General features: G+C 60.7%; 205 protein-coding genes, 2 pseudogenes and 1 riboswitch (1 of these 208 only partly in view). Of the genes and pseudogenes, 96 read left to right on the top strand and 111 right to left on the bottom strand.

Annotation, left to right across the window (positions count from 1 at the left end; translation table 11 throughout):
* A protein-coding gene (locus tag ACM6J5_RS25285) for an SDR family oxidoreductase (RefSeq protein ID WP_414929545.1) crosses the window boundary here: on the top strand, positions 1-541 show its 3' portion. The gene continues 284 nt to the left of window position 1, outside the view; only the last 541 of its 825 coding nucleotides appear in the window; its start codon lies beyond the left edge, outside the window; its stop codon occupies positions 539-541.
* Between the two features lie 126 nt (positions 542-667).
* On the opposite strand, the gene gbcB is transcribed toward ACM6J5_RS25285, so the two are convergent.
* Entirely contained in the window at positions 668-1,768 is a 1,101-nt protein-coding gene (gene gbcB / locus ACM6J5_RS25280) for a glycine-betaine demethylase subunit GbcB (RefSeq protein WP_150672036.1), read from the bottom strand.
* A 282-nt stretch (positions 1,769-2,050) separates the two neighbouring features.
* Here gbcB and gbcA point away from each other — a divergent pair, with 282 nt between their 5' ends.
* Positions 2,051-3,346, top strand: coding sequence for a glycine-betaine demethylase subunit GbcA (gene gbcA, locus ACM6J5_RS25275; protein ID WP_095944895.1), 1,296 nt, complete (start codon positions 2,051-2,053; stop codon positions 3,344-3,346).
* A 791-nt stretch (positions 3,347-4,137) separates the two neighbouring features.
* On the opposite strand, the gene ACM6J5_RS25270 is transcribed toward gbcA, so the two are convergent.
* The 7 genes from ACM6J5_RS25270 to ACM6J5_RS25240 all read right to left on the bottom strand — a co-directional run bounded on the left by ACM6J5_RS25270 (position 4,138) and on the right by ACM6J5_RS25240 (position 13,371).
* The gene (locus ACM6J5_RS25270; protein ID WP_414929544.1) at positions 4,138-5,358 is read right to left on the bottom strand and encodes a retropepsin-like aspartic protease; all 1,221 of its coding nucleotides are present in this window, start codon (positions 5,356-5,358) and stop codon (positions 4,138-4,140) included.
* Between the two features lie 223 nt (positions 5,359-5,581).
* Positions 5,582-6,352, bottom strand: a complete 771-nt coding sequence (locus tag ACM6J5_RS25265; protein ID WP_095944893.1) for an electron transfer flavoprotein subunit beta — start codon at positions 6,350-6,352, stop codon at positions 5,582-5,584.
* A 15-nt stretch (positions 6,353-6,367) separates the two neighbouring features.
* Positions 6,368-7,588 (bottom strand): electron transfer flavoprotein subunit alpha/FixB family protein, encoded by a 1,221-nt coding sequence (locus ACM6J5_RS25260; protein WP_095944892.1) that lies wholly within the window; start codon positions 7,586-7,588, stop codon positions 6,368-6,370.
* Positions 7,588-9,534: a dimethylglycine demethylation protein DgcB gene (gene dgcB, locus ACM6J5_RS25255; RefSeq protein WP_414929543.1), complete on the bottom strand. Its 1,947-nt coding sequence runs from the start codon at positions 9,532-9,534 to the stop codon at positions 7,588-7,590. The genes ACM6J5_RS25260 and dgcB overlap by 1 nt, the downstream gene beginning before the upstream one ends.
* A 174-nt stretch (positions 9,535-9,708) precedes the next feature.
* Positions 9,709-11,769, bottom strand: a complete 2,061-nt coding sequence (gene dgcA, locus ACM6J5_RS25250) for a dimethylglycine demethylation protein DgcA (protein ID WP_414929542.1) — start codon at positions 11,767-11,769, stop codon at positions 9,709-9,711.
* A 15-nt stretch (positions 11,770-11,784) separates the two neighbouring features.
* Positions 11,785-12,315, bottom strand: a complete 531-nt coding sequence (locus tag ACM6J5_RS25245; protein ID WP_008048169.1) for a DUF5943 domain-containing protein — start codon at positions 12,313-12,315, stop codon at positions 11,785-11,787.
* Between the two features lie 78 nt (positions 12,316-12,393).
* Entirely contained in the window at positions 12,394-13,371 is a 978-nt protein-coding gene (locus ACM6J5_RS25240; protein ID WP_032829497.1) for a dipeptidase, read from the bottom strand.
* Between the two features lie 235 nt (positions 13,372-13,606).
* Here ACM6J5_RS25240 and ACM6J5_RS25235 point away from each other — a divergent pair, with 235 nt between their 5' ends.
* Together ACM6J5_RS25235 and ACM6J5_RS25230 are read left to right on the top strand one after the other, a co-directional pair.
* The gene (locus ACM6J5_RS25235) at positions 13,607-14,008 is read left to right on the top strand and encodes a lysozyme inhibitor LprI family protein (protein ID WP_095944888.1); all 402 of its coding nucleotides are present in this window, start codon (positions 13,607-13,609) and stop codon (positions 14,006-14,008) included.
* A gap of 61 nt (positions 14,009-14,069) precedes the next feature.
* Entirely contained in the window at positions 14,070-14,486 is a 417-nt protein-coding gene (locus ACM6J5_RS25230) for a DUF3010 family protein (RefSeq protein ID WP_095944925.1), read from the top strand.
* A gap of 131 nt (positions 14,487-14,617) precedes the next feature.
* Here the strand turns inward: ACM6J5_RS25230 and ACM6J5_RS25225 are convergent, their stop codons facing one another.
* A complete protein-coding gene (locus tag ACM6J5_RS25225) occupies positions 14,618-15,562 on the bottom strand; it encodes a GlxA family transcriptional regulator (protein WP_414929541.1) in 945 nt (314 codons plus the stop codon).
* Positions 15,563-15,786: 224 nt separating this feature from the next.
* On the opposite strand from ACM6J5_RS25225, the gene ACM6J5_RS25220 reads away from it, so the two are divergent.
* The 6 genes from ACM6J5_RS25220 to ACM6J5_RS25195 all read left to right on the top strand — a co-directional run bounded on the left by ACM6J5_RS25220 (position 15,787) and on the right by ACM6J5_RS25195 (position 21,252).
* Positions 15,787-16,731: a choline ABC transporter substrate-binding protein gene (locus ACM6J5_RS25220; RefSeq protein ID WP_095944886.1), complete on the top strand. Its 945-nt coding sequence runs from the start codon at positions 15,787-15,789 to the stop codon at positions 16,729-16,731.
* Between the two features lie 95 nt (positions 16,732-16,826).
* A complete protein-coding gene (locus tag ACM6J5_RS25215; protein WP_414929540.1) occupies positions 16,827-17,714 on the top strand; it encodes a 3-keto-5-aminohexanoate cleavage protein in 888 nt (295 codons plus the stop codon).
* A gap of 141 nt (positions 17,715-17,855) precedes the next feature.
* Positions 17,856-18,821, top strand: a complete 966-nt coding sequence (locus ACM6J5_RS25210) for an L-carnitine dehydrogenase (protein ID WP_150672046.1) — start codon at positions 17,856-17,858, stop codon at positions 18,819-18,821.
* A 125-nt stretch (positions 18,822-18,946) separates the two neighbouring features.
* Entirely contained in the window at positions 18,947-19,423 is a 477-nt protein-coding gene (locus ACM6J5_RS25205) for a thioesterase family protein (protein ID WP_150672047.1), read from the top strand.
* 13 nt (positions 19,424-19,436) lie between these two features.
* A complete protein-coding gene (locus tag ACM6J5_RS25200; RefSeq protein ID WP_150672048.1) occupies positions 19,437-20,600 on the top strand; it encodes a gamma-butyrobetaine dioxygenase in 1,164 nt (387 codons plus the stop codon).
* Between the two features lie 385 nt (positions 20,601-20,985).
* Entirely contained in the window at positions 20,986-21,252 is a 267-nt protein-coding gene (locus ACM6J5_RS25195) for a hypothetical protein (protein WP_095944882.1), read from the top strand.
* A 111-nt stretch (positions 21,253-21,363) separates the two neighbouring features.
* Here the strand turns inward: ACM6J5_RS25195 and ACM6J5_RS25190 are convergent, their stop codons facing one another.
* Both ACM6J5_RS25190 and ACM6J5_RS25185 read right to left on the bottom strand, forming a co-directional pair.
* A complete protein-coding gene (locus ACM6J5_RS25190) occupies positions 21,364-22,467 on the bottom strand; it encodes a GlxA family transcriptional regulator (protein ID WP_007975492.1) in 1,104 nt (367 codons plus the stop codon).
* A 522-nt stretch (positions 22,468-22,989) separates the two neighbouring features.
* Complete coding sequence (locus ACM6J5_RS25185) at positions 22,990-24,366, bottom strand: L-serine ammonia-lyase (RefSeq protein ID WP_414929539.1); 1,377 nt, start codon at positions 24,364-24,366, stop codon at positions 22,990-22,992.
* A 435-nt stretch (positions 24,367-24,801) separates the two neighbouring features.
* Here ACM6J5_RS25185 and ACM6J5_RS25180 point away from each other — a divergent pair, with 435 nt between their 5' ends.
* From ACM6J5_RS25180 to choV, 3 genes are all read left to right on the top strand, one after another.
* The gene (locus ACM6J5_RS25180; protein ID WP_095944880.1) at positions 24,802-25,746 is read left to right on the top strand and encodes a choline ABC transporter substrate-binding protein; all 945 of its coding nucleotides are present in this window, start codon (positions 24,802-24,804) and stop codon (positions 25,744-25,746) included.
* 66 nt (positions 25,747-25,812) lie between these two features.
* Positions 25,813-26,658, top strand: coding sequence for a choline ABC transporter permease subunit (gene choW, locus ACM6J5_RS25175; RefSeq protein ID WP_095944879.1), 846 nt, complete (start codon positions 25,813-25,815; stop codon positions 26,656-26,658).
* Positions 26,655-27,833, top strand: coding sequence for a choline ABC transporter ATP-binding protein (choV, locus tag ACM6J5_RS25170; RefSeq protein ID WP_095944878.1), 1,179 nt, complete (start codon positions 26,655-26,657; stop codon positions 27,831-27,833). The genes choW and choV overlap by 4 nt, the downstream gene beginning before the upstream one ends.
* A 198-nt stretch (positions 27,834-28,031) precedes the next feature.
* On the opposite strand, the gene ACM6J5_RS25165 is transcribed toward choV, so the two are convergent.
* Positions 28,032-29,972 (bottom strand): BCCT family transporter, encoded by a 1,941-nt coding sequence (locus ACM6J5_RS25165; RefSeq protein WP_414929598.1) that lies wholly within the window; start codon positions 29,970-29,972, stop codon positions 28,032-28,034.
* A gap of 381 nt (positions 29,973-30,353) precedes the next feature.
* Between ACM6J5_RS25165 and betI the strand changes: the two genes are divergently transcribed.
* From betI to yccS, 9 genes are all read left to right on the top strand, one after another.
* The gene (gene betI, locus ACM6J5_RS25160; protein WP_095944876.1) at positions 30,354-30,947 is read left to right on the top strand and encodes a transcriptional regulator BetI; all 594 of its coding nucleotides are present in this window, start codon (positions 30,354-30,356) and stop codon (positions 30,945-30,947) included.
* Positions 30,948-31,009: 62 nt separating this feature from the next.
* Complete coding sequence (gene betB / locus ACM6J5_RS25155; protein ID WP_414929538.1) at positions 31,010-32,482, top strand: betaine-aldehyde dehydrogenase; 1,473 nt, start codon at positions 31,010-31,012, stop codon at positions 32,480-32,482.
* Positions 32,483-32,633: 151 nt separating this feature from the next.
* Entirely contained in the window at positions 32,634-34,334 is a 1,701-nt protein-coding gene (gene betA, locus ACM6J5_RS25150; RefSeq protein WP_095944874.1) for a choline dehydrogenase, read from the top strand.
* A 284-nt stretch (positions 34,335-34,618) separates the two neighbouring features.
* Positions 34,619-36,061, top strand: a complete 1,443-nt coding sequence (locus tag ACM6J5_RS25145; protein ID WP_414929537.1) for a TldD/PmbA family protein — start codon at positions 34,619-34,621, stop codon at positions 36,059-36,061.
* The gene (locus ACM6J5_RS25140; RefSeq protein ID WP_414929536.1) at positions 36,061-37,398 is read left to right on the top strand and encodes a TldD/PmbA family protein; all 1,338 of its coding nucleotides are present in this window, start codon (positions 36,061-36,063) and stop codon (positions 37,396-37,398) included. The genes ACM6J5_RS25145 and ACM6J5_RS25140 overlap by 1 nt, the downstream gene beginning before the upstream one ends.
* 148 nt (positions 37,399-37,546) lie before the next feature.
* Positions 37,547-38,974, top strand: a complete 1,428-nt coding sequence (gene mdtD / locus ACM6J5_RS25135) for a multidrug transporter subunit MdtD (RefSeq protein ID WP_095944452.1) — start codon at positions 37,547-37,549, stop codon at positions 38,972-38,974.
* Between the two features lie 105 nt (positions 38,975-39,079).
* A complete protein-coding gene (gene dbpA / locus ACM6J5_RS25130) occupies positions 39,080-40,417 on the top strand; it encodes an ATP-dependent RNA helicase DbpA (protein ID WP_256589093.1) in 1,338 nt (445 codons plus the stop codon).
* 152 nt (positions 40,418-40,569) lie between these two features.
* On the top strand, positions 40,570-41,748 hold the full coding sequence (locus tag ACM6J5_RS25125; protein WP_414929535.1) for an NAD(P)/FAD-dependent oxidoreductase: 1,179 nt from the start codon (positions 40,570-40,572) through the stop codon (positions 41,746-41,748).
* Positions 41,749-41,968: 220 nt separating this feature from the next.
* Positions 41,969-44,152, top strand: a complete 2,184-nt coding sequence (gene yccS / locus ACM6J5_RS25120; protein ID WP_095944450.1) for a YccS family putative transporter — start codon at positions 41,969-41,971, stop codon at positions 44,150-44,152.
* Between the two features lie 135 nt (positions 44,153-44,287).
* Here yccS and ACM6J5_RS25115 read toward each other — a convergent pair whose 3' ends face one another.
* Entirely contained in the window at positions 44,288-45,025 is a 738-nt protein-coding gene (locus ACM6J5_RS25115; RefSeq protein ID WP_095944449.1) for a substrate-binding periplasmic protein, read from the bottom strand.
* A 258-nt stretch (positions 45,026-45,283) separates the two neighbouring features.
* On the opposite strand from ACM6J5_RS25115, the gene ACM6J5_RS25110 reads away from it, so the two are divergent.
* Positions 45,284-45,736, top strand: coding sequence for a GNAT family N-acetyltransferase (locus ACM6J5_RS25110; protein WP_414929597.1), 453 nt, complete (start codon positions 45,284-45,286; stop codon positions 45,734-45,736).
* 108 nt (positions 45,737-45,844) lie between these two features.
* Here the strand turns inward: ACM6J5_RS25110 and ACM6J5_RS25105 are convergent, their stop codons facing one another.
* The 3 genes from ACM6J5_RS25105 to ACM6J5_RS25095 are packed head-to-tail and all read right to left on the bottom strand — an operon-like array spanning position 45,845 to position 48,836.
* Entirely contained in the window at positions 45,845-46,141 is a 297-nt protein-coding gene (locus ACM6J5_RS25105; protein ID WP_008050237.1) for a winged helix-turn-helix domain-containing protein, read from the bottom strand.
* A 37-nt stretch (positions 46,142-46,178) separates the two neighbouring features.
* Positions 46,179-46,667, bottom strand: a complete 489-nt coding sequence (locus ACM6J5_RS25100) for a M48 family metallopeptidase (protein ID WP_046039320.1) — start codon at positions 46,665-46,667, stop codon at positions 46,179-46,181.
* 45 nt (positions 46,668-46,712) lie between these two features.
* Positions 46,713-48,836, bottom strand: a complete 2,124-nt coding sequence (locus ACM6J5_RS25095; RefSeq protein ID WP_095944447.1) for a putative bifunctional diguanylate cyclase/phosphodiesterase — start codon at positions 48,834-48,836, stop codon at positions 46,713-46,715.
* A 323-nt stretch (positions 48,837-49,159) separates the two neighbouring features.
* Here ACM6J5_RS25095 and ACM6J5_RS25090 point away from each other — a divergent pair, with 323 nt between their 5' ends.
* Entirely contained in the window at positions 49,160-49,825 is a 666-nt protein-coding gene (locus ACM6J5_RS25090) for a polysaccharide lyase family 7 protein (RefSeq protein WP_095944446.1), read from the top strand.
* Positions 49,826-49,920: 95 nt separating this feature from the next.
* On the opposite strand, the gene ACM6J5_RS25085 is transcribed toward ACM6J5_RS25090, so the two are convergent.
* From ACM6J5_RS25085 to tkt, 7 genes are all read right to left on the bottom strand, one after another.
* Positions 49,921-50,328, bottom strand: coding sequence for a hypothetical protein (locus ACM6J5_RS25085; protein WP_414929534.1), 408 nt, complete (start codon positions 50,326-50,328; stop codon positions 49,921-49,923).
* Positions 50,329-50,555: 227 nt separating this feature from the next.
* Positions 50,556-51,620 carry a class II fructose-bisphosphate aldolase gene (gene fba, locus ACM6J5_RS25080; RefSeq protein ID WP_007981624.1) on the bottom strand — a complete coding sequence of 355 codons (1,065 nt, stop codon included), beginning with the start codon at positions 51,618-51,620 and terminating at the stop codon, positions 50,556-50,558.
* 261 nt (positions 51,621-51,881) lie between these two features.
* Positions 51,882-52,214: an MliC family protein gene (locus ACM6J5_RS25075; protein WP_095944444.1), complete on the bottom strand. Its 333-nt coding sequence runs from the start codon at positions 52,212-52,214 to the stop codon at positions 51,882-51,884.
* Between the two features lie 56 nt (positions 52,215-52,270).
* Positions 52,271-52,492: a hypothetical protein gene (locus ACM6J5_RS25070; protein WP_095944443.1), complete on the bottom strand. Its 222-nt coding sequence runs from the start codon at positions 52,490-52,492 to the stop codon at positions 52,271-52,273.
* 35 nt (positions 52,493-52,527) lie between these two features.
* Positions 52,528-53,691 (bottom strand): phosphoglycerate kinase, encoded by a 1,164-nt coding sequence (locus ACM6J5_RS25065; protein ID WP_095944442.1) that lies wholly within the window; start codon positions 53,689-53,691, stop codon positions 52,528-52,530.
* Between the two features lie 12 nt (positions 53,692-53,703).
* Positions 53,704-54,756: an erythrose-4-phosphate dehydrogenase gene (gene epd / locus ACM6J5_RS25060; protein ID WP_095944441.1), complete on the bottom strand. Its 1,053-nt coding sequence runs from the start codon at positions 54,754-54,756 to the stop codon at positions 53,704-53,706.
* Positions 54,757-54,944: 188 nt separating this feature from the next.
* Positions 54,945-56,942: a transketolase gene (gene tkt / locus ACM6J5_RS25055; RefSeq protein ID WP_095944440.1), complete on the bottom strand. Its 1,998-nt coding sequence runs from the start codon at positions 56,940-56,942 to the stop codon at positions 54,945-54,947.
* A gap of 261 nt (positions 56,943-57,203) precedes the next feature.
* Here tkt and ACM6J5_RS25050 point away from each other — a divergent pair, with 261 nt between their 5' ends.
* From ACM6J5_RS25050 to ACM6J5_RS25035, 4 genes are all read left to right on the top strand, one after another.
* Positions 57,204-58,199, top strand: coding sequence for an ArsR/SmtB family transcription factor (locus ACM6J5_RS25050; protein ID WP_095944439.1), 996 nt, complete (start codon positions 57,204-57,206; stop codon positions 58,197-58,199).
* An 18-nt stretch (positions 58,200-58,217) separates the two neighbouring features.
* The gene (gene metK, locus ACM6J5_RS25045; RefSeq protein ID WP_008050251.1) at positions 58,218-59,408 is read left to right on the top strand and encodes a methionine adenosyltransferase; all 1,191 of its coding nucleotides are present in this window, start codon (positions 58,218-58,220) and stop codon (positions 59,406-59,408) included.
* A 279-nt stretch (positions 59,409-59,687) separates the two neighbouring features.
* Positions 59,688-61,367: an NAD-dependent DNA ligase LigB gene (gene ligB, locus ACM6J5_RS25040; protein ID WP_150672057.1), complete on the top strand. Its 1,680-nt coding sequence runs from the start codon at positions 59,688-59,690 to the stop codon at positions 61,365-61,367.
* Between the two features lie 96 nt (positions 61,368-61,463).
* Positions 61,464-61,859 (top strand): DUF1090 domain-containing protein, encoded by a 396-nt coding sequence (locus ACM6J5_RS25035; protein ID WP_150672058.1) that lies wholly within the window; start codon positions 61,464-61,466, stop codon positions 61,857-61,859.
* A gap of 63 nt (positions 61,860-61,922) precedes the next feature.
* On the opposite strand, the gene ACM6J5_RS25030 is transcribed toward ACM6J5_RS25035, so the two are convergent.
* Entirely contained in the window at positions 61,923-62,372 is a 450-nt protein-coding gene (locus tag ACM6J5_RS25030; RefSeq protein ID WP_414929533.1) for a c-type cytochrome, read from the bottom strand.
* 128 nt (positions 62,373-62,500) lie between these two features.
* On the opposite strand from ACM6J5_RS25030, the gene ACM6J5_RS25025 reads away from it, so the two are divergent.
* Positions 62,501-63,685, top strand: coding sequence for a murein transglycosylase A (locus ACM6J5_RS25025; RefSeq protein ID WP_095944435.1), 1,185 nt, complete (start codon positions 62,501-62,503; stop codon positions 63,683-63,685).
* 116 nt (positions 63,686-63,801) lie between these two features.
* Here ACM6J5_RS25025 and ACM6J5_RS25020 read toward each other — a convergent pair whose 3' ends face one another.
* Positions 63,802-64,185, bottom strand: a complete 384-nt coding sequence (locus ACM6J5_RS25020) for an MAPEG family protein (protein ID WP_095944434.1) — start codon at positions 64,183-64,185, stop codon at positions 63,802-63,804.
* Positions 64,186-64,216: 31 nt separating this feature from the next.
* On the bottom strand, positions 64,217-65,050 hold the full coding sequence (locus ACM6J5_RS25015; RefSeq protein WP_095944433.1) for an EamA family transporter: 834 nt from the start codon (positions 65,048-65,050) through the stop codon (positions 64,217-64,219).
* Positions 65,051-65,365: 315 nt separating this feature from the next.
* Between ACM6J5_RS25015 and ACM6J5_RS25010 the strand changes: the two genes are divergently transcribed.
* The gene (locus ACM6J5_RS25010; RefSeq protein WP_414929532.1) at positions 65,366-66,535 is read left to right on the top strand and encodes an MFS transporter; all 1,170 of its coding nucleotides are present in this window, start codon (positions 65,366-65,368) and stop codon (positions 66,533-66,535) included.
* 56 nt (positions 66,536-66,591) lie between these two features.
* Here ACM6J5_RS25010 and ACM6J5_RS25005 read toward each other — a convergent pair whose 3' ends face one another.
* From ACM6J5_RS25005 to ACM6J5_RS24995, 3 genes are all read right to left on the bottom strand, one after another.
* Complete coding sequence (locus tag ACM6J5_RS25005; RefSeq protein WP_414929531.1) at positions 66,592-71,196, bottom strand: dermonecrotic toxin domain-containing protein; 4,605 nt, start codon at positions 71,194-71,196, stop codon at positions 66,592-66,594.
* A gap of 141 nt (positions 71,197-71,337) precedes the next feature.
* The gene (locus tag ACM6J5_RS25000) at positions 71,338-72,207 is read right to left on the bottom strand and encodes a formate/nitrite transporter family protein (RefSeq protein WP_414929530.1); all 870 of its coding nucleotides are present in this window, start codon (positions 72,205-72,207) and stop codon (positions 71,338-71,340) included.
* Between the two features lie 176 nt (positions 72,208-72,383).
* Positions 72,384-72,788 carry an acyl-CoA thioesterase gene (locus tag ACM6J5_RS24995; RefSeq protein ID WP_095944429.1) on the bottom strand — a complete coding sequence of 135 codons (405 nt, stop codon included), beginning with the start codon at positions 72,786-72,788 and terminating at the stop codon, positions 72,384-72,386.
* A 198-nt stretch (positions 72,789-72,986) separates the two neighbouring features.
* Positions 72,987-73,089, top strand: a riboswitch (S-adenosyl-L-homocysteine riboswitch).
* A gap of 23 nt (positions 73,090-73,112) precedes the next feature.
* On the opposite strand from ACM6J5_RS24995, the gene ahcY reads away from it, so the two are divergent.
* From ahcY to ACM6J5_RS24970, 5 genes and pseudogenes are all read left to right on the top strand, one after another.
* Positions 73,113-74,522, top strand: coding sequence for an adenosylhomocysteinase (gene ahcY, locus ACM6J5_RS24990; RefSeq protein WP_095944428.1), 1,410 nt, complete (start codon positions 73,113-73,115; stop codon positions 74,520-74,522).
* Between the two features lie 158 nt (positions 74,523-74,680).
* The gene (gene metF, locus ACM6J5_RS24985; protein WP_150672063.1) at positions 74,681-75,526 is read left to right on the top strand and encodes a methylenetetrahydrofolate reductase [NAD(P)H]; all 846 of its coding nucleotides are present in this window, start codon (positions 74,681-74,683) and stop codon (positions 75,524-75,526) included.
* 193 nt (positions 75,527-75,719) lie between these two features.
* Positions 75,720-76,535: a substrate-binding periplasmic protein gene (locus ACM6J5_RS24980; RefSeq protein WP_095944426.1), complete on the top strand. Its 816-nt coding sequence runs from the start codon at positions 75,720-75,722 to the stop codon at positions 76,533-76,535.
* A 222-nt stretch (positions 76,536-76,757) separates the two neighbouring features.
* Positions 76,758-78,626, top strand: coding sequence for a DEAD/DEAH box helicase (locus ACM6J5_RS24975; protein ID WP_414929529.1), 1,869 nt, complete (start codon positions 76,758-76,760; stop codon positions 78,624-78,626).
* 91 nt (positions 78,627-78,717) lie between these two features.
* Positions 78,718-78,810: pseudogene (locus tag ACM6J5_RS24970) on the top strand (outer membrane lipoprotein carrier protein LolA); the annotation flags it as partial.
* Here the strand turns inward: ACM6J5_RS24970 and ACM6J5_RS24965 are convergent.
* From ACM6J5_RS24965 to ACM6J5_RS24955, 3 genes are all read right to left on the bottom strand, one after another.
* Positions 78,805-79,398, bottom strand: a complete 594-nt coding sequence (locus ACM6J5_RS24965; RefSeq protein ID WP_095944424.1) for a YceI family protein — start codon at positions 79,396-79,398, stop codon at positions 78,805-78,807. The pseudogene ACM6J5_RS24970 and the gene ACM6J5_RS24965 overlap by 6 nt on opposite strands.
* Positions 79,399-79,430: 32 nt before the next feature.
* Complete coding sequence (locus tag ACM6J5_RS24960) at positions 79,431-79,982, bottom strand: cytochrome b (RefSeq protein WP_095944423.1); 552 nt, start codon at positions 79,980-79,982, stop codon at positions 79,431-79,433.
* A gap of 265 nt (positions 79,983-80,247) precedes the next feature.
* Positions 80,248-81,996 carry a flavin monoamine oxidase family protein gene (locus ACM6J5_RS24955; RefSeq protein ID WP_095944422.1) on the bottom strand — a complete coding sequence of 583 codons (1,749 nt, stop codon included), beginning with the start codon at positions 81,994-81,996 and terminating at the stop codon, positions 80,248-80,250.
* Between the two features lie 223 nt (positions 81,997-82,219).
* Here ACM6J5_RS24955 and ACM6J5_RS24950 point away from each other — a divergent pair, with 223 nt between their 5' ends.
* Complete coding sequence (locus ACM6J5_RS24950) at positions 82,220-83,626, top strand: adenosylmethionine--8-amino-7-oxononanoate transaminase (RefSeq protein ID WP_095944421.1); 1,407 nt, start codon at positions 82,220-82,222, stop codon at positions 83,624-83,626.
* Positions 83,627-83,775: 149 nt separating this feature from the next.
* On the top strand, positions 83,776-84,495 hold the full coding sequence (locus tag ACM6J5_RS24945; protein ID WP_150672066.1) for a 16S rRNA (uracil(1498)-N(3))-methyltransferase: 720 nt from the start codon (positions 83,776-83,778) through the stop codon (positions 84,493-84,495).
* A 122-nt stretch (positions 84,496-84,617) separates the two neighbouring features.
* On the opposite strand, the gene ACM6J5_RS24940 is transcribed toward ACM6J5_RS24945, so the two are convergent.
* The 3 genes from ACM6J5_RS24940 to ACM6J5_RS24930 are packed head-to-tail and all read right to left on the bottom strand — an operon-like array spanning position 84,618 to position 87,169.
* Positions 84,618-85,520, bottom strand: a complete 903-nt coding sequence (locus ACM6J5_RS24940) for a transporter substrate-binding domain-containing protein (RefSeq protein WP_095944419.1) — start codon at positions 85,518-85,520, stop codon at positions 84,618-84,620.
* A gap of 29 nt (positions 85,521-85,549) precedes the next feature.
* Positions 85,550-85,900 carry a RidA family protein gene (locus ACM6J5_RS24935; protein ID WP_095944418.1) on the bottom strand — a complete coding sequence of 117 codons (351 nt, stop codon included), beginning with the start codon at positions 85,898-85,900 and terminating at the stop codon, positions 85,550-85,552.
* A gap of 27 nt (positions 85,901-85,927) precedes the next feature.
* The gene (locus tag ACM6J5_RS24930; protein WP_414929528.1) at positions 85,928-87,169 is read right to left on the bottom strand and encodes a D-amino acid dehydrogenase; all 1,242 of its coding nucleotides are present in this window, start codon (positions 87,167-87,169) and stop codon (positions 85,928-85,930) included.
* Positions 87,170-87,278: 109 nt separating this feature from the next.
* On the opposite strand from ACM6J5_RS24930, the gene ACM6J5_RS24925 reads away from it, so the two are divergent.
* Entirely contained in the window at positions 87,279-88,196 is a 918-nt protein-coding gene (locus tag ACM6J5_RS24925; protein WP_414929527.1) for a LysR family transcriptional regulator, read from the top strand.
* On the opposite strand, the gene trhA is transcribed toward ACM6J5_RS24925, so the two are convergent.
* Positions 88,193-88,810 carry a PAQR family membrane homeostasis protein TrhA gene (gene trhA, locus ACM6J5_RS24920; protein ID WP_095944415.1) on the bottom strand — a complete coding sequence of 206 codons (618 nt, stop codon included), beginning with the start codon at positions 88,808-88,810 and terminating at the stop codon, positions 88,193-88,195. The genes ACM6J5_RS24925 and trhA overlap by 4 nt on opposite strands.
* Positions 88,811-88,941: 131 nt before the next feature.
* Between trhA and ACM6J5_RS24915 the strand changes: the two genes are divergently transcribed.
* The gene (locus ACM6J5_RS24915) at positions 88,942-89,856 is read left to right on the top strand and encodes a LysR substrate-binding domain-containing protein (RefSeq protein ID WP_095944414.1); all 915 of its coding nucleotides are present in this window, start codon (positions 88,942-88,944) and stop codon (positions 89,854-89,856) included.
* A gap of 137 nt (positions 89,857-89,993) precedes the next feature.
* Here the strand turns inward: ACM6J5_RS24915 and madM are convergent, their stop codons facing one another.
* The 15 genes from madM to pilG all read right to left on the bottom strand — a co-directional run bounded on the left by madM (position 89,994) and on the right by pilG (position 107,577).
* Entirely contained in the window at positions 89,994-90,758 is a 765-nt protein-coding gene (gene madM / locus ACM6J5_RS24910; RefSeq protein WP_150672072.1) for a malonate transporter subunit MadM, read from the bottom strand.
* 1 nt (position 90,759) lies between these two features.
* Positions 90,760-91,176, bottom strand: coding sequence for a malonate transporter subunit MadL (madL, locus tag ACM6J5_RS24905; protein ID WP_150672073.1), 417 nt, complete (start codon positions 91,174-91,176; stop codon positions 90,760-90,762).
* Positions 91,177-91,240: 64 nt separating this feature from the next.
* Positions 91,241-92,152, bottom strand: coding sequence for a malonate decarboxylase subunit epsilon (mdcH, locus tag ACM6J5_RS24900; protein ID WP_414929526.1), 912 nt, complete (start codon positions 92,150-92,152; stop codon positions 91,241-91,243).
* Positions 92,149-92,769, bottom strand: a complete 621-nt coding sequence (locus ACM6J5_RS24895; RefSeq protein ID WP_414929525.1) for a malonate decarboxylase holo-ACP synthase — start codon at positions 92,767-92,769, stop codon at positions 92,149-92,151. Before ACM6J5_RS24895 ends, mdcH begins: the two co-directional genes overlap by 4 nt.
* Complete coding sequence (gene mdcE / locus ACM6J5_RS24890; RefSeq protein WP_414929524.1) at positions 92,763-93,566, bottom strand: biotin-independent malonate decarboxylase subunit gamma; 804 nt, start codon at positions 93,564-93,566, stop codon at positions 92,763-92,765. The genes ACM6J5_RS24895 and mdcE overlap by 7 nt, the downstream gene beginning before the upstream one ends.
* Positions 93,563-94,414: a biotin-independent malonate decarboxylase subunit beta gene (locus ACM6J5_RS24885; protein WP_414929523.1), complete on the bottom strand. Its 852-nt coding sequence runs from the start codon at positions 94,412-94,414 to the stop codon at positions 93,563-93,565. The genes mdcE and ACM6J5_RS24885 overlap by 4 nt, the downstream gene beginning before the upstream one ends.
* The gene (locus tag ACM6J5_RS24880) at positions 94,407-94,706 is read right to left on the bottom strand and encodes a malonate decarboxylase subunit delta (RefSeq protein ID WP_008001147.1); all 300 of its coding nucleotides are present in this window, start codon (positions 94,704-94,706) and stop codon (positions 94,407-94,409) included. The genes ACM6J5_RS24885 and ACM6J5_RS24880 overlap by 8 nt, the downstream gene beginning before the upstream one ends.
* Positions 94,706-95,581 carry a triphosphoribosyl-dephospho-CoA synthase gene (locus ACM6J5_RS24875; RefSeq protein WP_150672077.1) on the bottom strand — a complete coding sequence of 292 codons (876 nt, stop codon included), beginning with the start codon at positions 95,579-95,581 and terminating at the stop codon, positions 94,706-94,708. The genes ACM6J5_RS24880 and ACM6J5_RS24875 overlap by 1 nt, the downstream gene beginning before the upstream one ends.
* Positions 95,581-97,251: a malonate decarboxylase subunit alpha gene (gene mdcA / locus ACM6J5_RS24870; protein WP_008001151.1), complete on the bottom strand. Its 1,671-nt coding sequence runs from the start codon at positions 97,249-97,251 to the stop codon at positions 95,581-95,583. Before mdcA ends, ACM6J5_RS24875 begins: the two co-directional genes overlap by 1 nt.
* A 221-nt stretch (positions 97,252-97,472) precedes the next feature.
* The gene (locus ACM6J5_RS24865; RefSeq protein ID WP_414929522.1) at positions 97,473-97,934 is read right to left on the bottom strand and encodes a chemotaxis protein CheW; all 462 of its coding nucleotides are present in this window, start codon (positions 97,932-97,934) and stop codon (positions 97,473-97,475) included.
* On the bottom strand, positions 97,927-103,947 hold the full coding sequence (locus tag ACM6J5_RS24860) for an Hpt domain-containing protein (protein ID WP_414929521.1): 6,021 nt from the start codon (positions 103,945-103,947) through the stop codon (positions 97,927-97,929). Before ACM6J5_RS24860 ends, ACM6J5_RS24865 begins: the two co-directional genes overlap by 8 nt.
* Positions 103,948-103,984: 37 nt before the next feature.
* Positions 103,985-106,045, bottom strand: a complete 2,061-nt coding sequence (locus ACM6J5_RS24855) for a methyl-accepting chemotaxis protein (RefSeq protein ID WP_150672079.1) — start codon at positions 106,043-106,045, stop codon at positions 103,985-103,987.
* Positions 106,046-106,199: 154 nt separating this feature from the next.
* Entirely contained in the window at positions 106,200-106,739 is a 540-nt protein-coding gene (locus ACM6J5_RS24850) for a chemotaxis protein CheW (RefSeq protein WP_414929520.1), read from the bottom strand.
* A 10-nt stretch (positions 106,740-106,749) separates the two neighbouring features.
* A complete protein-coding gene (gene pilH, locus ACM6J5_RS24845; RefSeq protein ID WP_007897961.1) occupies positions 106,750-107,115 on the bottom strand; it encodes a twitching motility response regulator PilH in 366 nt (121 codons plus the stop codon).
* A 57-nt stretch (positions 107,116-107,172) separates the two neighbouring features.
* Positions 107,173-107,577 (bottom strand): twitching motility response regulator PilG, encoded by a 405-nt coding sequence (gene pilG / locus ACM6J5_RS24840; protein WP_007987791.1) that lies wholly within the window; start codon positions 107,575-107,577, stop codon positions 107,173-107,175.
* Positions 107,578-107,936: 359 nt separating this feature from the next.
* On the opposite strand from pilG, the gene gshB reads away from it, so the two are divergent.
* The 7 genes from gshB (at position 107,937) to ACM6J5_RS24805 (ending at position 113,939) form a co-directional block, all read left to right on the top strand.
* Positions 107,937-108,890 (top strand): glutathione synthase, encoded by a 954-nt coding sequence (gene gshB, locus ACM6J5_RS24835; protein ID WP_095944401.1) that lies wholly within the window; start codon positions 107,937-107,939, stop codon positions 108,888-108,890.
* Between the two features lie 64 nt (positions 108,891-108,954).
* Positions 108,955-109,854 carry an energy transducer TonB gene (locus tag ACM6J5_RS24830; protein WP_095944400.1) on the top strand — a complete coding sequence of 300 codons (900 nt, stop codon included), beginning with the start codon at positions 108,955-108,957 and terminating at the stop codon, positions 109,852-109,854.
* Positions 109,855-110,046: 192 nt separating this feature from the next.
* A complete protein-coding gene (locus ACM6J5_RS24825; RefSeq protein WP_095944399.1) occupies positions 110,047-110,619 on the top strand; it encodes a YqgE/AlgH family protein in 573 nt (190 codons plus the stop codon).
* Positions 110,619-111,056 (top strand): Holliday junction resolvase RuvX, encoded by a 438-nt coding sequence (gene ruvX / locus ACM6J5_RS24820; RefSeq protein WP_056726497.1) that lies wholly within the window; start codon positions 110,619-110,621, stop codon positions 111,054-111,056. The genes ACM6J5_RS24825 and ruvX overlap by 1 nt, the downstream gene beginning before the upstream one ends.
* Before the next feature lie 79 nt (positions 111,057-111,135).
* A complete protein-coding gene (gene pyrR / locus ACM6J5_RS24815) occupies positions 111,136-111,639 on the top strand; it encodes a bifunctional pyr operon transcriptional regulator/uracil phosphoribosyltransferase PyrR (protein WP_046039256.1) in 504 nt (167 codons plus the stop codon).
* A gap of 27 nt (positions 111,640-111,666) precedes the next feature.
* Complete coding sequence (locus ACM6J5_RS24810; protein ID WP_007939362.1) at positions 111,667-112,671, top strand: aspartate carbamoyltransferase catalytic subunit; 1,005 nt, start codon at positions 111,667-111,669, stop codon at positions 112,669-112,671.
* Positions 112,668-113,939: a dihydroorotase gene (locus tag ACM6J5_RS24805; RefSeq protein WP_414929519.1), complete on the top strand. Its 1,272-nt coding sequence runs from the start codon at positions 112,668-112,670 to the stop codon at positions 113,937-113,939. Before ACM6J5_RS24810 ends, ACM6J5_RS24805 begins: the two co-directional genes overlap by 4 nt.
* 114 nt (positions 113,940-114,053) lie before the next feature.
* Here ACM6J5_RS24805 and ACM6J5_RS24800 read toward each other — a convergent pair whose 3' ends face one another.
* Positions 114,054-114,482: an NINE protein gene (locus tag ACM6J5_RS24800; protein ID WP_095944395.1), complete on the bottom strand. Its 429-nt coding sequence runs from the start codon at positions 114,480-114,482 to the stop codon at positions 114,054-114,056.
* Positions 114,483-114,733: 251 nt separating this feature from the next.
* Between ACM6J5_RS24800 and ACM6J5_RS24795 the strand changes: the two genes are divergently transcribed.
* Positions 114,734-115,354, top strand: a complete 621-nt coding sequence (locus ACM6J5_RS24795; RefSeq protein WP_095944394.1) for a C40 family peptidase — start codon at positions 114,734-114,736, stop codon at positions 115,352-115,354.
* 131 nt (positions 115,355-115,485) lie between these two features.
* On the opposite strand, the gene ACM6J5_RS24790 is transcribed toward ACM6J5_RS24795, so the two are convergent.
* The gene (locus tag ACM6J5_RS24790; RefSeq protein ID WP_414929518.1) at positions 115,486-116,520 is read right to left on the bottom strand and encodes a type IV pilus twitching motility protein PilT; all 1,035 of its coding nucleotides are present in this window, start codon (positions 116,518-116,520) and stop codon (positions 115,486-115,488) included.
* Between the two features lie 56 nt (positions 116,521-116,576).
* Here ACM6J5_RS24790 and ACM6J5_RS24785 point away from each other — a divergent pair, with 56 nt between their 5' ends.
* The 10 genes from ACM6J5_RS24785 to ACM6J5_RS24740 all read left to right on the top strand — a co-directional run bounded on the left by ACM6J5_RS24785 (position 116,577) and on the right by ACM6J5_RS24740 (position 123,557).
* A complete protein-coding gene (locus tag ACM6J5_RS24785) occupies positions 116,577-117,263 on the top strand; it encodes a YggS family pyridoxal phosphate-dependent enzyme (protein ID WP_150672083.1) in 687 nt (228 codons plus the stop codon).
* A gap of 34 nt (positions 117,264-117,297) precedes the next feature.
* Positions 117,298-118,116, top strand: a complete 819-nt coding sequence (gene proC, locus ACM6J5_RS24780; RefSeq protein ID WP_414929517.1) for a pyrroline-5-carboxylate reductase — start codon at positions 117,298-117,300, stop codon at positions 118,114-118,116.
* A gap of 10 nt (positions 118,117-118,126) precedes the next feature.
* A complete protein-coding gene (locus tag ACM6J5_RS24775; RefSeq protein WP_056726488.1) occupies positions 118,127-118,717 on the top strand; it encodes a YggT family protein in 591 nt (196 codons plus the stop codon).
* Positions 118,718-118,721: 4 nt separating this feature from the next.
* Positions 118,722-119,018 carry a DUF167 domain-containing protein gene (locus ACM6J5_RS24770; protein ID WP_008046477.1) on the top strand — a complete coding sequence of 99 codons (297 nt, stop codon included), beginning with the start codon at positions 118,722-118,724 and terminating at the stop codon, positions 119,016-119,018.
* 182 nt (positions 119,019-119,200) lie between these two features.
* Positions 119,201-120,340, top strand: coding sequence for a homoserine O-succinyltransferase MetX (gene metX / locus ACM6J5_RS24765; protein ID WP_095944389.1), 1,140 nt, complete (start codon positions 119,201-119,203; stop codon positions 120,338-120,340).
* Positions 120,341-120,347: 7 nt separating this feature from the next.
* Positions 120,348-120,968, top strand: coding sequence for a methionine biosynthesis protein MetW (gene metW, locus ACM6J5_RS24760; RefSeq protein WP_095944388.1), 621 nt, complete (start codon positions 120,348-120,350; stop codon positions 120,966-120,968).
* A 26-nt stretch (positions 120,969-120,994) separates the two neighbouring features.
* Entirely contained in the window at positions 120,995-121,429 is a 435-nt protein-coding gene (locus tag ACM6J5_RS24755; RefSeq protein WP_095944387.1) for a DUF4426 domain-containing protein, read from the top strand.
* A complete protein-coding gene (gene rdgB, locus ACM6J5_RS24750) occupies positions 121,426-122,022 on the top strand; it encodes an RdgB/HAM1 family non-canonical purine NTP pyrophosphatase (RefSeq protein WP_008046485.1) in 597 nt (198 codons plus the stop codon). The genes ACM6J5_RS24755 and rdgB overlap by 4 nt, the downstream gene beginning before the upstream one ends.
* Positions 122,019-123,224 carry a radical SAM family heme chaperone HemW gene (hemW, locus tag ACM6J5_RS24745; RefSeq protein ID WP_095944386.1) on the top strand — a complete coding sequence of 402 codons (1,206 nt, stop codon included), beginning with the start codon at positions 122,019-122,021 and terminating at the stop codon, positions 123,222-123,224. The genes rdgB and hemW overlap by 4 nt, the downstream gene beginning before the upstream one ends.
* Positions 123,225-123,233: 9 nt before the next feature.
* A complete protein-coding gene (locus ACM6J5_RS24740) occupies positions 123,234-123,557 on the top strand; it encodes a DUF3392 domain-containing protein (RefSeq protein ID WP_007987827.1) in 324 nt (107 codons plus the stop codon).
* 133 nt (positions 123,558-123,690) lie between these two features.
* On the opposite strand, the gene trmB is transcribed toward ACM6J5_RS24740, so the two are convergent.
* The 4 genes from trmB to ACM6J5_RS24720 form a co-directional block, all read right to left on the bottom strand.
* A complete protein-coding gene (gene trmB, locus ACM6J5_RS24735; RefSeq protein WP_095944385.1) occupies positions 123,691-124,416 on the bottom strand; it encodes a tRNA (guanosine(46)-N7)-methyltransferase TrmB in 726 nt (241 codons plus the stop codon).
* Positions 124,417-124,425: 9 nt separating this feature from the next.
* The gene (locus tag ACM6J5_RS24730; RefSeq protein ID WP_414929516.1) at positions 124,426-125,220 is read right to left on the bottom strand and encodes a thiazole synthase; all 795 of its coding nucleotides are present in this window, start codon (positions 125,218-125,220) and stop codon (positions 124,426-124,428) included.
* 60 nt (positions 125,221-125,280) lie between these two features.
* Positions 125,281-125,481: a sulfur carrier protein ThiS gene (thiS, locus tag ACM6J5_RS24725; protein WP_167394879.1), complete on the bottom strand. Its 201-nt coding sequence runs from the start codon at positions 125,479-125,481 to the stop codon at positions 125,281-125,283.
* A gap of 90 nt (positions 125,482-125,571) precedes the next feature.
* Positions 125,572-125,943, bottom strand: coding sequence for a DUF423 domain-containing protein (locus tag ACM6J5_RS24720; protein ID WP_095944384.1), 372 nt, complete (start codon positions 125,941-125,943; stop codon positions 125,572-125,574).
* Between the two features lie 74 nt (positions 125,944-126,017).
* Between ACM6J5_RS24720 and mtgA the strand changes: the two genes are divergently transcribed.
* Positions 126,018-126,740 carry a monofunctional biosynthetic peptidoglycan transglycosylase gene (mtgA, locus tag ACM6J5_RS24715; protein WP_095944383.1) on the top strand — a complete coding sequence of 241 codons (723 nt, stop codon included), beginning with the start codon at positions 126,018-126,020 and terminating at the stop codon, positions 126,738-126,740.
* A 189-nt stretch (positions 126,741-126,929) separates the two neighbouring features.
* On the opposite strand, the gene rpoH is transcribed toward mtgA, so the two are convergent.
* The 4 genes from rpoH to ftsY all read right to left on the bottom strand — a co-directional run bounded on the left by rpoH (position 126,930) and on the right by ftsY (position 131,094).
* The gene (gene rpoH, locus ACM6J5_RS24710; protein WP_007975386.1) at positions 126,930-127,784 is read right to left on the bottom strand and encodes an RNA polymerase sigma factor RpoH; all 855 of its coding nucleotides are present in this window, start codon (positions 127,782-127,784) and stop codon (positions 126,930-126,932) included.
* 120 nt (positions 127,785-127,904) lie between these two features.
* Positions 127,905-128,927: a permease-like cell division protein FtsX gene (gene ftsX / locus ACM6J5_RS24705; protein ID WP_095945295.1), complete on the bottom strand. Its 1,023-nt coding sequence runs from the start codon at positions 128,925-128,927 to the stop codon at positions 127,905-127,907.
* Positions 128,924-129,595, bottom strand: a complete 672-nt coding sequence (gene ftsE, locus ACM6J5_RS24700) for a cell division ATP-binding protein FtsE (protein ID WP_007975383.1) — start codon at positions 129,593-129,595, stop codon at positions 128,924-128,926. The genes ftsX and ftsE overlap by 4 nt, the downstream gene beginning before the upstream one ends.
* Complete coding sequence (gene ftsY / locus ACM6J5_RS24695) at positions 129,592-131,094, bottom strand: signal recognition particle-docking protein FtsY (RefSeq protein ID WP_414929515.1); 1,503 nt, start codon at positions 131,092-131,094, stop codon at positions 129,592-129,594. Before ftsY ends, ftsE begins: the two co-directional genes overlap by 4 nt.
* Positions 131,095-131,438: 344 nt before the next feature.
* Here ftsY and ACM6J5_RS24690 point away from each other — a divergent pair, with 344 nt between their 5' ends.
* From ACM6J5_RS24690 to ACM6J5_RS24660, 7 genes are all read left to right on the top strand, one after another.
* A complete protein-coding gene (locus ACM6J5_RS24690; protein ID WP_095945297.1) occupies positions 131,439-132,794 on the top strand; it encodes a M16 family metallopeptidase in 1,356 nt (451 codons plus the stop codon).
* The gene (locus ACM6J5_RS24685) at positions 132,787-134,277 is read left to right on the top strand and encodes a M16 family metallopeptidase (RefSeq protein ID WP_095945298.1); all 1,491 of its coding nucleotides are present in this window, start codon (positions 132,787-132,789) and stop codon (positions 134,275-134,277) included. The genes ACM6J5_RS24690 and ACM6J5_RS24685 overlap by 8 nt, the downstream gene beginning before the upstream one ends.
* Positions 134,277-134,873, top strand: a complete 597-nt coding sequence (gene rsmD, locus ACM6J5_RS24680) for a 16S rRNA (guanine(966)-N(2))-methyltransferase RsmD (protein WP_095945299.1) — start codon at positions 134,277-134,279, stop codon at positions 134,871-134,873. Before ACM6J5_RS24685 ends, rsmD begins: the two co-directional genes overlap by 1 nt.
* A gap of 125 nt (positions 134,874-134,998) precedes the next feature.
* Positions 134,999-136,345 (top strand): M16 family metallopeptidase, encoded by a 1,347-nt coding sequence (locus ACM6J5_RS24675; protein ID WP_414929514.1) that lies wholly within the window; start codon positions 134,999-135,001, stop codon positions 136,343-136,345.
* A complete protein-coding gene (locus tag ACM6J5_RS24670) occupies positions 136,338-137,783 on the top strand; it encodes a M16 family metallopeptidase (protein WP_150672088.1) in 1,446 nt (481 codons plus the stop codon). The genes ACM6J5_RS24675 and ACM6J5_RS24670 overlap by 8 nt, the downstream gene beginning before the upstream one ends.
* A gap of 97 nt (positions 137,784-137,880) precedes the next feature.
* On the top strand, positions 137,881-138,876 hold the full coding sequence (locus tag ACM6J5_RS24665; protein ID WP_414929596.1) for a hydrolase: 996 nt from the start codon (positions 137,881-137,883) through the stop codon (positions 138,874-138,876).
* Positions 138,877-138,879: 3 nt separating this feature from the next.
* A complete protein-coding gene (locus ACM6J5_RS24660; RefSeq protein WP_150672090.1) occupies positions 138,880-139,719 on the top strand; it encodes an AraC family transcriptional regulator in 840 nt (279 codons plus the stop codon).
* Positions 139,720-139,763: 44 nt separating this feature from the next.
* Here ACM6J5_RS24660 and ACM6J5_RS24655 read toward each other — a convergent pair whose 3' ends face one another.
* Positions 139,764-140,618, bottom strand: coding sequence for a sulfurtransferase (locus ACM6J5_RS24655; protein WP_095945304.1), 855 nt, complete (start codon positions 140,616-140,618; stop codon positions 139,764-139,766).
* 32 nt (positions 140,619-140,650) lie between these two features.
* A complete protein-coding gene (locus ACM6J5_RS24650) occupies positions 140,651-141,322 on the bottom strand; it encodes a TetR/AcrR family transcriptional regulator (RefSeq protein ID WP_008048320.1) in 672 nt (223 codons plus the stop codon).
* A gap of 145 nt (positions 141,323-141,467) precedes the next feature.
* Here ACM6J5_RS24650 and ACM6J5_RS24645 point away from each other — a divergent pair, with 145 nt between their 5' ends.
* The 5 genes from ACM6J5_RS24645 to ACM6J5_RS24625 all read left to right on the top strand — a co-directional run bounded on the left by ACM6J5_RS24645 (position 141,468) and on the right by ACM6J5_RS24625 (position 146,252).
* On the top strand, positions 141,468-142,898 hold the full coding sequence (locus tag ACM6J5_RS24645; RefSeq protein ID WP_095945306.1) for a coniferyl aldehyde dehydrogenase: 1,431 nt from the start codon (positions 141,468-141,470) through the stop codon (positions 142,896-142,898).
* 28 nt (positions 142,899-142,926) lie between these two features.
* A complete protein-coding gene (locus ACM6J5_RS24640; RefSeq protein WP_095945307.1) occupies positions 142,927-143,472 on the top strand; it encodes a twin-arginine translocation pathway signal protein in 546 nt (181 codons plus the stop codon).
* Between the two features lie 140 nt (positions 143,473-143,612).
* Entirely contained in the window at positions 143,613-145,208 is a 1,596-nt protein-coding gene (locus ACM6J5_RS24635; RefSeq protein ID WP_414929513.1) for a GMC family oxidoreductase N-terminal domain-containing protein, read from the top strand.
* 115 nt (positions 145,209-145,323) lie between these two features.
* Complete coding sequence (gene coaD, locus ACM6J5_RS24630) at positions 145,324-145,803, top strand: pantetheine-phosphate adenylyltransferase (RefSeq protein ID WP_046039203.1); 480 nt, start codon at positions 145,324-145,326, stop codon at positions 145,801-145,803.
* Positions 145,804-146,000: 197 nt separating this feature from the next.
* Positions 146,001-146,252, top strand: coding sequence for a YfhL family 4Fe-4S dicluster ferredoxin (locus tag ACM6J5_RS24625; protein WP_003195146.1), 252 nt, complete (start codon positions 146,001-146,003; stop codon positions 146,250-146,252).
* Between the two features lie 149 nt (positions 146,253-146,401).
* Here the strand turns inward: ACM6J5_RS24625 and mutM are convergent, their stop codons facing one another.
* Together mutM and ACM6J5_RS24615 are read right to left on the bottom strand one after the other, a co-directional pair.
* On the bottom strand, positions 146,402-147,214 hold the full coding sequence (mutM, locus tag ACM6J5_RS24620) for a bifunctional DNA-formamidopyrimidine glycosylase/DNA-(apurinic or apyrimidinic site) lyase (protein WP_223456647.1): 813 nt from the start codon (positions 147,212-147,214) through the stop codon (positions 146,402-146,404).
* A 42-nt stretch (positions 147,215-147,256) separates the two neighbouring features.
* Positions 147,257-148,126 (bottom strand): HDOD domain-containing protein, encoded by an 870-nt coding sequence (locus ACM6J5_RS24615; protein WP_414929512.1) that lies wholly within the window; start codon positions 148,124-148,126, stop codon positions 147,257-147,259.
* Between the two features lie 153 nt (positions 148,127-148,279).
* Here ACM6J5_RS24615 and ACM6J5_RS24610 point away from each other — a divergent pair, with 153 nt between their 5' ends.
* The 4 genes from ACM6J5_RS24610 to ilvD all read left to right on the top strand — a co-directional run bounded on the left by ACM6J5_RS24610 (position 148,280) and on the right by ilvD (position 153,770).
* Entirely contained in the window at positions 148,280-149,476 is a 1,197-nt protein-coding gene (locus ACM6J5_RS24610; RefSeq protein WP_414929511.1) for a class I SAM-dependent rRNA methyltransferase, read from the top strand.
* Positions 149,477-149,721: 245 nt separating this feature from the next.
* Positions 149,722-150,918 (top strand): MFS transporter, encoded by a 1,197-nt coding sequence (locus ACM6J5_RS24605; protein ID WP_414929510.1) that lies wholly within the window; start codon positions 149,722-149,724, stop codon positions 150,916-150,918.
* Between the two features lie 196 nt (positions 150,919-151,114).
* Positions 151,115-151,573: an REP-associated tyrosine transposase gene (locus ACM6J5_RS24600; protein ID WP_414929509.1), complete on the top strand. Its 459-nt coding sequence runs from the start codon at positions 151,115-151,117 to the stop codon at positions 151,571-151,573.
* Positions 151,574-151,928: 355 nt separating this feature from the next.
* Complete coding sequence (ilvD, locus tag ACM6J5_RS24595) at positions 151,929-153,770, top strand: dihydroxy-acid dehydratase (RefSeq protein ID WP_414929508.1); 1,842 nt, start codon at positions 151,929-151,931, stop codon at positions 153,768-153,770.
* A 178-nt stretch (positions 153,771-153,948) separates the two neighbouring features.
* On the opposite strand, the gene ACM6J5_RS24590 is transcribed toward ilvD, so the two are convergent.
* Positions 153,949-155,004 carry a phosphorylcholine phosphatase gene (locus ACM6J5_RS24590; RefSeq protein ID WP_095945314.1) on the bottom strand — a complete coding sequence of 352 codons (1,056 nt, stop codon included), beginning with the start codon at positions 155,002-155,004 and terminating at the stop codon, positions 153,949-153,951.
* Positions 155,005-155,246: 242 nt separating this feature from the next.
* Here ACM6J5_RS24590 and ACM6J5_RS24585 point away from each other — a divergent pair, with 242 nt between their 5' ends.
* Positions 155,247-156,638 carry an L-cystine transporter gene (locus tag ACM6J5_RS24585; RefSeq protein WP_150672101.1) on the top strand — a complete coding sequence of 464 codons (1,392 nt, stop codon included), beginning with the start codon at positions 155,247-155,249 and terminating at the stop codon, positions 156,636-156,638.
* Positions 156,639-156,754: 116 nt separating this feature from the next.
* On the opposite strand, the gene ACM6J5_RS24580 is transcribed toward ACM6J5_RS24585, so the two are convergent.
* Positions 156,755-157,267, bottom strand: a complete 513-nt coding sequence (locus ACM6J5_RS24580) for a dihydrofolate reductase (protein ID WP_277532756.1) — start codon at positions 157,265-157,267, stop codon at positions 156,755-156,757.
* Between the two features lie 85 nt (positions 157,268-157,352).
* Between ACM6J5_RS24580 and ACM6J5_RS24575 the strand changes: the two genes are divergently transcribed.
* The gene (locus tag ACM6J5_RS24575; RefSeq protein ID WP_414929507.1) at positions 157,353-158,723 is read left to right on the top strand and encodes a DUF2868 domain-containing protein; all 1,371 of its coding nucleotides are present in this window, start codon (positions 157,353-157,355) and stop codon (positions 158,721-158,723) included.
* On the top strand, positions 158,716-160,080 hold the full coding sequence (locus ACM6J5_RS24570) for a GTPase/DUF3482 domain-containing protein (RefSeq protein ID WP_414929506.1): 1,365 nt from the start codon (positions 158,716-158,718) through the stop codon (positions 160,078-160,080). Before ACM6J5_RS24575 ends, ACM6J5_RS24570 begins: the two co-directional genes overlap by 8 nt.
* Before the next feature lie 132 nt (positions 160,081-160,212).
* Here ACM6J5_RS24570 and ACM6J5_RS24565 read toward each other — a convergent pair whose 3' ends face one another.
* From ACM6J5_RS24565 to ACM6J5_RS24535, 7 genes are all read right to left on the bottom strand, one after another.
* The gene (locus ACM6J5_RS24565) at positions 160,213-160,770 is read right to left on the bottom strand and encodes a phosphonate degradation HD-domain oxygenase (protein WP_414929505.1); all 558 of its coding nucleotides are present in this window, start codon (positions 160,768-160,770) and stop codon (positions 160,213-160,215) included.
* Positions 160,770-161,903 (bottom strand): TIGR03364 family FAD-dependent oxidoreductase, encoded by a 1,134-nt coding sequence (locus ACM6J5_RS24560; RefSeq protein ID WP_414929504.1) that lies wholly within the window; start codon positions 161,901-161,903, stop codon positions 160,770-160,772. Before ACM6J5_RS24560 ends, ACM6J5_RS24565 begins: the two co-directional genes overlap by 1 nt.
* 117 nt (positions 161,904-162,020) lie before the next feature.
* Positions 162,021-163,046 carry a putative 2-aminoethylphosphonate ABC transporter substrate-binding protein gene (locus tag ACM6J5_RS24555; protein ID WP_150672107.1) on the bottom strand — a complete coding sequence of 342 codons (1,026 nt, stop codon included), beginning with the start codon at positions 163,044-163,046 and terminating at the stop codon, positions 162,021-162,023.
* Positions 163,047-163,085: 39 nt separating this feature from the next.
* Complete coding sequence (locus ACM6J5_RS24550; RefSeq protein ID WP_095945322.1) at positions 163,086-164,810, bottom strand: putative 2-aminoethylphosphonate ABC transporter permease subunit; 1,725 nt, start codon at positions 164,808-164,810, stop codon at positions 163,086-163,088.
* A complete protein-coding gene (locus ACM6J5_RS24545) occupies positions 164,810-165,886 on the bottom strand; it encodes a putative 2-aminoethylphosphonate ABC transporter ATP-binding protein (protein WP_414929503.1) in 1,077 nt (358 codons plus the stop codon). The genes ACM6J5_RS24550 and ACM6J5_RS24545 overlap by 1 nt, the downstream gene beginning before the upstream one ends.
* A 219-nt stretch (positions 165,887-166,105) precedes the next feature.
* Entirely contained in the window at positions 166,106-166,969 is an 864-nt protein-coding gene (locus ACM6J5_RS24540) for a LysR family transcriptional regulator (protein ID WP_414929502.1), read from the bottom strand.
* 16 nt (positions 166,970-166,985) lie between these two features.
* Positions 166,986-169,247: a heavy metal translocating P-type ATPase gene (locus tag ACM6J5_RS24535; RefSeq protein ID WP_414929501.1), complete on the bottom strand. Its 2,262-nt coding sequence runs from the start codon at positions 169,245-169,247 to the stop codon at positions 166,986-166,988.
* 93 nt (positions 169,248-169,340) lie between these two features.
* Here ACM6J5_RS24535 and cadR point away from each other — a divergent pair, with 93 nt between their 5' ends.
* Entirely contained in the window at positions 169,341-169,790 is a 450-nt protein-coding gene (cadR, locus tag ACM6J5_RS24530) for a Cd(II)/Pb(II)-responsive transcriptional regulator (protein WP_095945326.1), read from the top strand.
* A 134-nt stretch (positions 169,791-169,924) separates the two neighbouring features.
* On the opposite strand, the gene ACM6J5_RS24525 is transcribed toward cadR, so the two are convergent.
* From ACM6J5_RS24525 to ACM6J5_RS24515, 3 genes are all read right to left on the bottom strand, one after another.
* On the bottom strand, positions 169,925-170,896 hold the full coding sequence (locus ACM6J5_RS24525; protein ID WP_414929500.1) for a thymidylate synthase: 972 nt from the start codon (positions 170,894-170,896) through the stop codon (positions 169,925-169,927).
* Positions 170,897-170,945: 49 nt separating this feature from the next.
* Positions 170,946-171,752, bottom strand: coding sequence for a prolipoprotein diacylglyceryl transferase (lgt, locus tag ACM6J5_RS24520; protein ID WP_095945328.1), 807 nt, complete (start codon positions 171,750-171,752; stop codon positions 170,946-170,948).
* A gap of 97 nt (positions 171,753-171,849) precedes the next feature.
* Positions 171,850-172,632 (bottom strand): sulfite exporter TauE/SafE family protein, encoded by a 783-nt coding sequence (locus tag ACM6J5_RS24515; protein ID WP_095945329.1) that lies wholly within the window; start codon positions 172,630-172,632, stop codon positions 171,850-171,852.
* Between the two features lie 133 nt (positions 172,633-172,765).
* On the opposite strand from ACM6J5_RS24515, the gene ACM6J5_RS24510 reads away from it, so the two are divergent.
* Positions 172,766-173,512 (top strand): NRDE family protein, encoded by a 747-nt coding sequence (locus ACM6J5_RS24510; RefSeq protein ID WP_414929499.1) that lies wholly within the window; start codon positions 172,766-172,768, stop codon positions 173,510-173,512.
* Between the two features lie 114 nt (positions 173,513-173,626).
* On the opposite strand, the gene ptsP is transcribed toward ACM6J5_RS24510, so the two are convergent.
* Both ptsP and ACM6J5_RS24500 read right to left on the bottom strand, forming a co-directional pair.
* Complete coding sequence (gene ptsP / locus ACM6J5_RS24505) at positions 173,627-175,906, bottom strand: phosphoenolpyruvate--protein phosphotransferase (RefSeq protein WP_095945331.1); 2,280 nt, start codon at positions 175,904-175,906, stop codon at positions 173,627-173,629.
* 22 nt (positions 175,907-175,928) lie between these two features.
* Positions 175,929-176,408 carry an RNA pyrophosphohydrolase gene (locus tag ACM6J5_RS24500; RefSeq protein ID WP_003229203.1) on the bottom strand — a complete coding sequence of 160 codons (480 nt, stop codon included), beginning with the start codon at positions 176,406-176,408 and terminating at the stop codon, positions 175,929-175,931.
* A 143-nt stretch (positions 176,409-176,551) separates the two neighbouring features.
* Between ACM6J5_RS24500 and ACM6J5_RS24495 the strand changes: the two genes are divergently transcribed.
* The gene (locus ACM6J5_RS24495) at positions 176,552-177,208 is read left to right on the top strand and encodes an HAD family hydrolase (RefSeq protein WP_095945332.1); all 657 of its coding nucleotides are present in this window, start codon (positions 176,552-176,554) and stop codon (positions 177,206-177,208) included.
* Positions 177,209-177,301: 93 nt separating this feature from the next.
* Here ACM6J5_RS24495 and ACM6J5_RS24490 read toward each other — a convergent pair whose 3' ends face one another.
* Entirely contained in the window at positions 177,302-177,727 is a 426-nt protein-coding gene (locus tag ACM6J5_RS24490) for a DUF2269 domain-containing protein (RefSeq protein ID WP_095945333.1), read from the bottom strand.
* Between the two features lie 41 nt (positions 177,728-177,768).
* Positions 177,769-179,283 carry a threonine ammonia-lyase, biosynthetic gene (gene ilvA / locus ACM6J5_RS24485; protein WP_414929498.1) on the bottom strand — a complete coding sequence of 505 codons (1,515 nt, stop codon included), beginning with the start codon at positions 179,281-179,283 and terminating at the stop codon, positions 177,769-177,771.
* A gap of 267 nt (positions 179,284-179,550) precedes the next feature.
* On the opposite strand from ilvA, the gene rpiA reads away from it, so the two are divergent.
* Positions 179,551-180,225, top strand: a complete 675-nt coding sequence (gene rpiA / locus ACM6J5_RS24480; protein WP_095945335.1) for a ribose-5-phosphate isomerase RpiA — start codon at positions 179,551-179,553, stop codon at positions 180,223-180,225.
* Between the two features lie 147 nt (positions 180,226-180,372).
* Here rpiA and ACM6J5_RS24475 read toward each other — a convergent pair whose 3' ends face one another.
* The 4 genes from ACM6J5_RS24475 to ACM6J5_RS24460 all read right to left on the bottom strand — a co-directional run bounded on the left by ACM6J5_RS24475 (position 180,373) and on the right by ACM6J5_RS24460 (position 184,679).
* Positions 180,373-181,290: an SdiA-regulated domain-containing protein gene (locus ACM6J5_RS24475; RefSeq protein ID WP_414929497.1), complete on the bottom strand. Its 918-nt coding sequence runs from the start codon at positions 181,288-181,290 to the stop codon at positions 180,373-180,375.
* 106 nt (positions 181,291-181,396) lie between these two features.
* A complete protein-coding gene (locus ACM6J5_RS24470; protein ID WP_150672113.1) occupies positions 181,397-182,323 on the bottom strand; it encodes an SdiA-regulated domain-containing protein in 927 nt (308 codons plus the stop codon).
* Between the two features lie 257 nt (positions 182,324-182,580).
* Positions 182,581-183,246 carry a fumarylacetoacetate hydrolase family protein gene (locus ACM6J5_RS24465; protein ID WP_095945605.1) on the bottom strand — a complete coding sequence of 222 codons (666 nt, stop codon included), beginning with the start codon at positions 183,244-183,246 and terminating at the stop codon, positions 182,581-182,583.
* 38 nt (positions 183,247-183,284) lie between these two features.
* Positions 183,285-184,679: an FAD-binding oxidoreductase gene (locus tag ACM6J5_RS24460; RefSeq protein WP_095945604.1), complete on the bottom strand. Its 1,395-nt coding sequence runs from the start codon at positions 184,677-184,679 to the stop codon at positions 183,285-183,287.
* Between the two features lie 206 nt (positions 184,680-184,885).
* Here ACM6J5_RS24460 and serA point away from each other — a divergent pair, with 206 nt between their 5' ends.
* A complete protein-coding gene (gene serA / locus ACM6J5_RS24455) occupies positions 184,886-186,115 on the top strand; it encodes a phosphoglycerate dehydrogenase (protein ID WP_095945603.1) in 1,230 nt (409 codons plus the stop codon).
* A gap of 61 nt (positions 186,116-186,176) precedes the next feature.
* Here serA and ACM6J5_RS24450 read toward each other — a convergent pair whose 3' ends face one another.
* Positions 186,177-186,602, bottom strand: a complete 426-nt coding sequence (locus tag ACM6J5_RS24450) for a DUF4399 domain-containing protein (RefSeq protein WP_095945602.1) — start codon at positions 186,600-186,602, stop codon at positions 186,177-186,179.
* Between the two features lie 135 nt (positions 186,603-186,737).
* On the opposite strand from ACM6J5_RS24450, the gene ACM6J5_RS24445 reads away from it, so the two are divergent.
* Positions 186,738-187,322: a transporter substrate-binding domain-containing protein gene (locus tag ACM6J5_RS24445; RefSeq protein WP_095945601.1), complete on the top strand. Its 585-nt coding sequence runs from the start codon at positions 186,738-186,740 to the stop codon at positions 187,320-187,322.
* 143 nt (positions 187,323-187,465) lie between these two features.
* On the opposite strand, the gene ACM6J5_RS24440 is transcribed toward ACM6J5_RS24445, so the two are convergent.
* Together ACM6J5_RS24440 and ACM6J5_RS24435 are read right to left on the bottom strand one after the other, a co-directional pair.
* Positions 187,466-187,951, bottom strand: coding sequence for a DUF523 domain-containing protein (locus ACM6J5_RS24440; RefSeq protein ID WP_414929496.1), 486 nt, complete (start codon positions 187,949-187,951; stop codon positions 187,466-187,468).
* A 2-nt stretch (positions 187,952-187,953) separates the two neighbouring features.
* Positions 187,954-188,586 carry a 2OG-Fe(II) oxygenase gene (locus ACM6J5_RS24435; RefSeq protein ID WP_150672114.1) on the bottom strand — a complete coding sequence of 211 codons (633 nt, stop codon included), beginning with the start codon at positions 188,584-188,586 and terminating at the stop codon, positions 187,954-187,956.
* A gap of 108 nt (positions 188,587-188,694) precedes the next feature.
* Between ACM6J5_RS24435 and ACM6J5_RS24430 the strand changes: the two genes are divergently transcribed.
* Entirely contained in the window at positions 188,695-189,447 is a 753-nt protein-coding gene (locus tag ACM6J5_RS24430) for a DUF2059 domain-containing protein (protein WP_414929495.1), read from the top strand.
* A 49-nt stretch (positions 189,448-189,496) separates the two neighbouring features.
* Here ACM6J5_RS24430 and ACM6J5_RS24425 read toward each other — a convergent pair whose 3' ends face one another.
* The gene (locus ACM6J5_RS24425; RefSeq protein ID WP_095945597.1) at positions 189,497-190,444 is read right to left on the bottom strand and encodes an alpha/beta hydrolase; all 948 of its coding nucleotides are present in this window, start codon (positions 190,442-190,444) and stop codon (positions 189,497-189,499) included.
* A 96-nt stretch (positions 190,445-190,540) separates the two neighbouring features.
* On the opposite strand from ACM6J5_RS24425, the gene ACM6J5_RS24420 reads away from it, so the two are divergent.
* Positions 190,541-191,122 (top strand): DUF6436 domain-containing protein, encoded by a 582-nt coding sequence (locus ACM6J5_RS24420; protein WP_414929494.1) that lies wholly within the window; start codon positions 190,541-190,543, stop codon positions 191,120-191,122.
* A 110-nt stretch (positions 191,123-191,232) separates the two neighbouring features.
* Positions 191,233-193,632: a penicillin acylase family protein gene (locus ACM6J5_RS24415; protein ID WP_414929493.1), complete on the top strand. Its 2,400-nt coding sequence runs from the start codon at positions 191,233-191,235 to the stop codon at positions 193,630-193,632.
* Positions 193,633-193,758: 126 nt separating this feature from the next.
* On the opposite strand, the gene ACM6J5_RS24410 is transcribed toward ACM6J5_RS24415, so the two are convergent.
* Positions 193,759-194,724, bottom strand: coding sequence for a GlxA family transcriptional regulator (locus ACM6J5_RS24410; RefSeq protein ID WP_095945586.1), 966 nt, complete (start codon positions 194,722-194,724; stop codon positions 193,759-193,761).
* 290 nt (positions 194,725-195,014) lie between these two features.
* Here ACM6J5_RS24410 and ACM6J5_RS24405 point away from each other — a divergent pair, with 290 nt between their 5' ends.
* A complete protein-coding gene (locus tag ACM6J5_RS24405) occupies positions 195,015-195,656 on the top strand; it encodes an HD domain-containing protein (RefSeq protein WP_150672121.1) in 642 nt (213 codons plus the stop codon).
* 142 nt (positions 195,657-195,798) lie between these two features.
* Here ACM6J5_RS24405 and ACM6J5_RS24400 read toward each other — a convergent pair whose 3' ends face one another.
* The 7 genes from ACM6J5_RS24400 to ACM6J5_RS24370 all read right to left on the bottom strand — a co-directional run bounded on the left by ACM6J5_RS24400 (position 195,799) and on the right by ACM6J5_RS24370 (position 204,242).
* Positions 195,799-196,689, bottom strand: a complete 891-nt coding sequence (locus tag ACM6J5_RS24400) for an ABC transporter permease subunit (protein WP_008048751.1) — start codon at positions 196,687-196,689, stop codon at positions 195,799-195,801.
* Complete coding sequence (locus ACM6J5_RS24395) at positions 196,686-197,567, bottom strand: ABC transporter permease subunit (protein ID WP_172435394.1); 882 nt, start codon at positions 197,565-197,567, stop codon at positions 196,686-196,688. The genes ACM6J5_RS24400 and ACM6J5_RS24395 overlap by 4 nt, the downstream gene beginning before the upstream one ends.
* A gap of 35 nt (positions 197,568-197,602) precedes the next feature.
* On the bottom strand, positions 197,603-198,745 hold the full coding sequence (locus ACM6J5_RS24390; protein WP_150672122.1) for an ABC transporter ATP-binding protein: 1,143 nt from the start codon (positions 198,743-198,745) through the stop codon (positions 197,603-197,605).
* Positions 198,746-198,818: 73 nt separating this feature from the next.
* A complete protein-coding gene (locus tag ACM6J5_RS24385; RefSeq protein ID WP_095945583.1) occupies positions 198,819-199,916 on the bottom strand; it encodes a polyamine ABC transporter substrate-binding protein in 1,098 nt (365 codons plus the stop codon).
* A gap of 243 nt (positions 199,917-200,159) precedes the next feature.
* On the bottom strand, positions 200,160-201,272 hold the full coding sequence (locus ACM6J5_RS24380) for a polyamine ABC transporter substrate-binding protein (RefSeq protein ID WP_095945581.1): 1,113 nt from the start codon (positions 201,270-201,272) through the stop codon (positions 200,160-200,162).
* A 187-nt stretch (positions 201,273-201,459) separates the two neighbouring features.
* On the bottom strand, positions 201,460-202,824 hold the full coding sequence (locus ACM6J5_RS24375) for an aspartate aminotransferase family protein (protein WP_095945580.1): 1,365 nt from the start codon (positions 202,822-202,824) through the stop codon (positions 201,460-201,462).
* A gap of 59 nt (positions 202,825-202,883) precedes the next feature.
* Positions 202,884-204,242 carry a glutamine synthetase family protein gene (locus tag ACM6J5_RS24370; protein ID WP_095945579.1) on the bottom strand — a complete coding sequence of 453 codons (1,359 nt, stop codon included), beginning with the start codon at positions 204,240-204,242 and terminating at the stop codon, positions 202,884-202,886.
* A gap of 667 nt (positions 204,243-204,909) precedes the next feature.
* On the opposite strand from ACM6J5_RS24370, the gene ACM6J5_RS24365 reads away from it, so the two are divergent.
* Both ACM6J5_RS24365 and ACM6J5_RS24360 read left to right on the top strand, forming a co-directional pair.
* On the top strand, positions 204,910-206,286 hold the full coding sequence (locus ACM6J5_RS24365; protein WP_095081821.1) for a glutamine synthetase family protein: 1,377 nt from the start codon (positions 204,910-204,912) through the stop codon (positions 206,284-206,286).
* Between the two features lie 226 nt (positions 206,287-206,512).
* Positions 206,513-207,151 carry a TetR/AcrR family transcriptional regulator gene (locus ACM6J5_RS24360; protein ID WP_150672124.1) on the top strand — a complete coding sequence of 213 codons (639 nt, stop codon included), beginning with the start codon at positions 206,513-206,515 and terminating at the stop codon, positions 207,149-207,151.
* Between the two features lie 177 nt (positions 207,152-207,328).
* Here the strand turns inward: ACM6J5_RS24360 and ACM6J5_RS24355 are convergent, their stop codons facing one another.
* The 9 genes from ACM6J5_RS24355 to ACM6J5_RS24315 form a co-directional block, all read right to left on the bottom strand.
* Complete coding sequence (locus tag ACM6J5_RS24355) at positions 207,329-207,544, bottom strand: TOBE domain-containing protein (RefSeq protein ID WP_007967989.1); 216 nt, start codon at positions 207,542-207,544, stop codon at positions 207,329-207,331.
* A gap of 33 nt (positions 207,545-207,577) precedes the next feature.
* Positions 207,578-208,384, bottom strand: coding sequence for an aliphatic sulfonates ABC transporter ATP-binding protein (gene ssuB / locus ACM6J5_RS24350; protein ID WP_414929492.1), 807 nt, complete (start codon positions 208,382-208,384; stop codon positions 207,578-207,580).
* Positions 208,381-209,163 carry an aliphatic sulfonate ABC transporter permease SsuC gene (gene ssuC / locus ACM6J5_RS24345; protein ID WP_414929491.1) on the bottom strand — a complete coding sequence of 261 codons (783 nt, stop codon included), beginning with the start codon at positions 209,161-209,163 and terminating at the stop codon, positions 208,381-208,383. Before ssuC ends, ssuB begins: the two co-directional genes overlap by 4 nt.
* 9 nt (positions 209,164-209,172) lie before the next feature.
* Positions 209,173-210,321 carry an FMNH2-dependent alkanesulfonate monooxygenase gene (ssuD, locus tag ACM6J5_RS24340; protein WP_414929490.1) on the bottom strand — a complete coding sequence of 383 codons (1,149 nt, stop codon included), beginning with the start codon at positions 210,319-210,321 and terminating at the stop codon, positions 209,173-209,175.
* Positions 210,322-210,346: 25 nt separating this feature from the next.
* Positions 210,347-211,327, bottom strand: a complete 981-nt coding sequence (locus ACM6J5_RS24335) for a sulfonate ABC transporter substrate-binding protein (protein WP_414929489.1) — start codon at positions 211,325-211,327, stop codon at positions 210,347-210,349.
* Between the two features lie 90 nt (positions 211,328-211,417).
* Positions 211,418-212,011 (bottom strand): NADPH-dependent FMN reductase, encoded by a 594-nt coding sequence (ssuE, locus tag ACM6J5_RS24330; protein ID WP_007993145.1) that lies wholly within the window; start codon positions 212,009-212,011, stop codon positions 211,418-211,420.
* Between the two features lie 326 nt (positions 212,012-212,337).
* On the bottom strand, positions 212,338-212,976 hold the full coding sequence (locus ACM6J5_RS24325) for a peroxiredoxin (protein ID WP_095945572.1): 639 nt from the start codon (positions 212,974-212,976) through the stop codon (positions 212,338-212,340).
* Between the two features lie 292 nt (positions 212,977-213,268).
* Positions 213,269-214,612 (bottom strand): OprD family porin, encoded by a 1,344-nt coding sequence (locus ACM6J5_RS24320; RefSeq protein WP_095945571.1) that lies wholly within the window; start codon positions 214,610-214,612, stop codon positions 213,269-213,271.
* Positions 214,613-215,024: 412 nt separating this feature from the next.
* Positions 215,025-216,356, bottom strand: a complete 1,332-nt coding sequence (locus ACM6J5_RS24315) for an OprD family porin (RefSeq protein ID WP_095945570.1) — start codon at positions 216,354-216,356, stop codon at positions 215,025-215,027.
* Positions 216,357-216,720: 364 nt separating this feature from the next.
* Here ACM6J5_RS24315 and tauA point away from each other — a divergent pair, with 364 nt between their 5' ends.
* Positions 216,721-217,710, top strand: coding sequence for a taurine ABC transporter substrate-binding protein (gene tauA, locus ACM6J5_RS24310; RefSeq protein ID WP_095945568.1), 990 nt, complete (start codon positions 216,721-216,723; stop codon positions 217,708-217,710).
* Positions 217,711-217,810: 100 nt separating this feature from the next.
* Here tauA and argA read toward each other — a convergent pair whose 3' ends face one another.
* Positions 217,811-219,109, bottom strand: a complete 1,299-nt coding sequence (gene argA / locus ACM6J5_RS24305) for an amino-acid N-acetyltransferase (RefSeq protein ID WP_095945567.1) — start codon at positions 219,107-219,109, stop codon at positions 217,811-217,813.
* A gap of 245 nt (positions 219,110-219,354) precedes the next feature.
* On the bottom strand, positions 219,355-220,503 hold the full coding sequence (gene argE, locus ACM6J5_RS24300; protein WP_150671989.1) for an acetylornithine deacetylase: 1,149 nt from the start codon (positions 220,501-220,503) through the stop codon (positions 219,355-219,357).
* 157 nt (positions 220,504-220,660) lie between these two features.
* Between argE and ACM6J5_RS24295 the strand changes: the two genes are divergently transcribed.
* Positions 220,661-222,028, top strand: coding sequence for an inorganic triphosphatase (locus ACM6J5_RS24295; protein ID WP_095945565.1), 1,368 nt, complete (start codon positions 220,661-220,663; stop codon positions 222,026-222,028).
* 98 nt (positions 222,029-222,126) lie between these two features.
* Here the strand turns inward: ACM6J5_RS24295 and ACM6J5_RS24290 are convergent, their stop codons facing one another.
* Positions 222,127-222,591 (bottom strand): Lrp/AsnC family transcriptional regulator, encoded by a 465-nt coding sequence (locus ACM6J5_RS24290; RefSeq protein ID WP_095945564.1) that lies wholly within the window; start codon positions 222,589-222,591, stop codon positions 222,127-222,129.
* A 126-nt stretch (positions 222,592-222,717) separates the two neighbouring features.
* On the opposite strand from ACM6J5_RS24290, the gene ACM6J5_RS24285 reads away from it, so the two are divergent.
* The 5 genes from ACM6J5_RS24285 to ACM6J5_RS24265 all read left to right on the top strand — a co-directional run bounded on the left by ACM6J5_RS24285 (position 222,718) and on the right by ACM6J5_RS24265 (position 226,780).
* Positions 222,718-223,056 (top strand): hypothetical protein, encoded by a 339-nt coding sequence (locus ACM6J5_RS24285; RefSeq protein WP_095945563.1) that lies wholly within the window; start codon positions 222,718-222,720, stop codon positions 223,054-223,056.
* A 90-nt stretch (positions 223,057-223,146) separates the two neighbouring features.
* Positions 223,147-224,931 carry a GspE/PulE family protein gene (locus ACM6J5_RS24280; protein WP_095945562.1) on the top strand — a complete coding sequence of 595 codons (1,785 nt, stop codon included), beginning with the start codon at positions 223,147-223,149 and terminating at the stop codon, positions 224,929-224,931.
* Between the two features lie 84 nt (positions 224,932-225,015).
* Positions 225,016-225,936, top strand: coding sequence for an SPFH domain-containing protein (locus ACM6J5_RS24275; protein ID WP_007978923.1), 921 nt, complete (start codon positions 225,016-225,018; stop codon positions 225,934-225,936).
* An 8-nt stretch (positions 225,937-225,944) separates the two neighbouring features.
* Entirely contained in the window at positions 225,945-226,394 is a 450-nt protein-coding gene (locus ACM6J5_RS24270) for an NfeD family protein (protein WP_095945561.1), read from the top strand.
* Positions 226,395-226,462: 68 nt separating this feature from the next.
* Positions 226,463-226,780 (top strand): DUF2388 domain-containing protein, encoded by a 318-nt coding sequence (locus tag ACM6J5_RS24265; RefSeq protein WP_056726402.1) that lies wholly within the window; start codon positions 226,463-226,465, stop codon positions 226,778-226,780.
* 194 nt (positions 226,781-226,974) lie between these two features.
* Here ACM6J5_RS24265 and gcvP read toward each other — a convergent pair whose 3' ends face one another.
* Both gcvP and ACM6J5_RS24255 read right to left on the bottom strand, forming a co-directional pair.
* Positions 226,975-229,848 (bottom strand): aminomethyl-transferring glycine dehydrogenase, encoded by a 2,874-nt coding sequence (gene gcvP / locus ACM6J5_RS24260; RefSeq protein WP_414929488.1) that lies wholly within the window; start codon positions 229,846-229,848, stop codon positions 226,975-226,977.
* Between the two features lie 24 nt (positions 229,849-229,872).
* A pseudogene (locus ACM6J5_RS24255) lies at positions 229,873-230,055 on the bottom strand (hypothetical protein); the annotation flags it as partial.

The raw sequence follows: 230,055 nt of genomic DNA, 5'->3' as shown, positions 1-230,055 counted from the left end.
CAACGCCGGGGCGATCAAGCTCACCGGGGTCCAGCACCTTGAGCTCAAGCGCTTCGATCTGATGCACCAGATCAACACCCGCGCCGTCTTGCTGTGCAGTCAGGCTGCGTTGCCGTACCTGAAGAAGTCCGGCGGCCACATCCTCAACCTGTCTCCGCCGCTGAACCTGGCCACCAAGTGGTTCGCCCAATACAGCCCCTACACCGTCACCAAGTACGGCATGAGCATGCTGACTTTGGGCATGAGCGAGGAATTCAAGAACTACGGGATCAGCGTCAACTCGCTGTGGCCACAGACCATGATCGCCACTGCCGCGATCGAGTTTCAGCTGGGGTCGAGGGAGTCGTTCAAGCATGCGCGTCTGCCGACGATCATGGCGGATGCCGCCCATGTGATTCTGAGCAGCGCAAACCGCAGCCTGACCGGGCGCTTGCTGATTGATGAGGAAATTCTGCGGGAAAGCGGTGTGACGGAATTCGAACACTATCGGTTCGCGCCGGACAGCAGCGACAAACTCATGACGGACCTGTTTGTCGACTGAACACCCTCCCCTGTAGGAGCGAGCCTGCTCGCGATGGACGTCAACGATATCGCTGGCAACCTGACACCCCGCGGTGTTCTCAGGTTCATCGCGAGCAGGCTCGCTCCTACAGTAGATCGGTGTTGATCAGAACTCGATCCGCACGTCGCCTTTCGGCACGCTGCAGCACGACAGGATGAACCCTTCAGCCTCGTCTTCCTCGGTGATCCCGCCGTTGTGATCCATCTCCACTTCGCCGCCCAGCTTCAGTACCTTGCAAGTCCCGCAAATCCCCATGCCGCAGGCTTTCGGAATCATCAGGCCGACTTTGGCCGCCGCCGCATGCACGGTCTCGCCCGGGGCCACACGAATGCTCTTGCCGGACGCCGTGAATTCCACCTGGTGCAGATCCGCCACGTCGACTTCCGGCGCCTCGGCCGCTTGTTCGGCGTGTTCCACGGCGTCAGCGCGCGCCTCTGGCGGGGTCGCACCGAAGGATTCTTCGTGATAACGCGACATGTCGAAGCCAGCGGCTTCCAGCAAGCGCTTGACCGCATTCATATAGGGTGTCGGCCCACAGCAGAACACTTCGCGCTCAAGGAAGTCCGGCGCCATCAATTCAAGCATTCTGTGGTTCAGGTAACCGCGATAACCGGCCCAGGGCTCACCCATGCCGTGCTTCTCGCAGATCAGGTGCAGGCTGAAGTTTTCGATCCGCGATGCCATATGTTCCAGTTCGCGGTGGTAAATGATGTCTTTGGGCGAACGGGCGCTGTGAATAAACACCATGTCGACATTGCCGTTGGTGTCATAGAACCAGCGCGCCATGGACATGACCGGCGTGATACCAACGCCGCCGCTGAGGTAGAGCACTTTCGGCGCGGTGAAGTCCATGGCATTGAACAGTCCGACCGGCCCGTGCACCGCCAGCTCCTGGCCTTCGTGCAGCGTGTCGTGCAGCCAGTTGGACACCTTGCCGCCCGGCACGCGCTTGATGGTCACCGAAAAGCTGTACGGCACTGACGGCGAGCTGGAAATGGTGTACGAACGCATGATCGGCTGGCCTTCAATCTCCAGCTCCAGGGTGACAAACTGCCCCGGTTTGAAGAAGAACAGGATCGGCTGGTCGGCCATGAAGCAAAAGGTGCGCACATCCCAGGTTTCCTGGATGACTTTGACGCAACGGACGATGTGTCGACCATTGGCCCAGGTCTGGGTGGTTACCGGGTTCAGGAAGCTGTTGGACATGCTGATCTCCACGGCCGACTGCCGGCCTTCATGTTGGCGATTCTGCGTATAGCGCGAATCATCCATTTACCTATCTGCGACATTGACATGCTTATCGCGACCAGCCCCCAACGACCGGGGCTTGCGCGTCGGGAACAGATTGCACCATGTCGCCCATGGATAAGGTTCTGGCCAGCGCCGGCCCCACACTCGCCCCATACCAAGACACAACCATTACACCTTGCGTAGCAACCCTGATTAGCCACTTTCGCCGGCCACGCAGATGGCCTTGAGGATTAAACGATGGACGTCACTACTACCCTGAGCCTGGGCGATCCGCTGGAACCCGCACGCAAGGCCACCGCACAGATGCTGCAAGAGCGCGAGCGCACGTTCTCGCTGCCGCAGCCGTTTTACTCTGACGAACGCCTGTTTGATATCGACATGCAGGAAATCTTTCAGAAAGAGTGGTTGATCGCCGGCATGACCTGCGAGATCCCGACCAAGGGCAACTACCTGACCCTGCAGATCGGCAAGAACCCGATCATCGTCATTCGTGGAGCCGAAGGCGTGGTGCATGCGTTTCACAACGTCTGCCGCCACCGTGGCTCGCGCCTGTGCACCAGCGACAAGGGCAAGGTCGCCAAGCTAGTCTGCCACTACCACCAGTGGACCTACGAACTCGACGGCCGCCTGCTGTTCGCCGGCACCGAAATGGGCGCCGACTTCGACATGAACCAGTACGGCCTCAAGCCGGTGAACGTGAAGACCGCTGGCGGCTACATCTTCATCAGCCTGGCGGAGAACCCGCCGGCCATCGATGACTTCCTGTCGACGCTCAACCATTACATGGAACCGTACGACATGGAAAACACCAAGGTGGCAATTACCACCACCTTGATGGAAAAGGCCAACTGGAAACTGGTGCTGGAAAACAACCGTGAGTGCTACCACTGCAACGCGTCGCACCCGGAACTGCTGAAAACCCTGCTGGAGTGGGACGACGTTACCGACCCGCGCGCGGACCAGGCCTTCAAGGACCACGTAGCCGCCTCCGCCGCTGCCTGGGAAGCCGAGAAAATCCCTTACGCCCACGCCAGCTTCGGCCTGCGTAACCGCATCGTGCGCATGCCGCTGCTCAAGGGCACCGTGTCGATGACCATGGACGGCAAACAGGGCTGCGCCAAGCTCATGGGCCGCATCAAGAACCCGGACCTGGGCTCGATGCGTATCCTGCACCTGCCGCACTCCTGGAACCACTGCATGGGCGACCACATCATCGTGTTCACCGTGTGGCCGATCAGCGCCCAGGAAACCATGGTCACCACCAAGTGGATCGTGCACAAGGATGCGGTCGAAGGCGTGGACTACGACGTGGAGCGTATGCGCCAGGTCTGGGACGCCACCAACGACCAGGACCGTCGCCTGGCCGAAGAGAACCAGCGCGGCATCAACTCCACCGCGTACCAGCCTGGTCCGTACTCCAAGACCTATGAGTTCGGCGTGGTCAACTTCGTGGACTGGTACAGCGAGCGCCTGCTGAGCAACCTGGGGGCCGAGCCTGCGCCGTACCTCAAGGGTGTACCAGTACAAGGCTGAAGCAACTCCCTGTAGGAGCGAGCTTGCTCGCGAAAAACCCAAAGCCACCGCTGGCATCTGGTTTTAAGCGTTATCGTTCACGACCTTCGCGAGCAAGCTCGCTCCTACAAGGGGCTTGCCCGCGACAGGTTTTCTCTCAGCGCATTAGAACTGTACGAAATATGACCTATCTCGTTCAGGCCTATGCCCGCCGCACCTCCCAGCCTTCCGCGAACAAGTTATCCACATCTCCACCCACAGCTATTGGGGACAACTGTGGAAAGACCGCAAATTTTCTTCACAAAACCCAAAGATAAATCGTGACTTGTCCAGAAGCATGCTTCCACGGGCGAGCTGATCGTTTTTTAGCCACAAGTCTGAAAGACACGGACTGCGTAGCTTACAGAGGATCGCAAACACCTTATCCACAGAAACGCCAACAGACTTTGGGGTTAACTTCGAAGGCTCTGTGGAAAACCGCTACAACCCGTAAGAAACCGGTGTTTGCGTGGAATTCCATGGCTCAAACACACCAATTGATCACTTTTTGATCGAACCCATGAAAGCCGCTGTTTATAAGGCCTACAGCCGATAACAAACATCTTATCCACAGAAGCGCCAACAGAGATTGGGGGCAAGTCGGCATCTACAGCAGCACTTATCCCCTTGAAAAAGCTTGGAAAAACCACGAGCAACACTGGTTGTTTTTTGAACGACGACTTGCAAGGCTTGATTTGTATGGGGTGTAGCGAGGGGCGAACATGTTATCCACAGAACCACCAACAGGGATTGTGGGTAAACACCGACGTTGCTCAAACTTTATTGAGGCATGAGCGACCTGAATCCAGGTCCAGGTTCAACTCAAAGTCTTTGAACGCGCGCCATCCGAGCAATATCGACGGGACGTATTGCCCACCAATCAGCGACGGCGGGATGGTAAAGCCCGGGTAGTATTTGTAGGTGACCGCCATGGTGTTGCCTTGCAGGGCCAATACGCCGTCGTAGCGTTGGAAACGCTTGTTGTCGTTGGTGGAAACGCTTGAGCTTCCGGGTGTCAGCCCCTGCACGACACTGAGCTGTCTGCCGGGCGACGAGGCCGTCAGGTAGTCGACATTTCCGGTATCGATGATGGCCTGCGTTGCCCGGCGATCCAGCTGTGCGGCCATCACCAACCGTTGATTGAGATCCAGGCGGCTAATGACAATCGACGCATCACAGCGTGTGGCCGGCGGCGGATTCAGCTCCAGTGTTCTGCTGGTGATCCTCAAGCGCCCCAGCTTGCCGATCAGATCGAGCCCCAACAGATTATCCCGGTCGCTGACAAAGACCAGGACGTTCCTGAACTCGCGGGTGCCGACTTTCAGCGACCGGAGAATTCCCAGTCTCGCGGCCAAGCCCTTTTCGCCATAAAACGTGCTGTAGCGATAAAAAGCATCGGGCAACAACCTGATGCCCATCTGTTTCGCAGTGTCGATGTTAACCCGGGTTTGCGGTGCGCCCGTGTCCAGGACAAAACGCGCCGAGACACCATTGGCCGCGCCGACCTCGATAAATGGCAGCACTTGTTCAGCAGTGTATGAGTCGTCAGCATACGGATGAAGCGGCAGCACCTCATGCCGCGCCGAACCGTTGATCGTGAAATCGCCGGTCGCCGCCAGGATAGCCAGTGATTTACTGCCAAACGTGGAGAACAGGGGCTTCAGATCGGCGCTGGCGGCAATCGCCCGGGCATGCCTGGCTTTTATCGCCAGGTAGTATTCGGGGATTTGGTTGACGGCCTTGGCTTCGAGCATTCTGGCGAAGACCGTCACCGAACAGCTGAGGTGTCTATCGGCATCCAGCACCTTGTCGCACTGGTGCCGCAGTTGCGCCAGGGACGCGTTGCGGCCCTGTTCGGAGTCTATCCAGCGGTAAAAATCCTGATCAGCCTCGGACACTTTTGTCTGGGCCGCAGAGATCAAGCCTGTGGATAACCACATGGCCAATGCAAAGAGCAACAGAAGAGCGAAAGTCCTCATATTCAGACCAGTCATAAAAACAGGGTTTTATGAGTCAGCGCTGAATGTCTGAAAACTCCCGAAAGCATGCCGCACCCTTGATCAGCGCATAGAAAACTGTAGCTCACCGGGCTGACGAGTGTGGTGCGGGACGAAGAGATCCTGTGGGAGCGAGCTTGCTCGCGATGACGGAGTATCAGTCGACTTCAATGCCGCCTGATACGACGCTTTCGCGAACAAGCCGCCCCCACAGTGTTTGCTAGCGAACTACACCTTCTTCAATCAGCAATTTGAGAATCGCCTCGGCGCCGGCCTGAGCCGTCACACCCTTGAGCACCTGCCCGCCTCCACCACTGGCCTTGGCCGTCGCGGCTTTCATGCGGTCGGCGCCACTCTTGGCCTTGATCACCTTCAAGCGCTTGGGCCGTGGCTTGGCCGGTTGCAGGGTGGCGACCGCGAGCAGCTCATCGTCGATGACCTCGACGTCCTGCGCTTGCAGCACGCCGCGTCGGGCCGGGCCATAAGCGCTCTGCCGAGGCTTGGGAGCGGCGTTATCCACCGTTGCCAGAAACGGCAAGCGCACCTTGAGCCGCCGACGTTGACCGCGCGGCAAGGCCTGCAGCACCAGCGCCGAACCGCCGTCGATGGACTCGACCTGCGCCAGCCCCACCACCAGCGGCCAGCCCAGGCTTTCGGCGAGCAGGAACGGCAGCATGCCCGAGCCTTCGCCGGTTTCCGCCTGACTGCCGGTCAACACCACCTGAGCACCGGCATCGCGCAGATACTCGGTCAGCGCTGGTAGTGCATCGGCGCCTTGCGGTTGCTCCAACACATGCAGTTGCTCCAGCCCCATGCCCAGGTAAGCGCGCAATGCAGGCTCGGCGATGTCGCCGGCATGCAGCACTTGCAGGTTATCCCCAGCCAATTGCAGGCCCAGTTCTACCGCCCGTGCATCCTGTTCCGCGCGACGCGGTCGACCGGACGTCGGGTGGGCACCGATGGACACCAGGCTGATGATTTTCGTGCTCATAACCCTTTCCTTCCCTTAAGCCGCATCGCGCTTGGCGTCGTTGCGGTAAGCCTCTACCGCCTCGATCAAGGCTTGAAGAATCTCCGCGCTCTCACCGATCACCGAGAGGTCCGCGCGCTTGATCATGTCGCAGCCAGGGTCAAGGTTGATCGCCACCACCTTGTCGCAGGCACCGATGCCTTGCAGGTGCTGGATCGCCCCGGAAATCCCCACTGCCACATAGACCCGTGCCGTGACCCAGGTGCCGGATGCGCCGACCTGGCGGTCGCGGGCCATGAAGCCGTCGTCCACCGCCACCCGCGATGCGCCTTCGGTCGCGCCGAGGGCTTCGGCGGTCCTGTGGAAAAGTCCCCAGTCCTTGACCCCGTTGCCGCCGGAGAAAATGAACTCGGCTTCGGCCATGGGAATTGCCGACGGATCGACGGCCACCGCGCCCAGATCTTCGATCCGCGACAGGCTACGCGCCACGGTTGTGGATAACTCCACCGGCAAGGCTTCGTGACGGGTTTCGCTGACCGGTTCGGCGCATTCGACAGCCGCCAGAATCAACCGCGCCAGCGGCCGCGCCAAGTCTTGCAAACCGGCACCGGCACGGCCGATACACTCCTGATCCTTGACCTGCCAGACCCGCGTGGCCGGGCGTTCGCCCAGGGCGGCGGCAAAGCGCCGACCCAATTCACCGCCACCGGTGCGACTGTCCGGCAGCAACCAGTGACGCGGGCTGAACTGGTTATCCACAGCCCGCAGGCCCTGGACCCGTTGTTCCGGTGCATAACCGTTGAATTCTTCGCCCTCAAGCACCAGCAGACGGTCGACGCCCGCCGTGGCAAAAGCGCTCTCCTTGTGCTCACCGAACACCACGGCCAGCACTGCGCCGTCGCTGCCGGCCAGTTGATGGGCCAGGCCCAGCAGGTCGCGGTCATGACTGCTCAAGCGACCACCGACCATGTCCGGCACCACGCTGATGTAAAACGCCGGCGCGGCCACCTGATGCAGCGGCAATTGCACTTCGACGGCAGCCGAGCGCTTGGTCGCCCCGCCCTGTTGAGCACCGCTGCGGTCGATGCGTTTGATGCCGTTGGGGCCAATGAAACCGACACCATGGGGATTTTTGCGGATGACGCCGTTAGGCCCCATCCAGCTGTGTTGTGCCGGCTGCATGGCCGCGTGCAACGGGTGCAGACGGTTGCGTGCAATCCATTCGGCCCGGGGGTCGCGGCGGATAATGTCGCTCATCAGTGCACCTCCGCAGGTTCACGTTTTGCCGGCGCGGCCGGCTTTGCCGCGTCGTCTTCCAGCAGCGCGTCGGCCACCAGTTCGGCAATGTCCTTGATCAGCGGACGGGGTTCGACCACGCCTTCGAGCATCGCCGTACATTGTGGGCAACCCACGGCCACCAGTTCGGCGCCGGTTTCGCGGATGTCTTCCATGCGCATGTCGGGAATCCGCTGCTTGCCCGGAATGTCGGTGATCGGCGCGCCGCCACCACCGCCGCAGCAGCGGGAGCGGAAGCCGGAACGTTGCATCTCTTTCACTTCGATCCCGAGGGCACGCAACACCTGACGCGGCGCCTCGTATTCGCCGTTGTAGCGGCCGAGGTAGCACGGGTCGTGGTAGGTCACACTGTCGCCTTTGTGCTGACCGAGATTGAGCGCGCCAGCATCGATGATTTCCGCCATGTAGGTGCTGTGGTGCTGCACCAGGTAGTTGCCATCGAAGGCGCCGTACTCGTTTTTCAGCACATGGAAGCTGTGCGGGTCACAGGTGACGATACGGTTGAAACTGTATTTGGCCAGGGTCTGGATGTTGCGTTTGGCCAACAGCTGGAAGGTCGCTTCGTCGCCCAGGCGCCGGGCCACGTCACCACTGTCACGCTCTTCGAGGCCGAGCACGGCGAAGTCGATTTTCGCCGCTTTCAGCACTTTCACGAAGGCGCGCAGGGTGCGCTGGTTGCGCATGTCGAAGGCGCCGTCGCCGACCCAGAACAGCACGTCAGTGGATTTCTTTTCGCTGAGCAGGTTGAGGTTCAAATCTGCCGCCCAGTTCATCCGTCCGCCCGGCGCGAAGCCGCCGGGGTTGTCGGTGGCGATCAGGTTTTCCAGGACTTCGGCACCCTTGTTCGGGGTTGCGCCTTTTTCCAGGGTCAGATGGCGACGCATGTCGACGATGGCATCGACGTGCTCGATCATCATCGGGCATTCCTCGACACAGGCACGGCAGGTGGTGCACGACCACAGGGTTTCGGCGTCCACCAGGCCGTTGACGATCGGTTGATGCGGATTGCCTGCGTGCTCACCGATGGCCTTGCCCGGATACGGACTGCCGGCAAACTTGGCATCGGTGCCGCCGGCCAGGCCGACGACCATGTCCTGAATCAGTTTTTTCGGGTTCAGTGGCTGGCCGGCGGCGAACGCCGGGCATGCCGCTTCGCATTTACCGCACTGCACGCAGGCGTCGAAGCCGAGCAATTGGTTCCAGGTGAAATCCTTGGGTTTTTCCACGCCCAGCGGCGCGCTCGGGTCGCTCAAGTCCAGAGGCTTGAGGCCCGTGGACCGACCACCGCCAAAGCGTTCGGCGCGACGGTGCCAGGCCAGGTGCAGCGCACCGGCGAAGGCGTGCTTCATCGGCCCGCCCCAGGTCATGCCAAAGAACAGTTCCGACACGCCCCACAACACGCCAACCCCGAGAACCGACGCCAACAGCCAGCCACCGAAGTTTTCCGGCAGGATGCCCGCCACCGGCAGGGTCAACAGGAAGAACGAGGCCGAGAACGCCAGCAGGCTTTTCGGCAGGCGCATCCACGGGCCTTTCGACAGGCGCGACGGCGGGTTGCGTCGACGCAGGTAAACAAAGATCGCGCCGACGAACATAACCGCCGTCATCAACAGCAGTGCGTAGCCGAGGAAGCGATTATGCAGGCCGAAACCATGCACCAGGATCGCCAGCACGATGGACGCCACCGCACCACCCGCCGTGGCGACGTGGGTGTTGGCAATGTATTTGTCCCGCGCGACCACATGGTGCAAATCGACCATGTAGCGCTTGGGCATGGCGAACAGGCCGCCGATCAGGTCGACTTTCGAAGCCCGGCCCCGGCGCCACATGGCCACCCGCCGCAACGCGCCCAGGACACCAAGGCCAAGGGCTGCGAACAACAGGATAGGAAGAAGGGTGTTCAACATAGGTGAAGCTCCCAAAGACATCGGGCTTAACTATCTGGATGCCTTGCTTGATCCCTTGTAGGAGCGAGCCTGCTCGCGAAAAACCTGAGAACACCGCGTTGAATCAGACTCCCCGCGTCATCGTTCACGTCCATCGCGAGCAAGCTCGCTCCTACAAGGGTTATCCACAAGCTCTTAGAAATCCTTGCACAACCGTAGCGCGTCGTAGATCGCAGCGTGTGTATTGCGCTGAGCCACGCAGTCGCCGATACGGAACAGCAAGTAGCCGTCACCCGTGGTGCTCAGCGAAGGTTGCGGCTTGATCGCGAACAAAGCTTCGATGTCCATCTGGCCTTTGTTGCGCGAGCCTTCCTTCAGCGAGTAGTAGATTTCTTCGTCCGGACGCACGCCGTTTTCCACCACCACCTGGTCGACCACCCGCTCCTCTTTGGCACCGGTGTATTCGTTCTCCAGCACCGCCACCAGCTTGTCGCCTTCGCGGTAGACCTTCTCCAGCATCATGTCGCCGGTCATGATCACTTCTTTGGGGTACATGCTGCGGTAGTAAGTCGGGAACGACGTACCGCCGATGGCCACACCCGGTTTGATGTCGTCGGTGACGATCTCGACCTGGCTGCCTTTGTCCGCCAGGTAGTCGGCGACCGACATCCCGGTGAACTCACAAATGGTGTCGTAGACCAGCACGTTCTTGCCCGGCGCCACCTTGCCGTCGAGCACGTCCCAGCTGCTGACCACCAGGCCTTCAGCCGCGCCCCAGTGTTCGTTCTGCTCCAGGAACGGATGACCGCCGACGGCGAGTACCACCACATCCGGACGCAGGTCGAGAATGGTCGCTGCATCCGCCGCCACGCCCAGGCGCAGGTCCACCTTCAAACGCGCCAGTTCCAGCTGGAACCAACGAGTGATACCGGCGATCTGATCCCGCTGTGGAGCTTTCGACGCGGTAGTGATCTGCCCGCCGATGAATTCTTTCTTCTCGAACAGGGTCACGTCGTGGCCACGTTCGGCCGACACGCGAGCCGCTTCCATCCCGGCAGGACCGGCACCGACCACCACGACTTTGCGCTTCACACCGGTCGACTTCTCGATGATGTGCGGCACGCCCATGTATTCACGGGAGGTCGCGGCGTTCTGGATGCACAGCACGTCCAGGCCCTGGTACTGACGATCGATGCAGTAGTTGGCGCCGACGCACTGCTTGATCTGGTCGACCTGGCCCATCTTGATCTTGGCGATCAGGTGCGGATCGGCGATGTGGGCGCGGGTCATGCCGACCATATCGACGTAGCCGCCCTCCAGAATACGGGTGGCCTGGTTCGGGTCCTTGATGTTCTGCGCGTGCAGTACAGGGGCCTTGACCACTTCCTTGATACCGGCCGCCAGATGCAGGAATGGCTCCGGTGGATAACTCATGTTGGGGATAACGTTGGCCAGGGTGTTGTGGGTGTCGCAACCTGAACCGACCACGCCGATGAAGTCGATCATGCCGGTGTCGTCGTAGTACTTGGCGATCTGCTTCATGTCCTCGTGGGACAAGCCATCCGGGTGGAATTCGTCACCGCAAAGGCGGATGCCGACGCAGAAGTCCGGACCGACTTCCTTGCGCACCGCCTTGATCACTTCCAGGCCGAAACGCATGCGGTTCTCGAAGCTGCCGCCCCATTCGTCGGTGCGCTTGTTGACCCTCGGGCTCCAGAACTGGTCGATCATGTGCTGGTGCACGGCGGACAGTTCAACGCCGTCCAGGCCGCCGGCCTTGGCCCGTGCCGCTGCCGTGGCGTAGTTGCCGATCACGCGCCAGATTTCTTCCGGCTCGATGGTCTTGCAGGTCGCACGGTGCACCGGTTCACGGATGCCCGAAGGCGACAGCAGGGTTGGCCAGTGCTCGCCGTCCCAACGCGAGCGTCGGCCCATGTGGGTAATCTGGATCATGATCTTGGCGCCATGCTTGTGCATGGCATCGGCCAGGTTCTGGAAGTGCGGAATGATCCGGTCGTCCGCCAGGTTGACCGACTTCCACCAGCCTTGCGGGCTGTCGATGGCGACGCTGGAGGAGCCGCCGCAAATCGCCAGGCCGATCCCGCCCTTGGCTTTCTCTTCGTAATACTTGACGTACCGGTCGGTGGTCATGCCGCCGTCGGTGGCATAGACCTCGGCGTGCGCGGTGCTGAGCACGCGGTTGCGGATGGTCAGTTTGCCGATCTGGATCGGCTGGAACATTGCTTCGAAAGCCATGGCGGGTTCCTCGACTTACAACGGCTTGACGGTGAACAAGCCGTCTTCGTGGCCCTCTTCGGAGCCACCGTAGACTTGTTCGGCCACGGTGCGGATCTTGCTGCCGCGAGCGGCGAGGATCTGGTCCATGGCCCCTGCAAACCAGCCAGTGAACATATAGTCGACCTTACGCCCGACCTTGCCGTACACGTAGACAAATGCCGAGTGTTCGAGCTTGACACTGGCGGTGCCTTTGTCGAGGTCGATGTCCTGGATCTTGAACAGACCCCAACCGCGCTGCGACAGGCGCTTCATGTAGTGCTCGAACACCGCGACGCCTTCCAGGCCGTGGCATTCGGCTTCTTTTTCACACCAGTGCCAGGCGGACTTGTAGCCGGCCTTGTAGAGGATTTCGGCGTAGGCTTCGGCGCCCAGCACTTCCTCGATGCCCATGTGGTTGTTGACGAAGAAATGGCGCGGCACGTACAGCATCGGCAGGGCGTCGGAGGTCCAGACACCGGTTTCGCTGTCGACTTCGATTGGCAATTGCGGGGCGATCTTGGCCATGGAAACTTGACTCCAGAAAATTCGTTGTGTTGCCCGCTGCTCGGATGGCAGCGGGAAAGGATTCAGAGGTGCTGTGGCTTACTCGCCCCAAACGTCCTTGAGAACGTTGACCCAGTTCTCGCCCATGATCTTGCGCACCACGCGCTCGGAGTGGCCGCGCTTGAGCAGGGTCTCGGTCAGGTTCGGGAACTCGCCCACGGTGCGGATACCCAGCGGGTTGATGATCTTGCCGAAGCTGGTCAGACGGCGGGCGTAGCCTTTGTCGTGGGTCAGGTATTCAAAGAAGTCCTGGCCGTGGCCCTGGGTGAAGTCGGTACCGATGCCGATAGCGTCTTCGCCGACGATGTTCATCACGTACTCGATGGCTTCGGCATAGTCGTCGATGGTCGAGTCGATGCCCTTGGCCAGGAACGGCGCGAACATGGTCACGCCGACAAAGCCGCCATGGTCGGCAATGAACTTGAGTTCTTCATCGGACTTGTTGCGCGGGTGCTCCTTGAGCCCCGACGGCAGGCAGTGGGAGTAGCAGACCGGCTTCTTCGATTCGAGGATGACTTCTTCGGAGGTCTTGGAACCGACGTGGGACAGGTCGCACATCACGCCAACCCGGTTCATCTCGGCGACGATTTCGCGACCGAAACCCGACAGGCCGCCGTCACGCTCGTAGCAACCGGTGCCCACCAGGTTCTGGGTGTTGTAGCACATCTGCACGATACCGACGCCCAGTTGCTTGAACACCTCGACATAGCCAATCTGGTCTTCAAAGGCGTGGGCATTCTGGAAGCCGAAAAGGATGCCGGTCTTGCCCTGCTCCTTGGCCTTGCGGATGTCGGCGGTGGTGCGGACCGGAATCACCAGGTCGCTGTTCTCGCGGATCAGCTTCTGGCTCGCGGCGATGTTGTTGACGGTGGCCTGAAAGCCCTCCCACACCGACACGGTGCAGTTGGCCGCGGTCAAACCGCCCTTGCGCATGTCTTCGAACAGTTCACGGTTCCACTTGGCGATAATCAGCCCGTCGATAACGATGCTGTCGGCGTGCAATTCGGCTGGGCTCATCAGGCTGTCCCCTATTAGCGATTCATGCGCCGAATCGTCTGCCGGCGCTTTGGGGCCAGCATATGCCTCGGTGCAGGGGCAGCCGGGTGCAAAAACGACAGGGGGTTTGCCGAAAGCGTCAATCCACGACAAAGGGTCGTCGCCAGGCACAATCTGCGACCTGTTCAAGGCCCTCGGCTTGGGCCAGAATTCGCCGCATCACTGGATGCTTCACTGGACAAGAGCGGCGACGATAATGAAATCGATCATTCTGGCAATGGCAATGATTGCGACCGGCGTACACGCAGCGCAGGTGTCCGACGACAACCCGTGCGACAAAGTCGAAAACGACATCCAGACCCTGGAATGTTCGGCCTTCAGCAAAACCTCCGCCGAAGACCTGTTGAGCGAAAACCTCAAAAGCCTGAACGACCGCATGCAGTCGCTCTACGGCAAGAACCCGTCGCAACTGACCGACGTCACCGCAAAAATCAAGGCCGCCCAGGCCCAATGGCTCAAAACCCGCGATGCCGATTGCGCCGTAGAAGCCTTTCCGGCCACGGCCGGCAGCAAGGCATTCACCATTGCCCAGAACGATTGTGTGGCGCGGATGAGTGATGAGCGATCGGAGTTTTTGGAGTCGATTGGGCAGGAGTGATCCGTTCCCCAGCCAGCTTGAGCTGTAAGCTGCACACCCTCTGTCACTAATGGGATTGAACATGAAAATCTGCGGCATCGAAATCAAAGGCAGCGAAGCGATCATCGCCGTGGCCACGCTGGACGGTCAGGCGCTGGGCCATGTCGCACTCGCCACCAAGAAAATCGCCCTGGACGATGACGACGAAGCCGCCAACGTCAAACTGTTCGCCGCTCAGGTTGCGTCCTTTGTTCGCGAGAACTCGATAGACCGCATTGCGATCAAGAAGCGCAGCAAGAAAGGCGAGTTCGCCGGGGGGCCGACCACGTTCAAGATCGAGGGGGTTTTCCAGTTGCTGGAGAATTGCGAGGTGATGCTGTTGTCGCCGCAGACCATCAATGCCCAGGCCAAGAAGCACAACTTCGAATTGCCGGGAACGCTGAACAAGTACCAGCATGAGGCGTACAAGGCGGCGTGTTCGGCGCTTTTGAAGAAGTAACAGGTCTTCCTGACAGAACAAACTAACTGTGGGAGCCAGCCTGCTGGCGATGGCGGTGCATCAGTCGATATTCATGTGTCTGACATACCGCTATCGCCAGCAGGCTGGCTCCCACAGGGGGTATCAAGTATTCATGCCTTGGCGGTACGCCGATCCTCCCGCGGGCACCGCTCATACTTCGCCCGATAACTGCGGGTGAAGTACGACGGCGATTCAAACCCGCAGGCAATACTGACCTCCAACACGCTCATGTCGGTCTGCCGCAGCAACTGCCGGGCCTTTTCCAGCCTCAATCGAAGATAGAAATTGCTCGGTGTGTCGTTCAGGTGCAGGCGAAACAGGCGCTCCAGCTGGCGCCGCGTCACCCTGATCGATTCCGCCAGTTCCAAAGTGCTAAGCGGCGGTTCGCTGTGCTGCTCCATCTCACCGATCACATGCACCAGTTTCTTGTTGCTGAGGCCATAACGCGTGGCGACTTCCATGCGCTGGTGGTCTTTACGCGGGCGGATGCGGCCGAGTACGAATTGTTCGCTGACCTGGATCGCCAGTTCCGGGCCGTGAGCCTGGGCGATCAGATCCAGCATCAGATCAATGGAAGCGGTACCGCCGGCGGAAGTAATGCGCCGGCGATCAATCTCGAACAGTTCCTGGGTGACGCTGAGCTGTGGATAAGATTCCTTGAAGGCATCGATGGCTTCCCAGTGCAGGGTCAGGCGATGGCCATCGAGCAGGCCGGCTTCTGCGAGGATGAAGCTGCCGGTGTCGATGGCACCGAGGGTCACGCCTTCATTGTCCAGGCGGCGCAGCCAGTGTTCCAGCGCCGGCGTGGTGAACTTCAGGGGTTCGAACCCTGCGACCACCAGCAGTGTCGCACCTTTCTTCAACGGTTCCAGCGCCGCATCGGCGTTGACCGACATGCCGTTGCTGGCCAACACCGCCCCGCCATCCGCGCTCAGCACATGCCAGCGATAGAGTTCGCCACGAAAGCGATTGGCGACCCGCAACGGCTCGATGGCCGAGATAAATCCAATGGCCGAGAAACCCGGCATCAACAAGAAGTAGAAATCCTGGGACATGGAGCGCACTCGCTTAGCAGGTAACAGGAGGCCAGGTAACGAGAGGGCGGGCAGCGTAGGGATGTTGATACGCCACTTGCGAGCGGCATTCAAGAGCGCAGGTCGCTGCAGTGCAAGAGCTGGTCGCCGCAGTGCGTTTTCATCGGTGCTTTGCTGCGTAACTTGGCATCACCGGCGCATCAGACACCGGAACTCACAATAAACGAACTGCCGAGGAACCTGAGATGAAACGACTGATCAGCAGCTGTGTTCTTGCACTCAGTGGTACCGCTTTGCTGAGCGCCAGTGTCATGGCCGCCGAACCCGCCGCGTGTCAGAACGTGCGCATGGGTGTAGTGAACTGGACCGACGTGATCGCCACCAGTGCCATGACCCAGGTATTGCTCGATGGCCTCGGCTACAGCACCAAACAAACCAGCGCCTCCCAGCAAATCATCTTCGCCGGGATCCGCGACCAGCGTCTGGACCTGTTCCTCGGTTACTGGAACCCGCTGATGACCCAGACCATCACCCCGTTCGTCGACGCCAAACAAGTCAAGGTGCTTGAAGCGCCGAGCCTGCAGGATGCCCGCGCGACTCTCGCCGTGCCGACCTACCTCGCCGACAAGGGCCTGAAAACCTTCGCTGACATCGCCAAATTCGAAAAGGAACTGGGCGGCAAGATCTACGGCATCGAACCTGGCTCGGGCGCCAACACCCAGATCAAGGCGATGATCTCCAAGAACCAGTTCGGCCTCGGCAAGTTCCAGCTGGTCGAATCCAGCGAAGCCGGCATGCTCGCCGCCGTGGATCGCGCCGTACGTCGCAACGAAGCTGTGGTGTTCTTCGGCTGGGCGCCGCACCCGATGAACGTCAACGTCAAGATGACCTACCTCACCGGCAGCGACGACGCTCTCGGCCCGAACGAAGGCAAGGCCACCGTGTGGACCGTCACAGCACCGACATACACCGAACAATGCCCGAACATCGGTCGCCTGCTGAGCAACCTGACGTTCACCGCCGAAGACGAGAGCCGGATGATGCAGCCACTGCTGGATCACAAGGACGCTTTCGAGTCGGCCAAACAATGGCTCAAGGATCACCCGCTGGACAAAAAACGCTGGCTTGAAGGTGTCACCACCTTCGACGGCAAACCGGCCGCTGAAAACCTGCAACTGACCACTAAATAAACACGATTGAACCACCGACTCGCAGCCCCAACGGGCTGCGGACGGGACCACCACGCCTGGCCAAAGCCAAAAACTCGCCTGTAAGGAATCGCCTCATGAACCACGACGTCATCATCACCTGCGCACTCACCGGTGCTGGCGACACGACCGCCAAGAGCCCACACGTGCCGGTCACCCCGAAACAGATCGCCGCTGCCGCCATAGAAGCCGCCAAGGCCGGCGCCACCGTGGTTCACTGCCATGTGCGTGACCCGCAAACCGGCAAGTTCAGCCGTGACGTGGCGCTGTACCGCGAAGTGATGGAGCGCATCCGCGAGGCGGACGTGGACATCATCGTCAACCTCACCGCCGGCATGGGCGGCGACCTGGAAATCGGTGCCGGCGAGAATCCGATGGAATTCGGCCCGAACACCGATCTGGTCGGCCCGTTGACCCGCCTGGCCCACGTCGAAGAACTGCTGCCGGAAATCTGCACCCTCGACTGCGGCACCCTGAACTTCGGCGACGGCGACACCATCTACGTCTCCACCCCGGCCCAGTTGCGTGCCGGCGCCAAACGCATTCAAGAGCTGGGTGTGAAAGCCGAGCTGGAAATCTTCGACACCGGTCACCTGTGGTTCGCCAAGCAGATGATCAAGGAAGGCCTGCTCGACAACCCGTTGTTCCAGCTGTGCCTGGGCATCCCTTGGGGCGCGCCGGCGGACACCACCACCATGAAAGCCATGGTCGACAACCTGCCGGCCGATGCAGTCTGGGCCGGCTTCGGTATCGGCCGGATGCAGATGCCGATGGCGGCGCAAGCGGTGTTGCTCGGCGGCAACGTACGGGTCGGGCTGGAAGACAACCTGTGGCTGGACAAGGGCGTGCTGGCGACCAACGGCCAACTGGTCGAGCGCGCCAGCGAAATCCTCAGCCGCCTTGGCGCCCGCGTCCTGACCCCGGCTGAAGGCCGGGCAAAAATGGGCCTGACCAAGCGCGGTTGACCCTACCCACTTTCCCCCTGTGGGAGCGAGCCTGCTCGCGATAGCGGTTTACCTGCCTCAATTGATGCATCGGATGTACCGACGCCATCGCGAGCAGGCTCGCTCCCACAGTTTTTTCCGAGCCAAATTCAGGAATCGACCATGAGCTTTATCACCGAAATCAAAACCTTCGCAGCGTTAGGCAGCGGTGTCATCGGCAGCGGTTGGGTGGCCCGCGCCCTCGCCCATGGCCTGGATGTAGTGGCCTGGGACCCGGCCCCCGGCGCTGAAGCCGCCTTGCGCAAACGCGTCGCCAATGCCTGGGGCGCGCTGGAGAAACAAGGCCTGGCGCCGGGTGCATCGCAAGATCGCCTGCGCTTTGTCGCGACCATCGAAGAGTGCGTGCGCGATGCCGATTTCATCCAGGAGAGCGCCCCGGAACGACTGGAGCTGAAACTGGACCTGCACAGCAAAATCAGCGCGGCGGCCAAGCCCAATGCATTGATCGGTTCGAGCACCTCTGGCCTGTTGCCGAGTGAGTTCTACGAGAGCGCCACGCATCCTGAACGCTGCGTAGTCGGTCACCCGTTCAACCCGGTTTACCTGCTGCCGTTGGTGGAAGTGGTTGGCGGCAAAAACACCGCCCCTGAAGCAGTGCAAGCGGCCATGAGGGTCTATGAATCCCTGGGGATGCGCCCGCTGCACGTGCGCAAGGAAGTACCGGGTTTCATCGCCGACCGCCTGCTCGAAGCGCTGTGGCGTGAGGCCCTGCACCTGGTCAACGACGGCGTGGCGACCACCGGCGAAATCGACGATGCCATCCGCTTCGGCGCGGGCTTGCGCTGGTCGTTCATGGGCACCTTCCTGACCTACACCCTGGCCGGCGGCGATGCCGGCATGCGCCACTTCATGGCGCAGTTCGGCCCGGCGTTGCAGTTGCCGTGGACCTACCTGCCGGCACCGGAGCTGACCGACAAGCTGATCGACGACGTGGTCGATGGGACCAGCGATCAACTGGGTAAACACAGCATTTCGGCGCTGGAGCGCTATCGTGATGACTGCCTGCTGGCGGTGCTGGAGGCGGTGAAGACCACCAAAGAAAAGCATGGGATGGCTTTCAGCGAGTAATCGACAATCTGGACTGGCCCCATCGCCAGCAGGCTGGCTCCCACAGGGGGAATGCATTCCAATGTGGGAGCCAGCCTGCTGGCGATGACGGCACTCCAATCATAATCTGTTCTGGATCAGCCATCATGCCCACCCTCACCACCTACCAAACCACCATCATCCCCGACTGGGTCGACTACAACGGCCACCTGCGCGACGCCTTCTATCTGCTGATCTTCAGCTACGCCACCGACGCCCTGATGGATCGCCTGGGCCTGGACAGCAACAGCCGCGAGGCCAGCGGCAACTCGCTGTTCACCCTCGAACTGCACCTGAACTACCTGCACGAAGTGAAGCTCGACGCCAAGGTCGAAGTGCACACCCAAATCATCGCCCACGACAGCAAGCGCGTGCACCTCTATCACAGCCTGCATCTGGTCGGTGATGCCCAGGAACTTGCAGGCAATGAACAGATGCTGCTGCACGTGGATCTCGCCGGGCCGCGTTCGGCGCCGTTCAGCGAACAATCCTTGAGCCGGCTGCAAGCCATCGTCGCCGAACAGGAGGACCTGCCTGCGCCCGATTACGTTGGCCGAGTGATCGCATTACCCCCAAAAAAATAACAAGGAGATCGCCATGAATACCGCCGCAGCATTTGCCGACTTTCGTACCTATCCGTTGATCAGCGCGCTGACTGGCGTGCAGACCCTGGCGGACCGTATTCTGGTGAAGTGGGCCGACGATCGCGTCAGCCCTTTCCACCATCAATGGCTGCGGGATAACTGCCCGTGCCCGCAGTGCGTCTACACCGTGACCCGCGAGCAAGTGCTGGAAATCGTCGATGTGGCTCAAGATCTGATACCCGAACAAGTGCACATCGACACCGATGGTTGCCTGTCGGTGGATTGGCGGGACGGCCACAGCAGCCGCTTCGACCCCGGCTGGCTGCGCGCCCACGCCTATGACGAGGAATCCCGCGCCGAGCGCCAGGCACGCAAGCCAAAAGCCAGGCTCTGGCACAGCGATTTGCGGTTGCCGGTGTTCGAATATCAAGCACTGATGACGGATAACGACGCTCTGTTGCAATGGCTGTTGGCGGTGCGGGATGTCGGATTGACCCAGGTCCGAGGCGTGCCCACCGAACCCGGTTCTCTGAAGCTGATCGCCCAACGCATTTCCTTCATCCGCGAGAGCAATTTCGGCGTGCTGTTCAATGTGCAATCCAAGGCCGACGCCGACAGCAACGCCTACACCGCCTTCAACCTGCCACTGCACAGCGATTTGCCGACCCGGGAGCTGCAACCGGGGCTGCAATTCCTGCATTGCCTGGTCAATGACGCCGAGGGTGGCGAGAGCATTTTTGTCGACGGTTTTGCCATTGCCGACGCCTTGCGCCGGGAAGATCCCGGATCCTTCAAAAGCCTCTGCGAAATCCCCGTGGAATTTCGCAACAAGGACCGTCACAGCGACTACCGCTGCCTCGCGCCGATCATCGCCCTGGATGCGTTGGGGCAGGTGTCGGAAATCCGCATGGCGAACTTTCTGCGCGGGCCGTTCGATGCCTCGGTGGAGCAGATGCCCAAGCTCTACCACGCCTATCGGCGCTTTATCGCAATGACCCGCGAACCTCGATTCAGGCTGATGCAGCGGCTCAATCCCGGCGAGCTCTGGTGCTTCGACAACCGTCGCACCCTGCATGCCCGCAACGCCTTCGACCCCGCCACCGGGGCGCGGCACTTCCAGGGCTGCTATGTGGACCGGGATGAGTTGTTGTCGCGGATTCTGGTTTTACAACGCTAGACCGCGTCATCGTTCATCGCGAGCAGGCTCGCTCCCACAGTTGACCGGGTTCTCTCATGGGAACGCGGTTGAATGTGGGAGTGAGCCTGCTCGCGATGGCACCCGGACAGACACCGCATATCTCCCTGAATCACAGACAAAAAAAACCCCGATCAAGCCGTGACAGGATCGAGGCAGAGGGTACTGTTGAGGAGCTGCCATGCGAGGGTGACCAAACCTTCGTGAAGCGAGCTGAGTCCAGTGTGCCCACTCCCCCGCGCGCCAGGTTAGCCGAAAACGACATGTTCATAACCAATTGAGCCATTGCGACAATTCGTCCTTGCCGACACCCGGTACCCCTACCAGAATCGAACCACGACACCGTTCCCTGAAGAAGGATTGCGTCATGATGCACGCCGATTTGATAGACCAGGAAGACCTGTTGGGCCAGCTCAAGTCGTTGGGCTTCAACGTGCCCAACGGAGCCACCGCCGAGCAGGCTTGCGAATGCGTGGTAAGGGGCCTGGACGATGCTCGGGCGTATGAGCTTCGCAAGATGGTCAAGGAAATGTACACCAGCAGCGCGACGATCCTGCCGGCAGTGCGCCAGGCCATCGACAAACAACTGCTGCCGGCGTTGTCGGAGTACCAGCAAAGCCACACCGCCCGATAAAACGCCTTCGCGAGCAAGTCGGATCGCCGCACCGCCGCTCCCACATTGGTTCTGTGAACAACACAGATCAAATGTGGGAGCGAGCCTGCTCGCGAATGAAGTCGACCTGGTCTAGAGCCTTACACTGGCAAACGTCGACTCATTGCGCGCCTGGCTCAGCGCCGACAACGGCCCGGACAACGGCGACAGCACCAGTGCTTGTGGCAGCGGCATCATCGCCACTTGCTGGGTGGTGTTGGACCCTACGCGCTCGTCACGTGGAGGAATGCCGAAGTATTCGCGGTAGCACTTGGAGAAGTGCGGCGTGGACACGAAACCACAGACCGATGCCACTTCGATGATCGACATCGGCGTTTGCTTGAGCAGCTGGCGCGCACGGATCAGGCGCAGCTTGAGGTAGTAACGCGACGGCGAGCAGTGCAGGTATTTCTGGAACAGCCGCTCCAGCTGGCGACGGGACACCGCGACATACACCGCCAGTTCGTCCAGGTCGATCGGCTCTTCGAGGTTGGCTTCCATCAGCGCAACGATTTCCTGCAACTTCGGCTGGTTGGTGCCGAGCATGTGCTTGAGCGGCACACGCTGATGATCCTGCTCGTTGCGGATGCGCTCGTAGACGAACATCTCCGAAATGGCCGCCGACAGCTCACGACCGTGATCGCGACTGATCAAGTGCAGCATCATGTCCAGCGGCGCGGTGCCGCCGGAGCTGGTGAAACGGTTACGGTCGAGGGTGAACAGGCGAGTACTCATCGCTACACGCGGGAAAGCTTCCTGCATCGCCGCCAGGCATTCCCAGTGCACGCTGCAATCAAAACCGTCGAGCAGGCCGGCGCAGGCCAGGGCCCAGCTGCCGGTGCACACCGCACCGAGACGGCGGGACTGGCGAGCCTGGCTTTGCAGCCATGACACGTGTTCGCGGGTAACAGTGCGCTGGATGCCGATACCGCCGCACACGATGACCGTGTCCATTGGCGGGGCTTTGTGCATGGAGGCGTCGGGGGTGATCTGCAGGCCGTCACTGGCCCAGACCTGGCCGCCATCGACGGTGAGGGTGGTCCAGCGATACAGCTCGCGACCGGACAACTGGTTGGCCATGCGCAGGGGTTCCACTGCGGAGGCCAGAGAAATCAGCGTGAAATTGTCCAGCAGCAGAAAGCCGATGGATTGAGGCGCACGGTTCTGGGGTTGGGCCCCGGAGTTGAACGTCGTCATCGCGGTATCTCCTCACACAAAGCGGGTGATGGCCTCAGGCGGAGGCTCTTTTTATTGCCATCGTTCTCGCGTGGGAGACGGGCTTTGTAATGACAGAGCAATTGCCATGCCTAAATTTGAATGCGCGTTCAATAACTCCTAAAAACGACGTCGGAATGTGTCTACATATGTCTTGCAAGGCAGGGGGATTTAAATGGCCATCAGGGCTGGCAAGCGCCCCGCCCCACAAGCTGTGAGCAATTCGGTAGCACTTGTGGGAACGGCGTTGCGCCGCGATGGAAGGGAGTGTCACCGCAGGCACGGGTGACAGGCGGTCGAAGGCCGGTTGGCCCTTGATCAGTGGCAAGACGATTTATCTGTGAGCGACGCGCCAAAAGGTGGCGCGTTTTAAACCGGGTGTTCACTTAGCGCGCAGTTTTGACTGGTCTGCCCCTATCGCCAGCAGGCTGGCTCCCACAGGTTTTGTGGTCGATACAAATCTACTGTGGGAGCCAGCCTGCTGGCGATAGGGGCGATGCGGTCTCAGCACTCCACTGCGCTAACCGCCAACCCACCCCGCGATGTCTCCTTATATTTGTCATGCATATCGGCACCGGTATCGCGCATGGTGCGGATCACCCGATCCAGCGAAATGAAATGCTGGCCATCACCGCGCAATGCCATTTGCGCGGCATTGATCGCCTTCACTGCGGCGATTGCGTTGCGCTCGATGCACGGCACCTGGACCAGCCCACCCACCGGGTCGCAGGTCAGGCCGAGGTTGTGTTCCAGACCGATCTCCGCCGCGTTGCACAATTGCTCTGGCGTGGCGCCAAGGATTTCCGCCAACCCGGCGGCCGCCATGGCGCAGGCCGAACCGACTTCGCCCTGGCAGCCGACTTCGGCACCGGAGATCGATGCGTTCTTCTTGCACAGGATTCCCACCGCCGCCGCGCCGAGGAAGTAGTCGACGACATTGGCGTCGGTCACGGCTTCGCTGAATTTCATGAAGTAGTGCAGCACCGCCGGAATGATCCCCGCCGCACCGTTGGTCGGTGCCGTGACCATGCGTCCGCCAGCGGCGTTTTCTTCGTTGACCGCCAGGGCGAACAGGTTGACCCATTCCATGGCGCTCAAGGTCGAGCCGATCACATTGGGTTTGTTCAGTTCCTGCAGGCTGCGATGCAGCTTGGCCGCGCGACGGCGCACGTTCAGCCCGCCGGGCAGGATGCCTTCGTGCTTCAGGCCTTGTTCGACGCAATCCTGCATGGCGCGCCAGAGCTTCATCAGGCCGCTGCGGATTTCGTCCTCGCCGCGCCACACCCTCTCGTTGGCCATCATTAATTCAGCTACACGCAGCTTGTGTTTTTTACACAGCTCCAGCAGCTCGGCAGCGCTGGAAAAGTCATATGGCAACACGGTGCGGTCGAGGTCGACGACACCGCTGGAGGCCTGAGCCTCATCGACGACAAAACCGCCGCCGACCGAATAGTAGGTGTCGCGATACAACTCGCCGCCATCGCCTTCGACAATAAGAGTCATGGCGTTGGGGTGGAATGGCAGGTTCTCGTCGATCAGGCGCATGTCCCGGGCCCAGATGAAGGGCACTGGCAAGCGACTGTCGAGCAGCAGCGTATCGGTCTCGCGCAGGGTGGCGATGCGAATGCCGATTTGCGACGGATCGATCGCATCCGGCCACTCGCCCATCAGGCCCATGATCACGGCATTGTCGCTGCCGTGGCCGATGCCGGTGGCCGACAATGAACCGAACAACTGGACTTCGACACGCCGCACCTGCTCAAGCAGCCCCCGCTCACGCAAGCCCTGCACAAACAACGCCGCCGCCCGCATGGGACCCACGGTGTGTGAACTGGAAGGGCCGATGCCGATTTTGAACAGGTCGAAAACACTGATAGCCATTACTGCCGAACTCCTGGATAGGCTCACTGCGCACGCAAAAGCGCACGATGACGGAGCTGCTACGCTCAAGCTGCAATCCGCCGAGATGACCGCATCATCAAGCTTTTATCCAGTTGTTCGACGTCTCTAACCGACGCACTCATGCCCACCAGCGCCGCGTGTCTTTTACGCTGTGTTTTCACCGTTTTTTTGCGGTTCAGAGGGGGAAATCGGGCTGAAAAAATCTGTAAACGACGTCACCGACACTGGATGCGACCATCCCTGTACTGGATACGACGCACCCTGTAGGCGTCAGATTTTCACTGGTACATGATCATATCGACTCGATTGCAAGGCGACGTGGTAGAGCTGTCTCCAGAACGCCATCCAACCGCAACCTATAAGTGCGGTGGTCCAGTCGGAACACTGCCAAAAAAAACACCAAGGAGTCCATCCATGAAAGGTTCCCCGTCGTTGTTGTTGGCCGCCATGCTTAGTCTGCCGGTTCTGGCGCAAGCCGCAGAACCGGCGCAATGCAGTACCGTAAACTTCTCCGATGTCGGCTGGACCGACATCACCGCGACTACCGCGACCACCAGCGTTGTGCTCAACGCCCTCGGCTACAAGACCAAGACCACCATGATTTCCGTGCCCGTGACCTACAAGTCCCTGGCCGACGGCAAGAACATGGACGTGTTCCTGGGCAACTGGATGCCGACCATGGAAAACGACATCAAGGCCTACCGCGATGCCGGCACCGTGGAAACCGTGCGCACCAACCTCAAGGGCGCCAAGTACACCCTCGCCGTCCCTCAGGCGCTGTACGACAAGGGCCTGCATGACTTCGCCGATATCGCCAAATTCAAGAAAGAGCTCGACGGCAAGATCTACGGCATCGAGCCTGGCAACGACGGCAATCGTCTGATCCAGAGCATGATCGACAAGGATGCCTTCGGCCTGAAGACCGCCGGTTTCAAAGTCGTCGAATCCTCCGAAGCCGGCATGCTGTCGCAGGTCGACCGCGCGCAGAAACGCGACACCGCCGTGGTGTTCCTCGGCTGGGCGCCGCACCCGATGAACAAGCGCTTCAAGATTCAATACCTGACCGGTGGTGATGACTTCTTCGGCCCGGACTTCGGTGCCGCCACCGTAGCGACCAACACCCGCAAGGGTTATGCGCAGGAGTGCGGCAACGTCGGCCAGTTGCTGAAGAACCTGGAGTTCACCGTCGACATGGAAAGTGAACTGATGGGCAACATCCTGGACGACAAGATGAAGCCTGACGCGGCCGCCAAGGCCTGGCTGAAAAAGAATCCACAGGTGCTCGATACCTGGCTCGCTGGCGTGACCACCATTGACGGTAAACCTGGCCTGGAGGCCGTGAAAGCCAAACTGCAGTAATCGCTTATGCCGGGCAGGTTCGCCTGCCCGGGCTGTTTATTTCCTTGCATGCGGACGTTCACTACCATGCTGATTGATCAGAAAATACCCCTAGGCCAGTACATCGCAGGCTTCGTTGAATGGTTGACGCAACACGGCGCCAACACCTTCGACGCCATCGCCGTGACACTGGAAACGATGATCCACGGCGTGACGTTTGCGCTGACCTGGTTCAACCCGCTGGCATTGATCGGCCTGATCGCACTACTGGCACACTTCATTCAACGCAAATGGGGCCTGACCGCGTTTGTCGTTGCCTCCTTCCTGCTGATCCTCAATCTGGGGTACTGGCAGGAAACCATGGAAACCCTCGCCCAGGTGCTGTTCGCCACCCTGGTCTGCGTGGTCATCGGCGTGCCGCTGGGCATCGTCGCCGCGCATAAGCCGATGTTCTATACTTTAATGCGTCCGGTACTCGATCTGATGCAGACCGTACCGACCTTCGTGTACCTCATTCCTACCCTCACCCTCTTCGGGCTGGGTGTGGTTCCGGGCCTGATCTCCACGGTAGTGTTCGCCATCGCTGCGCCGATCCGCCTGACCTACCTGGGTATCCGCGATGTTCCGGAAGAATTGATGGACGCCGGCAAGGCCTTCGGCTGCTCGCGTCGCCAATTGCTCTCAAGGATCGAACTGCCCCACGCCATGCCAAGCATCGCGGCCGGCATCACCCAGTGCATCATGCTGTCTCTTTCGATGGTGGTGATCGCGGCACTGGTGGGTGCCGATGGCTTGGGCAAACCGGTGGTCAACGCACTGAACACTGCTGATATCGCCTTGGGCTTCGAAGCAGGCCTGGCGATCGTACTGCTGGCGATCATGCTCGACCGTATCTGCAAACAACCCGACGCCAAAGTAGGGGGTGATGCATGAGCATTATTCGCTTTGATAACGTTGACGTTATCTTCTCCAGGGATCCACGCGAGGCGCTCAAGCTGCTGGATCAAGGCATGACCCGTAACGAGATCCTGAAAAAGACCGGGCAGATCGTGGGGGTCGAAAAGGCCAGCCTGGATATCGAAAAAGGTGAGATCTGCGTACTGATGGGCCTGTCCGGTTCCGGCAAGTCCAGCCTGTTGCGCTGCATCAACGGCCTCAACACCGTCAGCCGTGGCAAGTTGTTCGTCGAACACGAAGGCAAGCAGATCGACATTGCCTCCTGTACCCCGGCGGAACTGAAAATGATGCGCACCAAGCGCATCGCGATGGTGTTCCAGAAGTTCGCCCTGATGCCTTGGCTGACGGTGCGCGAGAACATCAGCTTTGGCCTGGAAATGCAGGGTCGTCCGGAAAAGGAACGACGCAAACTGGTGGACGAAAAGCTTGAGCTGGTGGGCCTGGCCCAGTGGCGCAACAAGAAACCCGATGAGCTGTCCGGTGGCATGCAGCAACGCGTGGGCCTGGCCCGTGCGCTGGCGATGGACGCCGACATTCTGCTGATGGACGAACCGTTCTCGGCCCTCGACCCGCTGATCCGCCAGGGCCTGCAAGACGAGCTGCTGGAACTGCAACGCAAGTTGCACAAGACCATCGTCTTCGTGAGCCACGACCTTGATGAAGCGCTGAAACTCGGCAGCCGTATCGCGATCATGAAGGACGGCCGGATCATCCAGTACAGCAAACCGGAAGAAATCGTCCTCAACCCTGCGGACGATTACGTGCGGACCTTCGTAGCCCACACCAACCCGTTGAACGTGCTGTGCGGCCGCAGCCTGATGCGCAGCCTGGACAACTGCAAACGCATCAACGGTTCGGTATGTCTCGATCCGGGCGGCGATTCGTGGCTGGACCTGGCTGAAGGCAACACCATCAAAGGCGCGCGCAAGAACGGCTCGAACATGGACCTGCAGAACTGGATGCCTGGGCAAGCCGTCGAAGGCCTGGAACGCAAGCCGACTCTGGTGGACTCCAGCATCGGCATGCGCGACGCGTTGCAGATTCGTTATCAGACCGGCAACAAGCTGGTGCTGCACGACAACAACAAGGTGGTGGGGATCCTTGGCGACAGCGAGCTGTATCACGCACTGCTCGGCAAGAACCTGGGGTAAGGCAACAGATGCAAAAACGCCGCGATAGAATCGCGGCGTTTTTGTTTATCTGGACAGCGGGCGCTGCTGTGTTGAAGTTGAAGGCCCCATCGCCAGCAGGCTGGCTCCCACAGGGGAATGCATTCCAATGTGGGAGCCAGCCTGCTGGCGATGATGCCGACGCGGAGCTTCTGACTGAAACACCGCGTCACTCACACCTTAGCTGTAAACCCGGCCAAGGAGCTGCCGATGGCTTTCAAACTGATCGAGCACGTCACGGGTGATCTGATCCTGGGTGAAGCCCATCAAGTCGTAGTCCTGGCTGCCGTTGTGCAGGTACACCTCGGCGCGATAGAAACGCTGACGTGCTTCATCGGACTGCGCCGACTCGGTCGGTGTGGCCAGGTAGCCATCCAGGCTCACTTCGTAGACGAAAGGGTTGCCCTCTTCCATCTCCACCCGTACGCCCATGCAACGCTTGGACTTGCCCAGCAGTGTCTGCACTTGCAGGCCTTGAGCACGCATTTGCGCCGTCGCGTCTTCCAGCGCCGGGCTCACGTGCTTGTCCATGAAGCGCTGCACCACCGACTGGCTCGGTTGCAAGTCCAGTTGGGTCAAGCGCTCGCTGAAACCACGGCGACCGCGCGATGCTAGCTCCGCTTGCTCCTGTTCGATCTGCACGTCCTGGCGCATGGCCTTGTGCAAGCCGAACATGAAGAACACCAGCACCACCGAGAATGGCAGACCGGCCAGCACTACCATAGTTTGCATGGCTTCGAAGTTGCCGGCGAACAGCAGGCCGATGGTCACCAGGGTGATCACCGCCGACCAGAAAATCCGCAGCCAGTGCGGCGCATCCTCATCGACATTGCCGCCCTTGCACGAAAGGTTGGCCATCATCACCGCGCCGGAGTCCGCCGGGGTCAGGAACAGCACGAAACCGACAAAGATCGACACGCCGATCACAACCTTCGACGCCGGGTAATGCTCAAGCAACTGGTAGATCGCCATGGACGGCTGTTCCAGCGCAGTCTTTCCGAGCTCCACCGCCCCATGGTTCATCACCAGGTCCAAAGCCGAGTTACCGAAGATCGACAGCCACGCCAGGGTGAAGCCCAGCGGAATCAGCAGCACACCGGCCACCAGTTCGCGCACGGTGCGACCACGGGAAATACGCGCGATGAACATGCCCACGAATGGCGCCCAGGAAATCCACCAGGCCCAGTAGAACAGGGTCCACAGGCCGAGCCAGCGGTCGGACTTCTCACTGTCGCCTTCGTACACATACAGATCGAAGGTCTTGAGCACCACGCCGTTCAGGTAGTCACCGACGTTTTGCACGAAGCCGTTGAGCAGGTGCAGGGTCGGGCCGAACAACAGCACGAAAATCAGCAGGCCGCTGAACAGCACGATGTTGAGGTTGGACAGACGGCGGATACCATTTTCCACGCCCGACACGGCAGCGATGGTCGCCACGGTGCTCATCACGATGATCACGATCAGCAGGTTGGTGTTGCTGTGTTCCATGCCGAACAGGTTTTCCAACCCCGATGACACTTGCAGCGAACCGATCCCCAGGTTCGTCACCAGGCCCAGCAGGGTCACGAACATGCCGAAGCCGTCCACCGCGTGTCCGGCCGCGCCCTTGACCCAACGCTCGCCCACCAGCGGATACAACGCCGAACGCAACGCCAGCGGCTGGTTATGCCGGTAGGCAAAGTACGCCACGGCCAAACCTACCAGCGCGTAGATCGCCCAGCCATGCAAGCCCCAGTGCAGGAACGTCAGTTGAACGGCCTGTCGGGCGGCAAGGTTGCTGCCGGCCACGCCTTCCGGCGGGTTGAAGTAATGGTCCAGGGGCTCCGACGCGCCGAAGTACAGCAGCGAGATGCCGATACCCGAGGAGAACAGCATTCCCGCCCAGGCGCCGTAGCTGAAGTCCGGGGTGTCGTCCTTGCTGCCCAGTTTCAGTTTGCCGTAGGACGAAAACGCCAGGCCGACGACAAAAATCAGATAGGCGGCAATCACCACCATGTAGTACCAGCCGAAGCTGCGGGACAACCAGGCTTGCGCCGTACCCAGCATTCTGCCGGCCTCTTGCGGGGCGATGATCAGAATGGCGGTCAACAACAGAATCAACGCGGTAGAGGTGTAGAACACCCAACCGTTGACCGTCACCTTCTCGGGTGGGGTCTTTATTAGCGAGGCAGAACTCATGGCACAGATGCTCCGGGCAGTGCGAGAGAAGAACGCAAGGCAAACGGGTTACCCGACCAATCGGTTAGTGGGCAGCCGACCGGCGGGTGATATAAAGACAGCCCGAAAAAAGCCCGAAACCCCTGGAGCGCCGCAGCGCGTAGGTTTCGAGCAGTTTCGGAAGTCGTTTTTTCCGCCGCTACATATAGGAAAAATCTGCAGGCAGCGACGATTTGTCGCAGATCTTATTCTTTGTTGATTGAACGTTCAATCAAAACAAAATAGACTGGCCTTCAACCCGGTTGCCGTCGTACGTCCACCGGAAGGCCTAAGGAGATGTGCAAGATGCCCAAGGTCGGTATGCAACCCATCCGTCGCCAGCAATTGATCGAAGCCACTTTGCAGGCCGTCGATCAGGTCGGAATGGGGGACGCCAGCATTGCGCTGATCGCCCGTTTGGCCGGTGTCTCGAATGGCATCATCAGTCACTACTTTCAGGACAAGAACGGCCTGATTGCCGCCACCATGGGGTACCTGATGGCCGTCCTGAGCGAGAACGTCACCCTGCGCCGACTGGCGCTGACAGATGACAGCCCGAGGGCACATCTGCAGGTGATCATCGAAGGCAACTTCGACGCCAGCCAGGTCAATGGCCCGGCAATGAAAACCTGGCTGGCCTTCTGGGCCACCAGCATGCACCAGCCGTCTTTGCACAGGTTGCAGCGGATCAACGATCACCGCCTGTATTCCAACCTGTGCTGCCAGTTCCGCCGCGTGCTGCCGCTCAAGGATGCGCGCAGTGCCGCCCGAGGCCTGGCAGCGTTGATTGACGGCTTGTGGTTGCGCGGCGCGCTGTCGGGAGACGCTTTCGACACCGAGCAGGCGCAACAGATTGCTTACGAATACATGGATACCCAACTGGCAAAGCGGGTGAGTTAGAGCACACATAAACGCTCAACCACCGAACCGCGCCAGCCACTTAATGCTCTTGCGAGGACTTTATGGCCCGTTTCGAACTGCAAAAACTCTACATCGATGGCGCGTACAGCGACGCCAGCAGCGACGCCACTTTCGAAGCCATCAACCCGGCTAACGGTGAAGTCCTCGCAAAAGTGCAACGTGCGACCTTCGATGACGTCGAGCGTGCCGTCGTCAGCGCCGAGAAGGGCCAGAAAATCTGGGCCGCCATGACCGCCATGGAGCGTTCTCGCATCCTGCGTCGTGCCGTGGAAATCCTGCGCGAGCGCAACGACGAACTGGCCGCCCTGGAAACCCTGGACACCGGCAAGGCCTACTCTGAAACCCGCTACGTCGACATCGTCACCGGCGCTGACGTGCTGGAGTACTACGCAGGCCTGGTACCGGCCATCGAAGGCGAGCAGATTCCACTGCGCACCACTTCGTTCGTCTACACCCGTCGCGAGCCGCTGGGCGTCGTGGCCGGTATCGGCGCATGGAACTACCCGATCCAGATCGCCCTGTGGAAATCCGCGCCAGCCCTGGCGGCCGGTAACGCGATGATCTTCAAGCCAAGCGAAGTCACCTCGCTGACCACCCTGAAACTGGCCGAGATCTACACCGAAGCCGGCGTGCCAAACGGTGTGTTCAACGTCCTGACCGGTAGCGGCCGTGAAGTCGGCACCTGGTTGACCGAGCACCCGCGCATCGAGAAAGTTTCGTTCACCGGCGGCACCGACACCGGCAAGAAAGTCATGGCCAGCGCTTCGAGCTCTTCGCTCAAGGACGTGACCATGGAACTGGGCGGCAAATCCCCGCTGATCATCTGCGACGACGCCGACCTCGATCGCGCCGCCGACACCGCGATGATGGCCAACTTCTACAGCTCCGGCCAGGTCTGCACCAACGGCACTCGCGTGTTCGTACCGGCTCACCTGAAGGCCGCTTTCGAAGCCAGGATCGCCGAGCGCGTTGCACGCATCCGCATCGGCAACCCGGAAGACGAAAACACCAATTTCGGTCCGCTGGTCAGCTTTGCGCACATGGAAAGCGTGCTGGGCTACATCGCCAAGGGCAAGGAAGAAGGTGCCCGCCTGCTGTGCGGCGGTGAGCGCCTGACCGACGGCGAATTCGCCAAGGGTGCGTTCGTGGCGCCGACCGTGTTCACCGACTGCACCGACGGCATGACCATCGTGCGTGAAGAAATCTTTGGCCCGGTGATGGCGATCCTGTCCTACGAAACCGAGGAAGAAGTGATCCGCCGCGCCAACGACACCGACTTCGGCCTGGCTGCCGGTATCGTCACCAAGGACCTGAACCGCGCGCACCGCGTGATTCATCAACTGGAAGCCGGCATCTGCTGGATCAACGCCTGGGGCGAGTCCGACGCGAAGATGCCGGTTGGCGGCTATAAGCAGTCGGGTGTCGGCCGTGAGAACGGCATCAGTTCGCTGAACAACTTCACCCGCATCAAATCGGTACAGGTCGAGCTGGGCGATTACGTCTCGGTGTTCTAAGGCGATATCCGCTTCGCCTGCGAGGCCGTCATCGCCAGCAGGCTGGCTCCCACATTGGAACGCGTACTCCTGTGGGAGCCAGCCTGCTGGCGATCGAGTGCACAGCACTCGCCAAGGCCAGACCTGACCAACATCAAAGAGGGTGCATTCAATGTCCCAAGAATTCGACTACATCATCATCGGTGCCGGCTCGGCCGGTAACACCCTGGCGACTCGTCTGACCGAAGACGCCGGCGTCACCGTCCTGCTGCTCGAAGCGGGCGGCCCGGACTACCGTTTCGACTTCCGCACGCAGATGCCGGCCGCCCTGGCGTTCCCGCTGCAAGGCCGTCGCTACAACTGGGCCTACGAAACCGACCCAGAACCACACATGGATGGCCGTCGCATGGAATGCGGTCGCGGCAAGGGCCTGGGTGGTTCCTCGCTGATCAACGGCATGTGCTACATCCGCGGCAACGCCATGGACTACGACGGCTGGGCGAAACTGCCAGGCCTGGAAGACTGGTCGTACCTGGACTGCCTGCCGTATTTCCGTAAAGCGGAAACCCGTGACATCGGCCCGAACGACTACCACGGTGGCGATGGTCCGGTCAGCGTGACCACGCCGAAAGCCGGCAACAACCCGCTGTTCCACGCCATGGTTGAAGCCGGCGTGCAAGCCGGTTACCCGCGTACCGAAGACTTGAACGGCTACCAGCAGGAAGGCTTCGGCCCGATGGACCGCACCGTGACACCCAAAGGTCGTCGTGCCTCCACCGCCCGTGGTTACCTGGACGTGGCCAAGAAGCGTTCGACCCTGACCATCGTCACCCACGCCCTGACCGACAAGATCCTGTTCGAAGGCAAGCGTGCGGTCGGCGTGCGTTACCTGGTCGGCGCCGCTGAAGAGCGCGTTGAGGTCAAGGCGCGCAAGGAAGTGCTGCTGTGCTCCGGCGCCATCGCTTCGCCGCAGATCCTGCAACGCTCCGGCGTCGGCCCGGCCGAACTGCTGAACAAGCTCGACATTCCGGTGGTCCACGACCTGCCGGGCGTCGGTGAAAACCTGCAGGATCACCTTGAGCTGTACCTGCAATACGCTTGCACCCAACCGGTCTCGCTGTACCCGTCGCTGCTCTTGCACAACCAGCCGGCCATCGGTGCCGAGTGGCTGTTCAACGGCACCGGCATTGGCGCCAGCAATCAGTTCGAGGCCGGCGGTTTCATCCGTACCCGTCCGGAATTCGAATGGCCGAACATCCAGTACCACTTCCTGCCGGTAGCGATTAACTACAACGGCAGCAACGGTGTGAAAGAGCACGGTTTCCAGGCGCACATGGGCTCCATGCGTTCGCCAAGCCGCGGGCGCATCCAGGCCAAGTCCAAGGACCCGCGCCAGCACCCGAGCATCCTGTTCAACTACATGGCCACCGAGCAGGACTGGCAGGAATTCCGCGACGGCATCCGCCTGACCCGGGAAATCATGCAGCAACCTGCACTGGACGCCTTCCGTGGTCGCGAGATCAGCCCGGGCATCGACGTGCAGAGCGACGAGCAACTGGACAAGTTCATCCGCGAACACGCCGAAACCGCGTTCCACCCGTCCTGCTCCTGCAAGATGGGCACCGACGAAATGGCCGTGGTCGATGGCGAAGGTCGCGTGCATGGCATGCAAGGCCTGCGGGTGGTCGACGCATCGATCATGCCGATCATCACCACCGGCAACCTCAACGCACCAACGATCATGATGGCCGAGAAAATCGCCGACAAGATCCGTGGCCGCAAGCCGTTGCCGCGCAGCACCGCCACTTACTATGTGGCGGGTGAAGCGCCGGTGAAGGGCAAGCCGGTGCGGGAACTGAGCCAGACTGCGTAAGGCGCTACACTGCGTTACGGCTAATCGCTGGCAGGCCAGCTCCCACAGGGGATCGGTAGTGAACACATATTTTGTGAACACTGAAGATCAAATGTGGGAGCTGGCCTGCCAGCGATGAGGCCCTACAAATCAGCGCACCTCTCCCTGATTCACAGTAATTCCTACCACACCCCCTCTTCACTTGATCCTCCCCCCTTGCAGGCCTAATCTAGCGCCACGCAATCGTTTCACCCCTCTCCTCGCAGCACCGCGCCATCGCCACTCCATTTCCAGGAGGTTCACGAATGTTCGATTTCCATCCCCAGCTCAAGCAGCGCTTCGCTGCCTTGCGCACGGGTGCCGAATTTTTTTCCCTGCGTTATGTGCGCGAATCCGGGCAGTACCTGTCGGTGCGCAAGAACGTCGCCGAACCGCCGAGCCTGAGCCGTGACGAAGGGGCGATGCTGACCGTGCGGGTCAATGGCGTCGAGGCCTATGCGGCCACCAACGATCTGTCGCAACAGGGCCTGCAAGCCGCCCTCGAACGCGCCGAACTCCAGGCCCGTCGACTCAAGCCCCACGCCTTGCTGGACCTGCGCGAACAAGCCGTTTCCAGCGACCGCGCCGATTACTTTTCACCCAACCTCGATCAGGCTTTCCCGTCCCTGAGCGACTGCTACCAGTTGCTCGGCGCCGAATCCGCCGCAGTGCCCAAGGATGACCGCCTGGTGAACTGGCAGGTCAGCCTCGGTATCACCCACGTCGAGCAGATCTACCTCAACAGCGCCGGTGCCGAACTGCGCCAGGCCCAACGCTTTGTGTACCCCGGTCTGGACGTCACGGCCTACGACGGCAGCGACAGCCAGACCCGCAGCCTTGGCCGCGAGAACTTCGGTCAGCAAGGCGCGGCGGACGTCATCAGCCGCTGCGGCCTGATCGGTGCCGGAGCCCAGGTGGCCGATCAGGCCCTGCAATTGCTCCTGGCGCCGAATACCCCGCAAGGCAAACGCGACCTACTGTTGATGCCCGACCAGATGATGCTGCAAATCCACGAGTCCATCGGCCATCCACTGGAACTGGACCGCATCCTCGGCGACGAGCGCAATTACGCCGGCACCAGTTTCGTCAAAGCCAGTGATTTCGGAAGCCTGCAATACGGTTCCGGCCTGCTCAACGTAACCTTCGACCCGGACATCCCCGAGGAGCTCGCCAGCTATGGCCATGACGACGACGGAACGCCTGCCAGCAAACAGTTCCTGATCCGCGAAGGCCTGTTGCTGCGTCCGCTGGGCGGCGCGTTATCGCAATTCCGTGCCGGCATGGACGGTGTCGCCAACAGCCGTGCCTGTGGCTGGAACCGCCCGCCGATCGACCGCATGGCCAACCTCAACATCGAGCCGGGCGATCGGTCCATCGAACAGCTGATCGGCGGCATCGAACACGGCGTGCTGATGTCGACCAACCGCTCATGGTCGATCGACGATGCGCGCAACAAATTCCAGTTCGGCTGCGAATGGGGCCAACTGATCGAAAATGGCGAACTCAAGGGCGTGGTGAAGAACCCCAACTACCGGGGCATCTCCGCGCAGTTCTGGAAGAGCCTCAGCGCCGTCGGCGATGCCAGTACCTTGAAGGTCCTCGGCACACCGAACTGCGGCAAGGGTGAACCGAACCAGGTGATCCGCGTCGGCCACGCATCACCGGCCTGCGTGTTCAGCAACGTTGATGTATTCGGAGGAGACGCCTGATGAATCCTTCAAACAGCCAGTCCGCGTCGTTCAAGGCGCTGGTCAACAGCTTGCGTGAGGCGCTTCTCGAGCCCGAGCAGTTCACCCTCAGCTACGCCGCAGAATCGTCGGCCTTCGTACGATTCAACCATGCCAAGGTGCGCCAGGCCGGTCAGGTGCAGCAGGCGAGTATCGGCCTGAAACTGATCAACGAAGGCCGCCATGCCGACCTGCACATCACCCTGGCCGGCGATCCGCAGGTGGATGCGCAGCGCCTGAGCGAAGGTCTGCAACAGTTGCGTGAAACCCTGCCACTGCTGCCTGCGGACCCGTACCTGCTGCTCAACCACAACGGCTGGCAGAGCAACAACGTGCAGTCGCACCCGCTGCCGGACACCGAGCAGGTCGTCGCGCAAATCACCCAGGCCGCCGAAGGCCTGGACCTTGTCGGGTTCTACGCTGCCGGCCCGATCAGTCGTGGCTTTGCCAGTTCTTCGGGCGCCTTTGGCTGGCATCAGGCCAACAGTTTCAACTTCGACTTCAGCCTGTTCCACGAGAACGGCCAGGCCGTGAAAGCCAGCTACGCCGGGCACGACTGGAACAGCGAAGGCTTTGCCAGACGCTTCCAGCAGGCCCGCGAACAGCTTGAGTTTCTGGGCCGGCCGCTGCGCACTTTGCCGCCCGGCCAATACCGCGCCTACCTGGCACCGGCGGCGCTGGAAGAAATCATGGGCATGCTGTGCTGGGGTGGTTTCTCGGCACAGTCGATTGCCAGCAAAAGCAGCCCGCTGCAAAAGCTCTACGGTGGCGACAGCGCGTTCAGCCCGCTGGTCTCGCTGGATGAAAAAGTCAGCGGCTCGCTGAGCCCGGCGTTTTCCGATGAAGGTTATCCACGCAACGATCTTAAGTTGATCGTCGACGGCAAGGCCGGGGCACAACTGGTCAGCTCGCGCAGCGCCGCCGAATACGGCTTGACCGCCAATGGCGCCAGCGGTGGTGAATCGCCGAGCGCGTTGAACATGAAAGCCGGGGCATTGCCTGACGCGGACATCCTCAAGCAATTGGGCACGGGGTTGTACATCAGCAACCTGTGGTACCTGAACTTCTCGGATCAACCAGCTGCACGCCTGACCGGCATGACCCGGTTTGCCACATTCTGGGTCGAGAACGGCGAGATCCAGACACCGGTCGGCACCATGCGTTTTGATGACAGCGCTTTCAGCCTGCTCGGTTCGCAGCTGGAAGCATTGACCGAAGAGCGGGAGTTGTTGCTATCGGCCAGTACCTACAGCCAGCGGGCGACGGCTTCGGCGTTGTTGCCTGGGGCGCTGGTCAGCCGACTAACTTTGACACTGTAAACACGCCTACCCCTGTAGGAGCGAGCCTGCTCGCGATGGTCGTGAACGATGACGCGTGCTGCCTGGAAAAACGCAGCGCCTTCACATTCATCGCGAGCAGGCTCGCTCCTACAGGAACGGAGTAAAGCTCACACTGACAAGGGGTCCCATGCCCAACCGCCCACCTCTCGACGCTGTGACCGCCCGCTGGATACCCTGGGTCGTCGCCATTGCCTTCTTCATGCAGTCCCTCGACGGGACGATCCTCAACACCGCCCTGCCCGCCATGGCCCGGGACCTCGCCGAAGATCCATTGCGCATGCAGGGCGTGATCATCGCCTACATGCTCACGGTCGCCTTGCTGATTCCCGCGTCCGGCTGGATCGCCGATCGCTTCGGCACCCGGAAAATCTTCTTCAGCGCGATTTTGCTGTTCAGCCTCGGCTCGCTGCTCTGCGCATTGTCGAGCAGCCTGAGCATGTTGATCGGCGCCCGGGTGATCCAGGGCCTGGGCGGCGCGTTGATGTTGCCGGTCGGGCGGCTGGTGGTGTTGCGCGCCTACCCGCGCTCGGAACTGGTGCGGATCATGGGCTTCATCACCATTCCCGGGCTGCTCGGTCCGTTGATCGGCCCGACCATGGGCGGCTGGATGGTGCAGTACCTGACCTGGCACTGGATCTTCCTGATCAACCTGCCGGTGGGGCTGGTCGGTTGCTACGCCGTGTGGAAATTCATCCCGGACCTGCGCGGTTCCGAGCGCACCCGTTTCGATAGCCTGGGTTTCGTGCTGTTTGGCGCGGCGATGATTCTGATCACTATCGCCATGGAGGGCCTGGGCGAACTGCACTTGCCGCACCTTCGGGTGATGTTGCTGCTGTTTGGCGGGATGGCGTGCCTGGCGGCGTACTGGTTGCGCGCCGGGCATATCGAAAACCCGTTGTTCGCGCCGTCGCTGTTCAAGACCCGAACCTTTGCCGTCGGCATTCTCGGCAATCTGTTCGCCCGCCTCGGCAGCGGCGCCCTGCCCTTTCTGGTGCCGTTGCTGCTGCAAGTGGCGCTGGGCTATTCGCCGTCCCAAGCCGGGATGAGCATGTTGCCGCTGGCGGCGGCGGCGATGATCGCCAAGTGGGTGGCGCGGCCGCTGATCGAGCGCCTGGGTTACCGCATCGTGCTCACCGGCAATACCCTGGCGCTGGGGATCATGCTGGCGAGCATGGGCCTGGTCAGCGAGCAGACGCCGTACTGGCTGCTGCTGTGCCTGCTGGCGATCCTCGGGGCGATCAACTCCTTGCAGTTCACCGCGATGAACACCGTGACTCTGATCGACCTCGACGACGCCAGCGCCAGCAGCGGCAACAGTTTGCTGTCGGTGGTCGCACAGTTGTCCCTGAGCTTGGGGGTTGCCTGCGCGGGTGCGCTGCTCGGTGGCTTTACCGCGGAAATTGGCAATGATGGCGTGGACACGGTCCTGGGGGCATTCCAATTGACCTTCGTGACCGTGGGAATCATGGCGATGCTGGCCGCGACGATCTTCTCGCAACTGTCAAAAAATGACGGACGGCGAGTTAAGCGTCCGGAAGAACACATAGAGCCTTAGGGCGAATGGCCACTGGACTGGTACACTGCGCGACATTTTGTTTTGCAGGCCAGTCCCGTGACCACCATCGCCACCGAATTTAATACTTTGCCGCTGTCCGCCGCCATGCTGGCTAACCTCGACTCCCTCGGTTATGCCCAGATGACGCCGATCCAGGCGCAAAGCTTGCCGGTGATCCTCAAGGGGATGGACCTGATCGCCCAGGCCAAGACCGGCAGCGGCAAGACCGCCGCCTTCGGCATCGGTCTGCTGAACCCGATCAATCCGCGTTACTTCGGTTGCCAGGCGTTGATCCTGTGCCCGACCCGCGAGCTGGCTGACCAGGTCGCCAAGGAAATCCGTCGCCTGGCCCGTGCCGAAGACAACATCAAGGTCCTGACCCTGTGCGGCGGCGTGTCCCTCGGCCCGCAGATCGCTTCGCTGGAACACGGCGCGCACATCATCGTCGGCACCCCGGGGCGCATCCAGCAGCACCTGCGCAAAGGTTCGCTGGTCCTTCACGGCCTGAACACCCTGATCCTCGACGAAGCCGACCGCATGCTCGACATGGGTTTCTACGATTCCATCGAAGAAATCATCATGCAGGCCCCGGAGCGTCGCCAGACCCTGTTGTTCTCCGCCACCTACCCGGTAGGCATCAAGCAGCTGGCCTCGAAGTTCATGCGCAACCCGCAGCAGGTGAAGGCCGAGGCGTTCCACGACGACACGCAGATCGAACAGCGCTTCTACGAGATTTCGCCGGATGACCGCATGAGCGCAGTGACCAAGGTTCTTGGCCACTTCCGCCCGGCCTCCTGCGTGGCCTTCTGCTACACCAAGCAGCAGGTTCAGGAAACCGTCGATCACCTGACCGCCAAAGGCATCTCCGCCGTCGGCCTGCACGGCGATCTGGAACAGCGTGACCGCGACCAGGTGCTGGCGATGTTCGCCAACCGCAGTACTTCGGTGCTGGTGGCGACTGACGTCGCGGCCCGTGGCCTCGATATCGACTCTCTGGACATGGTGATCAACGTCGAGCTGGCCCGTGATTCGGAAATCCACATTCACCGCGTCGGCCGTACCGGTCGCGCCGGTGAGAAAGGCCTCGCCATCAGCCTGGTGGCGCCGTCCGAAGCACAGCGCGCCCAGGCCATCGAGCAATTGCAGAAGACCCCATTGACCTGGGACCAGGTGGACAACCTCACCTCCAAGGGTGGCGGCCCGCTGTTGCCGCAGATGAGCACCCTGTGCATCGCTGCCGGCCGCAAGGACAAGGTTCGCCCGGGCGACATTCTTGGCGCACTGACCGGTGACGCCGGCATCCCCGGCGCCCAGGTCGGCAAGATCGCGATTTTCGACTTCCAGGCCTATGTGGCCGTGGAGCGCGGCGTCGCCAAGCAGGCCTTGCAGCGTTTGAACGATGGCAAGATCAAGGGCCGTTCGTTGCGCGTTCGCATTTTGTAAGCGATCTTCCAACCAAAGAAGATCCCCTGTGGGAGCGAGCCTGCTCGCGAATGCAATCTGTCATTTAGCCTATGGTTGACTGACACACCGCTTTCGCGAGCAGGCTCGCTCCCACAGTTTGTTTTGTGGCGAGTCATTGAGAGGACACCGTTTTGCGCTCTACCGAAGTCGTGATCATTGGCGCTGGCGCCGCAGGGTTGATGTGTGCACTGACCGCCGCCGGGCGTGGGCGCAAGGTATTGTTGCTCGACCATGCCAACAAGGCCGGCAAGAAAATCCTGATGTCGGGCGGTGGCCGCTGTAATTTCACCAACATGTACACAGAACCGGGCAATTTCCTCTCGCAGAACGCACACTTCTGCAAATCTGCCCTGGCCCGTTACACCCAGTGGGACTTCATCGGCATGGTGGCCAAGCACGGCGTGCCGTACCACGAGAAAAAACTCGGCCAGTTGTTCTGCGATAACAAATCCAGCGACATCCTCGAAATGCTGCTCAACGAGTGCGATCAGGTCGGCGTCAGCCTGCACCTGGACACCTCGATCCAGACCATCGAGAAGCTCGAAAGCGGCTACCTGCTGGACACGACACTCGACCAAATCACCTGCGAATCCCTGGTAATCGCCACCGGCGGCCTGTCGATCCCGACCCTGGGCGCCACCGGTTTCGGTTACCAGGTCGCCAGGCAGTTTGGCCACGAATTGCTGCCGACCCGCGCCGGTCTCGTGCCGTTCACCATCACCGATCAGCTCAAGGCCTTGTGCACCGAGCTGTCCGGTACATCGGTGGATTGCCTGGTGAGCTGCAACGACCAGAGCTTCCGCGAGAACATCCTGTTCACCCACCGCGGCCTCAGCGGCCCGGCGATATTGCAGATCTCGTCGTTCTGGGAATCCGGCGATACCGTCGAGATCAATCTGCTGCCGGATCACGACGTACCGGGCTGGCTGCAACAGCAACAGGCCGAACGTCCCAACAGCGAGCTGAAAACCCTGCTCGGTGAAATTTTCACCAAAAAGATGGCCAATCTGTTGGCGGACAACTGGTTCGCCTCCAAACCGATGAAGCAGTATACCCACGCGGAGCTGGCCGATATCGCGGAAAAACTGGCGAGCTGGAAAGTCGTGCCCGCCGGCACCGAAGGCTATCGCACCGCCGAGGTGACCCTGGGTGGGGTCAACACCAATGAAGTGTCGTCCAAGACCATGGAGTCGCTGAAAAGCCCGGGGCTGTACTTCATCGGTGAAGTGCTGGACGTGACCGGGCATCTGGGCGGGTTCAACTTCCAGTGGGCCTGGGCTTCTGGCTACGCGGCCGCGCAGTACGTCTGATCCAACCCAAAACCTGTAGGAGCGAGCCTGCTCGCGATAGCGGCCTAACAGTCGACATCAATATTGAATGTACCGGCCTCATCGCGAGCAGGCTCGCTCCTACATTGAATACGTGTGGTATCAAGGAACAGATTTTGCTGTCTGATGTGATCGACGCCATTGCGTCGGCGTCATTAGTGGCTCAATTTAGCGTCATTGCCTCGGAAGGCCTTCGCATTTCATGTCATCGACTTCGTTCCGCCAGTCTCTGCGTCGCCTTTGGGCGCTGGATAAATTCAGCTACAGCGTGCGGGTATTCATTGCCCTGACCGGCACCATGGCGCTGTGTTGGTATCAGGATGAAATGGGCCTGCTGATCCCCTTGTTCCTGGGGATTATCGCCAGTGCCCTGGCCGAGACCGACGACAGCTGGCAGGGCCGTCTCAACGCACTGGCGGTGACGCTGGTGTGTTTCGCGGTTGCCGCTCTGTCCGTCGAACTGCTCTTCCCCTACCCCTACCTCTTCATCATTGCCTTCGCCCTGGCCGCGTTCTGCCTGACCATGCTCGGCGCCCTCGGCGAGCGCTATGGCGCGATTGCCTCGGCGACGCTGATCCTGTCGGTCTACACCATGATCGGTGTGGACCAGCGTGGTGGCGCGGTCACCGACTTCTGGCACGAACCCCTGCTGTTGGTGGCCGGTGCTGCCTGGTACGGCGTGCTCTCGGTGTTGTGGCAGGCGCTGTTTTCCAATCAGCCGGTGCAACAGAGCCTGGCGCGCCTGTTCCGCGAGCTGGGCTTTTACCTGAAGCTCAAATCCTCGCTGTTCGAGCCGATCCGGCAGATGGACGTGGAGGCGCGGCGCCTGGAATTGGCCCAGCAGAACGGCCGGGTGGTAGCGGCACTGAACGCCGCCAAGGAGATCATCCTGCACCGGGTCGGCAACGGTCGCCCGGGGTCGAAAGTCAGCCGCTACCTCAAGCTGTACTTCCTCGCTCAGGACATCCACGAACGCGCCAGCTCATCGCACTACCCTTACAACGCCTTGGCCGATGCCTTCTTCCACAGCGATGTGCTGTTCCGTTGCCAACGCCTGTTGCGCCAGCAAGGCAAGGCATGCCGGGCCCTGGCCGAATCGATCCAGATGCGTCAGCCGTTCACCTATGACGCCGGTTTTGCCGAGGCCCTGAGCGACCTGGATGCCTCTCTCGAACACCTGCGCATCCAGAGCAACCCGGCCTGGCGCGGCTTGCTGCGTTCACTGCGGGCACTGGCGGCCAACCTCGGTACCCTCGACCGTTTGCTCAGCGATGCCAGTAACCCCGACGCCTTGGCCGACGCCACCGACAGCAGCCTGCTCGACCGTTCGCCGCGTAGCCTGAAAGACGTGTGGCTGCGCTTGCGCACGCAGCTGACGCCGACCTCGCTGCTGTTCCGCCATGCCCTGCGATTGCCCCTGGCCTTGAGCATCGGCTACGCCATGGTGCATTTGATTCACCCGTCCCAAGGCTACTGGATCATCCTTACTACGCTGTTCGTCTGCCAACCGAACTACGGCGCCACCCGCCGCAAACTCGGTCAGCGGATCATCGGCACCGCCATCGGCCTGACCCTGGCCTGGGCGCTGTTCGACCTATTCCCGAACCCGCTGATCCAGTCGTGTTTCGCCATTGCCGCCGGGGTGGTGTTCTTTACCAACCGCACCACCCGCTACACCCTGGCGACGGCGGCAATCACCCTGATGGTGCTGTTCTGCTTCAACCAGGTGGGTGACGGTTACGGGCTGTTCCTGCCACGGCTGTTCGATACCTTGCTCGGCAGCCTGATCGCCGGCCTCGCAGTGTTCCTGTTCCTGCCGGACTGGCAGGGCCGACGCCTGAACAAGGTGCTGGCCAACACGCTGACCTGCAACAGCATTTACCTGCGCCAGATCATGCAGCAATACGCGGCGGGCAAAAGCGACGACCTGGCCTACCGCTTGGCCCGCCGCAACGCGCACAACGCCGACGCGGCGCTGTCGACCACACTGGCCAACATGCTGATGGAGCCGGGACATTTCCGAAAGGAAGCGGACGTAGGCTTCCGCTTCCTGGTCCTGTCGCACACGCTTCTGAGCTACTTGTCGGGCCTGGGCGCGCACCGGGAAACCCAACTGCCGGCGGACGTGCGTGAGCACTTGATCGAAGGGGCCGGGGTGAAACTGGCCGCCAGCATCGACGCGATCGCCCAAGGGCTGGCGAGCAAGTCTTCGATCGAGATTCAGAGCGATGAAGAAGAAGCACTGGCCAATGAACTGGAACAGATGCCGGATGAAATCGATGAGGGTCAGCGGTTGGTGCAGACACAACTGGCGCTGATCTGCCGGCAGTTGGGGCCGCTGAGGACGTTGGCAGCGCATCTGATCAAGGACACCAGTGAGGATTGAGATCTGTGGTGTCTGGGCGGGCCTCATCGCGAGCAAGCTCGCTCCCACATTGGTTTTGTGAACGACGCAAATCTACTGTGGGAGCTTGCTCGCGATGAGGCCATCAGCAGCAACACAGAAACTGGCTCAACCCACTCACATCCCGTGCTGCTTCATCAGCTTCTCATAACTCCCGTCCGCCTTCATCGCCGCGATCTCCCGGTCGAAACCGGCGACGATCCGCGCATGCTCGGGATTCTTCAGGCTGACCATGATATGCAGGCTGTTCTCGCTCAATGGCTTGGGCAGGAATTCCACGGCGTTTCGCACCGTCGGCGACTCACGGGCCAGGTAGTAGCGGGCGACGAATTCATCTTCCAGCGTCAGCTTGACCCGGTCGGCCGCGAGCATGCGCACCGCCATGGCGAAACTGTGCACGGGGATTTTCTGCAACGACTCGTCGTTGTCGAACGGGGGCGAATAAGCGTATCCACGCACGACGGCAATCGGATAGGTGTGCAATTGCTGCAGGCTATTGAATTCGATGGGCGCGTCTTTGCGCTTGAGAAAGCGCACGCGATTGAGCAGGTACTCGCCGGAGAACTGGCCAAGCCGGGTCCGCTCCTCGGTGTACCAGGCGTTGACCAGCACGTCGTATCGGCCCTCGCCTAATCCCATCAAGGCCCGTGCCCAGGGCACCTGTTCGAAATCACTGGCATAGCCGGCCCTGGCGAGCGCGGTACTGACAATGTCCGTGGCCAAACCACCGTTGACGAGCGTGGCGTCGGTAAAGGGTGGCCAGGCATCAGCGACCAACCGCAGTTTTTCTGCCGCCGCTCCCTGAACCAGCAACAGCAACCCAATCAAGGCAAAAGCTCGATGCAACCGCGGCATGCCAGAAAATCCTTAGCGGGCGAGTTGCCCGACGTGTTTTCAGCCAAAACCCCAAGGCCCCTTTACCGGCAAGACTCGGGTACTCAACATCAGCTCATCGAAGCCATAGCACAGCGCTTCGATCCAGATTACACAAAGAAGACATCCACGCGAAAAATGAATGATGGCATTTTGGCCTTTGTCACAGATTCTTCCGCCATAAAGACTTCTGGCGTGAGTGCGCTTAGTATCGGAACGACGTTTTCAGGGAATCAAAACATGACAGTCGATTGGATCTGCAAACACCACAGCGACCTGGGCAAGGAGCAGCTGTACGCCATTTTGCAGTTGCGTGCGCAAGTGTTCGTCATCGAGCAAAAATGCATTTACCAGGATATTGATGGCCAGGACCTGGAAGGCGACACCTGCCACGTGATGGCTTGGGACGGTAACCAGCTGGTGGCCTATCTGCGCTTGCTTGACCCGCAATCACAGGGCGGCGACGTGGTGATCGGGCGGGTGATCACTGCCCCTCAGGCACGCGGCGCAGGCCTGGGGCACGAGTTGATGGAGCAGGCATTGAAACATATCGAAAAATACTGGCCCGGCCTGCCGGTCTACCTATCGGCCCAGGCGCATTTGCAGGGGTATTACAGGCGCTATGGCTTTGTCGTGGCGGGTGAGGAATATGTCGAGGATGGCATTCCACACATCGGGATGCGTCGTCCTTGAAGGCCCTATCGCGAGCAAGCTCGCTCCCACAGTTGATTTGAGTTGTGAACACAATCCAGTGTGGGAGCGAGCTTGCTCGCGATGGCGTCAGCTCAGGCAACGCAAATCTCAGGGATACTCCAACACCGCTTTGATCTGCCGCAGATTACGCTCGATCCAACCGCGATCAATCGCCCCCCACTCGCGAATCCGATAGCGCCCCGCATGGTTGCGCGCGCCTTCTTCCTGCTCGAACTCACAAATGATGTCCAGATCCGCCAACGCCGCGATGGTGTCCTGTGCCGTGCGTCGGGGCATGCCGGTGACCTCGGTCAGCGTCGGGACGCTGCTGGCCAGCCCGCTGTCGATCAGGTACGCCACGTACAACCGGCGGTAGAAGCTGCTCTTGGTCTTGCTCACGTCCATCTGATGCTCCATATAAAATCGCAGCCTGCGGCAGCGGCTACAGATCCCGCCACGTCAGGTACACCCGCACATCAAATTCCACCTGGTGATAACCCGGCAGCATGTGTTCGCACAGTTTGTAGAACGCCTTGTTGTGGTCCGATTCCTTGAAGTGCGCCAGCTCATGCACCACGATCATTTTCAGGAACTCGGAAGGTGCTTCCTTGAATAGTGAAGCAATGCGGATTTCCTTCTTGGACTTGAGCTTGCCGCCCTGCACCCGGGAAATCGTGGTGTGCAGGCCAAGGGCGCGGTGGGTCAGGTCCAGACGGTTGTCGAACAGCACCTTGTCGATGGCCGGAGCATTACGCAGGTACTCCTGCTTGAGGTCCAGGGCATAGGTGTACAGCGCCTTGTCGCTCTGCACCCCGTGCTTTTGCGGGTAACGCTGGCTCAGGTAATCGCCCAGCCGACCGTCGGCGATCAGCTGGCGCACCTGATCCTGCAAGGTAGCGGGATAAGCCTGGAGATATTTCAACACGGTCATCGGGACGGCAATACAGGTCACTGAAAGGCCGCCAGTGTAGCGAATTCAGCGAGCCAGCGCGCTCCAGTCAAACGGCTGGACAAAGACCCCCGTGTCTTCGGCCATCATCGGCCGGGCCACCAGAAAACCTTGCACATACTCACAGCCGTTGGCTTGCAACCATTCATACTGCGCGAGGGTCTCCACCCCTTCGGCAATCACCAGCATCCCGAACTGCCTGCACAGGTCGATCACACTGCGCACCAGCGCCGCATCCTTTGTCGACTCCGGCAACCGGGCAATCAGATGGCGGTCGATCTTGAGGGTATCCAGCTCCAGGTCGCGCAAGTGGCTCAGGGAACAGGGGCCGGCCCCGAAATCATCCAATGCCACTCGTACGCCCAGATTGTGCAGCAGGCGCAATTGCTTGCGGGCTTCTTCGGGGTTGTGCATCAAGGCCTCTTCCGTGACCTCGACTTCCAGATGACGCGGTTGCAGGCCATGGCGCTCCAGCACCTGGCGCAACTCGGTGACCAGATTGGACAACCCGAACTGCGTACTGCTCAAGCTGACGCCGAGCACCAGATCCTCGGCAAACAGGGACTCCCAGGCTTTGCGTTGCCCGGCGCCGCGATGGTAGATCCAACTGCCCAGGCGACTGATCAGCCGCGCCTCCTCCAGCAATGGCAAAAACAGCCCCGGAGGGACATCGCCGACGCTCGGGTGCTGCCAGCGCAACAAGGCTTCGAAGCCACGAATCCGCCCGTCGGCAATCGCAACCTGAGGCTGATACACCAGATTGAAATCCCGGTTCTCGATGGCCGTGCGCACACTTTCTTCCAGCATCAGCCGCGTGCGCGCCCGGCCATTCATTTCGTGATCGTAGAAGCGATATTGCTGGCGGCCGGCACGCTTGGCTTCATACATGGCGATATCGGCCGCCCGCAGCATTCCGTCGAGATTGGCGCCACAGTCAGGGAACGTGGCAATGCCGATGCTGGCACCCAGGACGATATCGAGGCCGTCGATCTGCTGACAGATCGACACTCGCTCGATCAGCTTCTCGGCAATCTTCGCCGCCTGCTCGGGGAACTCCAGATCCAGCAGCGCGGTGAATTCGTCACCGCCCATCCGCGCCAGGATGTCGAAGGGCCGCAGGCAGGCCTTCAACTGTTCGGAAACCCAGCGCAGCACCCGATCGCCGGCATCGTGCCCGAGGGAATCATTGACTCGCTTGAAGCCGTCGAGGTCCAGGTACATCAAGACCCAGGAGCTGTCCGAGCGCTCACCGCGCAACAGCAGGTTCTCTACGGTCTGGTAGAAACCCCGTCGATTGAGCAATCCGGTCAGCGGATCGGTGACCGCCTGAAATTCCAGTTGCTGATGCAGATGGCGCACCACCGACATGTCCAGTACGGTCACGACCATCGCATGTTGCTCGGCAGGCAATGGCGCGCAGGACAAAGCCACCGGCACCTGCTGGCCGGGCGCGGTTCGTAGCTGGGCATCGTGCAGGCGCAGGGTTTCGCCGCGTTTGTATCCGGCCAGCAACTCGGAATCGGCCCAGATCGGGATATGCGGTTTTTGCAGGTAGTCCAGAAACTCCTTGCCTTGCAGTTCCTGCACCGGGGCATTGAGCAACCGTGACATCGCCGGATTGGCAAAACGAATCAGGCCGTCCTCACCCAATACCAGAATACCTTCGGCTGCGTTATCCAGCACCGACGCATTAAAGGCACGGGCGGCTTCCAGATCATGACTCAGGCGCTGCAAGGCCCGACGGTTACGCTGGTGCTCGAGCAACGCCTGGACCTTGGGCGTGAAGATCTGTGGGTCGAACGGCTTGAACAGGTAATCCACCGCACCACTGGCATAGCCCTTGATCACGGCGTCCTGGGACTGTTCGTTGGCGGTCAGGAAAATGATCGGCGTGAGACGGGTCCGCTGGCTACCGCGCATCAGGCGTGCCACTTCATAACCGTCCATGCCCGGCATCTGCACGTCCAGCAGCACCAGGTCGATATCGTGCTCAAGCAACAAGCCGAGGGCCTCGAAACCCGAGGTGGCAGTAATGACCCGCCAGCCTTGGCGCTGTAGCAACGCGCGCATGCTGATCAGGTTTTCAGGGTAATCGTCGACGACTAAAAGGGTTGAGCCGCCTTCTACTGGCGTTGATTGCGCGCATTCCATGCTGCTTCTCTAATTGCGGGGTGTCAGGCCGGTTTCTCGTGAAAACCGGACAAATACTGTGACTTCACTCTAGACCCGGTTCTGCGAAAGCAGAAGGTGTCAGTGAGCCATCAATTAATCATTGTGTCTTTTTACCGACTAACGGTCGAACGCTCAGTCCGATGAAAACCCGGAAGAAGGCATTTCGACAGGATGTTGACGTCAACCACCCGTCAGGCGGGCATTAACAAAATCCCCCGCTACGCTTATAAAGACCGCCCTAAAAGGTGCGGCCTAGAGCTTCTGGCACGCCCGTGCAGCATGACCCAAGTGGAAGAACCGACATGATCGAACTCGCAACCTGGAACCTCAGCGTTCCCGTTGGCAGCCCGCCGTACACCGTCGAAACCGCCAAGCTGGTGGACGGCTTCAAGGATCAATACTTCCACTCCGACACCGGCACATTGTTTTTCTGGGCGCCCGTGACCGGCTCCCGTACCGAAAACGCGATTTATCCGCGCACCGAATTACGTGAAACCTACAGCAACGGCACGTTGAAAAACTGGTACTACCCGGAGGCTGACAATTTGTTGTATGCCACTCTGGCAGTAAATCAGGTGCCGAGTTCCGGGAAGATCGTCATCGGCCAGATCCATGCCTATCAAAGCCAGAAACCTTTGGTGAAGGTCGAATACCAATACAAAACCAGCACAGGTACCGGCAATATCGTTGCCAAGGTCCGGATGCATCCCTATGACGATACAAGCCGGGTGATCATCGTGGCGACCGGGGTGAAACTCGACCAGGAGTTCAACTACCTCATTCACCTCAGCCCCGGCGGCGCCTTGGGCATCAGCGCCGCAGGTTATCAATGGGATACGCAAATCAGCACAACCTGGCGCGACAAACCGCTGTACTTCAAGGCCGGGGTCTATGTGCAGGACAACACCGGGTACACCACTGAAGGCGGGAAAGTGACGTTCAGCAAGCTGGATATTGATCACAACTAATAAAACGTGCGGTACGCAAACTCAAACTAACGAGTGATGCAAAAGCCAATAAACCGGCAGGCTCTATGAGTCTGCCGTACGGCATCAGACCAACATCATTCGCGAACCTCTAGGAATTCAAAATCACCCGAGGCCGAAAAAGCCCCTTCTTCAACAAAATCGAATACTCCTTGAGGATACGGCTTGCCCCTCGTCAAACGAAACGTACCATCAGCATATTGATCACCAGGAATTTTATCAAACTCCAAATGCGCAAAAATAAGATCTTTGTTTCCTTTTAGTGGGTAGTCTTTATTAATCTCAAGATTCCAGCTACCCACAGCCGCCATATAATACAAATGCCCGTCAATGGTCTTAGCCAATTTAATCCTGAAGGATTCTTCACCCACTGATAAATAGCCGTAACCCGTAAGACTCTCAAACTTTTCATCATGATCTGGATGTTTCAATTTAACATTCAGGTTACCCCAAGACTCGATACCATCTTTTTGTTCGATTTCCATTTTTTTCATCCGGTAAGTAAGCGAGTTCAAAGAGCAGGCCTCCACCAGCACTGGCACACCTGTAATATCTGACAGTTTTTTATATCAGTTTGAAATTACTATTGCATCTTTAGCAACAAAACCCCACTCTCACCACAAACACTCGAGCGCAATAATTCCACAAGTAACACGCCCACAAAAAACCCGTCTCTCGACGGGCTTTTTTATGAAACTCAAACGCTAAAGGCTTAGTTGACCTTGGCGTTCAACTCACCTTTCAGATAACGCTGGTACATCCCTTCCAACGAGATCGCCTTGATCTTCGAAGCATTACCGGCAGTGCCGAAGGCTTCGTAGCGAGCGATGCACACGTCGCGCATGGCGGTGACGGTGGCGCCGAAGAATTTACGCGGGTCGAACTCGCTCGGGTTGGTGGCCATCAGGCGACGCATTGCGCCAGTGGATGCCAGGCGCAGGTCGGTGTCGATGTTGACCTTGCGCACGCCGTGCTTGATGCCTTCGACGATTTCTTCAACCGGTACGCCGTAGGTTTCCTTGATGTCGCCGCCGTACTGGTTGATGATCGCCAGCCACTCTTGCGGAACCGAAGACGAACCGTGCATCACCAGGTGAGTGTTCGGAATGCGCTTGTGGATTTCCTTGATGCGGTCGATGGCCAGCACGTCGCCGGTAGGCGGCTTGGTGAACTTGTAGGCGCCGTGGCTGGTGCCGATCGCGATGGCCAGGGCATCCACCTGAGTGCGTTTTACGAAGTCAGCGGCTTCTTCCGGGTCGGTCAGCATCTGGCTGTGATCCAGAACGCCTTCGGCGCCGATGCCGTCTTCTTCACCGGCCATGCCGGTTTCCAGCGAACCCAGGCAACCCAGTTCGCCTTCTACCGATACGCCGCAGGCGTGAGCCATGGCCACGGTCTGTTGGGTCACACGGACGTTGTAGTCGTAGTCGGTCGGGGTCTTGCCGTCTTCGCCCAGGGAACCGTCCATCATTACCGAGCTGAAGCCCAGTTGGATGGAGCGCTGGCAGACGTCAGGGCTGGTACCGTGGTCCTGGTGCATGCACACCGGGATGTGCGGGAACTCTTCGATGGCTGCCAGGATCAGGTGACGCAGGAACGGTGCGCCGGCGTATTTGCGAGCACCCGCCGAAGCCTGGACGATCACCGGGGAGTCAGTCTTGTCAGCGGCTTCCATGATGGCGCGCATCTGCTCAAGGTTGTTGACGTTGAAGGCTGGAACGCCGTAGCCGAACTCGGCTGCGTGGTCCAGCATCTGGCGCATGCTGATAAGTGCCATTGTGTATATCTCTCCCGGTTGAGGGTCGTTAATCGTGCCAGCCTGCCGTAGCGGCGGCGGCTATTCAAGTTTTTGCAGATCGGGGGTTGGCCCGGGCTGCGGATTCGGGTGTTGCGAAAATCTCAAGAACTTACCCAGAACCCCTGTGGGAGCGAGCCTGCTCGCGATGGTGGCCCAGACAACGAGGACATTCAGGTACCCCGCGTTATCGTTAACGTCCATCGCGAGCAGGCTCGCTCCCACAGGTACGGCGTAGTCCGTTTATTGCGTCTTGCAACCACGGCCGATCAAATCATTGGTGGCGACCCAGTACACCAGGCCTTCCTCACCTTTTATGTGAAACGCCAGCATGTCGTTGCTGTACAGCGAACCCGATGCACCCGGTTCCTGTTTCAAGCGGTAGACCTGATCGGCACCGCCCAGACGCACGTCGACTTCCCTGCGGCTGTCGTCGGTGTAGCGCCACAGCACTTTGGCCTGGCTGTCGCAGGTCCAGGTGGTCCAGTTATCCACAGGCGCGGACGACTGGAACAGGTCCAACTGAGCACAACCGGCCAACAACGCCAGCGCCGCAACGGCGATAAAACCTTTCATCCGTGTCCCTCGACTGACGGCGCACGCTGCCAGCCCTGAGTAATGAGTCAGACCCGTCAAGGGCAGCCATGTTCCTTGGCGGGTGCCTGAGTCTCGTATTTGTCCAGGCCTTCCGGCCCGGAACGCTTGTTGAGCACCGGGTTGGTTTCCGCCTGCCAGTCAGCCTGGTAGCAGCCTTTGTCCGACTCGGACGGCGCAGATTCCGGGGTGGCCTTCGGGCTACTCCCGCAAGCCACCAGCGAACCCGCGACGATCAACAGTGCTAACGTCTTGACCATTTCAACACTCCCTTGCCTGGTCGAACGGGCGACCCTCAGGCCTTGGCCCGGCTTTCCAGGACTTCAACGGCTGGCAGGACCTTGCCTTCGACGAATTCGAGGAACGCGCCACCGCCGGTAGAAATGTAGGAGATCTGCTCGGCCACGCCATACTTGTCGATGGCCGCCAGGGTGTCGCCACCGCCGGCAATGGAGAACGCGGCACTCTCCGCGATGGCCTGGGCCAACACTTTGGTGCCATTACCAAACTGATCGAATTCGAATACACCGACCGGACCGTTCCACAGGATGGTTTGCGACGACTTCAGCAGCTCGGCGAAATTCGCCGCGGTCTGCGGGCCGATATCCAGGATCATGTCGTCGGCGGCGACGTCAGCGATCAGCTTGACGGTCGCAGTGGCGCTTTCAGCGAATTCCTTGGCAACCACCACGTCCACTGGCAGCGGCACGCTGACCTTGGCGGCGATGGCGCGAGCGGTGTCCAGCAGGTCCGGCTCGTACAGGGATTTACCGACCGGGTGACCGGCAGCGGCCAGGAAGGTGTTGGCGATGCCGCCACCCACGATCAACTGGTTGCAGATCTGGCTCAGGCTGTTCAGCACGTCGAGTTTGGTCGACACCTTGGAGCCGGCAACAATGGCCGCCATTGGCTGGGCCGGGGCACCCAGGGCTTTGCCCAGTGCGTCCAGTTCAGCGGCCAGCAGCGGGCCGGCGGCAGCGACCTTGGCGAACTTGGCCACGCCGTGGGTCGAACCCTCGGCGCGGTGAGCGGTACCGAAGGCGTCCATCACGAACACGTCGCACAGGGCGGCGTATTGCTTGGCCAGTTCGTCAGCGTTCTTTTTCTCGCCCTTGTTGAAGCGCACGTTTTCGAACAGCACGATGTCGCCCGCTTTCACGTCGACGCCGCCCAGGTAGTCAGCTACCAGTGGCACTTCGCGGCCCAAGGCCTTGCTCAGGTAGTCAGCGACTGGCTTGAGGCTGTTCTCGGCCGAGAACTCGCCTTCGGTCGGACGGCCAAGGTGCGAGCAGACCATCACGGCCGCGCCTTTTTCCAGGGCCAGCTTGATGGTCGGCAGCGAGGCCAGGATACGCGCATCGCTGGTGACAACACCGTCCTTGACTGGGACGTTGAGGTCTTCGCGGATCAATACGCGCTTACCTTGCAGATCGAGGTCGGACATCTTCAACACGGTCATGGGTCGCACTTCCTACGGTTTTTTTGAAGTTGCTGTTTGCAGATAGTGTTCTGCAACGTCCAGCATTCGGTTGGCAAAACCCCATTCGTTGTCGAACCAGGCCAGGATGTTCACCAGCCGAGGGCCGGAAACGCGGGTCTGACTGGCATCGACGATCGCCGAATGTGGGTCATGGTTGAAATCACAGCTTGCGTGGGGTAGCTCGGTATAGGCCAGAAGGCCTTTGAGCGGGCCGCTGGTGGCGGCTTCGCGCAGTATCCGGTTGACCTCGGTGGCGTCGGTCGCGGTGGCGGTCTGCATCGTGATATCGAGGCAGGACACGTTGACCGTCGGCACCCGCACGGCTTTGGCCTGAATTCGGCCGGCAAGTTCCGGCAGCAGGCGCTCGATACCACGCGCCAGACCGGTGGACACCGGAATCACCGACTGGAACGCCGAGCGGGTGCGGCGCAGGTCTTCGTGGTGATAGGCATCGATGACCGGCTGATCGTTCATTGCCGAGTGAATGGTGGTGATCGACACGTAATCCAGACCAATGGCCTGATTCAGCAGGCGCAACAACGGCACGCCGCAGTTGGTGGTGCAGGACGCATTGGACACCAGTAACTCGTCGCCGGTCAGGCAATCCTGGTTCACGCCATAGACGATGGTCGCGTCGACGTCCGTCTCGCTGGCCATCGGCTGGGAAAAGAGCACGCGCGGGGCGCCAGCGTCGAGGAAACGCTGGCCGTCTGCGCGGGTGTGATAAGCGCCGGAACACTCCAGCACCAGATCGACGCCCAGGGACGCCCAATCGATGCCTTCGGGGGTGGCACTGCGCAGGACCTTCACGCAGTCGCCATTGATATGCAGACAATCGCCGTCGACTTTCACCTCACCGGGAAAACGCCCGTGGGTGGAGTCGAAACGTGTCAGGTATTCGATGCTGGCCATGTCCGCCAGATCGTTGATCGCGACAATCTCGAACCCGGCCTTCTCACCTCGCTCGAACAACGCACGCAAGACACAACGACCAATCCGGCCGTAGCCGTTGAGTGCAACTTTGTAGGGACGCGGTTGAGGCATGGGGTTCTCGATAGACGCAGGTAGATCGAAATCGCATTAACAACACAACCCTTGTAGGAGCGAGCCTGCTCGCGATTGCGGCTCAGGCAACGCGGGCATTCAGGCACCCCACGTTATCGTTGACGACCATCGCGAGCAGGCTCGCTCCTACAGGGGACAGCGGTGGTCGTGAAACCACCGCGTCGTGCTTAGTCTTCCAGCAGCTCTTCAGCCTGACCCAGGATATTTTCCAGGGTGAAACCGAACTCTTCGAACAAGGCCGACGCAGGCGCCGACTCGCCGTAGGTGGTCATGCCGATCACGCGGCCTTCCAGGCCCACGTACTTGTACCAGTAGTCCGCGTGAGCGGCCTCGATGGCGATACGGGCGCTGACCTGCAACGGCAGTACCGATTGCTTGTAGCCGGCGTCCTGGGCATCGAACACGCTGGTGCACGGCATGGAAACCACGCGAACCTTGCGGCCCTGCTCGGTCAGCTTGTCGTAGGCCTGAACGGCCAGACCAACTTCCGAACCGGTAGCGATCAGGATCAGCTCAGGCTCGCCTGCGCAGTCCTTGAGTACATAACCACCACGGCTGATGTCGGCGATCTGGCCGGCATCACGGGTTTGGTGCTGCAGGTTCTGACGGGAGAAGATCAGGGCCGAAGGGCCGTCCTTGCGCTCCAGTGCGTACTTCCAGCTCACCGCCGATTCAACGGCGTCGGCTGGGCGCCAGGTATCGAGGTTCGGCGTGCAGCGCAGGCTGGCCAGTTGCTCGATTGGCTGGTGAGTCGGGCCGTCTTCGCCAAGACCGATGGAGTCGTGGGTGTAGACGTGGATCACACGCTGCTTCATCAGGGCCGACATGCGCACCGCGTTGCGGGCGTATTCCATGAACATCAGGAAGGTCGCGCCGTAAGGCACCAGGCCGCCGTGCAGGGCGACGCCGTTCATGATTGCAGTCATGCCGAACTCGCGCACGCCGTAATACATGTAGTTGCCGCTGGCGTCTTCGGCGGTGACGCCTTTGCAACCTTTCCACAGGGTCAGGTTGGAACCGGCCAGGTCAGCCGAACCGCCGAGGAACTCAGGCAGCAACGGGCCGAATGCGTTCAGGGCATTCTGGCTGGCTTTACGGCTGGCGATGGTTTCGCCCTTGGCGGCCACTTCGGCGATGTAGGCCGAGGCTTTTTCGCTGAAGTCAGCTGGCAGGTCACCGCTCAGACGACGCACCAGTTCGCTGGCTTCAGTCGGGAACGCAGCGGAGTAGGCAGCGAAACGCTGATCCCACTCGGCTTCCACGGCGCGACCTGCTTCCTTGGCGTCCCACTCGGCGTAGATATCGGCCGGAATTTCGAACGGGCCGTGGTTCCACTTCAGCGCCGCACGGGTCAGGGCGATTTCCGCGTCACCCAGTGGGGCGCCGTGGCAATCTTCCTTGCCTTGCTTGTTCGGCGAACCGAAACCGATGGTGGTCTTGCAGCAGATCAGGGTTGGTTGATCGCTTTTGCGTGCAGTGTCAATCGCAGTCTTGATCTCTTCCGGGTCGTGACCGTCGACATTGCGGATCACTTGCCAGTTGTAGGACTCAAAACGCTTCGGCGTGTCGTCGGTGAACCAGCCTTCGACTTCGCCATCGATGGAGATGCCGTTGTCATCGTAGAAGGCGATCAGCTTGCCCAGGCCCAAGGTACCGGCCAGGGAAGCGACTTCGTGGGAAATGCCTTCCATCATGCAGCCATCACCCAGGAACACATAGGTGTGGTGGTCGACGATGTTGTGGCCAGGACGGTTGAACTGCGCCGCCATGACTTTTTCAGCCAGGGCAAAACCCACGGCGTTGGCCAGGCCCTGGCCCAGTGGACCGGTGGTGGTTTCAACGCCCGGGGTGTAGCCGAGTTCCGGGTGGCCCGGGGTGCGGCTGTGCAGTTGACGGAACTGCTTGAGGTCGTCGATCGACAGGTCGTAGCCGGTCAGGTGCAGCAGCGAGTAGATCAACATCGAGCCGTGGCCGTTGGACAGCACGAAGCGGTCACGGTCGGCGAACGATGGATTGCTCGGGTTGTGCTTGAGGTAGTCGCGCCAAAGTACCTCGGCGATATCCGCCATACCCATCGGGGCACCGGGATGGCCGCTGTTGGCTTTTTGCACGGCATCCATGCTGAGGGCACGAATGGCGTTGGCACGCTCACGACGGCTAGGCATCGCTGTTCTCCTGGGGGCTTGAATAAAACGAAACGGAAAAAAGGCGAGCATTTTCCCTCACCGGGACGCCTCGGGGCAATGACAGATAGTCATCTGAAGGCGTTTTTCCAATGGATAACGACGGTTTCGCCTGGTGAAACCTTTCCGCCGTCCGTTTGTTGACTGAAGCCAACGTCCGGAAGTGCCATCTATCGAGCAATATCAAAACTTTTTGATATTGCTCTTGCGATGCCTTCGACCCGTGACTAGACTGCCGGCCTTATGAATTTACGCGTGCCATCCATTCAACATGACGATTGCGATGAGCTGGCAGCCTTGTGCAAGGCTGGCGGCGATCCCCTGCGGTTGAATGTCTTGCGCGCGCTGGCCAACGACTCGTTCGGTGTGCTGGAACTGGCGCAGATCTTCGGCATCGGCCAGTCAGGCATGAGCCACCACCTCAAGGTGCTGGCCCAGGCCGACCTGGTGGCGACGCGCCGCGAAGGCAATGCGATTTTCTACCGTCGCGCCCTGCCCCACACCGAACTGCTGGGCGGCAAACTGCACGCGGCCCTGCTCGAGGAAGTGGACAACCTGACGCTGCCGACTGACGTACAGTCGCGCATCGCACAGGTCCATGGGCAACGGGCGGCCGCCAGCCAGGACTTTTTCTCACGGGTGGCGGAGAAGTTTCGCGCCCAGCAAGACTTGATCGCCGGCCTGCCGCAATACCGCGAAAGCGTGGTGGCCCTGCTCGACAAGCTGAGCTTCGACAAAGACGCCACGGCCATTGAAGTGGGCCCCGGCGATGGCGCCTTCCTGCCGGAACTGGCGCGCCGCTTCGCGCAAGTCACGGCGCTGGATAACAGCAGCGCGATGCTCGAACTGGCACGCCAAGTCTGCGAACGCGACAAGCTGACTAACGTTAGCCTGCAATTGGCCGATGCATTGAACGGCGTCAGCCTCAAGGCCGATTGCGTTGTACTGAACATGGTGCTGCACCATTTTGCCGCGCCGGCCGATGCGCTCAAGCACATGGCCAATTTGCTGCAACCAGGCGGTAGCCTGTTAGTGACAGAGTTATGTAGCCACAACCAGAGTTGGGCCAAGGAGGCCTGCGGTGATCTCTGGCTGGGGTTTGAACAGGACGATCTGGCCCGTTGGGCCACCGCTGCGGGACTCGTTCCCGGGGAAAGCCTCTATGTAGGCTTACGTAATGGTTTCCAGATCCAGGTCCGCCACTTTCAGCGACCGGCTGGCGACACTCACCATCGGTAATTTCAGGAAAACATCGAGATGAGCGAATACTCCCTTTTCACCTCCGAGTCCGTGTCTGAAGGGCATCCGGACAAAATCGCCGACCAGATTTCTGATGCGGTGCTGGACGCCATCATTGCTGAAGACAAGTTCGCCCGTGTGGCGTGCGAGACTCTGGTGAAAACGGGCGTGGCGATCATCGCCGGCGAAGTCACCACTTCCGCCTGGGTTGATCTGGAGCAGATCGTTCGTGACGTGATCACCAACATCGGCTACACCAGCTCCGACGTCGGCTTCGACGGCGCGACCTGCGGCGTGATGAACATCATCGGCAAGCAGTCCCCCGACATCAACCAGGGTGTCGACCGTGCCAAGCCTGAAGATCAGGGCGCCGGCGACCAGGGCCTGATGTTCGGCTACGCCAGCAATGAAACCGACGTGCTGATGCCTGCACCGATCACTTTCTCGCACCAGCTTGTACAAAGGCAAGCCGAAGCCCGTAAATCCGGCCTGCTGCCTTGGCTGCGTCCGGACGCCAAGTCGCAAGTGACTTGCCGTTACGAAAACGGCAAGGTTGTCGGTATCGACGCCGTCGTTCTGTCGACCCAGCACAACCCCGAAGTGTCGTACAACGACCTGCGCGAAGGCGTGATGGAGCTGATCGTCAAGCACGTGTTGCCTGCCGAACTGCTGAGCAAGGACACCCAGTTCCACATCAACCCGACCGGCCAGTTCATTATCGGCGGCCCGGTGGGTGACTGCGGCCTGACCGGTCGCAAGATCATCGTCGACAGCTACGGCGGCATGGCCCGTCACGGCGGTGGCGCATTCTCCGGCAAGGATCCATCGAAGGTTGACCGTTCGGCGGCCTACGCCGGCCGTTACGTGGCCAAGAACATCGTCGCTGCCGGCCTGGCCGAGCGTTGCGAGATTCAGGTGTCCTACGCCATCGGCGTTGCCCAGCCGACGTCGATCTCGCTGAACACCTTCGGTACCGGCAAGATCAGCGACGACAAGATCGTCAAACTGGTCCGCGAAGTGTTCGACCTGCGTCCATACGCGATCACCACCATGCTCGACCTGCTGCACCCGATGTATCAGGAAACCGCTGCATACGGCCACTTCGGGCGCACCCCGGCGACCAAGACCGTGGGTGACGACACCTTCACCACGTTCACCTGGGAAAAAACCGACCGCGCCGACGCCCTGCGTTCTGCTGCCGGCCTGTAAGACTTCCCCGCAACACCCGAAGCCCCGCACGGTTCGCGCCTTGCGGGGCTTTTTATTGCCTTGCTTGAGACCGCGTAGCCGCAATCGCGAGCAGGCTCGCTCCCACAGTTAATCTTTGGCGTGACTGATACCTGTGGGCAAACGCAAATCCCTGTGGGAGCGAGCCTGCTCGCGAAGAGGCCCGCCCAGTCACCAGAAACACTCGGTAAAAACCCCACCCGCTCCGCCAACCGATACTGACCTAGCCTTCAAGCACCTCACCGAGCAAGGACGCTCAAGATGCTTCCCGACCTGCGCCTGTTTTTTGCCGCCCTACTGACCTTCGCCCTCCTGACCGCCAACGCCGCCGAGTGCCCGGACTGGCCACCCGAACGCGCCCTGATTGAAGTCAACGAACTGCAAAAACAAATCGACCTCTGGGACGACAGCTATCACCGCCTGGGACGCTCACTGGTCGCCGACGAACTCTACGACCAGTCTCGCGCGCAACTCACCCAATGGCGCCACTGCTTCAACCTGAGCCCGTCCGCAGACCCCTTGCGCACTGCACGCGGCACCCTGCCCCACCCCATCGTCCACACTGGCCTGGGCAAACTGCACGATCGGCCCGCCGTGGAAAACTGGCTGCGTGGCCGGGTGGACGTCTGGGTCCAGCCTAAGATCGATGGCGTGGCGGTGACCCTGGTTTACCGCAATGGCCTGCTGGCCCTGGCCATCAGCCGCGGCGACGGCCAGAGCGGCCAGGACTGGACGGTTCCTGCACGGCAGATTCTTGCCATCCCGCAACGGCTATCGCAGGCCCGGGACTTGATCGTGCAAGGCGAACTGTATTGGCGCCTGGCCGATCATGTGCAGGCCCGGGCCGGTAGCCTCAATGCTCGTGGCTCGGTGGCCGGCCTGATGGCGCGCAAGGTCTTGAGCGCCGAGCAGGCCGCCAACATCGATTTGTTTGTATGGGACTGGCCCCAAGGGCCGGCGAGCGTGCCCGAGCGTGCCGCGGCGCTGACTGCGCTGGGCTTCCCGAGTACCACGGAATACAGCCAGCCAATCGCCTCCGTTATCGATGCCGAACACTGGCGCGAACACTGGTATCGCTCTCCTCTACCCTTTGCCAGCGACGGCGTGGTTCTGCGCCAGAACCAGCGCCCAGCCGCCGAACGCTGGCAGGCCAGGTCACCCTACTGGGCCATCGCCTGGAAGTACCCCTTCGCCCAGACACTGGCCGAAGTCCGCCAGGTTCACTTCAAAATCGGCCGGACCGGGCGGATCACTCCGGTACTTGAACTGACCCCGGTAAAGCTCGATGACCGGCAGATCAAACACGTCAGCGTCGGTTCGTTGCAGCGTTGGCAGGCGCTGGACATACGTCCGGGTGATCAGGTCGCCATCAGCCTGGCCGGGCTGACTATTCCCAGGCTCGATAGCGTTGTGTTGCGCAGCAGCGAACGCGCGGAGTTGAACGTGCCGCTGGCAGAGGACTTTCATTTATTGAGTTGCTGGCAACCGACTCCGGGCTGTGAAAGCCAGTTTCTCGCACGCCTGACCTGGCTCAGCAGCAAACAGGGCCTGGCGCTGCCCAATGTGGGTCCGGGCACTTGGGAAAAACTTCTTGCAACAGGTCGCTTGAACGGACTGCTGGATTGGTTGACCCTCGATGCTCAAGAGCTTGCTACCATTGACGGTTTCGGCGAGCGTAGCGCGGTTCGCCTTGCAGACAGCTTCAACCGAGCCCGGCAACGCCCGTTCGCGCACTGGCTCAAAGCCCTGGGATTACCTCCGACAGGTCAGGTGCACCTCGGCAACTCGTGGCAGGCACTGGCGCAGCGAGACATCGAACAATGGCGGGCCGAGACCGATATCGGCCCGGGACGCGCGGCACAACTGAACGCCTTTTTCCGCGATCCGCAGGTCCTGGCCTTGAGTGAAACGTTACGTGATGCCGGGATTGACGGCTTTTAGCGGTCAGCCTTGCGCCCAGCGGGAACCCAAGGGGACCGCCGGGCTCCAACAAGCCATTGCCACACCGGTTCGCTTGTCTTCTTGTATGGAGCTTTTATGAAATTTCTTTCGCCGCTCGTCCTGTTGGCCCTTTGCAGCGTGCTGACCACCCCGTTGATGGCAGACGAGGACGCGCCAGGGCTGACCGGTTGCGCGGCCAGGAAGCAAGGTATCGTCAACCAGATCGAATTGGCCAAGGTCCACGGCAACGCCGACCAGCAGGCAGGCCTGGAAAAAGCCCTGAGCGAAGTCGAGGCGAACTGCACCGACGCCTCGCTGAAGAAGGAACGGGAAAACAAGGTGCTTGACGCCAGGCACGAGGTCAGCAAGCGTCAGGCGGACCTCGACAAGGCCATGAGCAAAGGCGACTCTGACAAGATCAACAAGCGCAAAGACAAACTCGCCGATGCCCGCAAGGAATTGCAGGAAGCACTCGATGAGCTGGATAAGTAACGCAACAGTTCTTTTGTGGCGAGGGGGCAAGCCCCCTCGCCACAGGTCATGCGTAGCACCCAATCAATGATCCCGAAACGCCTTATGACACGCACTGCAAGCATCTTCGACTTTCTGCACCGCCGGCCCCAGGTTGCTGGCCTTGTAGGGTTGAACCTGGCTGGCGATCACCAATTCACCGGTGGCGCTTTCAAGGTCGCGGGCCATTGCCTGAAAGCGTGCCTGTTGCTCCCAGACATCGCTCTTGGCGCTGGTGTGATCTTCCTCGCGCACTTGCGGAAAATGCTGCCACGGCTCACGGGACAACGCATCGAGCTTCACCGCGCCCTCGGCGAACTTCGGGCCATCGAACGCAATGCGTCCACGCAACATGCCGCCCAGGTCTTCGCCAGTCTTGAGCATCTGCTTGAAAATGGCCTTGCGCTGGCCGAGCGGCGAGTTGGGGTCGACACCGCCACAAGCGGACAACGTCAGGCAGGCCAGCAATACAACAGAAAGTCTTTTAAGAGTCATGGTGGCTTCAGGTCACGGGAAACGGCGGCCAGTATCCTCGCGTCATCGGCAAAGACCAATAGCCCTATTATCAACAAGGGTTGCTTGAGCACATGGAGCGCTCAGGCAACCGGCAAAGGAATCACTCCATGAACAGCCGTTTCAAGGCATGGCGTCACAGCCTGGCCTGGACCCTGCCGATGGTGGCCCTGCTCGCAGGCTGCACCGGTGGCGACAACCAACAACCGAAAACCCACGCCCTGGCCACCTATTCCAGTGCTACATGGGAAGCTCTGCCGACAGTATCCGACAGCGACCTGGTCGCCGGTTTCGGTTCGTGGCGCAGCGCCTGCACCCGACTCAAGGCCGACCCGGTCTGGGGTGGCACCTGCGCAGCGGCTGCCAACGTGCCGCAAACCGCCAGCGACATTCGCGGTTTTCTCAGACAGAACCTGGATGTCTATGGCCTGCGCGCCGCCAACGACAACCCCAACGGCCTGATCACCGGCTACTACGAACCGGTCTATCCCGGAAGCCTGACCCAGACCGACGCTGCCAATGTCCCGGTCTATGGCGTCCCCGAGGACATGATCATCGTCGCCCTCGACAGCATTTACCCGGAACTCAAGGGCAAGCGCCTGCGCGGGCGACTCGAAGGTCGCGTGCTCAAGCCGTACGACGATGCGGCAGCCATCGAAACCAAAGGGGTCAAGGCGCCGGTCGTGGCCTGGCTGACCGATCCGATGAACCTGCAGTTCCTGCAAATCCAGGGTTCGGGTCGCATCCAGCTCGACAATGGTCGCCAGTTGCGCATTGCCTACGCCGATCAGAACGGCCATCCGTATCGACCGATCGGCCGCTGGCTGGTGGAACAGGGGGAGTTGAAAAAAGAAGACGTAACCATGGGCGCCATCAGCACCTGGGCCAAGGCCAATCCGTCGCGGATTCCCGAACTGCTCGGCAGCAACCCCAGCTATGTGTTCTTCACCCGCAACCCGGACAGCAACGAAGGTCCGCGCGGCTCGCTGAACGTACCGTTGACCGCCGGTTACAGCGCGGCGGTGGATCGCAAGGTGATTCCGCTGGGCAGTCTGTTGTGGCTGTCCACCACCAGACCGGATGGTACAGCCCTGGTTCGCCCCGTGGCAGCACAGGACACTGGCGGCGCCATTGCCGGCGAAGTTCGGGCGGATCTGTTCTGGGGCACCGGCGATGCGGCCGGGCAACTGGCCGGGGACATGAAACAGCAGGGCCAGATCTGGATGCTCTGGCCCAAAGGTGCTGCGCTACCGCAAGTGCCGCAGGTGGCGGATGCAGAGAAGACAAAACCCTGAGGACAGTGTTGTCCGTTAGATGGCTATCGCGAGCAGGCTCGCTCCTACATTGGAGCGCACACTCCTGTGGGGGCGAGCTTGCTCGCGAGGAGGCCGGCAAAGACACTGAAAACCTTTCAGACCGACACCACAAAAAAACTCACGATCAACGCCAGCCCCACGAACCACACCAGCGACCGCAGCGTCGCCCAGTCCGCCAGGTAGCAAATGATGTAGAGCAGGCGGCTGGTAATGAACAGCACGGCCAGCACATTGATCGTCACCAGTTCGGCATTGCCGGCCAGGTGCGCCACGATCACCGCCGCGGCGAACGCCGGGATCACTTCGAAACTATTCAACTGCGCCGCATGCGCCCGTCTGCCCAAGCCTTCCAGGGAGTCGAGAAAATCCCGAGGATCATGATTGTCTTTCAGTCTGAACCCGCCACTGATCTTGGCGACCCACGTACACACGTACGGCAGGAAAATCGCGATCAAAATGCACCATAGAGCAACCGTCATAAAGCAGTCCCTTCTTCAAGTTTCACAGCAGTCAGAATTTCATCACCAGTATGCCGATCAGCACCAGCCCACAGGCTAAGAGGCGCGGTCGGCCAAAAGGTTCTTTGAGGTAACGCATGCCAAACAGCACCACCAGAATCACGCTGATCTCGCGCAATGCCGCTGCCTCTGCAATCGAGCCCAATTGCATCGCCCACAGCACCAGAGCGTAGCTGAACAACACGCAGAACCCGACGGCCAGGCCCAGTCGCCACTGCTCACGCCAGAACAACATGAACGCGGGTCGTTTGCGCACCAATGCCAATAGCGGAAACGGCCAGGCGCTGAGCAAGGTGACCCAGACCAGGTAATCCAGTGGATGGGACCAGCGCCGCAATGCCTGACCGTCGATATAGGTGTAGCAACCGATGCACAGGCCGATCAGCGCCACCACCGGCAACATCGACCACGGCAAACGCGCACCGCCGCCGCCCTGCCAAAGCAAACAGAGCATGCCGAACGGAATCAGCAGGATGCCGAAAATCTGCTGATGGGTCAGCACTTCCCCGGCAAAGATCAGCGTCAGCGCCAGCACCACCAAGGGTGACAGGCCGCGCATCAATGGGTAGACCAGCCCGAGGTCGCCGACCCGATAAGCCTGGATCAGCAAATAGCGATAGAGCAACTCGAACGCCGCCGATGCCAGGATCCACGGCCAGATCTCCAGTGGCGGCACGCTCAGGAACGGCAGCATCAGCACGACAAAGAGCAGTGCCACGCTGTCCATGCAAGCCACCACCAACAGTCGCTCGGCACTGAACTTGATCAGGGTATTCCACGCCGCATGCAACAGCGCCGCCACCAACACCAACGCCGTCGCAAGCACGGCCGACTCCTTTTTTTGACCCCGCCCTTTGTAGGAGCGAGCTTGCTCGCGAAAAACGTGAGGACACCGCAGCCAACCAGTAAATACACGTCTTCGTTCACGTCCATCGCGAGCAAGCTCGCTCCTACAGGGGTCAGGTACAGAATTGATTCGCCATATTTCAGTGGCTGCTTATACTGCAAGCGACCACGCCGCACTCAGTTGCGCACAGACTAATTCCAATAAAAACTCTGCCCGGCCCGCTCTCCTCGAGAACGGTCGTCGGCCTGCGCATGCCTGATCACAGCGTCAAGACTACCGACAGAGACCTTGCGCATGCCACTCGCTTTGCTTGCCCTCGCTGTTGCCGCCTTCGGCATCGGCACAACCGAATTCGTCATCATGGGTCTTTTGCCCGATGTCGCCCGTGACCTCAGCGTGAGCATTCCCGATGCCGGATTGCTGATCACCGGCTACGCCCTGGGCGTGGTGTTCGGTGCACCGATCCTCGCGGTCGGCACCGCCAACATGCCGCGCAAGGCCACCCTGCTGGGCATGACGCTGATGTTCATCCTCGGCAACATGCTCTGCGCGCTGGCGCCGAACTATGCCACGCTGATGGCCGCGCGCGTGATCACGGCACTGTGCCACGGCGCATTTTTCGGCATCGGCTCGGTAGTGGCTGCCGGGTTGGTAGCCCCCAACAAACGGGCTCAAGCGATTGCCATGATGTTCACCGGCCTGACCCTGGCCAATGTGCTCGGCGTGCCACTGGGCACTGCACTCGGGCAGTACGCAGGCTGGCGCTCGACCTTCTGGGCGGTGTCGGTGATCGGGGTACTGGCGGCGATTGCGCAATGGGGCTGGCTGCCGAAAAACATTGCGATGGATAAGGCCAACCTCGCCAGCGAGTTCAAGGTACTGGGCAAGGCCAATGTACTGCTGGCCTTGGGCATGAGTGTGCTGGCCTCGACCAGCCTGTTCAGTGTGTTCACTTACATTGCGCCGATCCTGCAGGACATCACCGGCGTCAGCCCCCACGGCGTCACCATCATGCTGTTGTTGTTCGGCGTGGGCTTGACCGCCGGCAGCATGCTCGGTGGTCGCCTGGCGGACAGCCGCTTGCTGCCTTCGCTGGTGGGCATGGCGCTGGCGGTGATGGTGGTGCTGGCGGCGTTCACGCAAACCAGCCATTCGGTGATCCCGGCGGCAATCACACTGGTGCTTTGGGGGACGTTTGCCTTCGCGCTGTGCCCGATCCTGCAATTGCTGATCATCGATCAGGCCCACGAAGCGCCCAACCTGGGTTCGACCCTGAACCAGAGCGCCTTCAACCTGGGCAACGCGGCCGGCGCCTGGATCGGCGGGATGGTGGTAGCCAGCGGCGCCGACCTGGCGGACCTGCCCTGGACCGGCGCGCTGGTCAGCGGACTGACCGTACTGACCGCGCTGTATTTCATCTATCGACAACGCCGTGCGACCAGCCCGGTCAACGCACCCGGCTGAACCTGGTAACCCAGGCTCAGCCCCCGCGGGTCAAGACGACTACAGGATCGGGCTTTTCAGCTCACGGGGCCCTCAGTGAAAAACAGTTGTTGTGCCGATTTCGGGTCAAGGGTGGAGCGCATCAGGCTCAGCCGTCGTTCCAGATCACGGGCCTCGCCCAAACGTTGCTCGAAGCTAAGATAGGGATCGGCGTAACGGCGCAGATAGGCCCTGGAAAAGTCCACACCACTGCGGCTGACGGTGCCGACAGGATAGCGAAAGTGGGCGAACCAGATGATTTGCGGGGTCGTCACGGCGTCGCTGGAGGGGGCCACCTTGCTGATGTAGAAGCAGCGAAACAGTGGCGCCCTGCCTTCACCCGACACGATACCGGTGCCGGGTACTTCCTTGATTGATATGACGCCTTCGGCCAACAGGTCCTCGACCCCCGCCGCCGTCGGTTCACGGGCCAGCACCATACGTGCATATGCCTCACGGGCGAGGGTTTTCAGGTCGCTGGCCTGGTCAGTCATCTGCTGGTGCCACTGCTTGTCGATCGGGGCCTCGCCTGCAAAGTGCTCGCGCAATTGCAGCATGCTTTGCGCCAATGCCTCGAGCTCCCTCCTGATGGTGCGTGGCGCCAGGCGCAGATCGGCCTCCAGGGTCGGCAACCGCTCCCTGCAGCGCTCACCGAGTTGCTTGAGCTCGGCGGCCCTGAGGTAGTGCAAGGCACTCGATACGGGCGCCCCTGGTACACGCCGCAATGTCCAGTCCACCTGGCCGGACGTCGTGGTTTTTTCAAAGGTCGCGTAGACCCGCCGGCTGTAGGGATCGGTAAAGGTCAGAGCATCGCCAATGTCGGGATTGAGTGACTTTTCGCCGATTAACGCTCCCCATTCACGGCTTTGGACCCTGAGCGTTTGCCTGGCAAACTGCTTTTTCCGTGTTTCACCGGCACGCTGCGCATACTGCTTGAGGACATCCTTCAGGACATTTGCGCGCAGTTGCTGCAGGTATTTTCGAAAGTCATTGAATGCGGCCTGGTCAAAAAAATCGCCTGACGTTCCGCTCAGCCTGCCCAGCCGGACATCGGCCCAGGCGAGTGCGTCGATCACGTCATTCATCACCCGAATCCGCGTCTCCAGTTCCGGGCGTTCTGCGCCCTGCAACCGCCGATAGGTCGAGAGTTTCACCTGGCAGAGCAGTGTGATCTGCGCCAACTGTTCCAGGGGTTGCCCTACCGTGGATTGCTTGAGGCAATACAACATTTTCGGGCGTAAACCGGCTTCCTGCCAGGCGACCATCGCCCTTTGGTCCGCCCAGGGCGCGACGTCCAGTTCGCTGAGTTGAGCATCGCCGGTAACGGCCGTTCTGCGCATCTGCCCAAGCAGTAGATACGCTTGACGATGGAGACCGATGACCTGCTCATGAAGCTTGCCCAACTGAAACAAGGCGAGGCGGTTTTGTGAGGTGATGGATGTACGGGCAAAATCACTCAGGCTCAGGACGCTGATATCCTGTTGCGGCCCGCCCAACTCGGTATAACGCAATTGCCGTAACGCCGACTTGAGTACGATTTGCGCCCGCAGGCAACGGATCTGCCGGCCCAGGAATGCGCTGCGCATCGTCGAAAACCCGCTCACGACTTCAAACCGACGACGCTGTTCGAGCAACTCCGACAGTTGTTTCGCCCGGCCTCCCAAGGTTTCAACCCTGGCGAGCTCACTGCTGAGCTGCCTGATACCCGTTGCAGGGTTCTGAACTTTACCGAGCGCTTCCTGCGTATTCACCTCCACCCAGGCCTGCCCGTCGAATTCGGCATAGAGCGCATCAAATCGCGTTTTCAGTTCAACGCCCGCCTGAGCCGTCGTCGACGCCTGCTCGCTCGAGCTTCCCCCGAGCAAACGCAGTCTCAGGTCCAGCATCCATCCCCCACGACCATTGGACTTGAGCCACGGACCTGGACGCCCATCGCTCTCTGCCGACGCAATCCGAACCCCTTCGGAGAACCTCGACACCTTGAACCAGTCATCCTCGACATGGACATACAACTGACCAAGGGCTTCATGCAACCCTGTGTTCAGGCCGCTGGTAATCGACTCGGCTCGTTGGGGTTCAGATACCGTAAAGGCGTTCAGGCTGGCCTCCTGAGAGGCCGTCAATCGACTGGAGGGCGTTATCCAGCCATAGTCGACCCGCGCGGTCGGCATGCACAAGGCGCGCGCGACGGACGTTTGCGGCGTCAGTACCTGGGGGTTGTCTGATGCGACGACGGGAACAACCGCTTCGCCCGGCACTACGTCTGCATCAATGATCCGGGCGCCCTGCGACGCTTCCTGAGTCTCGCTGGACGATGCTTCATCCAGAGCGCTTTCGATGTTGGTGCGCGAGTAATGCGCCATCACCAACGCCATGTTCATCAGGAAACCGGCCATGGCCACCTCCTTGCCTTCTGCCTTATTGCCGCGGACCACATTGATTTGCTGTTGAACATCCCAGGCCACCAACAACCAGCCCACCGCAGCTAGCGGCCCCGTGACAAACGGCATGACACTGTTCAGCCCCAGGTACAAACCCTCCTTGCGGCGCGCCCAGCGGTTTTCGCTGTTCGACACCGACTGCCGGTCCGCTTGCTCCATAAGCGCCTGGACCTGACTTTTATAAAGGTGATCACCGTAATCGCCTTCGACCTCCTCGCGTCCAAGCTGGGCCGGCTTGCTGGTCATGGCGTCGATCAACATCGTCAGGCCATCGATACTGTTGAAGTGAGGGTCCTGGAACCCGCCAGCCTGATAAGTCGCGCGGCCGGTCTCGCTCATCCAGGCCAGAACCTGTTGCTGCAATTGGCCTGGTCGCTTGATGGCCTCGAACAATGCCCGATGACTGGCAAACGCCTGCAACTTCGTTGCGCTCATAGGGCAGTAGAGGATTTGCGGCCCCTGCTCGAAATCCCTGGGACCAATCACAAACATGTTGGTCACAGTGTCCGGTTCGCTCAGTGCACCCGCCTTGAAGGTCAACGGGCGCAACACGATAGCCTTCTGTGCCACGTAGCGATCCTCGGCCCGCTTGCTCATGACCGCTACCACCATCCGGTAAGCGGTGCGCGTAAAACCGGCCTGACCGCGAGCAAACAGTTCCAGGGCGAGCATGGGTAGCTCAATGCGCAATTGCTGGAGAAAGCGACGACGCCTCCAGCTCACTTCAATCTCGTCATCTTTGAGCGAGGAAGCAATAAGGGCGGGATAGTTCTGGCCGATGTCGACTTCGCTGATCCACTGCTTGATGGTCTCAGGCGTCATCCATGAGGGCACCGCACTGCCGTCCCTGCGCTTGAGGGTGATGGAGCTGCCCGGCAGCCCCCCCAGGTTTTCCAGGGCGACATTGAGCAAAGTGGTGATGATTCTCACCGGAAAACCGCCTGCCGCGGAACCCCCCCTGACGGTATGAATGGTGACCACCACGTCATCGGGTTTCAGCGTCTCGGGCTGTGGATACTTGTCCATGAGCTTTTGCCGGGTGTAATCGAGAATCGATGGCAGGCCGTCGCTGAAGAACTTCCAGTCCGCCTGCTTGAACAGCGTGCCCAGCGCTTCGAAGTACTCGCTGAACAAGCCACGGACATCACGATTGGCCTGTTTCAGCCAAAGCGGCATGGCCGCGTACAGTCGTTGCAGGTCGCTATGTGGCTTGAGATCAAGGCTGTCAAAGTCACCGGTCGCCAACTCGTGAGCCCGGTCCAGCAAGGCTGCGCTCCAATAGGGCGAGCCACGGCCATGGGCGACCGCGTACTCCAGGTCGGCCAGTTGCTTGACCAGAAAGGTCAAGGCGAAACCGTCGAAAATGTTTGTATCGGGTTCAAACAGGCGCCATTGCATCAAGCTCTCGGGCGCCAGTCCGGTCATACGGTTGAATAACGCCGCTCCCAGCGCGGCCAGGGAAGCAAATACCTCGATACCTGCGGCCAGGGTAAACAGGACGACGTCGGTGGTGGCGCCCTGACTTGATACCAGCACCATGCCCCTGAGCAGCTCAAACTGCTTGCCGCCCTGCTCGCCCCAGTGATCGATCAGATAAGCACGGGTCGTTCCTGTGCGCAGGTTGTTATCCGGCGTTTGCAGGACGTCCGCTATCATCTGTTGCTGCTTGGCATCGAGCGTTGGTGTCTGGCAGGCCACGTCCCTGAGTGCATCCTTGAGCAGTGCAGCCAGAAGTTCGAAGCGAGTTTGCGCGGTTTCCGACAGTTCGCTCCAGTCCTCCAGCAACGCCTGCTGGCAAAGCTGGAGCAAACGGGCACCACAGTCATTGACGGCGGTCTGGGCATCGAAGTTCTTCAGGGCACCCGGCACCACAGGTTGCGCGTCGGGCTGATCCGTAATGACCTGGCCTTCACTGTAATCAACCAGCTTGTCATCGACGAAGCGGTTGATCAGTTCATCCGTCATGGCGGAGCGGCTGAACCGCGTTTTGCGGACCGCTTGATCGACATACTCGTATTGCGGTGACATCAATACCGGGGTGCTGTCGGTAATCACCAATTGCGGATAATTGCAGCGCAGAGTCTTCTGCAGATCTCGAGCGGCAACCACCTGCAATGAGGAGCGGGCGGCAAACAGCGTTTGAATCTTTCGAGCGACCGCCAACAGGGCAGTCAAATGTGGAGGGAGTGACGGTGTGGCCATTAATCGATTCCTTGATCGAGAAGCGGGCCCTGTACGCAGAGTGAAGAAAGTTCGCCAGTCAGCCCGTGCACCAGCGTGGCTCGCGCAGCAACTGCAAAGGTGGTAGCCGGTTACCACCCGTGCCGTACGAACATAGGCTCTTCATGGCGAATCAGTGCTTCGCTTCTTGTCCGAAGGGGCTGCTCCGCTTTCGCTGCGAATCTGCGCATGGCTGATCAGTGCGAAAATAAAACTGCCACCGATGATGTTCCCCACCAGCGTCGGCCCGGCGAACACCAGCCAGAAATCACTCCACGGCAACTCGCCGGCAAACACCAGATACGACACCTCCAGCGAACCGACCACGATGTGGGTGAAATCCCCCAGCGCCATGAAGTAGGTGATGAGGAGGATGATCCACATCTTGGCGCTCTCCATGGACGGAATCATCCAGACCATGGTGGCGATCATCCATCCGGAGATGATGCCCTTGGCGAACATCTGGCTGGCGTGGTTTTCCATGACCTTGCGGCCGATGTCGAGAAAGGCCACGTCAGTCTTGCTGTCGAAAATCGGCAGTTCCAGCATCACGTACGCCACCAGCAAGGTGCCGCAGAGGTTGCCGACCAATACCACCGTCCACAGCCGTAGCAACCGACCGAAGTTGGCCAGCGTCGGCCTGGTCATCACCGGCAGCACGGCGGTCAGGGTGTTTTCGGTGAACAGTTGCTGACGGGCGAGGATCACCGCGAGAAAACCGGCGCAATAACCGAAACTCGCGATCACCTTGAATCCTTCGCCATCCGGCAGGCGTGAATTGAGCAACCCCATGCCCATCAGCGACAGGCCCATGGTCAACCCCGCCGCCAGCGCCGACCACCATAACGCGGCAATGCTGCGGTCCAGCTCCTGATCGCCCTGTGTACGGATGATCTCGTGCAGCACCGCGGCGCGGGGCGGCTGGCTCTTTTCGACCTCGTGCTCTTCTTGCGCCGAAAGGTTCGGGGTCTTGCCGTCTTGTGCCGAGTTCATGGGATACGCAACCGGTGGCGGGCTATTTAGCTACGACACGCGGGGCTCACGGCTGTTCAGTACCCCAGACAAATCTTCGGTGAATACAGAACCGCTTTCGCGAGCAGGCTCGCTCCCACAGGTAAAGCGCCGCCCATGTGGGAGCGAGCCTGCTCGCGATGGGGACACCACCGATCTCACTGACCGGCGTCATCATTCTTGAACTGGTCCTTGACGTACTTGATCTCGGTCCGGCCGTGAGGCGCCGGCAAGCCGTCTTCACCGAGGTTTACGAACACCATTTTTTCAACGGTGAGGATGCTCTTGCGGGTGATCTTGTTACGCACTTCACACGTCAGGGTGATCGAGGTGCGGCCGAACTCGGTCGCCGTGATGCCCAGTTCGATGATGTCGCCCTGGCGCGAGGCGCTGACGAAGTTGATTTCGGAAATGTACTTGGTGACCACACGCTGGTTGCCCAACTGAACGATGGCGTAGATCGCCGCCTCTTCGTCGATCCAGCGCAGCAGGCTGCCGCCGAACAGCGTGCCGTTGGGGTTGAGGTCTTCGGGTTTTACCCATTTGCGGGTGTGGAAATTCATGTTCACTCCTGAGCGTCTTGCCGAATGATGCTGACCATCATGGCAGAGCCCGCCCCAGAGCTCTATTGAGCATCATCTATGGTCTCGATTACCGTTCGGACATTGAACGACGGAAACGCTTTGGAAGATCAGCAGAGCCCGCTATAATCGCCACCGTTTCAAAACGGTCATCTTCAATTGCTACCGTTTTCCCGCCACCTGTCCGAGGGGCGCTGCAGCAGGTTTGACCTGTCAGGCTCGGATGGGGCGTTGCCTGGCCTTCACTGGCCGGACACTAAACGCACAACGGCGCCCATTCGCATACATTACGAATGGAGGCTCTTCATGAGCGCTGTTATCACGCCTGCAGATTTTACCGACTACAAAGTCGCCGACATGTCCCTGGCTGCCTGGGGCCGTCGCGAAACCATCATCGCCGAGTCCGAAATGCCGGCTCTGATGGGTCTGCGTCGCAAGTACTCCGAAGAGCAACCGCTCAAGGGCGCAAAAATCCTCGGCTGCATCCACATGACCATTCAGACTGCCGTGCTGATCGAAACCCTGGTTGCCCTGGGTGCCGAAGTGCGCTGGTCGTCCTGCAACATTTTCTCGACTCAGGACCAGGCTGCCGCTTCCATCGCCGCTGCCGGCATCCCGGTCTTCGCCTGGAAAGGCGAGACCGAGCAAGAGTACGAGTGGTGCCTGGAGCAGACCATCCTCAAGGATGGCCAGCCATGGGACGCCAACATGATCCTCGACGATGGCGGCGATCTGACCGAACTGCTGCACAAGAAATACCCAGCCGTTCTGGAACGCGTCCACGGCGTGACCGAAGAAACCACCACCGGCGTTCACCGCCTGCTGGACATGCTGGCCAAGGGCGAGCTGAAAATCCCGGCCATCAACGTCAACGACTCGGTGACCAAGAGCAAGAACGACAACAAGTACGGCTGCCGTCACAGCCTGAACGATGCGATCAAGCGCGGCACCGACCACCTGCTGTCCGGCAAGCAAGCGCTGGTCATCGGCTACGGCGACGTGGGCAAGGGTTCGGCCCAGTCCCTGCGTCAGGAAGGCATGATCGTTAAAGTGTCCGAAGTCGACCCGATCTGCGCCATGCAAGCCTGCATGGACGGTTTCGAACTGGTTTCGCCGTTCATCGATGGTATCAACACCGGTACCGAAGCGAGCATCGACAAAGCGCTGCTGGGCAAGATCGACCTGATCGTGACCACCACCGGCAACGTCAATGTTTGCGACGCGAACATGCTCAAGGCCCTGAAGAAGCGCGCTGTTGTCTGCAACATCGGTCACTTCGACAACGAAATCGACACCGCTTTCATGCGCAAGAACTGGGCATGGGAAGAAGTGAAGCCGCAGGTTCACAAGATCCACCGTACCGGCGCTGGCGATTTCGACCCACAGAATGACGACTACCTGATCCTGCTGGCCGAAGGCCGTCTGGTTAACCTGGGTAACGCCACCGGCCACCCGAGCCGCATCATGGACGGTTCGTTCGCCAACCAGGTTCTGGCGCAGATCTTCCTGTTCGGCCAGAAGTACGCCGACCTGTCGCCAGCCCAGAAAGCCGAGCGCCTGACCGTTGAAGTACTGCCGAAGAAACTCGACGAAGAAGTGGCCCTGGAAATGGTCCGCGGCTTCGGCGGCGTCGTGACTCAACTGACCAAGACCCAGGCCGACTACATCGGCGTGACCGTCGAAGGTCCGTTCAAGCCGCACGCTTACCGCTACTGATCGGCTGACGCCTCTCCTGTAGGAGCGAGCATGCTCGCGAGAAACGTCACGGCAACGCGTTTAACCAGAATGTACGCGTTATCGTTGACGTCCATCGCGAGCAGGCTCGCTCCTACAGGTGGTCGGCGCTTGCCTCACGCGTTTCCAAGGATATGACCATGTCCCAAGATCGTCGCTACAGCTTCGAATTCTTCCCTACGAAGACCGATGCTGGGCAAGAAAAGCTGCTCGCCACTGCTCGCCAGCTGGCCGCCTACAACCCCGATTTCTTCTCCTGCACCTACGGCGCCGGCGGTTCGACCCGTGATCGCACGCTGAACACCGTGTTGCAGCTCGAAAGCGAAGTCAAAATCCCTGCCGCTCCGCACCTGTCCTGCGTGGGCGATAGCAAAGCTGACCTGCGCGGCCTGCTGGCCCAGTACAAAGCCGCCGGCATCACGCGTATCGTCGCCCTGCGCGGTGACCTGCCTTCGGGCATGGGCATGGCCAGTGGTGAAATGCGCCACGCCAATGACCTGGTTGAATTCATTCGCGAAGAAACCGGTGATCATTTCCACATCGAAGTCGCTGCTTACCCGGAAATGCATCCGCAAGCGCGCAATTTCGAAGACGATGTGGCCAACTTCGTGCGTAAGGCCAACGCTGGCGCCGACAGTGCGATCACCCAGTACTTCTTCAACGCCGACTGCTACTTCTACTTCGTCGAACGCGTGCGGGCGCTGGGCGTGAACATCCCGATCGTGCCGGGCATCATGCCGATCACCAACTACAGCAAGCTGGCGCGTTTCTCCGATGCCTGCGGTGCGGAAATCCCGCGCTGGATCCGCAAGCAACTGGAAGCCTACGGCGACGACACCCAAAGCATTCAGCGCTTTGGCGAACAGGTCATCACCGAGATGTGCGAACAACTGCTGCAGGGTGGCGCTCCAGGGCTGCACTTCTACACACTGAACCAGGCTGAAGCGAGCCTGGCGGTGTGGAATAACCTGAAGTTGCCGCGTTAAAAGTCGTTAAAGCACGATCAAAAGATCGCAGCCTGCGACAGCTCCTGCCACGGAATGTGTATTCCCTGCAGGAACTGTCGCAGGCTGCGATCTTTTGCTTTCAACGCACCATTAATGTGCGGCAATCCACGGAGTTAGAGCATCTGCGGTCAGTTTCTGGCTCTTTCCGGTTTCTCGTCGTAATCTCAAGCCCATGCCTTTGATCACGCAGTTAGTCGCCGTGCTTGTCTTCACTTGCCTGAGCTTCACCGCCCGGGGCGAGAAGCTGCGCATTGTCACGGAGCCGTGGGCGCCTTATGTGTACGAAGACAACGGCAAATCCCTGGGCCTGGACTACGAAACCACCGCCATTGTCTTCAAGCGCCTGGGCATCGAAGTGGAGTGGCAATTCCTGCCATGGAAACGCTGCCTGTCGATGCTTGAATCAGGCCAGGCCGACGGCGCACTGGACATCTTTCACAGCGACGAACGCGAGGCGACCCTGCTCTACCCCAGCGAACCACTGTCTGAAGTCCAGTTCGTGATGTTCTACGCCAATGAACGGCCCCATCCGTTTCGCACCCTCGATGACCTGCAAGGCCTGACCATCGGCACCTCGCCAGGCTACCTGTACAGCAAGGATTTCAGCGATTCGACGCTGTTCACCCGCGAGCCGGCCCCCACCCATGAAGCCAACTTCGGAAAACTGGTACGCGGGCGGATTGACCTGCTGATCACTGACCGCCGGGTCGGCCAGCATTTGCTCGACGAGCTGGGAATCCGCGACAAGATCACCGAAAACCCCACGATCATCAGCCAGCAAAGCCAGTTTCTCGCGGTGCGACGCAATGCGGGCATGGACCTGCTGGTGCAGCGTTTCGGCGCCGAACTCAAGCGTTTCAAGCGCGAGCCCGCCTACGCTGAACTGAGTGCCCGCTACGGCGCGGAACCGGCAGCCAGCGTGAAAACCGAAAAGGCCACGGCTGCCGCGGAAAAAACCGTTGAGCAGCAGGAAAGCGGCGCGCAGTGATTGCTCTGTTATACTCCGGCCTTCCCGCCAGGCTCACGCCCGGACGCTCGGAATCGTTAAAGGCATCTCAACCCCGCTACTGCGCAGCTTTCAGCCCGCGCGAGCGCTTGTAGACGAGCCTTCGAGACCCAGCAGGACCGGACGGGATTGCGTCCTCTTAAACGCGATTCGCGCCAGGCAAGACTCCCATTGGGCCAAGCCCTAACTAGAACAGGATTACTCATGTCCTTTGCTTCCCTCGGTCTCTCCGAGGCTTTAGTCCGCGCCATCGAGGCAGCGGGCTATACCGAGCCTACTCCGGTGCAACAGCGGGCCATTCCCGCCGTGTTGCAAGGTCGCGACCTGATGGTCGCGGCGCAGACAGGTACTGGTAAAACCGGCGGTTTCGCCCTTCCGATCCTGGAGCGGTTGTTCCCCAACGGTCACCCGGACAAATCCCAGCGTCACGGCCCGCGCCAACCGCGCGTACTGGTCCTGACCCCGACTCGCGAACTCGCCGCGCAAGTGCATGAAAGCTTCAAGGTCTATGCCCGTGACCTGAAGTTCGTCAGCGCCTGCATCTTCGGCGGTGTCGGCATGAACCCGCAGGTTCAGGCCATGTCCCGTGGCGTAGACGTGCTGGTGGCCTGCCCTGGCCGCCTGCTCGACCTGGCCGGCCAAGGCAGCGTCGATCTGTCCCACGTGGAAATCCTCGTACTGGACGAAGCCGACCGCATGCTCGACATGGGCTTCGTCCATGACGTGAAGAAGGTCCTGGCCCGTCTGCCGGCCAAACGCCAGAACCTGCTGTTCTCGGCGACCTTCTCCAAGGACATCACCGACCTTGCCGGCAAGCTGCTGCACAACCCGGAACGCATCGAAGTCACGCCGCCGAACACCACGGTCGAGCGTATCGAACAGCGCGTATTCCGCCTGCCCGCCAGCCACAAGCGTGCCTTGCTGGCGCACCTGATCACAGCCGGCGCCTGGGAACAGGTACTGGTCTTCACCCGCACCAAGCACGGCGCCAATCGCCTGGCCGAGTACCTGGACAAGCACGGTCTGAGCGCCGTCGCGATCCACGGCAACAAGAGCCAGAACGCCCGCACCAAAGCCTTGGCCGACTTCAAGGCCGGTACCGTGCGCATCCTGGTGGCCACCGACATCGCCGCTCGCGGCCTGGACATCGACCAGTTGCCACACGTGGTCAACTTCGAGCTGCCGAACGTCGATGAAGACTACGTGCACCGCATCGGTCGTACCGGCCGTGCCGGTCGTTCGGGCGAGGCGATTTCGCTGGTAGCCCCGGACGAAGAAAAACTGCTGAAAAGCATCGAACGCATGACCAAGCAGAAAATCGCCGACGGCGACCTGATGGGCTTCGATGCCAGCACCATCGAGGCGGAAAAGCCTGAAGTGCGCGAGCGTCCGGACATGCGCAACCCACGCAGTCCACGTGGCCCGCGCGGCGACGGTCCGAACGGCAGCGGTGGCGGCGGTGGTCGCAAGGACAAAGGCAAGGACAAGGGTAAGGAAAAACCGGCCGGCGAGCGTGGTGAGCGCCCTGCCCGTCAGCAAAAGCCACGTGAAGGCACTCCGGCTCGCGAACAGCGTCCGTCGCAACCTCCTCGTGCCGCCGCTGACCGTGCCCCGGACGAGTTCCTGGACGACGATATCGATAACTTCGGTAACCGCGTCGACTACGTGCCGCAGCAGAAACCGGCGCAAGGCCGTGGTCGCCGTCCGGGTGCTCCGGCACAAGGCACTGCGACAGGTTCGGGCGCTCCACGCTCCGGCAAGCCACAAGGTCGCCAGAACGGTCCGCGCAACAGCGATGGCGCCAGCACCGGCACCCCACCGGCCAAACGTAGCGGTCCTCGCAGTGGCGCACCGCGCGACGGCCAGGCCCGCCGCGAAGATTCGCGCAATCGCCGGCCGGCCCGTGACGACCAGCCGCGTTCGGAACCTGCCGTGCAGAACCCGCGCGGTCCCGCACCGAAGATCATGCACAAGGAGTCGAAGGCTGACCGCTTCCCGACACCTGAGCAACTGGATCAACTGCCAAGCCGTCCTCGTGGTGAAAAACCAGCACTGCTGACCCGCAATCGCTGAGTTATCGCTGAAATAAAAAATGCCCCTGATCGCGAGATCGGGGGCATTTTTTTATGGCTGATGAAATCCTGTAGGAGCGAGCCTGCTCGCGATGGTCGTCAACGATAACACTGGAAGCCTGATGCTCCGCGGCGCTCTCAGGTTTTCCGCGAGCAGGCTCGCTCCTACAGTCTCAGCATTACTTCGCTTTAACACCTTCAAACGTGACGTATAGATCAACCGCGTCGGACTGTGGACCCAGGTCCATCATCTTGCCGAAGTCGGAACGCTTGATGCTGGTAGTGCCCTCGAAGCCTGCACGGTAGCCGCCCCATGGATCCTTGCCTTCACCCAGGAAAGTGGCCTTGACCACGACTGGCTTGGTTACGCCAGCAATCGTCAGGTCGCCACTCACGTCAGCAGTGTCTTTGCCAGCGGCGTTTTTGCCAGTGGATTTAACGCTGGTGGACTTGAAAGTAGCCTTGGGGAAATCAGCCACTTTCAGGAAGTCTTTGCTGGAGATGTGCTTGTCACGTTCAGCGTTGTTGGTGAAGACGCTGGCGGTGTTCACGTTGAACTCGATCTTGCTGTCTTCAGGCTTGGCAGCGTCGAAGCTGAACTTGCCGTCGATGTCCTTGAAAGTACCGGTGATGAAGCTGTAGCCCAGGTGGCTGATCTTGAAGTCAACGAAGGCGTGCTGGCCTTCCTTGTCGACGGTGTAGTCAGCCGCCATCACATTGGCAGACAGAACAGCAGAACCGATTGCCAGAGCGGCGAGAGTCTTTTTCAACATGCTTTGTTTTCCTTGGGAGTCGAGGTTGAACTTCAGGCTTTGCGACCCAGCATTCGCTTGAGGGTCACATCATGGTCGATAAAGTGGTGCTTCAATGCTGCCAACGCATGGAGGCCGGAAAAAATTACCAGCACCCACGCCAGGTAGAGGTGAATCGCACCGGCGTTATCTGCCTGGTCCGGCAGTCCGGAAACCAGGGCAGGCACTTCAAACCAGTCAAACACCGGAATTCCGGCACCTTCTGCGGTGGAAATCAGGTAACCGGCAATCATCACCGCGAACAGACAGAGATACAGAAAGGCATGGCCGAGCATGGCGCCCAGTCGCGTCATGCGGCTGTAGCTGGCCAGGGTTGGCGGCGGCGGGCTGATGAAGCGCCACAACACACGCAATACCATGACCCCCAGCAGGATCAAGCCAATGCTCTTGTGCAGATCCGGCCCGGCCTTGCGCCAAGGGTCGTAATAACCGAGGTCGACCATCCACAGCCCGAGGGCGAACAAGCCGAACACGGCCACTGCCACGCCCCAGTGCATGAAGATGCTGACCCAGCCGTAGCGGGAGGTAGAGTTACGTAGCTGCATTGCCTAGATCCCTGTAAGTGCTGGCCCAAGACTATCGAGTTATCTATCGAATTAAAGCGGAAAATTTTGCTTTGAAATATCGAGAAATACGATAAAGAGTCTGAAACAGGCGAGTTAAGAAAAGATTAAAGGCCAATGTGTGTACAAAAATGTAGCCCAATTCAACAACACTTCTTACCAAAGGTTTATTCGTTTGTGTGCCCGGATTTCTCCGGGCATAAAAAAACGCGGCATTTACGCCGCGTTTTTTTGATCCCGGGGCTTACTACGCCTTGGTATCCGTTGCCGGGGTTGCAGCAGATTTGGCAGCCGGCTTCTTCGCCGGTTCGGCTTTTTTGGCCGGTGTCTTGGCCGGGGCTTTTTTCGCCTCGGTCCTGGCAGCCGGTTTCGCCGGAGCCTTCTTGGCCGGCTCGGCTTTTGCCGGGGTTGCTGGCTTCGGTGCTTCGACCGGAGCCGGTGCAACAGCCGGGGCGGGGGCCGGCACAGGAGCAGGTGCTACCGGCTCAGGTGCCTTGACTGGCTCTGGCTTCTTCTCGTCATCCGAGCCGCCGAACAGGTTGCTGAAGAAATTGCCTTTCTTCGCCACCACCGCACCAGCGCCCGCCGCTGCGGCAGCCGGACCCACTTTCGCCGGTTCGAACGACTTGCCCGCCGCCAGGTCTTCAACCTGGCCGGCTGCACGTTGACCGGTACGCAGCGCGCCTTCCAGGGTGCCTGGGTACAGAGTGTCGGTGTGTTCGCCAGCGAAGGCTACGCGCTGAACAGGGCGTTCCCACAGGCGCCAGAACTTGCTGATCTGGCCCGGACCGAAGGCCAGGTAGGCGCCGCCAGTCGATGGGTCGGTGCTGTAGCGACGGATTTCATAACCAGTGAACGAGCCACGCGCCTGTGGATAGAACGCATGCAGGCGAATCAACACCTGATCGACCATCTGCTTGTCGCCGAATGCCTGCATCACCCGCGCGTTGTCGCCGGACAGGTTGATCACCACGTTGGCGCCACCCTTCAGGGCAGGCTCGATCCACAACATGCCCAGGCCGGTGTTGCTGTAGATTTCGCCAGACATGCGCGCCTTGGATTCCCATACCGGCGTCTTGAACTTCAGCATGATCTGGTCGCGCCAGCCGTAGTTGGTGCCCTTGATCGCCGCCAGGTGCTGGGCGTCCAGCGCCGGGGTCATCTGGATCTTGTTCAGAGCGCGCAGTGGCACGGCCAATACAACGTAGTCAGCCTTATAAGCGACACTGTCGACTTTGACGGTCACGCCGTCCTTGTCCTGAATGATCGACGAGACCGGGGAGCTGGTCTTGATGGTTTTCAGCTGTTTGACCAGGGCCTGGGCCAGTACCGGGCTGCCACCGACCAGGCGCGAAGCACGCAGGTCGCGATCGGAGACGCCACGGTAAACGCGGCTCTGCTGCGCGAAATACAGCAGCGACAAGCGCGAAGGTTCGTCGTAGCGGGTGCGGATCTGCTGGTTGATCAACTGGCGGGCAGTGGCCGGCAGGTTCTGCTTGTCGAGCCAGTTCGATACGTTCATCTGGTCCAGTGCGTGCAGCGTATTGTTGGCGGCCGGATTCTGCGGGTCGTCGATCGAGCGCGCCAGGTCGTCCACGGTCTTGTCGAAGCGTTTGAGCGCCTCGGCGGTGGCTGGCTGCTTGGTCGCCAGGTCGGCGGCGGAGAAATACTCGCCATCGATCAGGTAGCCTGGGGTCCGCACGAATTCAGGGGCCGGCGTGGTGCTCAGCTTGAAGGTCGATACGTACTTGTTCAGCACCGGCTGGGCCTTGTCGTTGCCGATCCACTCGCTGGTGGCCATGCCGGAACGGCCGCCCAGGCTCGACTTGGCTTCCAGCAGGGTGACCTGCCAGCCCTTGTTCTGCAGCTCATACGCGGCAGTCAGGCCCGACAGGCCACCGCCGATCACGATCGCGGTTTTATCCTTGGCCAGCGCAGACACGCTGAACAGCCCCAACATCACCAGCGCACAGGCGCGCAGCCAACCGACAGACATTCAGCGAACTCCGGAATCACACGAGGAAAACAACAGTTTTTGCGAGCCAGACGGCTCAAGAGCCGCGAAGGATACGTCAGCCTTCAGACACCTGCCAGCAACGTCTATCGGCCTGTACAAAGTAGCTCATTCGACACAATGGGTTGTCCCCGTGGCACGCATTGCATAGGCTTGCGCGATTGTTTGTCCGCGCAGTTCACGGACCGCCTCCAGGAGAGTGAAAATGGGCCTGAATAATCAGTGGATGCAACGCGATCTCGCCGTGTTGTGGCATCCCTGCACCCAGATGAAAGATCACGAACAACTGCCGCTGATCCCGATCAAGCGCGGGGAAGGCGTGTGGCTGGAAGACTTCGAAGGCAAGCGCTACCTCGATGCGGTCAGCTCCTGGTGGGTCAACGTGTTCGGCCATGCCAACCCGCGGATCAACCAGCGCATCAAGGACCAGGTCGACCAGCTCGAACATGTGATCCTTGCCGGCTTCAGTCATCAACCGGTGATCGAGTTATCCGAGCGCCTGGTGAAGATGACACCGGAAGGCCTGACCCGGTGCTTCTACGCCGATAACGGCTCGTCCTGCATCGAAGTCGCGCTGAAAATGAGCTTTCACTACTGGCTCAATCGCGGCACGCCTGCCAAGAAGCGCTTCGTCACCCTGACCAACAGCTACCACGGCGAAACCATGGCGGCGATGTCGGTGGGCGACGTGCCGCTGTTCACCGAGACCTACAAAGCGCTGTTGATGGACACCATCAAGGTGCCGAGCCCGGACTGCTACCTGCGCCCCGAGGGCATGAGCTGGGAAGAACATTCGCGCAACATGTTCGCCGCCATGGAGCAGACCCTGGCCGAAAACCACGACACGGTCGCGGCAGTGATCGTCGAGCCGCTGATCCAGGGCGCCGGCGGCATGCGCATGTACCACCCGGTATACCTCAAGCTGCTGCGAGAGGCCTGTGACCGCTATGGTGTGCACCTGATCCACGACGAAATCGCCGTCGGCTTCGGCCGCACCGGGACGATGTTCGCCTGCGAACAGGCCGGCATCCGCCCTGATTTCCTGTGCCTGTCCAAGGCCCTGACCGGTGGCTATCTGCCACTGGCGGCGTGCATGACCACAGACGAAGTCTACAGCGCGTTCTACGACGACTACCCGACCCTGCGCGCCTTCCTGCACTCCCACAGCTACACCGGCAACCCGCTGGCGTGCGCGGCGGCCCTGGCGACCCTGGATATTTTCGAAGAAGACAACGTCATCGAGAACAACAGGGCCTTGGCCCAGCGCATGGCTTCGTCCACGGCGCATCTGGTCGATCACCCGAATGTTTCCGAAGTGCGGCAGACCGGCATGGTGCTGGCCATCGAGATGGTCAAGGACAAGGCCACCAAGGAAGCTTACCCATGGCAGGAACGTCGTGGCCTGAAGGTGTTCCAGCACGCACTGGAGCGTGGTGCTTTACTGCGTCCATTGGGTAGCGTGGTGTATTTCCTGCCGCCGTATGTGATTACCCCGGAGCAGATCGACTTCCTCGCCGAAGTGGCCAGCGAAGGGATCGACATTGCGACCCGTGACAGTGTCAGCGTGGCAGTGCCGAAGGACTTCCATCCAGGCTTCCGTGATCCGGGCTGATGATGCGGTCAATGTGGGAGCGAGCTTGCTCGCGATAGCGGTCTTTCAGCCACCATCAATGGTGAATGTCAGATCGTCATCGCGAGCAAGCTCGCTCCCACAGAAGTCCCCACCGATCCATGACCAACACCCTTTTTCAGAGACCCAGCATGAGACTGTCCCGCTTCTTCATCGACGCCCCCCTGAGCATCGGCGAGCACGAGTTGCCCGAAGCCCAGGCCCATTACATCAGCCGCGTACTGCGCATGGTCGAGGGCGATGCGTTGCAGTTGTTCGACGGCTCGGGCCAGGAGTTTCGCGCCACACTGGTCGAGGTCGGCAAAAAGCGCGTCGTGGTGCAGATCGATGAAAGCTTCGCCGGGCAGGTCGAGTCGCCGCTGCAAATCCACCTCGGCCAGGGCCTGTCCCGGGGCGAACGCATGGACTGGGCGATCCAGAAAGCCACGGAGCTGGGCGTCACCGAAATCACCCCGATCTTCACCGAGCGCTGCGAAGTCCGGCTCAAGGACGAGCGCGCCGATAAACGCCTGCTGCACTGGCGCCAGGTGGCGATCAGCGCTTGCGAACAGTGCGGCCGCTCGCGAGTGCCGGTGATTCATCCGCCGCTGTTGCTGGCCGACTGGCTGAAGCAGACGCAGGCTGAATTGAAGCTGGTGCTGCATCCGGTGGCTGAACCGCTGGTGAGCCATGCCAAACCTTCAAGTCTGGCATTCCTGATCGGTCCGGAGGGTGGTTTGTCCGATGCCGAAGTCGATCAGGCCAAGGCCGACGGCTTCCACGCCGCCCGCCTCGGCCCACGGGTGCTGCGCACCGAAACCGCGCCGGTTGTTGCACTGGCCGTGGCCCAGCAGCTTTGGGGTGATTTCTAGGGCCTCATCGCGAGCAGGCTCGCTCCCACAGTAGATCTCCAGTGATCACAAAATCTGTGAGCACCACAGGTCCAATGTGGGAGCGAGCCTGCTCGCGAATGGCCACGACACGGTCTGGATGACTACTGCACCGGATCACTCACCGGTTTGGCAATGATCGCCTTGAGTTCGCTGGTCATCGGGAACTCAAGGTTCAAACCCTTCGGCGGGATCGGCTGCTCGAACCAGCGTTTGTAGATGCCATTGATCTCGCCCGAGCTGTACAGATCCGCCAACGCGCTGTTGACCAGCGCCAGGAACTGCGGATCGTCCTTGCGCACCATGCAGCTGTAGATCTCCCGCGATTGCTCCTCCCCGACCACCACCCACTTGTGCGGGTCATTGGCCTTGGCGCGCTCGCCGTAGAGCAGCGCGTCGTCCATGTAGAACGCCACCGCCCGGCCCGATTGCAGCATCTGGAAGGCTTCGCCGTGGTCCTTGGCGCTGATCACGAACATGTCGATCTTGTGATCGACGTTGTAGCTTTTCAGGAAGCGCTCGTTGGTGGTGCCGGCGGTGGTCACCACGTTCTTGCCGCGCAGGTCGGCAAAGCTCTTGATCCCGCTGTCCTTCGCGGTCAGCAACTGGCCTTTGACGTAGATGAAGCCATAGGAGAACGCCACCTGCTTCTGCCGTTCGGCGGTCACGCCGGTGGAGCCGCACTCCAGGTCCACGGTGCCGTTCTGCACCAGTGGAATGCGGGTCTGCGAGGTCACCAGGTTGTAGTTCACCTTCAAGTCTGGCAGCGCCAGTTGCTGCCGGATGCGCTCGACGATCTTGCCCGCCAGATCCACCGAGTAACCCATCGGCTTGCCGCTGTGATCACCCACGTAGGAGAACGGCACCGAAGCATCGCGATAACCCAGGGTGATGCTGTTGGCGCTGGCGATCTTGCTCAGGGTGCCGGTCAGCGGCGCCTCATTGGCCTGAACCTGGCTGCCGAGCAACAGGCCAAGCGTACAAGCGAGCAACGTGATTTTTTGCATTGTTATTCTCCGTTGTGGGTGTTGGTTTATCAGACGCGTGCAGCGATGACGGTGATTTCCACCAGCACTTGCGGGCGGGCCAGTTCGGCCTGCACGGTGGTGCGGCTCGGCGCCTGCCCGGGCGACAACCAGGCCGACCAGACCTCGTTCATCGCGTCGAAATCCTCGGTGATGTTCTTCAGATAAATGGTCGCACTGAGCAGATGATCCTTGTCGCTGCCCGCCTCGGCCAGCAAGGTATCGATTTTCGCCAGCACTTCGCGGGTCTGGCCGTCGGCATCCCGGGCATCGCCGGGCACCTGCCCGGAGAGAAACACCAGGTCGCCAAAGGTCACGGCGCCGGACAGGCGCGGGTTGCTATGCAGTCGGGTAATGGTCATTGCAGTGTCCTCTTCTGAAAACGGTGTTCAGGCGGCCCGGTGGTTGAAACCACGCAGGTCGATGGAAGGCCGGCGCTCGCCAATCAGCTCGCTGAGCAGGCGCCCGCTGCCGCATGCCAGGGTGAAACCCAGCGCGCCGTGGCCGAGGTTGAGCCACAGGTTGCGATACGCCGTCGCGCCCAGTAATGGCACGCCGCTGGGGGTGGCCGGGCGCATGCCGGCCCACTCGACGGCTTCGTCATAGGCGCCGGCATTTGGAAAGGTGTCATGGGCCTGACGCTTGATCAGCGCCAGGCGTTTGGGGTCCAGCGCAGGGTCGAAGCCGACAATGTCGACCATCGCCGCCACGCGCAATTGCTTGCCGATGCGCGCGTAGACGATCTTGCGATCGTAGTCGGTGATGCTCACGTCCGGCACGCGGTGACCAGCGCCGATTGGTACGGTCAGGCTGTAGCCTTTGAGCGGATAAAGCGGCAGTTGCAGCCCGGGCAGCGCCAACAGCGGACTGCGGTGACCGGCAGAGATCACCAGCTGATCGACTGGCAGCACTTGCTCGCCCAGTTCGATGGCGTTGACGCTGCCGTTGCCGTGGCGAATGCCGGTCACCGCTTGCCCGAGACGAAATTCGCAACGGCCAGACGCCTTCAGTCGTGCGGCCAATTGCTGGCAGAAACCGTGGCAATCGCCGACCTCTTCGTCCGGGGTGTAGATCGCCCCGACAAAGGGCGCATCGATCAGCGCCGGTTCCAGTTGCGCGCATTCGGCCGGCGACAACACCTGCTGTTGCTGCGGGTCGGCCAAGCCCTGGCGTGCATGCTCGAAGCTGCTGTTCTGGCGGAAAGTCACCAGTTTGCCATTGCGCCGCCACTGGAATCCCGCCAGTCCATCGTCCTCGCGCCAGGACCTCAAGGTGTCCTGGCTCAACAGCGCCAGGCGCAACAAGTGCGCGGCGTTCTCGCGGTTGACCGAGCGGCGGCAGGCGCCGAGGAACGACGCCATCCAGCGCCACTGGGCCGGGTCGAAGCGCGGGCGCAGCTTCAACGGTGAGTCGCCGCGCAGCATCCAGCCGATGGCTTGCAAAGGCACACCGGCGTCGGCCAGGGGCGCGACATAGCGATAGGACAACTGGCCGCCGTTGGCGAAGCTGGTTTCGCTGCCCAGCGAGTCCCGAGCCTCGACCACCGTCACCTCGAAGCCGTCGCGCACCAGCGCATAGGCCGTTGCCAGGCCAATCACGCCGCCACCGATGATGCACACACGCTGAGCCATGTCCGTCCCTAAAACCGTTGTGAAGACGAGGCCAAGGTTAGAACCAGGTGACAGACCTTGAACAATGCATAAAGATGGCAAACCCATAAACAAAGGTTATGGACTTGCCATGCGCCTTCGCCATATCGAGATTTTCCAGGCCATCCGCCAGACCGGTTCGATCAGCGCTGCCGCGCAATTGCTCCACATCTCGCAGCCGGCGGTGAGCAAGGTGTTGCAGCACGCCGAGCAACAATTGGGTTTTCCGCTGTTCCTGCGGGTACGCGGCAAGTTGCAGGCGACGCCGGAAGCGCTGGAACTGGAGCGCGAAGTAGACAAGGTCAGCGAAAGCCTGCAAGGCGTGCGACGCCTGGCGCAGAGCCTGCGCCGCGAACCTGGCCACAGCCTGCGCATCGGTGCCACCCCGGCGCTGGCCCTGTCATTGCTGCCGCCGGCCATTCACGAATGGACCGGGCGTTACCCGGACATCGTTTGCGAACTCTCCAGCGCCCACAGTCGCGAACTGGTGCAGAACCTGTTGATGCGCGAAGTGGACGTCGCCCTGACCCTGCAATGCCCGGATCACCCGGGGCTCAAGGCCCAGGCGCTGGCGTCCGGCGTGCTGGTGGCGCTGGCGCCGAGGGGTTACTGGCCTCAGGAAGAGGTGGGTAAACCGTTGCCGCTGATGGCGCTGGCGGATGCGCCGCTGATCGGTTTATCCAGCGCCGATCCACTGGCCGCGCGGCTCGACAGTTACCTGGAAGCGGTCGAACCGCCACCCCGGGTACGCATCGCCGTGCAAACCTACTCACTGGCACGGGCGATGGTGGAATCCGGCGCCGGCCTGGCGGTGATCGATCCGTTCACCGCCCTTGGCGCCTCTCCCGCCACCACAACGATCCGCCCTCTGGCACCGCCGCTACCCATCACCCTGTACGCAGTGACCCGCGCCGCCGAACCACCGCCCCACACCTTGAACGACCTGTTGCAGGTGTTCAGCCGTCGAGCCCGGGAGCAGTTGGATCGCCTGGTCCCGGTACAGCCTTAAAGCACATAAAAGAATATCGCCACAAAGTGCAGCAAGCTCCCGGCGATCACGAACAGATGCCAGATCCCGTGGGCATGGCGCAGGCGATGATCGAGGGCAAAAAAGATAATCCCCACGGTGTACAACACCCCGCCCGATGCCAGCCAGGCAAACCCGGCGCCGCCCAGCGCCGCGAGCAACGGCTTGACCGCCACCAGCACAATCCAGCCCATCACCGCATAAATCACGATCGACAGAATCCGCGCTTCCGAACGCGGCTTGATCTCCTGCAGGATGCCGATCAGCGCCAGCCCCCAGACAATCCCGAACAACGTCCAGCCCCACGGCCCGCGCAGGGTCACCAGGCAGAACGGCGTGTAGCTGCCGGCGATCAACAGATAGATCGAAAAGTGATCGACCTTCTGCATGATCGCTTTCTTGCGCCCACGCACGCTGTGGTAAACGGTCGATGCGCTGTAAAGCACCAGCAAGGTAAAGGCGTAGATCGCCATGCTGACGATCTTCCACGGACTGCCGTCAAGACTGGCCAGCACAATCAGCCACACCCCGCCGATAAACGCCGCCACTGCCCCGACCAGATGCGTCCAGGCATTCAGTTTTTCCCCGTGATACATGCGTTGCTCACCTCGAATTTCATTGCCGCAGAGCGCAAGGCTCGGGCTTGAAGCGTAAAAGCGCAATGTTTCTGTACGACGGGCCCGGTGTAATTGGGCACAATCGAGTCATTCCAAAAAGAGTCCGCCCCATGCTGATCGATGAAGAGTTGACCCTGAAAAAACTCGAGGTGTTCCTGGCTTTCATGCGCACCGGCAACCTGGCGCGGGCCGCTGCCGAGTTGCAGACCAGCAACGTCAGCGTGCATCGGGCCATCCATTCACTGGAAAGCGCCCTGCGCTGCCCGTTGTTCAAGCACGAAGGCCGCAGCCTGACGCCGCTGGAAAGCGCTTACGTGCTGGAAGAGCGGGCGCAGAAGCTGATTCAGGATGTCGTCGAAAGCGTGCGCCTGACCCGTGAAGCCGCCGGGTTCTCGGCCGAACGTTTCAAACTGGGCTCGCTGTATTCACTGACGGTGAAGACCGTGCCACAGCTGATCATGGGTTTGAAGATCCGCCGCAGCGAGCTCAACATCGACCTGATTCTGGGCTCCAATATCGACCTGCTCTACAAGCTCAAGAACATGGAAGTCGATGCGATCCTCGTGTCGCTGGACGACAGCGTCAACGATCCGGATTGCGAGCAGATCCCGCTGTTTTCCGACGACATCTTCCTCGCCACACCCGCCGATTCCAAGTTTGCCCAGCGCACCGAGGTCGACCTGGCCGAGGTCCGCGACGAAACCTTCATCACCCTGACCCAGGGCTTCGCCACCCATCAGGACGGCAAACGGGTATTCGAGCAGGCAGGGTTCGAACCGAAGGTGGCGATGCAGGTCAACGACATCTTCACTTTGCTGAGCATGGTCAGTTCGGGTGTGGGTTATGCGTTGCTGCCGGGGCGGATTGCGGCGGTGTACGAGAACCGGGTGAAACTGATCCCGTTGCAGGAAAAGTACCGGTTGCAGCAGCACATTGGCGTGGTGTTCCTGAAAGCCAAAGAGCGTGATCCGAATCTGCTGGCGTTGCTGGCGGAGTGTCGGATGTATGCCAATCGGCAGGTTTGAAACCGCGTCGCCGCCAATCGCCAGCAGGCTGGCTCCCACAGATGTTGTGTTGAACACAATATCTGTTCCAACAGATCACCCTGTGGGAGCTAGCCTGCTAGCGATGGCGTCAGTTCAGACAATTCAGAATTTGAAACCTAGCCAACAATCCCGCGAACAATGAAGTACAACAACGAAGGCCCGAGCAAGCACCCAAGCCCGGTGTGGAAGGTCGCAGTCAGTGCGCCATAAGGCACCAAGCGTCTATCCGTCGCCGCCAAACCGGCGGTCACGCCACTCACGGTGCCGGCCAGCCCACCGAACACCATCGCCGAGCGCGGGTTGTCCAGGCCCATCCAGCGCGCCGCCATCGGCGTGCCGACCATCACCAGAATCGCCTTGATCAGGCCGGTGGCAATCGACAGCGCCATCACATCCGAGGTTGCACCGATTGCCGCACCAGTCACCGGGCCGACGATATAAGTCACGGCTCCCGCGCCAATGGTGGTCATGCTCACCGCATCGCGATAACCGAAAGCCCAGGCCATGCACGCGCCGACAATAAACGGCAGCACCGTGCCCAACAGCAGCGCGATCACGCCGATCAAACCGGCCTTTCTCGCTTCAGTGGCTTGCACCTCGAATGCCGTGGCAACGATGGCGAAGTCGCGCAGCATGGCGCCGCCCATCAACCCGATGCCGGAAAACAGCGTCAAGTCCGCCAGGCCTTTTTGCCCGCCGGTCATCGTGCCGCCGACCCAGGCCAGTACCAGGCCGATGACGATGGCGATTGCCGAACCGTGGATACGCCCGAAGGTCAGGCGTTTGGAGATCACCACTGACACCCACATGATCACGCCAACGAAGGCGAATGCAGTGACCAGACCGTTGTGTTCCAGACCGTTCTTGATGAGATCCCACATATCAGCGACCTCCTGCCGGTGCGACAACCGGTGTTACATCCACCGGTTCATCGGGCAAGGGTTCGCCTTTGTGGGTCCGGCTGATCAGGGCAATGGTGCAGCCGCAGAGCACCACCGAACCGATCGCCGCCAACACCGCCACCGGACCACCGTGCAGCGCCGTGACCACGTTCTGTTGCGCCGCCATCGCCACCACCACCGGGATGTACATCGCGCCCCAGAAGCCGACGCCCAGCTCGCAATCCTTGGTCATGCCGCCATGCTTGTGCATCCACAACCGTGCGCAGATCAACAGGATCATCGCGATCCCGACACCGCCGACGTTTGACTTCACTCCCAGCAACACACCGAGCATGTCGCCCATGATCACCCCTGCCAGCGTACAGATCGCCAACAGCGCCACACCGTAAATAATCATTGTTGTAGTCCTCAAAGTGCATCGTCGAATGTTGTTTTTGTTGTTCGAAGCCTGAGTCGGTCATTTAGGAGTGACGGCTTCCCTCCTCACGCATCAGCGCCTGCAAGGTATCGAGCCGGGCACCGTCGAAGGCAATCACGGTGCCCTGCTCGAACACCCGGCGCGCCAGCCCGGTCAGCACCGCACCGGGCGGCAGTTCGATCTGTAGACGTACGCCACGCTCGTAGGCGCTTTGTACCGTGCCGCGCCAATCGACGATGCGGCACATGTTGAAGGCCAGGTCGTCACGCAAGGCTTCAGGCTTGATCAGCGGACGCGCGCGACTGCCGCTCAGGTAGCCCATCTTTGGAGTGTGCAGCGGCACCTTGGCGAAGGCGTCGGCCAGTCGTTGCGCAGAGGCCTCAAGCAATGGGCAGTGGGAAGGCACGTTCACTGTCAGACGCTTGGCCAAGCCAGCTCCGCAACCCTTCGCCAACTCGGCCACCGCTTTCATCGCCGCGTCGCTACCGGCAATCACCAGCTGGTTATCGGCGTTGATATTGGCCAGATAAACCGGCATTTGCGCGCAGTGCACCCGGGCCAGCAATCCTTCCACCGTGGCCAGCTCCAGACCGATGATCGCGGTCATGCCGTAGCCCTGTGGATAAGCCTGTTGCATCAACTCACCGCGCAGGCTGACCAGATGCAACGCATCGCCGAAACCCAGCGCGCCAGCCACCACCGCTGCCGGATAAGCGCCGATCGACAAGCCGGCCACGTAGTCCGGGGCCATGGCCAGCTGGCGTGCAGCGGCGACGCCGGAGATCAGCAGGCAAAGCTGCACCGCCCTCGTCGACCGCAACGCCTCGGCAGAATCCAGCTGCGTCACATCTTCACTGAGCAGGTCGCTCGCCTCGATCAACGTTTCCCGAGGCAAACGCGCCAGCATTCCGGGTTGTTGCGCGCCCTGGCCGGGAAACACCAGCAAGCTGCTCACGCTGCTTGCTCCTGTGGATTCCACGGATCAGTAACCAGAGTGGCTTGAATGGCGTTTTTCAGCAGGACCCGCGACGAAGCACCGGCCCATTCGCGCAAGGCAACGGCGCCCGATGGTGTCTGCAATTGCAGGTCCACGCGACACACGGCTGTGTCGAGAACGGCCACCAACGCCTGGGCGTCGACACGACTCAACGGACTCGGCGTACGCAGGATCAGGTCGAGGTCGCTACCCTCGTGCAAAGCGTAAAACCCACTGGCCAGCTCGAACCCGGCGCTGCCGCTGACACCCCAGTTCCAACCACAGTCATCGAGGTGCGAGCGCAGTTGCGCCAAGGCCCGCAGCGCCGGGAAATCGCGCTGGCCTTGAACATGGCGGAGCTCTTCCGGCCGCACCCGCCGCGTGACGGCAGCGACTTCCATCACCGCCGCAAATCGCTGCTCGCGCAACGGCCCGCGCACGCCGACCGCCACCTGCCCCACCGCGCTCAAGGCGCGACGGACCACCACCGGCTGGCCGGCAATGATCGACTCGATCACCCAGGCCGGCGCGTCCGCAGGCAACTGCTGCGGGTTCATGCCCCACAGCAGGTCGTGAGCCAGAAACGTATTCACCACTGCGCTCTCAGCAATTGGCGAACCTTGCTCGACGCCGCACGATTGGCCGCCCCCAGGCGACCGCTTAGATCAGGGCCAGCGGCGGCCACATCGTCAATCGCCTGATGCAGGCACTCGATCACACGCGCCAGATCCGCCGCCGTAGGCTGCTCGATCCGGTCCACCGACAAGGTTTCCCACAGCAGCCCGAGGCTGGCGTAGCTGTCGATGTCATAGGCCATCGGCGGCACGCTGGCCGCCAGGGCTTCGAGCTCTTCGACGCTGCGCAAGGTCACCCGCGCCGCCGACGCCTTGCCCATGGCATGCACCATCACCCCCGGATCGCGCAGGGCGATCAAGCGGTTGGCCTGATAGCCGTGGGCCAGAAACGCCCCGGACATCGCCTTGCCCACCAGCAGTCCGATCACCGCATGGCCAGCGAGACGGGCACGGGCATAACTGTCCGCCGCAGCGGCCAGCGCCTGATGAATGCCGAGGGCTTCCTCCCGTCGACCGTAAGCCTGGCTCGGCACGTCGACGATGGCGATCACGGCGTGCTTCTGCGTTTTGTCAGCATCGGCGGCAATCACCTCATCCACCGCCTTCGCCAGGCCCCAGCCTTCGAGCAAACCCACCTCGCCGTTGCGTGCACGGACGAAGCGGTTTTGCGGGTCGGCCACCACCGCGGTGAAACGCACAGGCTGATCGCCCAGCGAACCGTCCGCGACCTTCAGCGAAGCCGGCAAACCCTCGACCGCTTTCGCCCCGGTACTCAAGGCGTTGAACCAGTTCAAGCCTCGCAGGGAATACGAACTCATGGGCGTTCTCCTTGGTACAGATCACGAACCACGGACGGCTCGATTTGCGGCTCGGCATCCAGACGCGCCAGGCGTTGCAGGAACAACTCTGCCTGACGGCTGCGCGGTTGTTCAGGCAAACCTTGCTGGAGTAACTCGCCGACTTGTTGGCGAATCTGCGCCACATCGTCGGCAACATAGCGATCCACCAGGCCACTGGCGAAACGCTGCTCGCCACCGGTCAGGCCCCAGATGAAGGGGCGGTCGCGGGAGTCGTACTCCTCGAGTCCGGCTTCCTGTTCGATCACCTGTGGACCGTTCAGGCCCAGTCGTGCTTCCTGAGTCACCAACAGATAGCTGCACAACCCGGCGGCAATCGACATGCCGCCAAAGCAACCGACGCTGCCCGCCACCACACCGACCACGGGTTGGTACTGCTGCAAATCGACAATCGCCGCGTGGATGTCGGCAATGGCCGCCAGGCCGAGGTTGGCTTCCTGCAAGCGCACGCCGCCGGTTTCCAGCAGCAGCACGGCGCGGGTCGGGATGCCGTTGCGGTTGTCTTCGGCGGCCACTTCCAGTGCGCCGGCAATTTTTGCTCCGCCGACTTCACCGAGGCTGCCGCCCTGGAACGCACCTTCGATGGCCGCGATCACCACCGGCAAACCATCGAGTTTGCCTTTGGCGATCACCACGCCGTCGTCGGCTTGTGGCACCACGCCCTGGCGCGACAGCCACGGCGACATGATCCGTTGAAAGGGGTCGAGCAGCTCGCGGAAGGTGCCGGCGTCGAGCAGGGCCCTGGCCCGTTGCCGGGCACCGAGTTCGACGAAGCTGTGCTTGTTGAGCAGGGATGCACTATCAGTCATGGCCGATCTCCTCGAAACCCTGTTCCAGACGCAGGCGCACCACGCCAGGGGTCGCGCCGAAATCGTGGATGTCGATGGCCATCGCCGGTGGCGTCTGACCGTCGAACATCCGTGCGAACAGATGCTGCCAGCGTTGTTCACTGCCATTGACCGAGGTCTGCACGTTGATCGTCAGCTTGCCGGCCTGACCCGGTTCGATCAGCACCTCCAGATCGCCCGAGCCGACACAACCCACCAGGGTGCGACCGCGTGGCGGCTGCCCGGCGGGGAATTCAAAGGATAAGGTTTCCATCAAAAAGCTCCCTGGATGAGGCCGTCGCCCGACGCGATACGGTCGATGAACAGACAGGCTGCGAGCAGGTCGGCAGCGCCGCCGGGCGAGGCATTCAACGCGATGAGTTGTTGGTCCAGCTCATGCAGGCGGCGACGTCCGCCGAGGCTGGCACTGCCACCTGCATCGAGCACCGCCCGGGCACCCAGTTGCATGGTGTTCAGGCCCTCTTCACCGGCGCGGTAAAGCACACAGGTGTCGGCCAGATTCGTCATGATCGCCAACAGCGCATCGAGCCGGGCGTTCTGTTCGCCATGGCCGGCGGCGCGGCTGCGCAGCAGTTGGGGCAGAGCACGTTGGGTCACCGCCGGAAAACCCAGTTGCGCTTCTTCACGGGCACCGCGAGCGCCGTAGCGCTGGGCGACTTGCGCACCGTGACTGAGCGGACGTGGCGCAAAACGGTCGTCGAGCAGGGCCAACCGCGCAGCACGTAACGCCACGCTATTGGCACTGCAGGATTGAGGTTCCAGTGCAGCGGCAGTGACCAACAGGCCCAAGGCCCAGATCGCCCCGCGATGGGTGTTCACCCCGCCAGTGGTGTCGAGCATCGCTTGCTCGCCTTCGCGACCGATGCGGCCCACGGCTTCGCGCAGGGGCAAGCCGATTTCGCCGAACTCGATGGCGGCTTCCGCCATTTCTTTAAAGGCCGGCCACAAGGACAGCGCTGAAGCGTGCATCAGCCCCAGGTGCAAATCGGTGTGGGCGCCATTGCCGCGACGGTCGACCAGTGCCGGTTTTGGCGACAGATCAGCCTCATCGATCAGTGCGTCCACCGCCAGGTCCGCCAGCCGTTCGGCCAGGCTCAGGCTTTTCGGTTGCAGGTTAAGTGCGTGCATTACCAACTCCTGAACTTGGCGGGCGGGTTGTAGAGGCCACCGGACCACTCCACCAGATCGGCCACGCTTTTCGCCGCGAGCAACTCGCGAGTGGCGTCGGTGCGGCGGATGCCGAGGTCTTCGGGTAAGGCGATCAGGCCTTCGCGGCGCATGCGCGCGGTGTCTTTGGGGTTGTGGCGCAGGCCGATGGCGGTCACTCCGGCGACGGCGGCGATCATCGCTTGGCGTTCTTCCAGCGAGCGCGCCTTGTACAGGTAGGCGATGCCTTCTTCGGTCAACAGGTGGGTCACGTCGTCGCCGTAGACCATGATCGGCGCCAGTGGCATGCCGCTTTTCTTCGCCACATCAACCGCATCGAGGGTTTCAACAAACGTCGGTTTGCCGCCCTCCTGGAAGGTTTCGACCATCTGCACCACGAGTTTCTTGCCGCGTTCGAGCATCGGCTCTGCCACGTCGGTGTTGCGCATGTCGAGCCAGGCCGGTGTGCCGTGGCGACGACCACGCGGGTCGTGGCCCATGTTCGGTGCCCCGCCGAAACCGGCCAGGCGCCCACGGGTCACGGTGGAGGAATGACCATCGCCATCGACCTGCAAAGTCGCGCCGATGAACAGGTCCACCGCGTATTGCCCGGCCAGCTGGCTGAACATTCGGTTCGAACGCAGGGAGCCGTCGCGCCCGGTAAAGAACACATCCGGACGCGCCGCAATGTAGTTTTCCATCCCCAGCTCGGTGCCGAAGCAATGCACACTTTCGACCCAACCGCTTTCGATGGCGGGGATCAGGGTCGGGTGCGGGTTGAGCGTCCAGTTGCGGCAGATCTTGCCTTTGAGACCGAGAGACTCGCCGTAGGTCGGCAGGATCAGCTCGATGGCAGCGGTATTGAAACCGATGCCGTGATTGAGGGATTGCACGTTGTGTTTTTCGTAGATGCCGCGGATCGCCATCATTGCCATCAGCACGTGCACGGGCTTGATGTGCCGAGGATCGCGGGTGAACAGCGGTTCGATATAGAACGGCTTGTCGGCCACCACCACGAAATCGACCCAGGAGGCGGGAATGTCGACACGCGGCAGGTCGCTGACGTCGTCCACCAACTGGTTGACCTGAACGATGACGATGCCGTCGCTGAAGGCCGCCGGTTCGATCAGCGCCGGGGTGTCTTCGGTGCTCGGCCCGGTGTAGATGTTGCCGGCGCGGTCGGCCATGAACCCGGCCGATAGCACGACGTTGGGAATCAGGTCCACCACCAGCCGTGCGTAGAGTTCGATGTAGGTGTGGATCGCGCCGACTTCCAGCAGGCCGTCTTCGAGCAACTGGCTGATGCGCAGGCTCTGGGTACCGGCGAAAGAGAAGTCGAGCTTGCGGGCGATGCCGCGTTCGAACAGGTCCAGGTGCTCGGAGCGCCCGACGCTGGGCATGATCATGTGCAGGTCATGCAACTTCGCGGGGTCGGCCTTGGCCAGGGAGCGCGAAAGAAAATCCGCCTGCTTCTGGTTGTTGCCTTCGAGCACCACGCGGTCGCCAGGCAGGATCAACGCCTCCAGCGCCGCCACGATGTTGTCGGTGGGCAACACCACGCCGTCGGCAAGACCTCGCACCAGCTCGAGGCGCCGCTGCTTCTCGCTGCGCCGCCGCGTCCATCGCGAGTCGGGGGATATTGTTGTTGTCATGACCACTCCACGGGTTCGCTGTCGTGGAGCTACCTTAGGAGTGTTGGGTGTGGCGTATCAATCAAGCAGAGTGATGGATCGTTACGCTCAGGGTAATGGTTGTCAGAACTGACGCCTTCGCGAGCAGGCTCGCTCCCACAATGGATCTGTGTCGCACACAAAAACCCTGTGGGAGCGAGCCTGCTCGCGAAGGGGGCAGTGTAGTCACAGCAAAACCAGAGTCATTCGACTAACCCGGCATCTACCAATAACCCCTCCAGCGCCAACAGATTCGGCACCTTGGCCACCTGCTCGCCCACCTGTACCGCCGCCTGCTCCAGCGAACACAACGGCACATCCACGTAACTCAACTGACTATCGAGCTTGCAGGAGCGCGGAATCCCCTGCACCAGCAGCGCGATGAATTTCAGTTCGGGGCGCCCGCCCAGGGCGTTGAGAATGACGATCCGCGCACGTTCGCCGATGACGATTTTCTGCCCGCAGGCCGACTCGAAACTCAGCAGCGGAATCTGCCGGTCGCGCCACGTCACCAGGCCCAGGTACCACGGCGGTGTGTCGAGGTCGAACGTCCCCGGCTGCTGGTAATCGATCAGCTCGGCAACGGCGACGTTGGGCAGGATCAGGTTGCGGTCGGCCAACGGCAGCAGCAGGCCGGTGAGGTTACTGGTGCGGTGCTCAAGCATGGGTCTTGCTCCACAAGGCAATGCTTTCGAGCAGCACCGATTCCTGGTACGGCTTGCCCAGGTAGTCGTTGACGCCGATGGCCATGGCGCGGTCGCGGTGTTTCTGCCCGGTGCGGGAGGTGATCATGATGATCGGCAGGTGTCGCAGACGTTCATCGTTGCGCACCTGGGTAGCGACTTCGAAGCCATCCATGCGCGGCATCTCGATGTCCAGCAGCATCAGGTCGGGCATGTGTTCTTCCAGCAGCAGCATGGCATCGACCCCGTCCTTGGCGGTCAGCACGTTCATGCCGTGGCGTTCGAGCAAGCGGCTGGTGACCTTGCGCACGGTGACCGAGTCGTCGACCACCATCACCAGCAGCGGCCGATGCGGTTCGGCCTCGACTTCTTGCCCCGCCGGACGCTGGGGTACACGGGCCTGCATGGCGCGGATCGGCGCCAGCAAATCCAGAATCAGCACCACCCGGCCGTCGCCGAGAATCGTCGCCCCGGACACCCCTTGTACCGCCGCGAACTGCGGCCCCAGGCTCTTGACCACGATCTCGCGGGTGCCGGCCATGGCATCCACCTGCACCGCGATGTGCCGTTCGTTGCACTGCACCAACAGCACCGGTAACGGCAGGCTCTGCCCCAACAGTTTCGGGCGCGGGCTGGTTTTCAGCAACTCACCCAGATAGCACAGCTCGTAACGTTGTCCGGCGTATTCGTAGGTCGGCGCATCGAAACGGAAATACCCTTCGAGTTCATTGGGCAAGACGCGCACGATGCCGTCGATGGTATTGAGCGGGATCGCGTATTGGTCCTCGCCGCACTGCACCATCAACGCCCGGTTGACCGATACGGTAAACGGCAGGCGAATGCGGAAATGCACGCCCTGCCCCGGCACCGAGTCGATGCTCATGGTGCCGCCCAGCTGCCGCACCTCTTCATGCACCACGTCCATACCGACGCCGCGCCCGGAGATCTGGGTGATTTTTTCAGCGGTGGAAAACCCCGGTTGCAGGATGAACTGCAACACGTCGTGATCACTGATGACGCTGTCCGGGGCGAGCAGGCCCCGCTTGATCGCCTTGCGCCGCACCACATCCAGCGGCACACCGGCTCCGTCGTCGCGGATGTCGAAGATGATGTCGCCCCCTTCGCGCAGCAGATCGAGGGTGATCTTGCCCTTGGCCGGTTTCCCCGCCGCCAGCCGCACCTCGACGGACTCCAGGCCATGGTCGACGGCGTTGCGCAGCATGTGTTCCAGCGGCGCGGCCATGCGTTCGAGAACGTTGCGATCCATCTCGCCTTCGGCGTTGTCGACGATGAAATCCACGTCCTTGCCCAGTTCGCCGGCCACCTGCCGGACGATGCGCTGCAAACGCGGGAGCATGCGTTCGAAGGGCACCATGCGCGTGCGCATCAGGCCTTCCTGCAGTTCGGTGTTGATGCGGCCCTGCTGTTGCAGCAGGTTTTCTGTGTCGTGATTGCGTCGCTCGAGGGTTTCCTTGAGGTCGAGCAAGTCAGAGGCCGATTCGAACAGCGCCCGGGACAATTGCTGCAACTGTGAGTGTCGGTCCATTTCCAGCGGGTCGAATTCCTCGTAGTCCAGGCGTTCGGCATCGACTTGCTGGCGGCTGAGGATCCGCCCCTGGGTCTCGGTATCGAGGCGGCGCAACTGGTCGCGCATCCGCTCGATGGTGGTCTCCATCTCGTTCAGGGCGATGTGCGCATCGTTGACCTGCTGTTCGATCCGGCCACGGAAGATCGATGTTTCACCGGCCAGGTTGACCAGATCGTCGAGCAGCTCTGCCGAGACCTTGACCATGTCGGCACCGGCACCGGCATCGGAAGGCGGCGTCAGCGGCTCGGCCTTGGGCATGGCCGGCGCCGCAACCGGCGCGGGTGCTTCAGGCACGACCGGGTGGCTGAAGTTCTTGATCGCATAGATCAAACGGTCGGCCGGCGGCATCGGCTCACCGGCGCGGGCCGCATCGAGCATCTGCGCCAAGCGGTCATGGCTGCGCTGCAACAGCGCGAACAACGCCTCCGTCGGTTGCAGCACACCGGTGGACAGGCCTTCGTAGAGAAACTCCAGTTCATGGGCCAGATCGCCAATCGCGGAGATTTCCACCATGCGCGCACCGCCCTTGAGGGTGTGCAGGTCGCGCAGCAGGGTTTCCACTTCCTGACGACTCGAAGGCTGGGCCTGCCAGCGCTCCAGCGCCGCCCCGGAGCTTTCGATGATGTCAAAACCTTCCTCGAGGAAGATCTCCAGCAATTCCGGATCATGCGCAGCCGAATCGTTGTCGGTCGCCTGCCGGACGGACTCGGCGATACCCGCATGACCTTGACGGTAGGCACGAATGGCTTCGATCAGCTCACGGGAGTGGTCCAGCGGCTGGTTGAGCTGCAACTGTTCGAGGTACAACGCCAGTCGCTCATGGCACTGTTTGAGCAGCACCGCCAGTGAATTACTGAAGGCGTAACGACGATCCACCAGGCCCTGGTAAAGGCTTTCCAGTTCATGGGCCAGATCGCCGACCGGCCCGACCTCGGCCATGCGCGCGCCACCTTCGAGGGTGTGCAAATCCCGTTGCAGGGACGACAGCGGCGCGGCGTTGTCCGAGTCGCGCAACCAGCGCTGCAAGGCCTGACCGGCGCTTTCAAGGATATCCACCGCTTCCTCAAGGAAGATCGCGACTATTTCATCGTCCAGCCCGCGCCCCTCTCCTGTAGGAGCGAGCTCGCTCGCGATGGTCTCACCGGCGCCGCGTTTATCCGATGACAACGCGTCATCGTTAACGTCCATCGCGAGCGAGCTCGCTCCTACAGGGGGTAGCGTGTGCTCAAGCTCTGCGGTGGCGCTGCCCAGTTCACGGATGCTCAGGCTGCGGCTGCCATCGCTGCGGATCAGGCCCATGGCCGACGGGTCGAGGCTCTCGTCGAGCAACTCGCGCAAGGCCCTGATCCGCTGCGGCTGCGGGCTGACTTCCTGGCCGGCGGCCAGTTCGTCGAGCATGTTGATCAGCGCTTCATGGGCAGCCTGTGCCTCGTGGAAAAACCGCTCGCTGACCGCAAGGCTGCTTTCCTCCACGGCACCGTACAGATCGAGCAATGCTTCGCACAATTCATCCACCGGGTGCAGGTCGGCCAGATGGGCGCCTTCGCCGAGGGTGGTCAACTCGTCCAACAGCGCGCTGAGTTCCTGACGTTCGCCGGGGTGTTGCTGCCAACGCAGCAACAGGCTTTCGACGTCCAGCAGGATGTCCATGCCCTGGGCGAGGAAGTTGTTGATCAGTTGCGGATCGCGCTTGATCCGCAGCCCGGTGTTCGGTGTGCTCAGGAGATTTTCCAGGCGCTCGGCCAGCAGCGCCCTGGCGCGTTCGGCCAAACCCCGGGCACCGGGAACTTCCGCCAGTGGATCTTTCTTGAGCTGACGCAAGCCGAGGCGAAACAGCCCTTCTGCTTCCAGCAGCAATTCGACTTCATCCAGATCCAGCGCGATCAGGTGCGCCTTATATTCCCGGGCCAGTTGATCCAGCGGTGCGGCCAGCTCGGCAATCGGCAACACACCGGCCATATAAGCGCTGCCCTTGAGGGTGTGCAAGGCGCGCTGCAATTCGTCGCTAGCCTGCAACGGCACATGTTCGGCGGCCTGATCGAGGAAACGATTGAGGCTGCCCAAGTGGGTTTCGGCTTCTTTGCGGAAGATCTCCAGCAACAGCGGGTCAAGCGCCGCGACATCTTGCGTATCCTCATCGGACACAGGTTCATCGCCCTTGGCCAGGGCATGGGCGCGGGCGGCCAACTGATCGACATCGTTGCGTTGACGCTGGGCATTGGCGGCGTATTCAGCCACCAGCTCCGGCAGCAGATGCAGCACATCGCCGATCAGTTGCTGCACCGTAGCGCCCGGCTCCACGCTGCCTTCCAGAACACGATTGAGCAGGTTTTCCACGGCCCAGGCCAGCTCGCCCAGCACCAGAGCGCGCACCATGCGACCACTGCCCTTGAGGGTATGAAAGGCACGGCGCAGCTCACTCAGGGCCGAGTGGTTGTCAGGGTTGACCGACCAGCGCGGCAAGTACTCGCGCAGGATCTCCAGGACTTCTTCGGTCTCTTCGAGGAACACCTCGCGCAGTTCCTCGTCCACCGGCTCTTCGCCTGCCGGCGGCGGCAGCAGGCTGCCCGGGGTGTTCTGCGCGGGCGGGTTCAGGCTCGAAACCGGGCTGGCGAGCACATCGGCCAGGGTCTGGACGACCTGTGGATCATCCAGCTCCTGCATCATCTGCATGACCTGCGCTTCGCTCGGGTTGAGCACATCCTCCAGCACGGGCACATGCTGCTCACGGGGGAAAAACCCGAGGCTCGCCAGGCTTTTCTCCGCGACATCGAGCAGGTTTTCGCCCAGGGCCTGCGGGTCATCGCTGAGGCGCTCGAGGTAGTACTCGATGCTGGTGATCACGTCGGCCAGGCTGTCCAGTTCCTGCCAGCCCGGTTGACCCGGCTCGAGCAACAGGTGCTCGCGAATAAAGTGATTGCAGGTTTCGACCAGGCTCGCCGCCCGGCTCAAGGGAATCATCGCCAGCGCCCCGCGCACCTGGGTCAGCAAGGCCGGCAGCGCCTGCAAATGCTGGCGATCCCAATCGGCGTCGATGTAGTCGACGATCATGTCCTTGGCCTGCTGCAGACAGATGCGGGCCTCCTTGATCACGATCTGATGGATCTGCGTCAGGTCGGTGGTCGGCAGGCGGTTGTCGTCCTGGCTTTCCGGCTCAACAGTTCCGACCATGCCGGCCAGTGTCGCTTCGACGTACAACAGGGCCCCGGCAACGTCCATGAGGATCGCATCATTGGGTTCGCGCTGGCCCTGAGCGAGGCTGAGCACCACCGCCAGTTGATCGATGATCACCTTGCGCGGCTGGCCGAAACCCAGCACCGCCAAGGTGTCGGCGATTTGCCGCAGCGGCGCCAGCAGGCTGTCGAGGTCGGAGGTGTGCTGGCGGTCACTGCGCACGAACAGGTCCAGGCGCTCCTTGACCCGCACCAGTTCTTCGCACAGGGCAGCCAGCACCGAGCGCATGGCGTCACGGTCGGGACCGGCCAGCCGCGCGCGTTCTTCATCGACCATCGCGCTGTCGGGCAGCGCGTCGTCCAGTGAGTAGCGTTCTTTCATGGTCAGCATCTGCCCGGTGGGATGTTCGGCCTTTGCAATGTAGAACAGCAAACTCTTGAGCAGCTCCGGCGGGGCCGGTTGATTGATGCCGGGCATGCCCTGTTCGAGCAGGCGCTTGAGTTCCTTGTCGGCCTCCTTGAACAGGCTGCGCAAGGCCGGGCTGTTGGCGATCGCACCGCCCTGCATGCCTTCGACCAGCGCCGATGCCACCTGCCATAACGGGTTCAGGGGGGCGTTGGCGCACAGTGCTTCGAGGCGGGTAAAGACCTTGGCCAGGTAATCGAGGTTGGTGTCGTTGTTCTGTTCACGCAGGAACCCGACCAGCGCCATTTGCAGCATCTGCCGCAGCTTGCGCAGCACACTTGGCAATTCGGCCGGTTCCAGTTGCGCCAGCGTATGTGCGTCCAGCGCTGGCAACTCGGGCAATTGCGGGCTGAACAGGCTGGTTTCCGACAATAGGCTTTCGCCACGGGCGCTGCGCAGGTCGTTGATCAGTGGCAACACCACCAGTGGCAAGTCGCGGCGCGCGCCTTGCACCCGGTCGAGGTAGATCGGTAACTGCCCAAGGGCCTGCATCAACAGGTGCAACGCCTCGTCGCGATGGCTGACACGGTTGCCCTGCAAGGCCATGGCCAGTTGTTCCATTTCTTCGGCGAGCAGCGCCGCGCCGTAGAACTCGACCATCTGCAAACTGCCGTGGACCTGATGGATGCATGCCAGGCAATCATCCAGCGCTTGGGTCGCCTGCGGGTCATCGAGCAGGTTTTCAATCGCGTGATGAGCCTGTTTCAGCGTTTCGGCAATCTCGCCCTTGACCCACTCGAGGGCCACGTAGTCGTGCCGATCACCCATAACCACTCCAATCACAATTCAGATACCCATGGGCGGTTCAAGCCTTGTCCACAACCTGCGCCTTGGCATCCGGCAAGGTGAAACCGGACACCGAACGACGCAACTGACTGGCCATTTTCGCCAGGTTACCGATGCTGTCGGCCGTGGCGGTGGAACCCGACGACGTCTGCGAGGTGATCTGCTGGATCACGTTCATCGTCAGGGAAATCTGACCGGCCGACGACGTCTGCTGTTGCGCCGCATTGGAAATGCTCTGGATCAACGCCGCCAGTGTCTTGGACACGCCTTCGATTTCTTCCAGGGCCACACCGGCATCCTGCGCCAGACGAGCGCCGCGCACCACTTCGGTCGTCGTCTGTTCCATGGAAATGACTGCTTCGTTGGTGTCGGTCTGGATCGCCCGCACCAGGGTTTCGATCTGCCGGGTGGCGGCGGATGAGCGCTCGGCCAGGCGCTGCACTTCATCGGCGACCACGGCGAAACCGCGACCGGCATCACCGGCCATGGACGCCTGGATGGCCGCGTTGAGAGCCAGGATGTTGGTCTGATCGGCAATGTCATCGATCAGGCTGACAATGTCGCCGATTTCCTGTGAGGACTCGCCCAGGCGCTTGATGCGTTTGGCGGTGTCCTGAATCTGTTCGCGAATGTTGTCCATGCCGTGGATGGTGTTGTGCACCACCTCGTTGCCCTTGTTGGCGATCTCCACCGAGCGCTCGGCAACCGCCGAAGACTCCGCCGCGTTGGCCGATACCTGGTCGATGGACTCGGCCATGTCGTTGATCGCCATGGAGGCCTCGGAAATCTGCTGAGCCTGATGTTCCGACGCCTGGGCCAGGTGCATGGCGGTGGCCTGGGTTTCCTGCACGGCGGCGGCCACCTGGCCGGCGGTGAGGTTAATGGTCGCGACCAGATCGCGTAGTTGGTCGACGGAGTAATTGATCGAGTCGGCGATGGTGCCGGTAAAGTCTTCGGTCACCGAGGCCGTCACCGTGAGATCGCCGTCAGCCAGGTCTTCGATCTCGTCGAGCAGGCGCATGATAGCGTTCTGGTTACGCTCGTTTTTCTCCGCGGTTTCGCGCAACTGACGATTGGTTTCACGAACCATCACCATGCCGATCAGGATGATCGAAGTCAGCGCCAACAACCCCAGCACATAGCCGCCAATGGTGTCGGTGGTACGTCCGCCGACCATGTTTTCGAAACCGCTGGCCAGGTGTGAGGCTTCGTCGAGCAGAGTCTGCGACAGGCTGAAAATGTTCGAGGCCGATTCGCGAACCTTGAACAGCTCAGGCGAGGTTTCGAGGATCTCGTCCACCGAACCCGAGACGAACTCGAACAGCTCGGAGATTTCTGCGAGTCGCGCACGGGCATCGCGGTCTTCGACCTGGCTGACCTTGAGCGCAGGGTCGCCCTGGAGCATGCCGTTGAGCACCTTGCCGAACTGCGTCGCGTCACGTCCGAACGCATCGGCGGCCTGCTGTGAATTTTCGTCGCCGGCCAACACCGTGTTGACCGCACCGAGGATCCGTTCGGCCAGCAACGACTGGCGCTGGGCCATCGCCACCTGGGCCGCCGGGGCGCCCCGTTGCAGGAGTATCTCGACGACTTTCTCGTACTCGACCTGCAACTGCGGCACGGTTTCGGCCAGAGTCGCGGCGACTTGATGCAGCGACAGTACGGTTTGCTCGCTGGAAAGAATCGCATCGGTGTTTTTCAGCAGGCGTTCCCAGTCCTGTTGCACCGCGCGCATCTCCGGACGCACGGTGGCGGGGGCCGACGGCAGGCCGGTGGCCGGGTCGCCCTTCTTCAGATAACCCCAGCGCCGGGCAAAATCGTTGCGCGCATCGCTGAGCAACTTGAACGCGGCAGCCTTGCCGGCAGCGGCTTCGGTGGCGTTCTTGGCGATACGCTGGGACAGCACGCGCAGTTCGCCGGCGTGGCCGATGTACTGTTTGTCGTAGATAGCCTGAGTGTTGAGGTACGCGAAGTTGGCGAACAGCAGCATGATGAAGACGATCAGCGCGATGAACAGCACGATAATCTGCGACCGGCTGCGCGACCCTTCCATTGGCTTGCCTGCTTTTGCTTTTATCATCGGTCCTCGCCTGTTAACCAACACCCTGTAAAGCATACCAAGCCCCTTGTGGGAGCGAGCCTGCTCGCGATTCAGGCGCCGCGGTGTTTCAGGAATACCGCGTTATCGTTCAATCGCGAGCAGGCTCGCTCCCACAGGGTTCTCTGTTGTCCGGTTACACCGCCACATGCATGAAGCTTTGAGACTGCGTCAACGCAAACGGGCTGAACACCTGCCAGCACTGCTCGCGCTGAAACCGGCCTTTGACGAACGCCGCCACCGGCCCCTTCAACTCGTCTGCCGGCACCGGCTCCAGGCTGTCCTGGGCAAAGTGCTGGAGGCCGAAGACTTCATCGACCAGCAACCCGGCAAACACCTCTTCATGTTCCACCACCAACACCCGTCGCTGCCGGCGTGCCGCCGAAAGCTCGTACCCGAAGAAACCGCACAGGTCCATGACCGGCAGCAAACGCCCGCGCAGGTTGGCGACACCCTTGACCCAGGGCTTGACCCCCGGCAGCTGAGTGGAGCGCGGCTCGTGCAGGATTTCGCTCACTTCGCTCATGGGCGCGACATACCAGTGTTCACCCAGGCGGAAACCGATGCCGCTCCAGCTGTCCCGCCGGGCCGGCTGGGACGGCAAGTCTGCCGCCAGCAACCGACAGCGCCGGTCGATTTGCAGCAGCAGCTCGAAAGCCGTCAGCGACTCGTTCATGGCCTGACGATCAACCGGCCAGCACGTTATTCAAGGTCTTGATCAGGGTGTCTTCATCGACCGGCTTGGTCAGGTAGTCCTTGGCGCCCTGGCGCGTACCCCAGACCTTGTCGGTTTCCTGATCCTTGGTGGTGATGATGATCACCGGGATGTGCCCGGTTTCCGGGTCCTTGGTCAGCTGGCGGGTGGCCTGGAAGCCGTTGAGGCCGGGCATGACGATGTCCATCAGCACCGCATCGGGCTTTTCCTGGCGAGCCAGGGCCACGCCGTCGGCGCCGTTTTCAGCTTTCAACACTTCATGACCGTGCTTTTCCAGCATGCCAGTCAGTTTGTACATTTCGGTCGGCGAATCATCGACGATCAGAATACGTGCCATGGTCTTCCCCATTCTTGTCGACGCCGGGCCCGATGGCCGAGCGTCACTGTGCGTGTCCTACTGCGGCAAAACGGCGGCGAAGCCAGGAACATGGGCCTGGATCGCATCAAGCAATTCTTCCTTGCTGAACGGCTTGGTCAAAAACTGGTCGGAGCCGACGATGCGCCCCTTGGCCTTGTCGAACAGCCCGTCCTTGGACGACAGCATAATCACCGGCGTGGACTTGAACGCGCTGTTGTTCTTGATCAGGGCGCAGGTCTGATAGCCATCCAGGCGCGGCATCATGATGTCGACAAAGATGATGCCGGGATGATTGTCGGCAATCTTGGCCAGGGCATCAAAACCGTCAATGGCCGTGATGACCTCACAACCCACGTTCTTGAGCAGCGTTTCGGCGGTGCGACGGATCGTCTTCGAGTCGTCGATCACCATGACCTTCAAGGCGCTGGGGTGCTGTTCCATAAAATGCTCTACCGTCGCCTTTGCGAAACAAATTGTCCGTTTGCCGGTTAACGCGGCTCGAAACCCTTGATGCTCAAGGGCCGGCACGACATGGCAGCCTTTTTAGCACAGTCTCCAGAACCAATCTATCGGACGACCTGCAAGGTGGTTTTTCCTTGACCGGGAACACACTCAGCGCCACTCTGACGCCACTTTTATACGGCACTGCTTCTATTAACTGTAGGAGCGAGCATGCTCGCGATGGACGTCAACGATGACGCGGGAAACCTGACACCCCGCGGTGCCCTTGAGTTCATCGCGAGCATGCTCGCTCCTACAGAAAAGCGGTTCTCGCTCCCCCAAATTTCGAGGAAAACCCAATGAGCGTTCGCGTCGGGATTGTCATGGACCCTATCGCCAGCATTTCCTATAAAAAGGATAGCTCGCTGGCCATGCTGCTGGCCGCGCAGAAGCGTGGCTGGGAGCTGTTCTACATGGAACAGCGCGACCTGTATCAGGGCGAAGGCCAGGCCCGGGCCCGGATGCGTCCGCTGCAGGTGTTCGCCAACCCGGAAAAGTGGTTCGAACTGGGCGCCGAAAGCGACGCGCTGCTGAGCGATCTGGACGTGATCCTGATGCGCAAGGATCCGCCATTCGACATGGAGTTCGTCTACTCCACCTATTTGCTGGAACAGGCCGAGCGCGCCGGCGTGCTGGTGGTCAACAAGCCGCAAAGCCTGCGTGACTGCAACGAGAAGCTGTTCGCCACGCTGTTCCCGCAGTGCACGCCGCCGACCATCGTCAGCCGCCGCCCGGACGTACTGCGCGAATTCGCCGACCACCATGGCGATGTGATTCTCAAGCCGCTGGACGGCATGGGCGGCTCTTCGATTTTCCGCCACACCGCCGGCCACCCGAACCTCTCGGTGATTCTCGAAACACTGACCTTGCATGGCCAGCAGCAAATCATGATCCAGGGCTACTTGCCGGCCATCGTCGATGGCGACAAGCGCATCCTGATGATTGACGGCGAGCCTGTGGATTATTGCCTGGCGCGGATTCCGGCCAAGGGCGAAACCCGCGGCAACCTCGCCGCCGGCGGCCGTGGCGAAGCCCGCCCGCTGACCGACAAGGACCGCTGGATCGCCGCGCAAGTCGGCCCGACCCTGCGTGAAAAAGGCCTGTTGTTCGTTGGCCTGGACGTGATCGGCGAGCACCTGACCGAAATCAACGTCACCAGCCCGACCTGCATTCGCGAGATCGATAATGCATTTGGCACCGACATCGGCGGCATGCTGATGGATGCCATCGATCAGAAGCTCAAGGCACGTTGATTAGCCAAACCAACATTGCGTTATCATGCGCGGCCTGTGAAAACGCGATGTTGGTTTCCTTGTCATGACCCTCCCGTCCGATCTGCCTGTCGAACTCGCCCACCGTGGCGTGCGCCCGGTCGATCGCCTCGGTTTTACCCTGTTTCTGGCAGCGCTGATCCACCTGGCCTTGCTGTTGGGTGTCGGATTTGCAGTGGTCGAGCCCAAGCAGATCAGCAAAACCCTGGAAATCACCCTCGCCACCTTCAAGAGCGAAAAGAAGCCCGAGAAAGCCGATTTCCTGGCTCAGGAGAATCAGCAAGGCAGCGGCACCCTGGATAAAAAGGCGATTCCCAAGACCACCGAGGTCGCGCCGTTCCAGGACAACAAGGTACAAAAGGTCACGCCACCGCCGGCCGCCAAGCCTGAAACTCAGGAGGCCCCGCCCAAGGCTGCCGTGACCACCGTGGCACCGAAACCGAAAAAAGCCCCCGCCAAGACCGAGGAGCCCAAGACCGAGGTCAAGCCCCAGGTCCAGGCGCCGACCTTCGACAGTGAGCAACTGTCCAGCGACATTGCCAGCCTCGAAGCGGAACTGGCCGCCGAACAACAGCTGTACGCCAAGCGCCCGCGCATCCACCGCTTGAGCGCGGCATCGACCATGCGCGACAAGGGCGCCTGGTACAAGGACGAATGGCGCAAGAAAGTCGAGCGCATCGGCAACCTCAACTACCCCGACGAAGCGCGGCGCAAACAGATCTACGGCAACTTGCGCCTGATGGTGTCGATCAACCGCGACGGTTCGCTGTATGAAGTGCTGGTGCTGGAGTCTTCCGGGCAACCGCTGCTGGATCAGGCAGCGCAACGGATCGTCCGGCTGGCGGCGCCGTTTGCGCCGTTTACCGGAGACTTGTCGGATATCGACCGGCTGGAGATCATCCGCACCTGGAAATTTGCCCGCGGGGATCGACTCTCAAGCAATTGATTCACCGCAAATCCCCTGTGGGAGCGAGCCTGCTCGCGATTGAGATCTGTCTGACACTTAAATGCTGGATGTTCCGCCATCATCGCGAGCAGGCTCGCTCCCACATTTAATCTATGTCGTTGCTGATATTCGGGACACTTCCTGTGCATCCCCAGCTTGTCAGTTCGCCCCTCGAACGCCACACTAGCGGTCATGAAAAACGTCAGCCCCAGCTACCTCAAGCATCAATTCCTGATCGCCATGCCGCACATGGCCGACCCGAACTTTGCGCACACCTTGACCTACATCGTCGAGCACACGGCCAATGGCGCCATGGGGCTGGTGGTCAACCGTCCGCAAGATCTGAACCTGGCCGATATCCTTGAGCAATTGCGCCCGGAAATCGAACCGCCAGCGCTCTGCCAGCATGTGCCGATCTTCATCGGTGGTCCGGTGCAGACCGATCGCGGTTTCGTTCTTCACCCCAAAGGCCTGAGCTTCCAGGCGACCGTTGATCTGGAAGACGAGTTAGCCCTGTCGACTTCCCAGGACGTGCTGTTCGCCATCGCTGACGGCGTCGGCCCGGCAAAAAGCCTGATTGCCCTCGGCTACGCCGGTTGGGAGCCCGGCCAACTGGAGGCCGAACTGGCGCAGAACGCCTGGTTGAACTGCCCGTTCGACGCCGACATCCTGTTCAATACCAGCAGTGAGTTGCGCCTGGAAGCGGCAGCCAGGCACCTGGGCGTCAACCTCAGCCTGCTGACCAGCCAGGCGGGGCACGCCTGATGGCCCTGAAACTGATTCTGGGGTTTGACTACGGCACCAAACAGATCGGCGTTGCGGTCGGCCAGGTGATTACCGGTCAGGCCCGCGAGCTGTGCACCCTGAAGGCGCAGAACGGCATTCCCGACTGGAACCAGGTCGAAGCCCTCATCAAGGAGTGGAAACCCGATGCCGTGGTGGTCGGCCTGCCATTGAACATGGACGGGACGCCCAGCGACATGTGCGCCCGCGCGGAAAAGTTTGCCCGGCGCCTGAACGGCCGCTTCAACCTGCCCTTCTATACCCACGATGAACGCCTGACCACCTTCGAGGCCAAGGGCGAACGCCTGGCTCGTGGCGGCCAGAAAGGCAGTTACCGCGATAACCCGGTCGATGCCATCGCCGCCGCCCTGCTGCTGCAAGGCTGGCTCGATGAAAACACCGCACTGTTTGAATCCTGAAGAGTCGCTGTGCGTCTCTCTTAGCTACAACCCGAGCCACTGCGCGCACAAGCCGGCTCGGGCCCAAGAAGGAGCAACCATGAGCCTGCCCAATCCCGCCGAACTGATCAGCCAGATGGCGACCCGACTTGACGCCTATCTGGTCAAACGAGGCATCAGCGACCCGCGCTTCATCGGCATCCGTACCGGCGGCGTCTGGGTGGCCCAGGCCCTGCTCAAGGAACTGGGTAGCAATGAGCCCCTCGGCACTCTCGACGTGTCCTTCTACCGCGACGATTTCAGCCAGAACGGCCTGCACCCGCAGGTTCGCCCTTCGGCGCTGCCGTTCGAGATCGAAGGCCAGCACCTGGTGCTGATCGACGACGTGCTGATGAGCGGCCGGACCATCCGCGCCGCCATGAACGAACTGTTCGACTACGGCCGCCCGGCCAGCGTGACGCTGGTGTGCCTGCTGGACCTGGACGCCGGCGAGCTGCCGATCCGCCCGAACGTGGTGGGCGCGACCCTGTCCCTGGCTGCCCATGAACGGGTGAAGCTGTCCGGCCCCGAGCTCGCGCTCGAACTGCAAGACCTCGCCCTTTAATTCGCCCTATTGAGAGTCCCCCTTGCGATGACGCCTCTAGAAACCAAGCGCCCGCTGCAGCTCAATGATCAGGGCCAGCTGCGCCATTTCCTCTCGCTCGACGGTTTGCGCCGCGAGCTGCTGACGGAAATCCTCGACACCGCCGACTCCTTCCTTGAAGTCGGTGCCCGGGCCGTGAAGAAAGTCCCGTTGCTGCGCGGCAAGACCGTGTGCAACGTGTTCTTCGAGAACTCGACACGCACCCGCACCACCTTCGAACTGGCGGCCCAGCGGCTCTCGGCGGACGTGATCACCCTCAATGTGTCGACATCGTCGGCGAGCAAGGGCGAAACCCTGCTCGACACCCTGCGCAACCTGGAAGCCATGGCCGCCGACATGTTCGTCGTGCGCCACGGTGATTCGGGTGCCGCACACTTCATCGCCGAGCATGTTTGCCCACAAGTGGCGATCATCAACGGCGGTGACGGCCGGCACGCGCACCCGACCCAGGGCATGCTCGACATGTTGACCATCCGCCGGCACAAGGGCGGTTTCGAAAACCTTTCGGTGGCCATCGTCGGCGACATCCTGCACTCGCGGGTCGCGCGCTCGAACATGCTGGCCCTGAAAACCCTCGGTTGCCCGGATATCCGCGTGATTGCGCCGAAAACCCTGCTGCCGATCGGTATCGAGCAATACGGCGTGAAGGTCTATACCGACATGACCGAAGGCCTGAAAGACGTAGACGTGGTGATCATGTTGCGCTTGCAGCGTGAACGCATGACCGGCGGCCTGTTGCCGAGCGAGGGCGAGTTCTACCGCCTGTTCGGCCTGACCACCGCGCGGCTGGCCGGCGCCAAGCCCGATGCCATCGTGATGCACCCGGGGCCGATCAACCGTGGAGTGGAAATCGAGTCTGCGGTGGCTGACGGCCCGCATTCGGTGATCCTCAACCAGGTGACCTACGGGATCGCCATTCGTATGGCGGTACTGTCCATGGCCATGAGCGGGCAGACAGCCCAGCGCCAATTCGAGCAGGAGAACGCCCAGTGAAGCTCAGCATTCTCGGCGCCCGTGTAATCGATCCGGCCAGCGGCCTGGATCAAGTAACCGATATCCACATTGAAGCCTGCAAAGTCGTCGCCCTTGGCGCGGCGCCAGTCGGTTTTGTCGCCGTCGACACCATCGACGCCAAAGGCCTGGTGGCCGCTCCCGGCCTGGTCGACCTCAACGTTGCCCTGCGCGAGCCGGGCTACAGCCGCAAAGGCTCGATTGTCAGCGAAACCCGCGCGGCGGCGGCTGGCGGCGTGACGAGCCTGTGCTGCCCGCCGAAGACCAAACCGGTGCTGGACACCTCGGCGGTGGCCGAACTGATCCTCGACCGCGCCCGTGAGGCCGGTAACACCAAAGTCTTCCCGATTGGCGCCCTGAGCAAAGGCCTGGACGGCGAACAGCTCGCCGAACTCGTGGCACTGCGCGATGCCGGTTGCGTGGCCTTCGGCAACGGCCTGGAGAGTTTCCGCAACACCCGCACCCTGTGCCGGGCACTGGACTACGCAGCGACTTTCGACCTGACGGTGATTTTCAACTCCCAGGATCACGACCTGGCCGAGGGCGGCCTGGCTCACGAAGGGCCGACCGCCAGCTTCCTGGGCTTGCCGGGCATTCCGGAAAGTGCCGAGACCGTCGCCCTGGCCCGGGATCTGCTGCTGGTTGAACAGACCGGCGTGCGCGCGCACTTCAGCCAGCTCACCAGCGCACGCGGTGTGGAGCTGATCGCCCAGGCCCAGGCCCGGGGCCTGAAGGTGACCGCGGATGTCGCCCTGTACCAGTTGATCCTGACTGACGAAGCCCTGATCGACTTCAGTAGCCTGTATCACGTCCAGCCGCCGCTGCGCACCCGCGCCGACCGCGACGGCCTGCGCGCTGCGGTGAAATCCGGCGTGATCTCGGCCATTTCCAGCCATCACCAACCCCATGAGCGTGACGCCAAACTGGCACCGTTCGGCGCAACCGAGCCGGGCATCAGCAGTGTCGAACTGCTATTGCCACTGGCAATGACCCTGGTCGAAGACGGCTTGCTGGACCTGCCGACACTGCTCCAGCGCCTGAGCGCCGGCCCTGCCGAGGCCTTGCGCCTGCCGGCAGGCAAACTGGCGGTGGGTGGCGCGGCGGATATCGTACTGTTCGACCCGACGGCCTCGACCGTGGCGGGTGAAAGCTGGCTATCCAAGGGCGAAAACTGCCCGTTCATTGGCCACAGCTTGCCGGGTGTGGTGCGTTACACCCTGGTGGATGGGCGCATTAGCCACCAGGCGTAAAACCGCATCGCCTGCATTCGCGAGCAGGCTCGCTCCCACAGTGGATTTGTGGTGATTCACAAATCCATGGCTACACACCAACCCTGTGGGAGCGAGCCTGCTCGCGAAGGCGATTTAGAAGGCGCCTCTATTCTGAGCATTACGCACAGAAACCTGGTCATTCAACGTCCAGAAGTCATACAGCACCCCGAGAAAGAACAATCCGCCCGTCAGCAGGTACAGCAACCCGCTGATCCATTTCCCCTGATACATCCGGTGCACACCGAACACCCCGAGAAACGTCAGCAGGATCCACGCCACGTTGTATTCGATCGGGCCCGCGGTAAACCGCAGGTCAGCCTCGCGATCCATCGCAGGGATCAGGAAAAGGTCGATCAGCCAACCGATCCCCAGCAAGCCGAAGGTGAAAAACCAGATCGTCCCGGTCACCGGTTTGCCGTAATAAAAGCGGTGAGCGCCGGTAAAACCGAAAATCCACAGCAGGTAACCGATCACTTTGCTGTGGGTGTCTTGCTGCTGGACAGTCTGTTGATAGGGGTTCATGAATGACCTCGATTCGCACGATAGATAAATATTCTTTAAATCTTTGTGACTTTTTTACAGGCACCCGACGTATGGCAAGTGCTACCTTCACGCCTGTCAAAGCCTTGTAACACAAGACTCCTGTCCGACAATTGCGCCATTTTGCCGCTTTTTTGCCACCATTGCCCCCCTGATTGAATCGACCAACGGCCTCGGAAGCGACAAAAAAGCTGTTATAAAGTTGCGCGCTAACTTATTAAGAGCCTTGCCTAATGCGTTCATTTTTCAAGACATGGCTAACCATTTGCCTTTTGATGCCACTGGCCGCCCACGCCACCAATCGTGAGCAACGTCTTCCAAACGTTAATGGTTACACCCCGAAATCCCATGCCTCTGCTCCTTCGAGCAAAGACAAGAAATCCGCTAAATATGCTCCAAGCCTGGCCAGCAGCAAAAGCGGCCTGGTTCCGCCGATGGGCACCAAGGAAAGCAGCGACGTGCTGAGCCGCGCCGTGAACGTCCTTGGCACTCCCTATCGTTGGGGTGGCAGCAGCCCAAGCAAAGGCTTCGATTGCAGCGGCCTGGTGAAATACGCGTTCAACGACGCCACGTTCGACCTGCCACGCACCTCCAACGCCATGGCCAGCGGTCATGGGGAGAAAGTCGATCGCGACGATCTGAAGCCGGGCGACCTGATTTTCTTCAACATCAAGAGCCGTCGGGTCAATCACGTTGCCATTTACCTGGGCAACGACCGCTTCATCCACGCGCCACGCCGCGGCAAGTCGGTGTCCATCGACACCTTGAAGAAACCGTACTGGGAAAACCACTACGTGGTTGCCAAGCGGGTTCTGCCGAAAGAGCCGAATCAATTGCGGGTTGTTCAGCGCTGATTTAAGTGCCCTGAATCTGTATCGAACATGATGGCCCCATCGCGAGCAAGCTCGCTCCCACAGGATTGATGAAGTCCATATGGGAGCGGGCTTGCTCGCGAAAAGGCCCTTGAAAGCACCACAAATTTTCCTCAAAACCCATCCGGCGACCGCGCCTTCTCCCGCGCATGGTCACGATTGACCAACCCCTTGGTCACCAGGTCCTTCAAGCTCATATCCAGCGTCTGCATCCCCAACGACCCTCCCGACTGAATCGCCGAGTACATCTGCGCCACCTTGTCCTCGCGGATCAGATTGCGGATCGCCGATGTGCCCAGCATGATCTCGTGGGCGGCGATGCGTCCGCCGCCGATTTTCTTCACCAGGGTCTGGGACACCACCGCCAGCAGCGACTCGGAGAGCATCGAGCGCACCATCGACTTCTCGTCCCCCGGAAACACGTCCACCACCCGGTCGATGGTTTTTGCCGCCGACGTGGTGTGCAGCGTACCGAACACCAGATGGCCGGTTTCGGCCGCGGTCAATGCCAGGCGAATGGTCTCCAGGTCGCGCATCTCCCCCACAAGGATCACATCCGGGTCTTCCCGCAGTGCCGAACGCAAGGCGGTGGCGAAACTTCGGGTATCGCGATGGACTTCACGCTGATTGATCAGGCATTTGCGCGACTCGTGAACGAACTCGATGGGGTCTTCGATGGTAAGGATATGGTGATGACGATGGGTATTGAGGTAATCGATCATCGCCGCCAGCGTGGTGGATTTGCCGGAACCGGTCGGGCCGGTCACCAGCACGAGGCCACGGGGGGCGTCGGTCATCTTGCGGAACACATCCCCCATACCCAGCTCGTCCATGCTCTGCACTTTCGCCGGAATGGTGCGAAACACCGCACCCGCGCCACGGCTCTGGGTGAACACATTGACCCGAAAGCGCGCTACGCCGGGCACTTCAAAGGAAAAGTCGGTTTCCAGATGCTTTTCGAAATCCACCCGCTGGCTGTCATTCATGATGGCATGGATCAGCGCCTGCACCTGTCGGTGATCCAGGGCCGGCAGATTGATGCGTCGCACATCACCATCGACGCGAATCATCGGTGGCAGGCCGGCGGACAGGTGCAGGTCGGACGCCCCCTGTTTGGCGCTGAATGCCAGCAGCTCAGTGATATCCATAGCGCCTCTCAATTCCAGTAGAATGCCGCGAACCTTCAGACCGCTGGCGCCTCTTGATGTCCACCATAGCAGACAACATTCTTCAGGTTAGTTCGCGCATACATGCCGCAACGCTTGCCGCTAACCGCGCCGAAAACAGCGTCCGGTTGCTGGCGGTGAGCAAGACCAAACCCGCTCAGGACCTGCGTGAAGCCTACGCTGCCGGCCTGCGCGACTTTGGCGAGAACTACCTGCAGGAAGCACTGGGCAAACAGCTGGAACTGGCCGACCTGCCCTTGATCTGGCACTTCATCGGCCCCATTCAATCGAACAAGACTCGTGCTATCGCCGAGCACTTCGACTGGGTGCATTCCGTGGATCGTCTGAAAATCGCACAACGCCTGTCCGAACAACGTCCCGCCGATCTGCCGCCCCTGAACATTTGCATTCAGGTCAATGTCAGCGGTGAAGCCAGCAAATCCGGCTGCACCCCGGCCGACCTGCCGGCCCTGGCCAACGCCATCAGTAACCTGCCGCGCCTGAAACTGCGCGGGTTGATGGCAATCCCGGAGCCGACTGAAGACCGCGCCGCCCAGGATGCCGCTTTCGCGGCCGTGCAAAGCCTGCAAGCCAGCCTGAATCTGCCACTCGACACACTTTCCATGGGCATGAGCCACGACCTTGAGTCGGCCATTGCCCAAGGCGCCACTTGGGTCCGTATTGGTACAGCCCTGTTTGGCGCCCGTGACTACAGCCAGCCGTAAACATGGCTGACACACTTCTGAATAAGGACCTGACATGAGCAAGACGCGTATTGCCTTTATCGGTGCCGGCAACATGGCCGCCAGCCTGATCGGTGGCCTGCGGGCCAAGGGTCTGGAAGCCGCGCAGATCCGCGCAAGCGATCCGGGCGAAGAAACCCGCGCCCGTGTGAGCGCTGAACACGGCATCGAAACCTTTGCCGACAACGCCCAGGCCATCGACAGTGCCGACGTGGTCGTGCTGGCGGTCAAACCCCAGGCGATGAAAGCCGTGTGCGAAGCCATTCGCCCAAGCCTCAAGCCCAATCAACTGGTGGTGTCGATTGCCGCGGGCATCACCTGCGCCAGCATGAACAACTGGCTCGGCGCCCAGCCGATCGTGCGCTGCATGCCCAACACCCCGGCGCTGGTGCGTCAGGGCGCGAGCGGCCTGTTCGCGACAGCCGAAGTGACCGCCGAACAGCGCCAGCAGGCCCAGGAGCTGCTGTCCGCGGTCGGCATCGCCCTTTGGCTGAATGAAGAGCAGCAACTGGATGCCGTCACCGCCGTTTCCGGCTCGGGCCCGGCGTATTTCTTCCTGCTGATCGAAGCCATGACCGCCGCTGGCGTGAAGCTCGGCCTGCCGGCGGACATCGCCGCGCAACTGACCTTGCAAACCGCCCTGGGCGCCGCCCACATGGCGGTCTCCAGCGACGTCGACGCCGCCGAGCTGCGCCGCCGCGTCACCTCGCCTGCGGGCACCACAGAAGCTGCAATCAAGTCGTTCCAGGCCAATGGCTTTGAGGCCCTGGTCGAAAAGGCACTCGGCGCTGCCGCGCATCGCTCGGCCGAGATGGCCGAACAACTGGGTCAATAAGGAGCTTTTCATGATTGGATTGAACACCGCAGCGGTCTACGTGCTGCAAACCCTCGGCAGCCTGTACCTGCTGATCGTGCTGATGCGCTTCGTGCTGCAACTGGTGCGAGCGAACTTCTACAACCCGATCTGCCAGTTCATCGTCAAGGCCACTCAGCCACTGCTCAAGCCACTGCGCCGGATCATCCCGAGCGTGTTCGGCCTGGACATGTCCTCGCTGGTGCTCGCGATCCTGGTACAACTGGCGCTGATGGCCCTGACCCTGCTACTGACCTACGGCACCACCGGGAACCCGCTGCAACTGCTGATCTGGTCGATCATCGGCGTGACCGCGCTGTTCATGAAGATTTTCTTCTTTGCCCTGATCATCAGCGTGATCCTGTCCTGGGTCGCTCCGGGCAGCCATAACCCTGGCGCCGAGTTGGTAAACGACGTCTGCGAACCGGCCCTGGCGCCGTTCCGCAAGTTCCTGCCGAACCTGGGCGGCCTGGATCTGTCGCCGATCTTTGCGTTCCTGGCACTCAAGCTGTTCGACATGCTGGTGATCAACAACCTCGCCGCCATGACCATGATGCCGGAAATCCTCCGCGTGTTGATCTGACCCGGTGAGCTGGTTTCGCTGGGACGGTGACGACCTGATTCTGGAATGTCACCTGCAACCGGCAGCCCGTAGCGATGACTTCTGCGGGCTGCACGGCGATCGCCTGAAGATCCGCCTGACCGCGCCGCCGGTCGAGGGCAAGGCCAACGCGTATCTGATGGCGTTCCTGGCCAAGGCCTTCGGCGTGTCCAAGAGCCAGGTCAGTTTGATCAGCGGCGAGTTGAACCGGCAGAAACGGGTGCGAATCTGCTCGCCGAAGAAGCTGCCGGACTTGCCAGATCTGGTGCGTCCGGCAGGCTGATCGCGTCATCGTTCATCGCGAGCAGGCTCGCTCCCACATGGGAATGCGTCCCCCTGTGGGAGCGTGGCTTGCCCGCGATGGCCGTACCTCGGTCTTACATGAAAAAATCAGCTCGGGCCTTTGCTTGCCGCTAACCCCAGCGGTCTTTAGACTTACGCCTCATTTCAATGAGAGCAGGGTCGATGCCAGCTGCCTTTCCCCCCGATTCTGTTGGTCTGGTGACGCCGCAAGTGGCGCACTTCAGCGAACCCCTGGCGTTGGCCTGCGGTCGTTCGCTCCCGGCCTATGACCTGATTTACGAAACATACGGCACGCTCAACGCCACGGCGAGCAACGCCGTGCTGATCTGCCACGCCCTGTCCGGCCACCACCACGCCGCCGGCTACCACAGCGTCGACGACCGCAAACCCGGTTGGTGGGACAGTTGCATCGGCCCCGGCAAGCCGATCGACACCAGCAAGTTCTTCGTGGTCAGCCTGAACAACCTCGGAGGCTGCAACGGCTCCACCGGCCCGAGCAGCATCAACCCGGACACCGGCAAGCCGTTCGGCGCCGACTTCCCGGTGTTGACCGTCGAGGATTGGGTGCACAGCCAGGCGCGTCTGGCGGATCGTCTCGGCATCGCCCGGTTCGCGGCCGTGATCGGCGGCAGCCTCGGCGGCATGCAGGCGATGCAATGGAGCATCACCTACCCCGACCGCATTCGTCACTGCCTGGCCATCGCTTCGGCGCCCAAGCTGTCGGCACAGAACATCGCGTTCAACGAAGTGGCGCGCCAGGCGATCCTCACCGACCCGGAATTCCACGGCGGTTCGTTCCAGGAACACAACGTGATTCCCAAGCGCGGCCTGATGCTGGCGCGGATGGTCGGGCACATCACCTACCTGTCCGACGATTCCATGGGCGAAAAATTCGGCCGCGGGCTCAAGAGCGAGAAGCTCAACTACGACTTCCACAGCGTCGAATTCCAGGTGGAAAGCTACCTGCGCTATCAGGGCGAAGAGTTCTCCGGGCGCTTCGATGCCAACACGTACCTGTTGATGACCAAAGCGCTCGACTACTTCGATCCGGCAGCGAACTTCGACGATAACCTGGCAAAAACCTTTGAAGGTGCAAAAGCCAAGTTCTGCGTAATGTCGTTCACCACCGACTGGCGCTTCTCCCCGGCCCGCTCGCGGGAACTGGTGGACGCACTGATGGCCGCACGCAAGGACGTCTGCTACCTCGAGATTGACGCCCCGCAAGGCCACGACGCCTTCCTGATTCCGATCCCGCGCTACCTGCAGGCATTCGGCAATTACATGAACCGCATTACGTTGTGAGAAAGCCATGAGAGCTGATCTGGAAATCATCCAGGAATGGATCCCCGCCGGCAGCCGCGTGCTCGACCTCGGGTGCGGCGATGGCGAACTGCTGACCTGGCTGCGCGACAACAAGCAAGTCACCGGTTATGGCCTGGAAAACGACGCCGACAACATCGCCGAGTGCGTGGCCAAGGGCATCAACGTCATCGAACAGGACCTGGACAAGGGCCTGGGCAACTTTGCCAGCAACAGTTTCGATGTCGTGGTCATGACCCAGGCGCTGCAAGCGGTGCACTACCCGGACAGGATCCTCGAGGAAATGCTGCGCGTCGGTCGCCAGTGCATCATCACTTTCCCGAATTTCGGTCACTGGCGCTGCCGCTGGTACCTGGCGAGCAAGGGCCGCATGCCGGTTTCCGAGTTTCTGCCGTACACCTGGTACAACACGCCGAACATTCACTTCTGTACCTTCGCCGACTTTGAAGCCTTGTGTCGCGAACGTGAAGCGAAGGTCATTGATCGGCTGGCCGTGGATCAACAACATCGGCACGGGTGGGCCAGCAAGCTATGGCCTAATCTGTTAGGTGAGATCGGCATCTACCGGGTCAGCAGCCCGGGACTTGCCGACCACAGGGTCGCAGTCTGATCCACCCTATTTCAAGGAGAACGATCATGGGTCGTCTAGCGTTGTTTCTACTCACTGCCTGCCTGAGCGTCACCGCCATGGCCGCCGACGCCATCAAGAGCGAACGCAAGGAAACCTTCGGTGACGTAACGGTGCACTACAACACCTTCAACTCCACCTATTTGCTACCGGACGTTGCCAAGGCCGCCCAACTGACCCGCAGCAAGGATCAGGGCGTGATCAACATTTCGGTGATCAAGGCCGGCACGCCGATGGCGGCCGAGGTCAGCGGCACCGTCAAAGACCTGACCAGCCAAAGCTACACACTGAACTTCAAACAGGTCACCGAGCAAGGAGCGATCTACTACATCGCCCAATACCCGGTACCCCAGCAGGAAATCCGCACCTTCGACATCAAGGTGCAGACCGGCGACAAGATCAACACCATCAATTTCAACCAAGAGCTCTTCCCTGGCCAATGATCAACTTCACGCAACTCGTATTGGCCAGCCATAACGCCGGCAAACTCAAGGAACTCCAGGCCATGCTCGGCGAGTCGGTGCATCTGCGCTCGATCGGCGAGTTCAGCAGCGTCGAGCCCGAGGAGACCGGCCTGTCGTTCGTCGAGAACGCCATCCTCAAGGCCCGCAATGCCGCGCGCATCTCCGGCCTGCCGGCGCTGGCCGACGATTCCGGGCTGGCGGTGGATTTCCTTGGCGGTGCGCCGGGCATCTACTCGGCGCGTTATGCCGATGGCAAGGGCGATGCGGCGAATAACGCCAAGCTGCTCGACGTGTTGAAAGACGTGCCTGAAGCCGAACGCGGCGCGCAGTTCGTATGCGTGCTGGCACTGGTGCGCCACGCCGATGATCCACTGCCGATCCTCTGCGAAGGTTTGTGGCACGGGCGAATCCTGACCCAGGCCAGCGGCGAGCACGGTTTTGGCTACGACCCGCTGTTCTGGGTGCCGGAGCGTAATTGCTCCAGCGCCGAGCTGAGCCCGAGCGACAAGAACCAGATCAGCCACCGCGCCCGTGCAATGGATCTGCTGCGCCAGCGTCTGGGCTTGAAATGACCCGTGAATCATCCGCGTCGCCGCTGATCTTCGGCGGCGATGCTCAATCGCCTCGGGCGGCCCTGCCCGTGCTGCCGCCGCTGGCGCTGTATATCCACATCCCGTGGTGCGTGCGCAAATGCCCTTATTGCGACTTCAATTCTCACACTGCCAGCCCCGTGCTGCCTGAAGAAGAGTACGTCGACGCATTGCTGGCCGATCTCGATCAGGACCTGCACGCCGTTTATGGTCGTGAGCTGAGCTCGATTTTCTTTGGCGGCGGCACGCCAAGCCTGTTCAGCGCTGATTCGCTGGGTCGCTTGCTCAAAGGCGTCGAACAGCGCATTCCGTTTGCCAGCGACATCGAAATCACCTTGGAAGCCAATCCGGGGACGTTCGAGCAAGACAAGTTCGTGGCATACCGGAAACTGGGGATCAATCGCCTGTCGATCGGCATCCAGAGCTTCCAGCAAGAAAAGCTCGAGGCCCTGGGCCGCATCCACAATGGTGACGAAGCCGTACGTGCCGCCGGCATGGCGCGGCAGGCCGGGTTCGATAACTTCAACCTGGACTTGATGCATGGCTTGCCGAATCAGTCCCTGGACGATGCCTTGGCCGACCTGCGCACCGCCATCGCCCTGAAGCCGACACACCTGTCGTGGTATCAACTGACTCTGGAACCGAACACCGTGTTCTGGAACCAGCCGCCGACGCTGCCCGAAGACGACACGCTGTGGGATATTCAGGAGGCCGGGCAAGCGCTGCTGGCCGAACACGGTTACGTGCAATACGAAGTCTCGGCCTATGCCCTGCCCGGTCGCCCGGCGCGCCACAACCTCAATTACTGGAGTTTTGGCGACTTCATCGGCATCGGCGCCGGCGCCCACGGCAAGCTCAGCCATCCGGACGGGCGCATCATTCGCACCTGGAAGACCCGCCTGCCGAAGGATTACCTGAATCCGGCGAAGAGCTTCCAGGCTGGCGAGAAAGCGCTAACCAATGATGAAATGCCGTTCGAATTCCTGATGAACGCGCTGCGCCTGACTGAAGGCGTCGAATCGCGGCTGTACCCGGAACGTACCGGCATGACGCTGGAAAGCCTTGCTCAAGGCCGCCGTGAAGCCGAACAAAGCGGCCTGTTGCAGGTCGAACCGTCACGTCTGGTAGCCACCGAGCGCGGACAACTCTTTCTCAACGACTTGCTGCAGAAATTTCTGACATAAGGAAATCGAATGGATTTGGTACTCGACCTGCTTGCCACCGTGTCTCGCTGGAGCCGCAGCAACCTCTCGGAAATCGCCCTGGCCCTGGTGGGCTGCCTGCTGGTGCTGTTTGGTGCGGATTTCAAAGGCTGGGTCGAGCAGCGCCTGGGCAGCATCGCCGGCGCGTTGCGCGTGCCGCTGATGTCCCTGCTGTGCATGATCGGCAGCGGCGCGGCACTGATCTACGCCACACCGTGGGTTGTGCGCGGCTTGAGCCAGTTCAATAACTACAGCCTGGCGCCGGTGTTGCTGGTGGTGCTGGTGTTGATTGGCGTGGTCGCTGACCGCCGCTGATTTTTTTGCCGAATACAAAACAACTGTAGGAGCGAGCCTGCTCGCGATAGCGGTCTGACAGTCAACTCAGATGTTGAATGTCATGGCCTCATCGCGAGCAGGCTCGCTCCTACAGTTTTTACAGCATTACGGCTTAGGACTGTTTCTCGAACTTCAAATCCCACACGCCATGCCCAAGACGTTCGCCACGGCGCTCGAACTTGGTGATCGGCCGCTCGGCCGGGCGCGGTACGCACTTGCCGTCTTCAGCGAGGTTGCGGTAACCCGGCGCGACGCTCATCACTTCCAGCATGTACTCGGCGTAAGGTTCCCAGTCGGTGGCCATGTGCAGAATGCCACCAACCTTCAACTTGCTGCGCACCAACTCGGCGAAGGACGCCTGAACGATACGGCGCTTGTGGTGACGGCTCTTGTGCCACGGATCCGGGAAAAACAGCATCAGGCGATCAAGGCTATTGTCCGCCACGCAACGGTTGAGCACTTCGATGGCGTCACAATCGTAGACACGCAGGTTGGTCAAACCCTGGGTCAGCACGCCATTGAGCAGCGCGCCGACACCCGGACGGTGCACTTCGACGCCAATGAAATCCTGCTCGGGCGAGGCCGCTGCCATTTCCAGCAGCGAATGGCCCATGCCGAAACCGATTTCCAGCGAGCGCGGTGCCGAGCGACCGAACACCTGGTCGAAATCCACCGGCGCGTCGGCCAATGGCAGCACGAACAGCGGAGTGCCCTGCTCCAGGCCCTTTTGCTGGCCTTCGGTCATGCGCCCGGCACGCATCACGAAACTCTTGATGCGGCGGTGTTGGCGCTCGTCGCCTTCTTCCGTCTGGATTGGCGTGTCGTTCGATTCAGTCATCAATGGCTCTTACTTGATCAGACCATCCAGCGGCGAAGAGGCGCTGGCATAGAGTTTTTTCGGCATACGGCCGGCGAGGTAGGCCAGGCGGCCTGCGACGATCGCATGTTTCATGGCTTCAGCCATCATGACCGGCTGCTGGGCGTGGGCAATGGCCGAGTTCATCAGCACTGCATCACACCCCAGTTCCATGGCGATGGTGGCGTCGGAAGCAGTACCGACACCGGCATCCACCAATACTGGAATCTTGGCTTCTTCGAGGATGATCTGCAGGTTGTACGGGTTGCAGATTCCCAGGCCGGAGCCGATCAGACCGGCCAGTGGCATCACCGCGATACAGCCGATTTCCGCCAATTGACGGGCGATGATCGGGTCATCACTGGTGTAGACCATCACGTCGAAGCCTTCCTTGACCAGCGTTTCGGCGGCCTTGAGGGTTTCGATCACGTTGGGGAACAGGGTTTTCTGGTCAGCCAGCACTTCCAGCTTCACCAGGTTGTGGCCGTCGAGCAGTTCACGGGCCAGGCGGCAGGTGCGCACAGCTTCGATGGCGTCGTAGCAACCGGCGGTGTTCGGCAGGAAGGTGTAGCGATCCGGCGATAGCACTTCAAGCAGGTTCGGCTCGCCCTCGATCTGGCCAAGGTTGGTGCGGCGCACGGCGAAGGTGACGATCTCGGCGCCCGAGGCTTCGATGGTCAGGCGGGTTTCTTCCATGTCACGGTACTTGCCGGTACCGACCAGCAAACGCGACTGGTAAGTACGACCGGCCAGGACGAAAGGCTTGTCGCTGCGAACGATGCTCATGGGAAATCCTCTGTAGGGGTGAGGTACTTGCAGAATTGTGTGGCCACTGGGCCGAGGCTGCTAGCCGCCGCCGATGGCGTGCACCACTTCGACGTTGTCGCCGTCGTTCAACGTGGTGTCTGCATGCTGACTGCGCGGGACGATATCCAGATTGAGTTCGACCGCCACCCGGCGTCCGGTCAGGTCCAGACGGGTCAGCAGGGCCGCAACGGTTTCACCGTCGGGCAGTTCAAGGGATTCGCCGTTCAACTGAATGCGCATGCCGGATGCCGCCATCATTTTTAGGGGCTGGCATTCTAGCCCGATCAGTCAGGCCGACCCAAGCCATTCGTCATGAAATGGACCGTTAAGTCAGCTCAGGCGCCAGGCGGCAAGTCCGAGGCAAAACCAGCCCACCAGGAAGGCCAGGCCACCGAACGGGGTGATGATGCCGAGCTTACTGATGCCCGTCAGCGTCAATACATACAGGCTACCGGAGAACAGCAGGATACCGATGGCAAACGATGCAGCGGCCCAAGTGGCGAGTCGACCGGGAATTTGCGTGGCCAGCGCTGCAACGCCGAGCAACGCCAGGGCATGCACCAGTTGATAGGTGACGCCTGTATGGAAGATCGCCAGATACTCGGCGCTCAGGCGGCTCTTCAGGCCATGGGCGGCAAAGGCCCCGAGGCCGACACCGGTGAAGCCGAAAAAAGCGGCCAGCATCAGAAAGCCACGCAGCATGCGGAACTCCAGTCAGTTTCGATCCAAAGGGTCTGTATAATGGCCCGCTCAACGGGTTCGGCCAAGCCATCTCTATGCTGCGTATCTATTTCCGTCATTTCTCCAAGGCCGTGCTCTGGTTCATGGGTGGCAGCGTATTGCTGGTGCTGATCTTTCGCGTGGTGCCGCCGCCAGGGACGACGCTGATGGTCGAGCGCAAGATCGAATCCTGGTTTGACGGCGAACCCATTGACCTGCAACGGACCTGGAAACCCTGGGACGAGATCTCCGACGACCTGAAAGTCGCGGTGATTGCCGGCGAAGACCAGAAATTCCCGGAGCACTGGGGCTTCGATATCGGCGCGATTCAGGCGGCGTTTGCCCATAACGAGCGCGGCGGCTCGATCCGTGGCGCCAGCACCCTCAGCCAGCAAGTCTCGAAAAACCTGTTCCTGTGGTCTGGCCGCAGCTGGCTGCGCAAAGGCCTTGAAGCCTGGTTCACCGGACTGATCGAAGTGCTCTGGCCCAAGCAGCGGATTCTTGAGGTGTACCTCAACAGTGTCGAGTGGGATGACGGCGTGTTTGGCGCCGAAGCGGCGGCCCGGCATCACTTTGGTGTGAGCGCCAGGAACCTCAGCCGTCAGCAATCGAGCTTGCTGGCCGCCGTGCTGCCCAACCCTCGCGTGTGGAGTGCGAGCCATCCGACCGCTTACGTGGCGCGACGTGCTGGCTGGATTCGGCGACAAATGAGCCAACTGGGTGGTGACAGCTATCTGGTCGGGCTGAACGATTCGCGCCGGGCGCCTTGGGCCCAATAGCACCTCAAATCCCCTGTGGGAGCGAGCCTGCTCGCGAATGCGGTGCATCAGACAGCATTAATGTCGACTGACACTCCCTCTTCGCGAGCAGGCTCGCTCCCACAGTAAATCGGGTACAACCGACAAACCGTACACAAACAAAAATGCCCCGATCAATGATCGGGGCATTTTTTATTGCCAGGTCGCCAGTTACGCAGCAATCGACAACTTGAGCTTGTTCATCGCGCTCTTCTCGAGTTGGCGAATACGCTCGGCCGACACGTTGTACTTCTGCGCCAGGTCGTGCAGCGTGGCTTTTTCTTCCGCCAGCCAACGCTGGTAGAGGATGTCACGGCTGCGGTCGTCCAGCACTTCCAGCGCTTCGTGCAGGTTGTGGTTGGAGTTGTCGCTCCAGTCGGCATCTTCCAGTTGACGGGCCGGGTCGTACCGGTGGTCTTCCAGATAGTTGGCCGGCGACTGGAATGCACTGTCGTCGTCCGCTTCGGCAGCCGGGTCGAAGGCCATGTCATGGCCGGTCAGGCGGCTTTCCATCTCGCGCACTTCCCGAGGCTCTACACCCAGGCTTTCCGCCACACGGTGGACTTCCTCGTTGTTCAGCCAGGCCAAACGCTTCTTCTGGCTGCGCAGGTTGAAGAACAACTTGCGCTGGGCCTTGGTGGTCGCGACTTTCACGATGCGCCAGTTGCGCAGGATGAACTCGTGGATTTCCGCCTTGATCCAGTGCACGGCAAAGGACACCAGGCGCACGCCCATTTCCGGGTTGAAGCGCTTCACGGCCTTCATCAGGCCGACGTTGCCTTCCTGGATCAGGTCTGCCTGGGCCAGGCCGTAGCCGGAATAGCTACGGGCGATATGTACGACAAAACGCAGGTGGGCGAGCACCATCTGCCGAGCCGCCCCCAAATCCTGCTCATAATAGAGACTCTCGGCCAGTTCACGCTCCTGCTCCGGCGACAGCAATGGGATGCTGTTGACGGTGTGCACATAGGCCTCCAGGTTCGCACCCGGGACCAGAGCATATGCAGGTTGCAAAGAATTGGTCATACGAAAAAACCTCCGACTTACAAACTCGTGCAGTTCAGCACTGCGAAAATTGACCGGAAACCGAAAGACAAGTTCCCTAAAACCCAAAAACGCTGAAAGGTCAATACGAGCAAAATGATACTACTTAGGCGCAAGCTCCCTCAGGTGGCGTGCGACTGCAATCCATGCACCGATATACCCCAACAGCACCGCGCCAAGCAAGAGAGACAGACCGTCGGCAACTGGCACTCCAGCCAGCGCAAAATCACTGCCGTACAAACCGGCCAGCCCTACCACCGCGTCGTTCAGCCAATCAAGGCCGAACGCCAGTACCCCCCAGGACAGAATCCCCGCACCGAAGCCATACAACGCGCCCATATACAGAAAGGGCCTGCGTACATAGCTGTCAGTGCCGCCGACCAGTTTAATCACTTCTATCTCTGTGCGGCGGTTTTCAATATGAAGACGAATGGTATTGCCTATCACCAAAAGTAATGCAGAAACCAGAAGCACGGTCAGACCGAAGACAAAACGGTCACCCAGCTTGAGGATGGCTGCCAGACGCTCAACCCAGACTAAATCAAGTTGCGCCTGTTGTACCTTCGGCAGCTCGGATAGTTTTTGTCTTAATGCTTCAAGGGCCGGCTTGTCGACTTCGGTCGGCGTTACCAGCACCACGCCCGGCAGCGGGTTCTCCGGCAATTCCTTGAGCGCCTCGCCCAGCCCGGACTGTTGCTGGAACTCTTCCAGCGCCTGATCCCGGCCAACGTATTCAGCCTCGGCGACACCAGGCATGCCCTTGATCTGATCGCGCAGCGATTCGCCTTCGGCCGGCTTGGCCTCAAGATCCAGATACAGGGAAATCTGCGCCGCGCGCTGCCAGGAGCCGCCCAGGCGCTCGACGTTACTTAGCAAAAGTGACAGTCCCATGGGCAAGCTCAGGGCCACCGCCATCACCATGCAGGTGAAAAAACTGCCGATGGGCTGCTTGCCCAGGCGGCGCAGGCTGTCGACCATGCTGGCGCGATGGCTTTCGATCCAGGCGCGGAACAACGTGGCAAAGTCCGGCCCGTCGTCATCGTCGCGTTTTTTCTTTTGCGGCTGCGGATCGGCTGCCTTCGGGGCCACACGCTCGGAAACCTTGGGGCTACGTGTTGCACTCATACCGCGGCCTCCCCGTCACCGATCAATCGACCGCGTTGCAGCGTCAGCATGCGGTGGCGCATGCGGGCGATCAGGGCCAGGTCGTGACTGGCGATCAGCACGCTGGTACCCAGGCGATTGATGTCTTCGAACACACCCATGATCTCGGCGGCCAGACGCGGGTCGAGGTTACCGGTCGGCTCATCCGCCAGCAGCAAGGCCGGACGGTGGACGATGGCGCGGGCGATGCCGACGCGCTGCTGCTGACCGGTGGACAGGTCGCCCGGGTACAGATCGGTTTTATCCGACAGCGCCACGCGCTCCAGTGCCGAGTCCACGCGCTTGGCGATCTCGGCCTTGGACAGGCCCAGGATCTGCAAAGGCAACGCGACGTTATTGAACACCGTGCGATCGAACAGCAACTGGTGATTCTGGAACACCACGCCGATCTGCCGACGCAAGAAAGGTATCTGCGCGTTGCTGATGGTGCTCAGGTCTTGCCCGGCGAGCAGCAACTTGCCGCTGGTCGGGCGTTCCATGGCCAGCAACAGCCGCAACAAGGTGCTTTTACCGGCGCCGGAATGGCCGGTGACAAACAAGAACTCGCCACGACGGACTCGAAAGCTCAGCTCATGCAAGCCGACGTGACCGTTCGGGTAGCGCTTACCGACCTGTTCGAAACGAATCATGAACGCTCCCGCTCGGCAAACAATGCCTGGACAAAGGGTTCTGCTTCAAAGGTACGCAAATCGTCGATGCCTTCGCCGACGCCAATGTAGCGGATCGGCAGACCGAATTGCTTGGCCAGGGCGAAAATCACCCCACCCTTGGCGGTGCCGTCGAGCTTGGTCAGCGCCAGGCCGGTCAATTCGACGGTCTGGTTGAATTGCTTGGCCTGGTTGATGGCGTTCTGGCCGGTGCCGGCGTCAAGTACCAGCAGCACTTCGTGAGGTGCGTCAGCGTCGAGCTTGCCGATCACCCGGCGAACTTTTTTCAGTTCTTCCATCAGGTTGTCTTTGGTGTGCAGACGGCCGGCCGTGTCGGCGATCAACACGTCGATGCCACGGGCCTTGGCGGCCTGCACGGCATCAAAGATCACCGAGGCCGAGTCGGCGCCAGTGTGCTGCGCGATCACCGGGATCTTGTTGCGCTCACCCCAGACCTGCAATTGCTCCACCGCCGCGGCGCGGAAGGTATCGCCGGCGGCGAGCATGACTTTCTTGCCTTCCAGTTGCAGTTTCTTCGCCAGCTTGCCGATGGTAGTAGTCTTGCCGGCACCGTTGACGCCGACGACCAGAATCACGAACGGTTTGCTCTGCGAGGTGATTTTCAGCGGCTGCTCGACAGGTTTGAGCATCGCGGCCAGCTCGGCTTGCAGGGATTTGTACAGGGCATCGGCGTCAGCCAACTCCTTGCGCGCAACCTTCTGCGTCAAACGCTGAATGATCACCGAGGTGGCTTCGACACCAACGTCGGCGGTCAGCAAGCGGGTTTCGAGGTCTTCGAGCAGCTCGTCATCAATGACCTTTTTGCCCAGGAACAGGCTGGCCATGCCTTCGCCGATACTGGCGCTGGTCTTGGACAGACCCTGCTTGAGGCGGGCGAAGAAACCGGCTTTGGTTTCTTCGGTGCGCACGGGTTCTACCGGGGTTTCGACGGGCGCTGCGATCGGTTCGGGAGTCAGAGCGGGCGCAGGTGCTTGAGCAACCGGAGCAACGAATACCGGAACCTCTGGCTGGCTGACAACGGGCACAGGCTCGGCCACGACGATTGGCTCAACAATCGGTTCGACCACAGGCGCGTGAGCCGGTGCAGATGTAAACGCTGCCGGAGCCGGAATCGGTGGTGTCACGTGAGGGGCCAGGTCATTTTCGACCAATGCCACCGGCTCCTCCGCCACGGGCAAGGCCAGCCATGGCTCGGCAGTCGAGGTCAGCGGCGCTTCGATAACTTCGCTGACAGGCTCAACAACAGTTTCAGCCTGCGACTGCAGTACCGGCTCGGCAACCGGCAGAACAACCGGCGCGGGCGCTTCTTCTATTACCGGGACCGGCGTTGGCGCTGGTTCAGGAATGGCTTGTGGCTGTTCGACGACGGGTTCCTGCGGCTTTTTGCGCAGCCATCCGAACAGGCTTTTCTTCTCGCCAGCCGCAGCTGGGGTCTTCTTGTCGTCGTTGGAACCAAACATGGAGGACGGCTATCTCACGGTAGCGACGCGCCAATGGCGCCCCGGCAAATAAATATTCGATGCAGAACAGACTGTGTTTCACCCAGCTTGTTCACGCGCAACATTTTGTCGAGGTGTTCAATGGCACCTCAAAGCTCGACTAATACGAAGGACTGGAACGGCATCGTCGGCGAAAACGCAGAGTTTAGCTGACAAACTCAAAGTTTCTGCCGGTAACCCATACAACCCGCAGGCCAATCAAAGGCCTGATAGGCGTGGCCGCCAGTAAAACGGATCAGTATCCTAGCACCTCCTCGCCCGCCTAGGCTAAGACCAAGCGGGCAGCCCCAAAGGTTTGAAAACGAATGAATGCTCTTGCCCGCCGCGCCGCTGGCCTGCTGCTCAGCACAGTTTGCCTGCCCCTTTCGGCCCTGGCTGCCGACCCGCAACCCACCCACGAATTCACCCTCGACAACGGTCTGAAGGTGGTCGTGCGTGAAGACCACCGAGCGCCTGTTGTGGTTTCCCAGGTCTGGTACAAGGTCGGTTCCAGCTACGAGACGCCGGGCAATACCGGCCTGTCCCACGCCCTGGAACACATGATGTTCAAGGGCAGCGAGAAGGTCGGTCCCGGCGAAGCCTCGCTGATCCTGCGCGACCTCGGCGCCGAAGAGAACGCCTTCACCAGCGACGACTTCACCGCGTACTACCAGGTACTGGCCCGGGATCGCCTGGGCGTGGCCTTCGAACTGGAAGCCGACCGCATGGCCAGCCTGCGCCTGCCGCCGGACGAGTTCGCCAAGGAAATCGAGGTCATCAAGGAAGAACGTCGCCTGCGTACCGACGACAAGCCTATGGCCAAGGCCTACGAGCGCTTCAAGGCCATGGCTTACCCGGCCAGCGGTTACCACACGCCGACCATCGGCTGGATGGCCGACCTTGAGCGGATGAAAGTCGAAGAACTGCGCCACTGGTACGAAACCTGGTACGTGCCCAACAACGCCACGCTGGTGGTGGTTGGCGATGTCACCCCGGACGAAGTCAAAACCCTGGCCCAACGCTATTTCGGCCCGATCGCCAAACGTGAAGTGCCCGCCGCGAAAAAGCCGCTGGAACTGGCCGAGCCGGGCGAGCGCCAGATCACCCTGCACGTGCAGACCCAGCTGCCTAGCCTGATGCTGGCCTTCAACGTGCCGAGCATCGCCACCGCCGAAGACAAGCGCCTGGTCAATGCCCTGCGCCTGATTTCGGCATTGCTCGACGGCGGCTACAGCGGACGGATCCCGACGCAACTGGAGCGTGGCGAAGAACTGGTGTCCGGCGGCTCGTCGAGTTACGACGCCTACACCCGTGGCGACAGCCTCTTCACCCTGTCGGCATCGCCAAACTCGCAGAAACACAAGACCATCGCCCAGGCGCAAGCCGGTTTGTGGAAGCTGCTCGACCAGCTGAAAACCACGGCGCCAACCGCTGAAGAACTGGAACGCGTACGCGCACAAGTCATCGCCGGCCTGGTCTTCGAGCGCGACTCGATCACCAGTCAGGCCACGGCCATCGGCCAACTGGAAACCGTCGGCCTGTCGTGGAAACTGATGGACACCGAACTGGCCGATCTGGAAAGCGTCACGCCGCAAGATATCCAGAAAGCCGCCAAGCTGTATTTCACCCGCGAACGTCTCAGCGTCGCCCATGTACTGCCTCTGGAGACGACTCATGAGTGAGCGTAAACCCTCCCGCCTGGCCCTGATCGGCCTGGTCGCCGTCGCTGTTATCGGTTCCGCCGCGTTTTATTTGTCACGCCCAGGCCAAACCAATGCCAGCGAAGCCCTGGACAAGGCCAAGGCCAGCCAGAAACTGCAATCGCTGACCGAGCTCAACGGCAAGGCACCGGAACACCGCAAGCTGGACGTGCAGACCTGGAACACCGCCGAAGGCACCAAGGTGCTGTTCGTCGAAGCCCATGAGCTGCCGATGTTCGACATGCGCCTGATCTTCGCTGCCGGCAGCAGCCAGGACGGCAATGCACCGGGCGTGGCGGTGTTGACCAACGCCATGCTCAACGAAGGCGTGGCCGGCAAAGACGTCGGCGCCATTGCCCAAGGCTTCGAAGGCCTGGGCGCCGATTTCGGCAATGGCGCTTATAAGGACATGGCAATCGCTACGCTGCGCAGCCTGAGTGCCAAGGACAAGCGCGAGCCGGCCCTGAAGCTGTTCGCCGAAGTCATCGGCAAGCCGACTTTCCCTGCCGATTCGCTGGCCCGCATCAAGAACCAGATGCTCGCCGGTTTCGAATACCAGAAACAGAACCCGGGCAAACTGGCGAGCCTGGAACTGATGAACCGTTTGTACGGTGATCACCCATACGCACACGCCAGCGACGGCACGGCGAAAACCGTACCGGCGATCACCCAGGTACAACTGCGTGCTTTCCACGAGAAAGCCTACGCCGCCGGTAACGTAGTGATCGCGCTGGTCGGCGACCTGTCCCGCGCGGAAGCCGAGGCGATTGCCGCCCAGGTATCCGGCGCCCTGCCCAAAGGTCCGGCCTTGGCGAAAATCGCGCAACCCGTCGAGCCCAAGGCCAGCGTCGGCCATATCGAGTTCCCGTCCAAGCAGACCAACCTGATGCTCGCGCAACTGGGCATCGACCGCGACGACCCGGACTACGCGGCGTTGTCCATGGGTAACCAGATTCTCGGTGGCGGCGGCTTCGGCACCCGCTTGATGAGCGAAGTGCGCGAGAAGCGTGGCCTGACGTACGGCGTGTATTCGGGTTTCACCCCGATGCAGGTGCGCGGCCCGTTCATGATCAACCTGCAAACCCGCGCCGAGATGAGCGAGGGCACCCTGAAACTGGTGCAGGATGTGCTGGCCGACTACCTTAAAACCGGCCCGACCGAAAAAGAGCTCGACGATGCCAAGCGCGAACTGGCCGGCAGCTTCCCGCTGTCCACCGCCAGCAACGCCGATATCGTCGGCCAACTGGGCGCCATCGGTTTTTACAACTTGCCGTTGAGCCACCTGGAAGACTTCATGCAACAATCCCAGGCCTTGACCGTCGAGCAGGTCAAAGCCGCCATGAACAAACACCTGAGCACGGACAAGATGGTCATCGTCAGCGCTGGCCCGACCGTGCCGCAAAAGCCGTTACCGGCCCCTACTGATAAACCTTCCGAGCAGCCGCTCGGGGTTCCGGAGCATTAATGGCCCATCCTAAAAAACCCGCCAAAAACGTCCATAACGGCGTGAACCAGCTGCGCATCATCGGTGGCGAATGGCGCAGCCGGAAGCTGAGCTTCCCTGACGCCCCGGGCCTGCGCCCGACGCCGGACCGCGTGCGTGAAACCCTGTTCAACTGGCTCGCGCCGTACGTGCCGGGCGCCAAAGTGTTCGACCCGTTCACCGGCAGCGGCGCGCTGTTCCTCGAAGCCCTGTCCCGCGGCGCGGCCATGGGTCAGGCGCTGGACGCCAGCAGCATCGCGGTGTCCAGCCTCAAGGAGCACTTGGGCACGCTGCGCTGCACCACCGGCCAGGTCCAGACCGCCGACGCCCTGCGCTACCTGGAAACCCAGACCGCCATCGCCTACGACCTGGTGTTCCTCGACCCGCCGTTCAACCAGAACCTGCTACCCGCCGTGTGCAAGTTGCTTGAAGAGCGCCAATGGCTGGCCGAGGACGCGTGGGTGTACACCGAAAGCGAGTCCGCACCTTCGACCCTGGGCCTGCCGGAGAACTGGCGCTTGCACCGGGAGCAGAAATCCGGGCGGGTGTATTACTCGTTGTGGCAGCGCGGCGCCTGACATTTCGGCGAGACGACTGCCCCAAACCGGTTGTGCAGTGCACTACATAGTTACCGCCTGACGTCCTTTCGGATCATCCACAGTGGTTTGCGCAATTAACTGCAAACCACTGAGGATGAACACGGATGAACATCTCCAGCAGCACTTTTATGCTGCCCTTTATCGCCTGTCTGCCACTCATGGCCAGCGCGGCGGCACCCCCTGCGACACAAGACTTCGTACTGGATAACGGCCTCAAGGTTGTCGTGCGCGAGGACCACCGCTCCCCCATCGTCACCGCCCAACTCTGGATCAAGACCGGCTCAAGCCACGAACCACCCGGCCAGTCGGGCCTGTCCCACGCCCTCGAACATATGGTCTACAAAGGCAGCAGCAAGGCCTGCGCCGGAGAGTTCATGACGGTACTGGATAAGCTTGGCGCCAGTCATAACGCATCCACCAGCGCTGACTACACAGTTTTTTACCAGACCCTGCCTTCCAGCCGCACTGGCGTCGCGTTCGAAATACTGGCCGACCTGATGAGTACGGCCGAGCTGAATGAACAGGACTTCACACCGGAGCTCAAGGTCATTCAGGAGGAGCGTCGGATGCGCGTTGATGATGAGATCACCGCGTCGGTTCACGAAAGACTGAACAGCATTGCCTACCCGGCCAGCAGCTACCGCACCCCGACGATCGGCTGGATGCACGATCTGCAACGCATGAACACCGTGCAATTGCAGCAGTGGTATCAGGCCTGGTATTCGCCGGACAATGCGACGCTGGTGGTCGTTGGCGATGTTGCACCTGAGCGGATCAAGGCCCTGGCACAGCAGTACTTCGGCCACCTTGAGCAACGTGCGACACCTGTGACGCCTGCCCCCGTCGAACTGGCGTCTGCCGGTGAACGGTCACTGGCCCTGCATGCACCGATAGCATCCCCGCGCCTGATCATGAGCTTCAACGCGCCCAGCCTGGCCACGGCACCGGATCGTCGGACCGCCCATGCCCTGCGCTTGCTCGATATGTTACTGGCCGGATCCAGTAGCGCGCGGATCAAACAGCAGCTGCAACGGAGCGACACGATATTCACCGAGGCCGACTCAGAGTACGACGCCTTCAAACGCGGCGATTCGTTGCTGACCATCACCACACAGCTCAACCCGGACAAGCTCAATGACGCTGACGAGGCCCTCGTCCGTCTGTGGCAAGTGATCGAATCACTGAAGAGCAAGGCGCCGGAACCGGCTGAACTGGAGCGAGCGAAAAACCTTGTGATCGCTAACACGGTTTATGCACAGGATGATCTGGAAGGGCAGGCCGACATCTTGGGTCTGCTGGAAACCATCGGCCTCGACTGGCGGCTGGCCGATCGGGATACGGATGAGCTGAACACGGTCACACCCCTGGATATTCAACAGGTCGCAAAGACTTACCTGACGCGCGAGCGCCTGAGTACCGCGAAAATCCTGCCGGAGAAAAACAATGGATAAGCTCAAAGGCCTCATCAACGGATTGATCCTGGTCGGCATGCTGTCGAGTGCACAGTCCCCTGCCACTGCAACCACGGCGCCCCAGAAACCAGTGCTGCAATCGCTCAATGAACCACAGACTCCGGCGACCCACCGCACGCTGTCGATCAAGGGTTACAAAACGCTCAGCGGAACGAAGATCCTGTTCATCCGCACCCCTGGCCTGCCGATGTTCGATGCCCTTGTGAGCTTTGCCGCCGGCAGCGCCCACACGCCGCATAACCCCGGCCTGGCCGCTGTCACCTATAGCCTTTTGAATGAGGGTGTGGCTGGCAAAGACGTCAATGCCATACAGGCGACTTTCGATAATCTGGGTGCAAGGATGAATATGGGCATCAGCCAGGACCGGATCTGGATTTCCCTGCGAAGTCTGAGTGACGAATCACGGCGCACTCCAGCCCTGGAACTGTTTGCCCAGGTACTCGGCAAGCCGCTGTTACCGCAAGAGTCCCTGCCTACGGTGAAATCCCAACTGCAGTACTTTCTGGACCATGAAGAGCAGTCCCATGCAGCTCAAGCCCAAATAGCCAATCTCGGCCAGCTGTTTCCCGACCACGGTTATGCCCAGTCCCTCTACGGAACCAGGGCCGGACTGACCGCCATCACCCGCACCCAGGTGCAAGACTTTCATCGCGAGGCTTATGCCGCGGGCAATGCCCAGATCACACTGGTCGGCGACCTCACCGAGGAAGAAGCCCAACGCATCGGTGCGCAGATATCCGCGGCCTTGCCCCTGGGACCGGCCACTGCGGCGATCCAGCCAGTGACAAGTCCAGCCGCTCCAGGTCTGCTGCGCATTGAGCGACCATCGACCCAGGCTTACCTGCGCCTTGCCCAGCCAAGTGTCCTGCAAAACAGTCCGGACTACGTCGGGCTACAGATGGCCATGCGGATTTTCACCAACCGACTGACCCATGAACTGCGTGAACGCCGAGGTCTGACCTATCACGTTGACGCCGACCTCTCAGCCCTTCAGGCACAAGGGTTGCTGACTATTAAATTGCAGACCCGACCGGAGCAGGCCGATGCCGTGCTGGCCCATATCAAGACGATGTTCAGTGACTTCCTCGCTCAAGGACCTACCCAACAGGAACTCGAGGACAGCCAACAGCGATTGGCCGGTAGCGCGCCTTTGAACAGCGCTACCAATATGCAGATTCTGAGACAGTTGCACGCCATCAGCGCTCACAATCTGCCGCTGGACCTCGACTTTGCCACGCAAGCAGCCTTGAAGCTGAACCTGATATCAATCAAAACAGCACTCAACCGGCATTACCACGCCGACCAATGGCGCGCTGTCATCCTGGGGCCGAAGACCGATCAACAACCGCTGCCAGCTCCAGGCGAAAGCGCAACCAATGCCATGTGTCGCGTGCCTGGCGAGATTGTGGCAAGTTAGACAACCATGATGACGCGGTTGTGGCACTGTCGCGCCGCGTCTTCGGGCAGACTCATGAACACTCCCACCGAGAATGACTGTGCAACCGCACCCCGCACTGGCCGTACCGCCGTCCTTCACCCCTGCCTTCGGCATCGGCAATCCGCACTTGCAAACCTTGTGGGGGCCGCTGTGGCGTAAAACCGTGCACATCGGCCGTGAACGCGAACGCCTGTGGCTTGAAGACGGCGATTTTCTCGACCTTGACTGGCACGGCCCGCACATTGCCGATGCACCGTTGGTGCTGGTGCTGCACGGGCTCACCGGTTCGTCGAATTCGCCTTACGTGGCGGGCATGCAAAAAGCTCTGGGCGACCGTGGCTGGGCCAGCGTCGCGCTGAACTGGCGCGGCTGTTCGGGCGAACCCAACCTGTTGCCGCGCAGCTACCATTCCGGCGCCAGCGAAGACCTGGCCGAAACCATCAGACACTTGCGGGCCAAACGGCCTCTGGCGCCACTGTATGCGGTGGGCTACTCCCTTGGCGGTAATGTCCTGCTCAAGCATTTGGGCGAAACCGGCAGCGACAGCGACTTGACGGGCGCCGTGGCGGTGTCGGTACCGTTCCGCCTGGACCAGTGCGCCGACCGTATCGGCCAGGGCTTTTCCAAGGTTTACCAGGCGCATTTCATGCGCGAGATGGTCGCCTACATCAAGAACAAACAGCGACAGTTCCAGCACGACGGACGCGAGGACGGCCTGGCAGCCCTGGCGGCCCTCGGATCCCTGGAAAACATGCGCACGTTCTGGGACTTCGATGGACGCGTCACCGCGCCACTGCACGGTTTCGCCGACGCCGAGGATTATTATCGCCGCGCCTCCAGCCGCTATTTCCTTGGCGAAATTCGTACGCCGACCTTGATGATTCAGGCCGCCGACGACCCCTTCGTGTTTCCCCACAGCCTGCCGCACGTCGATGAACTGTCCGCTTGCACGCAATTCGAACTGCAAGCCAAGGGCGGGCATGTCGGTTTCGTCGATGGCTCGCTCAAGCAACCGGGTTACTACCTGGAACGGCGCATCCCCGAGTGGCTGGCCGCCATAGGGTGCGCTTGAATCATGGACGCTGACCAAGGCGAGTCGATCCACTTCTGGCAAACTCCGCCGCTGGCTGGGGTCGAGTTGTTGTCCGCCCGCTACATCGACCATCGTTTTGCCCCCCATGTGCATGACGGCTATGTGATCGGCATGATCATGGCGGGCGCCCAGCGTTATCGCTATCGCGGCGCCGAACACCTGGCAGGCAGCGGCACGCTGGTGCTGATCAACCCCGATGAATTGCACACCGGCCACAAAGGCACCGAGGATGGCTGGCTGTATCGGGCGTTTTATCCGGACAGCGGGCAGATAACTTCGCTGCTGGCCGAACTCGAGTTGCCAACCCGTCACTTGCCGACCTTCGGTGCCACGCTGTATCGCGATCAGGATCTGGTGAACGGTTTCTGCCAGCTTCACCGTTTACTGGAAAGCCCCGCCACCGCTTTGCAGCAACAAACGATCTGGCGCGAACTGGTGCTGTCACTGTTGCAGCGTCATGCGGCGGTGCCCGATGCCGGTAAACCCGGCAAGGAACACCGGGCCGTGAGCCTGGCCAAGGAGTTGCTGCTCGTGCAACTGGCAGCACCACCTTCACTGGAGGCACTGGCGGCGACGGTCAATCTCTCGCCATTCCATTTCGCCCGGGTGTTCCGCCGGGCCACCGGCATGCCGCCGCACACCTGGCTGATGCAACAGCGTATCGCCCGGGCGCGGGCGTTGCTGCAAAGTGGTTGTCTGCCGCTGGAAGTCGCGATGCAACTGGGGTTTGCCGACCAGAGCCATCTGAGCCGGCAGTTCAAGCAGGTGTATGGGGTTGGACCGGGGGCGTATCGCAGTGCAAAACGGGGACTTGAGGCTTAACGAGATCTCAAAAACACCATCCATCCCACAGGTATTAGTGGTGTTTACTCGCCGGTGGTGATGCCCCGCGCAGGCTCGTTGATCCACTCGCTCCATGACCCGGCATACAATGAACCCAACGGATAACCGGCAAGACACAACGCAAACAGGTTGTGGCACGCCGTCACGCCGGAGCCGCAGTACGCCACCAGATCATTCGGCGAACGATCGCCCAGTTTCGCGGAGAAACGCTGCTTGAGCTGATCGGCCGGCAGGAAGCGCCCGTCACTGCCAAGGTTCTCGGTAAACGCCGCACACTGGGCGCCAGGGATGTGCCCGGCAATCGGATCGATCGGTTCCACTTCCCCCTTGAAACGCGGCAATGCGCGAGCATCGAGCAGGGTCAGTTCCGGCCGCGCAAGGCGCTTTTGCAGCCGCTCGGCACTGATCAGCAACGCCATGTCAGGACTACCGGTGAAGGAGCCACGGGCGATCGCCGGCGCATCCAGGCTCAGCGGCAAACCGGCCGCGTGCCAGGCCTTGAGACCGCCATCGAGGATGAAAACACCGTCGCGTTTGCCCAACCACGCCAGCAACCACCAGGCCCGCGCCGCATAGGCCCCCGGACCGTCGTCATACAAAACCACTTCGCTATCGGCGTTGATGCCCCAGGCTTGCAGGCGCTCGATCAGTTGCGCCGGCTCGGGCAACGGATGACGCCCGGTCACGCCCTTGACCACGGCTCCACTCAGGTCACGCTCGAGGTCGGCATAGCTCGAACCGGCGATATGCCCTTCGGCATAGCTGCGCTGACCGTAATCCGGGTCTTCGAGGGCAAAACGACAATCCAGAATCACCAGCCCCGGCTGGTCCTTTTTCAGGTCCAGTGCTTGCGGGCTGATCAATTGCGCAATGGGCATAGCGGGCTCCTGTGCTTAAGTCGGTCTTGATCCTACTGTACTTCTTCCAATGCCTGGGCCAGGGGCACGTAAAACTCTTCGAACAAGGCACTGACCGCATCGCGGGCCTCATCCGTGACAAACCCGGCTTCCAGCACCAGCACCTGATACACCCCACGTTTAATGGCTTGCTCGCTGAGGTGGCTGGAATTCTCCCGCGTGGTGCACAGAAAGCGCACCCAGGACGTGAGGATGATCCAGGCATTGAGCGTCAGGGATTCGATCTGCACCTTGTCCATCTTCAGGATGCCGGCGGCGACGAAACCTTCGTAGATCGCCGAACCCTGGATCAGGCAGCGCTGGGAGAAGCGTCGATAGCGGTCGGCCAGGTCCGGATCGCTGTCGAGCAAATGTTCGAGATCACGATGCAGAAACCGGTAGCGCCACATCGCCGACAACAGCTCCTTGAGGTAGAAGCGCTTGTCTTCCACCGTGGCGGCACGGCCCTGGGGCGGACGCAGGAAGCTGTCCACCAGGCTTTCGTACTCGCTGAACAGCACGGCGATGATCGCCTGCTTGTTCGGGAAGTGGTAGTACAGGTTGCCCGGGGAAATTTCCATATGGGCAGCAATGTGGTTGGTGCTGATGCTGCGCTCGCCCTGCTGGTTGAACAGCTCCAGGCTGTTCTGCACGATGCGCTCGCTGGTTTTGATCCGTGGGGCCATGGCTTGAGCTTTAATTCAGAGTGCGTTGACGGGCATCTTAGATCTATCCGCGAGCGGATAAAACCAAGCTGTTCCAGGATGTCATTTGACTTTTTAGAGTATAGGCTCTAAAAAGTGCTTCATTACAATAAATCCGGAGCCGACCATGACTGCTGAAATTTCCTACCTTCAGAACCTACAGCAGCCGTTGGAAGAGCTTCAGGCCCTGTTCGACGCCCAGCGTGCCGCCTACGCCGCCAACCCGATGCCACCGGCTGCGCAGCGCCAGCAATGGCTCAAGGCGCTAAAGGATTTGTTGAACAACGAACGCCAGGCCCTGATCGATGCGATCAGCCAGGACTTCAGTCATCGCAGCGCCGATGAAACTCTGCTCGCCGAACTGATGCCCAGCCTGCACGGCATCCATTACGCCAGCAAACACCTCAAGGGCTGGATGCGAGCCTCGCGACGCAAAGTGGGCGCAGCCTTCCAGCCCGCCTCGGCCAAAGTGGTTTATCAACCACTGGGCGTGGTCGGGGTCATCGTGCCGTGGAACTACCCGCTGTACCTGGCCATCGGCCCGTTGGTCGGCGCGCTGTCGGCGGGCAATCGGGTGATGCTCAAGCTCAGTGAGTCGACTCCCGCGACCGGCCTGCTGATGAAGCGACTGCTGGCGCGAATCTTCCCCGAAGACCTGGTTTGCGTGGTCCTGGGCGAGGCGGACATGGGCGTGGCGTTTTCACGCCTGCCGTTCGATCACCTGCTGTTCACCGGCGCCACCAGCATCGGCAAACACGTGATGCGCGCCGCCGCGGAAAACCTGACCCCGGTGACTCTGGAGCTTGGCGGCAAGTCCCCGGCCATTGTTTCCCGCGACGTGCCGCTCAAGGACGCCGCCGAGCGCATCGCCTTCGGCAAGACCCTGAACGCCGGCCAGACCTGCGTGGCCCCGGACTATGTGCTGGTGCCGGAGGATCGCGTCGGAGGTTTCGTCGAAGCCTATCGCACAGCCGTCCGCGGGTTTTATCCGACGCTGGCTGACAACCCGGACTACACCGCGATCATCAATGAGCGACAACTGGCACGTCTCAACGGCTACGTCAGCGACGCCACCAGCAAGGGTGCGCTGCTGATGCCGCTGTTCGAACAGGGCCAGGGCCGCCGCATGGGCCATAGCCTGCTGCTCAACGTCACGGACGAGATGACGGTGATGCAGGACGAAATCTTCGGTCCGCTGCTGCCGATCGTGCCGTACAAGGATCTGGACCAGGCATTTGCCTACATCAACCAGCGCCCTCGCCCACTGGCGCTGTATTACTTCGGCTACGACAAGCGCGAACAACAGCGCGTGCTGCACGAAACCCATTCCGGCGGCGTGTGCCTGAACGACACCCTGCTGCACGTTGCCCAGGACGACATGCCGTTCGGCGGCATCGGTGCCTCGGGCATGGGCCACTACCACGGCCATGAAGGGTTCCTGACCTTCAGCAAAGCCAAGGGGGTGCTGATCAAACAACGGTTCAATGCGGCGAAACTGATCTATCCGCCGTATGGAAAATCGATTCAGAAGCTGATCCAGAAGCTGTTCATCCGCTAACGATCTTCACCGTCGGGTAATAACAATAATGAACCCCAGCCTGTCCGATACACCCGCGCTGTCACGGCGCGGGCTGCTTAAATTCAGCCTCGGCGCCACGGCTTTCCTCGCCACCGCCGGACTCGGAGCCAGCCTCAGCGGTTGTTCGTCGAGCGCGCCGGCCAATGGTTTCGTCACGTTACGCAGCGGCGACCTGCTGTTCTTGCGGGCATTGATTCCGGTCATGCTCGAGGGTGCCGTGACCGCTGAACGGATGCCCGAGGCTGTCGAGGGCACACTGAAAAGCCTGGACTACAGCCTCGCCCACCTGTCGCCGGAAATGCTCAAGCTGACCCAACAACTGTTCGATGTGCTGGGCATGGCCGTGACCCGCGGACCGTTGACCGGGATCTGGGGCAGCTGGGAAAACGCCAGCGCCAACGACATCCGAGCCTTTCTCGATCGTTGGGAAAACAGCTCGTTGAGCCTGTTGCGCATGGGCCACAGCTCCTTGCTGCAACTGGTCATGATGGCCTGGTACGGGCGCAAGGAATCGTGGGCGCATTGCGGGTATCCCGGGCCGCCTACGGTCTGAAACCGAGTCCCCCCTATCGCGAGCAGGCTCGCTCCCACAGGGGATTTGTGAACGATGCAGAACCAGTGTGGGAGCGAGCTTGCTCGCGATGGGGCCAGCCGCTTCACCGCCCACCCCAACAATAAAAAGAGAACCCGAAGATGCCCGTACCCGATCCGTTCCGCGAAGGCATGGCCAGAGGCTGGAAAACCTACAACGGCTCGCTACTGACCCAGGACCTGACACTCGAAGCGGACGTGGCGATCATCGGCAGCGGTGCCGGCGGCGGCACTACCGCTGAAATCCTTAGCGCGGCCGGCTACAAGGTGCTGCTGATCGAGGAAGGCCCGCTCAAGACCAGCAGCGACTTCAAGCTGCTCGAGGACCAGGCCTACGCCAGCCTGTATCAGGAAGGCATCGGCCGCATGAGCAAAGACGGCGCGATCACCATCCTCCAGGGCCGGGCGGTGGGCGGCACCACGCTGATCAACTGGACCTCCAGTTTCCGTACGCCGGAGCTGACCCTGGAACACTGGGCCAAGGAGCACAACGTCAAGGGCCACAGCCCGGCGGAAATGGCGCCATGGTTCGAGAAAATGGAGCAACGCCTGGGCGTCGCGCCGTGGATGGTGCCACCCAACGCCAACAATGATGTGATCCGCAAGGGCTGCGAAGCACTGAACTACTCGTGGCACGTCATCCCGCGCAACGTTCGTGGCTGCTGGAACCTCGGATACTGCGGCATGGGCTGCCCGACCAACGCCAAGCAATCGATGATGGTCACCACCATTCCAGCGACCCTGGAAAAAGGCGGCGAGTTGCTTTACCTGGCCCGCGCCGAAAAACTTAACATCAGCGGCGACAAGGTCACCGGCCTGCAATGTTCGGCGATGGATGAACGCTGCGTCGCACCGACCGGGCGCACCATCACGATCAAGGCGCGGCATTTCGTGCTGGCCGGTGGCGGCATCAACAGCCCTGCCTTGCTGATGCGTTCCGGGGCACCCGACCCGCACGAGCGCCTGGGCAAACGCACGTTCCTGCACCCGGTGAACATGTCCGCCGCGCTGTTCGATGAAGTGGTCAACCCCTTCTACGGCGCGCCGCAGTCGATCTATTCCGACCATTTCCAATGGCAGGACGGCACCACGGGCAAGATGTCCTACAAACTGGAAGTCCCGCCCCTGCACCCGGCGCTGGCCACGACACTGCTCGGTGGTTTCGGCCAGGAAAATTCGCAGCACATGGCCAATCTGGCCCATACCCACGCCATGCTGGCGTTGCTGCGGGACGGTTTTCACCCTGACAGCCCCGGTGGCAGCGTCGAATTGCGCAGCGATGACACGCCGGTGCTGGATTACCAGCTATCACCCTACGCCTGGGATGGATTGCGCCGGGCGTTCCATACCATGGCCGAGATCCAGTTTGCCGGTGGCGCCAAGGCCGTGATGCCGATGCACGCCGACGCCCGCTACGTGAAGACCCTCGCCGAAGCGCGCACCCTGATCGACGGCCTGAGCCTGGAGTTGTATCGCACACGCCTGGGCAGCGCCCATGTGATGGGCGGTTGCGCCATGGGTGAGGACCCGACAATCGCGGTGACCGACAGTCTCGGCCGGCATCATCAACTGGGTAATCTGTCGATTCACGACGGCTCGCTGTTCCCCACCAGCATTGGCGCCAATCCGCAGCTGTCGGTCTACGGACTGACGGCGCAACTGGCGACTTCCCTGGCCGAACGTTTAAAAAACCCGTGAAAATGACGATAATTCCCATCGTCTATAGTGCTTTCTTACCCAACAGGCGACTTGGCCGACCGGGAAGGCTGCGATACCATCCGACTCCCCAACGGATTCCCGCCAGGACGACGCGATGAACCGAGTGTTGTACCCAGGTACCTTCGACCCTATTACCAAGGGCCATGGCGATCTGGTCGAACGCGCCTCGCGCCTGTTCGATCACGTGATCATCGCCGTTGCCGCTAGCCCCAAGAAAAACCCGCTGTTTCCTCTGGAACAACGGGTAGAACTGGCGCGCGAGGTCACTAAACATCTGCCGAACGTTGAAGTCGTCGGCTTCTCGACGCTGCTGGCGCACTTCGCCAAAGAGAAGAACGCCAACGTGTTCCTGCGTGGATTGCGCGCAGTATCGGACTTCGAATACGAGTTCCAGCTGGCCAACATGAACCGCCAACTGGCACCGGATGTGGAAAGCCTGTTCCTTACCCCGTCCGAACGCTACTCGTTCATTTCCTCGACGCTGGTCCGTGAAATCGCAGCCTTGGGCGGCGATATCACCAAGTTCGTGCACCCTGTGGTGGCGGACGCACTGACCGAACGTTTCAAGAAGTAATATGCAGGAGCGAGCCTGCTCGCGATGGACGTCAACGATAGCGCGGGAAACCTGACACCCCGCGGCGTTCTCGGGTTCATCGCCAGCCGGCTGGCTCCTACAGTACGTCGCACCTGCGTGCATCGCAGGCGCCAATGCGGCACAATTGTGTGCATTGGTTTATTGCGCCCGGGCTTGCCGCCCCGGCTGGAGTTAGCATGTCCCTGATCATCACCGACGATTGCATCAACTGCGACGTCTGCGAACCCGAGTGCCCGAACGCCGCCATTTCCCAAGGCGAAGAGATCTACGTGATCGACCCGAACCTGTGCACCCAGTGTGTCGGCCACTACGACGAACCGCAGTGCCAGCAGGTCTGCCCGGTGGATTGCATTCCACTGGACGAAGCTCATCCGGAGACTGAAGAACAGTTGATGGAGAAGTACCGGAAAATTACCGGCAAGGCTTGAATGATGTAGCGCTCTTTCGGACCTCATCGTCGGAACGCCGCCCGGAGCAAGCTCGCTCCCACACTGGATCTGCGTTGCTCACAAATCCCCTGTGGGAGCGAGCTTGCTCGCGATGACGTCATCAGCCTCACTGAAGATCCAACTGACTTTCAGCTCTGACAACGCGGGCAAAAAACGCTGGCGCGCTGCCCGAGCTTCACTTCCCGCAGGCCCGTGCCACAGACCTTGCAGTGCTCACCGCCACGGCCGTACACGAACAGTTCCTGCTGGAAATAACCGGGCTGACCATCGCCACCGATAAAGTCCCGCAACGTGGTACCGCCACACTCGATGGCAGCCGCCAGGATGCGTTTGATCTCGATGGCCAGTTTCAAGTAACGCGCACGGGAAATGCTCCTGGCTTCGCGGCGCGGGTCGATCCCGGCGGCGAACAACGCTTCGGTCGCGTAGATATTGCCCACACCCACCACCACCGCGTTATCCATGATGAACGGCTTGACCGCTATCGAGCGGCCACGGGACTGCTGGAACAGACGCTCACCATCGAACAGGTCGGTCAGCGGCTCAGGCCCCAGGCGGATCAGCAATTCATGATTGAGCGGATCGAGACTCCAGAGCATTGCGCCGAAGCGCCGCGGGTCGGTGTAACGCAGCGCCAGGCCTGACTCCAGTTCGATGTCCACATGCTCATGCTTGGCCGCCGGCAGCCCGACCTCCACCAGACGCAAATTGCCTGACATGCCCAAATGACTGATCAAGGTGCCGACTTCGGCATTGATCAGCAGGTACTTGGCGCGCCGCTCCACCAATACGATGCGCTGCCCGGACAAGCGCACATCGAGGTCTTCGGGAATCGGCCAGCGCAAGCGCCGGTCACGCACGATCACCCGGCTCACACGCTGGCCTTCCAGGTACGGCGCGATGCCGCGACGGGTGGTTTCGACTTCTGGCAATTCAGGCATGGTGCTCTCGGCTCAGGCGCATGGCCTGGAAGGTTCCGACACTCAGCGATGAGTGCCGAGGTCGCGAATCGTCTGCTTGAGGGTCTCGAAGTCGTAGTCCGAGAGGCCGACATAATCGAGCACCAGCGGCGCGATGCTGTTCCACTCGTGATCTTCGGTCTGATTGCCCAGCACCCGGTACGACGCGCAAATATGCTCGGCCATCTTCAGGATTGCCAGCAGGTTCTTCATCGAACTGTTACGCGACGACTCATCGCTGAAGATCGCCAGGGCATTGTGGTGATTGGCAATCGCCGCGCTCACGTGCTCCGGCAGACGCCAGGATTTGGCCGTGTAATACCCGACCACCGAGTGATTGGTATTGAACACCTGGTTCTCCGTATCCACCACCCGGCACTCGGCACTGGCGTTGGCATAGGCCTGCTCCAGAACGCCCATGTAGTCGGGGAAACGCTGGAGCATCAGGGGCACGCCGCAGTCGTGGAACAGGCCCAGGGCATAGGCTTCGTCGCCATTTTCAACGCCGATGCGCTTGGCCAGGGTCAGGCAGGTCATGGCCACGTCCTGGGCGGTGTCCCAGAAACGGTTCAGGGTGACAATGGTGTCGTCATTCATCTCGCCCTTGATCGACTGCGCATTGATCAGGTTGATGACCGAGCGGCTGCCCAGCAGATTTACCGCGCGCTGGATCGAAGCAATCTTGTTGCTCAGCCCGTAATACGGCGAATTGACGATCTTCAGCAGGGAACCGGAAAGGCCCGGGTCCTGGGAGATCAGCCTGGCAATGACTTCCAGATCCGGGTCGGGCATGTACTGCTCCATCTGCAAATCCACCATGATTTGCGGCTGGGCCGGTACGCTGATGCCCTGCAGGGCTTGTTGGATCTGTTCGCAAGTCAGCTCTTGGGACATTTGTGCACACTCTGGGTCAGACGATGATTCTAACCTTTATGAAGTTGGATCCGACATACCAAATCGCAAGACAACCCTCGCCACATGTCCACTTGCAGGCCAATCCGGGGTCTCAACACGCTATACTCCCGCTCTTTTTTCCGGAGCGACGACATGTCCCTGCCTAGCCTGCGCCTCAAAGCCAACGCCGACCGTCGTCTGCGCAACGGTCACTTGTGGGTCTACAGCAACGAAATCGATGTAGCCGCTACACCTTTGCACGGTTTCAAGGCCGGCGACCAGGCGATCCTCGAAGCCGCCGGCGGCAAGCCGCTGGGTATCGTTGCCATGAGCCCGAACAACCTGATCTGCGCCCGACTGCTGTCGCGCGACATCAAGTTGCCGCTGGACAAATCGCTGCTGGTGCATCGCCTGAACGTGGCCCTGTCCCTGCGCGATCGCCTGTTCGACAAGCCGTTCTATCGCCTGGTCTACGGCGACTCCGACCTGCTGCCAGGCCTGGTGGTCGACCGTTTCGGCGACATCCTGGTGGTGCAGATCGCTTCGGCCACCATGGAAGCCCATAAAAACGACGTGATTGCAGCGCTGACCCAAGTACTCAAGCCAAGCGGCATCCTGTTCAAGAACGACTCCGCCGCCCGTGACGCCGAAGGCCTCACCCGCTACGTCGAAACCGTATTCGGCCTGGTGCCGGAGTGGGTTGCCCTCGAAGAGAACGGCGTGAAATTCGAAGCACCGGTCATCCAGGGTCAGAAAACCGGCTGGTTCTACGACCACCGCATGAACCGCGCACGCCTGGCACCCTATGCCAAAGGCAAACGCGTGCTCGACCTCTACAGCTACATCGGCGGCTGGGGCGTGCAGGCTGCCGCGTTCGGCGCCAGTGAAGTGTTCTGCGTCGACGCATCGGCCTTCGCCCTCGACGGCGTCGAGCGCAACGCCGCGCTGAACGGCTTTGCCGAGAAAATGACCTGCATCGAAGGCGACGTGTTCGAAGCCCTCAAAGAACTGAAAGCCAGCGAAGAGCGTTTCGACGTGATCGTGGCCGACCCGCCGGCGTTCATTAAACGCAAGAAAGACATGAAGAACGGCGAAGGCGCCTACCGCCGCCTGAACGAGCAAGCCATGCGCCTGCTCACCAAGGATGGCATCCTGGTCAGCGCCTCCTGCTCGATGCACCTGCCGGAAGACGACCTGCAGAACATCCTGCTGACCAGCGCCCGCCACCTGGACCGCAACATCCAGATGCTTGAGCGTGGCGGTCAGGGTCCGGATCATCCGGTGCACCCGGCTATCGCTGAAACCCGCTACATCAAGAGCATTACTTGCCGGTTGCTGCCTAACAGCTAAAACGCAAACCACTGTAGGAGCGAGCTCGCGATGGTCGTCAATGATAACGCTGGGTGCCTGACACCCAGCGGTGTTCTCGAATTCATCGCGAGCAATCGAGCGTCGACCGGCTGCTCCTACAGAGGTTTCCGGCATCAAAACAGGAAGCCTCCTATAGCGCTTTTGATTGAACTCCCCGCGCCCCAGACTAGTATCGGTTTCTGGTTTCAAGCATGAACACTTGATCACTCCGGAAAACAAAAACAATGTCTGAGTCCTCTTACCCAGCTCTAAGTGGCGACCTGAAACGCCAACGAATCTCCCGCTTTATCCTGATTACCAATATCTCGCTAATCAGTTTTTTCCCGCTGAACATCCTACTGCCTTCTTTTCCTGCCTTGGCCTCGAAGTTCGACAGCTCAACCGCTGACATCGCCCTTTCCATCAGCCTGTTCACGCTAGTTTTTGCGCTTTCTCAATTAATAACCGGCCCGCTTTCAGATAAGTGGGGGCGCAAGGAAGTTCTTCTTGGGTGCATCTTTGTTTCTACCCTCGGCTCGATAGGCTGCGCGCTGGCGACGGACTTCCCAAGCTTCCTGGCGTTTCGTGCAGTCCAAGCCATCGGGTGTGGTTTTTTTGTGCTGGGTCATGCACTGGTGGAGGATTTGTTCGATGAACAGGACAGGGCCCGGGTGCGCATTTATTACATGACGCTGAGCGGTTCCTTTGTTGCACTGGCACCGCTGTTAGGCTCTTGGCTACAAACCACTTTCGATTGGCAGGGTAGTTTTTATGGTTTTGCGCTCATGGCGCTCGGCATGCTGATCCATGCCCAACTGATACTGCCTTCCAAGGCAGCCCTCCCAGAAAAAACATCCGTTTCAGTCGTCCGTACGCTGAAATCCATCGCTGGGAATCAAGACTTCATCCGCTATTGGTGGATAGCCGCGTTAGTGTTCGCTTGTTATTTCGCGTTGATCAGCGTGACACCGCTGATTTTCATGGATGAGTTGAAACTGTCCGAGTACCAGTACGCGTGGGTACTCGTGGTGTATGGGGTCGCCTATTTCCTGGGTGGAGTCGTTGCTACCGCCGTGCAGAAACATATCTCCCTCTCTGTGCAAATCAACATCGGCCTCGGACTACTGGGTGCCGCCGGCCTGTTGTTGATGTTAATCATCCTTAATGAGGCGATGACAACCATCACCCTGCTCATACCGATGGCGATCAGCGCTCTGGCGGTCACCCTGGTACGGCCTGCCGCCATTTCCGCAGCCATGTTGCTGTTCTCAGACAGCGCAGGGACGGCAGCATCCGCAGGCAACAGCATCATGTTCATTACCGCCGCCGTCAGTAGCGCCGCCCTCGTACAAACCGGGGAAAATTTGCTGATGACCATTGCTGTCAGCTTCATCGCTTTCAGCTTCTGGGGCTTACTAACAAATGCTCGGATCGGATACTGACTGTAGGAGCGAGCTTGCTCGCGAAGACCGAATAGACACCGCGGATAACCAAACGCACCCGCGTTATCGTTGACGTTTTTCGCGAGCAGGCTCGCTCCTACAGGAGGCAGCGATACATTCAGAACCATTGTCGCCAGTACGTTCTATCCCTCTGCACCTAACGTTGTCTCTTCCAGCCATAGAAGAGGACAACGGAATGTCCAACACCCCGCATGCCCATCATTTACGCACCGGTCGCTACTCGGAAACCGGCCGGGTTTATTTGCTCACTGCTGTCACCCACCAGCGACAACCCATCTTCAAGGAGTGGCATATGGGTCGTATGGTGGTAAGCGAATTCAGGAAGGCATCCGAGGACGGCCAAGCCTCCTCTATTGCCTGGGTGGTCATGCCGGATCATTTTCACTGGCTGGTCGAGTTGCATAGCGGTGATTTACCGAAACTGATGCAAGCCACAAAATCTCGAAGCGCCCGCGCTATCAACAAGGCGAGAGGTTGTCACGAGACGCTATGGCAAAAAGGTTATTTTGACCGGGCGTTGCGTCGCGAGGACGATCTGAAAGCGATGGCCCGATACATCATTGCCAACCCATTGCGAGCAGGGCTAGTCGACCATTTCGGCGAATATCCGTTATGGGACGCCATCTGGCTCTGAAACGCAGCCAACTGTAGGAGCGAGCTTGCTCGCGATGGTCGTCAACGATAACGCTGGCGGCCTGACACCCCGCGGCGTTCTCTGGTTCATCGCGAGCTAGCTCGCTCCTACAAGGATTGCGCCTTTCCACACGTCTCGTGAATGCTTGCAGCCATTCCCTCCAGCCGCCAGCCGTGTAGAATCGCGAACATTCATCGCCAGTCATCCCCGGCGGGTTTATGAGCTCAAGCTGAAGCGCGCGGCGATCCCGCAAAGTTATCGGCAACTTCCGGACACGCGGCCATTTCTGGGTGTTCCAGACGTCAATAGAAGCTCACTTCCCTTTTGATACCTGATTAGCCGCCCGGAGTGCTTCATGCCTGATTACCGCTCGAAAACATCCACCCACGGCCGCAACATGGCCGGTGCCCGCGCACTGTGGCGCGCCACGGGGATGAAAGATGACGACTTCAAGAAGCCGATCATCGCCATTGCCAACTCGTTCACCCAGTTCGTACCGGGCCACGTCCACCTCAAGGACCTGGGCCAACTGGTCGCCCGCGAGATCGAACGCGCCGGCGGCGTGGCGAAGGAATTCAACACCATCGCTGTCGATGACGGCATCGCCATGGGCCACGACGGTATGCTCTATTCGCTGCCGAGCCGCGAGATCATCGCCGACTCCGTCGAGTACATGGTCAACGCCCACTGCGCCGACGCCATCGTCTGCATCTCCAACTGCGACAAGATCACCCCCGGGATGCTGATGGCGGCCCTGCGCCTGAACATCCCGGTGATCTTCGTCTCCGGCGGCCCGATGGAAGCCGGCAAGACCAAACTCGCTTCCCACGGCCTCGACCTGGTCGACGCCATGGTGATCGCCGCCGACTCCAGCGCTTCTGACGAGAAAGTCGCTGAGTACGAGCGCAGCGCCTGCCCGACCTGCGGTTCGTGCTCCGGCATGTTCACCGCCAACTCGATGAACTGCCTGGTCGAAGCCCTGGGTCTGGCATTGCCGGGCAACGGTTCGACCCTGGCCACCCACAGTGACCGCGAACAGCTGTTCCTGCAGGCCGGCCGCACCATCGTCGAGCTGTGCAAGCGTTACTACTTTGATAACGACGAGTCGGTCTTGCCGCGCAACATCGCGAACTTCCAGGCGTTCGAAAACGCCATGACCCTGGACATCGCCATGGGCGGTTCCACCAACACCATCCTGCACTTGCTGGCCGCTGCCCAGGAAGCCGAGATCGATTTCGACCTGCGCGACATCGACCGCCTGTCCCGTCACGTGCCGCAACTGTGCAAGGTCGCGCCGAACATCCAGAAGTACCACATGGAAGACGTGCACCGTGCCGGCGGGATCTTCAGCATCCTCGGTTCGCTGGCCCGTGGCGGCTTGCTGCACACCCAGCTGCCGACCGTGCATAGCCGCAGCATGGAAGAAGCCATCGCCAAGTGGGACATCACCCAGACCACCGACGAGGCCGTGCACCACTTCTTCAAGGCCGGTCCGGCGGGTATCCCGACGCAAACCGCGTTCAGCCAGTCGACCCGTTGGGAAACCCTGGACGACGACCGTGAAAACGGCTGCATCCGCAGTGTCGAGCATGCGTACTCGCAAGAAGGCGGCCTGGCCGTGCTCTACGGCAACATCGCCCTGGACGGCTGCGTGGTGAAAACCGCCGGTGTCGACGAGTCGATCCACGTGTTCGAAGGCAACGCGAAGATCTTCGAAAGCCAGGACAGCGCCGTGCGCGGCATCCTTGCTGACGAAGTGAAGGAAGGCGACATCGTCATCATTCGCTACGAAGGCCCGAAAGGCGGCCCGGGCATGCAGGAAATGCTCTACCCGACTTCGTACCTGAAATCCAAAGGCCTGGGCAAAGCCTGCGCCCTGCTCACCGACGGCCGTTTCTCCGGCGGCACCTCGGGCCTGTCCATCGGCCACGCTTCGCCTGAAGCGGCTGCCGGCGGCGCGATCGGACTGGTGCAGGACGGCGACAAAGTGCTGATCGACATTCCGAACCGCTCGATCAACCTGTTGGTCAGCGACGAAGAACTGGCTGCACGCCGGGTCGAGCAGGACAAGAAAGGCTGGAAACCGGTGGAAGTGCGTCCACGCAAAGTGACCACCGCGCTGAAAGCCTACGCCCTGCTGGCCACCAGTGCCGACAAGGGTGCGGTGCGTAACAAGGCGATGCTTGACGGGCTGTAAGGCTTAACCGTCGAACAAAAAATGCCCCGCCAAAGTGCGGGGCATTTTTATTTACGAAGCTTTCTGTAGGAGCGCGCTTGCTCGCGATGAACGCAAAGACACCGCGCTAAATCAGAAAGCACGCGTCATCGTTAACGACCATCGCGAGCAAGCTCGCTCCTACAGTAGTAATCCGGTCTTACTGGATGTCTTCAGGCTTGACGATCACCCAGTTCTTGTCAGCCGTCACCGTCAACCCTTCCTTGGCCTGGGCCGCGGCGTTCTTGGCCATCATGCCGTTGATCTGGGTCATGTACTTGTCCTTGCGGTTGACCCACAGGTGGATGCCGCCCTTGGCCACGTCAACGCTGTGAAACAGCATGTAACCATCGCTGCTCGGGGTATCGCCGCCGACCAGCACCGGTTTTTTCCATTCATCGATGTAGGTCAGGATCGCCGCCTGTTTGCCGGCCATCCAGGTTGCCGGGGTCCACAGGTATGGGGTCAGTTCGAGGCCGAGGTTGGCCTTCTCGTCATATTTGCCGGCGGTGACCTGCTTGCGCGCGGTGGTCAGTTCGCCAGTCTTCGGATCCTTGAGCAGCAGCGACACGCCGATCACGTTCTGCGGTTTGACGTTGTAGCCATACTTCGGATCGGCCGCGACCATGCGCACCAGCTCTTCGGAGGCGGCGGTCATCACGTAGACCTCGATGCCATTCTCCATCAGTTTGTTGTACAGCTCTTGCTGGCCGGTGAAGATCTTCGGCGGGTTGACGTCGAGTTTCTTGACCACGTCGCCTTCGTAATAAGTGGCCGGCACAGGTTTGCCCGACGCCATCATCTCGTCGACGTAGCCCTTGAGTTCCTTGAGCGTAAAGCCGGAGAACACTTGGGCGACCCATGGATAGCAAACCATGTCGTCGACTTCGCAGAGGCGGTAGTAGTAGCTGAACAGGCTTTCCTTGTGGTCGGCGGTGTCCTTGAACGGCATCAGTTTCAGGGAGGGATCGAGCTTGTCGCGGGTGATCAGGCCCTTGTTCTCCATGAACGGCAGCAACGACTCTTCGAGGTCGTAGCGGTAACTGGTGTTGTCCATGTCGAACACCGCGTAGTTACCCTTGTTGGCGTTGGCGGCGATCATCGCGTCCAGCGCCTTGGCCTGATCGGCGGGCCAGTGTTTCAGATCCGTTGCGAGAACCTGGCCGGCGAGGCCGAGGCAAAGTGCTGCAGCCAGCAATTTCGGTGCGAACTTCATTGGCTTTCTCCCTGAATATGAAAGAGATCGACGCTAACAAATAAGTGTGACAGTCCCCGCCTGTCAGCGACCGCGCACGTCCCTTTCGCGCCAGCTGCATTTCTGACAGCGACATCCGCTTATTCCAAAAGCGACGGAAACCATGCGTTTTTGATATTAATTCATTAGTTTTCAAGCTGTTAGGCTTACCGGTCCGCAGCTACCCCGGATGGTAGCTGGCACAAGTCTCACTCGGAGCTCTCATGAATCTGCCGCTGATTCTCAATCTGCTGGTGTTCCTCGCCCTGCTCTTCGGTCTGGCGCAAACCCGCCACACCACTTGGAGCCTGGCGAAAAAAGTCCTGCTCGCACTGGTGCTGGGCGTGGCGTTCGGTGTGGCGCTGCACACTGTCTACGGTGCCGGCAACCCGGTACTCAAAGCCTCGATCGGCTGGTTCGATCTGGTAGGCAACGGTTATGTGCAACTGCTGCAAATGATCGTGATCCCGCTGGTGTTCGCCTCGATCCTCAGCGCCGTGGCCCGCCTGCACAATGCCTCGTCGCTGGGCAAGATCAGCTTCCTGACCATCGGCACGCTGCTGCTCACCACGGCCATCGCGGCGCTGATCGGCATTAGCCTGACCAACCTGTTCGGCCTGACCGCCGAAGGCCTGGTGGCTGGCACCCAGGAAATGGCGCGCCTGCAAACCATCCAGTCCGACTATGCCGGCAAGGTCGCGGATTTGAATGTGCCGCAGCTGTTGCTGTCGTTCATTCCGCAAAACCCGTTCGCCGATCTGGCGCGGGCCAAGCCGACGTCGATCATCAGCGTGGTGATTTTCGCGGCGTTCCTGGGTGTCGCGGCGCTGCAATTGCTCAAGGATGATGTCGAAAAAGGTCAGAAAGTGATCAACGCCATCGACACCCTGCAAGCCTGGGTGATGCGCCTGGTGCGCCTGGTGATGAAGCTGACCCCGTACGGCGTATTGGCGCTGATGACCAAAGTGGTCGCCGGTTCCAACCTGCAAGACATCATCAAGCTCGGCAGTTTCGTGGTGGTGTCCTACATGGGCCTGGGCCTGATGTTTGTGGTGCATGGCTTGCTGGTGTCGGCCGCCGGGATCAATCCGCTGCGCTTCTTCCGCAAGATCTGGCCGGTGCTGACGTTTGCCTTCACCAGCCGCTCCAGCGCTGCGACGATTCCGTTGAGCATCGAGGCGCAGACCAGTCGCCTGGGCATTCCGCAGTCCATCGCCAGTTTCGCTGCGTCGTTTGGCGCAACCATTGGCCAGAACGGTTGCGCCGGCCTGTACCCGGCGATGCTGGCAGTGATGGTGGCGCCGACCGTGGGCATCAACCCGCTGGACCCGCTGTGGATCGCGACACTGGTGGCGATTGTCACGCTGAGTTCGGCCGGTGTGGCTGGTGTCGGTGGCGGCGCGACCTTTGCCGCGTTGATCGTGCTGCCGGCGATGGGCTTGCCGGTGTCACTGGTGGCGCTGCTGATTTCGGTCGAGCCGTTGATTGATATGGGGCGTACGGCGTTGAACGTCAGTGGGTCGATGACGGCGGGGGCGATTACCAGTCAGGTGATGCAGCAGACGGATAAAGAGTTGCTGGATGCGGATGAGCATTCGGCGTTGGCGCAGGCTTAAGCGGCACCGATAGACCGCTATCGCCAGCAGGCTGGCTCCCACAGGGATTTTGGGTGTTCACACAATCTGTGTTTCACCTCTAACCCACTGTGGGAGCCAGCCTGCTGGCGATGCTTTTAAGCCTTTTCCCAGACTTCGAAGTTGTACGCCGGCTTGTCGCCTTCCGCCGGATTCGGCACATCCGACACCAGCTTCCACTGGTTCAAATCAAACTCCGGAAACCACGCATCCCCTTCCGGGCTCAGCGCCACGCGGGTCAGGTACAACCGATCGGCCTGCGCCAGCCCTTGCGCATACAACTGCGCACCACCGATTAGCATCAACTCATCAACGCCCTGTTCCTTCGCCCATGCTTCGGCGCGAACGACGGCGGCCTCCAGCGACGGATAAACCTCCGCGCCTTCCAGCACCAGATCCGCCTGACGGCTGACCACGATGTTCAAGCGGCCGGGCAACGGACGACCGAGGGAATCCCAGGTCTTGCGCCCCATGATGATCGGCTTGCCGAGCGTGGTGGCCTTGAAATATTTGAAGTCCCCCGGCAGGTGCCAGGGCATGCTGTTGTCGACGCCGATCACACGGTTTTCACCGAGGGCTGCGATCAGGCTGAGGGGGAGTGATTTAGTCATGCCGGCGAGGATACCAGAGCCTCGCTTTCGCCGATAAGCGCCACAACGGTTATGCTCACAGCTCATTTAAGCGACGGGATGCCGCGTGACTGAACTGAATAACCTCTGGCTGACAGAAACCATCCGCCTGCGCGAAGAACACGCAGGCCCTCTGGAGGATCTCGAAGCCAACCGACTGGCCCGCAGCGCCGGCGGCGATTTGCCGTCGCGCATTCAACGCCGGGCCCTGTGGCTGGCCGAGCGCGATGGCCTGGCCGATGCCCTCAAGCACTGGCTGCAAGGCGCGCGACTGGCGCTGATCGTCATGGCGGTGCTGGCGGTGGTCAGCGGCGCCGGCCTGGCCTTTGCTGCAATGGGCGACGGCCTGCACCCGGTGAATGTGTTCTGGGCCTTGGGCAGCCTGCTCGGGCTCAATCTGATCCTGCTGCTGAGCTGGGCCCTGGGCCTGGTGTTTGCCGGCGAACACGGCGCCAGCCTCGGGCGACTGTGGCTGTGGCTAAGTGAAAAACTCGCCCGGGATGCCAAGGCCGCGCAACTGGCGCCGGCCCTGCTGCTGTTGCTGCAACGGCAGAATCTCAATCGCTGGACCATCGGCGTGCTGGTCAACAGCCTGTGGTTGCTGGCGATGCTCAGCGCCTTGGTGATCCTGCTGACGTTGATGGCGACCCGACGCTACGGCTTCGTCTGGGAAACCACGATCCTCAGTGCCGACACCTTTATCGCCGTCACTCAAGCGCTGGGTGCGCTTCCGACCCTGCTCGGTTTCAGCGTGCCGACCGAGGAAATGATCCGTGCCAGCGGCGATGCGGCATTGAACATCGAAAGCGCCCGTCAGGCCTGGGCCGCATGGCTGGTGGGGGTGCTGCTGGTCTACGGCGTATTGCCGCGCCTGCTGCTCGCGCTGTTTTGCCTGTGGCGCTGGAAGACCGGGCAAACAGCACTGCGTCTGGACTTGAACCTGCCCGGCTACGCGCAACTGCGCGAACGCTTGATGCCCACCAGCGAACGTCTCGGCATCAGCGATGCGGCGCCTGAGCAACTGCATCGCGTGGAAAGCGGTGTCACCGAGCAGCAAAGCGACGGCGCGCTGTTGGTCGCCATCGAGCTGGACGACGACCGCCCGTGGCCACCGCAATTACCGAACAACGTCAGCAACGCGGGCATTCTCGACAGCCGCGAATCACGGCACAAACTCCTCGAACAACTGAGCCGCTTTCCCCCCGCGCGCCTGGCCATTGCGTGCGATCCACGGCGCTCGCCGGATCGCGGCAGCCTGGCCTTGATTGCCGAACTGGCCCGCAGCGCCAGCGCCACCCGTGTGTGGTTGTTGCAGGCGCCCCCCGGTGAAGCGCTGGACGCAGAACGTCTGGGCGACTGGCACGTGGCGCTTCAACAGCATGAGTTGCCGTTTGCCGATTGTGCACCGATGAACTGGCTGGAGACGGGTCATGACTAACCCCCTGAAACTCGCCATCGTCGGCCACACCAACGTCGGCAAAACCTCGTTGTTGCGCACCCTGACCCGCGACGTCGGCTTCGGTGAGGTGTCCCATCGCCCCAGCACCACGCGGCATGTCGAGGGCGCACGGTTGTCGGTGGACGGCGAGCCCTTGCTCGATCTCTACGACACCCCCGGCCTGGAAGACGCCATCGCCCTGCTCGACTACCTCGAACGCCTGGAACGTCCCGGCGAACGGCTCGACGGCCCGGCGCGGCTGGCGCGTTTTCTGGAGGGCAGCGAAGCCCGACAACGCTTCGAACAGGAAGCCAAGGTGCTGCGCCAGTTGCTGGCATCGGATGCCGGGCTCTATGTGATCGACGCCCGGGAGCCGGTGCTGGCCAAGTATCGCGACGAGCTGGAAGTGCTGGCCAGTTGCGGCAAACCCTTGCTGCCGGTGCTGAATTTTGTCAGCAGCGCCAACCATCGCGAACCGGCATGGCGTGAAGCGCTGGCGCGGCTGGGCTTGCATGCCCTGGTGCGCTTCGACAGTGTCGCGCCGCCGGAGGATGGCGAGCGTCGACTCTATGAAAGCCTCGCCCTGCTGCTGGAGTCAGCCCGGCCGCAACTCGAACGCCTGATCGCCGATCAGCAAGCCCAGCGTCTGGCCCGCCAACAAAGCGCAGAGCGATTGATTGCCGAATTGTTGATCGATTGCGCGGCTTGCCGACGCAGCGTGGCCAGTGAAGCAGAGCAGGAACAACAGGCGATCAGCGAACTGCGCAAAGCCGTGCGCCAGCGTGAGCAGCGTTGCGTCGAGGCCCTGCTCAAGCTTTACGCCTTCCGCTCGAAGGATGCCGCCGCCAGTGATTTGCCACTGCTAGATGGCCGTTGGGGCGATGACCTGTTCAACCCGGAAACCCTCAAGCAACTGGGCGTGCGCGTCGGTGGAGGGATCGCTGCCGGCGCGGCTGCCGGGGCCGGGGTCGATTTGCTGGTGGGTGGCATCACCCTGGGCGCAGCGGCATTGGCCGGAGCGATTGCCGGCGGCGCCCTGCAAACCGCCCGCAGCTATGGCAGTCGCTTGCTCGGCAAGCTCAAGGGCCAGCGCGAACTGACGGTGGATGACAACGTGCTGCGGCTGTTGGCTCTGCGCCAGCGGCAGTTGCTGCAAGCACTCAATGCCCGTGGGCATGCGGCGATGGACAGCATTCAAGTGGCCACTCCACAGGATAAGACCTGGCGCGAAGGCAAACTGCCTGAGGTGCTGATCAAGGCGCGGGCGCATCCGCAGTGGTCATCGCTCAATCCGCATCCGAAGTTGAATCAGGGGGAGCGGCAGGAGCAGGTTGAGGTGTTGGCGCAGCAGCTTTAGTGGCCTGACCGGCCTCTTCGCGAGCAGGCTCGCTCCTACAGTGGTTTCGCAGTGAACACAGAATCTGTGGTCGCCACAGCTCCTTTGTGGGAGCGAGCCTGCTCGCGAAGGCCGCACCTCGGTTCAAAGGCTTTACGCCGCCAACAACCGCACCGCCTTGCCCTTCAACACCGCCAGATCAATCACCGGCACATGCATCTCTTTCGCCAGTTCATCCCACTGGCGCATGCGCAGACTCACCGCACACAGCGGGTCCTGCTCGAACACCTGCGCCTCTTCAGCCGTCATCACCCCGCCCTGATACTCCAGGGTACGACGACTGGCTTCGCTCAAGCGCTCGTAGTACCCGGGTTCTTTGAACGTCAGGTAACGCTTGGCTTGCACGTGGTATTCGACCAGCCGTGCCATGCGCTCGCTGAAGCCGGCGCGGCGCAGGTAGTCGGCGCCGAGCCGCTCATGGCTGACCACACCGAAGCCACCCATGTTCTCCGCACTTTCGGCGCAGATATGCCCGATATCATGAAAGAACGCCGCCAGCACCACTTCATCGTCGAAGCCTTCGGCCATGGCCAATTGCGCCGCCTGGGACATGTGCTCGATCTGCGATACCGGTTCGCCGATGTAATCGCTGTCACCAAAACGCTCGTACAAACCGAACACCTCGGCAATCACTTGCTCGTTACGCGCCATCAGATTTCCCCCAATAAGGTGGCAACGTTGCGTTCAGCCATCGCCGGCCCGACGCTCATGCCGACACCGGTGTGCATCAACGCCACGCCCAGGCCCTTTGCCGGGCGCAGGAACGAGAACGGTCCCGGCCCCCGTGAACCATAGACGCCCTGCCAGCGTTCGACCACTTGCACCTTGCAGCCCAGGGTCTGCTCGGCCAGCTCGATCATCCAGTCGTCGACCTGCTCGGCATTGAAGGGTGACGGATCGCTGCCGTAATGGTGCGAATCACCGATGATCAATTCGCCATGGGGTGTCGGGCTGATCAGCAGGTGGATGCCGTTTTCATGCAGGTGCGGCGCGTACTGCAGGATTTCTGCCTGTACCGCCGCGGCCTCCGGCAAGTCGGCGAAGGCGCCGTAGTGCACGCAGCTCAAACCGGTGAGCAACGCGTGTTGTAGGTTGAGATTGATGTGCGAGCGGGCGCGGAGCATTTGCAGGCGGCAGATTTGCGGCTCGAGTTCGGCGATCTGCTCGGCCAGCAACGTCTGATAATCGTGGCCGGAGCAGACGATGATCTGCTCTGCACTGAAGCTGCCGGCGGTGCTGTGCAGACGGCCCGGTTCGATATCACGGACCAGGGTGGAAAAGTGAAACTTGACGCCCAGGTCGCGGCGCAGGAAATCGATCAGCGCCGGAACCGCTTCGCGGGAATACAGCTGCTGGTCGTCCATGCCGTGCAACGCCGCACGGTGATGGCGGAACTGACCGCCGTACAAATCGCGTAACGCGGCGCCGCGCAGCAGGTCGACGCGGTAACCGTGCTCCACCGCGCGACCTTCGCAGAAGGCTTCCAGCAACTGTTCTTCCGCCTCGGTGCGGGCGAACAGATACGAGCCATTGCGTTTGAGTTGCAGACCGGCGAGCTGCGCCCAGTCGCCCCAGATTGCGCGACTGGCGCGGGCCAGCTCCAGCATCGGACCGGGTGGTTGGCCGGTGACCAGTGCCTGGCCGAAGTTGCGCACCGAAGCGCCGACAGGCGTTTCGCTGCGCTCGAAAACCGTGACCTTCAAACCGCGTTTTGCGGCGGCATACGCGTGGGACAAACCCAGGATCCCGGCGCCGACGATCAGCATGTCGTTGTGTTGTGTCATGGAGTCTTGTCCTGAATTCGATACCGCTTTCGCGAGCAGGCTCGCTCCCACAGGAAAATGCATTCCAATGTGGGAGCGAGCCTGCTCGCGATGAGGCCCTGTCAGCCGATAAAGACCTTACTTGGCCGCCACTTTCTCGGACTTGCCGTCATAGCGCTTGCGCCATTCGGTCAGGATCTCGTCGCGGTTCTTCGAAGCCCAGGCGAAGTCGTTCTTGATCAGGCGCTGCTCGTAGTCGGCCGGCAGTTCGGTCTGCGGCTTGGCGATGCCAGGCTGAGCGAGCACGGCGAAGTTTTCCTTGTAGAGTTCCATCGCCTCGGGGCTGGCGGAGAAGTCAGCCAGTTTCTTCGCCGCTTCTTCGTGGGCAGTACCCTTGATCACGGCAGTCGCTTCGATCTCCCAGCCCAAACCTTCCTTCGGCAGGATGATGTCCAGCGGTGCGCCCTGGCGTTTCAGCTGAACGGCCGGGTATTCGAAAGAGATACCGATCGGGAATTCGCCAGCCGCCGCCAGTTTGCAAGGCTTGGAACCGGAGTGAACGTACTGGCCGATGTTCTGGTGCAGGCCGTCCATGTACGCCCAGCCCTGCTTCTCGCCGAAGGTTTGCAGCCAGGCGCTGACGTCGAGGAAACCGGTGCCGGACGAGGCCGGGTTCGGCATGACGATCTTGCCTTTGTACTCAGGCTTGGTCAGGTCCTGCCAGCTCACGGGCTTGGTCAGGCCCTGCTTTTCGGCTTCGACGGTGTTGAAGCAAATGGTCGCGGCCCAAACGTCCATGCCGACCCAGGCTGGCGGGCTGGCGGCGTCACGGTAGTGGGTGCCGATCTTGCCCAGGTCTTTCGGTGCGTAGCTTTGCAGCATGCCTTGCTGGTCGAGAATCGCCAGGCTGGAAGCGGCCAGGCCCCACACGGCGTCAGCCTGCGGACGGGCTTTTTCGGCCAGCAGTTTGGCGGTGATGATGCCGGTGGAGTCACGCACCCACTTGATTTCGACGTCCGGATTGGCTTTTTCGAACGCTTCTTTATAGGTCTTCAGTTGTTCGGCTTCGAGGGCGGTGTACACCGTCAACTCGGTTTTCGCCGCAAAGGCGTTCAGGCTGAAAGCGGTGAGGACAGCAGCGGCCAGGGCCATAGGCTTGAACATGATCTTTTCCTGTTTTTTGAGTTGAGGGGTTGTGCAGATTCAATGACCGGGCGCGGTCTGCCGCCAGGCCTGGGAGCGGCGCAGCAAACCGCGCGAGGCCCAGGCCAGCAGCAGGGACACGCCCGCCGAGGTAATCAGGATCAGGGTCGACATCGCTGCCGCACCGCCGACGTTGCCGGCGTCGTCCATGTTCAGCACCGCCACCGCCGCGAGGATGGTGTCGGGGCTGTAGAGGAAGATCGCCGCCGAAACGGTGGTCATGGCCGAGACGAACAGGTAGCGCACGATGTCCAGCAGCGCCGGCAGGCAGATCGGCACGGTGACCCGCAGGTAGTGGCGGTAGAGCGGCGCCTTGAGCGACAGCGCGGCGGCTTCGAACTCGGCGTCGAGTTGACGCAGCGCGGTGGTGGCGGTCATTTGTGCGGTGGTCAAATAGTGAGCAATGGTGCAGACGATCAGCAGCGTCATGGTCCCGTAGAGCACATGCAGCGGGTTGCCGGAGAGATTGAAGAAGAAGACGTAACCCAAACCCAGCACCAGGCCCGGCACCGCCATCGGTACGAAACTGAGCATGCGCAGCGTCAGATTCAGGCCGCGCTGGCCCTTGGTCTTTTCCATCAGGTAGGCGCCAGTGAAGATCAGAATGCTGCCGATCAACGCCGTGCCCAGGGCCATCTTCAGGCTATTGCCGTAGGCCAGCCAGCCACCGCCGGCGGTTTCGTTGAACTGGTAATGGTTGAGCGACAGCGACAGGTTGTACGGCCAGAACTTCACCAGGGACGAGAACACCGCCATGCCGAACACCAGCAGCAACGCGGCGCAGATCAGCAGGACGATGGCCAGGTAGCAACCGTCGCGCAGCTTCGACGGCGCGGGTTTGAACACTTGGGCGCGACCGCTCATGGAATCGCCGTGGCGTCGACGCAACCAGGCATCGACCCCGAAACTGAAGAGTGCCGGCAGCAACAGCACCATGCCGATCAGCGCCCCGCGACCGAACTGTTGCTGACCCACCACCGCCTTGTAGGCCTCCAGCGCCAGCACTTGATAGTCGCCACCGACCACCACCGGCACACCGAAGTCAGTGATGGTCAGGGTGAACACCAGGCAGAACGCAGCGAACACAGCCTGACGGGTCGCCGGCCAGGTGATGCTGCGGAAAGCTTTCGCAGGACTCGCGCCCATGCTGGAGGCGGCATCGAAAAGTCGCGCATCCGCCAGGGACAGGGCCGACAGAAGAATCATCAAGGCATGCGGGAAGGTGTAGATGACTTCGCCGAGCACAATGCCCCAGAAGCCGTAGATGTTGTCCGAGAGCAGGCCACGCAGCATGCCCTGGTTGCCGAACAGGTAAACCAGCGCGATACCGGGCAGCATTGATGGCGCCATCAATGGCAGCAGCGAGATGCCTCGCCAGATACCTTTGGCCGGAATCAAGGTGCGTTGCAGCGCGTAGGCAAACAGGTAGGCCAGCGGTACGACAATGGCCGCTACGCTGAGGGAAACCTTCAGGCTGTTGCCGAGCAACCAATGGAAGTTCTCGCTGGTCACCAGCTCTTTCGCCGCGACCCAGCCACCGCCCTGCCCGGCTTCGGCGCTGAAGCCGCGCCAGAAAATCGCCAGCAACGGCATCAATACGGCAACACCCAACAACACCAGCATGAGGACTTTGCCGCCGACCACGAACAACCGGTCACCGACTTCGGCGCGAGAGGTCTGCCGAACCTGCTTGTGCGGAATCGGCAGCGCAATGTTCGCGCTCATCAGGCAAACACCTGCAGGCTGCGCGGCGGCAAGGCGACCATGATCTGCTGGCCGCCAAGGCGCGGCATGGCTTCCGGCGCCAGTTCCGCCAACAGTGCGTGGCCCGGCAATTGATCGAGTTCGAAGCTCATGCGGCAGCGGTTGCCGAGGAAGGTGATTTCGCGAACCTTGGCCGGGAACAGGTTTTCCTCGTGCACCAGCGGATTGACGTTGATCGCTTCCGGACGGCAGAACAAACGGCCCGACGCGGTCTTGGCACTGCCTTCGGCCAGACGCATGTTCATCCCGCCAACCTGGGCGTGGCTGTCGCTGCTGCGCTGGAACGGCAACCAGTTGCCCTGGCCGACGAACTCCGCCACGAATGGCGTGGCCGGACGGTTGTAGATTTCCTGCGGCGTGGCGTACTGCTCGACCTTGCCGTTGTTCATCACGGCGATGCGGTCGGCCATCAGCATGGCCTCGTCCTGATTGTGGGTGACCATCAGGGTGGTGATGCCGAGGTTGCGTTGCAGCTGGCGCAATTCGGTGCACAGATGCTCGCGCACCCTGGCATCGAGGGCCGACATCGGCTCGTCCAGCAGCAACAACGAAGGTGCCGGGGCCAGGGCGCGAGCCAGTGCAACCCGCTGCTGCTGGCCGCCGGACAATTGACCGGGGTACTTTTTCTCGCTGCCGGTCAGGCCAACCAGTTCCAGCATTTGACCGACCCGGCGACGCACTTCGTCACGACCGCTGCCGGCGAGGCCGTAGGCAATGTTCGCTTCGACGGTGAGATTGGGGAACAACGCGTAGGACTGAAACAGAATGCCGTAGTCCCGCGCCTGGGGCGCCAAGTGTGAAACGTCGCGATCACCCAGGTACAACTCGCCGCTGTCCTGCTTCTCCAGACCGGCGATGCAGCGCAGCAGGGTGGTTTTGCCACAGCCCGACGGGCCCAGCAGACACACCAGCTCACCGGCCGCCACGTCGAGGGAAACGTTGTCCAGCGCCGTGAATGCGCCGAAGCGTTTCTGTACGCCGCGCACCTTCATTGGTGCGCCGGGGTTGGTCAGGGCAGTTGCGATCGGGTTGTTCATGGACGGACCTCATCTGGCAGATGGGGCCATCCTAGGGTTGTAATGAGTCCGTCATGTGGCAGTAAGGCAAAAACTGCCGATAGTGGTATTCGGGATTTTTGGTTATTCCTGTGCTGGCGGGTCTACCGCCATCGCGAGCAGGCTCGCTCCTACAGGGGAATGCGGTCAACTGTAGGAGCGAGCCTGCTCGCGATGAGGCCGGGACAGGCAAAGAAGATCTCAGGCCGGAGCCATTTCCTGCGCCAACCCCAGAAACGCCGCCGGCAGTCGCGCGTTTTTGCGCTCCTTGAGGCAGTACAGGTACTCGGGAATCTGTGGCGCATTCTCGATGGTCAGCACCCGCAGCTGCGGATCATGGGGCACTTCCTGACGGGCAATGATGCTGATGCCGATGTTGCGCAGCACTGCTTCGCGGATCGATTCGCGGCTGCCGATTTCCAGCAGCGGGCCGAAACACACTCCGGCGCTGGCCAGCAACTCTTCGGTCAAGCGACGGGTGGTCGAGCCCGGTTCGCGCATCAGCAGGGTATGCCCGGCCAAGGCGCCGAGCGGCACGTGATCGTGAATCGCCAGTGGATGATTGCGATGCACCGCCAGCACCAGCGGATCGCTGCCGAGCACCCGGCGAACCAGTCGTGCGTCATCGAGCAATTGCGACGACGCCGCGACATCGACCCGGTAATCCTCCAGCGCTTCGAGCACCTGTTGGGAGTTGCCGATTTCCACCGAAACCTCAACCTGCGGCAGACGTTCGCGGAAGGTTTTCACCAGGTCGAGGATGTAATACGGTGCCGTGGCGGCTATTCGTAACGTGCCCTGGACCTGGCCGCAGTTACGCAGGAAAAACTCGATGTCGGCTTCCTGCTGCATCAGCGCCTTGACCATCGGCAGCAACCGCGCGCCCTCCTCGCTGACGCTGAGACGCCGGCCGCCACGGTAGAACAGTTCGACCGAGTACTGACTTTCGAGGTTGCGGATCTGCGTCGTCACCGTCGGCTGGCTCAGGCCGAGCTTTTTGGCCGCCTGGGTAATGCTGCCCAGGCGGGCCACCATGTAAAACGCCTTAAGCTCCGCACTCAGCACAACCGTCCCTCATCCTTTACTTGCGCAGCAGGCGCAAACCGTTGAACACCACCAGCAGACTCACGCCCATGTCGGCGAACACTGCCATCCACATGGTAGCGACCCCGGCGAAGGTTACCCCAAGAAAGATCGCCTTGATGACCAAAGCCAGGGCGATGTTCTGTTTGAGGATGCTCGACGTCTGCCGAGACAGGCGAATGAATGCCGGGATTTTGCGCAGATCGTCGTCCATCAGGGCGACATCGGCGGTTTCGATCGCGGTATCGGTGCCCGCGGCGGCCATGGCGAAACCGATCTCGGAACGCGCCAGCGCCGGGGCGTCGTTGATGCCATCGCCGACCATGCCGACCCGATGCCCTTGGGTATAAAGAGCCTCGACAGCCTGCAGCTTGTCGCCGGGCAAAAGGTCACCCCTGGCCTCGTCGATACCGACTTGCGCGGCAATGACCTGCGCGGTGTGGACGTTATCGCCGGTGAGCATCAGGGTCTTGATGCCCAGGTCATGCAACTGCCGGATAGCCTCGCGGCTCGACTCCTTTACCGTGTCCGCCACGGCAAACAGCGCCAACGGGCCAGACGAATCAAGCAGCAGCACCACCGACTTGCCCTGCTTTTCCAGAGCAAACAGCTTTTCTTCCAGCGCCGGCGAACACAGGCCCAGATCCTCCACCAGTCGATGGTTGCCCAGATGGTAGAGCTGGCCGTTGATCTCGCCGCGCACCCCGCGCCCGCCCAGCGCTTCGAAGTTATCCACAACCAGCGTCGCGGTCTGGTTATCCACAGCCGCTTTGGCGATGGCCAGAGAAACCGGGTGATCCGAGCGCCCGGCCAACGCGGCGGCAATGGCGGGCGCCGAGTCGTCGGCGGTCGGGTCCAGTGACAGGTAATCAGTCTGCACCGGTTTGCCGTGAGTGATGGTGCCGGTTTTGTCCAGGGCCAGGTAGTCGAGCTTGTAACCGCCCTCCAGGTAGACACCGCCCTTGACCAGAATGCCTTTGCGCGCCGCCGCCGCGAGGCCGCTGACGATCGTCACCGGCGTGGAAATCACCAGCGCACATGGGCAGGCCACCACCAGCAGCACCAGCGCCCGGTAGATCCAGTCGAACCACAGCTCGCCCATCAACAATGGCGGAATCACCGCCACGGCCAGGGCCAGGACGAACACCGCCGGGGTGTAGATTTTCGAGAAACTGTCGACGAAGCGCTGGGTCGGCGCCCGCGCGCCCTGAGCCTGCTCGACGGCGTGGATGATGCGGGCCAGGGTTGAGTTGTCGGCCGCAGCGGTCACCCCGTACTCCAGGGAACCGGCCTGATTGATGGTGCCGGCGAAGACTTTGTCGCCGACAGTTTTTTCCACTGGCAAGCTCTCACCAGTGATTGGCGCCTGATCGATGGTCGAGCGACCGGACAGCACTTCACCGTCCAGGCCGATACGCTCGCCGGGGCGCACCCGTACCCGCGCACCGAGCCCGATGTTTTTGACATCCTGCGCAAGCCAGCTCCCGTCAGCCTGTAACACCGTTGCCGTGTCCGGGGTCATCTGCATCAAGCCGCTGATGGCATTGCGTGCACGATCAAGTGACTTGGCCTCGATCAACTCGGCTACGGTGAACAGGAACATCACCATTGCCGCTTCCGGCCACTGGCCGATCAGCACCGCGCCGGTCACGGCAATGCTCATCAGGGCGTTGATGTTCAGGTTGCGGTTTTTAAGGGCGATCCAGCCTTTTTTGTAAGTGCCGAGGCCACCACTGAGGATCGAGACCAGCGCGACAACCGCCACCACCCAGTTCGGCGCGAAACCGGTGAAGTGGATAACTTCTGCCAGTAAGGCACCAACACCGGACAGTGCCAAGGGCCACCACGGCTTTTTCCGGGGCGCCGGCGTCGGAGTTTCAGCACCCTGGTCCAGCGGTTCGGCCTGCATGCCCAAGGACTTGATGGCCTCGACGATCGGCTCGACTCCGGGCAAATCGTGGGTCACGCCGAGCACCCGATTAATCAGATTGAACTCCAACTGGTGCACGCCGGTCAGTTTGCTTAGCTTGTTCTGGATCAGCGTCTGTTCGGTTGGACAGTCCATCGCCTCGATGCGAAAACTGCTCAGTCGGGCCCCGGGCGTCGGCGATCCGCTCAGTTTCACCAGTGCAGGCGCTGCCGCTTTAGATGAGCAACAGGCGTCGCCGTGACTGCCATGGTCATGTTTTTGCACGGGTTTGAGCTTGTGGCCGTGCTCGTGTTCAGCCCCGGGTTTGTGGGAGTGCAGGGAATCGCTCATTGGTTGCGTCCATAAGAGTGCCTGTTGCCAAGTAAAGACCCTGTAGCCACTATAGGGTCAAGCACCCTTTCTGGAGTTTTGGAGATTGGCGTCATGAAAATTGGAGAGTTGGCAAAACTCACGGACTGCGCCGTGGAAACGATCCGCTACTACGAGCGCGAGAGCCTTCTGCCGGAACCGGCCCGCAGTGACGGCAATTATCGCGTCTATACCCAGGCCCACGCCGAGCGCCTGACCTTCATCCGCAACTGTCGCACCCTCGACATGACGCTCGAAGAAATCCGCAGCCTGCTGGCGTTTCGCGACAGTCCGCAGGACCAGTGCGAAAGCGTCAACGCTTTGATCGACGAACACATCCACCATGTCAAGGCGCGGATCGACGGCTTGCTGGCCTTGCAGACGCAGCTGCTCGACCTGCGCCAACGCTGCGGCGAGGGGCCGGGGGTCGATCAATGCGGGATTTTGCAGCGGCTGGAAGTGAGCGGCGGGGTGGTGGCGACGGAGGTGGAACATTCACATGTGGGCCGTAGTCACGGCCACTAAGAACACCACCTACCCCTGTAGGAGCGAGCCTGCTCGCGATGAACTCAAAGGCGACGCGTTTTTTAAGACAATACGCGTCATCGTTCACGTCCATCGCGAGCAGGCTCGCTCCTACAGGGGGGCAGCGTTGTGCTTCAGACCGCCATCGGCGCGGTCATCGGTGCGTGGTGTTCGTAGCCTTCCAACGAGAAATCCCCCGGCTCCACCAGCTCCAGCCATTCCGGCTGATAAACACCCGTCTTGGCAAACTCCGGCACACGGTCGGAAATCACCAGTTTCGGCATCGGAAACGGCTCGCGCTTGAGCTGTTCGTTGAGCATGTCCAGGTGGTTTTCGTAGACGTGGGCATCACCGATGAAATAGGTGAACCAACGCGGTGTGTAGCCGGTCAGGCGACCGATAAGGCTCAGCAGCGCAGCACCTTCGGTGAGGTTGAACGGCGTGCCAAGACCCAGGTCGTTGGAACGGATGTAGAGGGTCAAGGAAATCTCCCTGGTCTCGACATTCGGGTGGAACTGGTACAGCAGGTGGCATGGCGGCAGGGCCATTTCATCGAGCTGGGCGCAGTTCCAGCCGTGGAACAGGATTCGGCGGCTGCCCGGGTCCTTGATGATGGTATCGATGCACTGGCGGACCTGGTCGATGGCCTTGTACAGCACCACGTAAGCCTGACCGTCCTCCTCGCCTTCGGCAATCTGGCGGTAGCCTTGTTTCAGGGTCTGCTCGATGGCAGCCGGGTTGCTCAGCGGGATCTGCTTGTACGCCGGCCATTTGCGCCATTGCACGCCGTAGATTTCGCCGAGGTCGTCTTCGCCCTGGCGGAACGGGTTGGCCAGCCACTGGGCGTTTTCGTTGGCGTTCTGGTCCCAGACCTTGCAGCCCAACGCCCGGAACTCGGCGGCGTTGTTCACGCCACGCAGGAATCCGCACATTTCGCCGATAGCCGATTTGAACGCCATCTTGCGCGTGGTGATCGCCGGGAAACCTTCCTGCAGGTCATAACGCAGCATCGCACCGGGAAAACTGATGGTGTTCACGCCGGTACGGTTGGCCTGTTTGGTGCCGTTCTTGATGACGTGGGCGACCAGTTCGAGATATTGCTTCATGAATTACCTGTGTCCTTGAACCCGGGACCGAAGCTCCGGGGTTCGAATTTTATACGGCTGCCGCTGGAGCCGCCGGGGCGCGGTGATACGCCAGCCAGATCAGGAACAGCCCGCCGACGATCATCGGCACGCACAGCACCTGGCCCATGGTCAGCCAGTTCCAGGCCAGATAGCCCAGTTGCGCGTCCGGTACACGGACGAACTCGACGATGAAACGGAAGATGCCATAGAACAGCGCGAACATCCCCGATACCGCCATGGTCGGCCGCGGCTTGCGCGAGAACAGCCACAGGATCAGGAACAACGCCACGCCTTCGAGGGCGAACTGGTACAGCTGCGACGGATGACGCGCCAGTTGCGCCGGATCGGTCGGAAAGACCATCGCCCACGGCACATCGGTTGCCTTGCCCCACAACTCGGCGTTGATGAAGTTGCCGATACGCCCGGCGCCCAGACCGATCGGCACCATCGGCGCAACGAAATCCATCAGCTGGAAGAACGACTTGTTGTTCTTCTTGCCGAACCACAACGCCGCCAGCATCACGCCGATGAAACCGCCGTGGAATGACATGCCGCCCTTCCACACTTCGAAAATCAGCGTCGGGTTGGCCAGGTAAGCACCCAGGTCGTAAAACAGCACATATCCCAGACGTCCGCCGACGATCACTCCCATCGACATCCAGAACACCATGTCGGAGAGTTTCTCCTTGGTCCAGGTCGGGTCGAAGCGGTTCAAGCGGCGGGACGCCAGCAGCCAGGCGCCGCCGATGCCGATCAGGTACATCAGACCGTACCAGTGGATTTTCAGCGGACCGATGGCCAGGGCCACCGGGTCGATCTGCGGGTAAGGCAGCATTGCGACTCCTCGTTAGAGTTCAAATCTTAAAAATTCCCGGGCGACGCTGCCACCTCAGGATTAAGCCAGGATTGCGCTGCCCGTCAGAGCAGATGCTTCAGACTAGAAAGTTCAGACCGACGCAGAACAGCAAAGCGGCAAACAGCCTTTTCAGCAACTTTGGCGACAACCTGTGGGCCAATCGCGCGCCCAAGCGGGCGAACACCATGCTGGTCAGGGCAATGCCCAGCAACGCCGGCAAATAAATGAAACCGAGACTATGGGCCGGGAGCAACGGATCGTGCCAGCCCAGAATCATGAAACTTAGTGCACTGGCCAAAGCAATCGGCAGACCGCAGGCCGATGAAGTGGCCACCGCTTGCTGCATCGGCACACTGCGCCAGGTCAGGAATGGCACGGTCAATGAACCACCGCCAATGCCGAAAATCGCCGAAGCCCAGCCAATCACGCTGCCGGCCACGGTCAGACCGAGTTTGCCCGGCACGGTTCGGCTGGCCTTGGGTTTGACCTCCAGCGCCAGCTGAGCGGCAATCACCAGGGCGAATACACCAATGAGCTTCTGCAGGTTGGGGCCGGAAATCGCTTCGGCCGTCAGCGCGCCAAACCCGGCACCGACCAGAATGCCGACGGTCATCCACATGAAGATCGGCCAACGCACGGCGCCACGGCGGTGATGCTCGCGTACCGCGTTGACCGAGGTAAAGATGATCGTCGCCAGGGAGGTGCCTACTGCCAGGTGCGTGAGGATCGACGGATCGAACCCCTGGGCCTTGAAGCTGAACACCAGCACCGGGACGATGATGATCCCGCCGCCCACGCCAAACAGCCCGGCGAGTACACCTGCACAGGCGCCGAGCGCCAGATAGAGCAGAAATTCCATGGTTGTCCCGCCCGCATCCCAAAACCGGAGCGGCATGGTAACGGATGCACGGCCTCAAGCTCCACTGCGCAAGGCGATGGATCGATGAGCGATGTCTGCGTAGAGTGAGCAAAAAACACACAAGGACAGCCTGATGTGCCTGATTGTTTTTGCCTGGCGACCGGGTCATGCCCAACCGCTGGTCGTGGCGGCCAATCGCGATGAATTCTACGCCCGCCCCAGCCTGCCGCTGGCGCCATGGCCCGAAGCGCCGCATGTGCATGCGGGGCGCGACCTCGAGGCCGGTGGCACCTGGCTCGGTGTCGGCGCCAACGGACGTTTTGCGGCGCTGACCAACATCCGCGATCCCCATCGACCGCCGGGGCGCAAGTCTCGTGGGGAGCTGGTCGCGCGATTCCTTGAGGGGGATTGCTCGATTGATGACTATTTGGCCGACGTTGTCAGACGTTCGCCTGAATATGGCGGGTTCAATCTGTTGGTTGGCAATAGGAACGAGCTTTGGCACTTCAATGCCCGGGAGACGCAAGCAGTGATGCTGCAAGCGGGCATCTACGGCGTGTCGAACGCCGGGCTGGATACGCCGTGGCCGAAGCTGCTCAAGGCCAAGGCTGCATTGAGCGAGGTACTGGATGATCCGCAGCCTCAGGCACTGCTGGCGTTATTGAGCGATGCGCAGACCGCGCCGTTTGCCGAGTTGCCGGATACCGGTGTCGGGCTGGCTACCGAAACGTTGCTGTCGAGCGTGTTCATTGCCAGCCAAAGTTATGGAACCCGGGCGAGTACGGCGTTGATTGTGCAGGCGGATGGGGCGCTGCATATGGTCGAGCGCAGTTTCGGGCCGTATGGCGGGCATCTTGGGGAGGTGGAGATCAGGCTTTAGTCTTGTGTTGCCAGGTCCGGCCTCATCGCGAGCAGGCTCGCTCCCACAGGGGATTCGCGTCGTTCACAGATCCAATGTGGGAGCGAGCTTGCTCGCGATGGGGCCATCAGTATTTTAGAGGGGCTTGATTGCTGCCGGATTGATCATCCGCGCCAACCCGAGGTTCTTCAGCGCCAGTTGCAGCGAGCTGTGAATCACTTGCGGGTTGTCGATGGTCATCAGTTCCGCCAGCAATTCCCTGGCCTTGCTCAGGTTGATCTGGCGCAGCATCCACTTCACTTTCGGCAGGTTGGTGGCGTTCATCGACAGGCTGTCGAAACCCATCGCCATCAACAGCACCGCCGCCGCCGGATCACCGGCCATTTCACCGCAGATACTCACTGGCTTGCCTTCGGCATGGGCATCGCGCACAACAGTTTGCAACGCTTGCAGCACCGCCGGGTGCAGGTAGTCGTAGAGGTCGGCCACCCGCGGGTTGTTGCGGTCCACGGCCAACAGGTACTGGGTCAGGTCGTTGGAACCGACCGACAGGAAGTCCACTTGCCGCGCCAGTTCCTTGGTCTGGTACACCGCCGCCGGAATCTCGATCATCACGCCAATCGGCGGCATCGGTACGTCGCAGCCCTCGTCACGGACTTCACCCCAGGCGCGGTGAATCAGGTGCAAGGCTTCTTCCAGCTCGTGGGTGCCGGAGATCATCGGCAGCAGGATGCGCAGGTTGTTCAGGCCTTCACTGGCCTTGAGCATGGCGCGGGTCTGCACCAGGAAGATTTCCGGATGGTCGAGAGTGACGCGAATGCCGCGCCAGCCGAGGAACGGGTTGTCTTCCTTGATCGGGAAGTACGACAGCGATTTGTCGCCGCCGATGTCCAGGGTTCGCATGGTCACCGGTTGCGGATGGAACGCGGCCAGTTGTTCGCGGTAGATCGCCAGTTGTTCCTTTTCGCTCGGGAAGCGCTGGTTGATCATGAACGGCACTTCGGTGCGGTACAGGCCCACGCCTTCGGCACCGCGCTTCTGCGCGCGCGCCACATCCGCCAGCAGGCCGGTGTTGACCCACAGCGGCATGCGGTGGCCATCGACCGTTACGCACGGCAGATCGCGCAGCGCATCCAGCCCCAGGGCCAGTTGCTTCTCTTCCTCGACCACCTCGGCGAACTGCTTGCGCAGCACTTCACTCGGGTTGGTGTAGACCTCGCCGTGGTAACCGTCGACGATCATCTGGATGCCGTCGACCTTGGAGTACGGCAGGTCGACCAGGCCCATCACGGTCGGGATGCCCATGGCGCGGGCGAGGATGGCGACGTGGGAGTTACCGGAGCCAAGCACCGACACCAGGCCGGCCAGCTTGCCTTCCGGCACCTCGCCGAGCATCGCCGGCGTCAGTTCTTCGCTGACCAGAATAGTGTTGTCGGGGTAGACCAGGGTTTGCTGGCGCTCTTCCTGCAAGTAAGCCAGCAAGCGACGGCCGAGATCCTTCACGTCCGAGGCACGCTCGCGCAGGTAAGCGTCGTCCATCAATTCGAAACGGTTGACGTGATCGGTGACCACCTGGCGCAACGCGCCCTGGGCCCACTGGCCGGTCTTGATCACGGTGGTGACTTCGCTGCCCAGCGCTGCATCGTCGAGCATCATCAGGTAGACGTCGAACAAGGCCCGCTCTTCCGGGCGCAACTGCGTGGCTAGCTTGGCGGACAGCGCGCGCATGTCGGCGCGTACGCCTTCGATGGCGGTCTTGAACAGCTTGAGCTCGGCTTCGATGTCGCTGATGGCTTTGTCCGGCACCACGTCCAGATCGGCCGGTGGCAGCATGACCACCGCCGTACCGACCGCCGCACCTGGCGAACCCGGCACGCCAATGAACTTGGCTTCCTGAATGCCCTTGCCCTGACGACCGAGGCCACGGATCGAACCAGTGGCTTCGGCGTGGGCGATAACACCGGCGAGCTGCGCGCTCATGGTCACGAGGAAGGCTTCTTCCCCTTCATCGAACTGGCGACGTTCTTTTTGCTGGATGACCAACACGCCGACGACGCGGCGGTGGTGAATGATCGGCGCACCGAGGAACGAGGCGTAGCGCTCTTCACCGGTTTCGGCGAAGTAGCGGTAGCGCGGGTGGTCCGCGGCGTTTTCGAGGTTCAGGGGTTCTTCACGCGTGCCGACCAGACCCACCAGACCTTCGTTGGGGGCCATGCTGACCTTGCCGATCGAGCGCTTGTTCAAGCCCTCGGTGGCCATCAGCACGAACCGGTTGGTCTCCGGATCAAGCAGGTAGACCGAGCAGACCTGGCTGCCCATGGCCTCTTTGACGCGCAACACAATAATCCCCAACGCCGCCTTGAGATCCTTGGCGGAGTTAACTTCCTGGACGATCTTGCGCAGCGTATTGAGCATGGCTCGGGGTCGAACTCCGTCGTCAGTCGCGCGCTAAAAGGCGCGGGGCAAGCTCTTTGAGAGCGCGTCGATACACCTCGCGCTTGAATGTCACCACCTGGCCCAACGGATACCAATAGCTGACCCAGCGCCAGCCATCGAACTCCGGTTTACCGGTCAAATCCATCCGCACCCGCTGCTCGTTGGAGATCAGGCGCAGGAGAAACCATTTCTGTTTCTGGCCGATGCACAGCGGTTGGCTGTGGGTACGTACCAGACGTTGCGGCAAACGATAGCGCAACCAGCCCCGGGTGCAGGCGAGAATTTCAACATCTTCGCGCTCAAGGCCAACTTCTTCGTTCAGCTCGCGGTACAAGGCGTCTTCCGGCGTCTCCTCGGGGTTGATCCCCCCCTGCGGAAATTGCCAGGCATCTTGATTGATTCGGCGAGCCCATAGCACCTGGCCGGCGTCATTCGTCAGAATGATCCCGACATTGGGGCGAAAACCATCGGGGTCGATCACGGCAACAACCTCGCAAACGCATGTCGCCGCATTGTTCCACAAAGGTTGTGAAGGCGGCAACGAAGGTTCCTACCTTATGTGCACTCTTGTGAAAAGACCGTATTCTTGTCGCCTTTTTACTGACTTTTCAGCGGGTAACTGTAATGCGCCTGGCTTTATTCGATTTGGACAACACCCTTCTGGGCGGTGACAGCGATCACGCCTGGGGCGATTACCTGTGCGAGCGCGGCTTTCTCGACGCCGTCGCCTACAAGGCACGCAACGATGAGTTCTACCAGGATTACCTGGCCGGCAAACTGGATAACGCTGCTTACCTGAACTTCTGCCTGGAAGTCCTCGGCCGCACCGAAATGGCCACGCTGGATCAGTGGCACAGCGATTACATGCGCGACTGCATCGAACCGATCCTCCTGCCCAAGGCCATCGAGTTGCTGGCCAAGCACCGCGCGGCCGGGGACAAACTGGTCATCATCACCGCCACCAACCGCTTCGTCACCGGGCCGATTGCCGAGCGCCTGGGCGTCGAAACCCTGATCGCCACCGAATGCGAAATGCTCGACGGCCGCTACACCGGGCGCAGCACCGACGTGCCGTGCTTCCGCGAAGGCAAGGTGACGCGATTGAATCGCTGGCTGGAGGAGACCGGGTTTACGCTGGAAGACAGCTACTTCTATAGCGACTCGATGAATGATTTGCCATTGCTGGAACAGGTGACTCATGCGGTGGCGGTTGATCCGGACCCGAATCTGCGGGCCGAGGCCGAGAAGCGGGGTTGGCCGGTGATTTCGTTGCGCGACTAAAATTGCTATCGCGAGCAGGCTCACTCCTACATTGGAATGCGTTCCCCTGTAGGAGTGAGCCTGCTCGCGATTGGGTCGATACAGTCTTCAGCCTTAAACAGGCTTGGCCCCCATCAACCCGGCAATGGCGATAAAGCAGACAAAACTGAACAACGCCAAGGCAAAGGTGAATTTCCCCACGCCACCCGGCGTCTTGCGCAGTTTGTTCAGCCGCACCAGCAGCCAGAACCACGCCAGTGTCGCCACGGTGTACAGCACGCTCGACGCCAGCAGCCAGGTCTGCCCCAGTGGCCAACCCACCAGATGCACCATCCACCAGCCGGTAAACGGCATGCTCAGCAGCGCCAGGCCCATCAGCAGCCAGACAAACCCCCTTGGCCGCTGCAATGTACGACTACCCGCCGTCGCGTCACCCTTGCGCCGCGCAAGCAAAACCCAGATTCCCAGCCCCAGCGCACAAGCCAGCAGTACAACCGTTGCCACCATGTGCGCCGCTTTCAGGGCCGTTAACGTTTCCATTGTCAGATTTCCTTAATTGCCTTGCCCGTCAGCGTAGCCGTTCAGCCAAGAAACAGCTGATAGGCCGGGTTGTCGCTTTCATCCCAGTACGGGTAACCGATTTCTTCCAGCGCCGCCGGTACCAGGTGGCGCTCGTCGTGGGGCACTTGCAGGCCCGCGACGACACGGCCATCGGCCGCGCCATGGTTGCGGTAGTGGAACATCGAAATGTTCCAGCGCCCGCCCAGCTTGTTGAGGAAGTTGAACAGCGCGCCCGGACGCTCCGGGAATTCGAAACGCAGGATCACTTCATCGACCACGTGCGCCGCACGTCCGCCCACCATGTGGCGGATGTGCAGCTTGGCCAGTTCGTTGTCGGTCAGGTCCAGCACCGGGAAACCCTGTTCGCTCAGGCTGGCGATCAACGCGCTGCGCGGGTCGCTTTCCGGGTGGGTTTGCACGCCGACGAAGATGTGCGCTTCGCTGCCGGTGTTGTAGCGGTAGTTGAATTCGGTGATCTGGCGCTTGCCAATGGCCTCGCAGAACGCCTTGAAGCTGCCTGGCTTCTCGGGAATGGTCACGGCGATGATCGCTTCGCGGCCTTCACCCAGCTCCGCACGCTCGGCGACGTGGCGCAGGCGATCGAAGTTGACGTTGGCCCCGGAGTCGATGGCCACGAAGGTCTGGCCGCTGACGCCACGCTGCTCGACATATTTCTTGATCCCGGCCACGCCCAAGGCGCCGGCAGGTTCGGTGATCGAGCGGGTATCGTCGTAGATATCCTTGATGGCGGCGCAGATTTCGTCGGTGCTGACGGTGATCACTTCGTCGACATGGTCTTTGCAGATGTCGAAGGTGTGCTGACCGATCTGGGCCACCGCAACGCCGTCAGCGAAAAGGCCCACGGTCGGCAGCACCACGCGTTCGCCAGCCGCCATGGCGGCTTGCAGGCAATTGGAATCATCCGGCTCGACACCAATGACCTTGATGTCCGGGCGCAGGTACTTCACATAAGCAGCAATGCCGGCGATCAGGCCGCCGCCGCCCACCGGGACGAAAATCGCATCCAGTGGCTGCGGGTGCTGGCGCAGAATCTCCATCGCCACGGTGCCCTGCCCGGCAATGGTGTGGGGGTCGTCGTACGGGTGAATGTAGACGTAGCCTTTTTCGTCGACCAGTTTCAGCGAGTAGGCCAGGGCTTCCGGGAACGAATCGCCGTGCAGCACCACTTTGCCGCCACGGGAGCGCACGCCTTCGACCTTGATCTCCGGGGTGGTCTTGGGCATGACGATGGTCGCTTTCACGCCCAACACCTTCGCCGCCAGGGCCAGGCCCTGGGCATGGTTGCCCGCCGACGCGGTGACCACGCCGCGAGCGCGCTCTTCGTCGCTCAACTGGGTCAACTTGTTGTAGGCGCCGCGAATCTTGAAGGAGAACACCGGCTGCAAGTCTTCGCGCTTGAGCCAAATGCTGTTGCCCAGCCGCTCGGAGAGCTGACGGGCGGTCTGCAACGGAGTTTCTACGGCAACGTCATAAACGCGCGAGGTGAGGATCTTTTTGACGTACTGTTCAAGCATCGGAAAGCATCACTGAGCGGGTTGGGCGGGACCACGGAGTCTAACCCGCATTTTGGCCGCACGACCACCTGTTGTAGGAGCGAGCTTGCTCGCGAAAAACGCAATGGCACCGCTGCACATCTATTTTCACGCGTTATCGTTCACGACCATCGCGAGCACGCTCGCTCCTACAAGGAACGGTCGACCTGCCAATCGGACAATGACCTTCCCTGCCTCGAAGCCTATAATGCCGGCCTTTCGTCCCCTCCTCGGCACCCCGGAGCCCGCATGAACCAGGATCAACTCAAACAGGCAGTGGCTCAGGCCGCCGTCGACTTCATCCTTCCGAAACTCGACGACAAGAGCATCGTCGGGGTCGGCACCGGCTCCACCGCCAACTGTTTCATCGACGCGCTGGCCAGGCACAAGGGCGCATTCGACGGTGCCGTCGCCAGCTCCGAAGCCACCGCCGCGCGCCTCAAGGGCCACGGGATTCCGGTGTACGAACTGAACACCGTCAGCGACCTGGAGTTCTATGTCGACGGCGCCGATGAAAGCGACGAGCACCTGAACCTGATCAAGGGCGGCGGCGCTGCCCTGACCCGTGAGAAGATTGTCGCGGCCGTGGCCAAGACCTTCATCTGCATCGCCGATGCCAGCAAGCTGGTGCCGGTCCTCGGTGCTTTCCCGCTGCCGGTGGAAGTGATCCCGATGGCCCGCAGCCATGTGGCCCGCGAACTGGTGAAGCTCGGCGGCGACCCGGTTTACCGCGAAGGCGTGCTGACCGACAACGGCAACATCATCCTCGACGTGTTCAACATGCAGATCACCAATCCGGTGGAACTGGAGACGCAGATCAATGCGATCGTCGGCGTGGTCACCAATGGTCTGTTCGCGGCGCGTCCGGCGGATCTGTTGTTGCTGGGTACGAGCGAAGGCGTGAAGACACTGCGCGCCGAGTAAGCCAATCTGCCCACCTGATTTGAGGGCAGACGAAATACCTGTGGGAGCGAGCCAGCTCGCGATAACGGACTGTCAGTTGAAATCAATCTCGACTGATACACCGCTTTCGCGAGCAAGCTCGCTCCCACATTGGTATGGGGTGTTGGTTTAGAGTTGCGCGGGTTTCTTGAACACGTAGAACAGATTCGGCTCGCTGACGATATACAACGCACCGTCGTCGTCCACGGCGATCCCCTCCGCTTGCGGCACGGTTTTTTGCAGGCCATGGCGTCCCTTGCTCAATGACATTGTGCTCAATGGCCGCCCATCCACATCCAGTTCCAGAATCAATCGCGACTCATCCGACAGCGCCAGCAAATGCCCGCTGCGCTCGTCGTATTGCAGGCTCGACAGATCCCGCACGAACATCCCGGCATCACGCTTGGGGTCGTTGATCACATGCACCGAGTAGGATTCTTCAGGATTGAAGCGCGGAAAACCGTGCACCTCGTAGATCAGCATCGGGTTGCGCTCCTTGGCGACGAACAGGCGCTTGCCCACAGAATCGTAAGCCAGCCCCTCGAAGCCCTTGTTGCCGCCCATGTGTACGCCAATGGTCATCTGCTCGGCGTCTGCCGCATCGACGAAAGTGGTGTCCTGCTCCAGACGAATCTTGATCAGCCGCTGCTGGCTTTCGTCAGTGACCACGTAGATGTCCTCGCTGATGAACTCCACCGCCTCCGGATCGCCGAAACCGACCAGCGCCACACGACGCAAGATCCTGCCGTCGAGGGACAACTCGACCAGCTCGCTCCGTTTGTTGGTGACGGTGAACAGGCTTTTGCGCACCGGGTCGTAGGTCAGCGCTGAAACGTTGTCGGCCAGGCCATCGATCACCTGCGCCTCGGTCACGACCTGATATTGGTCCAGGCCCATGGACCGGGAACTCACCGGCTGCCACAGCGCATGCAGATTGAACCAGGTGCGCTCGAACAGGCGCATGTACTGGGCGATCGCTATCAACGCGATCAGCATGACCACCGACAGGATCAGAATCAGGGATTTGGGGCGGGCAAATCGACGCATTCGGGCGGGCTCGGGTCAAAACAGGCGGATGAAATATCACGCCCGTCTGAACTGAAGCTTAATGGCCGCTGGCCTTTTACGTACAGGCAATCAGCGCAGGCGTTGGTTACTTCTGTTTTTCGAAGCGATAAAACAGATTCGGTTCACTCACCATGTACAGCGTACCCGCTTCATCCATGGTTACGCCTTCGGCACGGGGAATGGTATTTTTCAGGCCGTTGAAGCCACGCAACAGGGTGATGAAACTGACCTGCTCACCCTTCTTGTCCAGCTCCAGCAACAGGTGCGAGTCGGCGGACAACACCAGCATGTGGCCGGTCCGTGGATCGACGGCCAGGGCAGACAGGTTGCGCATGTCCAGTGCATGGCTGGCCAGTTTCAGCTTGTCGCCGGTCAGGACCTTGCCATCGCCTTTCCAGGCAAACAATGCCGGCGGGCGCTCTTCGCCCAGCAACAGTTGCTGATTGCTCGGGTCCCAGGTGACAGCCTCAAAGGCCTTGTTCTGGTCCTTGGAAGGCCCGAGGTCGTACTTCGGGAAATCGGCGATGTTCAGTTCGCGGGTGTCAGCATCGACCTTGACGATAGAGATCAGATGCTCGCGCTCATCGACAATGGCCAGCCGACCGTCACCCAGCACCGTGACGCCCTCAGGGTTGCTCCAGCCGACCAACGGCATTTTGCGCAACACATCGCCCTGCAAGTTCAATTCGACCAGGAACGGGTTCTTGCCCATGACCGAAAACAGCGTCTTGGTCTGTGGGTCGTAGGCCACGTCCGATGCTTCATCCTTCTCCATGCCCGGCAACGGCTTGGCATCGATCACCGCCCGATAGTCGGGGAGCCAGATACTGGCCTGACGCTCGGCCGGGCTCTTGAATTGCTCTTTCACCCAGAGCACGCCCCGGGAATCCCAGTGCATGGCGAATGCAACACCGTAGGCGACAACAGCCACCAACAGCAGCCAGGTGTGCCAACGCAGGGCGAAGCGCGAGCGGCGGGCAGGTTCAAGCATGGAAAGCGGAGGAGTGGCCATCGGGGAATGCGTTCCAGAAATTCAGGCTAGGGGTAATAGCACAGTTTGGGGCCGGCTCAGAGGCCAATAGCCCTGAAATTATCCAGACCGGATGTGAAAAAAACGGGAAATGACAGGGCAGCCAATCTACATGCCACGGCAAAACCAATGTGGGAGCGAGCCTGCTCGCGATGGGGGCGTGTCAGCCAACAAAGATATTGGATGACACACCGCTATCGCGAGCAGGCTCGCTCCCACAGGGTACAGCGGTGTTACAACTAGCGAACGCTGCTGGTGAAACTGCTGGCGCCCGGCAATTCCAGAACGATCTCGTCACCGACATTCAGCGGACCAACGCCCACCGGCGTGCCGGTGAGGATCACGTCCCCGGCCTGTAACGAGAAGCAGCCGGCCATGTGCTGGATCATCGGCACGATCGGGTTGAGCATTGCGCTGCTGTTGCCGTCCTGGCGCACTTCACCGTTGATGGTCAGGCGGATGCCGATGTCGGTCAGGTCGGCAAAGGTGCTGCCGGACACGAACGGAGCCAGCACTGCCGCACCATCGAAGGACTTGGCGATTTCCCAGGGCAAGCCCTTGGATTTCAGTTCGGCCTGCTTGTCGCGCAGGGTCAGGTCCAGGGCAGGAGCGAAACCGGAGATGGCGTCGAGCACTTCTTCACGGCTCGGCTTGGTCGACAATGGCTTGCCGATCAATACCGCGATTTCCGCTTCGTAATGCACCGAACCGCGGTCGGTCGGAATGCTGAAACCGCCTTCCAGCGGCACCACGCAACTGCCCGGCTTGATGAACAGCAGTGGCTCGGTCGGCACCGGGTTATCCAGTTCCTTGGCGTGTTCGGCGTAGTTACGGCCGATGCACACCACTTTCCCCAGCGGGAAGTGAATGCGCGTACCGTCGACATACTGGTGCTGATAGCTCATTACCGACTCCTGCTTCTTTGGCTCTTAAAGTTCGAAAATCAAACAGCGAAAATCTTGCCCGGGTTCATGATGCCGTTCGGGTCGAACACCGCCTTGACCGCTTTCATGTACTCGATCTCGACCGGCGAGCGGCTGTAGGTCAGATAGTCACGCTTGGTCATGCCCACGCCGTGCTCGGCGGAGATCGAACCGTTGTACTTCTCGACGGTTTCGAACACCCACTTGTTGACGGTGGCGCACTTGGCGAAGAACTCATCCTTGCTCAGGTCATCCGGCTTGAGGATGTTCAAGTGCAGGTTGCCGTCGCCGATGTGGCCGAACCAGACGATTTCGAAGTCCGGGTAGTGTTCGCCGACGATCGCGTCGATTTCCTTCAGGAATGCCGGAACTTTCGATACGGTGACCGAGATGTCGTTCTTGTACGGCGTCCAGTGGGAAATGGTTTCGGAGATGTATTCGCGCAGCTTCCACAGGTTCTGCAGTTGGGTTTCGCTCTGGCTCATCACGCCGTCCAGCACCCAGCCTTGCTCGACGCAGTGCTCGAAGGTTTCCAGGGCGTGGTTGGCCACTTCTTCGGTGGTCGCTTCGAATTCCAGCAGCGCGTAGAACGGGCAATCGGTTTCGAATGGCGCCGGTACATCGCCACGGGCCATGACTTTGGCCAGGGCTTTGTCGGAGAAGAATTCGAAGGCGGTCAGGTCAAGCTTGCTCTGGAAAGCGTGCAGCACCGGCATGATCGAGTCGAAATCGGTGGTGCCGAGAACCATCGCGGTGAGGTTTTTCGGCGCGCGGTCCAGGCGCATGGTCGCTTCGACCACAAACCCCAGGGTGCCTTCGGCGCCAATGAACAGCTGGCGCATGTCGTAGCCGGTAGCGTTCTTGATCAGGTCACGGTTCAGTTCCAGCACGTCACCCTTGCCGGTGACCACTTTCATGCCAGCGACCCAGTTACGGGTCATGCCATAGCGAATCACCTTGATCCCGCCGGCATTGGTGCCGATATTGCCACCAATCTGGCTCGAGCCGGACGATGCGAAGTCCACCGGGTAGTACAAGCCTTTTTCTTCAGCGACGTTCTGCAATTGCTTGGTGACCACGCCCGGCTGACAAACAGCGGTGCGGTCGGTGAGGTTCACGTCGAGGACCTGGTTCATATAGTCGAAGGACACGACCACTTCGCCACTGGCTGCCACCGCAGCGGCAGACAACCCGGTACGACCGCCGGACGGCACCAGCGCCACCTTGTGTTTATTGGCCCACAGGACAATGGCCTGGACCTGCTCGGTAGTCTTGGGGAACACGATGGCAGTCGGGGCCGGGGCGAAATGCTTGGTCCAATCCTTTCCGTAAGCATTCAGGGAGTCGGCATCGGTCAGCACCTTGCCAGGCTCAACCAGGGTCTTCAGCTCTTCAATCAGGGCAGGATTGGTCATCGACAGAACTCTCGAACAATTCATGGTCATCCTGAGAACGCTTCACGTCGCAGGAATGAGTGTTTAGCGGGGTGCATATGCTAGCATAACGACCCCGCAGGATAGTGCCCAAGGGCTGTTCTGCGGTGACGGCTTTCCTGCCGTGCGGGTCAGCTCCGGGCTGCTCCCTTTCCTGCCATTTTTCTCCGGGATACAGGTTTACGCAGATGAGCAAGACTTCTCTCGATAAGAGCAAGATCAAGTTCCTTCTTCTCGAAGGCGTCCACCAATCGGCTGTCGACGTCCTCAAGGCGGCGGGCTACACCAGCATCGAGTACCTCACTGGTTCTCTGCCGGAAGCCCAGCTCAAGGAAAAGATCGCCGATGCTCACTTCATCGGCATTCGCTCCCGCACTCAACTGACCGAAGAGATCTTCGATCACGCGAAGAAGCTCGTGGCTGTAGGGTGTTTCTGCATCGGTACCAACCAGGTCGACCTGGACGCTGCCCGCGAACGCGGCATCGCGGTGTTCAACGCACCGTACTCCAACACCCGTTCCGTAGCGGAGCTGGTGCTGGCCGAAGCGATCCTGCTGCTGCGCGGCATCCCTGAGAAGAATGCTTCCTGCCACCGTGGCGGCTGGATCAAGAGCGCGGCCAACTCCTTCGAGATCCGCGGCAAGAAGCTGGGCATCGTCGGTTACGGCTCGATCGGTACTCAACTGTCGGTCCTGGCGGAAGGCCTGGGGATGCAGGTGTACTTCTACGACACCATCACCAAGCTGCCACTGGGTAACGCCACTCAGGTAGGCAACCTGCACGAACTGCTGGCGATGTCCGACATCGTTTCGCTGCACGTACCGGAAACCGCCGCCACCCAGTGGATGATGGGCGAGAAGGAAATCCGCGCCATCAAGAAAGGCGGCATCCTGATCAACGCCGCCCGCGGCACCGTGGTCGAACTGGACCACCTGGCGGACGCGATCAAGGACAAACACCTGATCGGCGCGGCCATCGACGTATTCCCGGTGGAGCCACGCTCCAACGACGAAGAGTTCGAAAGCCCGCTGCGTGGCCTGGACAACGTGATCCTGACCCCGCACATCGGTGGCTCCACCGCTGAAGCCCAGGCCAACATCGGTCTGGAAGTGGCGGAAAAACTGGTCAAGTACAGCGACAACGGTACTTCGGTATCGTCCGTGAACTTCCCGGAAGTGGCCCTGCCGGCTCACCCTGGCAAGCACCGCCTGCTGCACATCCACGAAAACATTCCGGGCGTGCTCAGCGAGATCAACAAGGTCTTTGCCGAAAACGGCATCAACATCTCCGGTCAGTTCCTGCAGACCAACGAGAAAGTCGGCTACGTGGTAATCGACGTCGACGCCGAGTACTCGGACCTGGCGCAAGAGAAGCTGCAACACGTCAACGGCACCATCCGTAGCCGTGTGTTGTTCTGATCACGACCTGAGCGACAAAAAAGGGAGCCTTCGGGCTCCCTTTTTCATTCACGCAACAACGTTACTTGACGTTGACGGTGATCTTCTCGGAAACGATCGGTGGATCGAACGGCATGTGGTTGCTATCGCCCAGTTCAAGCTGCAAGGTGTGTTTGCCCGGGGTGAGCGTTATTTCAGCCTGGGTCTGCGCACCGCCGAAATGCAGGTGGTTGGCATCCTTGGGGATCGGCGCACCGGCGGCCGGCAGCTCATCGACGTCGATCAGCACGTGGTGATGACCGGTGTTCTTGGTGGTATCGCCCGCCGGTGCCAGGGCAATGTTCTCGACCGCGAACTTGACGACGACTGTCTGCGGAATCGTCGCACCGTCCTCGGGAGACACGATGGACACTTCGGCGCCTTTCGGGGCCGGGGTTGCAGCACTGGCCAGCACCGAAACACCCATCAACACGCCAGCCAAAGCAGCACGTGACATAAAGGTTTTCATTCTCTTCTCCAGTTTTTCCGTAAAATCCGCGTGACCATGACAACTTCATGGCCATTTGTTGTCGAAGGCACTCGACAACCATAGCAAAGCGAGCCTGAATCAGAGGGTCGCGATAATAAATTCAAAGGAGTGACCATGCGCTTTCTGCCTGGCCTGATCTGCCTGCTACCCCTTTTGAGCCCTTTGGCTCATGCCGAACTGATAGATGACGTCAACGACCGGGGCGAATTGCGCATTGCCGTTGAAGCCAACACTCCTCCATTCAATTTCAAGGATGACGACAGGCTCACCGGCTTCGAAGTCGAACTGGGCCAACTGCTGGCAAGTGAACTCGATGTCCGGGCCGACTTTGTCGTCACCGACGGCAGCGATCTGTTGACCGGCGTCGAAAGCGGCAAATACGACATCGCTATCAACCACATAGCAGTGACCCCGGATCTCAAGGATCGTTTCGACTTCAGCGAGCCTTACATTCAAACCCATGCGCAATTGATCGCGCAGAAAGAAGAGCCGCGCTCCATTTTGCTGGTGCAGTCGCTGACGCAAGAGAAGCCCAAATCCGACCCGGCCGTGAGCCTGGCGATTCCGTTTCAGAAGGGTAATCCGGCGTTCCATGCCAGCCTGGAAAACGCGCTGCAGCGGATCAAGGATGACGGGCGACTGCAAGCGTTGGAGCAGAAGTGGTTGGGGGCGGAAGCGGGTGTGGTACCCAAACCTTGAAGTTGTTGCAGGTCTGGACTGAAAGCTGATCCTGTAGGAGCGAGCCTGCTCGCGATGGCGGCCTGACATTCAAACATCCATGTTTGCTGGACTACTGGCCTCATCGCGAGCAGGCTCGCTCCTACAGTGTCTTGTGTCGCTCGTTAATCGAGTGTTGCCAATGCCCGCGCCGCTTGCGGCAACTCCAGCTCACTGAACACCTGCACCCCGTGGCGCTTGAGTAGCGCCGCCGTCACGCCCTCGCCACTGACCTTCACGCCGCTGAACGTCCCGTCATAGGTCAGCAGATTGCCGCAGGACGGGCTGTTGGCCTTGAGGACGGCGATGTGGATGCCATACTTCTGCACCAACTCCAGTGCCTGATACGCCCCCAACAGAAACTGCGCACTGACGTCCTCGCCCTCGGTGGTGATCACCAACGCCTGGCCATCGAGGACTTGCGTGCCCTGCCCGCCTGGAATTTCCGCCGCCGCCCGAGGCGTTGGCAAACCGCCGGCCACTTCCGGGCACAACGGCACGACCCTGCCCTCGTCAAGCCACTGCTGAAGTTGATCGAACGGCCCGCTGGCCCCGCCGTCGTAACGAACCCGGTGGCCCAACAGGCAACGGCTGACGAGAATTTTCCGCATGATCAGAACGGCTCGTTGCCGCGCCGGCGGAACCAGCCGGTCAGCGACAGGCGATCCCGGGTCGCGGGCAGGACTTCGTGGGGAACCTCGCCGGAGAGAAACACCACCAGGCAGCCACCGATAGGTTGCACGTCCTGGACGCGATCATTGTCGAGGTACATGCGCAACTGGCCACCGTGTTCAGGAAGCCAGCCGTCATTGAGGTAAACCACTGCCGAAATCATGCGCCGGTCGTCATCGCGAAAGCGGTCGACGTGCTTCAGATAGAAGGCTCCGGGCGGGTACATCGCAAAATGGCTTTCGAAATCCTCCAGGCCGAGAAACAGACCACGATTGATCGCCTCGCGAAGGCTGTTCATCAAACCCAGGTAGCTGTCGCACGCCTCGGCCTGGCCGGGGTCGATCCACTGGATATGGTCGCCACGAATCCCCTCGCGGATTTCCGAAAACGGTCCACGGCCCACGGCGGCCGGAGCCAGCTCACCCTCAGCGGCACGCTTGCGACACTCGGCCGCCAGCGCCCGGGTCAGATCCAGAGGCAGGAAAATATTCTGTTGCGACCAGCCGTGCTCGGCCAGGTCGTCGACAATTCGTAGCAGCAGCGGGTGATCAGAGGATATTTGCATGGCGCGCATAGTATTCCTGTGCCCGGAAATCCGACAGAGCCGCGCAGCGGGTTGATACGAATTCTCGACAAGCAGGGATGCCGCACGGAGAATAGTCGCCTGCTGACAGGAGTCCCTATGCGCCGTTTGCTTTTATCACTGTTGATGTTCTGCGTTTTGCCCGCCTGGGCAGACGGCCACGACCAGTTGTACAAGGTCGCCGGCTGGCCGGAACAACGCGCGCATTTCAGCGACGCCCTCTCGGCCGCTCAGCAACGCTACCAGGGCAGCCTGCCACCGGCGGTGTTTCAGGCACTGGTCAATAACAGCAATCAGCGATTTTCCGCCCAGGCCGTGGACCAGCGCGCCGAAGCGCAATTGCGCAAGAACCTCGCCAACCCCAAACCCGCGCTGACGTTTTTCCAGTCACCCCTGGGCAAGAAAGTCGTCGCCGCCGAACTGCTGGCAACCCGTCGCGACCAACTGGCGAAAAACGCCAAGGGTCTGCCGAAGATGCAGGCCAGCGACAGCCGCCTGCTGATCATCGGCCATTTGGCACAAGCCCTGCCCGCACGCGAGGCCGGCGCGGAAGTCAGCCTGGCGATTGCCGGCGTCGCCGCCGACAGCTTGAGTTCGATGATCCCGGGGTTGCTCGGTGCCGGTCAGGCCCAGGGCATGCTCAACGGCCAGCGCCAGCGCCTGATGGACCAGATCGGCGGCGACCTGAACAACACACTGTTGTATGTCTATCGCGATCTGTCGGACGACGAACTGGAAGAATTCGCGACCTTTGCCGAATCGGCGGAAGGGCAGGCTTATTATCAGGCCGCATTGGCTGCGATTCGGGCGGGGTTGGCAGTGGGGCAGAGCAATTCGAATCTGACCCAGTGATCTTCGGCAGCCTCTAGATAGCTTGCTCGCGATGGGGCCGGAACTGGCGCTAAGGATTTCGGCCCTTGATCCGCCTGGTCAAAAACCCGAAATACTCCTCCCGCATCACCAGTGTTTCATTCGCCAGATGATGCCGCGCCTCGGGCAGCATCAGCACCTGCGGCCGATCAAACTTGCCCCGCAACACTTCCAGGTTGTGCTCCCAATCCACCGTCATGTCAGCCTGCCCCTGCACGATCAGCGGCCGGCGGGTACTCATGGGGGCGGCCTCGATACGTTTTATCCAGCGTGCCAATGCGCCCACCCAGGCTGTCGGCAGGCGCAGCGGCTGCAACGGATCGGCTTGCAGGAACGGCAGAAAGGCCGGGTCGTTGGAGTTCTCGCTGAAGCGCCGGGCAATGGCTTTGACGAAAGGCTTGAGCACGTAATAACTCAGCTGCGACCAACCCCACGCCCGCGGCCGCACCAGCGGCGACAGCAGAATCACCTGGCCCTGGGCCGGGCTGCTCGCCCCCGCATTCAACACATGATCGATCACGATCGCCCCGCCGGTGCTCTGCCCGCAGAGGTGCCACGGTTGCGGCAAATCAAGGGATTGCGCCTCGCCGAACAAGCCTTGCAATGCGTCCTGATACTCGGCGAAATCCTTGATGCTCGCCCGTTCGCCGCTGGACAAGCCATGCCCCGGCAAGTCGCAGGCGATCACCGCAAAGTCCTGGTCCAACGCCCATTCGATCACATGCCGATAGAGCCCGGTGTGGTCGTAGAAACCGTGGATGACAAACAGCGTCGCCTTCGCCCGCTCGGGCCACCAGAACTGGCTGACCAGCTCATAACCGTCGACCTCGAATCGCCCAAGGCCGCTGCGCACCTGACGCGGAGCAAAATCCAGCCCGTAGAATCGCTGGTAAGCCTGCGCCTGCGCCGACAACGGCTGCCCGGCCGCCAATGGCAGCAGACTTGCACGTAGAAGATCGGGGTCGAAAGTGGCCGGCATGGACGATTCCAGAACGTGAAACGGACTTTATAGGCCTGCGATATTCATCTGTCGCGGCAAGCATGGCAAGCTAGCCGACCTTCGAGGACTGAACCGATGCGCTCGCCCTTTCGCGCCACCCTGTTTGCCTGCCTGCTCGCCGTGGTGTGTGCCGGCATGTGGTGGGCGGCCTACAACTGGTTCCAGGGGCGTTACCTGCGGGCGTTCAGCGAGCACACCGCGATGTTTTCCGGCGATCCGCTACGCCTTCCCGAATCCCTCGCCGGCCCCGGCGCCATCCGCCTGGTGCACTTCTGGGACCCGGCCTGCCCGTGCAATGTCGGCAATCAACAACACCTGACCGAACTGGTCGAGCGCTACGTTCCCCATGGCGTGGAATTCTATGCCGTGCAAAAACCCGGCAGCCACGGCCAGTTGCCGGGCACCTTGAGCAACCTGAAAACCATCGACGTCCTGCCCGGTTCCGAACAGATCCCCGCCAGCCCGGCGGTGGCGATCTGGGATCGCAGCGGCAAACTGGCGTACTTCGGCCCCTACAGCGAAGGCCTGACCTGCAACTCGAGCAACAGCTTTATCGAACCGATCCTGCAAGCGCTGGATGAGGGGCGTGCGGTGAGTGCCACGCACACACTGGCCGTGGGGTGTTACTGCCCGTGGCCTGTCGAGCCAACTAAATAGGGAAAGACTCGCCAATACGAATCCCTCCTACGGGCGATGCATCCAACGCAGGGGCCGTGTTAAACAGTGGCACCAGGAATTGCCGTCACTCATAACAACAAGGAGTCCCCATGAAACACAGCCTGACCGCTCTCGCTCTGTTGATCGTCATGCTGGCCGCCGGAGCCGGCGGGTACCTCTACAGCAAGCAGCCGTCACGCCAGGGCATGGTGGAACTGCAACACCTGCAAGGCTCCGTCACCGTGCGCTACGACGAGCGCGGCGTCCCGCATATCCGAGCCGACAACGAAACCGACCTGTACCGCGCCCTCGGCTATGTGCAAGCCCAGGACCGCCTGTTCCAGATGGAAGTCCTGCGTCGCCTGGCCCGTGGCGAACTGGCTGAAGTGCTCGGGCCGAAACTGCTCGATACCGACAAACTGATGCGCAGCCTGCGCATCCGCGAACGCGCCGAAACCTACCTGGCGAACCTCGACAAGCAGTCGCCCTCCTTCATCGCCATGCAGGCCTACCTGGATGGCATCAACCAGTATCAGGGCAGCCACGCCAAACCCGTGGAGTTCGATGTGCTGGGCATTCCAAAACGCCCGTTCACGGCCCAGGACACCATCAGCATCGCCGGCTACATGGCCTACAGCTTTGCCGCCGCGTTTCGTACCGAACCCTTGCTGACATTCGTTCGCGATCAACTGGGACCTGAATACCTGAGCGTCTTCGATCTCGACTGGCAGCCCAAGGGCGTGCTCAACGGGACCGGCACCACTCTGGCCAGCGTCGACTGGAAGGACCTCAACGCCCTCGCCCGCCTGAGCGAACAAGCCCTGGCTGACAACGGCCTGCCACAGTTCGAGGGCAGCAATGCCTGGGTCGTCGCGGGCAGCCGCACCCAAAGCGGCAAGCCGCTGCTGGCGGGTGATCCGCATATCCGCTTTTCCGCGCCGTCGGTGTGGTACGAAGCGCAACTCTCTGCGCCGGGCTTCGAACTCTACGGCCACTATCAGGCCCTGATGCCGTTCGCTTCGCTGGGCATGAACCACGACTTCGGCTGGAGCATCACCATGTTCCAGAACGACGACCTTGACCTGATCGCCGAGAAGGTCAACCCGGACAACCCCAATCAGGTCTGGTATCGCGACAAGTGGGTGGACATGACGACCAGCGAGCAGCAGATCGCGGTCAAGGGCCAGGCACCGGTGACGCTGGTGCTGCGCCAATCGCCCCACGGCCCGATCGTCAACGATGCCTTGAGCAGCGGCGCCGGAAAAACGCCGATTGCCATGTGGTGGGCGTTTCTCGAAAGCCAGAACCCGATCCTGGAAGGTTTCTACCAGCTCAATCGCGCCGACACCCTGGCCAAGGCCCGCGGTGCCGCGTCGAAAATCCAGGCCCCGGGCCTTAACGTTGTCTGGGCCAATGCCAAGGGTGACATCGGCTGGTGGGCGGCGGCGCAATTGCCTAAACGCCCGGCGGGTGTACGCCCGTGGTTCATCCTCGACGGCAGCACCACCGAGGCGGACAAGGACGGCTTCTACCCGTTCACGGCCAACCCCCAGGAAGAAAACCCGGCGCGGGGCTACATTGTCTCGGCCAACTTCCAACCAGTGTCGCCGACCGGCATGGAGATTCCCGGCTACTACAACCTTGCCGACCGTGGCCAACAGCTCAATCGTCAGCTCAGCGACAAAGCGGTCAAGTGGAATCTGGAAAACAGCCAGAAGCTGCAACTGGGCACCACTACCGCTTACGGCCCACGCTTGTTGGCACCGCTGTTGCCGGTATTGCACGAAGTGGTGAGCGATCCCGCCGAACTCAAACTGGTGGAGCAACTGGCCCAGTGGCAAGGCGATTACCCGATCGACTCGACCAGCGCCACGCTGTTCAACCAGTTTCTGTTCAACCTGGCTGACGCGACGATGCACGATGAGCTGGGTAACGACTTCTTCGAAACACTGCTCTCGACCCGGGTGATCGACGCCACGCTCCCCCGCTTGGCCGCCAGCGCCGATTCACCGTGGTGGGACAACCGCACCACCCAGGGCAAGGAAACCCGGGGCGATACGGTGAAGACCGCCTGGCAAGCCAGCCTCGCGCACCTCAAGAGCACCCTCGGCGCAGACGCCTCGCAATGGCAGTGGAGCAGCGCGCACACATTGACCCATGGCCATCCGTTGGGGCAGAAAAAGCCGCTGGACCTGTTCTTCAATGTCGGCCCCTTCGCCGCACCGGGCAGCCATGAAGTGCCGAACAACCTCTCGGCGAAGATCGGCCCGGCTCCGTGGCCTGTCACCTACGGCCCTTCGACCCGGCGCCTGATCGACTTCGCCGACCCGGCCCACAGCCTGACCGTCAACCCGGTCGGCCAGAGCGGCGTCCTGTTCGACAGTCACTATGATGATCAGGCCGAGGCCTACATCGAGGGGATGTACTTCCAGGCGCATCTCAATGATGAAGAAGTCACGGCCAATGCCCGCAGTACCTTGAAGCTGTTGCCGGCGCGGGCTGCGCCATAATTCGGTGTCGACAGGACTGGCCTCATCGCTAGCAGGCTAGCTCCCACATTGGTCCGGTGCATGCAGATCCATTGTGGGAGCTAGCCTGCTAGCGATGGGGCCCGCAAGACCAACGCAACTCCTGGCTCAAACCATCGCCGCAAAATGCAACCTGAACTGCTGCGGCGTCACTCCCAATCGGCGATTGAACACGCTGCGCATGTGCTGAGCATCACGAAAACCGCATTGATAGGCCACGGTCTTGAGCGGCGCGCGGGTGCTTTCCAGCAGCGTCCGTGCCGCATCGACCCGTGCGCGCTCAACGAACTCGGCCGGGGTGATTTTCGCTTCCCTGGCGAACACCCGGGAGAAGTTGCGCGCACTCATGTTGGCGGCATTGGCCAGGTCGGCGATGGTCAGGTCGCCCGTCAGATTGGCCAGCACGTAATGCTGGACCATTGCCACCGCAGAAGTAGGTTCGGCGTGGGGCGTAAGGAACGGGCTGAATTGCGACTGCCCGCCCGAACGCTGGGTGAACACTACCAGTCGCTTTGCGACGCTCAGTGCAACTTCCGGCCCGTGATCCCGGCCCAACAGATACAACGACAGATCGATCCCCGCAGTGACACCGGCCGAGGTGAACAGCTCACCGTCCTCGACATACAGCCGATCCGCTTCCACCCGGGACGAGGGACACAGCGCCGCCAGATCCGAGGCGTCCTGCCAGTGCGTGGTGACCGTGCGCCCCTCCAGCAACCCCGCCCGAGCGAGCATGAACGCGCCGTTGCAAATCGAGCCAAAGCGTTTGGCCCGCGCACAGGCATCGCGCAACCAGCCATCGAATGTCATGCCGAAATCCATGAACGGCAACTGCGGCCCGCCAGCCACCAGCAACAGGTCATACGGCTCCAGCGCTTCGCTGAAATGCCGATGGGCATTGAGTGCCAAACCGTTGGAGCACGCCATCACCCCGCGCTCGACGCCGATCACCTCAAGACGATAGTGATCTTGCGCAGCAAGAAAACGATTGGCCTCGGAAAACACATCCATGGGGCCGGTGACGTCCAGCGACTGGACGCCAGCGAACACCACGATGGCTACGGTTTTACTCATGGTTCGAAACGCCTCTCATGGCACTGAATGCAACGCTCACCTGTAGGAGCGAGCCTGCTCGCGATGGACGTGAGGGCACCGCGTACATCCAGACAGCCCCCGTCATCGTTGACGTCCATCGCGAGCACGCTCGCTCCTACAGGGTCTGCGTGCACCCTAGCCAATCCACGCCCAACAAGCGAGGTTGGCGCGATATGCACGCTCATTGGCCGGGATCGCAGCCATGGATCGATTGTCCGGTTTCGGGGACCGGAACAGACTGAAACCCTCATCACGACGAGGAAAATTCCATGAGCACCACCATCGCCGGCATCAGGATCCCCGACAGCGCACTGGCCAAGGCCACCACCGAATACATCCGTGACATCGAGTCCGACCTGCTCTACCACCACTCGCGTCGGGTCTTCCTGTTCGGCGCACTGAGCGGCGAGCGCAAGCAACTGGCCTACAACCCGGAGTTACTGTACGTCGGCGCGATGTTCCATGACCTGGGCCTGGTGCAAGGTCATCGCAGCGACAACGAGCGCTTCGAAGTCGACGGTGCCAACGCCGCAGCGGCGTTCCTCAAGCCCTACGGGTTGAGCGATGACGACATCGAACAGGTCTGGCTATCGATTGCCCTGCACACCACCCCGGGCGTGCCCCGGCACTTGCGGCCTACCGTGGCGCTGGTCACGGCGGGCGTCGAGATGGACGTGCTGGGCATGGACTACGCAGCATTTTCCAGCGCGCAGCGCGAAGCAGTGGTGCATGCGCATCCACGGGGCGAGGGATTCAAGGAGTGCATCATCTGCGCGTTTGCCGACGGCTTGCGTCATCGCCCCCAGACCACGTTCGGCAACGTGAAGACTGATGTGCTGGTGGATCAGGAGCCGGGGTTCAAGCCGATGAACTTCGTCGAGGTCATCCGCAAATCTCCCTGGATTGCCTAAAACCACTGTAGGAGCGAGCCTGCTCGCGATAGCGCTGTGTCAGGCAACAATTCAGTCGACTGACACTCCGTCATCGCGAGCAGGCTCGCTCCTACAGGGGGATTGGGTAGACCACAAAACCGTGGCCAACCCGACTTCAGGCTCAAGCCGCTTCCGGGGCCTGTGCGCGACGCACATCCGGTTGCTTCCACGAATCGGCTGCTGCCTCTTCGATTGCTTGCTGGATCGCACGTTTGCGGCTTTCTTCCGCACGACGGCTGAAGAACCAGACCATGAAAGTCACGATGGACACCGCCAACAGGATCAGACTGGCCACGGCGTTGATCTCGGGCTTGACCCCCAGACGTACCGCCGAGAAAACTTCCATCGGCAGGGTCGTGGAACCCGGGCCCGACACGAAGCTCGCCAGCACCAGGTCATCGAGGGACAACGCGAAGGACATCATGCCGCCCGCCGCCAGCGAAGGCGCGATCATCGGGATGGTGATCAGGAAGAACACCTTCCACGGCCGCGCACCCAGATCCATGGCCGCCTCTTCGATGGACAGGTCCAGCTCGCGCAAGCGCGCCGACACCACCACCGCCACATAGGCCGCACAGAACGTGGTGTGGGCGATCCAGATGGTGACGATGCCGCGCTCCTGCGGCCAGCCGATCATCTGCGCCATGGCCACGAACAGCAGCAACAGCGACAGACCGGTGATCACCTCAGGCATGACCAGCGGCGCAGTCACCAGGCCACCGAACAGCGTGCGGCCCTTGAAGCGCGTAATGCGCGTCAGGACGAACGCCGCCAGTGTACCCAGTGCCACCGCCGCCACCGCCGTGTAGCAGGCGATTTCCAGCGAGCGCACCACCGAGCCCATCAGTTGGCTGTTGTCGAGCAGGCCGACGTACCACTTGATCGACCAGCCACCCCACACCGTTACCAGTTTGGAGGCGTTGAACGAGTAGATCACCAGGATCAGCATCGGCAGGTAGATGAACAACAGACCCAGTACCAGCATCAGGCTGGAGAAACGGAAGCGCTTCATTCTTTACCCTCCATTTCCTTGGCCTGACTGCGGTTGAACAGGATGATCGGCACAATCAGGATCGCCAGCATCACTACCGCCAGGGCAGACGCCACCGGCCAGTCACGGTTGTTGAAGAACTCTTGCCAGAGCACTTTACCGATCATCAGGGTTTCCGGACCGCCGAGCAGTTCCGGGATCACGAACTCGCCCACCACCGGGATGAACACCAGCATGCAGCCGGCGATGATGCCGTTTTTCGACAGCGGCACGGTGATTTTCCAGAAGCTGTTGAAGGTGCTCGAACCCAGGTCCGACGCAGCTTCCAGCAGGCTCTGGTCGTGCTTCACCAGGTTGGCGTACAGCGGCAGGATCATGAACGGCAGGTAGGAATAAACCACGCCGATGTAGACCGCCAGGTTGGTGTTGAGGATCTGCAGCGGTTCGTCGATCCAGCCCATGCTCATCAGGAAACCGTTGAGCAGGCCATTGTTGCTGAGGATGCCCATCCACGCGTAAACGCGGATCAGGATCGCGGTCCAGGTCGGCATCATGATCAGCAGCACCAGTACCGTTTGCACTTCCTTGCGCGCAACGGAGATGCCGTAGGCCATCGGATAGCCGATCACCAGGCAGAGGATGGTGCTGAAAAGCGCCATCTTCAACGAGCCGAGGTAAGCGGCGATGTACAACTCGTCACCGGCCAGCATCGCGTAGTTGCCCAGGTTGAGCAGCAACTGCAGCTTCTGCTCGGCGTAGCTGTAGATTTCGGTGTAGGGCGGAATGGCCACGTCCGCTTCGGCGAAGCTGATCTTCAATACGATGAAGAACGGCAGCATGAAGAACAGGAACAGCCAGATGAAGGGAACCCCGATGACCATCTGACGGCCACCGGGAATTATTCGATTGAGTCGACGCTTGAGTTTGCGCATGTTCATGAGCGCAGCACCACGCCGCTGTCGTCTTCCCAATACACGTAGACCTGATCACCCCAGGTCGGACGCTGCCCGCGACGCTCGGCGTTGGCCACGAACGACTGCACCAGCTTGCCGCTTGGCAGTTCGACGTAAAACACCGAGTGCCCGCCCAGGTAGGCGATGTCGTGCACCTTGCCACTGGACCAGTTGTATTCGCAGGTCGGCACGGTCGGGGTCACGAGCAGTTTTTCCGGACGGATCGCGTAGGTCACGGATTTGTCTTGCACCGAGGTGCTGATGCCGTGGCCCACGTAGATCTTCCGGTCGAGGTCCTTGCAGGTGATGATCGCGTGGCCTTCGGCATCGTCGATCACTTCACCGTCGAAGATGTTCACGTTACCGATGAATTCGCAGACCAGACGGCTGGTCGGGGTTTCGTAGATGTCGATCGGGCTGCCGATCTGGGCGATCCAACCCAGGTGCATGATCGCGATGCGCTCGGCCATGGTCATGGCCTCTTCCTGGTCGTGGGTCACCATGACGCAGGTTACGCCGACGCGCTCGATGATCTCCACCAGCTCCAGTTGCATTTGCGAACGCAGCTTTTTATCCAGTGCACCCATCGGCTCGTCGAGCAGCAACAGCTTCGGACGCTTGGCCAGGGAACGGGCCAGGGCCACACGCTGACGCTGGCCGCCGGACAACTGATGCGGCTTGCGCTTGGCGTACTGGCTCATCTGTACCAGCTTGAGCATGTCGGCCACCCGCGCATCGACTTCAGCGGCGGGCAGCTTGTCCTGCTTGAGGCCGAAGGCAATGTTCTGCGCCACGGTCATGTGCGGGAACAAGGCGTAGGACTGGAACATCATGTTGATCGGCCGCTCGTAGGGCGGCATGTCAGTGATGTCTACGCCATCGAGGAAAATGCGCCCCTCCGTGGGCCGTTCGAAACCTGCGAGCATGCGCAGCAAAGTGGATTTGCCCGATCCCGAACCGCCGAGCAGGGCGAAAATCTCGCCTTTCTTGATTTCCAGGGACACATCGTCCACGGCAATCGTCTCGTCGAACTTCTTCGTGACCCGGTCGATTTTGACCAGCACCTGTTTAGGTTGCTGGTCGCCCTCGAGGGCTTTCTTATAGGCGCCGGAGGCAACTGCCATTTACGAAACTCCCAGAAAAAAAGAGTGCAGTTCGCTCAAGGTGAGCCAACCTTGGATAGTTTGAGCCTTGAAGCTATTTACCCGACTTGACCTTGGTCCAGCTGCGGGTCATCAAACGTTGAATGTTCGGTGGTAACTCGACCGACACGTAGGTCTTGTCGAGCACCGCTTGCGGTGGATAAACCGCTTCGTCGGTGCGAATGGACTGTTCCATCAGTTTGTCCGACCCCGGGTTAGGGTTGGCATAGCCGACGTAATCGCTGACCTGGGCAATCACCTCAGGCTTGAGCAAATAATTGATGAAAGCGTTGGCCTGCTTGACGTTGGCCGAGTCCTTCGGAATCGCCAGCATGTCGAACCAGAGTGCACCGCCCTCTTTCGGAATCGAGTAGGCGATGTTCACGCCTTTCTTGGCTTCTTCGGCGCGGTTCTTGGCCTGGAAGATGTCGCCGGAGAAACCGATCGCCACGCAGATGTCGCCGTTGGCCAGATCCGCGATGTACTTGGAGGAGTGGAAGTAGGTCACGTAAGGGCGCACTGCAAGCAACTTGGAGGTGGCCTTTTCATAGTCCTTGGGATCAGTGCTGTTAGCGTTCAGGCCCATGTAGTTGAGCACTGTCGGCATCATTTCATCGGCGGAATCGAGGAAGGCTACACCACAGCTTTGCAGCTTCTTGATGTTCTCCGGCTCGAACAGTACGCCCCACGAATCAATCGTATCGACACCCAGCACAGCCTTGACCTTGTCGACGTTGTAACCGATGCCGTTGGTGCCCCACAGGTACGGCACGGCGTACAGGTTGCCCGGATCGTTCTGCTCCAGGCGCTTGAGCAGCACCGGGTCGAGGTTGGAATAGTTCGGCAGTTGCGACTTGTCGAGCTTCTGGAATGCCCCGGCCTTTATCTGTTTGCCGAGGAAGTGGTTCGACGGCACGACCACGTCGTAGCCGGTACGCCCGGCCAGCAATTTACCTTCCAGGGTTTCGTTGGAATCAAAGACGTCATAAACCGGCTTGATACCGGTCTCTTTCTGGAAATCGGCCAGGGTGGTCTCGCCGATGTAGTCCGACCAGTTATAAATATGCACGGTACCGGCGGCCTGAACACTGACAGCAACTGTCAGCCCGGCACCCACCAGCAAGGCATTACGCAACATAGAAAAAATAGGCAAGTGGAGGTCCTCTGAAATTAGTTGGGCCAAAGTTGCCCCGCGTTACATGACAACCGTGGTTGTCCGGCAACAAAACCGGCGCGCAACTTACCCTCGAAAAACCGTTCCAGCAAAACTTTTATGCAGTTGCACCTGTGGGAGCGAGCCTGCTCGCGATGGTCGTCAACGATAACGATGGGTGCCTGACACCCCGCGGCGCTCTCAGGTTCATCGCGAGCAGGCTCGCTCCTACAAGTTAATTACTTATTTACCGGATTTGATCTTGGTCCAGCTGCGGGTCATGATCCGCTGGGTCGCGGCCGGCAAGTCGGCAATCGCGTACAGCTTGGCCAGCACGTCCGCCGGTGGGTAAACACCCGGGTCGCTGGTGATGTCTTTATCGACCAACGCAGTTGCAGCCGCGTTACCGTTCGGGAAACGCACGGCGTTGGTGATTTCAGCCATGATTTCCGGCTTCTGCAGGAAGGTCATGAACTTGTAGGCGCCTTCGACGTTTTCGGCATCTTTAGGGATGGCGACCATGTCGTAGAAGCTGCCGGCACCTTCTTTGGGAATGTTGTAGCTGACTTTCACCTTGCCACCGGCTTCTTCCGCGCGGGACTTGGCCTGGTAAATGTCACCCGAGTAACCCACGGCCACGCAGATGTTGCCGTTGGCCAGGTCGGAGATGTACTTGGACGAGTGGAAGTAACCTACCGAAGGACGGATTTTCAGGAACAGCGCTTCGGCTTCGGCCAGTTGTTTCTTGTCCTGGCTGTCGGTTGGATAGCCCAGATAGTGCAGCGCCACCGGAATCATCTCGGTTGGCGAATCGAGGAAACTGATACCGCACGACTTCAACTTCGCGGCGTTTTCAGGTTTGAACAGCAGGTCCCAGGAGTTGGTCGGCGCGTCGGCACCCAGTGCAGCCTTGACCTTCTCCGGGTTGAAACCGATACCGATCGAACCCCACATGTACGGGAAGGCGTGCTCGTTGCCCGGGTCGCTCACGGAAACGGCCTTGAGCAGGTCGGTGTTCAGGTTCTTCCAGTTAGGCAGCTTGGACTTGTCCAGCTTCTGGTAGACGCCAGCCTTGATCTGTTTGGCCAGGAAGTTGTTCGACGGTACAACGATGTCGTAACCGGACTTGCCTGCCAGCAACTTGGCTTCCAGGGTTTCGTTACTGTCGAAGACGTCATAGACAACCTTGATGCCCGACTCGTCTTCAAACTTCTTGACGGTGTCCGGTGCGATGTAGTCGGACCAGTTGTACACGTGCAGTACTTTGTCATCGGCCTGAACCGCGCCCGCCATAAAACCCATCACGGACATGGCAAGCAGAGTCTTGCCAGCGAGCTTTTTACCTAGTGCCTTCATGCGTAATGCTCCAAATTTTTCTTTTTTGAACCACTTGTTCAGCAACCGAACCCGGGCAGCTGGAACCGCGGCTAGTCTGGCAAGATCCACATCGGTCTTTCAAGGAAAGGCCACGCTTTCTGACGGTTCCGAGCGAAAGCTCCTACTTCATATGCAGAACTTTGGACTTCCGCTCAGAGCCTAGCACTTAGCCCTGCAATGCACTCAGGGTCAGGTCAAGACACTTGCGAGCCTTGGTCACCAGCTCATCGATTTCCGCCGGTGTAATCACCAGTGGCGGAGCGATGATCATGGTGTCGCCGACGGCGCGCATGATCAGGCCGTTATCGAAGCAGAACTGGCGGCAGATCATGCCGACGCCCTTGCCTTCGTAACGCTTGCGCGTGGCCTTGTCCTGGACCAGTTCGATGGCCCCCAGCAGACCCACCCCACGAACCTCACCCACCAGCGGGTGATCGTTCAGTTCCCGCAGACGCTTTTGCAAATACGGTGCCGTTTCTGCATGTACGCGCTCGATAATCTTCTCGTCGCGCATGATGCGGATGTTTTCCAGAGCCACCGCAGCCGCTACGGGGTGACCTGAGTAAGTGAAGCCGTGGTTGAAATCGCCGCCTTCGTTGAGCACGTCCACCACTTCATCACGCACGATCAGGCCACCCATCGGGATGTAGCCCGAGGTCAGGCCCTTGGCGATGGTCATCATGTCTGGCTTGAGGTCGTAGAAGTCGGCACCGAACCACTCGCCGGTACGACCGAAACCGCAAATCACTTCGTCCGCCACGAACAGGATGTCGTACTTGGCGAGGATTTCCTTGATGCGCGGCCAGTAGGTCTCTGGCGGAATGATCACACCACCCGCGCCCTGGATCGGCTCGGCAATAAAGGCACCGACGTTGTCGACGCCGACTTCCAGAATCTTTTCTTCCAGCTGGTTGGCCGCCCATACACCGAACTCTTCCGGGGTCATGTCGCCGCCTTCGGCGAACCAGTACGGCTGGGCAATGTGAACGATGCCCGGGATCGGCAAGTCGCCCTGTTCGTGCATGTACGTCATGCCACCCAGGCTCGCGCCGGCCACGGTGGAACCGTGATAGCCGTTCTTGCGGCTGATGATGACTTTCTTGTTCGGCTGGCCCTTGATCGCCCAGTAGTGACGAACCATACGCAGCATGGTGTCGTTGCCTTCGGAGCCGGAACCGGTGAAGAACACGTGGTTCATGCCTTCTGGCGCGATGTCGGCGATAGCCTTGGCCAGTTCCAGTACCGGCGGGTGCGCAGTCTGGAAGAACAGGTTGTAGTAAGGCAGTTCGCGCATCTGTTTACTGGCGGCGTCGGCCAGTTCATCGCGACCATAACCAATCGCGACACACCACAGGCCGGCCATGCCATCGAGAATCTTGTTGCCTTCGCTGTCCCAGAGGTAAACGCCCTTGGCGTTGGTGATGATTCGCGGGCCTTTCTCTTTCAGCTGCTTGAAGTCGCTGAACGGAGCCAGGTGGTGATCATTGCTCAGGGTTTGCCATTCACGGGTTTGCGGATTGTTGCTGGTCATACGAATCTCCTAAAAAAATCAGGTGAAGGCGCCGCCAGACAGCGGCGGCGCCCGGCGCATCAGACGGCAAAGAGCAGGAATTCCCTTTCCCACGAACTGATCACGCGCTTGAAGTTTTCATGCTCGGCCCGCTTGACCGCAACGTAGCCAGTGATGAAATTTTTGCCCAGGTACCGCTCGATGGTCGCGCTGTTTTCCATGCGTTCCAGCGCGTCTTCGATGGTCAGCGGCAGGCGCAGGTTGCGGCGTTCATAACCACGACCCACCACCGGTGCACTCGGGTTCAGGCCTTCGACCATGCCGATGTAACCGCAGAGCAGGCTCGCGGCAATCGCCAGGTACGGGTTGGCGTCGGCGCCCGGCAGGCGGTTTTCCACCCGACGGTTTTGCGGCCCGGCATCCGGAACCCGCAGGCCCACGGTACGGTTCTCTTCGCCCCACTCCACGTTCACCGGCGCCGAGGTATCCGGCAGGAAGCGGCGGAACGAGTTGACGTTGGGGGCGAACAGCGGCAACAGCTCGGGAATGAGTTTCTGCAGGCCACCGATGTGGTGCAGGAACAACTGGCTCATGGTCCCGTCGTCGTTGGAGAAGATGTTCTTGCCGGTCTCGATGTCGATGATGCTCTGGTGCAAGTGCATGGCACTGCCCGGCTCGCCGGTCATCGGCTTGGCCATGAAGGTAGCGGCCACGTCGTGCTTGAGCGCGGCTTCGCGCATGGTGCGCTTGAACACCAGGATCTGGTCGGCCAGGGACAGGGCATCACCGTGACGGAAGTTGATTTCCATCTGCGCCGTGCCGTCCTCGTGGATCAGCGTATCGAGGTCCAGGTCCTGCAGTTCGCACCAGTCGTAGACGTCTTCGAACAGCGGATCGAATTCGTTCGCCGCTTCAATGGAGAACGACTGGCGACCGATTTCCGGACGACCGGAACGACCGATCGGCGGTTGCAATGGGTAGTCCGGGTCGTCACTGCGCTTGGTCAGGTAAAACTCCATTTCCGGCGCCACGATCGGCTGCCAGCCTTTGTCGGTATAGAGCTTCAGGACTTTCTTGAGCACGTTACGCGGCGACAGCTCGATCGGGTTGCCTTGTTTGTCGTAGGTATCGTGGATGACGATGGCGGTCGGCTCGATGGCCCACGGCACCAGGTACACCGCGCTCTGGTCGGGACGGCAGATCATGTCGATGTCGGCCGGGTCGAGCAGTTCGTAATAGATGTCGTCTTCGACGTAATCGCCGGTCACTGTCTGCAACAGCACACTTTCTGGCAGGCGCATGCCTTTTTCGGCGATGAATTTGTTGGTCGGCGAAATCTTGCCCCGGGTAATCCCGGTCAAGTCGGCGATCATGCATTCGACTTCTGTGATCTTGTGGTTTTTCAACCAATCGGTGAGCTGGTCGAGGTTGTTACTCATAAATGCCTCTAGGCTTGAGTTGTCTGGCCCTTTTAAGGTCAGGCGTTGTTTGACGCATCGGCGTCGCGTTGTAGAGCGTTTGCGCGGCAGATTATCGTGCTTGCCGACACGGCTGCAGAGGCCGGACGTGCAGAATCGCGAGCGGTGCCCTGAACGATGGTCAGGCCGCTATTGTGAATCGGTTCTATATTGAATGGAGTAACCGTAATGGGGGTGCCATCTCGACCGTCCAGAATATCGGACGGGGACGGTCGAACCGTCACGGATGGGAGGATCACCGGAACCGCTGAGGCCACGGAACGGACGGACGTGTCATCACTGATGTGATAAACATGCCGACCGACCTGTCTTGAGCAGTCGGTGACGCCGATTATCGGCAGGCGAGACATGAAGCACCCCGGTATTATTGCTGTTATGGGTTTGATTCGAGCTTAGCCTTGTTCATTTTTTTACACAACACCCCCGTAAAAAATACAACACGGCCCGCTCAAGCCTGCGGGCGCCATGGAGGCCAAGGGCATAAAAACGCCCCAAAGTGCCTCAAAAAAGCCACACGAGCGCTTTTTTAGGGCAAAAAAGGCCTCGCTTGACTTCGGCATGCCGTTCGGGTTGACTGGAATCTGAAAAGATCAATGATTGATATTTTTAACAACAAAGGTGTTGCATCATGTCGGTACCCCCGCGTGCCGTTCAGCTTAACGAAGCGAACGCGTTCCTTAAGGAACATCCTGAGGTTCTGTACGTTGACCTTCTGATTGCGGATATGAATGGTGTGGTGCGCGGCAAGCGCATTGAACGCACCAGCCTCCACAAGGTTTACGAGAAAGGCATCAACCTGCCGGCCTCTTTATTTGCTCTGGATATCAATGGCTCGACGGTGGAAAGCACCGGCCTGGGCCTGGACATCGGTGATGCTGACCGAATCTGCTATCCAATCCCCGATACCCTGTGCAACGAGCCATGGCAGAAGCGCCCGACCGCGCAACTGTTGATGACCATGCACGAACTCGAAGGCGAGCCATTCTTCGCCGACCCGCGTGAAGTGCTGGCCAATGTCGTGCGCAAGTTCGACGAAATGGGCCTGACCATCTGCGCCGCGTTCGAACTGGAGTTCTACCTGATCGACCAGGAGAACGTGAACGGTCGTCCGCAACCACCTCGCTCGCCGGTTTCCGGCAAACGTCCGCACTCGACTCAGGTCTACCTGATCGACGACCTCGACGAATACGTCGACTGCCTCCAGGACATTCTGGAAGGTGCAAAAGAGCAAGGCATTCCGGCCGACGCCATCGTCAAGGAAAGTGCCCCGGCGCAGTTCGAAGTGAACCTGCACCACGTGGCCGACCCGATCAAGGCCTGCGACTACGCGGTCCTGCTCAAGCGCCTGATCAAGAACATCGCCTACGACCATGAAATGGACACTACCTTCATGGCCAAGCCTTACCCAGGCCAGGCGGGTAATGGTCTGCACGTCCACATCTCGATTCTCGACAAAGACGGCAAGAACATTTTTGCCAGCGAGGATCCCGAGCAGAACGCCGCACTGCGTCACGCGATCGGCGGTGTGCTCGAGACCCTACCGGCACAGATGGCTTTCCTCTGCCCGAACGTCAACTCCTACCGTCGTTTCGGCGCACAGTTCTACGTGCCGAACTCGCCGTGCTGGGGCCTGGATAACCGTACCGTTGCGATTCGCGTACCGACCGGTTCTTCCGACGCCGTGCGCATCGAGCATCGTGTAGCCGGCGCCGATGCCAATCCGTACCTGCTGATGGCTTCGGTCCTGGCAGGCGTGCACCACGGTCTGGTCAACAAGATCGAGCCTGGCGCCCCGGTGGAAGGCAACAGCTACGAGCAGAACGAGCAGAGCCTGCCGAACAACCTGCGTGATGCACTGCGCGAGCTGGACGACAGCGAAGTCATGGCCAAGTACATCGATCCGAAATACATCGATATCTTCGTGGCCTGTAAAGAGAGCGAGCTGGAGGAGTTCGAACACTCCATCTCCGACCTTGAGTACAACTGGTACCTGCATACCGTTTAAGTGGTTGCTGTAAAAAACAACGCCGCAGGCCTCACAGCCTGCGGCGTTTTTTTATGGCCGCCTGCGGCGGATCGCTAGCAGGCTAGCTCCCACAGTTGATCTCCAGTGAACATAAATTCTGTGTACACCGGAAATCCCTGTGGGAGCTAGCCTGTTAGCGATAGCGTCCTGGCAGACAACACACAACCCTGCTCGTACAATGCCCGCTGCCCCGCAGGAGACTCCAATGACACGCGTAGCCACCCCCCGCAAACCCCGCGCACGCAGCCAGGCCCGGATCGATTCGATACTCGATGCCGCCCGCACGCTGTTGGCCGCCGAGGGTGTGGCCAGTCTGTCGATCTACAGCGTCGCCGAGCGCGCGGAGATTCCGCCCTCCTCGGTCTACCACTTCTTCGCCAGCGTGCCGGCGTTGCTCGAAGCCTTGACCGCCGACGTCCATGCGGCCTTCCGCGCCTGCCTGCAAGCCCCCATCGATCACCTCGCCTTGAATGGCTGGCGCGATCTGTCGCGACTGGTGGAACAACGCATGCTCGACATCTATGCAGAGGACGCCGCCGCCCGCCAACTCATTCTGGCCCAGCACGGCCTGACCGAAGTCACCCAGGCTGACCGTCAGCACGACATCGAACTCGGCGACCTGATGCACAAGCTGTTCGACCATCACTTCGAGCTGCCGAGATTGCCGAGCGATGTCGATGTGTTCGCCCTGGCCATGGAGCTCGGCGACCGGGTGTATGCACGCTCGGTCCAACAGCACGGGCAGATTACGCCGCGCATGGCCGAGGAAGGGATGCGGGTGTTTGATGCTTATGTGGGGTTGTATTTGCCGCCCTATCTGCCCAAGCGCAGCGTTCCAGCCTGATTTCTTGATTGGACTTACCGACCTCTTCGCGAGCAGGCTCGCTCCCACATTTGAAATGCATTCCCCTGTGGGAGCGAGCCTGCTCGCGAAGGCCGCACCACTTACCCCAAGACAAGCACACATAAAAAAACCCCGAAGGGCTCAAACCCTTCGGGGGTTGTCGTTTGCGCATGCGGCTTACAACTTGGCGATCGACACCTCGGTGGACTTCACAAACGCGATTACTTCACTGCCAACCGCCAGTTCCAGCTCTTTCACCGAGCGCGTGGTGATCACCGAAGTGACAATGCCGGAAGCGGTCTGCACGTCGATTTCCGAGAGCACGTCGCCGAGGACGATTTCCTTGATGGAGCCTTTGAACTGGTTACGAACGTTGATGGCCTTGATAGTCATGATGTTGATTCCTGTCGTTGAGTAAGACTTGAGTTATTGAGCCCAGCGTAATTGCGTAGGCAAGGGTGAAACAGGTTCCGGTTCCGCCGGTTGGCCGGGCAGCGCCAGCACGCGATTGAGCACCTCGGTTTCCAGCGCCGCCAGCCGATGGGAGCCACGAACCCGAGGGCGCGGCAGTTCCACATGCAGGTCGAGGCCGACTTCTCCGTCTTCGATCAGGATCACCCGATCGGCAATCGCCACGGCTTCACTGACGTCATGGGTCACCAGCAACACCGTGAAGTCGTGCTGCTGCCAGAGCCGCTCGATCAGTTGCTGCATTTCAATTCGGGTCAGGGCATCCAGTGCGCCCAAGGGTTCGTCGAGCAACAGCAGGCGCGGCTGATGAATCAACGCACGGGCCAAAGCCACGCGTTGCTTCTGCCCACCAGACAGCGCGGCCGGCCACTCGTGGGCGCGATCGGCCAGGCCCACCGCTTCCAAAGCCTCAAGGGCTTGCGGCCGCCAGTTGCCCTTAAGGCCGAGACCAACGTTGTCGATGATCTTTTTCCAAGGCAGCAAACGCGCGTCCTGGAACATCAGCCGCGTGTCCTCCCCCGCGTTGCTCAATGGCGCGGCACCGGCGAGCAACTCACCGCCGGTTGGCTGATCGAGACCGGCGAGCAAGCGCAGCAAGGTACTTTTGCCGCAGCCGCTACGACCGACCACTGCGACAAACTGGCCCGCCGGAATGTGCAGGTCGATCTCGCGCAACACCTGCCGTGCACTGAAGGTTTTTTGCAACTTGCGCACCACCAGCGGAGTCCCGCGCAGCAGGCGTGGAGGTTGTTGGGCGGTCATACCGAACCTCCCTTGGCAACCTGATACGCCGGGTGCCAACGCAGCCACGCTCGTTCAAGTCCACGGGCGGCGAGGTCGGCCAGTTTGCCGAGCACCGCGTACAGCAGAATCGCCAGCACCACCACGTCAGTCTGCAAGAACTCCCGGGCATTCATCGCCAGATAGCCGATGCCGGAACTCGCGGAAATGGTTTCCGCCACGATCAACGTCAGCCACATGAAGCCCAGAGCGAAGCGCACGCCGATCAGAATCGAAGGCAGCGCCCCCGGCAGAATCACCTGCCAGAACAGGCTGAAACCGCTCAGGCCATAGCTGCGCGCCATCTCCACCAGCGCTGGGTCGACGTTGCGGATGCCGTGATAGGTGTTGAGGTAGATCGGGAACAACGTGCCCAGCGCCACCAGGAAAATCTTCGCCGACTCGTCGATGCCGAACCACAGGATCACCAGTGGAATCAGCGCCAGATGCGGCACGTTGCGAATCATTTGCACCGAACTGTCGAGCAAGCGCTCACCCCACTTCGACAGGCCGGTGATGAAGCCGAGTGTCAGGCCGATGCCACCACCGATGGTGAAGCCCAGCGCGGCGCGCCAACCACTGATCGCCAGGTGCGTCCAGATTTCGCCGCTGCGCACCAGGCTCACGCCGGCCTCGATGACGGCGATGGGGGCCGGCAGGATCCGTGTCGACAACCAACCCGCCGACACGCTCAGCTGCCACACCGCCAGCAACAACACCGGAAACGCCCAGGGCGCCAGGCTGTGGATGATTTTCTTCATGACCGTGCCTCAGCTCTGGGATGCGGCTTTGGGCAGAATGTCGTTGGCGACCATCTCGCCGAACGGGCTGACGTAGCCAGCACTTTTCGGCAGTTCTGGACGCTCGACATCGAGGTGCGGAAACAGCAACTCGGCCACCCGGTACGACTCCTCCAGGTGTGGATAACCGGAGAAGATGAAGGTATCGATGCCCAGGTCCGCGTACTCCTTCACGCGGGCGGCCACGGTTGGGCCATCGCCCACCAACGCCGTACCCGCACCGCCGCGCACCAGACCGACACCGGCCCACAGGTTAGGACTGACCTCCAGATTGTCGCGGTTGCCGCCGTGCAAGGCGGCCATGCGTTGCTGACCGACCGAATCGAAACGCGCCAGCGAAGCCTGGGCACGAGCGATGGTCTCGTTGTCGAGATGGGAAATCAGCCGATCCGCAGCTTGCCAGGCTTCATCGTTCGTTTCGCGTACGATCACATGCAGGCGAATGCCGAAGCGCACGGTACGTCCGAGCTTGGCGGCCTTGGCTCGGACCTGTTCGATTTTTTCCGCGACGGCGGCCGGTGGCTCGCCCCAGGTCAGGACCATTTCCACCTGTTCGGCGGCCAGGTCCTGCGCAGCTTCCGATGAACCGCCGAAGTACAGCGGCGGACGCGGCTGCTGGATCGGCGGATAGAGCAATTTCGCCCCCTTCACGCTGATGTGCTGGCCGTCGTAATCGACGGTTTCGCCTTCCAGCACACGGCGCCAGATTCGGGTGAATTCCACCGAGGCCTGATAGCGTTCTTCGTGGCTGAGGAACAGACCATCGCCGGCCAACTCTTCCGGATCACCCCCCGTCACCAGATTGAACAACGCACGACCACCGGACAGTCGATCCAGGGTTGCCGCCTGACGCGCCGCCACCGTCGGGGAAATGATCCCGGGGCGCAGGGCAACCAGGAACTTCAAGCGCTGGGTCACCGGAATCAGCGATGCCGCCACCAGCCAAGAGTCTTCGCAGGAGCGACCGGTAGGGATCAGTACCCCGCCAAAACCCAGGCGATCCGCTGCCTGTGCGACTTGTTGCAGATAACCGTGATCGACCGCGCGTGCGCCTTCGGCGGTGCCAAGGTAATGGCCGTCGCCGTGGGTAGGCAGGAACCAAAAAATATTGAGGCTCATGGAGTGGTCTCCTTGGGGAATCGATTTATTGGGCTTTGGTTGCCGAGCTTTGGGCAACGGCAACCGGCGGCGTCCAGATCACGTCTTTGATGCTCAACTGTTTGGGAATCAGCTTGAGCTGATAGAAGCTGTCGGCGATTTTCTGCTGTGCGGCGACCACTTCCGGGGTGAGGAACAGCGCGCCATAGCCCTGGCGTTTCACTGAGGTCAGGGTGATGTCCGCTGGCAGGCCGAGTAGCGGTGAAACCTGTTGGGTCACCTCTTGCGGGTTAGCCTTGGACCACTCGCCCACCGCGCGCACTTCTTCCACCAGGGTCTTGATCACCTCGGGATTGTTCTGCGCAAAAGGCTTGGTCACCAGGTAGAACTGATGGTTGTCGACGATGCCCTGGCCATCGCGCAGGGTGCGGGCTTGCAGCTGTTGTTCGGCGGCGGCCTGGTATGGGTCCCAGATGACCCAAGCGTCGACGCTGCCACGCTCGAACGCGGCGCGGGCATCGGCCGGCGGCAGGAATACGGTCTGGATGTCGGTGTATTTGAGGCCGGCGTCTTCCAGCGCGCGCACCAGCAGGTAGTGCACATTGGAGCCCTTGTTGAGCACGACTTTCTTGCCCTTGAGGTCCGCCACCGATTTGACCGGCGAATCCTTCGGCACCAGGATCGCCTCACTGTGCGGCGCTGGCGGTTCATAGGCGACGTAGAGCAAATCGGCGCCGGCCGCTTGAGCGAACACGGGCGGTGTTTCGCCGGTGACGCCGAAGTCGATGGAGCCGACGTTCAGGCCTTCGAGCAGTTGCGGGCCACCAGGAAATTCAGTCCATTGCACGTCCACGCCTTGGGCGGCGAGGCGTTTTTCCAGGGTGCCTTTGGCTTTGAGCAGCACCAGGGTGCCGTATTTCTGATAGCCGATTCTTAATGTCTCGGCCTGAGCTTGAGTAATGGCGCCGAAGGTGACAGCCGCAGCAAACAGAGCGACCAGACCACGACGCAAAATGACAGGGCGCATGGCGCTCTCCTTTTTGCAGTAGGGTTTTGGCTGCACCTGCTTGCCCGTTGGCGGGCGAGTAAGGCCAGTACTTCAATTTTTCGGTGAGGCTCAAATGCTCCAGCGAGCACTCAACAAACGATCATTCAACAGGTTAGGATCGAGCGGCTTGGGCCGTCGCGCCATGGCGCTGAAAAACAGCTCAAGTGATTCATTCAGGCGTTGTTCCAGCTCCGGCGCCAACTGCGCCAGGGCGCTGCCTTCGCCGTAGGCGATCTGGCTGTCGACGGCGAAAATCCCTTGCAGCATTTCCTGGGCCTTCAATGCCGACAGTACCGGCTTGAGCGCGTAATCCACCGCCAGCATGTGGGCGATGCTGCCGCCAGTGGCCATCGGCAGAACCACCTTGTGGCTCAAGGCGCGTTCGGGCAGCAGATCCAACACGACTTTCAGTGCCCCGGAAAACGATGCCTTGTAAACCGGTGTGGCGATCAGCAGGCCATCGGCGTTTTCAATCTGTTGCAGCAGGTCGATCACCTTGGGGCTGTCGAAGCGTGCGTGCAGCAAGTCCTCGGCCGGGAAGTCCCGCACCTGATAACTCACCACCTCCACGCCCTGCCCTTGCAACCAACGCTGGGAGCGATCCAGCAGCACCCCGGAACGAGAGCGCTGACTGGGACTGCCACCGAGTGAGACAACCAACATTCAGACGATTCCTTGCACGGTGTTGGCGATTCGCGACTTGCGATCTCGCTTCGATGGAGTGACCTTAACAGCTGATTTATATATCTATAAATCATATTTATTCATTTGGTTATTCGTTATAGAAATATACAAACCGGTTTCTTCCAGGCAAAAAAACAGGCCGTCGAAACGGCCCGAAATCCCCTGCTTTGTGGATTAACTATGACGTCTGTAGTGCCTGGACTATCGCCTTCGCGAGCAGGCTCGCTCCCACAGGGGTACGCGATCAACTGTGGGAGCGAGCCTGCTCGCGAAGGCTTTTCAGTCACACCACAAAAAAGACTGGCTCACCGGTTCGGCTGCGGCGTCAGGCGCAGGTAAGGCTTGACCGCCCGATAGCCCTTGGGAAAGCGCTGCTTGATTTCATTCTCATCCTTGAGCGACGGCACGATCACCACCTCATCACCATCCTGCCAGTTGGCTGGCGTGGCCACCTTGTAGTTATCGGTCAGTTGCAGCGAGTCGATCACCCGCAGGATTTCATTGAAGTTGCGGCCGGTGCTCGCCGGGTAGGTAATCGTCAACCGGACCTTTTTGTTCGGGTCGATCACGAACAGCGAACGCACGGTCAGAGTGTCGTTGGCATTGGGATGGATCAGGTCGTAGAGGTCCGAGACCTTGCGGTCGGCGTCATCCAGGATCGGAAAGTTGACCACCGTGTTCTGCGTCTCGTTGATGTCTTCAATCCATTTGTGATGCGACTCGACAGGGTCCACTGACAACGCGATGGCCTTGACGCCGCGCGCTGCGAACTCATCCTTGAGCCTGGCGGTGAAGCCCAGTTCCGTGGTGCACACCGGCGTGAAGTCCGCCGGATGGGAAAACAGCACGCCCCAACTATCGCCCAGCCACTGATGGAAACGGATAGTGCCGGCGCTGGAGTTCTGTTCGAAGTCGGGGGCGATATCGCCAAGTCTGAGACCCATGGTGCTGCTCCTTGTGAGTGCTTGATGGGTTCAACTGTGCCTGTGTTTTTTATCTATTAAAAAGAATAAATATCGATTTATTTAGATCATAAGGAAATATTAAATATCTGTTCACTGGACGTGCCCGCACAACCGGCCGAACATCGGCCCCAAGGTTCGAGAAGGCCTTGAGTTGCTGCAAAGAGGGAAATTCAAGGCGGGATTACGGGGGTGAACCCGTCTTGAAAATGTAAAAGCCCCGCCCGGCGCAATACCGGGCGGGGCTTTTTTTGTCTCGGTTACGCGAGCGCTATTACAACAGCGGGATCGAGTAGCTGACGACCAGGCGGTTTTCGTCCTGGGAACGAGTGTTCGGCAGATCGGTACGCCACGTGGCGTTTTTCCACATCAGGCCGAGGTTCTTCAGCGCGCCGGACTGAACGACGTAACCCACGGTCAGGTCGCGTTCCCACTCGGAAGCACCATTGGCCGCCTCGCCACCCTTGGCGTTAACGGTATCGATATTGTCGCCGTGCAGGTACACCAGACCCGCGGTCAGGCCGGGTACGCCGACCTTGGCGAAGTCATAGGAATAGCGTGCTAGCCAGGTACGCTCGCCGGCACGGCCGAACTTCTGGATTTGCGAGTCGGTGATGGTGTAGTTCGACGAACCGTCGCCCTGGTTCAGCCAAGGGAAGTCACTGCTGCCGTTGCTGACCTGATAACCGCCACCGAAGGTATGACCGGCAACGGAGTACAGGAACAAACCGCTGTACAGGTTGTTGTCGACCTTGCCCTTGCCGTTGACTGCACCGCTGTAGTTGCCAGTGGTGAAGTACAGTGGGTCGTGACCGTTGGCACCGTCGTCGGAGCTGTTGAAGTAACGCAAGTCCGACTTCAACACGCCCGGGCCGATGGCCCAGTTGTGCACCAGACCGAGGAAGTGTTGCTTGTAGAACTCTTCCAGGTTGCCGTAATAGTACTGGGCAGTCAGGTCCTTGGTGAGCTTGTAGTCACCGCCGGCATAAATGAATTTGTTGCTGTCGCGGCCTGTAGCGGATCGGCTGTTGGCGCCGGAGATAGACAGTTGCTCGTTGTTGCTCGAGTTACGACCTTTTACCTGCTCGATCTGACCGCCGATCAAGGTCAGGTCCTTGATGTCGTTCGAGCTGATCTGGCCACCCTGCCAGGTTTGCGGCAACAGACGACCGTCGTTGGTCACGATCACCGGCAGCTTTGGTTGCAAGGTACCCAGCTTCAGCTCGGTCTGGGAGATCTTGGCTTTGGCAGTCAAACCCAGGCTGGAGAAGTCATCAACCGCTTCGCCGTTGGACTTGCTCGGGAACACGGTGCCGCCGTACGAGTTGTTGCTCGCGCCGTTGGTGCCGCCACCGGAGTCCAGTTTGACGCCCAACAGGCCGATCGCATCGATGCCGAAGCCGACGGTGCCCTGGGTGTAACCCGAGATGAATCGCAGGTCGAAGCCTTGGCCCCATTCTTCGTTTTTGTTCGGGCCAGCGCCGTCACGGTAATCGGTGTTGATGTAGAAGTTACGCAGCCCCAATGTTGCCTTGCTGTCTTCGATAAAACCCGCGGCGCTTGCCTGCTGGGTCAAAACCCCAACGGCCACAGCCATGGCCAAGGTGGACCTGTTCATGTTTCGCTCCTCTCGTTTCTAATTCTGATGTGCCTGGTCCCGAATCGATTGCCCGGGATCCTGAATGCGTAAATTCGCGGCAAACCGTCTAGGCCGGTCATTTGGCGGGCCGCAGGATACATGGCCTTAAAGCCAAAAAGAACTTTTTGATGCTTTTTAATACCATTTAGGAATATGACTTCCCACGACAGATCCGAGGTATCAGCGGCGAGGCCGACTCCTGAACATGATCGATTGTCGAGGGACGAAATGGCTAAATCCGAGTTCAGAGATGAGTGTCGGACAGACGCACTTTAAGCGAGACGGACAAAAACCAAAAAGAATAATAAATAGTAACTAAAGATCATTATGGAATATAAAAAACGACTCAAAAAAAACCCCGTCAATAGACGAGGTTTTTTCACAGGCCTTGTTACAGGAGGCTGTAGGTGTAGTTGAAGATCAGACGGGTCTGATCAATATCGGGGCTGTTGGAGACTTCACTGCCACGGTAGACACCATTACGCAACGTCACGCCAAAACCTTTGAGGGCGCCTTGCTGGACGGTGTAGTCGATCCGCATATCGCGTTCCCACTCGGACGCATCCGGGCCAACGCCGCTCGTGGCTTTGATGTTGTCGCCGTGCAGGTAGGCGATCGAGGTTTTCAGGCCCGGTACACCCAGTGCCGCGAAGTCATAGGAGTACTGACCGAAGGTGGTGTTTTCACCAGCACGGATGAAGCTGTTGACCATTGCGTCAGTAAACGAGTAGAAGCTGGCACCGCCGTTTCCTTCCGGACGACCATTGCCATCAACAACGTTGCCCTGGTTCAGGAAAACAAAACCACCATCATCGTTGACCCGCTGATGGCCGAGCAGGAAGGCGTTGCCACCCAGGGTGTAGGTGAACATGGCGCTCCAGGTCTTGTTATCGACCTCGCCCGGATTCTTGGCGAAACCGTTGTTGTTGTTGAAGCGAAAGCCCGGATCACCGTTCTTGCCATCGGAGCTGCTGTCGAAGTAGCGGATATCAGTCTTGAAGGACTGGTTGGCATCAATCTGGAAGACGTGGATCAAGCCCAGGAAGTCCTGCTTGTAGTAGTCCTTCAGGTTCGAGTGGTAGTACTGCAGGGTCAGGTCCTTGGTGACCTTCCAGTCAGCACCACCGTAGTAGAACTTGTTGCTGTCCTCGGTACCGCCAGCCACGGCGAGGCCGGTGGAGTTCGAAGAAGCACGACCTGCCGAGTGTTCCAACTGACCGGCGTTAATGGTCACGTTGTCGATTTCCTTCGAGGTGATGGTGCCACCGTCAAAGGTCTGAGGCAGCAGACGACTGTCGTTCGCGACCAGGATCGGCAGGTTGGGTGCCAGAGCGCCACCCAGGTGGGCCTCGGTCTTCGAGAAGCGCGCCTTGACGTTGGCGGCTGCACGACTCCATTCGTGTACGGCCGAACCATCGGTGTCGCTTGGGAAAAAGGTGTTGGCATCCGGATGGTGCCCCTTGCCGCCGTCCAGGTGGATACCCAGCAGTGCCTGGGCGTCGATACCGAAGCCGACAGTGCCTTGGGTGAAACCGGACAGATAATCGAATTTCAGGCCTTCCGCGGACTCTTTCTGATCCGCACCGCCTTCACGGTTATCGTTGTTGTAATACATGGTTCGGGAACTGATGGACGCCTTGCTGTCTTCCAGGAAACCTGCGGCGCCTGCCTGCTGCGCCAAAACCCCTACGGCCACGGCCAAAGCCAAGGTGGACTTGTTCATTGTGTAGCTCCTCTCGATTCTAATTCTTGTATTCCTGGTCTCAAGTCGTCGCCCGAGATCCTAAGATTCGCGATTAGCGCCAGACCGTGACCCACAAGTCAATCGTAACCATGTGTGTCTACGACCATAGTCTAATCCCCAACTTTTTGGTCCCTGCCGGTTCATGAATTCGTCATGAACCTGAAAAGAATTACCCAGTTCTTTTCTAATACCGTTTAGGAATTTAGCTCCCCATTGCGCATTCACCCCAGAATAGAAGGTTCGGCTCATAAGCTAATTCCTAAACGGTATTTATTTTCTATTTTTTAGATCGATTAGTTTCTGACGCAATTCGGAAACATATCCTTTACCGAAAGGCAGCCCCATGACGACCAAACGCGCACTATCCGGACCATTTGTTACAGTTTGTGTATTGCTCGCATTTTCTTTCACCGCCCAGGCGACGAACCTCACCGTCGGTTATCAAACCGGAATCGACCCCAGCAAAGTCCCCCAGGCCGATGGCCTTTATGAAAAAACCATCGGCCAGCCCATCGACTGGCGGCGCTTCAACAGCGGCCCGGAAGTGGTCACGGCGATTGCCTCCGGCGATGTGCAAATCGGCAATCTCGGCTCCAGTCCGCTGGCCGCTGCCGCCTCGCGCAACCTGCCAATAGTCGCGTTCATCGTCTCGGCCCAGATAAACGCGGCCGAAGCGCTGGTGGTACGCAACGGCAGCGGCATTGAAAAACCGCAAGATCTGATCGGAAAGACCATCGCCACACCTTTCGTTTCAACCTCCCACTACAGCCTGCTTGGTGCGCTGAAGCACTGGGGCCTGGACAGTTCGAAAGTCAAAGTGGTGAACCTGCAGCCAGCAGAAATCGCGGCAGCCTGGAAGCGTGGAGACATTGACGGCGCGTTCGTCTGGTCGCCTGCCCTGGGGGAAATCCGCAAGAGTGGCAAGACCCTGACCGACGCTGCGCAAGTGGGCCAATGGGGCGCACCGACCTTTGAGGTATGGGTGGCGCGTAAGGATTACGCCGAAAAGCATCCGGAGGTCGTGGCGAAATTCGCCAGGGTCACCCTGGACTCATTCGCTGACTACGCCGCCCATAAAGACCAATGGACCGTTGATTCGGTGCCTGTCCAGAAAATCGCCAAACTGACTGGTGCCAACGCCGTCGATGTACCGGAGCTATTGGCCGGTTCCACCTTCCCGGATGCCAAGGCGCAACAAAGCACCGCGCTGCTGGATGGCGGCACGGCCAAGGCCATTGGTGAAACGGCGAAATTTTTGAAGGAGCAGGGGAAGGTGGAGACGGTGTTGCCGGATTATTCGCCGTATGTCAGCGCGAAGTTTGTCACTGAATAATTGCTGAAGGCTGCTGTGCAGCCATTGCGAGCAAGCTCGCTCCCACAGGGATACTCGGTCAATTGTGGGAGCGAGCTTGCTCGCGATGAAAGCGACGCGGTCAGAGGGCTTTTTCGAAGATCTTCGAATTACGCTGATAGTTGTACAGCGACGCCCGCGCCGACGGCAGACGGTCAACGCTGCTCGGCACAAAACCGCGCTCGCGGAACCAGTGCGCAGTGCGGGTGGTGAGCACGAACAAGGTTTTCAATCCCTGAGCCCGTGCGCGGTTTTCAATGCGTTCCAGTAGCTCATCACCGCGACCGCCATGGCGATATTCCGGATTCACCGCCAGGCATGCCAGCTCACCCGCGTCCGACTCAGCGATCTGATACAGCGCCGCACAGGCGATGATCATGCCTTCGCGCTCGACCACGCTGAACTGTTCGATCTCGCGCTCCAGCACCTCGCGGGAACGGCGCACCAGGATGCCCTGCTCTTCCAGCGGGCTGATCAAGTCCAGCAAACCACCGACGTCTTCAATGGCCGCTTCGCGTACGACTTCGAACTGCTCCTGGGCCACCAGCGTACCGCCACCGTCGCGGGTGAACAGCTCGGTCAGCAGTGCACCGTTTTCGGCGTAGCTGACGATATGGCTGCGAGCCACACCGCCACGGCAAGCTTCGGCCGCGGCATCGAGCAATTCAGCCTGATAGTTACTGCCCAACCGCTGCAGATGCGCCGGCACTTGCTGCGGACGCAGTTCACGCACCAGGCGCCCATGCTCGTCGATCAGGCCCAGGTCGGCGCCGAACAGCAGCAGTTTGTCCGCGCCCAGGTCGATGGCCGCACGCGTGGCGACGTCTTCGCAGGCGAGGTTGAAAATCTCCCCGGTCGGCGAATAGCCCAGCGGCGACAGCAACACGATGGAGCGCTCGTCCAGCAGACGGTTGATGCCCTTGCGGTCGACCCGGCGCACTTCGCCGGTATGGTGATAGTCGACGCCTTCAAGCACGCCGATCGGCCGTGCCGTCACCAGGTTGCCGCTGGCCACCCGCAGGCGTGAGCCCTGCATCGGTGAGGAAGCCATGTCCATCGACAGGCGAGCCTCAATGGCAATGCGCAACTGGCCAACCGCGTCGATCACGCACTCCAGGGTCGCCGCATCGGTGATGCGCATGCCGTGGTGGTAATGCGGGGTCAGGCCACGGGCCGCAAGGCGCGCTTCGATTTGCGGGCGAGAACCGTGAACCAGCACCAGCCGCACGCCCAGGCTGTGCAACAGCACCAGGTCGTGGACGATATTGCCGAAGTTGGGGTGTTCAACGCCGTCGCCGGGCAGCATGACGACAAAGGTGCAATCGCGGTGGGCGTTGATGTAAGGCGAAGCGTGACGAAGCCAATTGACGTATTCGGGCATGAACCTGGGCCTGTAATAAATAGCAGCCGAAAAAAGGGCGAAACTGAAAACGCACAGCGGGCTGATGGTTATCGTCGGAACAGGCTTGGCGACACGCGCGTTCTCCTCATGAATACGGGTTGGAACATCGGCAATTTAACTGCAAAACCCTGTAGGAGCGAGCTTGCTCGCGATGGATAGGAGGGCACCGCGTTTATCCAGGCTGCCCTCGTCATCGTTAACGTCCATCGCGAGCAGGCTCGCTCCTACACGGGGGTCAGGCAATAGTGTTCGATGAGTTGCCTTAATAGATGCACCGTAGGCTGCAAACGTGACATTTCGAGGTATTCCCCCGGTTGGTGGGCGCAGGCGATATCACCCGGGCCAAGCACCAGCGTTTCACAGCCAAGGCGCTGAAGATAAGGTGCTTCGGTGCCGAACGCCACTGCTTCGGCGCTGTGACCGGTGAGCTTTTCGGCAAGGCGCACCAACTCGGCGTCCTCGGCCTGCTCGAACGGCGGCACTTCAGGGAACAGCGGCGCGTAATCGATCTTGACCTGATGCCGCTCGGCAACCGGCTTGAGCTTCTGCAGGATCTCGGCGCGCAGGACCTTGGGGTCCATGCCGGGCAGCGGCCGCAAATCGAATTCCAGCGAACACTGACCGCAGATGCGGTTAGGGTTGTCGCCGCCATGGATGCAGCCGAAATTCATCGTCGGCATCGGCACGCCAAACTGCGGATTGCGGAATTCGCGCTGCCACAACAGGCGCAGGCCGCGCAGTTCACCGATGGCATCGTGCATGGCCTCCAGGGCGCTGTGGCCCAGGCGCGGGTCGGAGGAATGGCCGCTCTGCCCGAGAATGTCGATGCGCTCCATCATGATGCCTTTGTGCATGCGGATCGGCTTGAGCCCGGTCGGCTCGCCGATCACCGCGGCACGCCCCAGCGGTCGCCCCGCTTCGGCCAGCGCGCGGGCGCCGGACATCGAGCTTTCCTCGTCGCAAGTGGCGAGAATCAGCAAAGGCTGTTTGAACGGCTGATCGAGCAGCGGTTTGACCGCCTCGATGGCGAGGGCGAAAAAGCCCTTCATGTCGCAACTGCCCAGGCCAATCCAACGACCGTCGGCTTCAGTCAGCTTCAGCGGGTCGGTTTGCCACAGCGCGCCGTCGAACGGCACGGTGTCGCTGTGCCCGGCCAGCACCAGGCCGCCGGGGCCGGAGCCGAAACTGGCCAGCAGGTTGAACTTGCCGGGGCTGACCTGTTGGATCTCGCAGGTAAAACCCAGCTCACCGAGCCACGTTGCCAGCAGATCGATGACCGGGCGGTTGGTTTGATCGAGATTGGGCTGAGTGCAACTGACCGACGGTGCGGCGATCAACGCAGCGAATTGTTCTTTCATCGATGGCAATGGCATCGCTGACTCCCGGCACCCGAATTGAGGTCCATCATAGAACCAACCGATGACAGGAATAAACCGTCTCGGCGCGTACTAACCTTGAGTCCTGTACACTGCACGACCTTGGCAGCCACACATTCCCCCGGCTGCGCTCCCGATCCTGGATTTTCCGGCCATGCAGAAAGAAACCGAAATCAAACTCCGCGTCAGCCGCGAAACCCTCGCCGCCCTGCGCGAGCACCCGTTACTGAAGAAACGCAACAAAAGTGGCTGGGAACGCCGTGAGTTGATGAACCAGTACTTCGACACGCCCGAGCGCGACCTGGCCCAGGCCAAAGTCGCCCTGCGCCTGCGCAAGGATGGCGAAGAAGTGATTCAGACCCTCAAGACCCGCGGCCAAAGCGTTGCCGGTCTGTCCGTGCGTAACGAGTACGACTGGAACCTGCCCAAAGCCAAGCTCGACCTGAAGAAACTCGACGGCGAATGCTGGCCCGAGGAACTGGCCGAGCTGGACAAGAAGACCCTGAAGCCGATCTTCACCACCGACTTCGTCCGCGAACGCGCGGAAATCGCCTGGGGTCGCGGCAAGACCAAAGTGGTCATCGAAGCCGCGCTGGACCTGGGTCACGTCGTGGTCGGCAAGCAGAAAGAAGAAATCTGCGAGCTGGAACTGGAACTGCGCGAAGGCGAGCCGGCAGCCCTGCTGGAACTGGCCGCCGAGCTGGCCGAGAAACTGGCCCTGATGCCTTGCGACATCAGCAAGGCCGAGCGCGGTTATCGCCTGTACGACGCTCACAGTTATTCGTTGAGCCTGCCCGCGCCGCAGATCACCGCCGAAACGCCGCTGGACGACGCGTTCGTCGCGCTGAGCTGGCATTTGCTCGGCAGCAGCCAGCGTCTGGCCGAGCAGTATCGCTTCAACGGTCACTGGCGCCTGTTGCAGGACTGGGTCGAATGCCTCGCGGAAATGCGCGCGCTGATCAGCAGCCTGGGCCAGGCCGCACCACGTCAGTCGACCCACGATCTGCGTATCGCCCTCGATGCCTTGCTGGAAGACTGGCGTCCGCTGGTCCAGGCCGGCCTGGAAGATGAAGACGTGCGCAAAGCCGCGCCCGAGCAGTTCCTCGAAGAACTCGAAGACCCGCGCTGGGGCCTGTTCTCCCTGACTACCTCGCGCTGGCTGCTGGCCCGCACCTGGGCCGCCGACCGCAACACCCGTGGCAATCGCCAGGGCGCTGCGCAACTGGGCAGCTGGTTGCCGCGCCTGCTGGGCGAAGAAGCCACTTCGTTGCAACTGCAACGTTACCAGCAACAACCGGAAGACCTGGCCGAGCAACTGCCGCGCATCGAACGCATCCAGGTCTGGCTGCACCATGCGCGCAACGTGCTGGAGATCCCGGAAATGGATCGCCTGTACGGCGAGCTGAACAAACTGGCGCAACTGGCCAACGAATCGATCACCGACGAAGTCCTGGATGCGCGCAAGCAGCAGGCGATTGCGGTGTATCAGAACCGTGCCTGGAAAATGCTCTTGCGTCTGTAATACCGCCATCGCCGGCAGGCTGGCTCCTACAGGAAATCACCGAAATCCTGTAGGAGTGAGCCTGCTCGCGATGAGGCCGGCACAGTCACCACAAAGTTTCAGACCGGCAAACTGGTAGTCGACTTGATCTCCGACAACGCCACGATCGAATTCACCTCCTGAATCCCCGGCACCATCGACAGTTTCTCGAAGAAAAAGCGCTCATAAGCCTCGATGTCCGCCGTGACAATCCGCAGCAAGAAGTCCACCGCCCCCATCAGCACATAACACTCCAGCACCTCCGGAAAGCCGCGAATCGCCTCGGTGAATTCGGTGAAGTTCGAACGCCCGTGGGCATTGAGTTTCACCTCCGCGAAGATCTGCGTGTTCAGGCCGATTTTCTTGCGGTCGAGCAAGGTCACCTGCCCGCGAATGATGCCCTCCTCTTTCATCCGCTGAATCCGCCGCCAGCACGGCGATTGCGAGAGACCCACCCGCTCGGCGATCTGTGCGCTGGAAAGCGAAGCATCCTCTTGCAGCAAGGCGAGGATCTTGCGGTCGTAGCTGTCCAGTTCGCTTTGCATAAAAAAACCCTTAACCGAGTAACAACTGAATTGATTGATTCTTCATTTGTGCAATACAGCCAATCATAGAGAAGAAATACCCCGCACAGGATGTAAACATTTCTCCAATGATTTTGGAGCCTGACCATGCCGCATCTCGAAGCCGTGAACACCCCACCTGCCCGCGCCGATGTCTGGAACGTCGGCAACACCCATTGCCGGGTTCGCTATCAAATGCTGGCCGAGGCAGAACCGGATCTGCTGTGTCGCGCTCTCAATTTGTTCGCTTTGCAATTGCTCACGCCGGAACAAGTCAACGCGCACCGCCAGGACGACTGGCTGAGCATCGAGATCGTCATCGACGGTTTGAGCTGGCACCGCGCGCAAGTGATTGCGGAAAAACTTCGTAACCTGATCAGCGTCTGCTCGGTGGAGCTGCAAGAAGCTGATTCCCCATGGGCCGAAGCGGCTCAAGCGGCGGGCTGAAAAACTCCGAAACGGCTTCATCGGGTAGTGGCCCAGCGGTCAGCCGGGTCACGGCTATCCTTTGCGCACTGTCGTTCAAAAGGAGCCCGCATGTCCGTACAACTCGCCTTTCAGGACCGCTGGCTGGATCTCAATGACCTGCTGCGCGAACTGGTCGCTCAGGGCTTTATCAGTCAGGATTCGGCCGAACACGCGCTCAATGCCCGCCGCCGCAATGCTTCCCTTGGCCAGATGCATCCGCTGGAGTTCATTGCCAGCCAACAGCTGGACGATCTCAGCCGTCCCGGCAAACCGCTGGACCTCGAGAGCCTGACCCTGTGGCTGTCCCGGCAGGCCGGCCAGCCTTACCTGCGCATCGACCCGTTGAAAATCAATGTCGCGGCCGTGACCCCGCTGATGTCCTATGCCTTCGCCCAGCGCCACAAGATCCTCGCGGTAGCGATCGACCGCGATGCGGTCACCGTGGCCAGCGCCCAGCCTTATGTCAGTGGCTGGGAGGCTGACCTGACCCACGTGCTCAAATTACCGATCAAGCGTGTGGTGGCCAACCCGGTGGACATCCAGCGCTTCAGCGTCGAATTTTTCCGCCTGGCCAAATCGGTCACCGGGGCGAACAGCGCCGACCCGCAAGTCAGTACCCTCGGCAATTTCGAACAGTTGCTCAACCTCGGCGCCAGCGACCAGGAGCCGGACGCCAACGACGCACACATCGTCAATATCGTCGACTGGCTGTTCCAGTACGCGTTCCAGCAGCGCGCCAGCGACATCCACATCGAACCCCGGCGCGAGCAAGGCACGGTGCGCTTTCGCATCGACGGCGTGCTGCACAACGTCTATCAATTCCCGCCCCAGGTCACCATGGCCATCGTCAGTCGCCTGAAAACCCTTGGACGCATGAACGTCGCGGAGAAACGCAAACCCCAGGACGGCCGGGTCAAAACCAAGACCCCGGACGGCGGCGAAGTCGAACTGCGCTTGTCGACGCTGCCCACGGCCTTCGGCGAAAAAATGGTCATGCGGATTTTCGATCCGGAAGTATTGCTCAAGGACTTCGACCAGCTTGGTTTCTCCGCCGACGACCTGCGCCGCTGGCAAGACATGACCCGCCAGCCCCACGGCATCATCCTCGTCACCGGGCCGACGGGTTCGGGCAAGACCACCACCCTCTACACCACCCTGAAAAAACTGGCGACGCCCGAGGTCAACCTCTGCACCATCGAAGACCCGATTGAAATGGTCGAGCCGGCGTTCAACCAGATGCAGGTCCAGCACAACATCGATCTGACCTTCGCCGCCGGCGTACGCGCGCTGATGCGGCAAGACCCGGACATCATCATGATCGGCGAGATCCGCGACCTCGAAACCGCGGAGATGGCGATCCAGGCCGCGCTCACCGGGCACCTGGTGCTGTCGACCCTGCACACCAACGACGCCCCCAGCGCCATCAGCCGCCTGCTGGAACTCGGCGTGCCGCACTACCTGATCAAGGCCACGGTGCTCGGCGTCATGGCCCAGCGACTGGTGCGGACCCTGTGCCCGCACTGCAAGGCAACCCTGACGCTGGGCGAAGACGACTGGCAAACCCTGACCCGCCCCTGGCAAGCACCCTTGCCGACCAATGCCCAGCGAGCCACCGGTTGCGTGGAGTGCCGCGACACTGGTTATCGCGGCCGTGCCGGGGTCTACGAAATCATGCAACTGAGCGAAGGCATCAAGGCGCTGATCAGTCCCGACACCGATCTGCTGGCCGTGCGGCGCCAGGCATTCAAGGAAGGCATGCGCAGCCTGCGGTTGTCAGGAGCGCAAAAGGTCGCTGCCGGGCTGACGACCATCGAGGAGGTACTGCGAGTGACACCCCAGAGCGAACAGAACTGAGCCCGGCGGTACTTATCCAGCATCGGCACAGCTACACTCCAGCGATTGCAACTCAACAGATCCACACATCAACAAGGAATCGTTATGCAGATCGGTAGTGTGCTTTTGCTTTTTGTCGGCCTGGTGGTCGCCATTCTGTTCATGGGTTTCAAGGTGGTGCCCCAGGGCTTTGAATGGACCGTCGAGCGTTTCGGGCGCTACACCAACACGCTCAAGCCAGGGCTGAACGTCATCGTTCCGGTCATGGACCGCATCGGACGCAAGATGAATGTGATGGAAAGCGTGCTGGATATTCCGCCGCAGGAAGTCATCACCGCCGACAACGCCACGGTGCAAATCGACGCCGTGTGCTTCTTCCAGGTGGTCAACACGGCCCAGGCGGCCTACGAGGTCAACAACCTCGAACACGCCATCCGCAACCTGCTGCAAACCAACATCCGCACCGTGCTCGGCTCGATGGAACTCGACGCCATGCTCAGCCAGCGTGACGGCATCAACGAAAAACTGCTGCGCACTGTCGATGAAGCGACCGCACCGTGGGGCATCAAGATCACCCGGATCGAAATCAAGGACATCAGCCCACCCGCCGACCTGATGGCTGCGATGTCGGGGCAGATGAAAGCCGAACGGATCAAGCGCGCCCAAATCCTCGAAGCCGAAGGTCTGCGTGCCGCAGCGATCCTGACCGCCGAAGGCAAGAAGCAGGCGCAGATCCTCGAAGCCGAAGGCAGTCGCCAGGCCGCCTTCCTGGAGTCCGAAGCCCGCGAGCGGCAAGCCGCGGCAGAAGCACAGGCGACCAAAGTGGTGTCCGAAGCCATCGCCAGCGGCAACGTGCAGGCGGTCAACTACTTCGTGGCGCAGAAGTACATCGATGCGCTGGGCAAGCTGGCTTCGGCCAACAACAGCAAGGTGATCCTGATGCCGCTGGAGGCCAGTTCGATGATCGGCGCGGTGGGCGGCATTGGCGAAATCGTCAAGGCCACATTCGATAACAAGAAAGCCTGAGGCGCACCATGTGGGCATTTTTGCAGCACCTTTCGTTCTGGGACTGGTTGGCGTTGGGCACGGTGCTGTTGATTCTTGAAGTGTTCGGCGCCGGCGGCTACCTGTTGTGGATCGGCATGGCGGCAGCAGCCGTGGGTGTCTTGACCTTTCTCCTGCCGGGCCTGCCCTGGGAATGGCAGTTTCTGTTGTTCGGCCTGCTGTCGATCGCCACCGCGTTGTACTGGTGGCGGCGTCAGCGCACGGCGAGGCGTCCGAGCGAACAGCCGCACCTGAATCTGCGCGGCCAGGAACTGATCGGCAAAACCTTTCTGGTCCATGAAGCGATTGTCGACGGTCGCGGCAAGATCAAGGTGGCCGACGGTGTGTGGATGGCCCGCGGGCCGGATGCCGCCATTGGCAGCCGCGTACGGGTGGTCGGCCAGCAAGGCGCGATCCTGCTGGTCGAAGCGACGGATTAGGCGACCACGGAACTCGATTGGGGGTTGGCAATCCAACCGCGTAGTCAACCCAGTGGAGTCACCCTGTCATGCGTTTCAAACTTGCTGTCGCTACCGTCGCGCTGTTGTCCCTGCCTGTCGGTTCGGCGATGGCCGATACTTTTTGGCGTAACGTTCTTACCTCCGGTGCAACCACCGGTTCGAGCTATCTGACATCCAAGGATAACAAGCTGGTCGTCGCGGCTCAGGACGATGCCAGCAGCTTCGTTGCCAGTGATGGCAGTATCCGCGGTCCATACCTGGAAGCGGCCATGCAGAAAGTCCGCGCCGACAACCCGGGCCTGCAAGCCACGGACATGGAACTGGCGAATGCGATCCTGGCGAAGAATGCCGTGGCTTCGGAGTAAGCGTTGCGAATGAAAAATGCCGCTCACATGAGCGGCATTTTTTTGCCTTGCGAATACAAATCCCATGTTCACCGAGCCTCCCTGTAGGAGCGAGCCTGCTCGCGATTGCGGTGGATCAGTGAAATCTTCAGTGACTGTCACACCGCAATCGCGAGCAGGCTCGCTCCCACAGGAGTCATGAGTTGCCTGGGGTGTCAGCGGTAATCATCCACCGGCACACACGCACAAAACAGGTTCCGGTCCCCATACACGTTGTCCACCCGGTTCACCACCGGCCAGTATTTATGCGCCTTGGTGTGCGCGTCCGGCGTGACCGCTTGCACGATGCTGTACGGCCGCTCCCACACGCCAGTGATATCGGCCAACGTATGTGGCGCACCTTTCAACGGGTTTTCTTCAGCTGGCCAGTTACCGTTCTGCACCTCGTTGATTTCCGCGCGGATGCTTAGCATCGCCCCGATAAAACGGTCCAGTTCCGCCTTCGATTCGCTTTCGGTCGGTTCGACCATCAGCGTCCCCGGCACCGGAAACGACATGGTCGGGGCATGGAAGCCGTAGTCCATCAGGCGCTTGGCCACATCCTCTTCGGTGATGCCGGTCAACGCCTTGAGCGGTCGCAGGTCGAGGATGCATTCGTGGGCCACCCGCTCGTTGCGCCCGGTGTAGAGCACAGGGAAGGCACCGGACAAATGCCGCGCCAGGTAATTCGCGGCCAGGATAGCCACTTCACTGGCGTCCGCCAGTTGCGGCCCCATCATCGCGATGTACATCCAGCTGATCGGCAGAATGCTTGCGCTTCCCCAGGGCGCTGCGCTGACGGCGCCATTTTGCGGGTGCGGCCCGTCGATCGGCACCACCGGATGGTTGGCCACGAATGGCGCCAGATGTGCCCGAACACCAATCGGCCCCATGCCCGGCCCACCGCCACCATGGGGAATGCAGAAGGTCTTGTGCAGGTTCATGTGCGAGACATCGGCGCCAATATCGGCTGGCCGCGCCAACCCGACCTGAGCATTGAGGTTGGCGCCATCCATGTACACCTGACCGCCATGCCGGTGGATCACTTCACAGATTTCGCTGATGCCTTCCTCATACACCCCATGGGTCGAAGGATAGGTCGCCATCAGGCAGGCGAGTTTGTCTGCCGCCTGCGCGGCTTTTTCCTTGAGATCATCCAGGTCGACATTGCCCGCCTCGTCGCACTCGACGATCACCACGCGCATCCCGGCCATTTGCGCCGACGCGGGATTGGTGCCATGAGCCGACGAAGGAATCAGGCAGATATCGCGGCCACCCTGTTGACGGCTCTCATGGTATTTGCGGATCGCCAGCAGCCCGGCGTATTCGCCCTGGGCACCGGAATTGGGCTGCATGCAGATCGCGTCGAAACCGGTGATCGCGCACAACCAGCGCTCCAGCTCTTCGATCATCAGCCCATAACCGGCGGCCTGCTCCTTGGGCACGAACGGGTGCAGGTTGGCGAACTGCGGCCAGGTAATCGGGATCATCTCGCTGGTGGCGTTGAGCTTCATGGTGCAGGAGCCCAGCGGAATCATCGATTGATTGAGCGCCAGGTCCTTGTTTTCCAGTTGCTTGAGGTAGCGCAGCATCTCGGTTTCGCTGTGATGGGCGCTGAACACGGGATGGCGCAGATAAGGCGAAGTTCGCGCCAACCTTTCGGGAATTCCACCAGGCAGGACCTCGGCATCCAGGTCATCGATGCTCAGCCCGTGATCGGCCCCCAGGAACACATCGAACAGCTTCGCCACGGTGCCTTCGTCGCAAGTCTCGTCGAGGCTCAGGCCCAGTTGGCCGCGCCCGAGAATGCGCAGGTTGATCTGCGCGGCCCGGGCACTGTCGATGATCGCGGTCTGAGCTCCGCCGACTTCCAGGGTCAGGGTGTCGAAGAAGTGCCGGTTGACCCGCGTGATACCGTTGCGCTCAAGCCCGGCGGCCAGGATGCAGGTCAGCCGGTGAACCCGCTGGGCGATCCGCTTGAGCCCTTCGGGGCCGTGGTAGACCGCATAGAAACTGGCGATATTGGCCAGCAGCACCTGGGCCGTGCAGATGTTGGAGTTGGCCTTCTCCCGGCGGATGTGTTGCTCGCGGGTTTGCAGGGCCATGCGCAGGGCGGTGTTGCCCCGCGCATCTTTCGAAACACCGATGATCCTCCCGGGAATCGCTCGCTTGTATTCATCGCGGCTGGCAAAAAATGCCGCGTGAGGCCCGCCGTAGCCCATGGGCACGCCAAATCGCTGGGACGAGCCGAACACCACATCGGCACCCAGTTCACCCGGTGGGGTCAGCAACAACAGGCTCAGCAAATCCGTGGCGACACAGGCCAGGGCCTGTTGCGCATGCAGGTGATCGATCAGCGGCCGCAGGTCGTGGATTTCACCGTGAGTGTCGGGGTATTGCAGCAACGCGCCGAACACCTGGTGCTGCTTCAAGTTATCCACAGCGTCGACGATCAGGTCGAAACCGAAACCCTCAGCGCGGGTCTGCACCACGGAAATGGTTTGCGGGTGGCAGTTTTCGTCGACAAAGAACAGGTTGCTTTTGGACTTGGCGACCCGCTTGGCCAGGGCCATGGCTTCCGCCGCGGCGGTGGCTTCATCGAGCAGCGAGGCATTGGCCAGCTCCAGGCCGGTCAGGTCGATGGTCAGTTGCTGGAAGTTCAGCAGCGCCTCTAGGCGCCCTTGGGCGATCTCTGGCTGATAAGGAGTGTACGCGGTGTACCAGCCGGGATTTTCCAGCACATTACGCACAATGACGGCCGGTGTGAGGGTGCCGTGGTAGCCCATGCCGATCAGGCTGGTCCAGACCTGGTTCTGCTCGGCATAACCGCGCAGCCTGGCCAGCGCGGCCTCTTCATCGAGTGCCGGGGGCAGGTCCAGCGCCCGGTTGAGGCGGATGCCCGGCGGCACCGTCTGCTCGATCAATTCGACCCGACTGCCCAGGCCGAGGCTGTCGAGCATCGCCTGTTGCTCGGCGGCATCGGGCCCAAGGTGGCGGCGCAGAAAGGCATTGGGGTCGCGTAACTGGCTCAGGGACGGCAATTGGGACATGACGGGCTCTCTCTTGACTGGCGCTCAGCGTCGATGCAACACGGTCAAACCAGCATAGCAGCCAGTACCGGACGCGAATCCTGTAGGAGCGAGCCTGCTCGCGATGAACCTAAGAACACCGCGCGGTGTCAGGCTTCCAGCGCCATCGTTGACGACCATCGCGAGCAGGCGCGCTCCTACAGGTAAGGATTTGTCAGGCAAAAAAAA

It is taken from the genome of Pseudomonas sp. IT-P74 (assembly GCF_949768175.1).
Classification (GTDB): domain Bacteria; phylum Pseudomonadota; class Gammaproteobacteria; order Pseudomonadales; family Pseudomonadaceae; genus Aquipseudomonas.
The sequence above is the reverse complement of the archived record's forward strand: the minus strand, read 5'-3'. Positions and strand labels throughout refer to the sequence as shown.

Bases quoted from the DNA above. Each gene is read 5' to 3' on its own strand.
- gbcB (WP_150672036.1), bottom strand. From the start codon at position 1,768: ATGTCCAACAGCTTCCTGAACCCGGTAACCACCCAGACCTGGGCCAAT.
- gbcA (WP_095944895.1), top strand. From the start codon at position 2,051: ATGGACGTCACTACTACCCTGAGCCTGGGCGATCCGCTGGAACCCGCA.
- ACM6J5_RS25270 (WP_414929544.1), bottom strand. From the start codon at position 5,358: ATGACTGGTCTGAATATGAGGACTTTCGCTCTTCTGTTGCTCTTTGCA.
- ACM6J5_RS25265 (WP_095944893.1), bottom strand. From the start codon at position 6,352: ATGAGCACGAAAATCATCAGCCTGGTGTCCATCGGTGCCCACCCGACG.
- ACM6J5_RS25260 (WP_095944892.1), bottom strand. From the start codon at position 7,588: ATGAGCGACATTATCCGCCGCGACCCCCGGGCCGAATGGATTGCACGC.
- dgcB (WP_414929543.1), bottom strand. From the start codon at position 9,534: ATGTTGAACACCCTTCTTCCTATCCTGTTGTTCGCAGCCCTTGGCCTT.
- dgcA (WP_414929542.1), bottom strand. From the start codon at position 11,769: ATGGCTTTCGAAGCAATGTTCCAGCCGATCCAGATCGGCAAACTGACC.
- ACM6J5_RS25245 (WP_008048169.1), bottom strand. From the start codon at position 12,315: ATGGCCAAGATCGCCCCGCAATTGCCAATCGAAGTCGACAGCGAAACC.
- ACM6J5_RS25240 (WP_032829497.1), bottom strand. From the start codon at position 13,371: ATGAGCCCAGCCGAATTGCACGCCGACAGCATCGTTATCGACGGGCTG.
- ACM6J5_RS25235 (WP_095944888.1), top strand. From the start codon at position 13,607: ATGAAATCGATCATTCTGGCAATGGCAATGATTGCGACCGGCGTACAC.
- ACM6J5_RS25230 (WP_095944925.1), top strand. From the start codon at position 14,070: ATGAAAATCTGCGGCATCGAAATCAAAGGCAGCGAAGCGATCATCGCC.
- ACM6J5_RS25225 (WP_414929541.1), bottom strand. From the start codon at position 15,562: ATGTCCCAGGATTTCTACTTCTTGTTGATGCCGGGTTTCTCGGCCATT.
- ACM6J5_RS25220 (WP_095944886.1), top strand. From the start codon at position 15,787: ATGAAACGACTGATCAGCAGCTGTGTTCTTGCACTCAGTGGTACCGCT.
- ACM6J5_RS25215 (WP_414929540.1), top strand. From the start codon at position 16,827: ATGAACCACGACGTCATCATCACCTGCGCACTCACCGGTGCTGGCGAC.
- ACM6J5_RS25210 (WP_150672046.1), top strand. From the start codon at position 17,856: ATGAGCTTTATCACCGAAATCAAAACCTTCGCAGCGTTAGGCAGCGGT.
- ACM6J5_RS25205 (WP_150672047.1), top strand. From the start codon at position 18,947: ATGCCCACCCTCACCACCTACCAAACCACCATCATCCCCGACTGGGTC.
- ACM6J5_RS25200 (WP_150672048.1), top strand. From the start codon at position 19,437: ATGAATACCGCCGCAGCATTTGCCGACTTTCGTACCTATCCGTTGATC.
- ACM6J5_RS25195 (WP_095944882.1), top strand. From the start codon at position 20,986: ATGATGCACGCCGATTTGATAGACCAGGAAGACCTGTTGGGCCAGCTC.
- ACM6J5_RS25190 (WP_007975492.1), bottom strand. From the start codon at position 22,467: ATGACGACGTTCAACTCCGGGGCCCAACCCCAGAACCGTGCGCCTCAA.
- ACM6J5_RS25185 (WP_414929539.1), bottom strand. From the start codon at position 24,366: ATGGCTATCAGTGTTTTCGACCTGTTCAAAATCGGCATCGGCCCTTCC.
- ACM6J5_RS25180 (WP_095944880.1), top strand. From the start codon at position 24,802: ATGAAAGGTTCCCCGTCGTTGTTGTTGGCCGCCATGCTTAGTCTGCCG.
- choW (WP_095944879.1), top strand. From the start codon at position 25,813: ATGCTGATTGATCAGAAAATACCCCTAGGCCAGTACATCGCAGGCTTC.
- choV (WP_095944878.1), top strand. From the start codon at position 26,655: ATGAGCATTATTCGCTTTGATAACGTTGACGTTATCTTCTCCAGGGAT.
- betI (WP_095944876.1), top strand. From the start codon at position 30,354: ATGCCCAAGGTCGGTATGCAACCCATCCGTCGCCAGCAATTGATCGAA.
- betB (WP_414929538.1), top strand. From the start codon at position 31,010: ATGGCCCGTTTCGAACTGCAAAAACTCTACATCGATGGCGCGTACAGC.
- betA (WP_095944874.1), top strand. From the start codon at position 32,634: ATGTCCCAAGAATTCGACTACATCATCATCGGTGCCGGCTCGGCCGGT.
- ACM6J5_RS25145 (WP_414929537.1), top strand. From the start codon at position 34,619: ATGTTCGATTTCCATCCCCAGCTCAAGCAGCGCTTCGCTGCCTTGCGC.
- ACM6J5_RS25140 (WP_414929536.1), top strand. From the start codon at position 36,061: ATGAATCCTTCAAACAGCCAGTCCGCGTCGTTCAAGGCGCTGGTCAAC.
- mdtD (WP_095944452.1), top strand. From the start codon at position 37,547: ATGCCCAACCGCCCACCTCTCGACGCTGTGACCGCCCGCTGGATACCC.
- dbpA (WP_256589093.1), top strand. From the start codon at position 39,080: ATGCTGGCTAACCTCGACTCCCTCGGTTATGCCCAGATGACGCCGATC.
- yccS (WP_095944450.1), top strand. From the start codon at position 41,969: ATGTCATCGACTTCGTTCCGCCAGTCTCTGCGTCGCCTTTGGGCGCTG.
- ACM6J5_RS25115 (WP_095944449.1), bottom strand. From the start codon at position 45,025: ATGCCGCGGTTGCATCGAGCTTTTGCCTTGATTGGGTTGCTGTTGCTG.
- ACM6J5_RS25110 (WP_414929597.1), top strand. From the start codon at position 45,284: ATGACAGTCGATTGGATCTGCAAACACCACAGCGACCTGGGCAAGGAG.
- ACM6J5_RS25105 (WP_008050237.1), bottom strand. From the start codon at position 46,141: ATGGACGTGAGCAAGACCAAGAGCAGCTTCTACCGCCGGTTGTACGTG.
- ACM6J5_RS25100 (WP_046039320.1), bottom strand. From the start codon at position 46,667: ATGACCGTGTTGAAATATCTCCAGGCTTATCCCGCTACCTTGCAGGAT.
- ACM6J5_RS25095 (WP_095944447.1), bottom strand. From the start codon at position 48,836: ATGGAATGCGCGCAATCAACGCCAGTAGAAGGCGGCTCAACCCTTTTA.
- ACM6J5_RS25090 (WP_095944446.1), top strand. From the start codon at position 49,160: ATGATCGAACTCGCAACCTGGAACCTCAGCGTTCCCGTTGGCAGCCCG.
- ACM6J5_RS25085 (WP_414929534.1), bottom strand. From the start codon at position 50,328: ATGGAAATCGAACAAAAAGATGGTATCGAGTCTTGGGGTAACCTGAAT.
- fba (WP_007981624.1), bottom strand. From the start codon at position 51,620: ATGGCACTTATCAGCATGCGCCAGATGCTGGACCACGCAGCCGAGTTC.
- ACM6J5_RS25075 (WP_095944444.1), bottom strand. From the start codon at position 52,214: ATGAAAGGTTTTATCGCCGTTGCGGCGCTGGCGTTGTTGGCCGGTTGT.
- ACM6J5_RS25070 (WP_095944443.1), bottom strand. From the start codon at position 52,492: ATGGTCAAGACGTTAGCACTGTTGATCGTCGCGGGTTCGCTGGTGGCT.
- ACM6J5_RS25065 (WP_095944442.1), bottom strand. From the start codon at position 53,691: ATGACCGTGTTGAAGATGTCCGACCTCGATCTGCAAGGTAAGCGCGTA.
- epd (WP_095944441.1), bottom strand. From the start codon at position 54,756: ATGCCTCAACCGCGTCCCTACAAAGTTGCACTCAACGGCTACGGCCGG.
- tkt (WP_095944440.1), bottom strand. From the start codon at position 56,942: ATGCCTAGCCGTCGTGAGCGTGCCAACGCCATTCGTGCCCTCAGCATG.
- ACM6J5_RS25050 (WP_095944439.1), top strand. From the start codon at position 57,204: ATGAATTTACGCGTGCCATCCATTCAACATGACGATTGCGATGAGCTG.
- metK (WP_008050251.1), top strand. From the start codon at position 58,218: ATGAGCGAATACTCCCTTTTCACCTCCGAGTCCGTGTCTGAAGGGCAT.
- ligB (WP_150672057.1), top strand. From the start codon at position 59,688: ATGCTTCCCGACCTGCGCCTGTTTTTTGCCGCCCTACTGACCTTCGCC.
- ACM6J5_RS25035 (WP_150672058.1), top strand. From the start codon at position 61,464: ATGAAATTTCTTTCGCCGCTCGTCCTGTTGGCCCTTTGCAGCGTGCTG.
- ACM6J5_RS25030 (WP_414929533.1), bottom strand. From the start codon at position 62,372: ATGACTCTTAAAAGACTTTCTGTTGTATTGCTGGCCTGCCTGACGTTG.
- ACM6J5_RS25025 (WP_095944435.1), top strand. From the start codon at position 62,501: ATGAACAGCCGTTTCAAGGCATGGCGTCACAGCCTGGCCTGGACCCTG.
- ACM6J5_RS25020 (WP_095944434.1), bottom strand. From the start codon at position 64,185: ATGACGGTTGCTCTATGGTGCATTTTGATCGCGATTTTCCTGCCGTAC.
- ACM6J5_RS25010 (WP_414929532.1), top strand. From the start codon at position 65,366: ATGCCACTCGCTTTGCTTGCCCTCGCTGTTGCCGCCTTCGGCATCGGC.
- ACM6J5_RS25005 (WP_414929531.1), bottom strand. From the start codon at position 71,196: ATGGCCACACCGTCACTCCCTCCACATTTGACTGCCCTGTTGGCGGTC.
- ACM6J5_RS25000 (WP_414929530.1), bottom strand. From the start codon at position 72,207: ATGAACTCGGCACAAGACGGCAAGACCCCGAACCTTTCGGCGCAAGAA.
- ACM6J5_RS24995 (WP_095944429.1), bottom strand. From the start codon at position 72,788: ATGAATTTCCACACCCGCAAATGGGTAAAACCCGAAGACCTCAACCCC.
- ahcY (WP_095944428.1), top strand. From the start codon at position 73,113: ATGAGCGCTGTTATCACGCCTGCAGATTTTACCGACTACAAAGTCGCC.
- metF (WP_150672063.1), top strand. From the start codon at position 74,681: ATGTCCCAAGATCGTCGCTACAGCTTCGAATTCTTCCCTACGAAGACC.
- ACM6J5_RS24980 (WP_095944426.1), top strand. From the start codon at position 75,720: ATGCCTTTGATCACGCAGTTAGTCGCCGTGCTTGTCTTCACTTGCCTG.
- ACM6J5_RS24975 (WP_414929529.1), top strand. From the start codon at position 76,758: ATGTCCTTTGCTTCCCTCGGTCTCTCCGAGGCTTTAGTCCGCGCCATC.
- ACM6J5_RS24965 (WP_095944424.1), bottom strand. From the start codon at position 79,398: ATGTTGAAAAAGACTCTCGCCGCTCTGGCAATCGGTTCTGCTGTTCTG.
- ACM6J5_RS24960 (WP_095944423.1), bottom strand. From the start codon at position 79,982: ATGCAGCTACGTAACTCTACCTCCCGCTACGGCTGGGTCAGCATCTTC.
- ACM6J5_RS24955 (WP_095944422.1), bottom strand. From the start codon at position 81,996: ATGTCTGTCGGTTGGCTGCGCGCCTGTGCGCTGGTGATGTTGGGGCTG.
- ACM6J5_RS24950 (WP_095944421.1), top strand. From the start codon at position 82,220: ATGGGCCTGAATAATCAGTGGATGCAACGCGATCTCGCCGTGTTGTGG.
- ACM6J5_RS24945 (WP_150672066.1), top strand. From the start codon at position 83,776: ATGAGACTGTCCCGCTTCTTCATCGACGCCCCCCTGAGCATCGGCGAG.
- ACM6J5_RS24940 (WP_095944419.1), bottom strand. From the start codon at position 85,520: ATGCAAAAAATCACGTTGCTCGCTTGTACGCTTGGCCTGTTGCTCGGC.
- ACM6J5_RS24935 (WP_095944418.1), bottom strand. From the start codon at position 85,900: ATGACCATTACCCGACTGCATAGCAACCCGCGCCTGTCCGGCGCCGTG.
- ACM6J5_RS24930 (WP_414929528.1), bottom strand. From the start codon at position 87,169: ATGGCTCAGCGTGTGTGCATCATCGGTGGCGGCGTGATTGGCCTGGCA.
- ACM6J5_RS24925 (WP_414929527.1), top strand. From the start codon at position 87,279: ATGCGCCTTCGCCATATCGAGATTTTCCAGGCCATCCGCCAGACCGGT.
- trhA (WP_095944415.1), bottom strand. From the start codon at position 88,810: ATGTATCACGGGGAAAAACTGAATGCCTGGACGCATCTGGTCGGGGCA.
- ACM6J5_RS24915 (WP_095944414.1), top strand. From the start codon at position 88,942: ATGCTGATCGATGAAGAGTTGACCCTGAAAAAACTCGAGGTGTTCCTG.
- madM (WP_150672072.1), bottom strand. From the start codon at position 90,758: ATGTGGGATCTCATCAAGAACGGTCTGGAACACAACGGTCTGGTCACT.
- madL (WP_150672073.1), bottom strand. From the start codon at position 91,176: ATGATTATTTACGGTGTGGCGCTGTTGGCGATCTGTACGCTGGCAGGG.
- mdcE (WP_414929524.1), bottom strand. From the start codon at position 93,566: ATGAGTTCGTATTCCCTGCGAGGCTTGAACTGGTTCAACGCCTTGAGT.
- ACM6J5_RS24885 (WP_414929523.1), bottom strand. From the start codon at position 94,414: ATGACTGATAGTGCATCCCTGCTCAACAAGCACAGCTTCGTCGAACTC.
- ACM6J5_RS24880 (WP_008001147.1), bottom strand. From the start codon at position 94,706: ATGGAAACCTTATCCTTTGAATTCCCCGCCGGGCAGCCGCCACGCGGT.
- ACM6J5_RS24875 (WP_150672077.1), bottom strand. From the start codon at position 95,581: ATGCACGCACTTAACCTGCAACCGAAAAGCCTGAGCCTGGCCGAACGG.
- mdcA (WP_008001151.1), bottom strand. From the start codon at position 97,251: ATGACAACAACAATATCCCCCGACTCGCGATGGACGCGGCGGCGCAGC.
- ACM6J5_RS24865 (WP_414929522.1), bottom strand. From the start codon at position 97,934: ATGCTTGAGCACCGCACCAGTAACCTCACCGGCCTGCTGCTGCCGTTG.
- ACM6J5_RS24860 (WP_414929521.1), bottom strand. From the start codon at position 103,947: ATGGGTGATCGGCACGACTACGTGGCCCTCGAGTGGGTCAAGGGCGAG.
- ACM6J5_RS24855 (WP_150672079.1), bottom strand. From the start codon at position 106,045: ATGATAAAAGCAAAAGCAGGCAAGCCAATGGAAGGGTCGCGCAGCCGG.
- ACM6J5_RS24850 (WP_414929520.1), bottom strand. From the start codon at position 106,739: ATGAACGAGTCGCTGACGGCTTTCGAGCTGCTGCTGCAAATCGACCGG.
- pilH (WP_007897961.1), bottom strand. From the start codon at position 107,115: ATGGCACGTATTCTGATCGTCGATGATTCGCCGACCGAAATGTACAAA.
- pilG (WP_007987791.1), bottom strand. From the start codon at position 107,577: ATGGAACAGCACCCCAGCGCCTTGAAGGTCATGGTGATCGACGACTCG.
- gshB (WP_095944401.1), top strand. From the start codon at position 107,937: ATGAGCGTTCGCGTCGGGATTGTCATGGACCCTATCGCCAGCATTTCC.
- ACM6J5_RS24830 (WP_095944400.1), top strand. From the start codon at position 108,955: ATGACCCTCCCGTCCGATCTGCCTGTCGAACTCGCCCACCGTGGCGTG.
- ACM6J5_RS24825 (WP_095944399.1), top strand. From the start codon at position 110,047: ATGAAAAACGTCAGCCCCAGCTACCTCAAGCATCAATTCCTGATCGCC.
- ruvX (WP_056726497.1), top strand. From the start codon at position 110,619: ATGGCCCTGAAACTGATTCTGGGGTTTGACTACGGCACCAAACAGATC.
- pyrR (WP_046039256.1), top strand. From the start codon at position 111,136: ATGAGCCTGCCCAATCCCGCCGAACTGATCAGCCAGATGGCGACCCGA.
- ACM6J5_RS24810 (WP_007939362.1), top strand. From the start codon at position 111,667: ATGACGCCTCTAGAAACCAAGCGCCCGCTGCAGCTCAATGATCAGGGC.
- ACM6J5_RS24800 (WP_095944395.1), bottom strand. From the start codon at position 114,482: ATGAACCCCTATCAACAGACTGTCCAGCAGCAAGACACCCACAGCAAA.
- ACM6J5_RS24795 (WP_095944394.1), top strand. From the start codon at position 114,734: ATGCGTTCATTTTTCAAGACATGGCTAACCATTTGCCTTTTGATGCCA.
- ACM6J5_RS24790 (WP_414929518.1), bottom strand. From the start codon at position 116,520: ATGGATATCACTGAGCTGCTGGCATTCAGCGCCAAACAGGGGGCGTCC.
- ACM6J5_RS24785 (WP_150672083.1), top strand. From the start codon at position 116,577: ATGTCCACCATAGCAGACAACATTCTTCAGGTTAGTTCGCGCATACAT.
- proC (WP_414929517.1), top strand. From the start codon at position 117,298: ATGAGCAAGACGCGTATTGCCTTTATCGGTGCCGGCAACATGGCCGCC.
- ACM6J5_RS24775 (WP_056726488.1), top strand. From the start codon at position 118,127: ATGATTGGATTGAACACCGCAGCGGTCTACGTGCTGCAAACCCTCGGC.
- metX (WP_095944389.1), top strand. From the start codon at position 119,201: ATGCCAGCTGCCTTTCCCCCCGATTCTGTTGGTCTGGTGACGCCGCAA.
- metW (WP_095944388.1), top strand. From the start codon at position 120,348: ATGAGAGCTGATCTGGAAATCATCCAGGAATGGATCCCCGCCGGCAGC.
- ACM6J5_RS24755 (WP_095944387.1), top strand. From the start codon at position 120,995: ATGGGTCGTCTAGCGTTGTTTCTACTCACTGCCTGCCTGAGCGTCACC.
- rdgB (WP_008046485.1), top strand. From the start codon at position 121,426: ATGATCAACTTCACGCAACTCGTATTGGCCAGCCATAACGCCGGCAAA.
- hemW (WP_095944386.1), top strand. From the start codon at position 122,019: ATGACCCGTGAATCATCCGCGTCGCCGCTGATCTTCGGCGGCGATGCT.
- ACM6J5_RS24740 (WP_007987827.1), top strand. From the start codon at position 123,234: ATGGATTTGGTACTCGACCTGCTTGCCACCGTGTCTCGCTGGAGCCGC.
- trmB (WP_095944385.1), bottom strand. From the start codon at position 124,416: ATGACTGAATCGAACGACACGCCAATCCAGACGGAAGAAGGCGACGAG.
- ACM6J5_RS24730 (WP_414929516.1), bottom strand. From the start codon at position 125,220: ATGAGCATCGTTCGCAGCGACAAGCCTTTCGTCCTGGCCGGTCGTACT.
- thiS (WP_167394879.1), bottom strand. From the start codon at position 125,481: ATGCGCATTCAGTTGAACGGCGAATCCCTTGAACTGCCCGACGGTGAA.
- ACM6J5_RS24720 (WP_095944384.1), bottom strand. From the start codon at position 125,943: ATGCTGCGTGGCTTTCTGATGCTGGCCGCTTTTTTCGGCTTCACCGGT.
- mtgA (WP_095944383.1), top strand. From the start codon at position 126,018: ATGCTGCGTATCTATTTCCGTCATTTCTCCAAGGCCGTGCTCTGGTTC.
- rpoH (WP_007975386.1), bottom strand. From the start codon at position 127,784: ATGACCAATTCTTTGCAACCTGCATATGCTCTGGTCCCGGGTGCGAAC.
- ftsX (WP_095945295.1), bottom strand. From the start codon at position 128,927: ATGAGTGCAACACGTAGCCCCAAGGTTTCCGAGCGTGTGGCCCCGAAG.
- ftsE (WP_007975383.1), bottom strand. From the start codon at position 129,595: ATGATTCGTTTCGAACAGGTCGGTAAGCGCTACCCGAACGGTCACGTC.
- ftsY (WP_414929515.1), bottom strand. From the start codon at position 131,094: ATGTTTGGTTCCAACGACGACAAGAAGACCCCAGCTGCGGCTGGCGAG.
- ACM6J5_RS24690 (WP_095945297.1), top strand. From the start codon at position 131,439: ATGAATGCTCTTGCCCGCCGCGCCGCTGGCCTGCTGCTCAGCACAGTT.
- ACM6J5_RS24685 (WP_095945298.1), top strand. From the start codon at position 132,787: ATGAGTGAGCGTAAACCCTCCCGCCTGGCCCTGATCGGCCTGGTCGCC.
- rsmD (WP_095945299.1), top strand. From the start codon at position 134,277: ATGGCCCATCCTAAAAAACCCGCCAAAAACGTCCATAACGGCGTGAAC.
- ACM6J5_RS24675 (WP_414929514.1), top strand. From the start codon at position 134,999: ATGAACATCTCCAGCAGCACTTTTATGCTGCCCTTTATCGCCTGTCTG.
- ACM6J5_RS24670 (WP_150672088.1), top strand. From the start codon at position 136,338: ATGGATAAGCTCAAAGGCCTCATCAACGGATTGATCCTGGTCGGCATG.
- ACM6J5_RS24660 (WP_150672090.1), top strand. From the start codon at position 138,880: ATGGACGCTGACCAAGGCGAGTCGATCCACTTCTGGCAAACTCCGCCG.
- ACM6J5_RS24655 (WP_095945304.1), bottom strand. From the start codon at position 140,618: ATGCCCATTGCGCAATTGATCAGCCCGCAAGCACTGGACCTGAAAAAG.
- ACM6J5_RS24650 (WP_008048320.1), bottom strand. From the start codon at position 141,322: ATGGCCCCACGGATCAAAACCAGCGAGCGCATCGTGCAGAACAGCCTG.
- ACM6J5_RS24645 (WP_095945306.1), top strand. From the start codon at position 141,468: ATGACTGCTGAAATTTCCTACCTTCAGAACCTACAGCAGCCGTTGGAA.
- ACM6J5_RS24640 (WP_095945307.1), top strand. From the start codon at position 142,927: ATGAACCCCAGCCTGTCCGATACACCCGCGCTGTCACGGCGCGGGCTG.
- ACM6J5_RS24635 (WP_414929513.1), top strand. From the start codon at position 143,613: ATGCCCGTACCCGATCCGTTCCGCGAAGGCATGGCCAGAGGCTGGAAA.
- coaD (WP_046039203.1), top strand. From the start codon at position 145,324: ATGAACCGAGTGTTGTACCCAGGTACCTTCGACCCTATTACCAAGGGC.
- ACM6J5_RS24625 (WP_003195146.1), top strand. From the start codon at position 146,001: ATGTCCCTGATCATCACCGACGATTGCATCAACTGCGACGTCTGCGAA.
- mutM (WP_223456647.1), bottom strand. From the start codon at position 147,214: ATGCCTGAATTGCCAGAAGTCGAAACCACCCGTCGCGGCATCGCGCCG.
- ACM6J5_RS24615 (WP_414929512.1), bottom strand. From the start codon at position 148,126: ATGTCCCAAGAGCTGACTTGCGAACAGATCCAACAAGCCCTGCAGGGC.
- ACM6J5_RS24610 (WP_414929511.1), top strand. From the start codon at position 148,280: ATGTCCCTGCCTAGCCTGCGCCTCAAAGCCAACGCCGACCGTCGTCTG.
- ACM6J5_RS24605 (WP_414929510.1), top strand. From the start codon at position 149,722: ATGTCTGAGTCCTCTTACCCAGCTCTAAGTGGCGACCTGAAACGCCAA.
- ACM6J5_RS24600 (WP_414929509.1), top strand. From the start codon at position 151,115: ATGTCCAACACCCCGCATGCCCATCATTTACGCACCGGTCGCTACTCG.
- ilvD (WP_414929508.1), top strand. From the start codon at position 151,929: ATGCCTGATTACCGCTCGAAAACATCCACCCACGGCCGCAACATGGCC.
- ACM6J5_RS24590 (WP_095945314.1), bottom strand. From the start codon at position 155,004: ATGAAGTTCGCACCGAAATTGCTGGCTGCAGCACTTTGCCTCGGCCTC.
- ACM6J5_RS24585 (WP_150672101.1), top strand. From the start codon at position 155,247: ATGAATCTGCCGCTGATTCTCAATCTGCTGGTGTTCCTCGCCCTGCTC.
- ACM6J5_RS24580 (WP_277532756.1), bottom strand. From the start codon at position 157,267: ATGACTAAATCACTCCCCCTCAGCCTGATCGCAGCCCTCGGTGAAAAC.
- ACM6J5_RS24570 (WP_414929506.1), top strand. From the start codon at position 158,716: ATGACTAACCCCCTGAAACTCGCCATCGTCGGCCACACCAACGTCGGC.
- ACM6J5_RS24565 (WP_414929505.1), bottom strand. From the start codon at position 160,770: ATGGCGCGTAACGAGCAAGTGATTGCCGAGGTGTTCGGTTTGTACGAG.
- ACM6J5_RS24560 (WP_414929504.1), bottom strand. From the start codon at position 161,903: ATGACACAACACAACGACATGCTGATCGTCGGCGCCGGGATCCTGGGT.
- ACM6J5_RS24555 (WP_150672107.1), bottom strand. From the start codon at position 163,046: ATGTTCAAGCCTATGGCCCTGGCCGCTGCTGTCCTCACCGCTTTCAGC.
- ACM6J5_RS24550 (WP_095945322.1), bottom strand. From the start codon at position 164,810: ATGAGCGCGAACATTGCGCTGCCGATTCCGCACAAGCAGGTTCGGCAG.
- ACM6J5_RS24545 (WP_414929503.1), bottom strand. From the start codon at position 165,886: ATGAACAACCCGATCGCAACTGCCCTGACCAACCCCGGCGCACCAATG.
- ACM6J5_RS24535 (WP_414929501.1), bottom strand. From the start codon at position 169,247: ATGAGCGATTCCCTGCACTCCCACAAACCCGGGGCTGAACACGAGCAC.
- cadR (WP_095945326.1), top strand. From the start codon at position 169,341: ATGAAAATTGGAGAGTTGGCAAAACTCACGGACTGCGCCGTGGAAACG.
- ACM6J5_RS24525 (WP_414929500.1), bottom strand. From the start codon at position 170,896: ATGAAGCAATATCTCGAACTGGTCGCCCACGTCATCAAGAACGGCACC.
- lgt (WP_095945328.1), bottom strand. From the start codon at position 171,752: ATGCTGCCTTACCCGCAGATCGACCCGGTGGCCCTGGCCATCGGTCCG.
- ACM6J5_RS24515 (WP_095945329.1), bottom strand. From the start codon at position 172,632: ATGGAATTTCTGCTCTATCTGGCGCTCGGCGCCTGTGCAGGTGTACTC.
- ACM6J5_RS24510 (WP_414929499.1), top strand. From the start codon at position 172,766: ATGTGCCTGATTGTTTTTGCCTGGCGACCGGGTCATGCCCAACCGCTG.
- ptsP (WP_095945331.1), bottom strand. From the start codon at position 175,906: ATGCTCAATACGCTGCGCAAGATCGTCCAGGAAGTTAACTCCGCCAAG.
- ACM6J5_RS24495 (WP_095945332.1), top strand. From the start codon at position 176,552: ATGCGCCTGGCTTTATTCGATTTGGACAACACCCTTCTGGGCGGTGAC.
- ACM6J5_RS24490 (WP_095945333.1), bottom strand. From the start codon at position 177,727: ATGGAAACGTTAACGGCCCTGAAAGCGGCGCACATGGTGGCAACGGTT.
- ilvA (WP_414929498.1), bottom strand. From the start codon at position 179,283: ATGCTTGAACAGTACGTCAAAAAGATCCTCACCTCGCGCGTTTATGAC.
- rpiA (WP_095945335.1), top strand. From the start codon at position 179,551: ATGAACCAGGATCAACTCAAACAGGCAGTGGCTCAGGCCGCCGTCGAC.
- ACM6J5_RS24475 (WP_414929497.1), bottom strand. From the start codon at position 181,290: ATGCGTCGATTTGCCCGCCCCAAATCCCTGATTCTGATCCTGTCGGTG.
- ACM6J5_RS24470 (WP_150672113.1), bottom strand. From the start codon at position 182,323: ATGGCCACTCCTCCGCTTTCCATGCTTGAACCTGCCCGCCGCTCGCGC.
- ACM6J5_RS24465 (WP_095945605.1), bottom strand. From the start codon at position 183,246: ATGAGCTATCAGCACCAGTATGTCGACGGTACGCGCATTCACTTCCCG.
- ACM6J5_RS24460 (WP_095945604.1), bottom strand. From the start codon at position 184,679: ATGACCAATCCTGCCCTGATTGAAGAGCTGAAGACCCTGGTTGAGCCT.
- serA (WP_095945603.1), top strand. From the start codon at position 184,886: ATGAGCAAGACTTCTCTCGATAAGAGCAAGATCAAGTTCCTTCTTCTC.
- ACM6J5_RS24450 (WP_095945602.1), bottom strand. From the start codon at position 186,602: ATGAAAACCTTTATGTCACGTGCTGCTTTGGCTGGCGTGTTGATGGGT.
- ACM6J5_RS24445 (WP_095945601.1), top strand. From the start codon at position 186,738: ATGCGCTTTCTGCCTGGCCTGATCTGCCTGCTACCCCTTTTGAGCCCT.
- ACM6J5_RS24440 (WP_414929496.1), bottom strand. From the start codon at position 187,951: ATGCGGAAAATTCTCGTCAGCCGTTGCCTGTTGGGCCACCGGGTTCGT.
- ACM6J5_RS24435 (WP_150672114.1), bottom strand. From the start codon at position 188,586: ATGCGCGCCATGCAAATATCCTCTGATCACCCGCTGCTGCTACGAATT.
- ACM6J5_RS24430 (WP_414929495.1), top strand. From the start codon at position 188,695: ATGCGCCGTTTGCTTTTATCACTGTTGATGTTCTGCGTTTTGCCCGCC.
- ACM6J5_RS24425 (WP_095945597.1), bottom strand. From the start codon at position 190,444: ATGCCGGCCACTTTCGACCCCGATCTTCTACGTGCAAGTCTGCTGCCA.
- ACM6J5_RS24420 (WP_414929494.1), top strand. From the start codon at position 190,541: ATGCGCTCGCCCTTTCGCGCCACCCTGTTTGCCTGCCTGCTCGCCGTG.
- ACM6J5_RS24415 (WP_414929493.1), top strand. From the start codon at position 191,233: ATGAAACACAGCCTGACCGCTCTCGCTCTGTTGATCGTCATGCTGGCC.
- ACM6J5_RS24410 (WP_095945586.1), bottom strand. From the start codon at position 194,724: ATGAGTAAAACCGTAGCCATCGTGGTGTTCGCTGGCGTCCAGTCGCTG.
- ACM6J5_RS24405 (WP_150672121.1), top strand. From the start codon at position 195,015: ATGAGCACCACCATCGCCGGCATCAGGATCCCCGACAGCGCACTGGCC.
- ACM6J5_RS24400 (WP_008048751.1), bottom strand. From the start codon at position 196,689: ATGAAGCGCTTCCGTTTCTCCAGCCTGATGCTGGTACTGGGTCTGTTG.
- ACM6J5_RS24390 (WP_150672122.1), bottom strand. From the start codon at position 198,745: ATGGCAGTTGCCTCCGGCGCCTATAAGAAAGCCCTCGAGGGCGACCAG.
- ACM6J5_RS24380 (WP_095945581.1), bottom strand. From the start codon at position 201,272: ATGAAGGCACTAGGTAAAAAGCTCGCTGGCAAGACTCTGCTTGCCATG.
- ACM6J5_RS24375 (WP_095945580.1), bottom strand. From the start codon at position 202,824: ATGACCAGCAACAATCCGCAAACCCGTGAATGGCAAACCCTGAGCAAT.
- ACM6J5_RS24370 (WP_095945579.1), bottom strand. From the start codon at position 204,242: ATGAGTAACAACCTCGACCAGCTCACCGATTGGTTGAAAAACCACAAG.
- ACM6J5_RS24365 (WP_095081821.1), top strand. From the start codon at position 204,910: ATGTCGGTACCCCCGCGTGCCGTTCAGCTTAACGAAGCGAACGCGTTC.
- ACM6J5_RS24360 (WP_150672124.1), top strand. From the start codon at position 206,513: ATGACACGCGTAGCCACCCCCCGCAAACCCCGCGCACGCAGCCAGGCC.
- ACM6J5_RS24355 (WP_007967989.1), bottom strand. From the start codon at position 207,544: ATGACTATCAAGGCCATCAACGTTCGTAACCAGTTCAAAGGCTCCATC.
- ssuB (WP_414929492.1), bottom strand. From the start codon at position 208,384: ATGACCGCCCAACAACCTCCACGCCTGCTGCGCGGGACTCCGCTGGTG.
- ssuC (WP_414929491.1), bottom strand. From the start codon at position 209,163: ATGAAGAAAATCATCCACAGCCTGGCGCCCTGGGCGTTTCCGGTGTTG.
- ssuD (WP_414929490.1), bottom strand. From the start codon at position 210,321: ATGAGCCTCAATATTTTTTGGTTCCTGCCTACCCACGGCGACGGCCAT.
- ACM6J5_RS24335 (WP_414929489.1), bottom strand. From the start codon at position 211,327: ATGCGCCCTGTCATTTTGCGTCGTGGTCTGGTCGCTCTGTTTGCTGCG.
- ssuE (WP_007993145.1), bottom strand. From the start codon at position 212,011: ATGTTGGTTGTCTCACTCGGTGGCAGTCCCAGTCAGCGCTCTCGTTCC.
- ACM6J5_RS24325 (WP_095945572.1), bottom strand. From the start codon at position 212,976: ATGGGTCTCAGACTTGGCGATATCGCCCCCGACTTCGAACAGAACTCC.
- ACM6J5_RS24320 (WP_095945571.1), bottom strand. From the start codon at position 214,612: ATGAACAGGTCCACCTTGGCCATGGCTGTGGCCGTTGGGGTTTTGACC.
- ACM6J5_RS24315 (WP_095945570.1), bottom strand. From the start codon at position 216,356: ATGAACAAGTCCACCTTGGCTTTGGCCGTGGCCGTAGGGGTTTTGGCG.
- tauA (WP_095945568.1), top strand. From the start codon at position 216,721: ATGACGACCAAACGCGCACTATCCGGACCATTTGTTACAGTTTGTGTA.
- argA (WP_095945567.1), bottom strand. From the start codon at position 219,109: ATGCCCGAATACGTCAATTGGCTTCGTCACGCTTCGCCTTACATCAAC.
- argE (WP_150671989.1), bottom strand. From the start codon at position 220,503: ATGCCATTGCCATCGATGAAAGAACAATTCGCTGCGTTGATCGCCGCA.
- ACM6J5_RS24295 (WP_095945565.1), top strand. From the start codon at position 220,661: ATGCAGAAAGAAACCGAAATCAAACTCCGCGTCAGCCGCGAAACCCTC.
- ACM6J5_RS24290 (WP_095945564.1), bottom strand. From the start codon at position 222,591: ATGCAAAGCGAACTGGACAGCTACGACCGCAAGATCCTCGCCTTGCTG.
- ACM6J5_RS24285 (WP_095945563.1), top strand. From the start codon at position 222,718: ATGCCGCATCTCGAAGCCGTGAACACCCCACCTGCCCGCGCCGATGTC.
- ACM6J5_RS24280 (WP_095945562.1), top strand. From the start codon at position 223,147: ATGTCCGTACAACTCGCCTTTCAGGACCGCTGGCTGGATCTCAATGAC.
- ACM6J5_RS24275 (WP_007978923.1), top strand. From the start codon at position 225,016: ATGCAGATCGGTAGTGTGCTTTTGCTTTTTGTCGGCCTGGTGGTCGCC.
- ACM6J5_RS24270 (WP_095945561.1), top strand. From the start codon at position 225,945: ATGTGGGCATTTTTGCAGCACCTTTCGTTCTGGGACTGGTTGGCGTTG.
- ACM6J5_RS24265 (WP_056726402.1), top strand. From the start codon at position 226,463: ATGCGTTTCAAACTTGCTGTCGCTACCGTCGCGCTGTTGTCCCTGCCT.
- gcvP (WP_414929488.1), bottom strand. From the start codon at position 229,848: ATGTCCCAATTGCCGTCCCTGAGCCAGTTACGCGACCCCAATGCCTTT.